The organism is Nocardiopsis sp. NPDC058789, assembly GCF_042745575.1.
GTDB lineage: Bacteria > Actinomycetota > Actinomycetes > Streptosporangiales > Streptosporangiaceae > Nocardiopsis > Nocardiopsis eucommiae.
On the sequence record NZ_JBHYOW010000010.1, the window covers coordinates 1 to 230,686 of the forward strand.

A 230,686-nucleotide genomic window follows, 5' to 3' on the forward strand; every position below is an offset into this window, starting at 1 on the left:
GGGTCCAACCCCCCCCCGGATCGGGCCCGGGTCGTGGAGGCCCCCCACTCCGGGCGATTGTTCTTATTGTTGGTTTGTCTCCCGGGGGGGGGGCCCCGCCTCGTGCGGGCCCACCGCTGTCGGTAGGGTGCCCTTCCCCGGGTACCGGGCGGAGCGACACCGCCGACCCACACCGAATCCAAGTGAGGCAGTCCCAACCGATGAGTATCGACGTCGCCAACGAGTCCGGCGTCAGCACCGTGGACGAGGAGCGACTCTCCCGTCTGGCCCGGCACGTGCTCGACGCCATGCGGGTGCACCCGTTGGCCGAGCTGTCGGTCGTGCTGGTGGACGAAGGACCCATGACCGACCTCCACGTGCGCTGGATGGACGAGCCCGGCCCCACCGACGTGCTCTCCTTCCCCATGGACGAGCTGCGCCCCGGCGGCCCCGGGCGCACCAGCGAGCCGGGTGTGCTCGGTGACGTGATCATCTGCCCGCAGGTGGCCGAGCGCCAGGGCGAGAAGGCCGGTCACGGGACCCAGGCGGAGATCGACCTGCTGTGCACGCACGGCATCCTGCACCTGCTCGGCTACGACCACGCCGAGCCCGAGGAGCACAAGGAGATGTTCGGCCTCCAGGGTGAGATCCTCGCCGCCTGGAACGAGCGCGAGGCCGCCGCCGAGGAGACGACCGAAGGGGACGAGAGCGCCCGATGAGCGCGTCGTTGGCCACGGGCGACCCCCTGGTGTGGGCGTCGGCCTTCGCGGTCGCCCTCCTGCTGACAGCGGTGGCCGGGTTCCTGGTGGCCGCGGAGGTCGCCGTCACCCGCGTGATCTCCATGGGCATGGAGGACTCCCACGGTGAGCGCTCCGCACGGGCGCGCGCCGCGTGGGAGCGGGTGCGCGTGAACCCGACCGCACACCTGAACACGCTGCTCTTCCTGCGGGTGGTGTGCGAGGTCTGCGCGGTCCTCGCCGCCGCCGTGGGCATGGTCTTCCTGCTGGGCGCGGGCTGGCCCGCCCTGGCGCTCACCGCCGTGTCGATGGTCGTGGTGGAGTGCGTCCTGATCGCGGTCACCCCGCGCATCCTCGGCCGCCAGTTCGCCGGGCCGATCGCCCGGACCAGCGCCACGGTCGGGTACCCGCTCCAGGTGGTGCTGGGTCCGCTGGCCCGCCTGCTGGTGGGGGCGGGCCGCGCGCTCACCCCGCGCGACAAGGGTGACCGGGACGGTCCCTTCAGCACCGAGGTGGAGCTGCGACAGCTCGTGGACCTCGCCGAGCAGGGGGAGGTGATCGACCCCGAGGAGCGCCAGATGATCCACTCGGTGTTCAAGCTGGACGACACCTCGGTGCGCGAGGTCATGGTGCCCCGGCCCGACATCGTGTTCACCGGCCGGGACGCCGACGCCGACGCGGTCCTCTCGCTCGCCATGGCCAGCGGGTACTCGCGTATCCCGGTCACGGGTGAGGACGAGGACGACGTGGTGGGCATCGTCTACCTCAAGGACCTCGTGGAGCGGTTGCGTGACCGCTGGGCGGCGGCCGCCGGGGGCGCGGACGACGTGCCCCTGACCGCCGCCGACGTGATGCGTGACGCCACCTTCGTGCCCGACACCAAGCCCATCGACGAGCTCCTGCGGGAGATGCAGAAGCGCCGCAACCACGTGGCGGTGGCGATCGACGAGTACGGCGGCACCGCCGGGCTGGTCACGCTGGAGGACATCGTGGAGGAGATCGTCGGGGAGATCACCGACGAGTACGACCACGAGATCGCCCCGGTGGACTGGCTGGACGACGACCGTGCGCGGGTGACCGCGCGGCTGCCGCTGGGGGAGCTGGCCGAACTGTTCCCCGAGCGGGACCTGGAGGTCTCCGACGTGGAGACCGTGGGCGGCCTGGTGGCGTTCGTGCTGGGTCGCGTCCCGGCCGGTGGCGCCCAGGCAGAATACGCTGGACTCAGGCTCACCCTGGAGGGCAAGAGCAGCCGCCGGAACCGGATGACCACGGTGCTGGTGGAGCGTCTGCCCGACGAGCGGGACCAGGGCCACGACCACGACGTAAGGAGCACGGACCAGTGACGGACACGACGGGACTCGGCCCCGAGGACACCAAGCTGATCACCCTCGCGCGGGCCTCCCGGGCGCGGAACGCCGCGGCCGAGGGCGCCGCGGTGCGCGACGAGACGGGGCGCACGTACGTGGCCACCACGGTCTCGCTGCCCTCGTTGCGCTTGAGCGCGCTCCAGGCCGCCGTGGCCGCGGCCGCCTCCAGTGAGGCCGCCGCGTTGGAGGCCGCCGTGGTCGTCACCGAGGCCAAGGAGCTGACCGAGGCCGACCGCGCGGTGGCGGACGACCTGAAGACCCACCTGGTGGTGATCGCGGCCCCCGACGGGGTGCCCGCGAGCGTCACCCGGCGTTGAGAAGGACAGATGAACGACCTCGACCTTGAGAAGCTCCGCGTGCCGCTGGAGCCGCTCTCCTACCCGGAGGGCTTCCGGAGCGGTTTCGCCTGCTTCGTGGGCCGCCCCAACGTGGGCAAGTCCACCTTGATGAACGCGCTGGTCGGGCAGAAGGTGGCGATCACCAGCAACCGGCCGCAGACCACGCGGCGGACGGTGCGCGGGATCGTGCACCGTCCGGACGCGCAGCTGATCATCGTGGACACGCCCGGTCTGCACAAGCCCCGCACCCTGTTGGGGGAGCGGCTGGACTCGCTGGTGCGGTCCACGTTGGTCGAGGTGGACGTGATCGCGTTCTGTCTGCCCGCCAACGAGCCGATCGGGCGCGGTGACACCTACATCGCCAAGGAGCTCGCGGAGCAGACCAACACCCCGGTGGTGGCGCTCGTGACCAAGACCGACCTGGTGGACCGGGCGGCGGTCGGTGAGCACCTGATGGCCGTGAACGAGCTGGGGGACTGGGCCGACATCGTTCCGGTGTCCGCGCGCGGCGAGTTCCAGCTGGACACGGTCACGGACGTGCTGTGCTCGCACCTGCCGAAGGGGCCGCCGCTGTACCCGGACGGCGACCTCACCGACGAGCCGGACGAGATGCTGGTGGCGGAGCTGGTCCGGGAGGCCGCTCTGGAGGGGGTCCGGGACGAGCTCCCGCACTCGATCGCGGTGGTCGTCGACGAGATGTACGAGCGGGAGAACACCAGGCCCGGCAAGGAGCTGGTGGACATCTACGCGTCGCTGTACGTGGAGCGGCCCAGCCAGAAGGCGATCGTGATCGGCTCCAAGGGTTCGCGTCTGCGGGACGTGGGTTCGCGGGCGCGCAAGCAGATCGAGGGGCTGCTCGGGCAGCGGGTCTTCCTGGACCTGCGGGTGCGGGTCGCCAAGGACTGGCAGCGCGATCCCAAGCAGCTGCGCAAGCTGGGCTTCGACCAGCAGACGTAGGGTCGGAGCGGACGAGGGGGCGTGACCACATGTGGTCACGCCCCCTCGTCGTGTCCGGGCGGCCCGGTCAGCTCTGGTTGTTGAGGTCGGTGGCCAGGACCCGGGCGCACCGCTGCACGATGGGGGCGGCGTGGTCCACGAAGTCCCAGCTCACGCGGGCCTCCGGGCCGGAGACCGAGACGGCCATGCCCGAGGGGGCGTCCTTGACCGGCACGGCGACGCAGCGCACGCCCACCTCCTGTTCGCCGTCGTCGATGGCGTACCCGGTCTCGCGGATGCGCCGGAGCTCGGCGAGGAAGGCCTCGTGGTCGGTGATGGTGCGCTCGGTGGCGGCGGGCATCCCGGTGCGGCGCACGGCGGCCAGGGCCTCCTCGTCGCTGAGCTGTGACAGCAGGGCCTTGCCGACTCCGGCGGAGTGCGGCAGGACGCGGCGGCCGACCTCGGTGAACATGCGCATGGCGTGCGGTGAGGGGACCTGCGCGACGTAGATGACCTTGTCACCGTCGAGCATCGCCAGGTTGGCGGTCTCTCCGAGGTCCTCGACGAGCTGGGCGAGGTGGGGTCGGGCCCAGGTGCCGAGCATACGGGCGGCCTTGTCGCCGAGTCCGATCAGACGGGGGCCCAGGGCGTAGCGGCGGGAGGGGAGCTGGCGCACGTAGCCGTTGCCGACCAGGGTGCGGATGATGCGGTGGATGGTCGGCAGGGGCAGCCCGGAGGAGTCGGCGAGCTGGCTCAGGGAGGCCTCACCGCCCGCCTCCGCCATGATCTCCAACAGGGCGAAGGCGCGGTCGAGGGACTGCACGCCACCTGAGCGCCGGGCCGTCTCCTCTGGAGGGCGTGGCTGGTCCGTTCGGGGGATCTGTGAGGCTGACAAGGGTCGTGCTCCCATGCTGAGGGCCGCTGCGGTCACGCCCATCATTCTGCAATACGAAAGGTGGGTTTCGCTCTCTGTTGCGCATGGAAGCTTCGCGCCCCGGGGCGCGAGGGCACCAGAACCCTTGTTCTTCCGGATGGCAGAAGTTATTATCCGCATGTAGAAATTAGTGACCGGACTCTCATCGACCCCCGAGAGTCGGCACCGACGACAGAGGAGGACACGACACGTGGCGAGTGACAGCCTTGCTGGCCTGACCGATCTGGTCACCGAACTCGACACCCGGCTGGCCGAGGCCGACGCCCGACTGGACCGTGAGTACCCCGGGACCAGCGGCGGCCGCCAGCCCGTTCACAGCGTCTACGTTCCCGCCGACCGTATCCGGCCCGGCCTCGCCGCCGCCTGGGGCGAGGAGGCGATCAACTCCCTCGACGAGTACGCGCCCAAGGCGGCCGACCTGGCCGAGATCACGGGCCTGAGCGAGGCCGCCGTGGCCGACGCGATCCCGCTGGTGCGCGCCAAGCTCGCCCGCGAGCCCATCGAGGACCTGCGCGCCGACTTCGAGGACGGCTACGGGGCGCCCGGCGACGAGGCCGAGGACGCCCACGTGCTCGCCACCGCGAACGCGTTCGTCTCGGACCTCGGCCAGGGGACGGCCACCCCCTACTTCGGTATCCGGATGAAGGGCATGGAGGCGGCCGGACGCCACCGGGGCGTGCGCACGCTCACGCTCTTCCTCCAGACCCTGCTGGAGGGGCACGGCTCCCTCCCGGACAACCTCGTCCTCACGCTGCCCAAGATCACCTCGGTCGAGCAGGTCGAGGCCATGGTGTGGGTCAGCGAGCGGTTGGAGGAGCGCTTCGGCCTGCCCGCCGGACGCCTGCGGTTCGAGCTCCAGATCGAGACCCCCCAGTCCATCCTGCTCACCGACGGCACCGTCGCGGTCTCCCGCATGATCCAGGCGGGCCAGGGCCGCGTGACCGCCCTGCACTACGGCACCTACGACTACAGCGCGGCCTGCGGGATCACCGCCGCCCACCAGAGCCTGGCCCACCCGGCCGCCGACTACGCGAAGTCGGTCATGCAGGTGGCCGCCGCCGGAACCGGGGTGTGGCTCTCCGACGGCGGCAGCAACATCCTGCCCACGGGCACCCCCGAGGACGTGCGCTCCGCGTGGAGCCTGCACGCCGGACTGGTCCGCCGCTCCCTGGAGCGCGGCTTCTACCAGGGCTGGGACCTGCACCCGAACCAGCTGCCCATCCGGTACCTGGCCACCTACGCCTTCTACCGTGAGGCCTTCGCGCCCGCCGCGGCCCGCCTCAAGGCCTACCTCGGCCAGACCGGGGGCAACGTCATGGACGAACCCGCCACCGCCCAGGCGCTGGCCTCCGTGCTGGCCAGCGGCCTGCGCTGCGGTGCCCTGGAGGAGTCCGAGGTGGTCACCGCCGCCGGTGCCGACGCCGGTACCATCGTCGCCCTGGCCACCCGCCGTGTCGGACAGGAGCAGTGAGTTGACCGAGCACGCACTCGTCGTACGCGCCCACCGCGCCCTCACCCCCGAGGGTGAGCGCGCCGTCAGCGTGGTCGTCGACGACGGAAGGATCACCGAGGTCCTCTCCGGTGACGACACCCCCGTCGACGCCGCCCGAGAGATCCGCCTGGCCGAGGACGAGATCCTCCTGCCCGGCCTCGTGGACAGCCATGTGCACGTCAACGAGCCCGGCCGCACCGAGTGGGAGGGCTTCGCCAGCGCCACCCGCGCCGCCGCCCTGGGCGGGGTCACCACCCTGGTGGACATGCCGCTCAACAGCGTGCCGCCCACCACCACGCTCGACGGCCTCAAGGCCAAGCGCGCGGTGGCCGAGGGCAAGCTCGCGGTGGACGTGGGCTTCTGGGGCGGGGCCGTCCCGGAGAACTCCGGGGCCGACACCACCGGCACCCTGTCCGACCTCTGGTCCGAGGGAGTGTTCGGGTTCAAGGCGTTCCTGTCGCCCTCGGGAGTGGACGAGTTCGGACACCTCTCCCCGGAGCAGCTGAACACCGCCGCCACGGCCATCAAGGCGTTCGGCGGCAGGTTGATCGTGCACGCGGAGGACCCCCGGGTGCTGGACTCGGCACCGGCCGCGTCCGGGCGCGAATACGCGGACTTCCTGGCCTCCCGCCCCGACGAGGCCGAGAACGCCGCGATCGCCCTGGTGATCGACACGGCCCGACGCACCGGGGTGCGCGCGCACATCCTGCACCTGTCCAGCGCCTCGGCCCTGCCGCTGATCGCGCAGGCCAAGGAGGAGGGCGTCTCCCTCACCGTGGAGAGCTGTCCGCACTACCTCACGCTGGCCGCCGAGGAGATCCCGGCTGGCGGGACCAGCTACAAGTGCTGCCCGCCGATCCGTGACGGCGCCAACCGCGACCTCCTCTGGCGCGCGCTCCAGGACGGGCTGATCGACTGCGTGGTCAGCGACCACTCCCCGAGCACCCCGGACCTGAAGGACCTGGACACCGGTGACTTCGGGACCGCCTGGGGCGGGGTCGCCGGGCTCCAGGTGGGGTTGTCCGCCATGTGGACCGAGGCCCGCGGCCGTGGCGTTCCGCTCGCGGAGGTCGTCCGGTGGATGTCCGCCCGGCCCGCCCGCGTGGCCGGGGTGTCCGGCAAGGGGTCGATCGCCCAAGGCATGGACGCGGACCTGGCGGTCTTCGCTCCTGACGAGCCCTTCCACGTGGAGGCGAGCTCGCTGGCCCACCGCAACCCGGTGAGCGCCTATGACGGAGCCGACCTTCACGGTCGTGTCCGCCGCACGATCCTGCGCGGCACCGAGGTCACCTCGGACAGTGTGTCCGGTCGGATGATCACCCGGGACTGATCCGGTCCCCGTCACGGGCGCCCCGCCACCCCCGGGGCGCCCGTTCGCGTACGTGCGCCCCGGCCACGCGCCGCAGTGACCCGCATGGCGCCGTTCCCCTCCACCACGGGGTGGACCAGGTCCCCGCTGTGCTGGCGGTGCGGGGGGTCCGGACGAACCCTTTGGTGCTGGGGGATCCGCGCGCCCGCGTCGCTCTGGTCCCCTGCTGGCGGGGGCTGAGCCTCGGGCACGTGGAAGGGCGGGCACGCTGACGCGTGCCCGCCCTGGTCTCTGCGCGGTCAGCCCCGGGTGGCTTCCCAGCGGTCGCGGAGGTCGGCGGTGCCGGTCTCGGTGAGGGAGCCGTACACGTTCAGGCGGGCCATGCCGCCGTCGGGGAACACGTCGGTGCGCACGTGGGTGGCGGTGACCGGCGAGTCCAGGACGAAGCGGTGGGCGCTGTCGGGCTGGAGCCGCGTGCGGCCGACGATCTCGAACCACGCGTCCGGGGTGTCCGAGTGCGTGTCGCGGCCCAGGATGGTCACCCATCCGGCCGAGTTGCCCTTGAGGTAGGCGGTGTCCAGCTCGATGGCGCGGACGGAGGCCTGGGCGGTGAGGCGGAAGCGCACCCAGTCGTTGCCGGTGTCGCGGCGGCGGCGGTTCTCCCAGCCGTCGTCCATCTTGTGCGAGCGACCCGGCAGGATGATGTTCTCCGGCGAGGAGTAGAAGCGGTCCGAGGCGTCCTCGACCGTGCCGCCGTTGACCAGCGCGGCCAGGTCGAAGCCGCCGAGGGCGGACAGCCAGGCCGGGTCCGCGACGGGCTCGCCGTACACGCGCAGGCGGGCGACGCCGCCGTCGGGGAACTGCTTGAGGCGCAGGTGCGTCCAGCGGCGCTCGACGTCGATCTCGTAGCCGTTCTCGGCGTGGCCGTAGACCGGCGTGCGGGCGACGAGCTCGGTCCAGTCGGCGGCCAGGAGCTCCTCGGTGGTGGGGGTCCCGTCGACGCGCGTCACCTCGACGCTGATCTCCGTGGGGTGGTTGCCCCGGAAGTGCGCCGTGTCCACGACGACGCCGCGGATGACGCCGGGCAGCGCGAGGCGGACCAGCGCCCAGTCGTGGTCGTCGGCGGTGGGGTGCGGCTGCTCGGCGCTCACACCACGGCGACGGCGGGTCTCCCACCCGTCCATGACCTTGCCCTTGTGCCCGAAGTGGTGCGGGTCGAACAGCGCGGGCTCCGTCCGCAGCATGTTCTCGCGGTGGGCGAAGAACTCGTCGTTGGCGGCGACGACACCGGCGCCCAGACGTCGGTCGGCGAGGTCCACCAGCCCGGCGAAGTCCAGTTCGGTCTTCCTGAAGTCGGCGTAGGGGTCGCCACCGGGGTACGGCTGGGCGTTGTAGGCGCGGGGGTCGAAGGACGGGTCCTGGCTCACGTTGCTCCTGTCGGTCGGGGTCTTCCTTCAGACTCGCAGGAGGGACCGGTTAATTCCAGCGAAAGTTTTTGATCATTATGTTCGCCTTGCCTGAACGGTTGTCAGCCGTGCGGCGGCGTCGGCCAGAGCCCTGAGGGCGAGGGCGATCTGCGGCCGTTCACCGGAGCCGGACCGCACGGCGGTGACCACGTGGCGGCGGGGCTGGTCGGCGTGCGGCACCCGCAGGGTGACCCCGGGCGCGTCGCGGGCGGCGGCCAGGCGGGGGATCAGCGCGATCCCCATCCCGGCGGCGACCATGTCGAGGATGGCCCGCCAGTCCGAGGCCACGTGTGCCTGCTCGGGCACGAACCCCGCCTGGGCGCAGGCGGCGAGGGTGATGTCCCGCCACGGTCCGGAGGCGCCGTAGATCCAGGGTTCCTCGGCGAGGTCCCGCATCCGCAGCGCCGTCGTGGTGGCCAGACGGTGCTGGGCGGGCAGGGCCACGTCGAGGGGGTCGGTGAGCAGTTCGGTGCGGTCGTAGCGGCCGTCGTTACTGGTGGGGGCCTGCGCTGCCAGGGAGAGGCCGATGTCGATCTCCCCGGCGGAGAGGAGGTCGTACACCTCCGCGGCCTCGGCCTGGTGCACCCGGGTGCGCAGCCCGGGGTGGTCGGCGCGCAGCGCGTTGAGGGCGGGGACCACCAGCCCGGGGATCGCGGTGGCGAAGGTGCCCACGCGTACCCGTCCGGCCTCACCCCGGACGAACCCGTCCAGCTCGGCCTCGGCCCTCTCCAGCTGGGCGAGCACCACGTCGGTGTGCCGCAGCAGCACGTGCGCGGCGTCGGTGAGGCGGACTCGGCGTCCGTGCGCCTCCAGCAGCGCCACCCCGACCTGCTGGGAGAGGGACGAGAGCTGCTGGGAGACGGCCGAGGGGGTCATGGACAGGGCCTCGGCGGTCGCCCGGACGGTGCCGAGCTCTTCGAGGGTGCGGAGTACGCGCAGCTTGCGCAGGTCCCAGTCGGTCACCCTCACAGGCATACCATTCACCGTCACTTAACAGAAGCGGGGCGGGCGCGTGGTCACGGCGCTCCGCCCCGGGGAGAGGGGGACCCGGGTCAGGTGCGGTCGGCGTCGGTGCTGCGGTAGGTGGCGCCCGCCTGGTCCGTGTACTTGGCCTCACCGGGCCCCGCGCTGCCGATGTCGGCCCGGTCGATGTCGGCGGGGTCGGCGGAGGGGCCGCGACCGATCACGTTGAAGCAGATGTTCAGCAGGATCGACACGATGGCCGCGCCGATGATGCCCGAGTGGGCGATCAGCTCGACGGACTCCGGCAGGAAGGCGTAGAAGGTCGGGTAGGCGAGCGGGATGATGGCCACGCCGACGGAGGCCGCGACCAGGATGAGGTTGAGGTTGTTGGTGAAGTCCACCTTGGCGAGGGTCTTGATGCCGCTGGCCGCGACGCTGCCGAACAGCACCAGGCCCGCGCCGCCCAGGACCGGGGTGGGGATGGCGGCCATGACCCCGCCGAGCACCGGGAACATGCCCAGGACCAGCAGGATGCCCGCGCCGGTGGCCACCACGTAGCGGCTGCGGATACCGGTGAGGGCGAGCAGTCCGATGTTCTGCGCGAACGAGCTGGTGGGGGTGGCGCTGAAGATCGGACCGATGATCGAGCCGCTCACGTCGGCGCGCAGACCGGCCGAGATGCGCTTGGCGTCCACCTTGGACCCGGTGATCTCACCGACCGCGATGATGTGCGAGGCGCCCTCGGTCAGGACCACGAGCATGATGATGCACATGGTGATGATCGCGGCGACCTCGAACTGCGGAGCACCGAAGTAGAACACCGAGGTGGGGTTGAAGACGAGGTCGGCCTCGCCCACCCGGCTGAAGTCGGCCATGCCGAGCGGGACCGCCACGAGCGTGCCCACGACCAGGCCGAGCAGGATGGACAGGCGTCCCCAGATCCCCGGGAACAGGCGGGAACCGACGAGGATGACGGTCAGGGTCAGCCCGGCCAGGGCGAGGTTGGCCACGGGGGCGGCCGGGACCTCGGCGCCGTCCTCCATGACGCGCACCGAGCCGTCCATGATCCAGCGCGCGGCCACCGGCATCAGGCTGACGCCGATCACCGTGATGATCGTGCCGGTGACGATCGGGGGGAAGAAGCGGATGAGCTGCCCGAAGAAGGGGGTCAGGAACAGCGCGAACACACCGGCGGCCATGGACGCGCCGAAGGCGATGGGGAGGTTCTCCCCGTCCTGGCCGGCCGCGAGCGCGGTGATCGCGCTGACGGGCACGAAGGAACAGGCCACCACGATCGGCATCTGCGCGCCGATCCGCTTGTGTCCGACGGTCTGCATGAGGGTGGCGATACCCGCCACCAGGAGCGCGCCGCTGACGAGGATTCCCATGGCGGCGGGGTCGTTCGCGAGCCCAGCGGCGGCGCCGATGACGAGGGCCGGTGCCACCGCACCGGCGTACATGGTGAGGATGTGCTGGAGCCCGTAGACGAGCATGAGCCGCACGGGCAGCTTCTCGTCCTCGGGGCGGGAGGGGGTAGTGGCGGTTGTTGTGGCCGAGTCCTTCGCGGACGGACTGTTCGACATGGCCAGTTTCCAGCCTTTGCGATCGGCGGTCACCGGGAGAGGGGGGTGACCGGGTTCTCCGGGGCGGGTGCCCGGTGGTGTCGCGCCGGCCCCGCACGCCCTGTTTCCGGGCATGCCGAAGGCCGGTGTGGCCCGTTGGTCGGGCAGGCGAGGGTGACCTCGGATGGGGAGGGTCCGGGGCCCGGCCGCACGCGCGGGCCCCGGCGTTCAGAGAGCTCCGAAGAGCACCGGGTCCGACTCGGGGGAGCGCGCGGCACGCCCCGGGGTCGTCACCGGGAGGGGGTTAGATGAAGCCCGGGACGGCCTTCCAGGCGTCACCGGGTGCGGGGGCGTCGTCGCGCTCGACCGTGGCCTCGATCTTGCCGTAGGGCCGGTCGGCGGCGAAGAAGACCTCGTTGGGGTTGTCCAGGCCGAACGCGGAGAGGTCCACCAGAAAGTGGTGGTTGTTCGGCATGGAGAAGCGGATCTCCGCGATCTCGGGGTGGGCCTCCAGGACGGCCGTGCCCATCGCGTACAGCGTCTGCTGGAGGGCGAGGCTGTGGGTCTCGGCGAAGAGCTCCAGGCAGAGGGCCCGGACCGACGCGTAGGCCTTGTCGAAGTCGTGGTCGGTGCCGACGTAGCGCCAGCGGGCCGTCACGTCGGTGGCCAGGATGCGGTCGTCGGTCTCGGCCAGGGTCGTGTACCGGGTCCGGGGGTACCCGTGGAACTCCGAGCCGGTCGACTTGAGGACGGTCAGGCCCTCGAAACCGGAGACCACCCACTCCTTGTCGCCGTCCTTGTTGACGACGGTGGTGCGGGTCTCGGCGCCTCTGCGGGAGAACGCGTGGTCGTGCGGGCCCTTCGAGGTGGCGATCCGGTCCCAGGAGTACTCCTCGATCTCCTGGCGGGCGCCGTACACGTACTCGTGCTCGTCCACGAAGTGGCGGGCCAGACGGAGGGCGAAGTCCTCGATCGCGCCGACACCGCCCCACTCGCGGGCCTTGGCATAGACGGTGTTCTTCTGCGTGTCCGTCGGAAGACACTTGGAGTTGTCGCCCACGGTGTGGACTTCCTCCAGGTCCCCGCGGAGCTGGGAGGTGACGTTGACGTCCTTGATCTGGTGGACGTCCGTGTCGCGCTGGACGTGGACGAGGCGGACCTCCGCCTTGCCGTACTGGTTGTCTCCGAGCCTGATGCCCATCAGGGTGAACTCCATCCGTGTGGATTCGGTTTCATCGCTTGCGCCGCGCGTCGTCGTCGCGTCGGTGCGCCGTGCGTATGAGGGAGGACCGCTGTGGTCATGCGGAAGGACCTGTCACGCACTCGAAGAGGTTGGGGGTGCTACGTGGTGGGTGCCGCCAGGCGGGGCTCCTTCGTTCGTGGGAGGGGAACCGGGTTCTCGCGGGCGCGGGGCCCGGTCTACGAGCCCCGGTAGGTCGAGTAGGCGAACGGGCTCAGGAGCAGGGGCACGTGGTAGTGCTGGTCCTCCTCCGCGAGGTCGAACACGATGCTGACCTCGGGGTAGAAGCCCTTCTGGCCGGTCGCGGCGAAGTAGGCCCCGGTGTCGAAGACGACCCGGTAGTACCCGGCGGAGAGTTGGTCGGGCCCCAGGTCGGGCACGCGGCCGTCACTGTTGGTGCGGCCCTCCGCGACGGTGGTCCAGGAGGTACGGCCGGGGTCGGAGGCGGCCTCCAGGCGTACCGGGACGTCGCGGGCGGGAGCTCCCAGCGCGGCGTCCAGGATGTGGGTGGTCACGTGGCTCATGCTGCCTCCAGGAGTTTGACCAGGCGGAGTGCGGAGATCTGACGGAGCTCCTCACCGACCACGGTCAGCTCGGTCTCGGGGTCGTTGTCGAGCCGGGCGACCAGGTCCGCGAGGAGTTCGCGTCCGCTGCGGCCGCTGGCGCAGACGAGGTAGATCTGCCCGAATCTCCCCTCGTACTCGCCCTGGGCGAACGTGAAGATCCGCTGGACCCTGGTGGAGGCGTCGTCGGTGTCGGCCGCGAACGCCGCCTGTTCCCCGCGTGACCAGGCCGACTCGGTGTCCTGTCCCTGGGCCTTCTCCCCGATGCGGGGGTGTCGGGCCAGCGCGGTGGCCACCTCCTCGGTGGTGATGCCCCGCGCGTGGGTGTCGGCCACCGAGAGCAGGCTCCGACGGTCCGCGTAGGGCGCCTCGGACGCCACTGCCTCGACCCAGCGGTCCACGTTCAGGCACTGGGCGAGTTCGGTGCGCAGGTCCTGCGGAGGCAGGGCGTTCAGACGCGCCAGACCCGGCTCGGGGGTCGCCCCCGACGAGGTCGGGGTGGTCTCGGGCATGTGTTCTCCCGTGGCTCGGCCGGCACTCGTCCGTCACGCGGTGTGCGGTGCTGGATCGTCGTACCGGCCTGGGCTTTCGTAGTGCAGATACCTGATTCCGTATTACGGATTGCAGGGACTCTAGTTGATGGCAGTGTGACCTTGTCAACACTCGCAAGGGGAGAAATCGGAAAAACAGTTGAAACTGTGGCCTGGGGCGAAGAAAAGAGGAAGTTCCTGCTCCCTCATGAGGCTCCCGGGATGGGTGGGGTCGTGACCTCGGCGTTCGGCGGGGATGGCGGCGGGGGTGCGCGCGGGGGCGGCGGGGAGGTTGGCCCGGCGGGGTGGTTGACAAGTGGCGGTGGTCCGGCCCACACTCAGATCATTCCTTAAAGTGAAAACTACTTTCCGCAATACGGAAGTGGATCTCGGAGGCAACGCATGAGCCACACGCTCGGGTACACGGTGAACTGCTCCCTGCTGTTCACCGAGCTCCCCGTCAACGAGCGCCCCCGGGCCGCACGCGACGCGGGCTTCCACGCCGTCGAGTTCTGGTGGCCCTTCGAGAGCGCCACCCCGGCGCAGGCGGAGATCGACGCCTTCGTCGCCGCCCTCGACGACGCGGACGTGCGTCTGAGCGGCCTCAACTTCTTCGCCGGCCAGCTCCCCGGCCCCGACCGCGGCGTCCTCTCCCACCCCTCCCGCGCCGACGAGTTCCTCGCCAACGCCGAGGTGGTCGCGCAGATCGCGGAGCGCACCGGCACCACCGGCTTCAACGCCCTCTACGGCCTGCGCCAGGACGGCGTGGACCCCGCCGAGCAGGACCGCCTCGCCGTGCGCAACGCGGTGGCCGCCGCCGACGCCGTGGCCAAGGTCGGCGGCACCGTCCTCGTCGAGCCCATCAGCGGCTCCGAGGACTACCCGCTCAAGACCGCCGCCGAGGGCCTCGCCTTCGTCGCGAAGGTCAGGGAGGCCGGGGCCGAGAACGTCGCCCTCCTCGCCGACTTCTTCCACCTGGCCGTCAACGGCGAGGACGTGGCCGCCGTCGTCCGCGACCACGCCGCCGAGTTCGGGCACATCCAGATCGCCGACGCCCCCGGACGCGGCGAGCCCGGCACCGGCGCCCTGCCCCTCGACGAACTCCTCACCGCCGCCCAGGCGGGCGGCTACCGGGGCCTGGTCGGCCTGGAGTACAAGCCGACCGTGCCCAGCGCCGAGAGCTTCGGCTGGCGCGACTGACCCACCGGTCCCAGCGGTTACCCTCACCGCACCAGCCACAGCACGACCAGCCACACCACAGCCTGAAAGGGGCCGTCATGGCCGCCAAGAAGATCGCCTTCATCGGCCTGGGCATCATGGGCCTGCCCATGGCCGTCAACCTCGTCCGCGCGGGCCACACCGTCACCGGCGTCAACCGCAGCAGCGCCCGGGTGGACGCCCTGGTCGCTGAGGGCGGCCTGCGCGGCGGGAGCGTCGCCGAGGCCGTCTCCGACGCCGACGTGGTCATCACGATGGTCCCGGACTCCCCGGACGTCGACCAGGTCCTGCGCGGTGAGGGCGGCGTCTACGACCACGCCAAACCCGGCACCCTCGTCATCGACATGAGCACCATCCGCCCCGACGTCGCCCGCGAGCTGGCGGCGGCCGGTGCCGAACGCGGCCTGCGCGTCCTGGACGCCCCGGTCAGCGGCGGCGAGGCCGGTGCGATCGAGGCCAAGCTGTCCATCATGGTCGGCGGCGCGGCCGAGGACTTCGAGGCGGCGCGCCCCGTCTTCGACGTCCTGGGCACCACCCCGGTCCTGGTCGGCCCCAGCGGCTCCGGACAGACCGTCAAGGCCGCCAACCAGCTCATCGTCGCGGGCAACATCCAGCTCCTCGCCGAGGCCCTGGTCTTCCTGGAGGCCCACGGCGTGGACACCGAGTCCGGCCTGGAGGTCCTGGGCGGCGGGCTCGCGGGCAGCACCGTGCTCCAGCGCAAGGGCCGGGGCATGCGCGAGCGCGACTTCGCCCCCGGCTTCCGGATCGCCCTGCACGACAAGGACATGCGCATCATCACCGACTCCGCGAGCGCCGCCGGTGTGGCGATCCCGCTGGGGTCCCAGGTGGCGCAGTACGTGGCCGCGCTCAAGAACCAGGGCCACGGCGGTCTCGACCACTCGGCCCTGCTCAAGATCGTCGAGCAGCTCTCCGGCCGCGACGGCGAGTAGGACCCCCGGCCGCCCCGGCGGTCCCGGAACCACCAGCGTCACCTCCGGCCACACAGCTCCGTATGACCGGGGCGGTGCGCCGCCTCCGGGTGTTGGCCCACCCGGAAGGCAGGCGGTCGCACCGCCCACCCCTGGCACTCACCCCGGATGGTCGGGGCGCCCCCACCCCGGGGCGCCCCGGCACTTCCCACCACCCCAGCACTGAAGGGTTCGCTCCCATGGCGAAAATGCCCGCGATGAACGCCGTCGTGGAGGTCCTCAAGGACGAGGGCGTCGACACCGCCTTCGGCTGCCCCGGCGCGGCGATCCTCCCCCTCTACAAAGCGATGGAGGAGGTGGGCGGCATCGAGCACCTGACCGTCCGCCACGAGGAGGGCGCCACCCACATGGCCGACGGCTGGTCGCGCACGACCGGCAGGGTCGGCGTGGCCATCGGCACCTCCGGCCCCGCCGGAACCAACATGATCACCGGCCTGTACACCGCCATCGCGGACTCCGTCCCGATCGTGTGCATCACCGGCCAGCAGCGCACCGACCTGCTGGACAAGGAGGGCTTCCAGGCGGTCGACATCGTCGAGATCGCCAAGCCCGTCACCAAGTGGGCCGTCCAGATCAAGGAGGCGGCCACCGCCCCGTGGATCTTCCGTGAGGCCTTCCGGATCGCGCAGGAGGGCCGTCCGGGCCCCGTACTCGTCGACATCCCGGTGGACGTCGCCCAGCAGCTCATCGAGTACGACCCCGAGCTGGACGCCGCGCTCAAGATCAACACGGTCGAGCCGCACCTGCCCCGGGTCGAGCGCGCCCTGGACCTGCTGCTCGCGGCCGAGCGCCCGCTCATCCTCGCCGGTGGCGGGGTGATCCTGGCCGAGGCCTCCGAGGACCTGCGCGCGCTGGCCGAGCACCTCCAGGTCCCGGTCCAGGTCACCCTCATGGGCAAGGGCTCCTTCGACGAGGACTCGCCCCTGTACTCCGGCATGACCGGCGTGCAGACCTCCCAGCGCTACGGCAACGCCTCCTTCCTGGAGTCGGACCTGGTCCTGGCCGTGGGGGCGCGCTTCGCGGACCGCCACACCGGCCAGATCGACGTCTACCGGGGCGAGCGCACGTTCATCCACGTGGACATCGAGGCCACCCAGATCGGCCGGGTCTTCGAACCCGACCTCGGCGTGGTCTCCGACGCCGGGCTGTTCCTCCGGGAGCTGCTGGCCGCCGCCAGGCGCCGCGACGCCAAGGCGAACGTCGGCGCGTGGATCGAGCGGGTCAACGAGCTCAAGACCACCCTGACCCGCCGCGAGGACTTCGACACCGTCCCCGTGAAGGCGCCCCGCGTCTACAAGGAGATCAACGAGGTCTTCGACGAGGACACCTACTTCGTCACCGCCATCGGCCTCTACCAGATCTGGGGCGGCCAGCACCAGAAGGCGTACAAGCCGCGCCACTACCAGATCTGCGGTCAGGCGGGCCCGCTCGGCTGGGAGATCCCGGCGGCCATCGGCGTCAAGAAGGCCCTCAAGCACACCGAGCCGGACGCCGAGGTGGTCGGCATCGTCGGCGACTACGGCTTCCAGTACATGGTCGAGGAACTCGCGGTCGCGGCCCAGTACAACGTGCCGTACGTGATCATCATGCTCAACAACGAGTACCTGGGCCTGATCCGCCAGGCGTCGATCCCGTTCGACATGAACTACCAGGTGGACATCCACTACGACGAGTACGGCACCGACAGCGTGAAGCTGATGGAGGCCTACGGCTGCTCCGGCCGTCGCGTCTGGGAGCCGGGGGAGATCCGGGAGTCCCTGGAGTGGGCCCGCAAGGAGGCACAGTCCACCTCCCGCCCGGTGCTGGTCGAGATCATGATCGAGCGCGAGGCCAACACTCCGCACGGTCCGGCCATCAACGCCGTCAGGGAGTTCGAGCCGCTGCCCGGCGAGTAGCTCCCAGGCCCGGCCGCTCCGGCGACCGGGCCCCACAGACCGCCACGGGGTCGGACCTGCACCCCGACCCCGTGGCACGGGCCCCCTCCGCGACCGGCAGGTGGGGGCCCGCACCAGCCCCGGGGGGTGGTGACGTTCTTCGCTGGCTCAGCGCCACCCCCCGGTTCCGCCACCGGACCCCGGGCGTTCCCGGGGTCCGGACAAGAGCGAACCCCCTCGCGCGTGCGGACCTTATCTCGGCACGCGCGAGGGGGCGTTCTGTCGCCCGGGCCCCGACCACGAGGTCAGGAGCAGTAGGCCTCCTCCTCGCCGATGATGCGATAGGGGCAGTCCGCGTAGTCGAGCAGGCGCAGCACGGCCTCCTCGTTGCGGGCGGTCTCGCGTTCGATCACCGAGGAGGGTGGGTAGAAGCCGCCGTCCTGGGGCGATTTCGGATACATCTCGTACGTGTAGTTCACGATGCCCTGGTCGGCCCAGAGCCAGTCGTTGATGGACCCGTCCGTGACGTAGAGATCGCTGGACTGCTGGGGCGTGTAGCCGTTGGCCTCGGCCATGTACTCGCCCAGGGCGCGGTGGGTGTCGTACTCCTCGCGGTTCATGCCGTCGGTGACCTCGTCGAACGTGTACCCGTACGGCCACAGGATGAGCTCACTGTAGGTGTGGAAGTCGATGGCGCTGGTGATCTGCTGCTCGCCGTCCACCACGCGACCGCGCACGAAGTCCGCGACGGCTTGGACCTCGGGGGCCGACTCGGCGGAGTCCCCCCGGTAGGTGATGCTGCTCGGGTCGCCCGAGGAGCCGTTGCAGCAGCCCCAGTTGTGGGCCCAGTTGCGGTTGAGGTCGGTGCCGATCGCGGAGGACCCCTCGTTGGGGGAGCGGTTCTTGCGCCAGTCCCGCCAGGTGTCACCCGCCATGTCGTACTCGCTGCCGTCCGGGTTGACGTTCGGCAGGATCCAGATCTCCCGGCTGTCCACCAGACCGGTCACACGCTCGTCCTCGCCGTACCCGTCGGTGAGCAGGCGCATCAGGTGGATCGCCATCTCCACGGTCAGGTGCTCGCGGGCGTGCTGGGAGTGGGTGAACAGCACCTCGGGCTGGTCCTCGTCCACGGACACGTTGTCGCTGATCTTCACCGCGACGAGGTCGCGGCCCTCGTGGGACTGCCCGTACACCTCCTGTGCGGCGATGTCGGGATGGGCCGCGACGAGGTCGTCGATGATCTCCAGCAGTTCCGGGTAGGTCGTGTAGCCCGGATCGGGGTTGGCGAAGGTCTCGGGGAGGGCGTACGGCTCGGCGGCGTAGCCGAGCTCGCCGAGCTCCGCCATGTCGTGCACCGAACCGGTCACCAGGACGGACTCCTCCCCGACGTGGTCGATGGCCACGCCGGACGCGGCTATCCGCGACCGTTCCTCGGCGGTGGTCACACCGGAGATCTCGTACAGGTCGTAGGAGGGTTCGGCGGTCGCGCCGCCCGGTGTCAGCAGCCCGAGCAGGAGGGCGCTCGCGGCGACCGGGACCAGTGTTCTTCGAACGGGGGTGAGGGACACGATGCCTCCGTAGAGCGGGGGTGAGGCTTCGGATATGTGGCGATATTGGAGATCGGGGCGCCCGGAACTGTCAATGTGGAAGGCCCCGTGCCGCAGGGGTTCGGAATCGTCTGGTTTGACGGCCTTGCCACGTGAAGCCCGCTTTTCCTGTCACGACTCACTCGCTCTCCGTGTCCGGATGTGGCCACGACGGAACCGGGTTCCGTGGACGGTGACAGTGGGGGAGAAGTGAAGGCTAGGTGGTCCGCGGCGGACGGCGCCACGGGGCGCGCCGGGATTCGGGTGGCGTGCGGTGTGGCGCGGGTGGCGTCGGTGATCAGGAGTGGCGTGAGGGGAGGGGTGTGTTCCGGCGGGAGTGACGGTCGGTCCGTGCCACGGAGCGGGGCACCGGTGGGCGCGGCGAGCGGCCCGCCGTGCCGGTGGCACGCGTCGGGTGTGTGTCGCTCCTGTGCCTGGGACCCCGCCCTCGGCCGAGTTTCGGGAAAACGCGGACACGGGCGGGTCCCGGGGGCTAGGTTGTGAGCGAGGCCGTGGAAACCCCCACGGCGCGGCCACGCCGGTCCACGGCCTGGCCATGCTCGACGGAGTCCCCGGTGTCCGTGTCGGAGACTCCTCGGTCCGGGGGAGGGATGGGGTGAGCCACGGGGTCCTCAGCCGCGCCGCACGCCGTCCGGCCAGATCACCTCGACCGGCAGCCCTCGCTGACGGGCGGTCTCCACGGCGTCCCCGGTCCCGCCGTGGCCGTCGGCCGGTTGACCGTCCCACACCGCGAAGAGTCGGTCCGCCTGGGACATCAGGGTCCGGTTCGCGGCTTCGTACGCCGCACGGCCCGCACTGCGGTGCGGCATGTAGCGGACCGAGTCGGCGCGGATGAGCAGCTCGTCGAACGAGTCCCGTTCGTGCGGCTTGACCTTGTTCTCGCGGTAGTCAGCCGAGGGAAGGACCACCTCCACGCGCCCGCCCGCCTCCAGAACCGCCGACGCGAACAGCTGGTCCGCGCCACGAGCCAGGCACGAGATCCCCACCAGCTCCCCGTCGCTGTACGGGGCGAGGGCGTCGGCCAGTGCCCCCCTCACGACCTGCGCACTGTTCCCTGTCAGGTTCGAATGTCCGGTGATACCTATCCGTGTCACAGCATCCCTTTCACGTTCGGGGCAGTGGAAGCAGGGTAAAGGAGAGCTCCTCGCGCAGCTGCGCCACGTCCGGGTCCCGGTGCAGGACGGCCGCTTCGGTGTGCCAGTCCTCGATCCGTCGCCGTACGCGCCCCGACCCGATGGCCGAACGGGATCCCAGCACACTGCGCACCGACGCGGCGGAGGCGGCGGGCTCACCGAGCACCAGGTAGGTCCGGCCCAACCCGACCTGGTCGAACGCGCGTCCCTTCTCCTGGTCGTCACCCCGTGATTCCAGGGCCCGCAGGAGGTACTCGGTCGACACCTCCGCGTACCGGCGCCTCTCCGCGGGCTCGTCCTGGAGCCGACCCAGGTCCCGGTAGCGGGCGCCGATCACCCCCGAGAGTTCCGCGCCGTTGAAGCTCCTGGCCCACAGGGGCAGGTCGTCCCCTCCCTGCGCGAACAGGTCCTCGGCCTGGTGGACGGAGCGGCGGAAGGCCGCGGCCCGGCCCATGTGCGCGTAGGACCACGCCTCCCGCGTGCGTAACAGGGAGCGGGCGACGGGTGCCAGTCCGAGGGACTCGGACTTGTCGAGGGCCAGCCGGATGAGGTCGAGCGCGTCCTCGGGACGGTGCAGGTCGAGCATCTGGCGGGCCATGTCGGCCAGGACGCCGATGCCGTAGGCCCGGTGTTCGGGCCCGGCCTGTTGCAGGGCCCGGAGCGAGATTCCGTAGTAGCGCTGCGCGGTGGCGTGGTCCCCGGAGTCGAAGGACATCGACGCCACGATCTTGGCGAGCTCCGCCATCACGGCGAAGAGCCTCGACTGCACCTGGGCGCCCTGCGGGTTCTCCACGAGTTCGGAGACCTCGGAGAGCTGGCCGATCACCGCCTTCCTCCGCGTCCCCATCCGCCACCTCTCGCGCCAGTGCCTCAGGCAGACCGTGGCGGCCTCGATCCTTTCGAGTTCCAGTTCCCCGATCGAATTCCGACCGTTCACCGGTCCCGCGGCGCGCGGCGCCAACCAGCGTTCGACCAGCTCCGTCAGGGCGGCGCCAGCGATCAATCCTCCGCCGACGGCGAAAGCGTCTCTGCGTTTCATCAGGTCCCTCAACGTGATCTCGGCGATGTCCCCCGCCGTTGTGGTGGAGGGAGAGAATTCGCCATGCTGTGGAGACAGTTCTGTCCCGGGACCCACATGATCATGCCTTTCCGGGCCATCGGCGAGTCCGAGGGCACGTCTGGCCTGGGTGGGCATCTCCAGGCCGTCCGCGACACGCAGCCACGTGTTGAGCGCGGTGACGGACCTGCGCCCCGACATGATCGCGCTCACGTGGGGCTGTGCCATGTCAACGGCTGATCCGATCACCTGTTGGCTCGCGCCGGTGTGCTGCCGAAGGAGGCCGAAGAGCCTCCCCGCGTCCCGTTCCGTGAGGGAGCGGCGGACGTCCATGCGGCTCCAGAATGGAAGTGGTGGCCTCAGTGCCGCGTGGGCCAGGTGTTTTGGCATTCATACCACCGGTGTATATCCGTTCGGGATTCCGCGAGGAAGGGTGATCGGGTTCCCATGTTCCTGTTCATCCTTACCCAGAACGAACGGCCGTGTAATGGACTCAAGACCCTGATTGGGTCCGGACCGCGGCGGATGGAGTCCGTCCACCTTGAAAACCGAGACACGGAGTCGAACGCACCAGCGAAACAGACCCTCGCGAGAAACGGCCCTCGACCCGTCGGAGCTGGTGAACGGGGGGCGTCCGTGACCTCCCACCGGAAGGACCTCGTCGGGCGGCTCCTGACACGGGGCCTGTTACCGATGGAGTGGCGGTCCTCCTTCGAGGCCCTGCCGCGTCACCTCTTCGTGCCCGATCGGTTCGAGGACTCCGAGGGAGTGCGGCTCGACCGGTACGAGGACGAGGACGGGTGGCTTCGCGGGGCCTACGCCGACTCCCAGATCCTGGAGCCGCAGGGAGAGGACCGGACGCGGCGGGTCCGTGTCGCGGTGTGCTCCCCCTCGCTGGCGGCCGAGGTCCTGGGTGCCTCCCGGGCCACACCGGGAATGCAGGTCCTGGAGGTCGGCTCCGGCAGCGGCTACTGCGCCGGGCTCCTCACGATGCGGCTCGGCGACGACGCGGTCACCACGGTGGAGTCGGGCTTCGCGCGATCCGAGCACGTCCGTGTCCGCCTGGCCTCCGCCGGGCTCGAACCGCGTGTGGTCAGCGTCGACACCGACGCGGGGTGGCCGGAGCGGGCGCCCTGCGACCGCGTGCTGGGCTTCGCGCCGGTCGATCGGATCCCCTACGCCTGGATACGCCGGTGCCAGCCCGGCGGACGGGTCCTCGTCCCGTGGGGGGACGCGTCCCTGCAACTGGCCCTGGCCGACCTGCGTGTGGGCCCGGACGGCGTGGCGAGGGGCCGGTTCTCGCCGCTGAGGGCGGGCGAGGGCCATCAGGGCGGGCTCGCGCTCTGGAACCGTCTGTCACGGAGTCTGCGGCCCGAGGCGGACCGGGCCGTTCGCGGTTCCGATCTGGGTCGCGGCGACCTCCTCGACCCCTCGGCGGTGTTCGCGGCGGGGCTCCTCCTCCCCGGGGTGGGGCGGGCCGTGCGCCACGGAGCGGGTCACACGGTGTCCCTGTGCCTCGTGGACCCGGCCACGGGTTCCTGGGCCCTCCTGCGTACGCCGGGCGAACCCAGGTTCGGGAGGTCCGAGGTCCGCCAGAAGGGTCCCCGGTTCCTGGCCGACGAGCTCGAACGGGCCCACGGTCTCTGGCGGGAGGCCGGTCGCCCGGACCCGGGCCGGTTCGGGCTGACGGTGACGCCCGACCGGCAGAGCGTGTGGATCGACGACGAGGCGTCGGTCCTGAGTGTTTCCCCATCATCCTGAGGAGAGCGGCCATGAACCGAACCAGCACCCACCCGACCGAACCCCGCACCGAGCAGCGCTGGAAGTCCCGTTGGTATCCGGGCGGCCCCCGCCACATCGGCGTGGCCCGTGGCGATCTGGCTCGGGACCTCTCCCGCTTCCCCGGTGCGGGTGGGGAGACGGAGGACGCCGTGCGGCTCTGCCTCAGCGAGATGTTCACCGGAGCCCTGACCCGGGCCTCCTGGGCCGGCAGGGGGATCGTCGTGTTCCGCAGCCTGTCCCTGCGCGGCGGAGGGGCGTCCCGGCGTGTCTTACGCCTCTCCGTGGGGGAGAGGGAGTCCGCCGAGGTGGCACCGGTCCCGCCGCTCTGGGGAGGCGTGGAGCAGGCCGAGGGGACCGGGCTGACGCTCATCGCGCACTTCGCCAGCCGGTGGGGAAGCAGACGGATCGGCACCGAGGAGGAGTGGGCGTATCTCATGTGGGCCGAGTTCGACCTCGGCGTGCCCGAGCGGTGACGCCCGCGGTGTGAGGAGGTCCGTCGGCGGTACCGGCCCTGCGGTGGCTGGGCTTACCTGCCTGTGGGGGCCTCGGGTGTTGGCCGCACCCTGGGTCCCGCCGACGGACTCCGTATGACCCCCCTAGCACTGAAGGGTTCGCCACCAGGGTAACTGCTCGCGGCTGTATCTTGAAGTCGAGGTACCTGATTTCGAGGATCGGTTGATAGCCACGGAAACCGGGCAGGGCGTCCCAGTTCAGGCAGGGTGAGTCCCACCATGTGGACGTCGGGTACCAGAATTCACGCCCCGTCTGCTAGCGTGACGATCGTTATGCTGCGCGAGCTCCTCCTTCTTAGTGGCCGCGGCGGGGATCGTTAGAAGGTCGGCCCCTCGCCGCGGGACTTCGGCTTGCCGTGTCGACCACGACATCACGCGCCACACTTTTCCCGAGGAGCCCACCGTTATGGTGCCGCAGCAGCAGACCAGCCCCATGCCGTTCCACCGCTACCAGCCGTTCCGGTCGGTGGACCTGCCCGACCGCACGTGGCCGGCCAAGAGCATCACCGAGGCGCCGCGCTGGCTGTCCACCGACCTGCGTGACGGCAACCAGGCACTGATCGAGCCCATGGACGCCACCCGCAAGCACGAGATCTTCCGGCTGCTGGTCACGATGGGCTACAAGGAGATCGAGGTCGGCTTCCCCTCCGCCAGCCAGACCGACTTCGACTTCGTCCGGTCGCTGATCGAGGACGACCTGATCCCCGACGACGTGCAGATCTCCGTCCTGACCCAGGCCCGCGAGGACCTGATCGAGCGCACCGTGCAGAGCCTGGTCGGCGCCAAGCGCGCCACCGTGCACCTGTACAACGCGACCGCTCCCACGTTCCGCCGCGTGGTCTTCCGGGTCGACCGCGAGGCCTGCAAGGACATCGCGGTCCAGGGCACCCGCCACGTGGTGCGCTTCGCCGAGCAGTACCTGGGCGACACCGAGTACTTCGGCTACCAGTACTCCCCGGAGATCTTCGTCGACACCGAGCTGGACTTCGCCCTGGAGGTCTGCGAGGCCGTCATGGACGTGTGGCGGCCCGGCCCCGGGCGCGAGATCATCCTGAACCTGCCCGCCACCGTGGAGCGCTCCACCCCCAACGTCTACGCCGACCAGATCGAGTGGATGAGCCGCAACCTGTCGCGGCGCGAGCACGTGGTCCTGTCCGTGCACCCGCACAACGACCGCGGTACCGGTGTGGCCTCCGCCGAACTGGCCGTCATGGCCGGTGCCGACCGCGTCGAGGGCTGCCTGTTCGGCCACGGCGAGCGCACCGGCAACGTCTGCCTGGTCACCCTGGGCATGAACCTGTTCAGCCAGGGCGTCGACCCGAAGATCGACTTCTCCGACATCGACGAGATCCGCCGCACGGTCGAGCACTGCACCCAGCTGCCGGTCGCGCCCCGCCACCCCTACGGCGGCGACCTGGTGTACACCGCCTTCTCCGGCTCCCACCAGGACGCCATCAAGAAGGGCTTCACCGACCTGGAGGCCCGCGCCGAGGAGGCCGGGAACGCGGTCGAGGACCACCCGTGGGACGTCCCGTACCTGCCCATCGACCCCAAGGACGTGGGCCGCAACTACGAGGCGGTCATCCGGGTCAACAGCCAGTCCGGCAAGGGCGGCGTCTCCTACATCATGCAGCGCGACCACTCGCTGGACCTGCCGCGCCGCCTGCAGATCGAGTTCTCCCAGGTCATCCAGCAGTTCACCGACGCCGAGGGCGGCGAGTTCCCCGCCGACCGGATCTGGGACATCTTCACCCAGACCTACCTGGCCGAGAACGGTCCGGTGGCGGTCCTGGCGCACCGCTCCAGCACCGCCGAGGACGGCACCTACTCGATCCAGGCCGACGCCCGCGTCAACGGTGAGATCCGCGAGCTGAGGGGCACCGGCAACGGTCCCATCTCCGCGTTCGGCGACGCGCTGGCCGACGTGGACGTCAAGGTCCGGGTCATCGACTACGTCGAGCACTCCATGGGTGAGGACGGCAACGCCCGTGCCGCTGCCTACGTGGAGGCCGAGATCGACGGCCGGGTCGTGTGGGGCGTCGGTATCCACAGCAGCATCACCACGGCCTCGCTGAAGGCCATGTGCAGCGCCATCAGCCGCGCCTGATCCACTACCGCCGGGCGCCCCGGGCACAGGGCGGCCGGCTCCCCCCTCGCACTGGGAGGACGGGGCCCGCGACACGCGTCGCGGGCCCCGTCCCGCGTGTGGGGAACCCGTGGCGGGCCCTGCGGCGGAACGCCGACATTCCCCCCTGTGCCGAGAAATCGTCCGGCGGAGCCCCAGGGTCCCCGGGCGGCCGAGCGGGACACCCGGAGAGGTCCCGGCGGCCACGCGGCGACTCGACGCCGCGCCGCTGTCCGCGGGCCTTCACGCTCTCCGCCGAACCGTTCCGGCTTCCTTCTCCTCCCCAGGGGCGTCGGCCGGAACACGCTCCCGCACACGACGACGGGCCGCGCCCCAGGGGACGCGGCCCGTCGTTTCGGGTCGGGCTACTGGTAGCCGAACTTCTGCGTCCAGGCGTTGCCGGACTCACCGACCCCGATCGCGACCAGGTCGCAGTTGAGGATGTTGGCCCGGTGCCCGGGACTGTTCATCCAGGCGTCCATGACCTGCTCCGCGCTGGTCTGACCCTTGGCGACGTTCTCCGCGCCCCAGGAGCCGTAGCCGTGCCGCTCCGCCCGGTCGCCCGGACCCTCGCCGTCGGGGTTGTCGTGGGCCATGTAGTCGCGGGCGTCCATGTCCTCGCTGTGCTCCTGAGCGGCGGAGGTCAGCTTGGAGTCCACGCGCAGGGCACCGCATCCGTTGGCGGCGCGCTCACTGTTGACCAGGGTCACCACGGCGGTGGCCTGCGGACCTCCGGTGGACGGGCCACCGCCCCCTCCGCCGCCGTTCCCACCGCCACCGTCGTCGGATCCTCCGCCTCCGCTCCCGCCGTCGTCGGGCGCCGACTCCTCGGCCTCCTCGGCGGAGGAGGACGCGGTGACCGTGGAGGTCCGCGGGCCGCCGTCCCCCTGGGGCTCGGCGGCGCTCGGCGTCGCCGTGGGCTCGTCGAAGAAGTCGTCCTCCGCGTCCGTTCCCGGGGCGTTGGCGTCGTCGCTCACCGAGCTCCCGACCCCGCCCGCGTCGGCGGCGGCCGTGCCGTCCGCCGGGCCCGTCGGGTCGCCGGTCCCGGCCAGCACCAGTGCGCCGGCCAGGGTCAGCCCCACCGGGACCGCCACCATGGCGGCCACGACCGGCACCCTCCCGCGTCGTGCCGCACGGACCGAGCGCTGTTCGCGGGCGCTCGTCCTGCGTCTGCCTCGACGACCTCGCGCCATATCGCTCTGCCTTCCGGGTTGGGGAATTCCTCGGGCACCCACCTGGGGTTACGGTCACGGTCGTCGGCGCCGCGAGGGAAGGGCGGCGGGACCGAAACCGTCAGGCCCTAGCGCGTGAGAGTAGAGCAAATGCTGAGAAAAGGGAATCCAAACCGTAATAAACCTGTTCAGGGTGGTGCGCGTCATGGCGGCCCGGGGAGGCGGACACGGTGGACCCGGTCCGGTCGGTGCCATCCGCGACAATGGGAGGGTGAGTCTCTACCGCGACGAGGGCGTCGTCCTGCGCAACCAGAAACTGGGCGAGGCCGACCGCATCGTCACCCTCCTGACCCGGCGGACCGGTCTGGTCCGCGCCGTCGGCAAGGGCGTGCGCCGGACCAAGTCGCGCTTCGGCGCCCGCCTGGAACCGTGCACCCACGTCGACCTCCAGCTGCACACCGGCCGGACCCTCGACGTCATCACCCAGGCCGAGACCGTGCGCTCCTACGGCGCCGCCGTGGTCTCCGACTACTCCCGCTACACCGCCGCCACCGCCATGCTGGAGACCGCCGAGAAGATCGTGGCGGTGGAGAAGGACCCGGCCCTGCGCCAGTTCCTCCTGCTCATCGGTGCCCTGCGTACCCTGGGGGAGGGGAGCCACGACTCCCGTCTGGTCCTGGACGCCTACCTCCTGCGCTCCCTGGCGGTGGCCGGGTACGCGCCCGCCCTCACCGAGTGCGCCCGCTGCGCGAGCCGGGGGGAGCACCGTGCGTTCGCGGTGCACGCCGGGGGTATGGTCTGCTCGGTGTGCCGTCCCCACGGTTCCACGCATCCCGCGCCCGACACGCTCCGGCTCATGTCGGCGCTGCTCGGGGGCGACTGGGACAGCGCGGACGCCAGCGACGGCAGGCAGCGCTCCGAGTGCAGCGGGCTGGTCGCGGCCTACCTACAGTGGCACCTGGAAAACGGAATCCGATCACTGCGCCATGTGGAGCGTTCTTGAGTCTGTTCAGCTTCGACAACGGTGGACGGCGCGAGCCGGACCACACCCCGCCCGTCCCGCACCCGAGCGGCGCCCGGCCCCCGGAGGTGCCGGCCGACCTGGTGCCACGGCACGTGGCCGTGGTCATGGACGGCAACGGTCGTTGGGCGAAGGAACGCGGTCTGGCGCGTACCGAGGGGCACAAGGCCGGTGAGTCCTCGCTCTTCGACGTGATCGAGGGCGCCCTGGAGATGGGGATCCCCAACCTCTCCGCCTACGCCTTCTCCACCGAGAACTGGAAGCGCTCGCCGGACGAGGTGCGCTTCCTCCTCGGCTTCAACCGCGACACGATCCGCAACCGCCGCGACGAGCTCCACGCCCGGGGCGTGCGCGTCAAGTGGGCCGGGCGCCCCGGAATGCTCTGGAAGAGCGTCATCAAGGAGCTCAAGGACGCGGAGGAGATGACCCGGGACAACACCCGGCTCACCCTCCAGTTCTGCGTGAACTACGGGGGCCAGGCCGAGATCGTCGACGCCGCCCGCGAGCTGGCCCGCCAGGCCGCCGAGGGGCGCATCTCCCCGGAGAAGATCACCGAGGACACCCTCTCCCAGCACCTGTACGCCCCGGACGTGCCTCCGGTGGACCTGTTCGTGCGCTCCTCCGGTGAGCAGCGGCTGTCCAACTTCCTCCTCTGGCAGTCCGCCTACGCCGAGTTCGTCTTCCTGGAGACGCTCTGGCCCGACTTCGACCGCCGCGACCTGTGGCGGGCCTGTGAGATCTACGTGAGCCGGGACCGTCGGTACGGCGGCGCCGTGCCCAACCCGGTCGCGGAGGGGGGAAAGTGATGGAGCGGACCGACGAAGCACTGGTCAGGCCGGGGATGTCACTCGTCTCGGTCGGGGACAGCTTCACCGAGGGAGTGGGCGACCCCCACCCGGACGGCAGCGGTGTGTTCCGTGGCTGGGCGGACCGACTGGCCGAGCACCTGGCCGACCACGTGGGCGAGATCGAGTACGCCAACCTGGCCGTGCGCGGCAAGCTCATCCGGCAGATCGTCACCGACCAGATCCCGCCCACCCTGGAGATGGCGCCGGACCTGGTCACCCTGTGCGCGGGCGGCAACGACATCCTGCGTCCGGCCGGGGACCCCGAGCGCCTGGCGAAGATCCTCGACCACACCGTGTCCCGCCTGCGCGCCCAGGGCAGCCAGGTGGTCCTGTTCACCGGCGTGAACGTCTCCTCCGGGTACATGCGCGGCACCATCGGGCCGTTCGCGCGCTACTACCTGAACGTGCGCGCGATCGCGGACCGCTACGACTGCTTCCTGGTCGACCAGTGGTCCATGGACGTCCTCACCGACCCCCGCGCCTGGGACGAGGACCGGCTGCACATGTCGCCCGAGGGCCACCGCCGCCTGGCACTGCGCGTGGCCGAGGTCCTGGGCGTGCCCACCGGGGAGCGGTGGGACGAGCCGTGGCCGGAGGCGGAACCGGTCAGCTGGACCGAGGCGCGCCGGGACGACCTGCACTGGGTGAAGGACTCCCTGGGTCCGTGGATCGGCCGCCGCCTCACGGGGAAGTCCTCGGGAGACACGGTGACCGCCAAGCGTCCCGTGCTCACCCCGCTCACCAAGGACCGCTGAGCCGCTCCTCCGACACCGTTCCGGGCACACCGCTCATGGTGTGAGCTCTGCCCCAAAACGCGACGAAACCACAACCTACTGTCGCGTAACCGTGGCTTCGAGTTGCATCATCGAACACCATGAGCGGTGTGCCGACCGGATCTCCCGGTGACCTGAAAAGCAAGGACATCCTGTCCTACGTCGCCCTCGGGGACAGCTTCACCGAGGGCATGAGCGACCCCTACCCGGACAGCGACAGCGTGCCCCACGGCCGCTACCGGGGCTGGGCCGACCGCGTGGCCGAACACCTGGCGGACCACGTGCCCGAGGTCCGCTACGCCAACCTCGCCATCCGGGGACGCCTGATCGCGCAGATCCGCGACGAACAGGTGCCGCGCGCGGTCGAGATGAAGCCCGACCTCGTCACCCTGTGCGCGGGCGGCAACGACATCATCCGGCCCGGCAGTGACCCGGACCAGGTCGTGGCCATCTTCGAGTCGATGGTGGCCGACCTGCGCGCCACCGGCGCCCGGGTGGTCATCTTCACCGGCTTCGACACCAACTGGCAGCCGGTCATGCGCCACCTGCGCGGCAAGATCGCCACCTACAACATGCACATGCGCGCCGTCGCGGACCGGTACGGGTGCGACGTCGTCGACGTGTGGAGCATGAAGGTGTTCTCGGACGCCCAGGCCTGGAACTGGGACCGCCTCCACCTGTCCTCCGAGGGGCACCGCAGGCTCGCCCTGCGGGTGTGCGAGGTCCTGGGCCTCCCGGTGGACTCCGACTGGGACGAGCCCTTCCCGGCGCCGGAGCCGCGCGACTGGCGCACGGCGCGCCAGGAGGACCTGCACTGGGCCCGGGAGTTCCTGGTGCCGTGGATCCACCGGCGCCTGACCGGCCGTTCCTCGGGTGACGGGGTCGACGCCAAGCGGCCCACCCTGGAACGCTGCGACCGGTCCCGGGACGGTCGCTGACCCCCGGGGCACGCTGACCGCGAGGCCCCGCCGCACGGAGCGGCGGGGCCTCGCGCGTGGACTCAGGTGGCCGTGACCAGGTTCTGGGCGGCGGCCATGTTCACCCGGCTCGGCTGGTCGTCGACCGGCCAGTTCGGGGTGGCGCCGCCCGCCGCGTGGATCGCGGTGCGGATCAGGTCCAGGGCCCGGCGCAGCACCCGCGGTGGATCGCCCTCGTCCAGGACCAGGATCTCCACGGTGACGGTCCGTTCCAGGGCGTCGGTGCTCACGGTGGAGTCGGTGAAGTCGGGGTTGTGCCGTTCGAGTTCGAGCAGCTCCCGCATCACGGTCTCCCCGTGCGCGTGGACCATCTCCGGGGTGCTCGCGGGGTCGGTGCCGAGCCGGAACTGAAGGGACAACTGGGTGGCGGTCCGCACGCTCACACGTCCTCCTGCTGTTCGGGCGGGCACACTCGTCTCACGAAGCGTACGGTCTGGGTCCAGTAGTTCGGGTTGGAGGGCGACAGGTGGACCTGTCGCTGGTGGGCTCCGCAGGGGCACTTGATCGTGTAGTAGGTGGGCGGGTCCTCGATTCGCCACCCGAGCTCCGCGATCAGCCGGAGCGCCTCCTCGCCCTCCTTCTTCGGATGCTTGGTCCAGTGGCCCAACGGCGTTCCTTCCCAGGTTCCCCCAGGGGACGGGGGTCTGTCGAGGGTGCTTCTCCCGCCGGGGGTCAGGGGCGCGGGGTGGAACCGAACACCGGGTAGTGGTCCGAGTAGTCGTCGTAGGTGTGGGAACGGCCCCAGGAGCGTACAGTCCAGGGTTCGCTCTTCACCGCGCGGGTCTCGTTCACGTAGGACGTCGGGGCGGCGCCGTTGCGGATCGGCAGGACGTGGTCCAGTTGCTGACCGTCCCAGCCGGAGTAGTCGTGGGCGGCGATCGAGTTGCCCGCGGGGTCCCAGGAGGGCACGTCGCCGGTGTACTCCGGGGCCACGGCGTCCAGCCGGTCGACGGCCCGTTCCCACTCGGCGCCGCCGCCCACGATGTTCAGGTCACCGGCGAGGTAGATCCGCTCGTCGTCGGGGATGTCCTTGGAGTCCAGCAGCGCGACGATCTGGTCGAGCTGGCTCTCCCGGACGCGCGCGTCCTCGCCGGACCGGCAGGCGCCGTCCTCGGACTGCATGTGTGTGCCCACCACGTGCAGGCGACCGTCCGGGGTGTCCAGCTCCACGTAGGCGAAGCCCTTGTTGGAGAACCAGTCGGCCCCGCAGGCGCGGGAGAAGACGTGCTGTTCGGCGCGGACGACCGGCCAGACGCTGTGCACGCTGACGCCGCCGTTGGTGACGGTCTCGTTCCGGAAACCGGTGGTGTGGTCCCACCCGGCCTGGGAACGGCCCACGACGGGGGTGCCGTGCGGGTACTCCTCGGCCAGCCCCGTGCGTAGGCGGTCGGCGCTGGAGTTCTCGAAGAGCTCCTGGAGCACCACCACGTCCTGGCCGGAGAGGAGACCGTCCTCGACGGTCAGGTCGGCGCGGACGTCCTGCCCCCAGTTGGGGTAGAGGGCCTTGGGGAGGAGGAAGGCGTTGTGGGTGACGATGCGGGGGTCGGCCCGGCCCTCCTGGGCCGAGGCGGGGCTGGCGGGCAGGAGCGGGGAGATCAGCAGCGCGGTCAGCAGCGCGGCCGTGGTTCGTCTGTACACGAAGGCACAGCCTGGCCGAGGCACGACACGACTTGGCTACCAGTCGGTAACCACCGGGTGGAGACCGTGTGCACTGTGCGCTCCGTCCCTCCCGCGCCCCCGGGCGGTCCGTGAGCGGGCCGACACACGACGAGGGCCCCGCGCGATCGCGCGGGGCCCTCGGGCGTCGTCGGTCAGACCTGCTGTGCGCTGCCCTGTTGGGCCAGACGCCGCGAGCAGGTGCCGCAGGTGCCGAACACCTCGACCGTGTGCGTCACCCCGGTGAAGCCGTGCTTGGCCCCCACCTCGGCGGCCCACCGCTCCACGGTGGGACCCTCGATCTCCACTGCGGTGGAGCAGGTACGGCACACCAGGTGGTGGTGGTGGCTCTCGGTGTCGCACGCACGGTAGACGGCCTCGCCGTCGTCGGTGCGCAGGACGTCGACCTCACCCGAGTCACTCAGGGCCTGGAGGGCCCGGTACACGGTGGTCAGGCCGATCTTGGAACCGTCGGCTCGCAGGTCCGCGTACAGGTCCTGCGCGCTGCGGAAACCGGAGGACTCGGTCAGTGCCTGACGGACGGCCTCGCGACGTGTGCTCATGGTGTCACCCTCCCCCGATCTGTCTGGGGCATCGTATCCGCCGGACCCTCCGCCACGGGATGCAGGGGTGCCGGTGTCCGCCGCCTGGTCACGCGGCGCATGACCCCGCCGACCAACACGGCGAGGCAGAAGACGGCGAGGGCGAGCAGCACGATCGTGGCCCCCGGCGCGAGGTCGGAGTAGAAGGCCGTGGTCAGCCCGCCGAGCGAGGAGACCAGCCCGATCAGCACCGCCAACCCCATCGTCACCCGGAAGCTGCGGCTCAGCTGCTGCGCGGCGGCGACCGGGACGATCATCAACGCGCTCACCATCAGCACACCCACCACGCGCATCGCGATCACCACGGTCAGCGCCGCGGTCACCGCCAGCAGGATGCTCAGGAAGCGCACCGGCAACCCGTGGGCCCTGGCGACCTCCTCGTCCTGGCACAGCACGAACAGCTCCCGGCCGAAGACGGCCAGCACCGCGAGCACGCCCACCGCGAGCACGCCCACGATCCAGATGTCCTGCTCGCCCACGGTGCTGACCGAACCGAACAGGTACGAGGTGAGCGTGGCGTTGCTCGCCCCCGGGGTCAGCCCGATGAGCAGCACGCCGCCCGCGATGCCTCCGTAGAACAGCAGCGCCAGCGCCACGTCGCCGCTGGTGCGCGTGCGCACCCGGACCATCTCCATCAGGATGGCGCCCAGCGTGGCCACGACCGCCGCCGTGAGCACCGGTGAGGTGCTCGTGAGCAGGCCCAGGGCCACACCGGTCAGGGCCACGTGACCGATCCCGTCGCCCAGCAGGGCGAGCCGCCGCTGGACCAGGAAGGTGCCGATGACCGGGGTGACCAGGCCGACCAGCACCGCGGCGAGCAGCGCGCGCCGCATGAACTCGTACTGGAGCAGCTCAGTCACGGCGGGGTACCTCCAGGCGGACCATCTCCGAGGGCGCGGTGGCGTGCGCGGGGTCGGGATCGTTGGGGTCGGGGTGCGGATGCTGGTGCTCGTGCCCGGGGCGCGCGCACTCGCCGGTGGCCTCGGGCGGCGGGCCGTCGTGCACGATCCGGCCGTGCTCCAGCACGACCGCGCGCTCGATGACCTCCTCCAGCGGGCCCAGCTCGTGCAGCACCAGGACCACGGTGCTGCCCTGGTCACGCAGGTGGGTGATGGCGCGGGCCAGGGCGCGCTGGTTCTCCGCGTCCACCCCGGCCATGGGCTCGTCCATCACGAAGGTGTCCGGGCGTCCGGCCAGCGCGCGGGCGATCAGCACCCGTTGCTGCTGGCCGCCCGAGAGCTCGCGCACGGCGTCGCCGGCGCGGTCGGACAGGTCCACGGTGGCGAGGGCGTCGTCGACGGCGGCGCGGTCGGCCCGCGTGGGCAGGGAGAGGCGGCGGCGCCGGGCGACCTGCCCGGAGGCGACGATCTCGCGCACGGTGGCGGGCACGGCTCCCCCGGCGGTGAGCCGCTGGGGGACGTAGCCGATCCGCCGCCAGTCCCGGAACCGGCGCAGCGGCGTCCCGTGGAGGAGGATCCGTCCGGAGGTGAGGGGCACGATGCCGAGCATCGCGCGCATCAGCGTGGACTTGCCCGAACCGTTGGGTCCGAGAACGGCCATGGTCTGACCCGCGGGGACGTCGAGGCTCACGCCGTCGAGGACGGTGACGCCGTCGTAGGCGGCGTGCGCGTCGACGGCCTGGAAGGCGGGCGGGGTGTCGGGGCTCGGAGCCCCGTCCTCCGTGAACTGGGCAGACACTGCTTCATTATCACGAAAACGAAAATGATTGTCAAAACTGGCAAGGGAGGCGGGAGTCCTCCTGTCCTCAGAAGCCCAGCACCCTCGCCACAGCCAACACCAGCACCACCACGATCATCAGGACCCGGGGCACCCGCTGCTGCCGCTGGAGCGAGGGCCAGGTCAGGAAGGCCAACCAACCGAAGACCGCCGCCACCAGCAACAGGCACGGGGCACCCAGCCAACCCGGGGCCATCAGCCCCGCGAGGAACAGCGCCCCCAACACCACCGGCGGGAGCCACCCCGGCCGCTGGTGCAGCCACACCAGCGGTACCGCGCTCCTCCGCTCCACCTCGCCGCGCAACCTCCCCGCGCCCGGGGTGAACAGGGAGTCACCCGGGGGGAGGGGCCGCCCGTAGGAGGGCCGTCGCTGTTCGTCCTCGTGCTCGGGAGAGGCCATCGCCGCCTGTTCCTCTTCGCTGTGTCCCGGTTTCCGCGACGTCCTCGCACCCCCGCCCGGACGCCTCGGGGGTGGTCGGTGTGCGCACCGTGTCCCGGGGCCTGTGATAATCCTGGATCAGACCCTAGTGCAGGGCCCTGGCACAGCGCCGGGCACAGGCGCGGCGAACGCCGCGCATCTCCCCTCGTACCCGCACCCCCGACTGTTCCGGGTTCGACACGAGACGGGTCGTGAACCGTCTACATTCAGTTACTGGCCGTCTGTTCCATGCGGACCGTCCGCACCACGGTGCCCGCACGTCGTGTAGAGACGAACCCTCCGGAGGGTGTCAACTTCCGTGCCCGAACCCACAGTCGTCGTGACGTTCGACGTCACCGAACCACACTTGCAGAACTGCCTCGACTCGCTGGCCCGTCAACGTGACGAGAGCCAGACCGGGGCGGCGGCGCGCGAGGGCGCCGCACAGCCGGACGTCGAGGTCGTCCTCGCGCCGGTCCGAACCACCAACGGCGACGCCGGACCGACACCGGCCGACCCCGGGACCACCGACCCGGACACGAACGGGGACGACGAGGCGACCGCCGCCGACGCCTCCGACGAGTCCGTCCCGGAGGAGAACGACCAGGGGGACGAGGCCGTCGAGTCCGCGCGCGAGGACGGGCTGGCCACCGCCACCGCCTTCGCGGCCACACCGCCCGCCGGACTGCGCGTCACCCTCCTCACCGGAGAACCGGCCCCGGACCACGCCAGGGCACGCTCCCGGGGGGCCGCCGCCGCCACCGGCAGCCACCTGCTCTTCCTCACCGGCTCCGACGCGCTGACCGCCTACGCGCTCGCCCACCTGGCCCAGAGCGCGGCCGACACCCGCTCCGACCTGGTCATCGGCAACGTCCACCAGTTCAACGAACTCGGCGCCGCGCCCTCCAAGGCCCACCGCAAGTTCGGCCGCCAGCGGCTCGCCGAGGACCCCAGGGCGGTCCCCGGCCTGATCGCGGACGCCACCCTGGGCAACCGCCTCTGGCGCCGGGAGTTCTGGGACTCCCTGCCCGACCACGCCGTGGCCAGGGAGGACACCGACCTCGCCATCGGCCGCGCGACCCTGCTCGCCCAGGCAGTCGACGTCCTGCCCGCCCCCGTGCTGCTGATGCGCGAACGCGAGAAGAAGGTCACACCCCTGGAGAGCGCGGCACTCACGCGTCGCGTCACCACCATGCGCGAACTCGGCGCCGACCTCACCACCGCCGACCGCGAACTGTGGGACCGCATCCGCCTCCAGGGCGAGCTCCACCGCCTCCTCCTGCGGCTCGACGACGCGGACCAGGAGGTCCGCGAGACCGTCCTCGACCTGCTCAACACCTACCTCGACCACGTCCCGGACAGCCTCCTGCGCGGCCTCAACGTGCTGGACCGCCTCCTGTACCACCTGGTGCGCAAGCGGCGCCTGGACGACGTGCTGGAGGTCGCCACCTTCGCCAAGAGCGTCGAGATCAAGAAGGCCACGGTCGTCCGGCAGGGGCTCGGCTACTACGTCCGCTACCCCTTCTTCGAGGCGAAGGACCCGGCCAAGGCGGTCCCCAAGGAGATCTACCGCCTCGAGGACGAGATCAAGGTCCGGCAGAAGACCGAGGACATCCACTGGGAGGACGGTCGACTGCACGTCAGCGGGCGGATCGGTATCCGGAACCTGCGGGCCCGCAAGCGCTGGCAGCAGCACGTGGTCGCCTTCGTGGTCAACACCGCCACCAAGCGCCGCGTCCGTGTCCCCGTGCGGACCCGTCTGGCCGCCGAGTACCGGCTGCCCGACCTCCCCGACTCCGCCCGCCACGACTACGGCGGCTTCACCGTCGTCGTGGACCCGCGCCGTCTGCGCGGCTCCGGCGGCTGGGAGCCCGGCGAGTGGAAGATCGAGCTGGTGGTGTTCAACCGCAGCCTGGCCCGCCGCCGCATCGTCTCCAGCCCGGTCCCCGGCCCGCCCGAGCGGCCCGGGTACCAGAGCGTCGGCGACGACGTGTGGGTACGCCCGCACTGGAACCGGGACCGGCACCTGGTCATCGCCGTCGAACCCGCGCGCGCCCAGGTCACCGAGCACCACTTCGACGTCCGCACCGCCGAACTCACCCTGGGCGGCGAACTGCTGTCCGCGCCCGCCGCCGAGGCCACCGAGCTCCGGCTGGTGCGCCGTCCCGGCACGGCGCGGCTCAGCTACCCGGTCACCATCCAGAGCGGCCGCTTCGAGGCCAGGGTGCGGGCCGAGGAGCTCTTCGCCCGCAGCCTCAGCGAGTGCGGAGGCGTGATCCGCCAGGAGGAGTGGGACGCCCACCTGGTCACCGCCGACCAGCGCACCGTCCCCCTGGTCCTGCCCGACGAGGTCCGCACCACCGCCTACGACTCCGAGGGCGCGCAGCAGCAGCTGGCGGTGCAGCGCACCTTCACCGGACACCTCAAACTGCGCGCCGGCCGGGCCCACCCCTGGGTGGACCGGGCGGAGTGGCAGGAGCGGGTCCTGGTCCTCGGCGGCGAGTTCTCCCCGGGCAACGAACTGAGCGTGGTGGCCAAGGCACGCGGCCGTGACGAGGAGCACCAGCTCACCGTGGAGCGGTCCGGGAACCGGTTCACCGCCCGGTTCGACCCCTCCCGCATCGCCACCCTGTCCGGCGAGCTGTCCCTGTCCACCGGCTCCTACCAACTGTGGGCGCGGGTCAGCGAGGAGGCCACAGGAGAGGGCGACGAGTCCTCCAGCGTGGACGTGGGCGTGGAGTTCACCGACGCGCTCATCCACGACCTGCCCATCGAGACGGAGAGCCCCGAGCGCTCCTACACGCTCTCCTACCAGGGGCGCGGCATCCCCGTGCTCCAGGTCGGCACCGACCTGCGCCCCGCCGAACGCGGCGCCTTCGCCCAGCGCGAGCTCCGCGAGACCTTCTACCCGGCCCAGCGCGCGGAACCGGTCACCGAGGGCATCCTCTTCGACACCTACACCGGGCGCCAGTACTCGGACAGCCCGCAGAGCCTCTACGCCGAGCTGCGCAAGCGCGACCAGTGGGCCGACTACCCGATGTCCTGGCTGGTCGCGGACGGACAGGTCCGTCTGCCCGACGGCCTCACCCCGGTCCGGCACAAGGGCGAGGAGTACTTCCGGGAACTGGCCCGCAGCCGGTACCTGGTCAGCAACTCCCGGCAGCCCGCCTGGTTCCACCGCCACCCGGACCAGGTGGTCGTGCAGACCTGGCACGGGTCCATGCTCAAGCGCATCGGCTTCGACGTGGAGAACATCCGGGGCAAGTCGCGCGACTACTTCGACAAGCTCGCGTGGGAGACCCGGCAGTGGGACTACCTGGTCTCCCCGAGCCCTTGGGCCACGCCGATCCTGCGCAGCGCCTTCCGCTTCGAGGGCGAGGTCCTGGAGACCGGCTACCCGCGCAACGACATCTTCTTCTCACCGGAACGCGAGGCCATCGCGGAGCGCACCCGGCGCCTGCTCGGCCTGCCCGAGGGCAAGAAGGTGGTCCTCTACGCGCCCACCTGGCGGGACGACAAGTACTACACGCGCGGCAAGCACAAGCTGGACCTGCACCTGGACCTGCGCCGCATGTACGAGAAGCTCGGTGACGACCACGTGCTGCTGGTGCGCCGCCACCCCCGCGTGGTGGACAGCGTCCCGATCGTGGGGGAGGGCTTCGTCCACGACGTGTCCCTGTACCCGGAGATCATGGAGCTCTTCCTGATCACCGACGTGCTGATCACGGACTACTCGTCGATGATGTTCGACTTCGCCAACACGGGCCGTCCCATGCTCTTCTTCACCTACGACCTGGAGAGCTACCGGGACAACCTGCGCGGGTTCTACTTCGACTTCGAGGAGACCGCGCCCGGACCGCTGCTGACCCGCTCCGACGACGTCATCGAGTCCCTGCTGGACATCGACGAGGTCGCCGGGCGCAGCGCCGCCTCCTACCGGTCGTTCGTGGACCAGTTCTGCCCCCTGGACGACGGCCACGCCTCCGCCAGGGTCGTGGACCGCGTCTTCGGCAAGGAACGGTGACCGGGGAGTGGGCCGCCTCGGAGCACCTCCGGGGCGGCCCACTCCCGTGTCTGCGCCACAATGGTCGGGTGATCGTCATCACCCGATACTCCGTGCCCGAGGCCGACACCGAGGCCTTCCGAACCGACGCCGACGCCGCCGTGGCGGTCCTGGCCCAGCGTCCGGGGTTCCGGTGCCACCGCATCGGCCGCGCCGCCGACGAACCCACGCTGTGGACCGTGGTCACCGAGTGGGACGGCGCCGGGTTCTACCGGCGGGCGCTGTCCGACTTCGACGTCAAGGTCACCGCCGTCCCGCTGCTCTCCCGGGCCATCGACGAACCCACCGCCTTCGAGATCCTCACCGGCGGTGAGGCGCCGTCCTGACACCCGGTCCCCTCCTCCGACAGGGGACCGGGCGGGCCCCGCACAAAGAGTGCGCACCCGCCTCCGGATTGCTCTAGCCTGGTGGGAAGCGGTCTCCCGGAGCGCCACACCCGTGGCTCCGCGCGCGGACCGCCTCCCCACAGAACCGACGATGTATCGCGAACAGCGATCCACCGACCGCCAGCCGGATGGAGAGTCACCCATGGCCGCCAAGTCAGAGGCAATGGACGCACTGGTCAACCTCGCCAAGCGCCGAGGTCTGGTCTACCCCTCCAGTGAGATCTACGGAGGTCTGCGCGCCGCCTGGGACTACGGCCCCCTGGGCGTGGAGCTGAAGAACAACGTCAAGCGCCAGTGGTGGCGTTCGATGGTGCAGGAGCGGGACGACATCGTCGGCCTCGACTCCAGCGTGATCCTGGCCCGCGAGGTCTGGGAGGCCTCCGGCCACGTGACGGCCTTCGTGGACCCGCTCACCGAGTGCCAGTCCTGCCACAAGCGCTTCCGGGCCGACCACCTCATCGAGGCCTACGAGGAGAAGCACGGCAAGGAGCCCGCCGACGGCCTGGCCGCGATCGCCTGCCCCAACTGCGGGGCCAAGGCCTCCTTCACCGAGCCGCGGATGTTCAACGGCCTCCTGCGCACCTACCTGGGCCCGGTCCAGGACGAGAAGGGCCTGGCCTACCTGCGTCCGGAGACGGCGCAGGGCATCTTCATCAACTACAAGAACGTCGAGCAGAGCGCCCGCCGCAAGGTCCCCTTCGGCATCGGCCAGATCGGCAAGTCCTTCCGCAACGAGATCACCCCCGGAAACTTCATCTTCCGGACCCGTGAGTTCGAGCAGATGGAGATGGAGTTCTTCGTCAAGCCGGGCAGTGACGAGGAGTGGCACCAGTACTGGATCGACCAGCGCCACCAGTGGTACCTGGACCTGGGCATCGCCAAGGACAACCTGCGGCTGTACGAGCACCCCCAGGACAAGCTCTCCCACTACTCCAAGCGGACCGTGGACATCGAGTACCGGTTCAACTTCCAGGGCAGCGAGTGGGGCGAGCTGGAGGGCGTCGCCAACCGGACGGACTACGACCTCAAGACGCACGCCGAGGCCTCCGGTGTCGACCTGTCCTACTTCGACCAGGAGAACAACGAGCGCTACATCCCCTACGTCATCGAGCCCGCGGCCGGTGTCGACCGGGCGGTGCTCACGTTCATGCTCGACGCCTACAACGTCGACGAGGCGCCCAACGCCAAGGGCAAGCTGGAGAAGCGCGCCGTGATGCGCCTGGACCCGCGCCTGTCGCCGGTCAAGGCCGCCGTCCTGCCGCTCTCGCGCAACGCCGACCTCTCGCCCAAGGCCCGCGACCTCGCCGCGCTGCTGCGCAAGCGTTGGAACGTGGAGTTCGACGACGCGGGCGCGATCGGCCGCCGCTACCGCCGTCAGGACGAGATCGGTACCCCGTTCTGCGTGACGGTGGACTTCGACACCCTTGAGGACGACGCGGTGACCGTGCGCGAGCGCGACACCATGTCGCAGGAGCGCGTGTCCCTGGACCGCGTGGAGATGTACCTGCTGGAGCGTCTGCCCGGCTGCTAGCGCCGGAGCCCGCGACACCCGCGGCCGTCCTTCCCCGACCCGGGGAGGGGCGGCCGTTCGGCGTTGGCGCCGCCCGGGAAGGTTTGGACCACTCACAGCGTCCCGGTTTGGCTCTTCCGGCCAGACCATGCTGGCGCGAGGGTGGGGGTGTGACCACCGAGTTCCTTCTGACGTCCCTCGTCCTGACCCTCACGCCCGGACCCGGCGTGGTGTTCACCCTGGCCGCCTCCCTCTCCAGGGGAGCGCGAGCGGGGGTGGTGGCCGCGGTCGCCTGCACCCTGGGCCTGCTGCCGCACGTGCTCCTCGCGCTGACCGGCGCGGCCGCGCTGCTCGCGGCCAGCCCCGTGGCCTTCGCCGCCGTCCGCTGGCTGGGAGTGGCCTACCTGCTGTACATGGCCTGGGGGAGCTGGACGGGGACGGGAGCCCTGAAACCGTCGGGCGGGAGCACGGCACCCTCGTACCGGGCGACCCTCACCGGTGCCCTCCTGGTGAACCTGCTCAACCCCAAACTGAGCGTCTTCTTCCTGGCCTTCCTGCCGGTGTTCGTGGACACGGGAGCGCCGGACGCACTCCAGCGGATGGTCCTGCTCAGCGCCGTGTTCATGGCCGTCACCCTGGTGGTCTTCGTCGGCTACGGTCTGGGAGCGGCCCTGGTCAGCGAGCGCGTGGCCGCCCGTCCGGGGGTGATGAGGGTGGTCGGCAGGGTCTTCGCGCTGTGCTTCGTCGCGATGGCCGCCCACCTCGCCCTGGTGGTCTGAGACCCCCGGGGCGGGATCGCGCCGTTCAGGGGCGGCGGAGGAGTCCGCCGAGCACGGCGATCGCCGCCGCCAGCCGCGCGGGCGGATGGGTTCCGTAGGAGACCACCACGCCCGGCGGCCCCGGGACGGCGCGCAGGGACGACAGCGGCTCCACCCTGATCCCCTCCTCGCGGGCGCGTTCGGCCAGGACGGCGTCGTCCACGTGCTCCGGAAGCAGGACCAGCAGGTGGATTCCGGCGGCCACCCCCTCGACCACCGCTCCGGGGAGGTGCTCGGCCACGGCCCGGACGGCCGTGTCCCGACGCCTGCGGTGGCGGGTCCGCATGGTGCGCAGGTGCCGTTCCAACGCTCCGGAGCGCAGGAGCTCGGCCAACGCCAACTGGGGCAGCACGGGGGAGCCGAGGTCGGTGCCCCAGCGGGCCCGGACGAGGTCGTCGTGGAGGTCGGACGGGGCGACCAGCCAGCCGAGCCGCAGCCCCGGCCCGAGGGTCTTGGAGAGGCTCGACACGTGGGCGACGCGCTCGGGGGCCATGCTGTGCAGCGCGCGCACGGGGCGGCGGTCGTACCGGTACTCCGCGTCGTAGTCGTCCTCGACCACCAGCCCGTCCCGTTCCTCCGCCCAGGTCAGCAGGGCGCGGCGGCGGGCGGGTGAGAGGACCACCCCCGTGGGGAACTGGTGGGCGGGGGTGACGAGTGCGGTCCGGGCCCCGCTCGCGGCGAGCTCGTGCACCACCAGTCCCTCCTGGTCGACACGGACCGGGACGGTGGGGGTCGACCAGTGGGCGAGGATGCGGCGGTTGCCCTCGGCGCCCGGGTCCTCGACCGCGACGGTCCCGCGCCCCCGGTCGTGCAGGACGCGGGCCAGGAGGGCGAGCGCCCCGGTGACGCCGCCGGTGACGATGATCCGGTCGGGAGGGGCGAGGACGCCTCGGCTGCGGGCCAGCCAGGAGGAGAGTTCGGTGCGGAGCGCGAGCGTGCCCTGGGCCGGTGCGTAGGTGAGCGCGCGACCGTCGGACCCGGACAGGACGCCCTCCTCCGCCCGGAGCCAGGCCGCGCGGGGGAAGGCGCTGAGGTCGGGGGTGCCGGTGGAGATGTCGAGCAGGTCCGGCTCGGCCCTCGGGTCCCGCGACCTGAACGCGGTCGGCGGCGGTGGGCTCGCGCTCACCACGGTGCCGCCGCCCCTGTTGGCGGTGAGCAGGCCCTCCTCGGTGAGTCTGCGGTAGGCCTCGACCACGGTTCCCCGGGCCACGCCCAGTTCCTCGGCCAGCGCACGGGTGGGTGGCACACGGGTGCCCGGTTCCACGCGGCCGTCCCGGAGGGCGGTCCGGACCCGCTCCACGAGCCAGCTCACCCGTCGGCCGCGTGGGACGTCGAGGGTGTGGAGCTGGAGGAAGTTCGCGCCGCTCATCGTGGGGGAGCCTAGCGGAAGGGGGCGCGACAGCAGAGACGGCCGGACCCGGGGGGATGTGGTTTCCGACCGCCTCTTCGACGCCCCGGCCGCACACGGCCGGAGCACCGGTTCTCAACCTAACGTCAGCCCCGAGGGGTGGTGGGGCGGTTTCGGCCCGCTTGTCCCATCGCGTGAGTAAATCGTGACGACCGTGAGCCCGCTCGTGCGCGGTATCACCATGCCCGGATTCATGCCTAGAACAGCTATGCCTAGAGCTGCTAGGGTTCGTCGGGTCGGAACACCGAGGTACGAGGACACGCATGCACATAGACAAGGACCTGGTCGCCGCTTCGGCCACCCCGATGGTTCTGGGAATCCTGTCCGAGGGCGAGTCCTACGGCTACGCGATCGTCAAGCGCGTCAACGAGCTCTCCGACGGTCGCATGAACTGGACCGACGGGATGCTGTACCCGCTGCTGCACCGGCTGGAGCGCAACGGTCTCGTCCGGGCCTCCTGGGGCCGGTCGGAGGCGGGCAGGCGCCGCAAGCACTACGCGATCACCGAGGCGGGGCTGGAGGCCCTGGCCGAGCGGCGCGAGCAGTGGAGCGTGGTCGAGGAGGCGCTCCGGCGGGTCTGGGAGGCGGTTCCACGCCCCGAGTACCCGGGCTCGGAGTCGGCAGGGGGGTTCGCGTGACGGTCGAGGGCGCACGCGGTGACGTGCTGGAGGAGCAGATCGACCAGTGGCGCGGCTTCGTGACGCGCCGTCGGGTCATCTCGGCGCCGGACGTGGAGGAGATGGAGGACCACCTGCGCGAACAGATCACCGAGCTGGAGTCGGGTGGTCTGGACAGCGAGGAGGCCTTCCTGGTCGCGGTCAAGCGCATGGGCGGCCTGGACGCGGTCTCGCGGGAGTTCGCGCGGGAACACTCCCACCGGCTCTGGAAGCAGCTGGTCCTGGTCCCCGACGCCGAGGAGGAGACCGGCGGCTCACGCTGGCGCGAGCTCGGGGTGACGCTGCTCTTCGCGGTCGGCGCGGGGCTGGCGGTCAAGCTGTTGGAGGTGACGGTCGACGACGGGATGGTGGTGACCCGCAACCTCCCCTTCGTGATCCTGCCCTTCCTGGCGGGGTGGTTCGCCTGGAAGCGCCGCGCGCCCTGGCAGGTGGGCGCCGTGACGGCGGCGCTCGCGGCGGTCCCGGCCCTGGCTGTGAACCTCTACCCGTTCCAGGAGTCCCCCGGGCCCTTCCCCCTGCCCGGGATGACCGCCGTCCTCGCCCTGACACACGCGCCGGTCCTGTTGTGGCTGCTCGTGGGCGTACTGCACACGGGTGGCCGGTGGCGCTCCCACGAGCGGCGGATGGACTTCGTGCGGTTCACCGGCGAGCTCGTGATGTACCTCGTGCTGATCGCCCTCGGCTCCATGGTCCTGGTGGGCCTGACCGTCGCGGTGCTCGGCCTGGCCGACGTGGACATCACCCCGTTCTTCGCGGCCTGGCTCCTGCCCGTCGGTGTGCCGGGCTCGGTGCTGGTGGCCGCGTGGCTGGTGGAGGCGAAGAAGAGCGTGGTGGAGAACATCACGCCGGTCCTGGCCAAGGTCTTCACCCCGTTGGCGCTGCTGATGCTGGTAGCGGACCTCGCCGCGCTGCTGGTGAACGGACCGCTGGCCAGGGTCGACCGCGAACTGCTGATCGTGATGGACGCGGTCCTGGTGCTGGTCCTGTTCCTGCTGCTCTACTCGATCTCGGCGCGCGACCCGCTGCTGCGGCCGGGGGTCTTCGACTGGCTCCAGTTGGCCCTGGTGGGCACGGCGCTGGCGGTGAACGCCGTCGCCCTGACGGCCATGCTCACCCGGATCGCGGAGTTCGGCTTCACGGCCAACAAGACGGCTGCCCTCGGCCTGAACCTCGTGCTGCTGGTGCACCTGGCGTGGTCGGCCTGGCTGCTGCTGGGCTTCGTGCGGGGCACACGGCCGTTCGCCGCCGTCGAGCGGTGGCAGACCACCTACCTGCCGGTCTACGCGGTGTGGGTCGCCGTGGTGGTGCTGGTGTTCCCGCCGCTGTTCGTCTTCGCCTGACCGTTGCGATCGGTGGCCAGGCCCCAGGTCCGGCCACCGAACGCGGGTTCCCCGGCCGCGCGGAGTGCGGGCCGAAGGACGCTACCGCCGAGGTCCGCTGTCAGGGCCCGCTGCCATACTCCTGTGGTGCCCTTCTCTCGTTCCCCCCTGGCCGGAGCGGGTGCCGTCAGCGGCGCCGTTCTCCTCCTTCTGGCCGTCCCCTCGCCCATCGGCCTGTCCGAACTCACCCCGTTCCCGGCCCGACTGTTCGGGCCCGCCGTGGTCGTCGCCGCACTGATCTTCCTGGTGTGGGACAGGCGCCCCCAAGAGATCCGGATCCGCTACATCCTGGCCCTCCTTGTGGGGGCGATCGCGCTGGGTCTGGCCCCGTTCCAGTGGCTCAACGCCGCACGTGTGATCCAGAGCGAGCTCTCACCCGCGTATCTTGCCGACGTCGTGTACCTCCTCGCCCTCGTGCTGGTGGGCCTCACCGTGCCTGTGTCCGTCGTCGTCTCCCACGTGTCCGACGGTGGAGACCCGAGCGCGTCCACGCGCTCGGCCGTCCGGGGGCCCTGGCGGGTCGCGCGCGGGGTCGGAGCGGGCGCGGTCGCCGCCCTGGCCCTGGTGGCCGTCGCGGTCCGGCCGGTCACGGCACTGATCCCGCTCCCAGCGCCTCCGTTCCGGTTCGACGCCGAGTCCGTCGTCGTGGAGGCCGGTGGCGCCCCCGCCCCGGTGCCCTCGACGGTCACCGGGGGCAGCTGGACGTGGCGGGCCCCGGAGGGCACCTTCGTGAGGGCCGCGTTCCCGGCGGGCCACGGTGTGCTCGCCCAGCTGGAGGACAGCCTGGTGATGCTGGACGGTCCCACGGGCGAGGAGCGGTGGTCCTACCGGCTCAGAGGTGAGGACGCCTCCATGCACGGGGTGGGGGTGAGCCCGGACGGAGGGACCGTGTTCCTGGAGTCGTTCTCCGGATCACCTGCCAGGGTCGCCATCGTGAGCCTGGACGCCCTCACCGGCGAGCCGCACTTCGAGACGGTGAGACCGGCGTCGTGGGAAGGCGCGACCCCGACCGTCACGGACGACACCCTCGTCACCTGGACCAGGGCGGCCGTCCTCGGGTTCGACGCGCGGACGGGCCTGCCCCTGTGGTCGCGGGACCTCCCCTCGGAGTGCGTCCTGCCGAACCAGGACCCCCACGACATGCCGAACCACACGGTGACGACGTCCGGCGCCGTCGTGGGGGCCCTGTGGTGCGGGGAGGTGGATCACCTCAGCGGCGCCCGGTGGAACGAGAGCGGGCAGGACGCCGTCGTACGACTGTGGGCATTCGATCCCGCGAGTGGGGACGATCTGTGGCACTACGAACAGGACGTCTCCGCTGCCGAACGGTCACCGTCCGTGGTCGTGCGCGCGGCCTGGGACGCCTCGCTGGTCGGTTTCCATGTCGGCTACCGCTACGGGACCGACGAGGAGGAGGATCGTTACCTCCATCTGGCCCACAGGGTGATCCTGGACCCGGAGTCCGGTGAGCCGTTGGCATCCCAGTCGGCGCCGGAGTGCCGGGGTGCCGAGCCCGGAATCGTGGTCGGCACCGCCGCCATGGCCGGTCAGCACCTGTCCCTCGAGTTCGAGGGCGCGTGCCGGGACCGCGAGGAGATCGGCTACCGGATCGACGGTGTGAACGGGGAGACCGAGCTCGCCTTCGACCTTCCCGAGCAGGAGGGGGAGGGGTGGACGGTTCCCGGCCGACACACGGTGGAGCACCTCCTCGTCGCCGAGGACGTGCTCCTGGCCTTCTCCGCGCGCTACCTTCCTCTGCAGAGCGAGAGGCACGCCATCGACAAGGTCGAGTACGCGGTCGTTCCGGTCCCCCGTGGGACCGGAGTCCCGGGTGAGGCCGTCGCGGGGGAGGTCCCGGTGTGGGCCGACGGCGTATCGCTGGGGGACAGGGACGAGCTCGCTCCGTTCGTCCCCGCGCCGGGGGTGATCGCGCTCGCGATCCCCGGCACCACCGAGATCCACGGACTGCTCTGAGCACGTCGCGGCCCTCCCGCCCAGGTCACGCCGGGGTGGAAGGCCGGGCCGGGATCAGGTGGCCGTGTAGACGACGAACGAGACCGCGATGTAGTGGCAGACGAAGGCCGCGATGGTCAGGGAGTGGAAGATCTCGTGGAACCCGAACCAGCGGGGAGCGGGGTCGGGCCGCTTGAGCCCGTAGACCACGGCGCCGACGCTGTAGAGCACGCCGCCCACGAGGATGAGGATCCAGGTGGCCGGGTGGGTGCCGTTGACCAGGTCCGGGATGAACAGCACCGCGACCCAGCCGATGGCCAGGTAGAGCGCGGTGGAGAGCCAGCGCGGAGCGTTCAGCCACAGGAGCTTGAACGCGACCCCGGCGATCGCCCCGCCCCAGACCAGCGCGAGCATGGCCGTGCGCAGGGTGCCCTCCAGCACGAGCATGATGAACGGCGTGTAGGTGCCCGCGATGATGAGGTAGATGTTCGAGTGGTCCATGCGGCGCAGGACCTTCTGGGCCCGTGGTGACCAGCGGCCCACGTGGTAGATGGCCGAGGTGCTGAACAGCAGCACCGAGCTGAGCGCGTACACCGCGCTGGCCGCCATGGCGGGTGCGGTGGGGGAGAGCGCCACCAGGACGATGCCCGCCGCCAGGGCGAGCGGTGCGGTGCCCAGATGGAGCCATCCCCGGAGCCTGGGCTTGACCGCCTCCAGTAGGTCCCCCGCGGCAGCGGCTGCTCGCACGCTCCCTGTCTCCCGCGCCTTCGACACCGTTCACACCCTTCAGATCCGGCGACCCCGCTCCCTGGCGGGCCACACCGAGAAGCCTAACTTACGGATGCGTAGGTTACTTGATGGTAATCCTGTGTCGCGCGGCACAGTGCGTCCCGGGAGAGGGGGCCTGTCGGGGGATTGGTCGCGCCACGGTGTGGGCCGCCCGCGCCCGTCCGGCTCCGGATGGGGGTGGTGGTCGAGCAGGCGTGACCAGCGTCGACGTCCTCGGTGGAGTTCCTGGAGTCCCGTTCTCGCGGGTGGGTGGCCTGTTCTGCCTCTGGACCATTGGTATAGACCTCTTTGGCGTCCATGAACAGGCACTATGCCGAAACAGGGTGGTTCATGGAGGGTCGCTTGTGCGGACTGTGGATAGGGTCGCGCCCAACAGGGGCCGACCCCACGCCGACGGCCGCGAGAGAACGAGGGAGCACCCCCGTGACCAAGTACGTCTACAAGTTCACTGAGGGCAACAAGGACCTGAAGGACCTGCTCGGCGGCAAGGGGGCCAACCTCGCCGAGATGACCAACATCGGTCTCCCGGTTCCTCCCGGTTTCACCATCACCACGCAGGCGTGCCGTCACTACCTGGAGAACGGCGCCGTCCCCGACGGGCTCGACGCCGAGATCGAGGCCGACCTCAGGGACCTGGAGAAGGCCATGGGGCGGAGCCTCGGCCAACCCGACGACCCCCTCCTGGTGAGCGTGCGGTCCGGAGCCCGCTTCTCCATGCCCGGCATGATGGAGACGGTCCTCAACATCGGCCTCAACGACGAGTCCGTGGTCGGCCTGGCCGCCCAGGGCGGCGACGAGCGCTTCGCCTGGGACTCCTACCGGCGCCTCGTCCAGATGTTCGGCAGGACCGTCCAGGGCATCGACGGCGACCTGTTCGAGGAGGCCATCGACGAACTCAAGGCCGCCAAGGGCATCACCGACGACCTCGACCTGGACGCCGCCGACTTCCGCCAGCTGGTGGAACGGTTCAAGGAGATCGTCACCGAACAGACCGGGAGCCCCTTCCCGGCCGACGCCCGCGAACAGATGAACCTCGCGGTCAGGGCCGTCTTCGACTCCTGGAACGCCCCCCGCGCCGTCCTGTACCGCCGTCAGGAGCGCATCCCCGCCGACCTGGGCACCGCCGTCAACATCTGCTCCATGGTCTTCGGCAACCTCGGCATGGACTCCGGCACCGGCGTGGCCTTCACCCGCGACCCCGCCACCGGGCAGACCGGCGTCTACGGCGACTACCTCCAGAACGCCCAGGGCGAGGACGTGGTGGCGGGCATCCGCAACACCGTCCCCCTCACGGAGCTGGAGCGGATCGACCCCCACAGCCACGCGGAACTCCTGGGGATCATGGACACCCTGGAGAACCACTACCGCGACCTCTGCGACATCGAGTTCACCATCGAGCGCGGCCGACTCTGGATGCTCCAGACCCGCGTGGGCAAGCGCACCGCCGCGGCCGCCTTCCGCATCGCGGACCAGCTCGTGGACCAGGGCATGATCGGTCTGGACGAGGCGGTCCAGCGCGTCACCGGCGACCAGCTCGCCCAGCTGATGTTCCCCCGCTTCGACGAGGAGGCCGCCTCCGGGGAGGACGTCCACCGCCTCGGGCGCGGCATGAACGCCTCCCCGGGCGCCGCCGTCGGCAAGGCCGTCTTCGACTCCTACACGGCCGTCAAGTGGTCGCGCAGCGGGGAGCGGGTCATTCTCTGCCGCCGTGAGACCAACCCCGACGACCTGGAGGGCATGATCGCGGCCGAGGGCATCCTCACCAGCCGGGGCGGCAAGACCTCGCACGCCGCCGTGGTCGCCCGGGGGATGGGCAAGACCTGCGTGTGCGGGGCCGAGGAACTCGACATCGACACCAAGAACCGTCGGATGACCGCCCCGGGCGGCGAGGTGATCGAGGAGGGTGACGTCATCTCCATCGACGGCACCAGCGGCCGGGTCTACCTCGGTGAAGTGCCGGTCGTCGACTCCCCGGTGGTCCGCTACTTCGAGGGGGAGATCGACCCCGCCTCCGACCAGGCCGACGACCTCGTGCGCTCCGTGCACCGCCTCATGCACTACGTCGACGCGGCCCGCCGCCTCTACGTGCGCGCCAACGCCGACACCCCCGAGGACGCCGCCCGCGCCCGCCGCATGGGCGCCCAGGGCATCGGCCTGTGCCGCACCGAGCACATGTTCCTCGGCGACCGCCGCCAGCTCGTCGAGCGCCTGATCCTGGCCGACACCCCCGACGAACAGCAGGACTCGCTGGACGCCCTGCTGCCCCTCCAGCGCGAGGACTTCGGGGGAATCCTGGAGGCCATGGACGGGCTGCCCGTCACGGTCCGGCTCCTCGACCCGCCACTGCACGAGTTCCTGCCCGACATCACGGAGCTCTCGGTGCGCGTGGCCGTGGCCGAGGCGCGGGGGGAGAGCCACGAGAACGACCTGCGGGTCCTCCAGGCCGTGCACAGGCTCCACGAGCAGAACCCGATGCTGGGGCTGCGCGGGGTGCGCCTCGGCCTCGTCGTGCCGGGGCTGTTCACGATGCAGGTGCGGGCCATCGCCGAGGCCGCGGTCGACCGGATCAGGGCGGGCGGTCGCCCCCGGCCCGAGATCATGATCCCGCTGGTGGGCACCGTGCAGGAGCTGGAGATCATCCGGGACGACGCGCTGCGCGTCCTGCGCGAGGTGGGGGAGGAGAGCGGCGTGGAGCTGGACTTCCCGGTCGGCACCATGATCGAGCTGCCGCGCGCCGCGCTCACCGCCGGGCAGATCGCCGAGCACGCCGCCTTCTTCTCCTTCGGCACCAACGACCTCACCCAGACCGTGTGGGGCTTCTCCCGCGACGACGTGGAGGCGTCCTTCTTCTCCGCCTACCTGGAGAAGGGCGTGTTCGGTGTGTCGCCGTTCGAGTCGTTGGACGTGGACGGGGTGGGCCGCCTGGTCCGCATCGCCGCCGAGGAGGGCCGCGCCGCGCGGCCCGGCATCAAGCTCGGAGTGTGCGGTGAGCACGGCGGCGACCCGGCCTCGGTGCACTTCTTCCACCAGGTGGGGCTGGACTACGTCTCCTGCTCCCCGTTCCGGGTGCCGGTGGCCCGGTTGGAGGCCGGTCGGGCCGCCGGCCGCTCCGTGTAGCGGCCCACGATCACCCGTGGCCGCGCCCCCGCGACAGGGGCGCGGCCACGGGCGTTCCGGGCGTCCGGGGACACTAGAATCGGGCGTCACGGCCCAGGTCGACGGAAAAGTCAACCGTGACCTTTTCGTGATATATTCTCGACGTCGGTACGCTCCTGAGCGCGACGCCCCCGATCCCCCTCCACGCGGTCGGGGCCGCGGGCGTCCATCGGCCACCCGTTCCACCTCGGCTCCCCCTTCCCGGTGTCCCCGCTCACACGGGGAGGCCACGAACCAGCGGTGGGGGCCGGGCGTCCCAGAGGGGGTACCGCGTCATGATCCAACCAAGCGGAGGTGGGCCGGTGCGAACGGCGAGCGACGGTCGCGGTGACGAGCCGTGGGACGACCCGGCCACGGCCCCCTTTGACCACGAGGCCACACAGGTGTTCTCCCGTGACGGGCTGGCCGGTGCGGCCTCGGCGGCCGAGAGCACCCGGCGGTTCACCCGTCCCGAAGCCTCCGGCGGTCCCGTCGGCCCGGACGACGGCACCCGGGAGTTCAGCCGCGCCGACCCGACCGACTCCGCCGACCAGGGCGCCGCCTTCACCCGCAGGTTCGTCCGCGACCGACCGCCGACGCGCGGGGGCCGCGACCTTCCCCCGTACCGGGACACCGCCGACGACGACCACGGGCGCGGCGGTACCGAGGAAGGATACGAGGACCCCCTCGACCCTCCCTTCGGGGAACCGTACGAGGAACCGCCCTCCCGTGAACGCGGCGGCCGCCGGAACCCGCCGCCGCCCCGCGGACCGCGCACCCACACACCCAGGCGCCGCAGGCGCCGCCGCTTCCGGGTGCGCTGGCTCGTCGCCCTGATCCTGGTCACCGCCCTGGCGATCCCGCCCGGCACCTGGGGATGGGTCTGGTACACCGCCCGCCAGGACGACCGCGCGACCTCCGACGCCATCGTGGTCCTGGGCGCCAGCCAGTACAACGGCGTGCCCTCGCCCGTCTTCGAGGCCCGACTGCGCCAGGCGCAGGTCCTGTACCTGGACGGTGTGGCGCCGCACATCGTCACGGTGGGCGGCAAACAGCCCGACGACGCCTTCACCGAGGCGGCGGCGGGCCGCAACTGGCTCATCGAGGTGGGCATCCCCGCCGACCACGTCGTCGCGGTCGAGGAGGGCAGCGACACCCTCCAGAGCTTCCAGGCCATGGAGGGGGTCTTCGAGGCCAACGGCTGGGAGACCGCCATCCTGGTCTCGGACCCCTGGCACAGCCTGCGCAGCAAGGTGATGGCCGCGGACCACGGGATCGAGGCGGGCACCTCGCCCGCGCGCTCCGGCCCCGCCGTCATCGAGCGCCGGACGCAGCTGTGGTACATCACGAGGGAAACCGCCTCGCTTTGGTACTACTGGATCTTCAACGACAGCAGCGACATCCGTGTCAACGCGGCCTGACCAGGGCCAATGACATGTTTCGTCGTCGCCGGGAAGTAGGCTCGGGGCCATGACGACCATCCCCGGAGAGACCGTGACCCCGGAGAGCGGAACCCACGGGTACACCGCGCGCGACACCGAGCGCTACTCCCAGGAGTCACACAAGAGCAGGCGGCGCGGCCCGTTCGAGAGGGACCGTGCCCGTGTCCTGCACAGCTCCGCGCTGCGTCGGCTCTCCGCCAAGACCCAGGTCGTCCAGCCCGGGGTGAGCGACTTCCCGCGCACCCGGCTGACCCACTCCCTGGAGTGCGCCCAGATCGGCCGGGAACTCGGCCAGGCCCTGGGGTGCGACCCCGACCTCGTCGAGGCCGCCTGCCTCTCCCACGACCTCGGCCACCCGCCCTTCGGCCACAACGGAGAACGCGCCCTGGACGAGGCGGCCGCCGCGTGCGGTGGTTTCGAGGGCAACGCCCAGAGCCTGCGCCTGCTCATCCGCCTGGAGGGCAAGGTCATCGACCCCGACGGCCGCAGCGCCGGGCTCAACCTCACCCGCGCCACCCTGGACGCCACCGTCAAGTACCCCTGGAGACGCGGGGAGGGCGGCGACACCCACAAGTTCAACTGCTATCCCGACGACTCCGAGGCCTTCACCTGGCTGCGCGAGGGAGCGCCCGTCGGACGCACCTGCTTCGAGGCCCAGGTCATGGACTGGGCGGACGACGTCGCCTACTCCGTGCACGACGTCGAGGACGCCCTGCACGCCGGGCTGGTCAGCATGGCCGCCCTGCGCGACCCCGTCCAGCGCGCCGAGGTCTGCCGGATCGCCGCCGCCTACTACTGCGACGCCGAACCGGCCGAGCTCGACGAGGTCCTCGGCGACCTGCTCGCCGCACCCGTCTGGCCCACCGAGTTCACCGGCGACCTCGCGTCCCTCGCCGCGCTCAAGAACCTCACCAGCGAACTCATCGGCCGGTTCTGCCGCGCCGCCGAGGGCGCCACCCGCCGCGCCCACGGACCCGGCCGACTCACCCGCTACCGCGCCGACCTCGTCCTGCCGCGCCGCGCCCTCCTGGAGTGCGCCCTGCTCAAGGCGGTGGCCGCGCACTTCGTCATGTCCCGCGAGGAGGCCAGGATCTACCAGGCCGAGGAGCGCCGCACCATCACCGAACTCGTCACCGTCCTGTGGGAGGGGGCGCCCGGGGCCCTGGACCCCCAGTTCCGCGCCCTCTACGAGAACGCCACCGACGACGCCTCGGCCCTGCGGGTGGTCGTGGACCAGGTCGCCTCCCTCACGGACACCTCCGCCACGGCCCTGCACGCCCGGCTCGTCCGCTGACCCGTCCCCCCACAGGCGGGCGAGATCGTCGCGCCCACCGGTCTTGACGCGCACCACGGGAGCCCACACACTGCTCAGTGCGTCCGGCCACCGTGCCCGTGTGGCGGGGCGCCCAGGAGCGTACCGGTACGAGCGAGGGACCAGGGCATGCCCCCACAGCCTGGACGCGGCCCCGTCATGAACGACGTCGCCAGGCTGGCCGGTGTCTCGCACCAGACCGTCTCGCGCGTCCTCAACGCCCACCCGGGAGTGCTCCCCGAGACCGAGGCCCGTGTGCGCGCGGCCATCTCCGAACTCGGCTACCGCCGCAACTCCTCCGCGCGCGCCCTGGTCACCCACCGCTCCGCACTGGTCGGTGTGCTCACCACCGTCCCCGACCACCCGGACACCGTCCGTGCGGTGGTCGGGATGGAGCGTGCCCTGGGCGCCACCGGACGCACCGTGCTGTACGCCGGAGCCGCGCCCGAGGACCTGTCGGCCGTGGCCGAACGCCTGCTGGAACACGCCCCCGAGGGCTGCGTCGCCCTCGTCCCCGGCCAGGAGGGGGAACTGGCCGCCCTCCAGCACCCGCCGCCGACCGTCGTGATCGACCCCGACCCCGGTAACCCGCACCACACCCTGGCGGTGGTGGGGACCGACCACCTCGGTGGTGCCCGCGCCCTCACCCGCCACCTGCTCGGGCTCGGCCACCGCACCGTGCACCACGTCGCGGACGACGCACCGGGGCACGCGGCGCGCACCCGGGGATGGCGGAGCGCCCTGGCGGAGGCCGGGGCGCCGGTACCCGCACCGGAGATCCCCGCCCGGACCGGACCCGGAGGCGGTCACGCCGCCGGACTCGCGCTCGCGGCCCGGCGCGCGGCGGGGGAGGAGGTCACCGCGGTGCTCGCCGCCGACGACCTCCTCGCCCTCGGGGTGCTGCGCTCCCTCGCGGAGTCCGGTCTGCGCGTTCCCGGGCAGGTCAGCGTCGCCGGGTTCGGCGACCGCCCGGAGGCGGCCCACCTCGTCCCCGCGCTGACCACCGCCACCGGTGACCCCGCCGAGGTGGGGGAGGCCGCCGTGGGCCTGCTCCTGAGACTGCTCGGCGGCCACGACACGGACACGCCCCTGCTGGTCCCGGCCCGCCTACGGGTGCGCCACAGCACGGGACCACCACCCCTGCGCCGCCGCTGACCTCCGGCCGAGGGCCGCGACGACCGTCACTCCGGGCGGCCGGACCCACCCGTGGGCGGGCGACGCGGGCGACCCGCCCTGTGGACGGTGGTCGGAACGTCCCGGGGGAGAACTACCCTGAAAACCGTGGCAGGCCGGATCAAAGACGAAGACATCGCCCTCGTACGCGAGCGCACACCCATCGCTGACGTGATCGGTGAGTACCTCCAGTTGCGCAACGCCGGAGGTGGCTCGCTCAAGGGGCTCTGCCCCTTCCACGACGAGAAGTCCCCCTCCTTCAACGTCACCCCCGCCAAAAACCTGTTCTACTGCTTTGGTTGCGGGGAGGGCGGGGACGTCATCTCCTTCGTGCAGAAGATCGACAGCCTCAGCTTCGCGGACGCGGTCGAGTCCCTGGCACGGCAGACCGGGATCGTCCTGCGGTACGAGGAGGGCGGGCGCAGCACCCCGCGCAGGGACGAGGGCAAGCGCCAGCGCCTGCTGGACGCGCACCGGGCGGCCGCCCAGTTCTACTCGGAGCAGCTCCTGTCTCCCGGCGCGGTCGCGGCGCGGCGGTTCCTGGGGGAACGCGGGTTCAACCGGGTGCACGCCGAGCAGTTCGGACTGGGGTTCGCCCCCGGCGGCTGGCAGAGCCTCACCGACCACCTGCGGCAGAAGGGGTTCACCGACGCCGAGATCATCGAGGGAGGCCTGGCCAGCCAGGGGCGGCGCGGCGCCTACGACCGGTTCCGCAACCGCCTGCTCTGGCCGGTGCGGGAGGTGACCGGTGAGGTCGTCGGGTTCGGGGCGCGCAAGCTCGACCCCGAGGAGGACGGCCCCAAGTACCTCAACTCCCCGGAGAGCCCCATCTTCCACAAGGGGCGCCTCCTCTACGGCCTGGACATGGCCAAACGGGAGATCTCCCGACAGGGCAAGGCGGTCATCGTCGAGGGCTACACCGACGTCATGGCCTGCCACGAGGCCGGTGTGACGACCGCGGTCGCCACCTGCGGCACCTCGTTCGGCGAGGACCACCTGAAGATCCTGCGCCGCATGCTCCACGGGAGGGCCAACCACGAGACCCGGGTCGTGTTCACCTTCGACGGCGACAAGGCGGGGCAGAAGGCGGCCGTGCGCGCCTTCGCTGAGGAGCACGGCTTCTCCTCCGAGACCTTCGTGGCCGTCCAGCCCGACGGGCTCGACCCCTGCGACCTGCGTCTCCAGAACGGGCCCCAGGCGGTGGTCGACCTCGTGGACGAGGCCACCCCGCTGTACGAGTTCATGGTCCGCAAGACCTTCGAGAACTACGACCTGTCCACCGTGGAGGGCCGGATCGCCGCCCTGGACGCCGCCGCGCCGGTGGTGGCGAGCATCCGCAACGCGGGCACCCGGGAGGCCTACGCCAAGAACCTCGACCGCTGGCTCGGGTTCCTGGACGAGGCCTTCGTCGTGCGCCGCGTCCGCCAGCACATGCGCCAGGGCGGGGCCCGGCCCGCGCCCCGGGCGCCGCTGCCCACCCCCGACGCCCAGAGTGCCCCCTACGACCTGCGCGACCCCTCGGTGCAGCGCGAACGGGAGGCCCTCAAGATCGCCGTGAAGCACCCGAACCTGGCCCGGGGCTTCGACACCCTCACGGACGAGGACTTCACCGTCCCCCAGCACCGCGCGGTGCTCCAACTCATCCGGCAGCAGGGCGGCATCGACGCGGTGAGCGATCCCGAGACGTGGGCGCTGACGCTCCGGGACGCGGCGCCCAATGACGCACAACGCGATTTCGTCACACGCCTGGGTGTAGAGGAGATCAAGTTCTATGGAGAACTCGACGAGCATTTCGCCCAACAAATCCTGAGCACAATCAGGACTCATTCCATCAACCGGCGGGAGTCAAACCTCAAATCCGAACTGCACCGGATTGACCAGGTCGCCCAACCGGAGGAATACAACCGGGTCTTCGTCGAACTCATGCAGCTCGGCCAGCAGAAACGCGCTCTTCAGTAGTCGCGTCGCAGCGGTATGTAGCACCGGGGTGACAATAGTAGTTCTCCCTGTCGCGGCAGGTGTCCGGGCACAATGGAGTGGTGCCTCCCACAGTCGTGTCCAACGAAATTCCGCCCGTTCGCCAGGTCGTTCCGCTCCTCCCCGACTCCGGCCGGGGAACGGTGAGTCGTGGGGAGGTCGCGTCGGCGTTGGAACGCCTCGACGCGCCGCCCGACTCGCTGGACCAGACCATCAGCGACCTCGCGCACGCCGGGGTCGACGTGGCCGAGCCCCCGGAGGAGGCGATCCTCGTCACCGACCCGGGCCGCCGCTCGGGGTCGGACCTGGTCCGCATGTACCTCCGCGAGATCGGCCGGGTCCCGCTCCTGACCGCTCAGGAGGAGGTGGACCTGGCCAAGGCCGTCGAGGCGGGCCTGTACGCCCAGCGCCACGAACCCGCCCCGGGGCACTGCGCGACCGACGAACTCGCCGTCCTGGTGGAGGAGGGCAGGCGGGCCAAGCGGCGGCTGATCGAGTCCAACCTGCGCCTGGTCGTGTCCATCGCCAAGCGCTACATGGGGCGCGGGCTCCTCTTCCTTGACCTCATCCAGGAGGGCAACCTCGGCCTCATCCGGGCGGTGGAGAAGTTCGACTACACCAAGGGCTTCAAGTTCTCCACCTACGCCACCTGGTGGATCCGCCAGGCCATCACGCGGGCCATCGCGGACCAGGCCCGCACCATCCGCATCCCGGTGCACATGGTCGAGACCATCAACAAACTCGTCCGCGTCCAGCACCAACTGCACCAACAGCTCGGGCGCGAGCCCACCGTCGCCGAGATCTCCGCCGCCGCCGGATGCGTCGGAGAGCGGGTCCTGGAGATCCAGCGCATCGCCCGCGAACCGGTCTCCCTCCAGTCACCCATCGGTGAGGAGGAGTCCGACTTCGGCGACTTCATCGAGGACTCCGACGCGGTCACGCCGGTCGAGGCGGCCGCGTTCACCCTGCTCCAGGAGCAGTTGCGGGTGCTGCTGGGCGACCTCTCGGAGCGGGAGAGGCGGATCATCCGACTGCGCTTCGGCCTGGCCGACGGCCACCCGCGCACCCTGGAGGAGGTCGGCCGCGAGTTCGGGGTCACCCGGGAGCGCATCCGCCAGATCGAGGCCAAGACCCTCGCCAAGCTCCGCCACCCCTCGCGCGCGGGCACCCTGAAGGACTTCCTGCACGGCGGCTGAGCCACCCATCAACGTCCGGGACCCGCGACGGGTTCCCCCGAACCGTGGAACGGCCTCATCTGGCCGACATGGGACGAACGCCCCGCCGGCCCCCCGCCGTGCCCCTACGGTCGAGGTGTGAACGCCCTGCCGACCCCGCCCGAGTCCAGGTCGTCCCTCGGACGGCGTCCCCTGCTGGCGCTGGGCGCGGCCGCGACCGCCGTCCTGCTGCTCGTGGGTGCCGCCGTCGTGCTCAGCTCCCGACACGAACCCGAGCGGATCGGGTACTTCGCGGACTGGAACGTGGCCAACCGCGGCTACACCGTCAACGAACTGCGCCGGAGCGGGGCCCCCGCCGACCTCACCCGGATCATGTGGGCCTTCGGCGGCATCGACGATGACGGCCTGTGCCACATCCCGGAGGGCCGCCACGACCAGCCCTGGGAGCTCTACCAGCGGCGCTACACCGCGGACGAGAGCGTGAACGGGCGCGCGGACGAGTACGAGCAGGAACTGGCGGGCGGCCTCAACCAGCTGCGCCAGCTCCGAGCGGAGTACCCGGACCTGGGCGCCAGCCTGTCCCTGGGCGGCTGGAACTGGTCGGTGAACTTCTCCACCGCCGCGCGCACCCAGGAGTCCCGTGCGGCCTTCGTCGCCTCCTGCCTCGACCTGTGGTTGCGCGGGGACCTCCCGGTGCGCGGTGACGAGCCCCAGGGGGGCGCGGGAGCCGGAGCGGGAGTTTTCGACGGTATCGACCTGGACTGGGAGTGGCCGGGCGGGGACGGCAACCCCGACAACGTGGTGCACGCCGACGACCCCGCCAACTTCACGCTGCTGGCAGCCGAGTTCCGCCGCCAGATGGACGCCCTCTCCCGGGAGACGGGGCAGGACTACGTGCTGTCGGTGTCCCTGCCCGGCGGGCCGGACCACGCCGAGGCCTACGAACCCGAGGTCTTCGACCACGTCGACTTCGCCACCGTGCAGGGGTACGACTTCTCCGGCCCCTGGAGCACGCACACCGCCCACCACTCCAACCTGTATGCCCCCGACTTCGACCCACGGGCCAACAGCGTGGACCAGGCCGTCCGGCGCTACCTCGACCTGGGCGCCGACCCCGGGCAGCTCGTGATGGGTGTCCCGGCCTTCGGACGCGGCTGGCAGGGGGTCCCCGCCGGGGACGACGGCCGTGGCCAGCGGGCCGAACGCGCGGCCGACGACGACTACGACGGCCCCACCCGCCCCTTCGACCAGCTGGAGGAGATGGACGGACGCCGCTTCCTGGACGAGGAGTCCGGCGCCTACTGGGTCTACGACGGCGACGAGTGGTGGACCTACGACAACACTGAGGTCGTCGAACTCAAGGGCGACTACGTCCGCGAGCACGGCCTGGCCGGGATGATGGTGTGGAACCTCGACATGGACCCCGACGGCGCACTGGTCCGCGCCATGCGCGAGTCCCTGGACTGAGCGCACCGCGCCGCGCGCCGAGGTTGCCACCCCACACCGCCCGCGCCACGCTGTGGGCATGGCCGATCCGCACAGCACCATCCCACACCCGGACCTTCCCGCACTCCGCCGCGACCTGGAGGAGGGAGTCCAAGGAACCGTCGCCCTGGACGCGGGCACACTCGCCCTCTACACCTCCGACGCCTCCAACTACCGGCGCGTCCCGCTCGCCGTGGTCATCCCCGAGACCGTCGACGACTGCGTGGCAGCCGTCCGCGCCTGCGCCGCGCACAGGGTGCCGATCATCCCGCGCGGCGGCGGCACGTCCATCGCCGGGAACGCCATCGGCACCGGCGTGGTCATCGACACCTCACGCCACCTGCGCGGGATCCTCGACATCGACCCGGAGGCGCGCACCGCCACCGTCGAGCCCGGGGTCATCCTCGACGACCTGCGCGCCGCCACCGCCGAACACGGGCTCACCTTCGCACCGGACCCCTCCACCCACAGCCGCTGCACCATCGGCGGCATGATCGGCAACAACGCCTGCGGCTCCCACTCGGTGGCCTGGGGCACGACCGCCGACAACGTGGTCTCCCTCGACCTGCTGCTCTCCGACGGCACCCGGATCACCGTCGGTTCCGGGCACACCGAGGCGGAGTTCGAGGAACTCGCCGCCCGCCCCGGACGCGAGGGGGAGATCCACGCGGCCCTGTCCCGCCTCGTCGAGGCCCACCGCGCCGAGATGCGCACCTCCATGCCCGAGTTCCGGCGCCGCGTCTCCGGTTACGCCATCGACCGCCTGCTGCCGGAGAAGGGCCGCGACGTCGCCGCCTCCCTGGTGGGCACCGAGGGCACCTGCGCCATGGTCGTGGGCGCCACCGTGCGCCTGGTCGAGTCACCTCCGGCCCGCGCCCTGGCGGTCCTGGGCTACGACGACGCCCCCTCGGCCGCCGACGCCGTCCCCGGGCTGTTGGAGCACTCCCCCCTCACGGTCGAGGGCATCAACGACCGCATCGTGGCGGCCCTGGACCGCCACGGGTCGAAGTCACGGGTCCCGCTGCCGCTCGGCCACGCCTGGCTGCTCGTGGAGATCGCGGGCGCGACCCCGGACGAGGCGGCCGCCGCCGCACGGGAGATGATCGACTCCCTGGGCGAGGGCACCCGTCCGCGCGACTCCGCCGTGGTCACCGACCCCGCCCACCAGAAGGCGTTGTGGCGCATCCGGGAGGAGGGCGCCGGACTCACCTCCCGCACCCCCACGGGGGCCGAGGCGTGGTCGGGCTGGGAGGACGCCGCGGTCCCACCGGAGAACCTCGGAGACTACCTGCGTGACTTCGAGGCCCTGATGGCCCGCCACGACCGCTACGGCGTCGTCTACGGGCACTTCGGCGACGGCTGCCTGCACGTGCGCATCGACTTCGAGCTCACCCACGAGCGCGGACGCCGCGAGTACCGGGCCTTCATGGAGGAGGCCGCCGGGATCGTGGTGCGGCACGGGGGGTCGCTCTCCGGTGAGCACGGTGACGGCCAGGCGCGCTCCGAACTCCTCTCCCGCATGTACCCGAAGGGCCTCGTGCGGGCCTTCGGTGAGTTCAAGCGGGCCTGGGACCCCGACGGCCTCATGAACCCGGGCATCATCGTCGACCCGCTGCCGCTGGACGCCGACATCCGGGTCGCCACCGACGTACGCCCGGAACTCCCGCTGCTCTCCCGGACCACCCTGGCCTACGGCGAGGACGACGGGGACTTCGCCAAGGCGCTCCGGCGCTGCTCGGGGGTGGGCAAGTGCCGCCGCCAGAGCGGCCCCGGGGTGATGTGTCCCAGCTACCAGGTGACCCAGGAGGAGAAGCACTCCACCCGAGGCCGCGCCCACCTGCTCTTCGAGATGGCCAACGGCGAGGTGATCACGGACGGGTGGCGCTCGGAGGAGGTCCGGGAGTCCCTCGACCTGTGCCTGTCCTGCAAGGGGTGCCTGAGCGACTGTCCGGTCAACGTGGACATGGCCTCCTACAAGTCCGAGTTCCTGCACCAGCACTACAAGGGACGGATCCGCCCGGCCGCGCACTACTCGATGGGCTGGCTGCCGGTCCTGGCCCGGCTGGCCTCCCTGGCCCCGATGGAGGCCAACCGCGCGGTGCGTCTGCCCGGGGTGTCCTCGCTGGCCAAACGGATGGCCGGGGTGGCCGCCGAACGCGATCTCCCGGCCTTCGCCCCCACCACCTTCACCCGCGCCCACCGGCGCCGTCTCAACCGGGGCGAGGGGCGCGCGGGCGGGCCCAAGGTGGTGCTGTGGCCGGACACCTTCGGCAACCTGTTCCACCCGAACGTCCTGGTCTCCGCCGTCCGCGTGCTGGAGGACGCGGGGTTCTCCGTGGTGCTGCCCAAGGGTCAGGTCTGCTGCGGACTCACGTGGGTCTCCACCGGCCAGCTGGACGTGGCCCGGGCGGTGATGCGCCGCGCGGTGGCCGCCCTGGCGCCGCTGGTGTCCCAGGGGCTGCCCGTGGTGGGCCTGGAGCCGAGCTGCACGGCCGCGCTCAAGCACGACCTCGTGGAGCTGCTGCCGGGGGAGGAGAGTTCACGGGTCGCCGCCGCCGTGCACACCTTCGCCGGGTTCCTCAACGAGCACGCGCCGGACTGGCGTCCGCCGCGCGTGGACGCCTCGGCCCTGGCCCAGGTGCACTGCCACCAGCACGCCGTGTCCGGATTCGACGCGGACCGGGAGCTGATCGCCCGCGCCGGGATCGACGGTGAGGTGCTGGACTCCGGCTGCTGCGGGCTGGCGGGCGACTTCGGTTTCACCGAGGGGCACTACGAGGTGTCCTCGGCCATCGGTGAGCGCGAGCTCCTGCCCCGGGTGCGCGCGGCCGACCCCGACACCCTGGTGCTCGCGGACGGCTACAGCTGCCGCACCCAGATCGAGCAGGGGACCGGACGCCGGGCCCTGCACCTGGCCGAGGCGCTCGCGCTGGGCCTGGACCGCAGGGGCCGGACCCGGCGCGACTGACGCGGGCGGGTGCGCGGTGGGCTCACACGCCCATCTGTTCGTGGAGGAGGGCCAGGGCCCGGGAGACGGCGTCGGACAGGCGCGGGTCCCCGGGGTCCAGGTCCTCGCCCAGGTGCACCCGCCAGTCGATCTCACTGCCCAGGGGCGCGCGCCGGGCCACCAGCCGGAAACCGGTGGCGGACTCGGTGGTGGGGAAGGGGACGAAGCGGTTCACCAGGATGGTGGAGGTGACCCGTTCGGCGACGGTCTCGGCGATGCGCCGGTAGTCCACCGGGTCGCCGGTGAGTTCGGTACGCAGCCGCACGGTGTGCTCGCCCACGCCCTCCTCGACGAACGTGAGCGCGTCCGGGGTCCACCGGGCCTGGTCGATGTCCTGCCAGGGGACGCTGCGACCGTCGGGCAGGTACAGCGCCCGGGTGGTGGCCACCAGCACGGCGGCGGGCCCGGTGCCCTCGGAGCCGGGGGCGCTGCCGGCCGGTGCGGCGACGCGGGCCTGGGAGAGCACCCGCTCGCCGCGCTCCAGCCGGGAACGGAGGTCCTCGGGGACGTTCTGGCCGAACAGTGCCATCGTCAGACGTCCCGACCCTCGGCTCCGCCGCCGTTGGCGCCGCTCTCGGGGCGGGTCCCGTTGGACATGCTGGTCTCCCATTCGACGAGGGCGATCTCCTCCTCGGTGGGCCGCGCGAGGAAGTCGCGCACGGAGGTGATGGGCATCCTCTCGACGGCCTTGTCGTAGACGGCGCGGCCCGCCCTGCTGGTCTGCGCGCCGACGACCCCGGCCACCTCCTGGACCAGGGGGCTGTCGGCCACCTTGCGGGCGGTGCGTGCGAGCTGCTCGTAGCGGGCCCGGCCCGCCTTGGCGCCCAGCACGTATCCGATGGCGAGTCCGGCGACGAACGTGATCCGGTAGCGCATGGGTTCCTCTTTACGGCCTTGGTGACGGTCGACGTGGTCCGTGCCCCGACGTTACCCGGTCGTGCCGCGGGCCACACGGGCCGACACCGGTCACGAGCACTCCTGAAGCGCGCTAGTCTGTTCATGTCGACGAGGCCGCTGGCCTCGGAAACGCGCGATCCCGCGTAGCTCAATCGGCAGAGCAGCCGGCTGTTAACCGGCAGGTTACTGGTTCGAGTCCAGTCGCGGGAGCGTAGGAGGAAGGCCCGTCGGGGAGCCCGGCGGGCCTTCGTCGTGTGTACCCGTCCGACGTCGCGAAAGCTGGGCCGAGCCCCGAGAAAACGTCCCGAGCACCCTTGCGGGCGCGCTAGGATTAGTGCTGTCGCCAAGGCCGCAGGGCCTGGGGGAGACGCGATCCCGCGTAGCTCAATCGGCAGAGCAGCCGGCTGTTAACCGGCAGGTTACTGGTTCGAGTCCAGTCGCGGGAGCGTAGGAGGAAGGCCCATCGGAGGAATCCGGTGGGCCTTCGTCGTGTGCGGGAACCAGGGGCGACCCCCGCCCGCTGCCGGGCCCGTGGGCTCCAACGCGGGGACGAGGGTGGACCGTACTCAGACGCGTCCCATGCCGCCGATGATCAGGTGCCGGTTGCGGTGCGGCATCTGGTAGCTCCCCGGGACGGGGGGAGCGACCGGAAGGGTCCGCCACTTCTGGGCTTGGAGCAGGCCCGGAGGCACCGACTCCCAGCCGTCGAAGAGTGAGGCGACCTCGGATTCCGCGCGCCAGTAGCCGTGCCCGAGCTGCTCGGTGAACAGCTGCTGGAGCTGGTCGGCCCGGAGCGCGTCCTTGGGGTGGCGGACGGGGTCGGGGCGACAGTAGTGGCTGAGGACCATGTGACTCCCGGGAGCCAGGGCCCCGCGCAGCTCCGCGATGCCGCGAGCCGCCGTGTCGAGGTCGCCCAGGTGCGAGACCACCCCGGTGAGCAGGAGACCGACCGGTCGGTCGAGGTCCAGGAAGCTCGTCTCCGGGTCGCGGAGAAGGCCGGGGACGTCCTCCAGCCCGCCGCGTACGGCGGTGGTGGTGCGGCCGTCACGGATCAGGGCGAGATGGTGGGCGAGCACCACGGGGTCGTGGCTGGCGTAGACGACACGGGCGTCGGGGACGCTCTCGTGGGCGATCTCGTGCGGATCCCCCGGAGTGGGCATGCCCGCGCCCACCTGGAGGAACTGTCGGATCCCGAGGTCGGTGGCGAGGTGCCGCACGGCCCGCTGGAGGAAGGCCCGTTCCCCCAGGACGAGGTCGACGAACCCGGCCGCCGTGTTCTCGGCCTTGGCCGCCAGGTCCCGGTCCACCTGGAAGTGGTCCTTGCCCCTGAGGTGGAAGGAGTGGAGCCGGTTGATGTTGGCCCTGGCCAGGTTGACGGGCGGCGGGGGCTTGGCCCGGACGTGGTTGTCCCCCGCCTGCCTCAGGAAGTCGGGGGAGGTGAAACGAGACATCGCCGTCCTCTTGTCTGAGGTGGGGAAGTGCGGTCGACTCCCAGGATTGGGATGACCCCTCGCGGGGTCGCGTCAAAGGATTCTATTCCGCGTTGGCGCGGTTGTTAACAGAGTCCACGATACCGGTGGTAAAAATCGTCGACCGGGCTCGTCCTTGGAGGTGTGGAGGTCACACGTTAAGACGGGCTTGCGTGGACTTGCGCTTATACACCCAATGTCCATTTTGCGAGGAATGGGGGTCGAGATCGTGTCCACTCCGCCCCCGCACCCACCCGGCGATGACCCGCATCCCCCTTCCCTCAGGCCTCACCGGGCACTCCGTCGCGGCCGGAGCGCACCCCCACGCGTGCGCCCGCTCCCGGTGCGCTCCGTCCGAAGGGCCCGGGTCATCGGTCCCGAACCGTTCGGGAGTGAAATCGGTCCGGGGGCACGAGGGGAAAGGCGATGGACAATTTCCCTAACGCACCCGTCTGCCTGCGATAATCCGCCGAATCGCGGTGAAGGTCATTCACGATCGGGGTCGGAGGGAAGCACCGGAAAAGGGGGTGGTCGGACCAGGGGGACGCGCCCCGGGCCCCGACTCCCCGGCCCCGGTTAACCTGGTGCCATGGACCGTCCCCACACCATCCTGAGCTGTGCCATGTCGATCGACGGACGCATCGACGACACCAGCCCCGAACGCCTGCGCCTCTCCAACGAGGCCGACTTCGCCGAGATCGACGAACTGCGTGCCGGATGCGACGCCATCCTGGTCGGCGCGGGCACCCTGCGAGCCGACGACCCCCGCCTCCTCGTGCGCTCGCCGGTCCTGAGGGAACGCCGCCGGGCACGGGGACGGACCGAGAACCTGCTCAAGGCCGTCGTCACCCGGAGCGGCGACGTGGACCCCGGGGCACGCCTCTTCTCCACCGGCGACGCGGGCGCGGTCGTCTACACCGGCGGCGCCGGGGTGGCCACCGCCACCAGGCTCCTGGCCGGGCGCCCCGACACCGACCCGCCCGCCGAGGTCGTGGACGCGGGAGACCCGCCCACCGCCGAAGCGATCCTGGCCGACCTCGCGCAGCGCGGCGTCTCCCGCCTGCTGGTCGAGGGCGGCGGCCACATCCACACCCTGTTCCTCACCTCGGGGCTGGCCGACGAGCTCCGGCTGGCGGTCGCCCCGTTCCTGGTGGGGGAGGAGGACGCCCCGCGCTTCGTCATGCCGGGCGCCTACCCCTACACCCCCGGGTCGCCCATGCGCCTCGTGGAGGCCCGCGCCCTCGGGGAGATCGCCGTGCTCCGGTACGCCCTCGACACGGTGGAGCGGTGATGGACCGGAACGCGACCACGAGCGGACCGGCGCCGGAGGAGGGCGGGGCCGACGCGTTCTGGCTCACGGAGACGGTGCGGCTGTCGCGCTCCTGCCCGCCCTCGGCCACCGCCTACTCGGTGGGGGCCGTCGTGGTGGCCGAGGACGGTGCGGTCCTGGGGGCGGGGTACTCCCGTCGAGACGACCCGCACGACCACGCCGAGGAGGTCGCGCTGCGCGGGATCGACCCCGAGGACCCGCGCCTGGCCGGAGCGACCGTCTACTCGTCCCTGGAACCGTGCAGCTCGCGTGCCTCACGCCCGCGCTCGTGCACCGAGCTCATCCTCGCCACACCCGTGCGCCGGGTGGTCCTGGCCTGGCGCGAACCGGCGCTGTTCGTGGACTGCGACGGCGCCGAGCGGCTGGCCGCGGCGGGGGTCACCGTGGTCGAGCGCCCCGACCTCGCGGAGGGCGTCCGCGAGGTCAACGCCCACCTGCTCGGCTGAGGGGACCTCCGCGCGGAGGCCCCCGAACGGCTACAGCCGGTTCACGTCCGTCACGTGCACCACGGCGCGGCCCTCGGCGTTCGACGCGGCCAGGTCGACCTCGGCGCTGATGCCCCAGTCGTGGTCACCGGCCGGGTCAGCGAGGATCTGCCGGACCCGCCACATGTCGTCCTCCTCCTCGATGAGGAGCATCTTCGGGCCGCGCGCGTCCGGGCCCGTACCGATCTGGTCGTGTTCGGCGTAGTACGCCTCCACGGCCTCGGCCCACTCCTCGCCGCTCCACTCGTCGTCCTCGGACAGCTTCCCGAGGTCGCCGTAGCGCCGCCGGGAGGCCAGCTCCACACGGCGGAACATCTCGTTGCGGACCAGCACCCGGAAGGCGCGGGCGTTGGAGGTGACCGGCCGAACCCTCTCCTCGGCCTCGGCCGCCTCCCCCTCGGACTCCTCCTCGGGGTTGGTGAGCTGCTCCCACTCGTCCAGCAGACTGGAGTCCACCTGGCGCACCAGCTCGCCCAGCCACTCGATGAGGTCGCGCAGCTCCTCGGTCTTGGAGTCGTCCGGCACCGTCTGGTTGAGGGCCTTGTAGGCGCTGGCCAGGTACCGCAGCACGAGCCCCTCGGAGCGGGCGAGCTCGTAGTAGCCCACGTACTCCACGAAGTTCATCGCCCGCTCGTACATGTCGCGGGCCACGGTCTTGGGCCGCAGCGGGTGGTCGCCCACCCACGGGTGACCGCGCCGGTAGACCTCGTACGCGTGGTCGAGGAGTTCCTCCAGCGGCTTGGGGTAGTCGATCTCCTCCAGCCGCTCCATGCGCTCGTCGTACTCGATGCCGTCCATCTTCATCTGCTGGACGGCCTCGCCCCGGGCCTTGTTGAGCTGGGCCCCGAGGATCTGGCGCGGGTCGTCCAGCGTGGACTCGACCACGGTGAGGGCGTCCAGCGGGTAGGTCGGGGACTCGGTGTCCAGGAGCTCCAGCGCCGCCAGGGCGAACGTGGACAGCGGCTGGTTGAGCGCGAAGTCGGCCTGGAGGTCCACGGTGAGCCGGGCCGTGCGCCCCTGGTCGTCCGGTTCGGGCAGGGCCTCGACGATCCCGCCGTCCAGCAGCGACCGGTAGATGGCGATCGCCTCGCGGATGTGGCGCCGCTGGGACTTGCGGTCGTCGTGGTTCTCGGTGAGCAGGTGCTTCATGGCGGTGAAGCAGTTGCCCGGCCGCGCGATGACGCTCAGCAGCATCGCGTTGCTCACTCGGAAGCGCGAGTTCAGCGGCTCGGGGTCGGCGTCGATCAGCTTGCGGAAGGTGGCCTCGTCCCAGGAGACGAAGCCCTCGGGCGCCTTCTTGCGCACCACCTTGCGTCGCTTCTTGCTGTCGTCGCCCGCCTTGGCCAGCGCCTTCTCGTTCTCGATGACGTGCTCGGGGGCCTGGGCGACCACGTTGCCGACCGTGTCGAACCCCGCCCGCCCGGCGCGTCCGGCGATCTGGTGGAACTCACGCGCGCGCAGCCTGCGCACCCGGACGCCGTCGTACTTGCTCAGCGCGGTGAAGAGCACCGTGCGGATGGGCACGTTCACGCCCACCCCCAGGGTGTCGGTGCCGCAGATGACCTTGAGCAGTCCGGACTGGGCCAGCCGCTCCACGAGACGCCGGTACTTGGGAAGCATCCCCGCGTGGTGCACGCCGATGCCGTGCCGCACGTAGCGGGACAGGTTGCGGCCGAACTTGGTGGTGAAGCGGAAGTTGCCGATCTCGTCGGCGATCCGCGCCTTCTCCTCCTTGGTGCACATGTTGATGCTGGTCAACGACTGCGCGCGCTCGATCGCCTGCGCCTGGGTGAAGTGCACGATGTACACGGGCGCGTCCCCGTTGCCGAGGAGCTCCTCCAGGGTCTCGTGCAGCGGGGTCGCGCGGTAGTCGTAGTAGAGGGGGACGGGGCGCTCGGCGGACGTGACCACGGCGGTCGATCGTCCCGTGCGCTTCTCCAGGTCCTCCTCGAAGCGGCTGACGTCGCCGAGGGTGGCCGACATCAGCAGGAACTGCGCCTGGGGCATCTCCAACAGGGGGACCTGCCAGGCCCAGCCGCGGTCGGGTTCGGCGTAGAAGTGGAACTCGTCCATGACGACGGTGTTGATGTCGGCGTCGCGGCCCTCGGCCAGGGCGATCTGGGCGAGGACCTCCGCCGTGCAGCACACGATGGGCGCGTCGGCGTTGACGCTGGCGTCGCCGGTCATCATGCCGACGTTCTCGGTGCCGAAGATCTTGCACAGGTCGAAGAACTTTTCCGACACCAGCGCCTTGATGGGCGCGGTGTAGAACGCGCACTCGTTCCGTGCCAGAGCGGCGAAGAGCGCGCCCGTGGCGACCATGCTCTTGCCGGAGCCGGTGGGGGTGTTGAGGATGACGTTCGACCCGGAGACGACCTCGATGAGGGCCTCCTCCTGGTGCGGGTAGAGGGTGAGGCCCCGCTCCTCGGCCCACAAAGCGAACGCCTCGAAGAGGGAGTCGGGTTCTGGTTCGGCCGGAAGCACATCAATGAGACTCACGGTCTCTATACTGCCCGGTCCCCGACCCCCTTCGGGACACGGCGGGGTGTTCGTCCCCTCACCGGCGCCCGGAACACCGACGGGCACGTCCCCCGAGGGGAGACGTGCCCGTCACCGTGGTACCGCTCCGAACCTAGACCAGGCCGAGCTGCTTGACGGTGTCGCGCTCCTCGACGAGCTCCTGCACCGAAGCGTCGATACGGCCGCGCGAGAACTCGTCGATCTCCAGGCCCTGGACGATCTCCCACTTGCCGTTCCGGGAGGTGACGGGGAAGGAGGAGATGAGGCCCTCGGGGACGCCGTAGGAACCGTCGGACGGGATGGCCGCGGAGGTCCAGTCGCCCTCGGGGGTGCCGTTCACCCAGTCGTACACGTGGTCGATGGCGGCGTTGGCGGCCGAGGCGGCCGAGGAGGCGCCACGGGCCTCGATGATCGCGGCGCCGCGCTTGGCGACGGTCGGGATGAAGTCGTTCTCCAGCCAGGCCTGGTCACCGACGGCCTTGGCGGCGTTGGCGCCGTTGACCTCGGCGTTGAACAGGTCCGGGTACTGGGTGGCGGAGTGGTTGCCCCAGATCGTGAGCTTCTTGATGTCGTTGATCGACACGTCCAGCTTCTTGGCGAGCTGGGTGAGCGCGCGGTTGTGGTCCAGACGCGTCATCGCGGTGAAGCGCTCGGCCGGGACGTCCGGGGCGTGGCTCTGCGCGATGAGGGCGTTGGTGTTGGCGGGGTTGCCGACCACCAGGACGCGGATGTCGTCGGCGGCGCCGGCGTTGATCGCCTCGCCCTGGGGCTTGAAGATGCCGCCGTTGGCCTGGAGCAGGTCACCGCGCTCCATGCCCTTGCCGCGCGGGCGGGCGCCGACCAGCAGACCCACGTTGGCACCCTCGAACGCCTGGGTGGCGTCGTCGAAGATGTCGATGCCCTGGAGCAGCGGGAAGGCGCAGTCGTCGAGCTCCATCGCCGTGCCCTCGGCGGCCTTGACGGCCTGCGGGATCTCCAGCAGGCGCAGCTTCACCGGGGTGTCGGCACCGAGCAGCTGGCCGGAGGCGATCCGGAACAGCAGCGCGTAGCCGATCTGACCGGCCGCGCCGGTGACGGTGACGTTGACGGGTGCGTTGGACATGCGTGAACTCTCCTGACGACGTTGTGCGACCCGCGATGTTACCAACGGGTTCGTGACGGCTCCGGTGCCGGGCCCAGGGGGTACGGCCTGGCGCGCGCCGCACCATCACACCCTAGACCGCCCCCCGGCGCCGCTCGCGTCCAAGGTGCGCCCAAGCGCTCCGCGCGTCGTCACGGGTGCGGGCAAGCCTTGCGGAGCAACGGATTTCGGGCGAGGAAACGTCGGACGCATCCTGTTAGGATGACGTTTGCTGACGACGGAGGGCCGGTAGCTCAGTTGGTTAGAGCAGGGGACTCATAATCCCTGGGTCGCGGGTTCGAGTCCTGCCCGGCCTACCCCTTCCGAACATACGAAAAGCGCCGCCAGCCTGCACCGACAGGCCAGCGGCGCTTTCTTTCCCACCCGGCTGTGTACTGTCGGTCACGACTCGATCCGGGCCCACCTTGCTGAATGTGTGCTGACGTTTCCCGGACCCGAAACCCGTCGAAACCACCCTTCCCGCGCACGCGGGATTCCCCTTCACTCAGCGCGGGATTCGGGCATAAAACCCAAGAAGGGCGTCAAGTCCCTGCCGCCCCATTCCCGCCCCCGGCACGGCGAGGTGCCGTCGCACCCCTGGGGCGAGGTTCACGCGACCCCTCGTCGTCCCCCTTCTCGGTTGCGGGGGCGGCGGCGACCCGTCACGAACGTCGCCGCCACCGTTCCCGGACACCGGTCAGTCGTCTCCGACCAGCCCCCGCACGAAGGCGCGGTGGTCCCGCAGCGTCACGCGCAGCGCCTCGGTGTCCTCGTCGGCGTCCTCCAAGGCGGTGCGCAGGGCGGCGCGGCGCGCCTCGATCTCAGCGATCACGGCGTCGGCCACCTCCGAGGCCAGGGCGTCCGCCGCGCGCACCGATCCCGGCGGGTCGTCCACGAACTCGCCCTGGGCCGCGTCCCAGCGTTCACGCACCTCGGCGGGGACCAGGCCCCGGGGCTGCGGCCGCCAGTCTCGGGAGGGGTCGGGGGTCCTTCGGGGGCTGCCCTGCCGGGGCACTCTCACCTCGGTGGTCCGGGGGGTCTCCGGTTGCTCCGGAGCCGGGGGCTTCACGGGTTCGGGGTCGATCCGTTTCGCACCCGGACGGTGCCTGGGCCGTACTGGGCGATCCGCCATGTGTACCTCCCTCGTGTGCTTACTCCACCTGTGCGGTGCGGGTGGTCTCGGTGCCGAGCAGGGCCTCCACCAGGCCCCGGTAGGCGATCAGGGCCTCGCGCAGGTTCTCGGTGGCCGTCTCGTCGGCCTCCGCGAGGTGTCCCGCGGCACGGGCCGCGCGGTAGCGGGCGACCGCCTCCGGATGGTCCACGGACAGGTCCCGGGCCCGCCGCTCGAAGCTCGCGTCGTCGTGGACGCCGTCCTGCGCGACGGGGCCGTCGGGGTAGCCGAGGTCCCGCATGATGGTGTCGGTGAGTCTTCGGGCTCCCCGGACCGCCGCGACCGGGTCGTCGACGAACTCCTTCTGCACGTCGGTCCAGGCGCGTGCGTGGTCGGAGCGTTCCTGTTCGGTGGGGGAGCGCAGCTCCGTGTCCCGGCGCTGGCGCAACCGCCCGGCGAGGTCCTGCTCGGCCCCGTCCCGGTCGCCGTGCGCCGCCAGGGCCTGCTCGTACTCCGGGCCGAACCGCGCCCTGAGCCGCCGCGTGCGCAGGGCGGGGAGGACCGCCAGCCACGCGATGATCGCGGCTCCTCCGATGACGATGACCACGGCCGCGACGATGATGACGATCGTTCCGGTCTCCACGGGGGGTACCTCCTGACGAGCCTGTGCCCCCGCGCGCGCGGTGCGAAACGCCACGTTCCGTGTTGTGGATGTCCCTGGGCCGCTCACGGCAGGTCCGGAACCCGATAGGTCCGTTACGCCCTAGACTGGCCGCCGGTCGGAGGGGCACCGTGGCCCACGTCTCGGCAACCACCGCGCCGCGGGGACCGTCGAACACGTGAGGTGAACGGACGAAACCGGTGAGGAAGGCGTGCGGTGGACGGGGGCAGAACGGCGGGGCACGGCACGGACCGGCCCGCCACGGTCTGGGACCACGTCCTGAGGGTGGTCTCCCTGGGCACCGTGGTGGTCCTGCTGCTGGTCGCCTTCAACGCCAGCGTCTCCCGCGACGTCGCCGTACGGCCCGCCGAGGAGCGTGGCGAGTCCGGCGCGCTCCCGCTCTCCGACGTCCTCGACGGGACCGGTGTCTCCCAGGACGGCACCGTGGGCTCCGCCGACCTCGACGGTGCGGGCAACAGCCTCTCCGCCCGCACCCTGGCGGCGGCGGGCTGGCGCCCCGGGCAGGAGCTGGTCCTCCTGGACACGCCGCTCGAACTCCCCGCCTACGGCCCGGGTCGCCCGGACCACGTGACCGCCGACGGCCAGTCCGTGGCCCTGTCCGCCGCACCCGCCCGGTGGGACTCCCTGACCTTCCTGGCCACCGGTACCCGCACCGACGGCACCGGCGCCGACGTCCGTGGCGAGGGCCGGGTGGTCTACGCGGACGGCACCACCCAGGACTTCCCCCTCTCCGTGCCCGACTGGGCCGCCGGTCCGGCCGGGGACGCCGCCCTGTCCCTGCCCTACGCCAACTCGGCCACGGGATTCGGGCAGGGCGCCATCGGCTCCGTGCGCCTCTACGCCCGCTCGGTACCGCTCGACCAGGGCCGGGAGGTCGACCACGTCGTCCTGCCCACCGTGGCCGACGACGACGCTAGCCTGCACGTGTTCTCCCTGGGCGGGCGCCCGGCCACACAGGCCTGGACCGGCACCTGGGCCCGGGCCGTCTCCGGGTACGCGTCGGTCGGCCCCTGGGAGGACCAGACGCTGCGGATGACCGTGCGCACCACCACCGGCGGTCACAAGGCGCGCCTGCGGTTCGACAACACCTTCGCCGCCCGCCCGGTCACCCTGGGCGCGGTCTCGGTCTCGTTGCGCGGCCAGGGCGCCGCCACCCACGGAGCGGCGGTCCCGCTGACCTTCGACGGGGCTCCCGGCGCGGTCATCCCCGCCGGAGGGAGACTGGTCACCGACCCCGTCGACCTCCTCCTGCCCCCGCAGACCGAACTCCTGGTCAGCGTCCACCTGCCCGAGCGGGTGACCGCCGCGCCCATCCACTACGCGTCGGTCGACACCAACTACACGAGCGTCCCCGGCAGCGGTGACCAGACCCTGGACCGCACGGGAGAACCCTTCACCGGGTTGGTCGAGCAGTGGCCCTTCCTCACGGGTGTCGAGGTGACGGACGGGCCCGGGGCGGTGGTGACCTACGGCGACTCGATCACCGACGGGCTGCGCTCCACCCGGGACGGGCACGCGCGCTGGCCGGACGTGCTCAGCGCACGGCTGCACCGGAGCCAGGACCTGCCCAACCTGGGCGTGCTCAACCTCGGAGTGGCGGGCAACCGGATCACCTCGGACGGCTACCCGGGGGAGGGCGTGTCCACCTACGCCAGCGGCGTGAGCATGCTGCACCGGGCCCAGCGGGACGTGTTCGCGCAGAACGGCGTGGAGGCCCTCGTGGTCTTCGCGGGGATCAACGACCTGCGCTGGGGCGCCACCCCGGACGTGGTGGTCGCCGGGCTCGGGAGGCTGGCCCTGACGGCGGAGGAGCACGGGGTGCGGGTGTTCGTGGCGACGCTCGCCCCGTGCGCGGGGGGTTCACGGTGCACCCCGGAGGTGGAGGAGGCGCGCCAGCGGGTCAACGCCCACCTGCGTTCGGAGGCGTCGGACCCGGAATCGGTCTTCACCGGGGTGTGGGACTTCGACGCGGTGCTACGGGATCCGGCGCTTCCGGAGCGGTTGCGTCCCGAGTTCGACTCCGGTGACCACCTGCACCCCAACGACGCGGGGCTGCGGGCTGTCGCGGAGTCGGTGGACCTGTACGAGCTGGTCGGGGGCTGAACCGTCGCGGTCAGCGCGGACAGCGCAGGTGGTGGTGGATCACCAGGTCCACGTACACCCCGCCCAGGTCGTTGAGGCTGAGCCCGGCCCCGGGGTCGTACCAGTGCAGGAGGGAGTCGAAGGTTTCCAGGACGCTGTCGGTGGCCCTGCCGGTGTCCCGTATCCGGAACTGGTCGGCGGTCACCCCGGCCACGATGATCTCGCGCACGTGCTCGCGGTAGGTCCGGTGCAGCGAGCTGATCTCCCGGTGCCGGACGGGGTGGATGGCGCGCAGGGTGGGCAGCAGTTCCTGGCTCAGGGCGATGGCGGACCGGTGCCGCCAGCCCGAGTTCACGTGTCTGCGGACCAGGCTGGACATGCGTTCGGTGGGGGAGTTCCCGGGCGCGTCGGCGGCCAGCTGGCCGCCGACCCGCTCGCGGGTGGCGCGTAAGACCACCGCGTAGGAGAGGTCGAACCGGGTGGGGAAGGCACGTCTGAGGCACGCCGCGTCGGTGCGTGTCTCGGTGGCGATGATCCGGGTCAGGTCGGACATGGCGATCCCGCGCGAACCGTGCTCGGCGAACAGCCGGGCCGCACAGTCCAGGACGGGTGCCGTCGTGCGAAGTGCGTTCGGGGGGTGATCGGCCGTCATTCGTCGTTTCTCATCGGTCGGTGTGCACCGCGGACGTAAGGGGAGACAACGATATCCGCGAACGGTCGACACATAGTGCGGAACGGTGGAATTGACCGGAGAAACTGTCATTCAGGGTGCGCGTGGTGTTGATGTTCCCGCCGGCACCGTGTGGGGGATTCGTCGTCCGTTCCTCCAGGTGGTGCCGTGGAACACGTGAACGGCGCACCGGATGTACCGGTGCTTTCCCGGAACGGAACGGGAAGTGTCGCCGTTCCATTCCGTGCCGCGCGCACGGTCGTTCACGGCGGCCCCGTCACCGTTTCCTGGGCGCGTCCCGAAGTCAGGGAAACGAGGTCGTCGACGCGATCCGTGGCGAGCGCGTCCACGCCCATTCCCATGAGACGGGCCATCTCCGGGAACTCGTTCACGGTCCAGGCCACCACCCCGAAACCGTGCCGGTGGAGGTCGGCCACCCGTTCCCGGTCCACCAGCGAGAAGTGCGATCCCAGGAAGGTGGGGCGGAGCGTGCGGGCCACCTCCTCCGGCGGCGGGCCGGGCTGTTCCCAGGCGAGCATGATCCGGGCTCCGGGGCTGCGGGCCCGCAACGCCTGGAGCGTCTCCAGCGGTCCGGTGAACAACGCCAGGTCACCGAACCCGTGTTCGCGCAGGACGGTGTCGGCGGCCAGCGCCGCCTGCGGAGAGGCCGCGTCGACCAGCAGCGGAGCGGTGTCCCCGCCGCCGAACTCGGCGATGACCTCCATGAGGGTGGGTATCCGCCGCTCCACGTCGTCCCTGGCGGCGGCGAGTTCGGCCAGGGTCAGGTCCGCGACCTGGTGCGGCGGGGAACCCGGGAGGGCCACGACACGTTCGTCCACCAGGACGGGATACCCGTCCGAGGTCAGGTGGACGTCGATCTTGACCAGGTCGGCTCCGGCGCGCAGAGCCGAGCGCAGTGCCGGGAGCGTGTTCCCGGGGAATCGTGCGGTGTCTCCGCGTAGTGCGATGGACAACGTCATGGAGTCAAGAGTGGCAAAGACCCCGGGGTTACGTGGTGCAAACAGGAAAAACGCCCACCAAGGCGTCCCTGGACGGCCGGGCGGCGGGCCGCGTTCCCGAGCGGTCGCGACCCGATTGCGAGCGGTCTCACGTCGTGGGGGCACGTCCTGGGTACGGCTACCTGGGAAACTTCGATAAGGGGTGTCGTATCCGAACGGCACCCGCAGGCCAGGCCCCCGAGTGTGAGGCGAACGATGATCCCGGACCAGCGGCGAGAGCACATCCTGAAGCTCCTCCAGGAGCGCCACGTGCTGAGTATCAACGAGCTCACGTCGATGCTGTCCGTGTCCCACATGACCGTGCGTCGCGACATCCAGGCCCTGGAGAACGACGGCAAGGTCCTGTCGGTCACCGGAGGCGTGCGGTTGGCGGCCCGGCTCAAGAGCGAACCCTCCTACCTGGCCAAGGCCCAGCTGGAGGTGCCCGCCAAGCGGGCGATCGCGCGCGCCGCCGCCGAGCTCGTGCGTGAGAACTTCACCATCTACCTGGACGCGGGCACGACCACCCTCCAGATGGTGCCGCTCCTCACGGACAAGGTCGGGCTGACCGTCATCACCAGCGACTTCAACGTCGTCGGCCACCTCATGGAGTACCCGGGGATCGAACTGATCCACACCGGGGGAGTGGTCTCACACTCCGACCACTCCTCCGTCGGCCAGTTCACCGCCGACTTCCTGCGGCAGGTCAACGTGGACCTCGCCTTCATCGCGAGCAGCTCCTGGGACGCCGAGCGCGGCTCCACCACGCCCTCCGAGGCCAAGGTGATCGCCAAGCAGGAGCTGCTGCGCATCGCCTCCAAGAGCGTCCTGGTGGTGGACAGCACCAAGTACGGGAAGTTCGGCACCTTCCGGGTGGCCCGCCTGGAGGAGTTCGACCTGATCGTCACCGACGACCGCCTGCCGCGTTCCGCGGTGGACGAGCTCGGCGAGCGCGACATCAGGCTCAAGACCGTCCCCAGCGAGTGACGACGAGCCCGGCCCCGGGTCCTTCCCGGGCCGGGACCGGCTGGGACGTGTCGGCGGTCGCGAGCGCGGAGTGATCCACAGAGCACGACCTAGTCCTCGCCGGTGTCGGGCTCGGCGGGCACGAACAGGGCGAGCTCGGTGCCGTCGGGGTCCTGGAAGACGAGGGTCGAGCCCTCCTCGGTGTGCACGACCGCGGTGTGCTCCACGTCCATCCGGGTGAAGCGGTCCTCCCAGGCCTCCAGGACGCCGAGGTTGGCGGCGGCCAGCGTGAGGCGGCCCAGACCGCAGTGCCGGCTGTCGAAGCGCCCCTTGAAGTTGTCCCGTTGCTGGACGAGGGCGACGTCCGGCCCGCCGGGGAGGGGGAGGACCGTCAGGGGCGGCCCCTCGGCCTGCTCGGGGTACTCCGGACGCAGGCCCAGGACGGTGCGGTAGAAGCGCACGCTGACGTCGAGGTCGCGCACTGACAGGACCACGCGGGAGATCCCGGCGATCGGAGGAGGCGGTGTGGCCTCGCGGTGGAGACCGGCGCGGGGGGCCAGCGTCCTGAACAGATCGAGCACGGTGGACAAGCCTACGCACACCTCGGGGACACCGCCCCCCGTCGTGACGGGGGATTGACGCCCTCAGCGAGGAGTGCGACGTTCTCCCAGGTCAGGCCCGGGAATTCAGTCCCGTGTCCTTGGTCACCGGTGGCTCGGTTCCAGCGCTGTCGGGGGAGGCGGGCCGCTCGTACCACCGGGCGCGCAGCACCAGCGTGGTCACCGCCAGCGAGATCACGCCGCCCGCCGTGGCCAGCGCGAACGCACCCTGGTGCCCGTAGGAGTCAGCGAGGGAACCGGAGATCATCGAGCCCAGGGCCTGGCCCAGGATCAGGCTGCTCAGGATGATCGACATCGACTGCGAGAGGCGGCTGGGCGGGGCGGCCCGCTCGATCAGTCCGAACAGGCTCACCAGGTGCGGGCCGATCGCGACGCCCAGGACGAGGATGGTGACCGCGAGGGTCGCCGGCCCGTGCTCCAGGTACAACGGCAGGGTGAGCAGCGCCAGGCCGCCCGCCGCCACGCGGGTCCGCGCGGTCAGTGTGAAGCCCACCGGCAGCGAGGCCATCATCAGCCCCGCGAGGGCGCTGCTGGAGCCCATCACCGCGTACATCAGCCCGGACAGGTCACCGTGCCCGGCGTTGTCCGCGAACGCCGTCACACCCGTCGACATGCCGCCGAAGAACAACCCCTGGCAGAACATCGGCACGGCGAGCAGGAGCAGCGCGGGCCGGGTGACGCTCCCCTCGGCGCCGCGCACCGGGGCCGACCCGGGCGGGGCCGTGGGGTGCAGCGCGAAGACGGTGCCGAACACGCCGATCAGGACGGCCGCGCCGAGCACACTCGCGGAGGGGGACAGGGTGAGGGTGAGGACCCCGACCAGCGCCGGACCCAGGACGAACGAGGCCTCGTCCAGGACGCCCTCCACCGACATCACGGCGGAGACCGAGCGCTCGCGCTCCAGGCCGCGGTCGGGGCCCCTGCGGATCAGCACCACCCAGCGGGTGCGGGCCATCGGTCCCACCTGGGGCATGCACAGACCACCGACGGCCGCCAGCGCGACCAGGACGGTCAGCGGGGCGTCCGTCGTGACGGCGGCCACCAGGGCTCCGATGAGGGCCGCGTCGATGATCGCCATGACCAGGACGGGGACGCGCTGACCGTGACGGTCCGCGAAGCGCGCGATGATCGGCCCGCCGATCGCCTCACCGAGCGCGAACGCCCCGGAGACCAGTCCGGCGGCTCCGACGCTGCCCGTGGTGCTGGTGACCAGCGTGAGGAGCCCGATCAGCGTCATGGACACGGGGAGCCGGGCCAGGAAGGTGGCGAGGAGCAGCGGCCAGCCGGCGATCCGGTGCATCCGTCGCAGGGTCTCCAGGGGTGACATTCAGCCTCGTTCTGTCTCGTGTGTGCCGCGCCGTCGCCCTCGGCCGCAAACCATCCCATGATAGGTGGATCTCCCCAGGAGGCGGACGAACCCTGACTTTCGTTGGTGTCCCGAGGCCGGTGCCGCTGTGTAGGTTCACCAGCATGGACTTCGTACCGCGCCGGTTCCCGGCACCCGGATGGCCCACCCGGGGCTCCGTCGTGCGCGACCTCCTGCTGTGGCTCGGGGTGTCCCTGGTCCTGCTGTCCGAGGCGCACGCCTTCACCGTCGCCGGGTACGCACCCGCCCTGCCCGTTCCCGCGCTGGTGGTCCTGGCGGGGGCCGTGATCGTGCTCAGCCGCACCTTCCCCCTCCTGGCCCCGTGTGTGGCCGTGCTCGTGTGCACGTGGTCCCAGGCCTTCATGGTCCTCCTGGTGTGCGTGGCCTACCTGGCCGGACGCCGGTCGAGACGGGTCGGCCCCGCGGTGGCGCTCTTCGCGGGCCTCTGCCTGGCGATGGCGGTGCTCGTGCTCCGCCACCTGGACGAGACCCCCGGACTCTGGGTCACCGCCGGATCCACCCTCCTGTTCTGCACCGCGCTGCCCTGGCTGGTGGGCGTCTACCGTCGCCAGCACCGGGAACTGGGCCGGGCGGGCTGGGAGCACGCCCGCCAGCTGGAGCTCGAACAGCGGCTCACCGCCGACCGGGCCCGCCTGCGCGAACGCGCCCGGATCGCCCAGGACATGCACGACTCGCTGGGCCACGACCTCAGCCTGATCGCGCTGCGCGCCGGTGCCCTGGAGGTCGCCCCGGACCTGGCCGAGCACCACCGCGAGGAGATCGCCCGGCTGCGCGCCGGTGCCGTGGCGGCCACCGCCGGTCTGCGCGAGGTCATCGGGGTCCTGCGCCCCGACACCGGCACCGAACCCGCCCCCACCGCCCCGACTGGTGAGGGCGTCCCGGCCCTGGTCGAACGGGCCCGCGACTCGGGGGTGGACGTCGTCCTGGTCAGCGAGGGCCCCCTCGACGCGCTCCCGCCGATGGTGGACCGTGCCGTCCACCGTGTGGTGCAGGAGTCCCTGACCAACGCCACCAAGCACGCGCCGGGCGCCCCCGTGGAGGTGCGGCTGACCGCCGACGACACCCGGGTGGAGGTAGGCGTCACCAACCGGGCACCGGAGCGGCCGGGGCGGGAGCCGGGTTCCGGTGGCGGCCACGGCCTCACCGGGCTGGGGGAGCGGGTGCGGTTGGCGCGTGGGGCGCTGACCGCGGGACCCCACGAGGACGGGTGGCGGGTGTGCGCCACCCTCCCCCTCGACGGTGCCGAGGTGAGGGAGGGCGAGGAGATCGAGCAGCTCCACAGGGCGGCTCGGAGACGGGTCCAGCCGTGGACCCTGGCCCTGGTGGCCGCACCGGTCGTCGTGGTCGTCCTCGTGGTCGCCACGGTCTACTACGTCCTCGCGGAGATCCTCGCGGACAGCACCCTGCCACCGGAGCAGTTCGCGGCGCTCGCCGTGGGCGCGCACCGCGAGGACCTTCCCCTCCCCGACCAGCCGCTGCGGATCACGGAGTCCCGCCTGGCGGAGTTCGCTTCCGCCGACCCCGCCTGTGAGCAGTACCGCGACTCCGCGGGGATGTTCGACGACGACGTGGACTTCTACCAGCTGTGCTTCGAGGACGGGGTGCTGGTGTCCAAGGAGAGGCTGACGAGATGACCTGTGGGACGTCGCGACCGGGACGGGTGACACGGTGATCAGAGTGCTGCTCGCCGACGACGAGGCGATGATCCGCGCGGGTGTGCGGGCGATCGTCCAGAGCGATCCGGGCATCGAGGTCGTCGCGGAGGCCGCGGACGGCCGCCAGGCGGTGGAGCTGGTGCTCTCCCACCGTCCCGACGTGGTGCTCCTGGACATCCGCATGCCCCGGATGGACGGGCTCGCGGCCTGCGCGGAGATCCTGCGGGTGGCTCCTGGCACCCGGGTCGTCATCCTCACGACCTTCGGGGAGGACGCCTACATCTCCCAGGCGCTCGGGGACGGTGCCAGCGGGTTCCTGCTCAAGGCGGGAGACCCCCGTGAGCTCATCGCCGGGGTGCACGCGGTCGCGGACGGCGGCGCCTACCTGTCGCCCAGGGTGGCCCGCCAGGTGATCGATCGGTTCGGCGGTGGCAGAGCGGCGAAGGAGGCCGCCGCGGCGGCGCGCCTGGCCGCACTCACCGACCGCGAGAGGGACGTGCTCGCCCTGGTCGGCGCCGGGTTGTCCAACGCGGACATCGCGGCACGCCTCTTCCTCGTGGAGGGCACGGTCAAGAGCTACGTCAGCGCCATCCTCCACCGTCTGGGCCTGAGGAACCGGGTCCAGGCGGCCGTCCTCGCCCACGAGGCCGGACTGGTCGAGGACTCCGCGCGCTGACCTTTTGGGGCCGGGCCCGGACGGGAAGACTGATCACATGAGCTCCGAGGACCGTTTCCACCCCCTGCGACAGGAGGACGCCGTCCTCCTCGCCGCCTCCTGGCGTCAGCTCGCCGGTGAGGACTGCGATTCCCGCGCCGTCGGGGACGAGCTCCTCGGTCGTTGGAGCGAGGACCACCGGCGGTACCACACCCTCTCCCACCTGTGGAGCACCCTGCGGGCCGTGGACGTGCTCCAGGACGAGGCCCGCGACGTCGACGCCGTGCGGTACGCGGTCTGGTTCCACGACGCCGTCCACGAGGGCAACCCGGGGCACGACGAGGACCAGAGCGAGGCTCTGGCGCACCGTCTGCTCGCGCTCCTGGGAAAGGACCCGGTACTGATCTCCGAGGTGGTGCGGTTGGTGGGCGTCACCAGGGACCACCGGCCCGAGCCGGGGGACGCCAACGGCGCGGTGCTCTCCGACGCCGACCTGTCGACCCTGGCGGGAGCCCCGGAGAAGTACCTGGCCTACACCTCGGCGGTGCGCGCCGAGTATTGGCGCTACCCCGACCGGGTGTTCCGGGCCGGACGGCTGCGGGTCCTGCGTTCGCTGCTGGAGAGCCCGCACCTGTTCCACACGGAGTTCGGCCGGACGCACTGGGAGCCCCGCGCCCGGTCCAACATGCTCGCTGAGGTGGACCGGCTCAGCCGCGAGCTCGCGGAGGAGCCTGTTCCGAGCCGCCGCCCTTGGGGCGGCGCAGCCCCGCCGCCCGCAGACGGGTGACCAGGTCCCGACCGGTGACGAGCTCGGCCCCCAGATCCAGGGCACGCGCGTGCAGGTGTTCGGGGACGTCGTAGTGGTCCCGCTCGAAGGCCCGGGAGGGGACTCCCAGCTCACGCGCGAAGGAGTGGAGCTCCTCGAAGGAGCTGTCGCTCACCAGGTGGGCGAAGCGCCACCCACGGGGACCCGGCCAGACGGGGCTGTCGATCAGTACGCTCACCGGTCAACCCTAGACGCGCGGCCCGGCTGGTCCCGCCTGCTCGCGCCCCCGCCCCCGCCACCGGCCCGCGGTCGACCTGGCGCGGGTACCACGGGGGTCGACGAACGAACGGAGCGCACGGCCCCGTCACCCTTCCGTTCCGTTCATGTGAGCCCCGCGATGGGGGACGGACCGCCCTGACCGCCCGGCCCGAGGGGCGCGGTGTTCGTGAGCCCCTCGATCACGGGGACCGCCGTCAGCGGGTCCGGGGGGCGGTGACGGCGCGCCAGGGAACCGGGCTGGACAGGATCATGGTGCTGGAGGGGCGGCCGTGCTCCGCGAGCTGGTCGATGACCTCCTCGAAGTGCTCCATCGAGCGCACCGCGATGAGCAGCACGCAGCAGGCGTCGCCGGTGACCCGGTGCACCTGGAGGATCTCCGGGAGCTCCAGGGAGGACTGCTCGCGCAGCAGGCAGTGGGCCCCGAAGCACTCCATCCGTACGAGGGCCGTGACCGGAAGACCGGCGGCGGCCGGGTCCACATGGGCGTGGTAGCCCGTGATGACCCCTCGGTCGGTCAGCCGACGGACCCGGTCGGCCACGGCGGGCGCGGAGAGGTTCACCCGCCGGGACAGCTCGTTGAAGGACAGGCGGCCGTCCCGTTGGAGCTCGTCGAGGACGCGCTGGTCAACGCTGTCCAGCGGGGTTTCCAGTCGTGAGGCCATACTTCACGTTCCCAAAGCTGATGTCGGTTTCCTGTTACGAATGCTAGGTCAGTGCCCGACTTGCGTGGTCGACGTCCATTCCTTATCAGGGTCAATTGTCCGAGTATGTGAGTTCACGTACACGCAGGTTCGTGAGACCGCTGAAGTCGCGCAGTACACGAGGGGTACACCCGATGCTCTCCACCACGTCCGCCCAGCAGTGCCCCTACGCCCCGACCGACGTCGGCGCGGCCGAGGCCCGCGCCGCGAAGGCGGAGAGCAACGAGGGCAGGCCCACCCTGAGCTTCGACAGGAACACCCCCTACGCCGACTACCTCGGTGTCGACACCCTGCTCGGCCTCCAGAACCCGCGCACCAAGGAGCCAGCCGAGTCCGCCTTCATCATCGGCACCCAGGTGATGGAACTCCTGTTCACGCTCGTCCAGGAACGCTGGGAGGCCGCCCGGGACGCGCTGGAGGTGGACGACGTTCCCGGCGCCGTGGCCTGGCTGCGCAGCGCCTGCAACGCCCAGGACGTGCTCAACAGCACCTGGGGCCTGTTCGGGGACATGACACCCACCCAGTTCAACCGGTTCCGGGACGCCTTCGGTGAGGCCTCCGGCTTCCAGTCCTACAGCTACCGGAAGCTGGAGTTCGTCCTCGGCCACAAGTCCGCCGCCATGATCCGTCCGCACAAGGCGATGAGCGGGGTCGTCGACGACCTCACCGCGTTGATCGAACGCCCCAGCCTGTACGACGCCGCGCTGCGCCTGCTGCACCGTCGGGGACTGCCCGTCCCGGACTCCCGAGCCGAGCGGGACTGGAGCGAGGACTACGAGCCCTCCGCCGAGGTCGAGCACGCCTGGATCGAGGTCTACGCCGACGACCGCCCCGGGAACGACCTGTACCTGTTGGCCGAGTCCCTGGTGGACGTCGCGGAGCGGGTGACACGATGGCGTCAGCTCCACCTGGTCGCGGTCAAGCGCACGATGGGCGGCAAACCGGGCAGCGGCGGGTCCAACGGTCTCAACTGGCTGGCCCGCAACGCCGAGAAGGACGTCTTCCCGGAACTGTGGTCCCTGCGCAGCACCATCTAGACCAGGACACCACAGCACGAGGAAGCAGGACCCGATGACGCCCATCTCCCGTGAGGACTGCGCCGCCCTGGACGCGGCGGACCCCCTCGCCCCCCTCCGCGAGGAGTTCGTCCTCCCCGAAGGGGTGATCTACCTCGACGGCAACTCGCTGGGCGCCCTGCCCCGCTCCGCCCCCGCCCGGGTCGCCGACATGATCGAGCGCGAGTGGGGCCAGAACCTCATCCGTAGCTGGAACGACGCGGGCTGGTGGGACAAGCCCCGCACCCTCGGAGCCAAGGTCGCCCCGCTGGTCGGGGCCGGTGCCGACGAGGTGATCGTCGGTGACGGCGCCTCCGCCAACCTCTTCAAGACCCTGGTCACGGCCCTGCGCCTGTCCGACCGCACGGTGGTTCTGGGAGAGGCGGGCAACTTCCCGACCGACCTGTACGTCACCGAGGGCGCGGTGGGTCTCGCCGACGCCGAGCAGCGCCGCGTGGACCCCGACGGCCCAGAGCTGGCCGAGGCCCTGGCCAGGCGTGACGTGGCCGTCCTGCTGCTGAGCCACGTCGACTACCGCAGCGGAGTGCTGCGGGACATGGCCGGGATCACCCGCCTGGCGCACGAGCACGGCACCCTGGTGATCTGGGACCTGTGCCACAGCGTGGGCGCGGTGCCCATCGACCTCTCCGGGAACGACGTGGACTTCGCGGTGGGGTGCACCTACAAGTACCTCAACGCGGGCCCCGGAGCGCCCGCGTTCCTGTACGCCGCCCGCCGTCACCACGCGGTCTCGGAGCAGCCGCTCAGCGGATGGCACGGGCACGCCAGGCCCTTCGACTTCGCCCCCGACTACGAACCGGCCACGGGCGTCTCACGCTTCCTCAGCGGCTCGCAGCCCCTGGTGGCCGACGCGGCCCTGGAAGCGGGGCTGGACGTGTGGGCCATGGCCGACCTCTCCCAGGTCCGGGCCAAGAGCCTGGCCATGACCGACCTGTTCCTGGCCAGGGCCGCCTCCGTGGGGCTGTCCTCGATCACCCCGGCGGAGCACGACCGGCGCGGCAGCCAGGTCTCCCTCGTCCAGCCGGAGGAGGGCGCCGGGTACCCGATCGTGCAGGCGATGATTGAGCGCGGTGTGATCGGGGACTTCCGGGCCCCGGACGTCATGCGCTTCGGATTCACGCCGCTCTACCTGCGCTACGTGGACGTGTACGACGCCGCGACCGCGCTGGTGGAGGTCGTGGAGTCCGGCGAGTGGCGGGCCGAACGGTTCAACCGGAGGTCACAGGTCACCTGACCCGAGTCGCACTCCCCGGTGGGCAACCCACCGGGGAGTTCTTTGTGCCCACGGGGCCTCGGGCGCTTTCCGGTGACCCTCCCCAGTACCGGGATGGCCCCGTCTTTGCCAGGGTGGCGATGCCGCACCGGCTCCCCGACGAACAGGTCTTCCGTGACCTTTCGACGTGTCCGTAGCCCTTTGGGAGGGTCTGGTCCACCCCGTACCGGTACTTTCTGGATTATGACGACGGCCACTCCTGGGGCCGCTCTTCGGCCCCCGGTGAGACCGGAATCCCCTGCGGTGAAGCCAATCCCGTGACCTGCGGGTTCTCCGAGAGCGACGCCGTTCCGTGTTCTTGGAGACACGCCCTGTCATTTTACCCGGAGTCCTTCGGCACTTTGCCAAAGCCTGGGTTAGTGTCCTTCGTGACCGGTTCGTTATGGACCTTTAGCGATCCGGTGCCGAGCCCTTGACCGGCCTGCGAGCCGGAAGGGAAATCGAGACCTCTTCATCTCTCTCGGGAACGAGCAGCGCGAATCCACGCGCAGCTGTCCGGTGGAGCCGATCCGGCCCCCCGTTCCCACCCCGCCACTCGCCGCCAGCGACGCGGGGCGCGCCATGGCATGACACCAGTCCGGAACGCGGAACCTTTCGGTTCGTGTGCCCCGACGCGTCATGGCCCGGTCTTCTCGGCTTCTGTCGTCAACCTGGCTATTACTTCATGAGCAACGACACTCCCATTCAGTACGGCGAAGTCACCGCGACCTATTTCTGGGACGACGGTTCCGGCATCAACGGAGACACCGGGATGCCCGCCGGTGGTGAACCCATGCAGAAGGGGCTGTTCTCCAGCCCCAGCTGGCCGCTGGGCACCGAGGGATTCATCGTCCACGAGGGCGAGGAGTACGAGTTCTTCATCGGCGACCGCGGTCCCGGTGTCCCCTCTGAGAACTGCGACGTCCTTCTGGACATCGACGGCAAGACCTTCGCCGACATGATGGGCGAGAGCTTCGACGAGAACTCGCTCGTCGTCAGCGGTGGCAACGGCCACGCCGAGGTCGAGTACTTCATCACCAAGTGGGGCGACGGCAACGGGACCGAGGGTGCTCCTCACCCGTTCAACCAGTCCGGCAACAAGTGTGAGAACGCCGTCTCCGACATCCCCGCCAAGTACCTCCCCGAGGAGAAGGCGGAGAAGGAGGAGAAGAAGGACGAGGAGAAGAAGGAGGAGAAGAAGGAGGAGTCCAAGGACGCCTCCGACGAGACCTCCGAGGAGGAGCAGCAGGACGAGGCTCCCGCCGCTGCCGAGCAGGAGGACCAGGACCCCGGCGTCACCGCCGAGACCGCGGCCAACGACCTGTCCGGCTTCGGGCTGACGGGCGCTGAGGGCACCCCCTCCGCCGCCGGTCTGCTCACCCTGGCGATCATCCCCGCGATCCTCATCGCGATGTTCTTCGCCTGGACCCGTCGTCCGTCCGGTGCCCACGCCGGTGCCGAGGACGAGGGCGGCAAGGGCCTGATGGCGGAGAGCGACGGCCGTCACGGCATCGCCACGCTGTTCGACAAGCTGCTCGGACGCTAGCTCCGACACGACCACCCCCGGACCCACCCCGGTCATCCGTGACCACGGGAGTCCACAGCCAGGTGTTCCTTCTGGCGGGGGGAAACAAATGAGACTCCCGTAGGGCGCTGGCCCTCGGAGAGTGGGTAGGCCAGGGGCCGCGATCGACGATCGCGGCCCCTGTGCTGTGCGCACTCCGTTGTCGAATATACCCCTAGGGGGTATATTCTGGTGGGTCGGCCGACCCACGGCCGCCCATGAACGGAGGGAGCGCCATGCGTGTCGACGGGTACGCGGAGGACGGCTACGAACGGGTGCGCGAGGTCTTCCAGGGGCTGGTGGACGACGGCCGGGAGACCGGAGCGGGGCTCTCGGTGTGGCGGGAGGGCCGCGAGGTGGTCCGGCTGAACGGTGGTTGGGCCGACACCGCGCGCGGCCGCCCCTGGAGTGACGACACCCTCGTCCAGACCTACTCGGTCTCCAAGCCCTTCGCCGCGCTGGCGGCCCTGGCCGCGACCGGCGGGGGAGTGCTCGACCTGGACACACCCGTCGCGCGCCACTGGAAGGGATACGGGGTCAGGGGCAAGGAACGCACCACCCTGCGCCACGTGCTCACCCACCGGGCGGGACCGCCCCGCTTCCCCCGCGCCGCCGAGGCGTTGGACCCCCTCGACGACGCCGGGCTCCTGGACAGCCTCGCGAACGCGGAGCCCGAGTACGCCCCCGGCGCCGGGATGGGAGAACACGCCCTCACGTACGGGCACCTGATCGACGGCGTCCTGCGCGCGGCGGCCGGAACCACCCTGGGCGCGGTCTTCCGCGAGGTGGTGGGACCCGCGCTGGGGCTGGACGCGTGGTTCGGGGTGCCCGAACACGCGCTCGCCCGCGTCGCGGACGTCGAGTACGCGCGTCCGGACTGGCCCCGAGCGCAGCCCGCCGCGGACTGGCTCGCCGTCCCGGACGGCCCCCTCGACCCGGCCCTGGTCAATTCCGAGGCCTGGCGCGGGTCCGTGTTCGGCGCGGTCAGCCTGCACGCGAGCGCCACCGGGCTGGCCGGGTTCCTGGACGGGATCACGGACGAGGACGGTCCGCTGCGCGCGCTCCTCGGGCGTGAGGCGCACGAGGAGTACCTCGCTCCCCAGGCCACCGGGTACGACGAGGTCTTCGGCACCGAGCTCACCTGGACCCTGGGGTTCCTGCGGGACGACGCCAAGATCGCCAAGGGCGGGATCGGAGGGTCGGCCGTGTGGCGGTCCCTGCGCCACGGCCACTCCTGCGCCTACCTCACACGGCGGCTCGACGACCACTCCAGGGCGGCCGCGATCGCGGCCGCCCTGGGCGACGACCTCTCCGTGGTGCCCGTGCACTCCGCTCGGGCCTGATCGGTCGAGGCCCCTTCCCAAGGCGCGACGCGGGCGCCCCCGGTCACCCCGGAGGCGGGGTGGGGGCGGGGCCTCCGGTCGCCTTTGAGCGAACGACCCGCCCGTCCCGTGGGCACGACGGCCTGGTGCCGTGTGCCCTCACACGCGCCCGTGACCCGCCGACACGGCACCCGTACCCGCGTCGTTCCGGCGGCGCCGTCGCCGCCCGCGGGTGCGGAGCCCTTCCGTGGGTCTCTCCGGCACGGTGGTTCCTACGGGGTCCAGCCCCGGGGGCCGGTGCGGGCCGCGGCTCGCTGGTCGAAGCGGAGACCGGCCCGGTGGCGTTCGGTGGGCGCCGCGAGGTCGGCAACGCCGAACGAGGGGTGTTCGTGGGGTCGGCGGTGCGGGGCCACCGTGTACACCGGCTCCCACGAGGGGGGAGGAGTCGGACGAGACCGATCATCGGTGCGCTTCATGTCTTGAATATGAGGCGAATCACCCCATATTGTCGATGCCTTCGGGGTGATGCTGGACGAACTGCTCGGTAGGGCGCCCGGCATCGCACAACATCCAACGAGTCCACGTCGCGGACGGTATGGGGTAAGACACATGGCCGTGCAGCTGGACGACACCGACCGCCGGATCATCGCGCTCCTGTGCGACGACGGCCGCATGTCGATCCGTGCCGTCGCCGAGAACGCGCACATCTCCCGGGCCAACGCCTACTCCCGTCTCGAACGCCTGCGCGACGAAGGCGTGATCAGGGGATTCACCGCCGTCATCGACCCCGAGAAGTACGGCACCGCACTGTCGGCCTACGTCTCCGTGCGGATCGAACAGCACTCCTGGGAGAGGTTCCGGGGCTACCTGCGCGACATCCCCGAGGTGGACCACGCCGCGCTGGTCTCCGGTGACGTCGACCTCCTGCTTTTGGTCAGGGTGGCCGACGCCGCCGCCCTGCGCACCTTCGTCCTGGAGCGGCTCCAGCGCCTGCCCGAGGTGAAGAGCACCCAGACCATGTTCATCCTGGACGAGCCCCACCTCCAGTAGGGGGAACCGCCAACGGTGGTGAATGGGGTCCATTTCACCCGCGACCGGACCTTGTTCGACCAGGGCCACTGGGAAGAATGGACCCATGCCCGAGTACCGCGTGATCGACGCCTTCACTGACCGGCCCCTCGCGGGCAACCCCGCCGCAGTCCTCGTGCTGGACGACACCTACCCCGACGTCTGGGCACAGGGGATCGCCGCCGAGTTCAACCTCTCCGAGACCGCCTTCGCGCGCCGGATCGACGACCCCGGAGCCGACTTCGAACTGCGCTGGTTCACCCCGGTCACCGAGATCGACCTGTGCGGACACGCCACCCTCGCCACCGCGCACGCCCTCACCGAACTCGGCGTGGAGGGCCCGATCCGCTTCAGCACCCGCAGCGGTGTCCTCACTGTCCGGGAGCGGGACGGCAGGCTCTGGATGGACTTCCCCGCCCGCCCCGCCACCGCCGCCGAGGCCCCCGAGGGGCTGGCCGGGGCCCTGGGCGCCGAACCCCTGTGGACCGGGATCGGCGGCAACAACGACCTCCTCGTCGAACTGGCCGACGCCGCCACCGTCCGCGCGCTCGACCCCGACCCCACCGCCATCCGGGCACTGCCCGCCCGCATGGTGATCGCCACCGCTCCCGGCGACGGCGGACACGACATGGTCTCCCGGTGCTTCGCCCCGTCCATGGGTGTCGCGGAGGACCCGGTCACCGGATCCGCCCACACCGTCATCGCCCCGTTCTGGGCCGAGCGGCTCGGCCGTACCGAGTTCCTGGCCCGCCAGGCCTCCAAGCGCGGCGGTGACCTGCACCTGCGCCTGGAAGGGGACCGCGTGCACATCGGAGGCGACGCCGTCACCGTCGCCACCGGCGACCTGAACCTGTAGAGGAGACCCCATGGAGCAGTGGGCCACCAGGGAAGAGATCAACGCGGCGCGCGAGAGGCTCGAAGCGGGCCACACCGGCTGGAGCCGCCCGGCGGCCTACGGGGTCGGCGTGCACCGGGACGGCCGGACGGTCTTCGGGCTGACCAACGTCGGGACGAGCCCCCTGCCCGCCATCGTCCTGGCTGTCGAGTGCGGGCACACCTCGGGTACCGCCACCCACGAACTCACGCCCGCACAGCTCGCGTCGGCCGTCGACGCCCTGGCCCCGGCCGAGGCGTGCACCGAGCTCCGGCACCCCAACCTGGTCGAGTGGCGGCGGGTGCTCGGAGAGGTCGCGGAGAGGGGAGGCCAGCTCGTGGCGGTCTTCGTCGGAGATCTGGCGGAGGACCCCGTGGACCCGCACGACCGGGCGTTCCGTGCGGCTATCGCCTGATACACACCACCGACTGGGAAGCCGATCCCGTCGAATTCCCGGTTTTCCCCGTGCGGCCACCCCTGGTCCGGTAAGAATAGTTCCACGACACCCCCCACCCCCCTCCGTGGAGGTGTCGGGACCGCGGCCCGACCGGAGCACCCCTTGATTCCGGACGGGCCGCGTCCTCCCCGTCGGTCGGCGCCGGTCCCCCTCCTGCCCGGCCGACGCCCCTCTGGTGGTCGGGCCGAGAACCCCGTACCCGGCTCGACCCCAGAGGCCTGGGAGCCTCAGGGAAGGTCGGCGCCGGGCGACTCCAGCATCCGGGGGAAGAGCGCCTCGATCTCCGCGAGCCCCATCCCGTTGATCCGGTCCTTCGCGGCCTGTGCCCGGGCCGTCGTCGGCAGGTCACCGGAGAGCAACCGGGGCAGCAGGAGCCGCCGGACCAGGACCTCGCGCGCGGAGACGCCGTGCGGGCGGCGCACCACCGAGACGTTCACCCGGACCGCGTGTTCGTTCCCCGGCACGGCCCCCGGCCGGTCCGTCTCGACCGCCGCGTAGCGGAACCCGTGCGCGAGTGCGCACGGCCCGCACCCCACCGGTCCCCGGCCCGACGCGTGTCCGCACTCCGGGCACACCAGTCGCTCCAGCGCGGCGTCCACCACCCGCCAGTCGTGCCGGTCCGGCTCCTGGACGACCAGCGCGGCCACCTCGGGCCCGTCCTCCAGCCCCTCACGGAGGAGGAACGCCTCCCACTCCTCCGTGAGGATCGCGTCCACCAGGGCCCGGCACCGCGCACAGTCCGGAGCCCCGCCGTACTCGGGCCCGGGGCACTCCGGGCAGGCTCTCAGGGGGTCTCCCACAGCAGGGCGCACGGGCCTCACCTCCGGGACCATCCAACCCGCCGGTCCCCGGGACCTCCAGCCCTTTTCCGGGGCCCGGCCACACGCCGGACCCCGTCGGGAGTCATGCGGTTCGGTGTGCGCGCGTGGATGTGGTCGACGGCGTTCCCGGCGCCGTCGACTCCGCCGAGAAGACCCCGGAGTTCCTCCGCGCGGGCGCGCAGGCGGGGGTCGCGGAGCAGGGACTCCAGGGCCCGGCGGAGCCGTTCCCCGCTCGTGGAGGACCCGCAGGAGGACGTCCCGGTGACCGAAGTCGTCCATCGCGCGGTGGACGACGCGTGGTCGGCCCCGCGGGCGGTGTCCACCGGGTGCCGCACCTCCGGGGGAACCTCGTGGGGCGGCCGGGCGTGGATCGGGCCGACCCAGCGGGAGTGGGGCGGGAGCAGGCGGGTGCGCGGGTGGTCGGGTTCGAGGCGTGGCGTTCGACGCGGTTGTCCACAGGGGCGGAGCGGGATTCGCACAGAAGTCCTAATCTGGCGGGGGCACCAGTTCGTAGCGACACCGGGGGAGACGATGACGGAGCGGCGCGGGAACGGCGGCCAGGGACGCCGGTACGGCGGAGGCGGCGGTGGCCGGGGCGGTGCGGGGCGCAGGCCCGAACCCGAACCCATCCGAGGGGTCCGCGACGAGGCGCGGCTGTCCGAGGAACTCCTCCGGATGCAGGGCGCCTCCTACGGCCGGTACAAGTCCCTCAAGGGTAACTGGGACTTCGGGGACTTCACCCTGACGGTGCAGCGGGTCCAGGCCGACCCCTTCGCCCCGCCCTCGCGCATCCGCGTCCTGCGGCCCGACGCCGGTATCCCCGCGAGCGCCCACGCCGATCCGGTGCGCCGCCGGGCCACCGCCGACTACCTCGGACGGCGCGCCCGCCGACTGCTGCGGGGATCGCTGCTGAAGATCGACACCGGGGGACAGGAGGTCATCGCCCGCTCCTCGTGCCAGATCACCGAGGGCGGCGCCCTCGACCTCCGGATCGGGGTGGACCTGCCCGGGCACGGCCGCCGGATCGACGGACGCACCGCCGAGCGGGAGCTGTGCCGTACCCTCCCGGCGCTGGTCGACGACCTCGACTGGGACGAGATCGACCACGCGGAGGCGGAGGCCTTCGCCGACACCGTGGTGGACGCCGTCGCCCTCCGGGCGGGCCTGGCCGACCGCGGCCTGGTCGCCTTCGTCGCGGACGGGGCGATCCTGCCCCGGCGCAGCGGCGTGAGCGACGAACCCATGACGGGGGAGGGCGTGGTGCCCTTCGACGCGCCGGAGAGCCTGCGCGTGAGTGTGGACCTCCCGCACGCGGGCACGGTCACCGGCATGGGGGTGCCCGAGGGCATCACCCTGATCGTGGGCGGTGGCTTCCACGGCAAGTCCACCCTGCTGCACGCCCTGGAGCGCGGTGTCCACGACCACGTTCCCGGTGACGGTCGCGAGCTGGTCGTGACCCGGGAGGACGCGGTGAAGATCAGGGCGGAGGAGGGCCGCCGCGTGGAGCGGGTGGACGTCAGCCCCTTCGTGCGCAACCTGCCCACCGGCGCCGACACCCGCGACTTCCGTACCGAGAACGCCTCCGGCTCCACCTCGCAGGCGGCCAACATCTGCGAGGCGGTGGAGGCCGGGGCGCGCACCCTGCTGGTGGACGAGGACTCCACCGCCACCAACCTGATGATCCGCGACGAACGCATGCAGGCCCTGGTCCACGGCGACCGGGAACCCCTGGTGCCCTTCGTGGACCTGGTGCGCCCCCTGCACCGCGAGCACCGGGTCTCCACCGTCCTGGTCATGGGCGGCAGCGGCGACTACTTCGACGTCGCCGACCAGGTGATCATGCTGGACGCCTACCACCCGCACGACGTCACCGAACGGGCCCGCGCGCTGGCCCATGACCGCTCCGACGCGGAGTTCGCCCTGCCCCGGGCCCGGGTGGTCGACCCCGGCTCGGTGGACGACGACACCGCCAAGGGGCGCAGCCGGATCAAGCGCCGGGACATGGACGTGCTGGTCTACGGGGAGAGCGACGTCGACGTGCGCGCGGTGGAACAGTTCGTGGACCCGGGACAGATCACCGGCGCCGGTCTGGCCCTGCGCACACTGGTCCGGGGACGGCACCTGGACGGGCACCGGACCGTGGCCGAGGCCCTGGACTCCCTGGAGGAGGCGCTGGCCAAGGAGGGCGTCACCCTGCTCGGCGCCGACTTCGGCGGTGACTACGCCCTGCCGCGCAGGCACGAGATCGTCGCGGTCCTCAACCGGCTGAGGACGCTGAGAGTGGCCCGCCAGCGCTGACGAGCGCCGGCCCCGGGACGTTCGCCCGTGGGGCGGATCGGGTCGTGTGTGGGGGCCCCGTCGTGCGGGCCCCGGTCGCCCGGAGCTCGGACGGCCGGGGCCCGGTGGGTGTCCGGACGGCTCGGAAGGGTCAGAACGCCCTGATCAGCAGGATCACCAGAACGGTGGACCCCACGGCGGTGTCGTAGACCATGCACCACTCCGCGAGGGACCGAGAGATCACCTTCCCGCTCCACCAGTGCACCGCGTCCCAGGCGGCATGCGTCAGCAGTCCCACCGCGACCACCGCGACCGCCGCCTCGGGGGAGACGACCAGGGTGAGGAGCCCGGCGCCGCCGAACAGCGCGAGCGCCGGAACCTGGAGCGCGAACACCCCCGGACGCCGCAGGGGCCCGAGCACCAGTCCGGCGGTGACCAGCAGGAGCCCCAGACCGAGGACGAACGGCCAGGGCGTGAGGCCCGCGGCCTCGAGAAGGAAGTGGAGGGCGATCACCAGGGCCACCATCAGCCAACTGGTGCCGGGGCGGTCGAGCACGGCGACGGCCAGGTACATGACCGGCAGGGTGAACAGGAGGAACACCAGCCCACCGCCGTCGCCGCCACCGGCGAGGGTGAGCGCCGCGGCCGACGCGGCGGTCAGCGCCGGCCACCAGCGTCGGAGGACCGTCGTGGCGGCCTCCCTCGATCGTGTGGCCCGAGACCCGGAGGTCCGCGCGCCGTCCCGGGGGACGGCGGCGTCGTCGGGGGAGGCCTCGGACCCCTGGTGGCCCGTGGCGGTGTCCCCGGCGCGGCCGGTCCCACGGGCCGGGGCCCCCGGCCGCTCGGAGGGGACCTGGGCGGAGGGCGGGGAAGGTGTGGAAGTCATGTCCCCAGCCTTCGCGGGCACGGGTGCGGAGGCCAGGCGTACGCTGGGGTCGGTCCGAAATCCTGGGAAACCCGTCCGAACGGACCCACTCGGACCACGGGGGTGGCACGCATGGACGCACGCAGGGTCGTGGTCGTCGCCTACGAGGACGCGGAGCTCCTGGAGATCTCCTCGGTCACCTCCACGCTGGCCACCGCCAACGACCTCGCCTCCGGCGGACGTCCGTACGAGACGATCCTCGCGACCCCGGGCGGCGGGCCGGTTCGCTGCTCCTCCGGGCTGACCCTCCAGGGCCAAGCGGCGCTGGAGGACCTCCGGGGCCCGTTCGACACGCTCGTGGTCTCGGGCGGATGGGGGCACCGGCGCGCGGCGCGGAGCGACCTCCTGGTCGCCCACGTGCGCCGACTCGCCCGGGAGAGCCGCCGCGTGGCCTCGGTGTGCACCGGGTCGAGCGTCCTGGCCGAGGCCGGGCTGCTGGAGGGGCGACGCGCGACCACCCACTGGCACTTCGCGCGTGAGCTGGCCGAACTCCATCCGGGGGTGCGAGTGGACCCGGAACCGATCTTCGTCCGCGACGGCGCGGTGTCGACCTCGGCGGGGGTGACCAGCGCGCTGGACCTCACCCTGGACTTCGTCGCCGAGGACCACGGACCCTCGCTCGCGCGGCTGGTCTCCAGGGTCCTGGTCACCTACTTCCAACGGCCCGGGAACCAGGCGCAGATGAGCGTGCTCACCACCCTGGACCCCGAGAACCTGCTGGTCCGCGGGGTCCTCACCCACGTACGCGATCACCTGGACGGCGATCTCTCCGCCAGCGCGCTCGCCCGGACGGCCGGGGTGAGCGCACGGCACCTGCACCGGCTCTGCCTGGCCCACACCGGCCGTACCCCCGCCTCCCTGGTCCGTCGCGCCAGGGCGGAGGCCGCCGCCGACCTCCTGGAGTCCACCGCCCTGTCCGTCACCGAGGTGGCCGCCCGCTGCGGGTTCCGTTCCGCCGAGACGCTCCGCCAGGTCTTCGTCGACCTCTACGCCCTCCCTCCCTCGCGGTTCCGGGCCCTCCACCGCCGCCCCTGAACACCCCCGGACCGAAGGTGTGGGCGTCGTCACCTCCGGGACCACGGGGTCCGGACCCACCCGCCACGGGTCGGTATTGTGGAAAAGCAGGGCACAGCGACCCCGCCTGGGCCCACCGGAACCTTCCGGCAGGCAACGCGGGTGTGTCGCGGCCCCTGTGACCCCGACCAGTTTTGGAGACGAGAACCCGGTGCGCGACCCCGCAGAACTGTACGAACTCCACCCCGGCTTCGACGACGTCACCGGGCTGGTGATGCTCGTCTGCCTGGACGGCTTCGTCGACGCCGGAAACGCTGGCAGCCAGTTGTCCGAGTCGCTGTTCGAGCGGTTCACCGCCGAGGAGGTCGCGACCTTCGACGTCGACCGTCTGGTGGACTACCGCCGCCGCAGGCCGCAGATGACCTTCGTCGAGAACACCTGGACCGACTACACGCCGCCCAGACTGGCCCTCTACCGGATGCACGACGCCGAGGGCCACCCCTTCCTCGTCCTGCACGGACCGGAGCCGGACGGTGAGTGGGAGGCCTTCATCGCGGCCGTGACCGGCCTCGTGGAACGCTTCTCGGTCTCGCTCTCCCTCAGCGTCAACGGCATTCCCATGGCGGTGCCGCACACCCGACCGGTGACGGTCACACCGCACTCCACCCGCCCCGAGCTGATCGAGGGACACACCCCCTGGATCGGCCGGGTCGAGGTGCCCGCCAGCGTGTCCGCGCTCATGGAGTACCGCTTCGGGGAGAACGACCACGACTTCGTGGGCTACGCCATCCACGTGCCCAGCTACCTCGCCCAGTCCACCTACCCGCGAGCGGCCATCGCCGCCCTGGAGTACGTGGCCGGGGCCACCGGGCTGGCCCTGCCGAGCGAGGAGCTGGAAGAGGTCGCCGCCACCACGGACGTGGAGATCGCGGAGCAGGTCGCGGCCTCCGAGGAGGTCCAGCGCGTGGTCGCCAACCTGGAACGCCAGTACGACGACATCATGTCCTCGCGCGCGGAGGAGGGCGGCGGGCCGGTCCCGCTGTCCGACGACGACGCGGGGCTGCCCACCGCCGACGAGCTCGGCGCGGAACTCGAACGCTTCCTCGCCGAGCGCGAGGGAGACGGAAACGGATGACCGTGTTCTACCAGATCCTCTTCAGCTCGGTCCTGCGCCACATGGACGCGGAGACGGTGCACAAGCTGAGCTTCGCCGCCCTGCGCGGCGTCACGGCCGTCCCCGGCGTCGCCGAGACCATGGGCAGGGTCCTGGGCCCGCGCGAACCCGAGCTGACCGTGCACGCCTTCGGCCGCGAGTTCCCCGGTCCGCTGGGCATGGCCGCCGGTTTCGACAAGAACGCCGAGAGCCCGCGCGGCCTCGCCGCTCTGGGCTTCGGCTACGTCGAGGTGGGCACCGTGACCGCCCACCCGCAGCCGGGCAACCCCAAGCCGCGCCTGTTCCGGCTGGTGGCCGACCGCGCCATCGTCAACCGCATGGGCTTCAACAACGAGGGGTCCGCGCTGGTCGCGGAGCGCCTGCACCACCAGCGCCGTGGTCCGGTGCTCGGGATCAACATCGGCAAGACCAAGGTCACGCCGGAGTCCGAGGCGCCCGCCGACTACGCGCTCAGCGCGCTGCGGCTGGCCCCCTACGCCGACTACATGGTCATCAACGTCAGTTCGCCCAACACGCCGGGACTGCGCAACCTCCAGGGAGTCGAACAGCTGCTGCCCCTGGTCGACGCGGTCCGCGCGTCCCTGGCCGAGGCGGGCCGCCCCGAGCTCCCGCTCCTGGTGAAGATCGCCCCGGACCTGGCCGACGAGGACGTCGACGCCGTCGCGGACCTCGCGCTGACCGAGGGCCTGGACGGGATCATCGCCACCAACACCACGATCTCCCGTTCGGGGCTCGACACCCCGGACGCGGACGTCGAGGCGGCCGGTGCCGGTGGGCTGTCGGGCGCCCCGCTCAAGGCGCGCTCCCTGGAGGTCCTGCGCCGTCTGCGTTCCCGCGTGGGTGACCGGGTCACCCTGGTCGCGGTCGGCGGCATCGAGACCCCCGAGGACGCCTGGGCCCGCATCCGCGCCGGTGCCACCCTGGTCCAGGGGTACACCGGGCTGATCTACGGCGGGCCGCTGTGGCCCCGCCGCATCCACCGGGGCCTCGCCCGTCTGGTCCGCGAGGCCGGATACCGCTCCGTGCGGGAGGCCGTGGGCGCCGACGCCCCGGCCCCGGCGCTCTCGGTGGTCAGGGACACCACGGAGGCCAGCTGACCGGCGTGCGGGCGGCCGGTGGGAACGCCCACCGGCCGCCCGCACGTGTGTCCGCTACCAGTCGCCGTCCCAGTCGGGCGGGTAGACCTTGCCGGGTTCCGTGCCGCCGAGCGCCTGGCTGCTGGTGACGAACACGTAGTCCTTCTCGCGGAGCCGTTCGACGATCTCGGGGACCGCCGCGAGCGTGGCCGGTCGGGGGTCGTGCAGTAGTACCACCGCGCCCGGCTCGACCCCGTCCAGCACGGTCTCCACGATCTCCTCCCGCCCGTGCCCCTCCCAGTCCCGGCTGTCGACCGTCCAGGCGACCTCCGCCATGCCCTGCGCGGCGATCTCCTCGTGGACGGCGTCGTTGGTGGCACCGAACGGCGGTCGGAACTGCTCGACGGTGAAGCCGGTCTGTCTGCGGACCATCGCGCTCACCGCGGCGGTCTGCGCGGCCAGCCGATCGGGGTCCATCCGGTTCATGTGCTCGTGTTCGTCGCCGTGACTGGCGATCTCGTGCCCCTCGGCGTAGGCGCGCCGCAGCACGCTCGGCCGGGTCAGGGCCGGTCCGCCGTTGAGGAAGAACGAGGCGGTGACCTCCTCCTCGGCGAGGAGATCCAGCAGGCGCGGAGTGGCCTCCACCGGGCCGTCGTCGAAGGTCAGGGCCACGCACCTGGTCTCGCCGTCCTGGCAGTCCACCCCGGGGTAACCGGCGGTGACCACTCCGGGCGGCGGCCCGACCTCGGCGTCGTCCGGCCTGCCCGGGGGCAGTTCCAGGTCGGGCTCCTCCACCAGTGCGGCCTCCCGGGCGCGTGCGCCCAGGTCCGAGAGCAGGGGAGCGGCCCGCTCGTGCTCGACCACCACGGCCCTGCGACCGGGGGAACTGTCGGGGACGTGCCCGTCGACGATCGGTGACAGGTGGCCGTCGTCGAACTCGACCACCAGGTCCCCCGAGGAGTTGAACCCGATCGAGTCGTAGGTCCTCAGGACGGGGTGCAGGGCGTCGGGGTCCACGTGCTCGTCGTCGGCCAGTTCCTCGCGCGCGAGGGCGTTGAGTCGGACCAGCTCCTCCTGCCCGCGCAGCAGCTCGGTAGAGGAGGACACGGAGCGGTCCCGGGCGTCGTACCAGTACGTCGCGTGGCCCTCCCGCAGGCCGTGCATGTCCTCCTCGGTCCTGACCAGCCGGACCCCGAGGACCCCGTCCCCGGCGGCGACCAGCTCCCAGGCGACGTCCAGCCGCACCGGATCGCGGGTCCCGGCACGGAAGTCACGGACCTCCTGGTCGACCCGCGCGGCCAGACCCTCAGCGAAGTCCCCGGCCCCCTCGAACTCCGGGTAGGCGACGCTGACCTCCACGCCCTCGGGCTCGTACGGGTGGCCGGTGAAGTCACCGGCGTCGCCCCGCCACTCCCCGACACCGTCCCCGGCCGCGTCGGCCAACACGGTGAGCCGCAGCGGGTCACCTCCGTCCACGCCCGTCGTCCCGGTCCCGCACGCGGCGAGCGGGAGGGCCAGCAGAAGCGCGACCCCCGCCCGGAACGGGTGTGCCCGGACCGGGCGGGGCGGGGGAACGGTCCGGCCCGGCCCAACTCTCCTCGACGCCAAAACCCGACTCCCTCGTCCCTGCTCCTCACGGCTGCTGGGAGCAACATAGGGGACGGCACCCCGGCCCCTCCGACGCTGTCCACATGTGGACAGCGGTCCGGGACCGGGGCTCGGGTCGGGTCACTCCGTGTCGCTCGGGGACTCCTCCGGAGCCTCCTCGGGCACGCCGTCGACGTAGGTGCGGCCCGGCTCGGTGGTGCCGAGCAGCTGGGACACCGTGACCATGGAGTACCCGCGTTCGTCCAGTTCACGGATGACGTCGATCGACGCGTCGATGGTGGTGGGGTGGATGTCGTGCATCAGGATGATGGCGCCGTCGGACGCGCCGTCCAGCGCGCGCTCGCGCACCACCTTCGCCTTGCGGTCCCGCCAGTCGTTGGTGTCCACGCTCCACAGGATCTGCGCCAGCCCGAGCTCCGCCGTCACCTCCGCGACCGTGCCGTCGGTCGCCCCGTACGGCGGTCGCATCAGGTCCATCGTGTAGCCGGTCTCCCGGTGCACCAGCGCCTGCGTCGCCTCCAGGTTCTCGCGGACCCCGCCCGCCGAGAGCTCCGTCAGGTTGGGGTGGTCCAGGGTGTGGTTGGCCACCTCGTGCCCCTCGGCGTAGGTGCGGCGTACCACCCACGGGTGCTCCCTGACCGGGAGGCCGGTGACGAAGAACGTGGCCTTGGCATCGTGCGCGGCCAGGGCGTCCAGCAGCTCCGGGGTGCGTCCGCCCGGGCCGTCGTCGTAGGTGAGCGCCACACACGTGGTGTCGGGCGCGGAACAGTCGACCGAGTCGTCACGCGGGGCCAGCACGCCGGGCGCCGCCGGGACCGAGCCGTCCTTGTCCGCCTCGGGAGCCTCGTCGATGGAGAACTCGCGCACCCCCGTGGTCGCCGCGTCGCGGACCCGCAGCCCGAGGTCGGAGAGCAGCGTCTCGGCCTCGTCCCGGGGCAGCACCGCGTGCACACGGCCCGCGTCGGCCGGGGCGACCTGGCCCGCGTCGAACTCGACCACGAGGTCGCCGTCCGGGTTGAATCCCACGGAGTCGTAGAGCGAACTGATCGGGTGCAGCGCCGAGGGAACGGCGTCGGTGTCGGACACCGCCTCACGCACCCGCTCGTTCAGGTCGGTCAGCTCCGCCTGCCCGGCGAGGAGGTGGCTCGAACCGTGGACCGCGCCGGTGTCGGTCTCGTACCAGTAGGTGCTGTGTCCCTCGCGCGTCTCCTCGGAGTCCGTCTCGGTGGTGGTCATCCGCACGCCCACGATCCCGTCGTCGGCCGCGGTCAGCCCCCACTCCCCGTGGAACGTGCGTGCGCCGGGGACGGCCGCCTCGAAGGCCCGCGCCTGGGCGCTGAGGGTCCGTTCCAGGAAGTCCGACAGCGGCTCGGCGTTCGGGATGGACGGGTAGGTGACGGAGACGTCCGCGTCCCCCTCGTGGGCGAGGGTGATCTCCTCCGTTCCGGGGACCGCGTCGGGGGTGACCGTGGTCAGTTGGTCGGGCTCGCCGGTGGCCGGGGGTCCGTCCCCGGCTGACTGCTCGCCGTCGCCCGCCAGGGCACTGTCCTCCAACAGTCCGACGGGTCGGGACGCCGACAGCACCAGCCCCAGCAGGACGACCATCGCGATCGCGACCGTGACAAGGGGTCGGTCGGGAGCCATGGTCTGCCGGTCTTGCTGCTTCACCTGTGGTTCTCCACGTTCATCGTCTGACGAACGTTCGTGGGGGAGGAGGGGGAGCGCTCCCCCACGTAACGCTGATTGTCGGTTGTGATGCCGCGAACCCGGCACGGGTTCACGCCGAGTGGCCGAGGGCCACGCCGGGTGCATGGGCGGAGGGGGCGCTCCCTATACTTGCAGCCGTGGAAGGTACACGCTCCACCCTTGGTCACCCCGGAAGCCTTCCGGGGCGGGCGTTGCGTGTCGAGAGAGGGAACCCGGTGCGAGTCCGGGACTGCCCCGCAGCGGTGAGTGGGAACGAACGTCGCCACAAGCACTGGTGATCCGACCGGAAAAGTCGGAAACTGGGAAGCGGCGACCAGTAGGAACCCGGCGGAGACGCCGGAGACGCCCACGAGTCCGAAGACCTGCCTCCACCCGGCGGCGCACCCGTGCCGCCGGTGGTCCCGTGCCCCGAGGGAGGGCCGAGGGCGGAGACAGCCGAGCGCCGTAGGCGCTCCCTCGGCGTGTCCGCGCCTTCGCTCGCCTCGCGGCCGGTACCCGGCTTTCGACGAGGGAGAGAAGCTCCATGCCCAGCACCCCGGCCGCCCGGCCGTCCGTGCGTTCCACCGTGCACGGTTATCCGCGCATCGGCCCCGACCGCGAACTCAAGCGCGCCAGCGAGTCCTACTGGAAGGGCGGCACCACCGCCGCCGAACTCGACGCCGTCGCCTCCGAACTCCGCCTGGGCGTCTACGCCCAGCTGCGGGAGGCGGGCGTGGACGACCTGCCGTCCAACACCTTCTCCTTCTACGACCAGGTGCTGGACACGGCGGTCCTGTTCGACCTCGTGCCCTCCCGCTTCCCCTCCCCGGCCCAGGCCGGGGACCGGGACGAGCAGCTGCGCCGCTACTTCGCGCTCGCCCGGGGCGAGCAGGGCGCTCCGCCCCTGGAGATGACCAAGTGGTTCGACACCAACTACCACTACCTCGTCCCCGAGCTCTCCCCGAGCACCCGGCCGCGTCTGGTCGGTGACAAGCCCGTCACCGAGTTCCGCGAGGCCTCCGAGGCCGGGTTCCGGACCCGCCCCGTGCTGGTCGGTCCGCTGACCTTCCTCCTGCTGGCCAAGGCGGCCGACGACGCCCCCGAGGGCTGGGAGCCGATCGAGCTCCTCGACCAGCTCCTGGACGCCTACGCCCGCCTGCTGTCCGACCTCCGGGCCGCCGGCGCCACCGAGGTCCAGCTCGACGAGCCGATCCTGGCCACGGACGACGGCCGCTCGGCCGTCGGTCACCTGGAGCGCGTCTACCAGCGCCTGGGTGCCCTCACCGACCGCCCCTCCCTCCTGGTCTCCACCTACTTCGGCTCCATCGGCGCCGCCGCCCTGCGGGTCCTCAAGGACTCCCCGGTGGAGGCGGTCGGCCTCGACCTGGTCACCGACGCCGAGGGCGTCGAGGACCTCGCCGCGGTCTCCGGCCTCGGCTCCACCCGCCTGGTCGCGGGCGTCGTCGACGGCCGCAACGTGTGGCGGACGGACCTGCCCGCCGCCGTGGCGGAGCTGGGCACGCTGCTCGCCCTCACCGACGAGCTGACCGTGAGTACCTCCTGCTCGCTGCTGCACGTGCCGATCGACCTCGACGCGGAGACCTCGCTCGCCCCCGAGCTGCGTGCCGCGCTGGCCTTCGCCAAGCAGAAGGCCGAGGAGGTGGCCCTGCTCGGCCGTGTCCTCACCGAGGGCGAGGACGCCGCCTTCGACGCGGCCGCCACCGGCAACCCGTCGTTCACCGACGCCCGTGTGCGCGCCCGCCTGGACGCCCTGGGGCAGGACGCCTACGAGCGGCCCGAGGACCGTGGCGCTCCCACCGACGTCACCCTCACCACGACCACCATCGGCTCCTTCCCGCAGACTCCCGAGCTGCGCCGTGCCCGCGCCGCGCACCGCAGGGGCGAGCTGTCCACCGAGGAGTACGAGCGGACCCTGCGCTCGGAGATCGACCGCGTCATCGCGCTCCAGGAGGAGATCGGCCTGGACGTCCTCGTCCACGGCGAGCCCGAGCGCAACGACATGGTGCAGTACTTCGCCGAGCAGCTGGAGGGCTACGCCACCACCGAGCGCGGGTGGGTGCAGTCCTACGGTTCGCGCTGCGTGCGCCCGCCGATCCTGTTCGGTGACGTCTCGCGCCCCGAGCCGATGACGGTCGAGTGGATCACCTACGCCCAGTCGCGCACCGACAAGCCGGTCAAGGGCATGCTGACCGGCCCCGTCACCATGCTCGCCTGGTCGTTCGTCCGTACCGACCAGCCGCTCGGCGAGACCGCCCGCCAGGTGGGTCTGGCCCTGCGGGACGAGGTCGCGGACCTGGAGCGCGCGGGCATCCGTCACATCCAGGTGGACGAGGCGGCCCTGCGTGAGCTGCTGCCCCTGCGCGAGGAGCAGCGCCAGGCCTACCTGGACTGGGCGGTGAACTCCTTCCGCCTGGCGACGTCCGGGGTGGCGGCGAGCACCACCATCCACACGCACATGTGCTACTCGGAGTTCAACCAGATCGTCGGCGGCATCGAGGCGCTGGACGCCGACGTCACCAGCGTCGAGGCGGCCCGCTCGCGCATGGAGCTCGTGGAGGCCCTGGGCGCGCGCGGCTACAAGCGGGGCATCGGACCCGGCGTGTACGACATCCACTCGCCCCGGGTGCCCTCGGTCGAGGAGATCGAGGCCTCACTGCGGCTGGCGGCGACGCACGTGGACGCCGGGAACCTCTGGGTCAACCCGGACTGCGGCCTGAAGACCCGTGGCTACGCGGAGGCCGAGCAGGCGCTGCGCAACATGGTCGAGGCGGCCCGCCGGGTCCGCGCCGACCTCGCCTGACGACGGGGGCGGAACACGAGGAAGGGGGCCGCGGCGATGCCGCGGCCCCCTTCGGTGCCCGGGCCGACACACGGCCCGCACGGGTCAGCCCCCGACGATGGCCAGCGCCTCGTTGGCGGCGTTGACCATGATGTCCTGGGTGTTGTCCGGTAGGGCGAGGTCCTCGTGATCACCCGAGGTGGTGTCGAGGTAGTAGGTCACCGAGATGATCAGGTTGTCCTGACGCAGCAGCAGGCTGGCCTCGGGAAGCTTGTCCCCGAGCAGGTCGGTCTTGGTGATGACCAGGTACGCCTCGCTCCCGATCTCCAACTCCTCGTCCACCTCGACGTCGTCGGCGTCGTAGCGGTCCGACTCGGCGCCGCCACGGACGCGCTCCAGCGTGTACTCGATGTCCTCGGAGGCGGCCTCCGGGGAGTCGCTGGCGCTGTAGGGCAGCTTGAAGCCCACCTCCAGCGAGCCGAAGCCCTCGGTGGGACTGCTGTCCGGGAGGTCACCGAGGTTGGAGCAGCTCGACGTGTTGTCGGAGACGTACTTGCTGCCGCTGTCGCGGAGGACGAAGTCCGTCTGTACCTGGTCGGTGAAGGCCTCGCAGGGCTCGGTGGGCAGGGCGTGGGGCGGGTCGCCGAGGGTGCCGTTCGAGGCGGGGGTCTCCTCCTCGGCCGGCTCCTCCTCCGCGGGCTCCTCCTCCACGACCTCCGAGGACTCGTCGGGACCGGAGGCGATCTCCCCGCCGTCGTTGCCGTTGGTGACGAGCATGACGACCACGGCGATCACGAGGACGATGATGATCCCGAAGCCGCCGATGACCACCCAGGTCCCGGCCTTGCTGCCTCCGCCGCCCTGGGGCGGCTGCGCGGGCGGGTACCCACCGGGGCCCACCGGGCCGACGGGACCGCCGGGGCCGGGGCCGTAGGGCGGCTGGCCGCCCGCGTACATGCCCTGGTCGGGGCCGGGTGCGCCCGGGTAGGGGCCCTGGCCGTAGCCGGGCTGACCGCCGGTGGCGGCGTCACCGTAGGGGTTCCCCTGCGGCGGGCCGTAGGGCGGCTGTCCTCCGGTGCCGTCCCCGCCACCGTAAGGATTCTGCGGCGGCTGGTTGTAAGGTCCGTTTTCGCTCATGGCTCCCCTCGCCCGGTGATGTGGTGACCGTCTTGTGTGAGGCGCGCGTTCGCGCCCGTGGGTTCTCACGAGTTCCCGTGGTGGCCACCGGCTGATCGCCGGGTGGATGACAGCACGGGGAACCGTGGGGGAGGTGGGCCCGCCTCGTACGCCGTGACCGCGGGCGAGAGCGGACGGGCGTGGGCGGGAGTTCCCCGTGTCGTGAGGAGGTCCCCGGTTCCGACGGGGCGCCGACCGCCGCGTGTGGAGCCAGCGGGTCGGTTCCCCGCAGGTCAGGGTCGGGACGCCTTGCATCTTAGCCCTGACCGGTGTCAACGCGGCAGGCCGGACCTGGGGTAGGAGGGTGAATCGTCATCGTTTCGTGCTTCTGACACACCAGCTCGTCATTTGCGTGACTTGATCGTGATGTCCACCCATGGACAGAGCGATCGGAACTCGGGTATGGGGCGTGTCGGAATTCGGGTCCTTGGTCCCGTCAGGCGTGGGCGCGGAAACCACCGGCGACCTGCGTGACCGTTCCGGGCGCCCCGCCGGTGTGCTTGGTGAGGCGCCCGTGGCCGGAAGTGGCCAGTGGGAGCACGCGCCCCACCGGCCGACCAGCGTCAGAACATCGAGATGTGCACGTGGTCGAAGTGGTTCTCGGTCATGTTGCCCCGGTCGGACATCGCCCGCCAGCCCTCGTCACCGCGTCGCACGTCCCAGATCTGCTGGCGGTAGATGACGTACATGATCCCCAGGTCGTCGGCGTTCTCCATGGCCCACTCCGAGATCTCCCAGCCGCGTTCGATCTCCTCCTCGCTGGGCATGCCGCCGTTCGGGTCGAGCATGAAGTCGCAGGCCCGGCCCTTGGGGTGCTCACCGACCACGAAGCCGCCGTCCGGCCGGTAGCACCCGACCCCGCCCACGTCGTCCCCGCGCCCGAACTTCTCGATCACCAGGTCCCGCATCTGCTCGGTGCGCGGGGTGATGCTGTTGTGCGGCTGCATGGGCTGGCTCGGGTGGTCCGCGATCAGGACGTGCACCTCCGACCGGCGGTCCTCCAGTTCGGTGAGGTCGTCCGAGGCCGCGTCCAGGCGCTCCTGGGCGTTCTCCTGGGCCACCTCGTCACGGGAGAGCGCCTGGTTCAGGTGGTCGATCTTCTCCTGGTTGGTGGTGGTCAGGTAGTCGATCACCACGGCACGGTCGATGACCTCGTCCGGCTCCGCCTCCACGAACAGCGACATGGACGGGTCGATCCCGCTGCTGGTGTAGGTGGCCACGGCCAGGGAGACCACCTGGTCACGGGCCTCGCTCACCTCCTCACGGGTGGCCTCGGCGCGGCCCTCGGCCCGTTCGGCCTCCTCCATCACCGCCTCCATGTCGCGCAGCTCGCCCTCGTACTCCTCGGTGAGGGTCTCGGCCCGGGACTTGAGGTCGCTCATGCTCTCCGGCTCCCGTGGCGGGGTCGGGGCGGCGGAGGCGGGCAGGGCGACCACGGCCGTGGCGGCGCACAGGGAGAGGGACAGCGCGGTGACCCGGACACCACGGGAGGGCAGGAGGCGGGACAGACGGGACCCCGCCACGGCGGACAGCGCGCGTGCGCCCTCCGCGAGGTCGGCGAAGGCCTCGGCCCGGCTGCGGGCCGGGGGGTCGGGCGCCCAGAAGTCGGCGTGCTCGTCGCCGGTGGGCCGTGGACGGCCGAACCCCACCGCGCCGGTGGGGAGCACTGTGTCTGCGGTCTGCGCTGTGTCCTCGAAGTCCTCGAACTGCACGGTGGTCGCTCCTCGGGCCCACGCGCGTCCCCCTGCGGGCACGGGGCGCTGTGGGTACGTCTGCTCGTCGTTCCCGGGCGGGCGCGGCGGCCGTGGGGCTGCGGCGGCCCTCGGTGCTCACGGCGCGTGTGCGCCAAGGGAGAGTCACGGGACGGTAATGAGTGTAGGCACTCACGAGGACCTTCGGGTGGGAGTGGATCGGACGTCACTCCAACAAAAGCCTCGATGTGTCGTAAATAACCATATTCAGGCCAAGTGTTTTGCTGAACCAACCCGGCCGGGCATGGTTGAGTTGGTGCCGTGAAGGCTCCTGAGCACGGCAAAGCGACCCCCGTCCCCATGGCGGACACCACCCGGCGGTGCGTTCCGCTGCCCGGCGGCCGCTGTCGCATGCCCCGTTAGCCACCTCCGCCACCGAGCCGCGCCCGGCGCCCCGCGCCGGAGCCGCCTCCCCGGGGCCGTCCTCCACGCTCCCGCGGCCGCCGGACGTACCGGCGCGTCGCCGCCGCCCGCCAGGTGAGCGCTTCGTACGCTCGGGTGTGGGCGTCAACCCCACGCTGAGTCCAGAGCGCTCCCGTGTCCGCGAGCGGCCTCAGGGACACCACCGCCAGACGTCGATGGGAAAACCGTGATTGACGCAGTGGGTCTACACAAGACCTACAGGTTGAAGAAACGCCAGGTGCACGCCCTCAACGGGGTGGACCTGCATGTCGAGTCCGGCGAGATCTTCGGGGTCGTGGGCCAGAGCGGTGCCGGAAAGAGCACCCTCCTGCGCTCGGTGAACCTGTTGGAACGCCCCGACAGCGGCAGCGTGCGCGTGGGGGAGGAGGAACTCACCTCCCTGCGCGGTGCCCGTCTGCGCGCGGCCCGGCGGGGGATCGGCATGGTGCACCAGCACTTCGCCCTGCTCTCCTCCCGTACGGTCGCGGGCAACGTCGGCTTCCCCCTGGAGGTCGCCGGGGTCTCCCGCGCCAAGCGTGCCACCCGGGTGGGTGAGCTCCTGGAGCTGGTGGGCCTGGGCGACAAGGCGCGCGCCTACCCCTCCCAGCTCTCGGGCGGGCAGAAGCAGCGCGTGGGCATCGCCCGCGCCCTGGCCTCCGACCCCCACGTCCTGCTGAGCGACGAGGCCACCTCCGCCCTGGACCCGGCCACCACCGACTCGATCCTGTCCCTGCTGCGCCGCCTGCGCGACGAGCTGGGCCTGACCATCCTGCTGATCACCCACGAGATGGACGTGATCAAGCGGATCTGCGACTCCGCCGCGATCATGGAGGACGGCGCGTTCCTCGAGTCCGGCCGCGTACTGGACCTCATCGGCACCCCGGGGTCCCTGCTGGCGCGCTCCCTCTTCCCCCTGCCGGACAACGGCGGCCCCGAGAGCGTGGTCATCACCTACCCGCGCTCCTTCGACGAGCCCTTCATGTCCGAACTCACCCGCCGCTTCGACGTGGACGTGAACATCCTCGGCGGCGGTGTGGAGCAGGTCGCCGGACAGTCGGTGGGACGCCTCAGCGTCGACATGCGCGGGGAGCGCCGCCGTGAGGCGCTCAGCTACCTGTCCGAGCACGGCCTGCTGGTCGAGGAGGCCGGAAAGTGACCATCAACCCCGCCGACGTCCTCGTCCTCGCGCAGGAGGGGAACGCCCTCACCGCCATCACCGACTTCGTCGCCGACTGGCCCGACATGTGGCCCAGCCTGTGGCTCGGCACCCAGGACACCATCTACATGGTGTGGTGGGCGACCGTCTTCAGCGTCCTGGTCGGCCTGCCGCTGGGCGTGCTGCTGGTCGCCACCGACCGGGGCGGCCTCGTTCCGGCCCCCGCGGTGCGCGCCGTGCTCAGCGCGATCGTCAACGTCGGCCGTTCCCTGCCCTTCATCGTCCTCATGGTGGCGGTGCTGTCACTCACCCGCTTCCTGGTCGGCACGACCCTGGGCCCCACGGCCGCGATCGTCCCGCTGAGCATCGGCGCCATCCCGTTCTTCGCCCGCCTGGTGGAGACCTCCCTGCGCGAGGTGGACCGCGGGGTGATCGAGGCCGCGCACGCGATGGGCACCCGCAAGTTCACGATCGTGGGCAAGGTGATGCTGCCCGAGGCCATGCCCGGCCTGATCGCGGGTCTGGTGATGACCGTGGTCACGCTCATCTCGTACTCCGCGATGGCCGGTGCCATCGGCGGCGGAGGCCTGGGCGACCTCGCCATCCGCGAGGGCTACCAGCGCTTCAACGACCACTACCTGTGGGCCACCGTGATCCTGCTGATCGTCATCGTGCAGGTCGCGCAGAGCCTGGGTGACCTGCTTGTGCGCAGGCTGTCCCGGCGCTGACCCCCGCCCCCCCCGACACACCCCTCGCCCCCCTCCAGAGTTGACCGGAACCGACCGCAAGGAGACAGCGATGACAGGGACGAACGTGCTTCGGGGGGTCGCCGTGGCCGGCGCCGCGGCGGTCCTCCTGGCGGGGTGCGGGAGCCCCAGCGAGCGGGCGGCCGACGACGGCGGGGAGGAGGGCGTCGTGACCCTGCGGGTCGGCGCCACCCCGCTGCCGCACGCGGAGATCCTGGAGTTCGTCAACGACGAGCTGGCGGCCGACGCCGGACTGGCGATCGAAGTCGTCGAGTACACCGACTACAACCAGCCGAACGCGGCCCTGGCCGAGGGCGAGCTCGACGCGAACTACTACCAGACGGTGCCCTTCCTCGAGGAGTACCTGGAGGGCAATCCGGACACGGACCTGTCCTACGTGGCCGACGTGCACCTGGAGGCCTTCGGCCTGTACTCCGAGAGCCTCACGGACCTCGACGACCTCCCCGAGGGCGCGAGCATCGCCGTGCCCAACGACGCCTCGAACATGGACCGCGCCATGCGCCTGCTCGCCGAGCAGGACGTGATCACCCTGGCCGACGACACGGACGGCCAGGCCACGGAGTCCGACATCGAGGACAACCCGTCGGACGTCACGATCACCCCGGTGGAGGCGGCCCAGCTGCCGCGCTCCCTCCAGGACGTGGACGCGGCCGTGGTCAACGGCAACTACGCCCTGGAGGCGAACCTCACCGAGACCGCCAACGCGCTGGCCTGGGAGGAGACCGAGGACAACCCGTACGCCAACGGACTGGTGGTGCGTTCGGAGGACGTGGGGTCCGAGGACCTGGTCCGCCTCAACGACCTCCTGCACAGCCAGGAGGTGCGCGACTTCATGGAGGAGCGCTGGCAGGGGATCGTCATCCCGGTCGGGCCGGGCACGGACTAGGGTCTCCCGCTCTCCCCGAGGGCCCCGGTGGGACTCCCACCGGGGCCCTCCGCCGTACGGGACGGACGGTAACGGTTGAATCTCGGGGAGGCGTCACTCCGTTGACTCGCGACAGGGCGTCTGCTTCGGTGAATGGGAGCGCTCCCAACGACGTCCACCCGCCACGGAAGGTGCGTACCGAAGCAGTGAGCAACCCCAACGACTTCCCCGAAGGCTTCCTCTGGGGGGCGGCGACCGCCTCCTTCCAGATCGAGGGCGCCACCACCGCCGACGGCCGAGGCCGCAGCATCTGGGACACCTTCGCCGAGACCCCCGGCAAGGTCCTCAACGGGGACACCGGTGACCCCGCCGACGACCACTACCACCGCTACGCCGAGGACGTCGCGCTCATGCGACGGCTCAACCTCGGCGCCTACCGCTTCTCGGTCGCCTGGCCGCGTGTCGTCCCCGACGGCACCGGCCCCGTCAACCAGGCCGGGCTCGACTTCTACGACCGCCTGGTCGACAGCCTCCTCGAAGCGGGCGTCCAACCCTGGGCCACCCTGTACCACTGGGACCTGCCCCAGCCCCTGGAGGACGCCGGAGGCTGGCCCGTCCGGGACACCGTGTACCGGTTCGCCGACTACTCACGGGTGGTCGCCGAGGCGCTCGGTGACCGGGTCACCCACTGGATGACCATCAACGAGCCCTGGTGCGCCGCCTTCCTCGGCTACGAGAACGGCCACCACGCCCCGGGCCGCAAGGACCCCGCCGCCGCCCTGGCCGCGACCCACCACCTGCTGCTCGGGCACGGTCTGGCGGCCGAGGCGATCCGCTCCACCGGCCACCCCTCCAAGGTCGGCCTGGCGCACAACCAGGCGGTCATCCGGCCGCACGGCGCCAACGCCGCCGACGCCCGGGCCGCGCGCCGCGCGGACGGGGTGCGCAACCGCATCTTCACCGACCCCCTGCTCAAGGGCGCCTACCCGGCGGACGTGGTGGCCGACCTCGCGGACGTCAGCGACTTCTCGTTCGTGCTGGACGGCGACCTCAAGACGATCTCCACGCCCCTGGACTTCCTCGGCGTCAACTACTACTCGCCCGAGTTCGTCGCGGGCTCGGCCGAGGGCATCGACCCCGCCCTGGTCAGCGGCGACGGCGACGCGTGGCTGGGCGCGGGCCCCGACGAGGTCCACGTGTCCCAGGGGCTCCCCGTCACCCACATGGGCTGGGAGATCGACCCCACCGGTCTGTACGACGTCCTCCAACGTCTGGCGGGCGAGAGCGGCGGCGTCGACCTGTACGTGACCGAGAACGGCTGCGCGTTCGAGGACACCGTCAGCGAGGACGGCGCCGTCCACGACCCCGACCGCACCGACTACTACGAGGGCCACCTGCGGGCCGCGAGGGAGGCCATCCACGCCGGGGTACCGTTGCGCGGTTACTTCGCCTGGTCACTTCTGGATAATTTCGAGTGGGCATGGGGATACTCCCGCCGGTTCGGGATCGTCCACGTGGACTACGAGACGCAGGAACGCGTGGTCAAGGACACCGGGCACTGGTACGCGGAGCTGGCCAGGACCGGACGGTTCCCCGAGCGGTAGACCACCGGTGGCGGACCGTGAGCGTTCGTGGGGTGCCGTCGTACGGACGGACGCCGCACGAACGCTCACGTGGTCGACCCGTGCCCGACCGCACACACAACCGCCGCCCGGGCGACCGGCGGCACGACGTCCAAGGAGCCCACAAGTGGCCAAGAGTGGCGGTCGGCAGCGGCCGACCCTGGAGATGGTGGCGGAACGGGCCGGGGTCGGCCGCGGCACCGTGTCCCGGGTGATCAACGGGTCGTCCCAGGTCAGCCCCCGGACCCGTGAGGCCGTACACGCCGCGATCGCCGAGCTCGGGTACAGCCCCAACCAGGCGGCCCGGACCCTGGTCACGCGCCGCACGGACACGATCGCCCTGGTCGTCTCCGAGGCGAGGGACCGCCTGTTCGCGGACCCCTTCTTCGCGGACATCATCCGGGGGGTCAGCTCGGTTCTGCACGAGCGGGACCTCCAGCTCATGCTCACCACCGCCCGGGGCGAGGCCGAGCACAAGCGCGTGGGCGAGTACCTCAGCGGCTCGCACGTGGACGGTGCCCTCCTGGTGTCGCTGCACCGGGACGACCCCCTCACCTCCCGCCTGGCCGAGTCCGGCGTGCCGGTGGTGCACGGCGGCCGCCCGTACTCCGAGGCCCAGCCCGCGCCGTTCTGCGTCGACATCGACAACCTCGACGGAGCTCGGGTGGCCACCCGCCACCTCCTGGACTCCGGGTACGCCAGGATCGCCACTATCACCGGCCCGCAGGACATGAACGCCGGTGTGGAACGCCTGCGGGGCTACCGCGAGGGCATGGCCGCCGCCGGTCGCGAGGTGGACGAGCGCCTGGTGGTCCAGGGCGACTTCAGTGTGGAGGGCGGTGCCGAGGCCATGGCCCGCCTGCTGGACCAGGGAGGCGAGCCCGACGCGGTCTTCGCCGCCTCCGACATGATGGCCGTCGGCGCCATCCGCGCGCTCCGGGAACGCGGCCTCAGCGTGCCCGGGGACGTCGCCCTGGTCGGTTTCGACGACACCCTCATGGCGCGGCACAGCGACCCGTCGCTGACCACCGTCCACCAGCCCACGGTCCAGATGGGCCAGGAGATGGCCCGGCTGCTCGTGGACGTCGCGATCCCGCGCACGGCGGAGGCCGAGACCATCCTCCTCGACACCCGGTTGGTGGTGCGCGACTCCGCCTGACCCCCGGCACGGCCCCGCTCACCGGCACTTTCGCGCCCGTGGCCGCTGGACTCGCGTGTGCCGCCTGTGCGAGGCTGGTCGCGATTTCGCGGAGGACGGCGGGGGCACATGAAGTCGACGCGGGAACCGACCCACACCAGGTGCGCGATCTCCGCGTGCGGTTGGTGCGACCGGAACGGCGACCTCTGCCGGTTCTGCGCCGGGACGGGGTGGTGGCGGCCGGAGCGGCCCCACCGGGAGGTCAACGGGCTGGTCGTCTGGCACCGGGTCGACGAGCCGTGCCGTGGGTGCGCCGGGACGGGCAAGGAGCACGGGTCGACTGCCGCCTCCTGACCCGTGCCATCGGGGGGCCGCCCCCGCGCCCCGTACCGAGGGGCACCCCGACGGCGAGCCCGTACGGAGCTCGTGAACCGAACGTGGAGGAACTGTGCGCTGGGTCACCTACCTGTCACCGAGCGGTGGCGGTGCGCGCGTGGGCGCGCTGGACGACGGTGACGTGATGGGCAGCCCCGGGGGCCGGAGCCTCGGTGAGCTGCTGGAGGGCGGCGACGACGCCCTGGCGGCCGCGCACCAGCGGGCCGTGGACGGCGCGATCGAGATCATCGTCGAACCCGAGGCGCGTATGTGCGCCCCGGTCCTGCCCACCGGGCCGGTGCCGGTGCTCGTGGGCGAGCGCGAGTACGCGATCGGCCCCGAACTGGTGCGGGGAGTCGACGACCCCGTGGCGCCCGAGGCCCGGTCCGCCCGGGTGGGCGTGGCCGCCCTGGCCGGGGGATCGGGGCACGCGAGCGCCTACACCCCGGCCTGTCTGTGGCTGGACGAGGCGGGCGAGCCCGTGGAGCTGATCCTGGGGCCCGTCCTGACCACCTCCGACGAGCTGTCCACCGACGTGCTGGAGCTCAGCACCTCGGTGGACGACGAGGAGAACGGGCACGGCCGGGTCGAGCCCGACCACGACTGGCTGGTGTCGGGGCCGGGCCGGGTCCGCGCTCTGCTGCCCGTCGCCACCCCCGTGCTGGAGGCGGACGACGAGCTCTTCGTGGACGCCGGGGAACTGGGCACCTACGAGGTCAGGGTCGGTTCCCAGGTCTGAGCGGTTCGGTCGGGCCCCGGGTCAGGGGGTGTACTCCCAGTGCCAGGGCTCGAACCCGTCCCGGGCCCACTCCGGGTTCTCCCATCCGTGCTCCGGCGCGTGGTCGAGCATCCACCGGTGCTCGGGGGTCCCGAGTTCGTGCACGCCGCCGCACAGGTCCACGGCGACGCCCAGACCGTGCGCGCTGGTGCCGGGCCGGGCGGCCATCCCGGGCAGCATCTCCTGGAAGAGCCGGACCTGCTCGTGATACGGGCGGTAGGAATCGGTCACGCACATCGGGCGGCCGAACTCTGACCGGAATTCACCGTCGAGCTCGATGAACGCGGCGGCCGCGTCGGCCCTCAGCCGCTCGCCGGGCTGCGGCAGCGGGCACAGCGACGTGTCCGGCACCCTCCCGTTCTCGACGTCCGACGTACCGCCGCCCGCGCAGCCGCCGGGACCGCCCGCCGCCGCGTCCGCCCCGCCGGGGGAACCGGCCCCGGCGCCCTCGGTTCCGCCGACGGCCTCCCGGGCGTCGGCCAGAGCCGCCTTGCGGCGCGCCTCCTCGTCCCCGGGGTCCCGGGTCCCGGCCAGGGCGTCCTCCAGCCGCGTCTGCTGCTCCAGGAGCTTCTCGGTCCGCCCCTGCTGGGCCTCGATGGCCTCGATGGCCGTCTCACGCGCGGTGTCCGCCGCCTCTGTGGCCTCGGCCTGATCCTGCTCAGCGGACTCCGCCGCCTCGGCCAGGGTGTCGGTGGCGACCTGGGAGGCCCGGGCGCGGGAGAGGTCGGCGGAGCGGTGCTCCCCGAACAGCGTGAGGTAGGCGCCGCGCTCCAGTGCGTGTGCGGGCCCCTCGGGGCCGATCCAGGCCCGCATGAGGCTCAGGTCCGCGCCCTTGTAGGCGCTGGCGGCCTGGCGGGCCGCGCCCAGCCGGGTGCCCTCGTGGCGCAGGTCCGCAGCCTCCGCCCGGGAGTCGGCGGCCTCGCGCTCAGCGCTGAGCTCGTCCAGCCGGGCGCTCTCCTCCTCGTAGGCCCGGATCCTCTCGGCGGCGCTCTCCTGGAGGGCGGCGACCTCCGCGCGCGCCGTCGCCAGCTCCACGCGCAGTCGGTCCAGCTCCCCCGGGCCGGAGTCGGTGACGTCGGCGGAGCCGGGGGCCGCACAGGTGAGGGAGAACAGCAGCGCCGTGCTCAGTGGGAGCAGTGTGTGGACCGAAAAGCGGCGAAACGGAGGATTCTTCTGTGAACTGGGAGAAGTGCCGTGGGCGATGCGTGGGTGACTCTGGGTGCTCGAACCGGGGCGCGACGAGGTGCGCATTTCCGCCTCCCCCTCAGGGCCTGCGTATACGTGACAGCCACGATGTCACGGAGGGGCGGCGCGCAGGTGGATGCTGGCGGTGTGTCCAAATAGTTACCTCAATGTCCGGCCGGTTTTCGGTCGCCCGGTCTGACCTGGGGGATTGGCCCTAATGCGGACAGGGAGGGGATTACGGCCACGGTTGGCGTCCGATGATCTTGCTTGATGGGCATCAATCGCCCGAAGCGAGCCCTTCTCGCCCATTGGTACGCTATGCACCGCACGCGCACCACGACAGTGTCGGTGCGCGGCGCCTCTCCTCCCAGGCGAGTCCGGCGGACAGTCTTCACATCTCCCCACATTCCCACTGCTTCCTGCTTCTGGTGGACCACTGTGGTCATGCCGACCTTCCGGTCTGGAGCGGTCCGATCCCTGGGTTCAACAGCCGTTCGAGGCGGTGACACGAAAGGTTGCGAGGGTCCGTGTCGACACGAGCGACGAAAAGCGGGGCCAGCGCTCAGAGCGAGGCAGCGCAGGCCGACAACGCCGATGCCAAGCCCCGGCGCAGATCCAACTGGTGGCGGCCACGTAACTGGCGGGTGCGCTCCCGACTGGTGGCCCTCATCGTCATCCCGACCGCCGTCGCGCTAGCGCTCGGCGGACTGCGGGTCTACGAGGCCTCGGTCTCCACCGTCACCCACGCGCACATCGAGGACCGCGCCCAGGTGGGCGTCCTCATCGTGGACCTGGCCAACCAGCTGGGCCGCGAGCGCACGGCCAGCGCCGTCTACATCTCCGACAACGCGGACCCGGACCGTCGGTCCGACGACCTCCGCCAGGAGATGGAGACCGAGCGGGCCGCCACACTCGACCTCCAGAGCACCCTGAACGCCCGTCTGGACGACATGGGCACGATGGACGGAGACCTGGCGCAGACCCGCCTCGCGGCGATGCGCAGCCAGCTCTCCACCCTGGAGTCGCTGCGCACCGAGGTCGACTCCACCCGCATCACGGTCCTGCCCGTCGTGACGAAGTACCGGACCATCGCCCGGTCGCTCTCCGACTTCAACCAGACCATCGCGGACGAGACCAACGACACCGAGCTCCGTGAGGCCGTCCGCGCCCTCACCGCGCTGTCGAACGCCCGAGACCAGCTCTCCTACGAGACGGCGCTGATGGGCCACTCCCTGGCCCGCAACACGATGACCGGCGGTATCTCCGAGGCCATCGACTCCAGCCGGGCCCGCTACGAGAACGAGATCTCGAACTTCATCCAGGCCGCCTCGCCCCAGCAGCGCGCGGTCTTCGACGAGAACTTCACCGGCCTGGAGGTCAGCCAGGTCTCCACCATGCGTATGCGCGTCATGTACCGCGCCGACCGTGGCGACCCCCTGACCAACGTCACGCCCAACGACGGCCCCGAGGACTACGCGGCCATCGCGGACACGGCCCTGGAGCGCCTCAATACGGTCGAGACCAGTCTCGCCGAGGGCATCGCCGCCGACGCCAACGATCTGCGCGGCCAGGCCCTGGTCCGCACGATCATGGACCTCATCATCGTCGCGGGCGTGCTCCTGGCGGTCTTCATCCTGACCTCCCTCGTGGTCCGCTCCCTGGTGCGCCCGCTGCGCACCCTGGAGGACGGCGCCCGCCGCGTCGCGGAACGCGACCTGCCCGAGGCGATCAACCGGATGCAGGAGGCCGGGACGGTCCCCGAGTCCGTCAAGGTGACGCCCATCGAGGTGCACACCCACGACGAGATCGGTGAGGTCGCCCGCGCCTTCGACGACGTCCACCGCGTCGCCCTGACCCTGGCCTCCGACGAGGCCGGGCTGCGCAGCAACGTCAACGCGATGTTCGTCAACCTCTCCCGCCGAAGCCAGACCCTGGTGGAGCGGCAGCTGCGCCTGATCGACGGTCTGGAGCAGTCCGAGCAGGACTCCGACCGCCTCTCCGACCTCTTCCAGCTGGACCACCTCGCCACGCGCATGCGGCGCAACAACGAGAACCTGCTGGTCCTGTCCGGACAGGACAACACCCGCAAGTGGGCCCAGCCCGTCCCGCTGGTCGACGTCCTCCGAGGCGCCGTCTCCGAGGTCGAGCAGTACGAGCGCGTCAACGTGCGCGCCCCCTCCCACATCTCGGTGCTCGGCCGCCCGGTCAACGACGTCATCCACCTCGTCGCGGAGCTGGTGGAGAACGCCACCTCGTTCTCCCCGCACGACACCGAGGTGCTGGTCAGCGCCAAGATCATGGAGAACGGCTCCGTGCAGGTCGACGTGACCGACAGCGGCATCGGCATGGCCCCGGAGGACCTGGCGGCGGTCAACGCCCGCCTGGCCGCGCCGCCGGTCATCGACGTCGCGGTCTCGCGCCGCATGGGTCTGTTCGTGGTCTCGCGCCTGGCACACCGCCACGGCATCCGCATGAGCCTCAAGGAGGCGCACGGCGGCGGTACCACCGCCAGCGTCGTCTTCCCGCCGGATCTGCTCATCACCCCGGTCGAGGGCCAGCACGCCCTGGGCGGGGTCGACAGTCGCCCCGAGCTCTCCGCCGGTGCCCCCGACACCTTCGCCGAGGCCGAGGCGGCCTTCGCCGCCAGCCCCGCGGCCGAGGAGCCGGGCGACCCCTGGAACAGCCAGGAGGCCGGTGACCTCGGAGGCGACCTGGGCGGTCTGCCCAAGCGCAAGCCCGTCGGCGGTCGGCCGGAGGAGCACCCGCCCAGCGGCCAGGACCTGTGGAACACCACCAGCACCGGCTCGGTCTGGGAGGCGCCCAACCGCACCGAGGGCCTGTCGCCCAACAGCGGTCTGACCGACAACGCCAACCCGGTCGTGGACCCCTACGACGTGCCCGAGGAGGAGCCGAAGCAGGAGGAGACCACCGGTCGCAGCCTGTTCGACCCGGCCCCCCGCAACGGCGCGGACACGGGATCGTTCAGCGCCCCGGACACCGGCTCCTTCCGTCGGCCCACCGACACGGGCGGCTTCGGTCGCCCCGCCTCGGACACGGGCGCCTTCGGGCGGTCCGCCGAGCCCGGGAGCCGGAGCACGGACTCCTACGACGCCTTCGGCACCGGGACCCACCGGAGCGGGGCCTTCGGCTCGGGATCCGTCGAATCCGCCAGGCCGGAGACCCCGGCGGTACCGGCGCGCGGCGACGACAGCACCGAGACCTTCCCGGCGATCTCCTCCTGGGACTCCGGCGCCCAGCAGCCCCACCAGGCTCCGGCGCAGCCCCAGCAGCCCCAGCAGCCCGAACCCCACACCACGGGCAACTGGCGCGGCGGGGGCGACTCGCGGGAGGGCTACGGTTCCACGGCCTACCTGTCACGCCGCTACGGTGGTGCCCAGGGCCCGAACAACACCGTCGTCCCGGCGGCGCCGTCCGGTGAGGACGCCGACTCGCTGCCGATCTTCGACGCGATCGAGTCCAACTGGTTCAAGCGCCGGACCGGCGGCCCCACCGTGGACACCACCGAGACCGGACCGATCCAGCAGGTGCCTCCGGCGCCCCAGGAAGCACCGGAGCCCCAGCGCACGCGCAGGGACGCCGCTCAGCAGCAGCCCGCGGCCAACCCCCGCTCCGACCAGGAGTGGAGCTCGGCGGCGGACCGCGGCTGGAAGGCCGCACGCACCGCGGCCGAGCCGCAAGCGGGAGGTCTGACCACCTCGGGCTTGCCAAAACGGGTTCCCAAGGCAAACCTTGTTCCTGGTACCGCACCCAAGCCGGAGAACTTCAAGCAGATGCCCACCCGAAGCGCGGACCGTGTCCGCAACCGCTTCTCGGGCTTCCAGAAGGGCGTCCGGGACGGTCGGAACCGGCTCGGCGACAGTTCGACAGAGGAGTGACCCAAGTGGCCAGTGGTGGGACGGGGTCCCTCACAGCCCGGGAAGCCGGATGCAATAGCATCTACCGAGCTTCTCGGACGCACCACACCCATCGCTTGACGAGAGCGGAACACCAGACTCCCGGTCACCCCCACGGGAGGGGCCGGGTGGTTCGCAAAGGCAGTGCTGTCACATGCCGTGCCGGCGGTAGCAGTGCCCACAGATCGACCGGCGAACTTGGACAGGAGATCAGATGAGTCGACAGGTGAATGAACTCAACTGGTTGATCACTGACTTTGCCGACCGGGTACCCGATGTCGCCCACGCGATCGTCGTCTCCTCTGACGGCCTTCCGTTGGCTTCGTCCGCGGGCTTCCCGACCGACCGGGCCGACCAGCTGGCGGCGATCGCCTCTGGTCTGTCCAGCCTGACGCAGGGCGCGGCCCGGGTGTTCGAGGGTGGAGCGGTCGCCCAGACCGTCGTCGAGATGGAGCGGGGGCTGATGCTCATCATGGCCATCAGCGACGGCTCCTGTCTCGCCGTCCTCGCGGCGGCCGAGAGTGACCTCGGTCTGGTCGCGTACGAGATGACCCTGCTCGTCGAGCGGGCGGGGCGGGCGCTGACACCAACGGCGCGCACCTCGGGAATCCACTGATCCACCACCGACAGGAGGAAGTGGTGGCACCTCACAGTAGAGATGCCGGGAGCGCCTCGTGGTTCGGACAACAGCCGGGCCATCCCCCCTCGGGAGGGATGCCGGCCGTTCCGGGCGGCGGAGATGTTCCTCGACCAATCCAACAACCGTATGACCAACGACCCGCGCCGGGCAGCGCCCCCAGTTCGCTGGTGCGCCCCTACGCGGTCACCAAGGGCCGTACCAAGCCGAAGTCTCAGCTTCCACTGGAGGCGCTGATCTCGGCCACCGCGGCGGCCCGGAACGAGTCAGGGACGCTGACGCCTGAATGGCAGGCGATCAGTGACCTGTGTCGGGAATGGCGATCCGTGGCGGAGATCTCCGCGCTGTTGCGGATGCCTCTCGGTGTGGCGCGGGTGCTTGTGGCGGACATGTCCGAGCAGGGACTGGTCCAGATCAGGTCTTCGCTCAACAACGACGCTCGCCCCAACACCAACCTGCTTGAAAGGGTGCTCAGTGGACTTCGCAAGCTCTAGCCCAGCCGAGGAAGGCGGTGCTGGGGGGAACGCGATGACGTCGGTCAAGATCGTCGTCGCCGGGGGCTTCGGTGTCGGGAAGACGACATTCGTTGGCTCCGTCTCCGAGATCGTGCCGCTGACGACCGAGGCGGTCATGACCAGCGCCAGCGTCGGGGTGGACGACCTCGCCAAGACGCCGGACAAGCAGACCACGACCGTCGCCATGGACTTCGGCCGCGTCTCCCTCGACTCCGACCTGATCCTGTACCTGTTCGGCACCCCCGGGCAGCACCGGTTCTGGTTCATGTGGGACGACCTGGTCAAGGGTGCCATCGGCGCGGTCGTGCTGGTGGACACGCGACGCCTGGCCGACTGCTTCCCCGCGATCGACTACTTCGAAGAGGCGCGTCTGCCCTTCATCGTGGGCATCAACGGGTTCGACGGCTACTACCCCCACGCCGCGGACGAGGTCCGGGACGCGCTCACGCTCAGCCCGGAGATCCCCATCGTCCAGGTGGACGCCCGTGACAAGGCCTCCACCAAGACGACGCTCATCACCCTCGTCGAGCACGCGATCACGGTGGGGGACCCCGAGGGCGCCGCAGGGCAGCAGCCCACCTCCACCGGGGGCCAGAACTCCTGGCGCTGACCAGGACCTGCCCCGGGCCCGGGGTCCCGCACGGAGTACGGCCCGGTTCCCGCACGTCGGGAACCGGGCGTCCGTGTCCTCCCTGAACTGGCATCATGGCGGGATGACCTCCTCCCAGCCCGACGCGGCCGAGACGACCCGACGCTTCCGAGACGTGGCCGAGCGGGTGCTCGACGCCCTGTTGTCCGACGCCCCCGAGTGGGCGCTGGACCTGGGGGACACCCGGGGGGCCCACCGTCTGACCGACCACTCCGTCGAGGCCGACTCCCTCCGCGTCCACGTCCTCACCGACGCGCTGGGCGCCCTGGACGAGATCGACGCGGACCTCCTCACGGCCGACGACCTGGTGGACCTGGAGATGCTCCGGACCAGGATCAGCGCCGACCTGTGGCACACCACCGAACTGCGCCCGCACACGTGGAACCCCCTGGTGCACTCCCCGGGCGAGGCCCTGCACGCCCTCCTCGAACGCGAGACCCTGCCCGTGGAGGAGCGCCTGGCGGCCCTGACCGCGCGCTGCGCCGCCCTGCCCGCCTACCTGGACACCGCGCGCGTCCGTCTGTCCGAGGGCCCCGGCATGCCGCGTGTGCACGTGGAGACCGCCCTGGGCCAGCTGGAGGGCGCCCGGACGATGCTCACCGAGGACGTCCCCGCCCTGGCCACCCGGCACGCCGCACACGCCTCCGGGCTCGAACCCGCGCGTGCCGCCGCACTCGCCGCGCTCGACGAGTACACCTCCTGGATGCGCACCGAGCTGGAGTTCGCCAGCGGGAACCCGCGTCTGGGAGCCCGGCGGTTCGCCGCCCAGCTCTGGTACACGCTCGACTCCGAACTCTCCCCGGAAGCGCTCCTCGTACGCGCCGAGAGCGACCTCCTCGCCACCGAGGAGGCGCTGGCCGAGGCCGCCGCCGAGTACGCGGGCGAGCCGCGCCGCCCCGGACAGGTGGCCGAGGTGCTCTCCGCCCTGGCCGACGAGTTCGAGATCGGCCCCGAGGGGGTCGTCCCGTCCTGCACGGACGCCCTGGCGCACCTCTACTCCCGGGTCCGCGAACTGGACCTGGCGACCGTCCACGACGACCCGGTCGAGGTCATCCCGATGCCGCTCTCCCGGCGGGGCGTGGCCGTGGCCTACTGCGACGCGCCCGGGGCGCTCGACCCCGACGCCGCCTCGCAGCCCACCTTCGTCGCCGTGGCCCCGCCGCCCGAGGAGTGGCCCGCCGAGCGCCGGGCCTCCTTCCTGCGCGAGTACAACGGGGGCATGCTGCGCAACCTGATGGTCCACGAGGCCCTGCCCGGGCACGCCCTCCAACTCGCCCACGCCGCGCGCCACCGGGGCCACACCCGGGTGCGCTCGGCGCTGAGCAGCGGCACCTTCGTCGAGGGCTGGGCAGTGCACGCCGAGGACGTCCTCGCCGGGCACGGCTGGTCCGGCGGCTCCGACCCCGCCACCCGCCGAACCAACCTGGCGCTGCGTCTGGTCCAGCTCAAGATGCGGCTGCGGGCCGTCCTCAACGCGATCCTCGACGTGCGGGTGCACACCGGCGACCTCACCGAGTCCGAGGCCGTCGCCCTGCTGACCGATCGCGGCCACCAGGAGGAGGGTGAGGCCGTCGGCAAGTGGCGGCGCGCCCTGCTCACCAGCGCCCAGCTGTCCACCTACTACGTGGGCTACGCCGAGGTCTCCGACATCGCCCGTGACCTGGCGCGCACACGCCCCGACGCACCGGTCGGCCGCCTGCACGACGCCATGCTGGCCCACGGCAACCCGCCCCCGCGCCACCTGCGCACCCTGCTCGGACTCTGAGACGCGGGACCGCCTCGCCACCCCGGCGCGCCGGGTCCGGCACTTCACCCACCGGACGCTCCTATGCTGGACGCGCGGCACGAAGCGGTCAGGCGAGGGGAGCGGACGAGCCATGCGCGGTACCCACGACGAACCCGTGAGCGGTGCGGGCGCGCCCCCCGGCGCGGGAACCGGCGTCCCGGACGGCCACGAACGGCTCTGGACCCCCCACCGCATGGCCTACGTCAAGGGCGAGGGGAAACCGACCGGGCCCGGCGCCGACGAGGGCTGCCCCTTCTGCCGCGCTCCCGGGCTTCCGGACGAGGAGGGCCTGGTCGTCGCACGCGGCCGCTCCGCCTTCGTGGTCCTCAACCTCTACCCCTACAACAGCGGGCACCTGCTGGTCTGCCCCTACCGGCACGTCTCCGAGTACACGTCGTTGGACGCGACGGAGACCGCCGAGGTCGCCTCGCTCACACAGGCCGGGATCCGGGCGCTCACCGAGGCCTACGGGCCCGCGGGCTTCAACGTCGGGATGAACCTCGGTACCGTGGCCGGTGCCGGGATCGCCGCCCACCTCCACCAGCACGTCGTGCCCCGTTGGGGCGGCGACACCAACTTCATGCCCGTGATCGGACAGACCAGGGTCCTGCCCGAGATGCTGGAGCGGACCCGCGGCAGGCTGGCCGAACTCTGGCCCCGGAAGTGAGGCCGGGACCACCCGAACCCCCCACCACCCGACCCCGTGGTCGACGCCACCCCCAGAGGGTGCGGCTCCCACGCCGACGACCGTTCCCGCCCTACGATCACTAGAAGACATGCTGAGAATCCTTCGCCCCATGACCTCCCGGGTCACCGCTCCGCTCGGCCGGAGCCTGGCCCGCATCGGCCTGACGCCCAACATCGTCACCATCGTCGGTGCCACCGGTGTCGTCGTCAGCGCCCTCTACTTCTATCCCCGAGGCCAGCTCTACGCGGGCTCGGTCGTCATCACCGTCTTCGCCCTCTTCGACATGCTCGACGGGGCCGTGGCGCGGGCCAGGGACAGCGCCAGCGCCTTCGGTGCCTTCCTCGACTCCAGCCTCGACCGTGTGGCCGACGCCGCGATCCTCGCGGGGCTCATGTGGTGGTTCGTGGGCGAGGGCGACGATCCCATGCTCGCCGGGCTCACCCTGTTCTGCCTGATCAGCGGTTTCATGGTCTCCTACATCAAGGCGCGCGCCGAGGGGCTGGGCGTCAACTGTGACGTCGGCGTGGCCGAACGCACCGAACGTCTGATCATCGTGCTCGTCGCCGTCGGCCTGAGCGAGCTCGGCGTGCCCTACATCCTCGCGGGCGGCCTCTGGCTCCTGGCCGTGATGAGCCTGCTCACCGTCCTCCAGCGCCTCGTCGAGACCCGAGCCCGCCTCAACGACCCCGGCTTCGTCGAGGGCGAGGGCGAGGACAAGAAGACCAGCAACGGCGCCTGACCACACCCCCGAAGGGACCGAGGCACAAGAGGACGAGGAAGACGACGTGGACGAACGCATGGCCGACCTGGCCTACTCGGCGGGGTGGACCCTGGTCCGCCGCGCACCCGAGGAGGCGGGCCGGGCGGTGTTCCAGGGGCTGGCCGACCGGGCCTGGCGCACCCACAACGACGGCACCCGGGGGCTGGAGCGCAACCTGCGCAGGCTGGTCGGGCCGCACGCCACGGACGCGCAGATCAGGGCGTTGTCCAAGGCGGGGATGCGCTCCTACATGCGCTACTACTACGAGGTGTTCCGACTGCCCGCCATGGGCCGGGAGCACCTGCTCGGCCGCACCCGCCAGACCGGGATCGAGGTGCTGGAGGAGCACGTCAGGTCCGGGCGCGGCGTGGTCGCGGCCCTGCCGCACATGGGCAACTGGGACCACGCAGGGGCGTGGATCGCCGCGCGTGGCACCCCCCTCACCACCGTGGCCCAGCGGCTGCGCCCCGAGAGCCTCTACCAGCGGTTCACGTCCTACCGGGAGTCCCTGGGGATGGAGGTCCTGCCGCTGACCGGAGGCGCCGCCAACACCGTCGGTGTGCTCTCCCGCCGCCTGCGCGAGGGGGGCCTGGTGTGCCTGCTCGCGGACCGCGACGTCAACGGCACCGGGCTGGAGGTCGACCTCTTCGGTGAGCGGGCGCGCGTCCCCTCCGGGCCCGCCGCGCTCGCCCTGAACACCGGGGCCGCCCTCATGCCGGTCTCCCTCTGGTACGACGGCCCGACCTGGAACATCCGCGTGCACGACGAGGTCCCCGTCGCCACCGAGGGCACCCGTACCAGGCGCGTCCACGACACGACCCAGGCGCTCGTCCGGGTCTTCGAGGGCGCCATCGCGGAGCACCCCGAGGACTGGCACATGCTCCAGGCCGTCTTCAGCGCCGACCACGACGCCGACCGCGCCCGCCGCCACGAGGCGGCGGCGGTGGCGCTCGACCCGGAAGCCCGGCGGTGATCCGGACACGGACCGGTACCCCGGACGGCACGGCCCCAGAGGAGGACGGGAGCGGGATGCGCGTCGGTATCGTCTGCCCCTACGCCTGGGACGTGCCCGGCGGTGTGCAGCAGCACGTGGGCGACCTGGCGGAGGCGCTCGGCGCCATGGGCCACGAGGTCTCCGTCCTGGCCCCGCTCGGTGACCCCGACCATCCGGTCCCGGCCTACCTGGTCCCGGCCGGACGCCCGGTCCCGGTGCCCTACAACGGGTCGGTGGCCCGGCTCAGCTTCGGACCGCGCACGGCGGCACGCGTCCGCCGGTGGATCACCGAGGGCCGCTTCGACCTGCTGCACATCCACGAACCCGCCGCGCCCAGCGTCTCCCTCCTGGCCTGCTGGGCGGCGGACGGGCCCGTCGTGGCGACCTTCCACACCTCCAACCCGCGCTCGCGCGCCATGGCCGCGAGCTCGGGCGCCCTGCGCTCGGCGCTGGAGAAGATCAACGCGCGCGTGGCCGTCTCCGAGGCGGCCCGGCGCACCCTGGTCGAACACGTCGGCGGGGACGCCGTGCTCATTCCCAACGGGGTGTCCGTACGCCGCTTCGCGCACGCCGAACCACTGCCCGGATGGCCGGGGCGAGGCGGCTCCCTCGGGTTCCTGGGACGCCTGGACGAACCCCGCAAGGGCCTGGCCACCCTCCTGGAGGCCTTCTCCCGGATGGCCCCGCACCGCCCCGGGCTGCGCCTGCTCGTGGCCGGGCCCGGGGAGGCCGACCTGTCCGGGGTCCCCGACTCCGTACGTGACCGCGTGGTGCTCCTCGGGCGGCTCGACGACGCCGACAAGGTCCGCGTCTACCACTCCACCGACGTCTTCTGCGCGCCCAACCTGGGCGGGGAGAGCTTCGGTATCGTGCTGACCGAGGCGATGGCCTCCGGGGCCGCGATCGTCGCCAGCGACATCCCCGCCTTCGGAGCCGTCCTGGCCGACGGTGCCGCCGGAGAGCTCTTCCGGGTCGGTGACCCCGACCACCTGGCCGAACGCGCCGGAACCCTGCTCGACTCGCCCGAACGCCGCGCCGCGCTGTCGGAGGCCGCGCGCGCCGCCGTGCGCGCCTACGACTGGGACACGGTCGCCGCCGACATCGCCCACGTGTACGAGACCGTCCTGTCGTGGGGCGACCAGGGATCCCCCGGCGTGCGGGCCGGCGGCGGCCCCCGTTCTCCCGACTCCCCGCGCCGTGGGCACCGGACGCCCCGGGGTGAGCGACCCTGATCGAGGACGTTCGCTTCGTCACACTGGTCGTGTCGATCCTGCTCGTGCTGGTCCTGCTCGGCTTCTACCTGTCCTGGCGGGCCACCCGGCTCGACCGTCTGCACCACCGGGTGGAGACCGCGCGCGCGGCCTTGGACGCCGCCCTGCTGCGCCGGGCCGCGGCCGTCCTCGACCTCGCGGCCCACCCCGGCCTGGACCCGGGGCTGGCCCGGGAGCTGACCGCCGCCGCCAACGGCGCGCGCCGGGCCGGGGAGGAGGAGCGCGAACTCGCGGAGAGCCGGCTGTCCCAGGCACTGCGTGCCGCCCTGGACCGCCCGGACCGGGGCCCCGACCCGCACCGGTTGGACGAGGTGACGGTGGCCGCGCGCGGCGTGTACCTGGCCCGGGTCTTCCACAACGACGCCGTGTCCGACACCCGCCGCGCGCGCCGCTCCCGACTGGTCCGCTTCCTGCGCCTGGCGGGCACCGCCGCTCTGCCCGACTACTTCGAGATGGACGACCGGCCGCCCCGGCGCTGAACCGGAGGCCCGCCCTCGTACGGACGAGGTGGCCACACGTCACACACCGATACTCCAGCCTGGCCAAAGGCCGCGAACCCGGTGGAACTAGGATGGGACGCTGATCGACCTGGTGCACGCCACCGACGGTGCCCGCGTGTGCGCGCGTCCGTCGGGCGCGCCGCGCCGCGTCGCATCCAGGTCGTGCTCCCGGCCGCGCGGGCGTCCGGAGAGCGGGGCCTGGCCCCCAGTCAGCCGAACGAACGGGAGACCACCACCGTGGCCACCAACGCAGCGAACACCTCCGACAACGCCGTCGGTACCCAGCGCGTCAAGCGCGGCATGGCCGAGCAGCTCAAGAACGGCGTCATCATGGACGTCGTCACTCCCGAGCAGGCCAAGATCGCGGAGGACGCCGGTGCCGTCGCCGTCATGGCCCTGGAGCGCGTCCCCGCCGATATCCGCAAGGACGGCGGCGTCGCCCGCATGTCCGACCCGGACATGATCGACGGCATCGTCGAGGCGGTCTCCATCCCGGTCATGGCCAAGGTCCGGATCGGGCACTTCGTCGAGGCGCAGGTCCTGGAGTCGCTCGGCGTCGACTTCATCGACGAGTCCGAGGTCCTCACCCCCGCCGACGAGGCGTACCACATCGACAAGTGGGCGTTCACCGTCCCCTTCGTCTGCGGCGCCACCAACCTCGGTGAGGCCCTGCGCCGGATCGCCGAGGGCGCGGCCATGATCCGCTCCAAGGGCGAGGCCGGTACCGGCAACGTCGTCGAGGCCACCCGCCACATGCGCTCCATCAGCGGCGAGATCAAGCGCCTGGGCACCCTGGACGAGCCCGAGCTGTTCGGCGCCGCCAAGGAGCTGCGCGCCCCGTACGAGATCGTCAAGGAGGTCGCGCGCCTGGGCAAGCTGCCGGTCCCGCTGTTCTCCGCCGGTGGCGTGGCCACCCCCGCCGACGCCGCGCTCATGCGCCAGCTGGGCGCCCAGAGCGTGTTCGTCGGCTCGGGCATCTTCAAGTCCGGCGACCCGGCCAAGCGCGCCGACGCCATCGTGCAGGCCACCCTGCACTACGAGGACCCGGCCGTGATCGCCCGCGTCTCGCGCGGTCTGGGCGAGGCCATGGTCGGCATCAACCTGGACGAGCTCTCCGACTCCCAGCGCTACGCCGGTCGTGGCTGGTAGTCCGGGACCCGACCGCAGAACCCACGACCGACGAGGCAGTACGTGACCGCCAGCCCCACCATCGGTGTGCTCGCCCTCCAGGGCGACGTCGCCGAACACACGCACATGCTCGGGGACCTGGGCGCCCGCACCTCGCGGGTCCTGTCCGCCGACCAGCTCGACACCGTCGACGGCCTGGTGATCCCCGGCGGCGAGTCGACCACCATGTCCAAGCTCGCCGTCCGGTACGACCTGATGAAGCCGCTGCGCGAACGTGTCGCGGACGGCATGCCCGTCTACGGGACGTGCGCGGGGATGATCATGCTGGCCGACCGCGTGCTGGGCGCAACGACGGACCAGGAGACCGTGGGCGGCATCGACATGACGGTACGCCGCAACGCCTTCGGACGCCAGACGGAGTCCTTCGAGACCGGGGTGCGGATCGACGGGATCGGGAACGATCCCTTCGACGCGGTGTTCATTCGCGCGCCCTGGGTGGAGTCGGTCGGCTCGGAGGTGTCGGTCCTCGGCAGCGTTTCCGGTCCGGACGAGGCCGGTAGGATCGTCGCCGTACGACAGGGCGGCCTGATGGCGACGTCCTTCCATCCCGAACTCACCGGCGACACGCGTATCCACCGCCTCTTCGTCGACATCGTGAAAGGACTTGCATGAGCGGCCACTCCAAGTGGGCCACCACCAAGCACAAGAAAGCCGTCATCGATGCCAAGCGCGGCAAGCTGTTCGCCAAGCTGATCAAGAACATCGAGGTGGCCGCGCGTACCGGTGGTGGGGACCCCGAAGGGAACCCGACGCTCTACGACGCCATCCAGAAGGCGAAGAAGAACTCGGTGCCCGCCGACAACATCGAGCGCGCCCGCAAGCGCGGCTCCGGTGAGGAGGCCGGTGGCGCCGAGTGGCAGACCATCATGTACGAGGGGTACGCCCCCGGCGGCGTGGCTCTGCTCGTGGAGTGCCTGACCGACAACCGCAACCGCGCCGCGTCCGAGGTGCGCGTGGCGGTCACCCGCAACGGCGGCAACATGGCCGACGCCGGTTCGGTGTCGTACATGTTCAATCGCAAGGGCGTCGTGATCGTCCCCAAGGAGGGCACCACCGAGGACGACGTGACCATGGCGGTGCTGGAGGCCGGGGCCGAGGAGGTCGAGGACCTCGGGGAGGCCTTCGAGATCGTCTGCGAGGCCACCGACCTGGTTCCGGTCCGCACCGCGCTCCAGGAGGCGGGCATCGACTACGAGTCCGCCGACTCCAGCTTCCTGCCGACCATGGAGGTCCCGGTCGACGCCGAGGGCGCCAAGAAGGTCATGCGGGTCGTGGACGCGCTGGAGGACTCCGACGACGTCCAGAACGTGTTCACCAACGCCGACATCCCCGACGAGGTCATGGCCGAACTCTGAGGCAGGGGCCCGCGCGTCGACGCCCGTGGCCGCACCCCCGAACCGGGGGCGCGGCCACGGGCGTCTCCGTGTCCGGAGGTGGCCACGGGTGTGGGCGGTTCCGAGACGGTGATGCGAGTTCCGCCGGTGTCCGGTTGAGTACAGTACGTGGTACCGCGCACCACCCCCGACCGGGGCGCGGTCGAGCCCCCCGACGACCGGCGAAGGAACCCCAGCCATGAGCCAACCCCCGGAGTACACCCCGGACCCCTCGCAGCAGCCCTACGGACAGCAGCCTCCCCAGCAGCCCCAGTCCGGCGGTTACCCGGGCGGCCAGTACTACCAGCAGCCTCCCCAGCAGCCCCAGTCCGGCGGTTACCCGGGCGGCCAGTACTACCAGCAGCCTCCCCAGCAGCCCGGCGCCTACGCCCCGCCGGTGGAGAGGACCCCGGGTTTCTTCGCCGCGCTCTTCGACTTCTCCTTCCGGGAGTTCATCACCTCCCGGATCATCCGGATCGTCTACGTCCTGTGGCTGGTCCTGATCGCGTTCGGGTTCCTGGCGGGCCTGGTCAGCTCCATCGCGCTCATGGGCGACGAGGACTTCGGCGTCCTCGGCTTCTTCCTGCTGATCGGGACCTTCATCGGCACGGCGGTCTGGGTGCTGGTCTCCCGGATCACCCTGGAACTGCTCATCGTGGTCTTCCGCATCAGCGAGGACCTCAGCGCCCTGCGCAAGCGCGGCGGCCTCTAGGCCGTCTCCCGGATCCCGTGGGTCGGCGGCCGACGGCCCCCGACCCGGGGCGTCAGGGGAGTCGGCGCAGGACCTCGGCGGTGAACGCGTCGGTCCCGGCCTCGCCGCCCAGGTCGCGGGTGCGCACCCGGCCCTCGGCCAGAACGGCGCGGACCGCGTCCATCATCTGTGTCCCCGCCTCGGGGTGGCCCAGGTGGTCCAGCATCATCGACGCCGACCACAGCGCCCCCAGCGGGTTGGCCACCCCACGGCCCGCGATGTCGGGCGCCGACCCGTGCACCGGCTCGAACATGGACGGGTACGCGCGCTCGGGGTTGAGGTTGGCCGACGGGGCGATCCCGATCCCGCCCGCGACCGCCGCGGCGAGGTCGCTGAGGATGTCACCGAACAGGTTGGAGCCGACGATCACGTCGAACCTGGCCGGGTCCAGGACGACCTTGGCGGCCAGGGCGTCGATGTGCTCCTGGTCCCAGACCACGTCCGGGTGCAGCGCGGCCCGCTCCGCCACCAGTTCGTCCCAGAACGGCATGGTGTGCACGATCCCGTTGGACTTGGTGGCCGAGGTCAGCCGTCCGCCGCGCCGCTCCGCCAGGTCGAAGCCGTACTCCAGGACCCGTTCCACACCCTTCCGGGTGAACACCGACTCCTGCACGGCGCGCTCCTGGGGAGTGCCCCGGTCGAAGCGGCCCCCCTCACGCGAGTACTCGCCCTCGTTGTTCTCCCGCACCACCACGAAGTCCACCTCGCCCGGCAGGGCGCGCGTCACCGGGCTGGGCACACCCTCCAGGACGGTGATCGGCCGCAGGTTGACGTACTGGTGGAACTCGCGGCGGATCGGGATGAGCAGACCCCACAGGGACACGTGGTCGGGCACGCCGGGCCAGCCCACCGCTCCGAGGAGGATGGCGTCGTGGTGGCGGATCCGGTCGAGGCCGTCCTCGGGCATCATCGCGCCGGTGTGCGCGAACCGCTCACAGGACCAGTCGAACTCGTCGTAGGTCAGGGCGAACCCGTGGTGGGCCGCGACCCGGTCCAGGACGGCGGTCGCGGGGGCGACGACCTCACCGCCGATGCCGTCTCCGGGGATCGTGGCGATGCGGTACTGCTTCATGGGGTCTCCATCGGATGAGAGGTGGGACGGAACGAGGGGCGGGGGAGGCGGGAACGGGATCCGGCGGTCAGGCCCCGGAGGCGTGCGCGCCCAGGAAGGAGCGGAGGGAGGCGGCGGTGGCCTCGGGAGCCTCCTCCGGCACGTAGTGGTCACAGTCCAGGCTGTGTCCGCGCACGTCCGACGCGTACTCGGACCAGGCTCCGGGCACGTCGTAGTGGCGTCCGACGAAACTGTGCGCGCCCCACAGGAGCAGGACGGGGCACTCCAGGCGACGCCCCGCGTCCGCGCGGTCGTGTTCGAGGTCCACGGTGGCCGCGGCCCGGTAGTCCTCGCAGGACGCGTGGATGGCGGCGGGGTCGCTGAAGCAGCGCACGTACTCGTCCACGGCCTCGGGGTCGAACGCGGAGCCGCCGTGGTGGCGGGCGTTCATCCGGGTGCGGACCCAGAAACCGGGGTCCCGGCCGATGAGGTGTTCGGGGATGCCGTTGCCCGCCGTCAGGAAGAACCAGTGGTAGTAGCCGGTGGCGAAGTCCGCGTCGGCGTGTTCGAACGCGTACCGGGTGGGCACCACGTCCAGGGCCGCGAACGCGGTGACCGCCTCGGGGTGGTCGAGCGCCAGCCGGTGTCCGACCCGCGCTCCCCGGTCGTGGCCCACGACGGCGAAGCGGTCGAAGCCCAGCTCGCGCATGAGGAGGTACTGGTCCCGGGCCATGGTGCGCTTGGAGTAGGCCAGGTGTCGGGGGTCGGAGGGCGGTTTGTCGCTGTCCCCGTAGCCGCGCAGGTCCGCCAGGACGACGCTGAACCCGTCGGCCAGGAGCGGGGCGACCCGGTGCCAGATCAGGTGGGTCTGGGGGTAGCCGTGCAGGAGGAGGACGGGGGGTCCTTCTCCGGCCCGGCGGACGTTGAGGCGCAGCCCCCCGACCTCCACGTCGTGCCGGGTGAATCCGGGGAGGAGTCGGTCGTTCATGCCCTGATCACAGCAGCCCGGCACGGTGTCCGTCCAAGACCGGTTGTCGATAGGGCTGATAGGCCCGGCCTATAGGATCGGGCAGGAGAGGACGAACCGGACGGAGGGGCGACGTGGACGTGCGTCAGCTGGAGTACTTCCTGGCCGTCGTCGACCACGGCGGGGTCAACCGCGCGGCGACCGCCCTGCACCTGTCCCAGCCCTCCCTCTCCCAGGCGATCCGCACCCTGGAACGCGACCTCGGCAGCGACCTCTTCCACCGGATCGGGCGTCGCCTGGTGCTCAGCGACGCCGGGCACGCGCTCGTCGAACCCGCCCGCGAGGCCGTGCGCGGACTCGACCTGGCCCGCTCCGCCGTGGAGGCGGTCCGGGGGCTGCGCCGGGGCCGCGTGGACGTGGCCGCCCTGCCCACCCAGTCCATCGAACCCCTCACCGGGCTGGTCGCGGGCTTCACCGAACGCCACCCCGAGGTGTCGGTGTCCATCCGGGGCGCCCTGACCAACCGGGACGCCGTCCAGATGGTCCGCACCGGTGCCTGCGAACTCGGCGTTGTCGCCACCGACACCCCGCTCCGGGACACCGAGGTGCACGTCCACCCGCTGGTCCGGCAGGCCTTCGTTCTCCTCGCGCCCCGGGACGGTCCCTTCCGCCCGGGAGCCCCCGTCCCCGTCCGCGAACTGAGCGGACGGCGCCTGATCGTCGGCCACGAGGGCTCGGGCATGCGGCGGTTCGCGGACCGTCTGCTGGCCGAGGGCCTGGACGCGCGCATCGCCGTGGAGAGCGAGCACCGGGTGTCGATCCTGCCGCTGGTCCTGGGCGGCGCCGGACTGGCGGTGGTCACCGACGCCTGGCGCGGGCTCGCGGAACAGGCCGGGGTGCTCGTCCTCGAACTGGACCCCACCGACCACCTGCACGTGGCCCTGATCAGCCGCAAGGGGCCGCTCACGGCCGCCGCCCGGGCGTTCGTCGAGCACGCCACCGCCCCGGCGTGAACCGCCCGGTCAGCCGATCATGTTCATCTCGGCGATGACGCGGGTCGGACGCACCCGCACCACGAGCTCACCGGCGACGCCGTTGCGGCGGCCGTACTCCTCCGCGACCTCCGCGCTCACGTAACGGCGGGCGATCGCGGTGGCCGTGCGGACCAGTTCCCCGGGGTCCTCGGACAGCTCGGCCACGCCCTGGACCTGCACGAAGCCGTACGGCTCCTCCTCCAGGTCCACCACCAGCGTCAGCCGGGGGTCACGCGCGAACGCCCGCCCCTTCGCGGAGTCGCGCCCGGTGTTGAACACCAGCCCGTCCTCGTCGATGGTGAACCAGATCGGGGCCGCCAGCGGGCGGCCGTCGGAGGCCGTGTAGGCCACCTTGCCCGTGCGGGTGCCGTGCAGCAGGAAGTCGCGGACCTCGGGATCAGTCAGGGAGCTCATGGCCCCAACGTAGGCCGCGACCCGCCGCACCTCCGGTCCGACACGCTCAGACCGGTGCGGGCAGACGCCGGGGCAGGGCTCCCACCCGTGGTGCCCGCCGCACCCGCACGTGGGCGTCGGCCCTGGTCGGACCGGAGAACACCGCCTCCAGCGGCAGGCCCAGGGCGTCCGAGACCGCGTCGGGCGCGTCCCCCGGCACCGGCTCCAGCACCGGACGCGCGGCGCCCAGCAGACCGGTGAGCCGGGCCTGGCGGGCCAGGTCGGGGGAGGAACCCGGCGCGATCCGCACCGGGCTCCCGTCCGCGAGCTCGTACCCCACGCACCAGCGCAGGCGCCGCCCGAGCCGGGCGGGGGCGTCCGCGTGCGTGACCACCAGCGCGTCCACCCCCGCGGTGGCCTCCAATGCGTACCGCAGCGCCACCAGGTCCAGGTGACCCACCCGGAACCCGCCCTGCCACGGGTGCGTCCGGTTGTGCCGGTCGGCCAACCGTTCGGTGAGCCCGGCGTCCTCGGTCACCAGAGGACCCGCCCCGTGACGGGTCGCGAAGGTGCGCGTCACCCCGATCCGGCGGGCCCGCCCCGCCATCCCCGCCTCCGCCAACAGCGCCAGCGGGTTCACGGCGGTGGTGGTGGACCAGGTGGTGTACGGGTGGAAGCCGTGCCACTCGTCCAGCAGCACGCCCTGCGCGCCCTCGAACACCACCGGAGTCCGGGCCAGCAGCCGGGGCAGGTACCGCTCGTCCACCAGCCGGACCCGCTCCGCGAAGGCCCGGTAGGCGGCCAGGCACGCGTCCGGGTCGGGTCGGGGCTCCGGGGTCGCGCCCCCACCCCCGTCCGCCGACCCGGACAGTACCGACGCCAGCCGCTCCGCCAACCGGTCCAGCTTGCGGCGGAGCACCGCCGGGGACGCGCAGTCACCCACGGTCGGCGCGTCCTCCGGGTGCTCCAGGGAGTAGGCCACCGTCTCGCCCACGCCCATCCCGCACGAACCGTGCCGGTCCCGGCCGCGCGCCCGCTCCCGGGCACGGTTGGCGGCCGCGTGCCAGGGGGTGCTGATCAGCGCGCGCCGGTCCACCGTCACCAGGGAGAGGGGATCGGCCACCCCCAGGGAGGACAGGTGCTCCGCCTCGGCGGCCAACGCGAAGGGATCCACCACCGCGAACCGGGACAGGTGCGTGGGCACCGGGCGGCCAGGGGCGAGCGTGCCCGCCCCGAACTGCGCGAACGTGTGGTGCCGACCGTCCGGGGTCACCACGTTGTGCGCCGCCTGCGCGCCGCCGTTGGCCCGCACCACCGCGCCGTACCCCCCACCCGAACACAGGAGGTCCACGGTCACGCCCTTGCCCGCGTCCCCGAACCCCAGGTCCACCACGATCGCGTGGTCGTCGGGCGCCGTCCTGTCGTTCACAGCCGGTCCACCCCCGGGCCGTCACCGGCCAGCCCCTCCAGGCCCGTGGAGGTCGCGACCGCGCCGCGCCCGCGTGCCAGCGGGCGCAGGGCCCGCCCCACCACGTCGGCCTGGTCCGACCCGGCGTCGGCCAGGTCCCGCAGTCCCTCCTCCAGGTCGATGGCCTCCTCACCCAGGCCCACCGTGACCGCGATCGTCTCGCAGACCGCGTCGAGGTCGTCCAGCAGGACGAGGTTCTGCCCCAGGTGCCGCTCCCAGAACTCCCGCACCCGGCCGTTCCGGAAGTGGTGGCTGCCGGTCGGCATGAGGAAGTACACCTCGTACTTGCGCCGGAGCTCCTCCAGGATCGCCGGGAGGGTGACGTCCTCGTCGAGGTCGTCCCCGATCACGTCCCGGACCTCACGCGCCTTGACGGAGCCGTAGGCCATCTCGTCGCCCACGATGAACAGGTAGCCGCGCCGACCCCGCTTCTCCAGGCAGTCCAGCGCGGTGTGGCGGGCCATGAAGTACATCGCCAGCTCGTAGGACTCTGTCGTCTGGCCGCCGCCCCCGCCCTCCAGCACGATGTTGCCGAGGTCGTCCTCCAGCTCGTTGCCGGACTCGAACTGGCCGACCTGGAGCGGCACGCGGTCACAGGTGGCGTCACCGACCGCACCGAACAGGATCTGAGGGTCCGCCACGTAGCCCCGGCGGAGCAGCAGCCCGAACAGGTCGGGAAGCTTGGTCTGGAGGGCGCGGGGCACACGCCCCATCGAACCGGTGACGTCGAAGAGCACCGACACCGCCAGCGAGTTCGGGTGGGCGTCGGAGTCGCGGCTCTCCCGGACGCCCACGCCGCGCGGGTCGAGTGAGGGGTGGGCCCGCCACTGGTCGCGCGGGGCGGAGGTGACGTCGTCGTGGTAGTCGAACCCGCTGCTGCCGGCGGAGGCCTGGTAGGCCCGTCGGGCGTGGTGGGCGTCGGTGGACCAGCTGCTGCTTCCCATGGTGGTCTCCTTCTTCTCCCGGGTGGGGTGGGGTGGGGTGGGGGTCAGATCGGGGCGGGCATGTGGAAGGGGCGGAACCGGCGTGGGCCGAAGCACCGCTCCAACGCCCCGTCGAGCTCGTCGAGCAGAGCGAACGCGTCCGCGGGCCGTCGGTCGGGGGAGGGGAGCGTGCACCCGCGCGCCAGGGCCCGCAACGGCCCGGGCAGGCGGCCGCGGGTCACGAACTCCACGCACCGGGTGGCCATGTACACGTCCGTCGCGGGCACGGCCGGGCGGCGCCGGGCGACCTCGGGCGGATACGTGTCCACCCGGTGCGGCACCATCGCCGGAACGTGGGGCGCGGTGCGCGACTCTCCGAAGGTGACGGAGTAGCACCAGTCCACGAGGACGAGACCGTGCGCCTCGGGGTGGATCAGGACGTGCTCGGGGACGACCGCGCCGTGCACGACCCCGGACCGGTGGGCGTCGCCCAGCGCGACCAGCAGGCGCCGCCACATCCACGCGGCGTCGCGCGGGTCGATCCCGTCCGGGTGGGCCCGCCGCACCTCGGCCAGGCTGTGGAAACCGGACAGCAGCCCCAGGACGTTGCCGCGCCGCTCCACCCCGGTGGCCGCGTCGCGGTGGCGGACCGACTCCACCAGCTCCGGGAAGAACGCGCGGAACGCATCGTCGCCGCGTTCCCCGATCCGGCGCAGCGCGGTGGCCTCGGCCAGGATCAGGTCGTTGTCGCGCGGGGCCCGGGGGAGCTTGAGCACCCCGTCCCGCCAGGGACCGCCGACGCAGTCGCCCTCCCGCCACCGGACCGGGTGGAGGTCGGCCACGTCGCCGCCGGCCAGGGAGCCGCCCCGGCTCACGTGGTAGGTCCGGGCCCGGGTCACCAGGGTGAGGTCGTCGAGGCCCAGGCCCCCCTCGGCCGCCAGCCGGTAGCGCCGCCACGCCTCGGTGAGCCCGGAGAACCCGGCCGCGGCCTCGGCCGCGCGGGAGGGGGGAGCGGAGTCCGGGTGGAGCAGCCGGGCCAGGCGCCGGTACGCGGCCGTGGCGGCTGGGGGCACCGCCCCGCCGTCGACCGGCAGGGGACCGAACAGCGCGGTGGGGTCGGCCGCGAGACCGAGGTCGCGCAGGGCGGAGTCGAATCCGTCGTGGGGGTGCCGCTCCTGGTCCATGCCTCTCCTCTCCGGGGATGTGGTGCGTCGGGGGCGCACCGGGGTCGGGATCACTGGGAGCCGCGCAGCAGCGGCGGGTGGAGGAGGGCGGCCCCGCCCGCCCTGTACAGGCGGGCGCGGCGTCCGCCTCCCGCGCCCCCGCGCTCGGCCAGCTCACCGGTGTCCTCCACGAACCCCGGGGTGGCCTGGATCTTGCGGTGGAAGTTGGCGGCGTGGAGGGTGCGGCCCCACACCGCCTCGTACACCCCGCGAAGCGCGGAGACGGTGAAGGTGGGAGGGAGGAACGCGGCGGCCAGAGCGGTGTACTCCAGCTTGGAACGGGCGCGTTCGACCGCGTCGCCCAGGACGCGCGCGTGGTCGAAGGCGAGTTCGTGCCGCTCCCGGGACCCGTCGCCGTGGCCGAGCGCGGTCCACGGCACCCAGGCGGCCTCGGCCGTGTCGCGGCCGGTGTGCGGGTCGGGCAGGTCGGGGGCGAGCACCATGTACGCCACCGAGACCACCCGCATGCGCGGGTCCCGGTCGATCGCCCCGTAGGTGCCGAGCTGTTCGAGGTGGAGCTCGGCGGGCAGCGGGGTCTTCTCGGTGAGTACGCGCAGGGCGGCGTCGGGCAGGTCGTGGTCGGCCGGGCCCCCGGGGCCGTCCTCCGCCCGCACGAACCCGCCGGGCAGGGCCCACCGCCCGAGCTGGGGCTGTCGGGTGCGCCGTCCGAGCAGGACGTGGGGGAGGCCGTCGCGGATGGTCATCGCCACCACGTCGACGGTGACGGCGACCGGGGCGAAGGCGTGCGGGTCGTAGCCGTCGAGGTACCTGCGCTCGTCGGCCGCGTCGTAGTGGCCCGCCTCCGTGCCGGTCGGCCCGTCGATCCCCTCGGACACCGCGTCCTCCAAGTTGTTCTCAAGCTGAGTTTTTCTCGATGTGAGTTGAACTTAGCATTGCTCGCCCCGTCCGTCCACCCCCGCCCGGGCTGCGGCCCGACACGCCGCCCGTCGCGGACGATCCCGTCGTCGCCCGCCGCTAGCATGGTGCGAACGGACGTTCGAGAGCGGCGTCCGCCGGACGACCGAGCGAAGGACCGGGTGGAGACGTGCGCGTGCTGGGGATCGACCCGGGGCTGACCCGCTGCGGGGTCGGAGCCGTGGAGGGCGCCATCGGCCGCCCCCTGCGCCTGCTGGCGGCCGACGCCATCCGCACCAGCCCCGACACCCCGCTCCCGCAGCGCCTGGTGGAGGTCGAGCGCGGCATCGAGGAGTGGCTGGACACCTACGAACCGGACGCCGTCGCCGTCGAACGCGTCTTCGCCCAGCACAACCTCAGCACCGTGATGGGCACCGCCCAGGCCAGCGGCATCGCCCTGGTCTGCGCCGCCCGGCGCGGCCTGCCCGTGGCCACCCACACCCCCAGCGAGGCCAAGGCCGCCATCACCGGCAGCGGTCGTGCCGACAAGAGACAGGTCGGCGGCATGGTGGCGCGTATCCTCGGACTCGACGGGCCGCCGAAACCGGCCGACGCCGCGGACGCCGTGGCCCTGGCCATCTGCCACATCTGGCGCGGCGGGGCCCAGGCCCGGGTCGCCCAGGCCCAACAGGACTTCGCCCGCAAGGTGGAACTGGCCCGCCGCACACGCGGCCGCTGACCCCCGGGCGGCGACGCCCACAGCAGCAGCACCCCCAGGAAGGAGACGGGCACCCCCCGGTGTCCCACACGAGATGATCGCGTTCCTCACCGGCCGGGTGGCCGCACGCGGCGCGGCCAGCGCCGTGATCGACGTCGGCGGCGTCGGCATGAGCGTCCAGTGCACCCCCTCCGCCCTCTCCCGACTCCACGTGGGGGAGGAGGGGACCGTGGCCACCAGCCTCGTCGTGCGCGAGGACTCCCTCACCCTCTTCGGGTTCGCCGACGACGATGAGCGGAACCTCTTCGAGCAGGTGCAGACCGCCTCCGGCATCGGACCCCGCATCGCCCTGGCCATGCTCGCCGTGCACAGCCCCGACAGCCTCCGCCAGGCCGTGGCCACCGAGGACACCACCGCCCTCACCCGGGTGCCCGGCATCGGTAAGAAGGGCGCCCAGCGCATCGTCCTGGAGCTGCGCGGCAAACTCGACGCCCCGGTCATGACCGACGGCACCCTGCCCCCCGCCGACGGACCCGGCATGGAACCCCACGGGGCCTGGCGCGGACAGGTCGTCTCCGGGCTGGTCAACCTCGGCTGGTCCAGCAAGGACGCCGAGGCCGCGGCCGCCGCCGTGGCCGCCGAGGCCGAGGACACCGACGACGTCACCGTGCTGCTGCGCAGCGCCCTGCGCAGGCTCAGCCGCGCCTAGCCCCCAACGGGAACCGGAGGGAGAACACCCGTGTACGAGCGTGACGCCGTCTCGCCCGAGGCCGACGTCGAGGAACACCAGATCGAGGGTGCGCTGCGCCCGAGGAACCTGGACGAGTTCGTCGGCCAGCACCGGGTGCGCGAACAGCTCTCCCTGGTCCTGCACAGCGCCCAGCGCCGGGGCCGCGCCCCCGACCACATCCTCATGTCCGGCGGCCCGGGCCTGGGCAAGACCACCCTGGCCATGATCATCGCCGCCGAACTCGGCGCGCCCCTGCGCATCACCTCGGGCCCGGCCATCGAACGCTCCGGTGACCTGGCGGCTGTGCTCTCCACCCTCCAGGAGGGCGAGGTCCTCTTCCTCGACGAGATCCACCGTATGGCCCGCCCGGCGGAGGAGATGCTCTACGTCGCCATGGAGGACTTCCGCGTGGACGTCGTGGTCGGCAAGGGGCCCGGCGCCACCGCGATCCCGCTCGACATCGCCCCCTTCACCCTGGTGGGGGCGACCACCCGTGCGGGCATGCTTCCCGCGCCCCTGCGCGACCGCTTCGGCTTCACCGCGCACATGGACTTCTACGAGCCCGACGAACTGGAGCAGATCCTGCACCGCTCCGCGGGGCTGCTCGGTGCCCCGCTGGACGGCGACGCGGCCCACGAGATCGCCGGTCGCTCGCGCGGCACGCCCCGGATCGCCAACCGCCTGCTGCGCCGCGTGCGCGACTACGCGGAGGTCCGCGGCGGGGGCCACCTCACCCTGGCCAACGCCCGGGCCGCCCTGGAGCTGTACGAGGTGGACGCGCTCGGGCTGGACCGCCTGGACCGTGCCATCCTGGACGTGCTCATGAACCGCTTCCGGGGCGGGCCGGTGGGACTGTCCACGCTCGCGGTGTCCGTGGGCGAGGAGGCCGAGACGGTGGAGGTGGTCGCGGAGCCCTTCCTGGTGCGTTCCGGCTTCCTCGCCCGGACCCCACGCGGGCGGGTGGCCACCCCGATGGCCTGGGCGCACATGGGGATCACCCCGCCGCCGGACGCCGCCTTCGGCGCCGCGGCCGACCCCGCCGCCCACGCCGCCGGACGGGCCGGTCACGGCACCCCGGCTTCCTGACCGGGGCGGGAACCCCACAACGGGCCTCGGGCGGGCGGCGTGAGGCGCGTGCGCGAACCGGGTCCGAACCGTTAGCGCACCGACCCCCGGGCGGTGGGGCGCCGGTGACCGGCGCCACGTAAACTGGGCCGAACCAGCCAGGACGGGGCAGCGCCCCCGACTGGTGTCGTCGGACACCGGCGGAACGAGTTGGCTCCCCCGAGCGTTGTAGGCAACGGGTACGACTCCGGCCGCCGTGGTCGGTCGGCCCGAGAAGGTGGTCGTCGCGGTGTCCGAACCGGCAGACGTCGGCCACACGAAACGTCAGGAAGGACGCCCCCGTGCAGGGCATTTACACTCTCGCCGACGCGGCCCAGCAGGAGGGCAGCATCTTCAGCATGATGCTCCCGTTCGTGCTGATCCTCCTGGTCTTCTGGCTCCTGTTCTGGCGCCCGAACCAGAAGCGTCGCCAGCAGGAGACGCAGATGCAGAGCTCCCTGGTCCCCGGCGTCGAGGTCATGACCAAGGCGGGCATCTTCGCCACGGTCGTGGAGATCCACGACCAGGACGTGCTGCTGGAGATCTCCCCGGGCACCCGTATCCGGATGCTCAAGGCCGGTGTCGGCGAGGTCATCACGCCCGCCGCCGACGACACCCCGGTCGAGGACCGTCCCGACTTCGGCGACGACGACAAGCCCAAGGGATAACACCGGGCCGGGCGCGACGCCGCGCCCCGGCTCGCCACAGACTTCGGTACCGGCCCCCCACCCGGGGCCGGTACCGCTGCTGTCCCGGCCACCGCCGCACACAGCTCCGCCCGCGCCGAGGCCCGAGCGGACCCACCACAGAAGGCCCCGCCACCCATGTCCCACGACACCGCGACCCCGGACGTCCCGGACGCCGCCGACCTCGACCTGATCAGCGCCCACGTTCGCGACGTCCCCGACTTCCCGCACCCGGGCATCCTCTTCAAGGACATCACGCCCCTGCTCAACCACCCGGAGGCGTTCGCCGTCGCGGTGCGGGCGCTGGCCGCTCCCTTCCGCGACAGCGGGATCGACCACGTCGTCGGACTGGAGGCGCGCGGGTTCATCTTCGGCGCCCCCGTCGCCATGGCGCTCGGCGCGGGCTTCGTTCCGGCGCGCAAAGCCGGGAAACTGCCCTCGGACACCATCGACCAGGCCTATGATCTGGAGTACGGCACCGCGACCGTCGAGATCCACGCCGACGCGATCACCCCGGGCAGCCGTGTGCTCGTCGTCGACGACGTCCTCGCGACCGGCGGGACCGGCAGGGCCGCGGTGGACCTGGTCCGCAAGGCGGGTGGTACGGTCGTGGGATTCTCCGTCCTGATGGAGCTCTCCGCACTGCGGGGGCGGGAGAAGATGCCCGACGTGGAGCCGCGCACCCTCCTCTCGGTCTGAGGCCGACCTCGCCTGACAGTCGCCCCCCACGGGGGAATACCCCGACGGGGCGTCCTTGTTCACGTACTCCGGCACTCGGCGTGACGTACCTGGTGACCTGTGTCACCAGGCGTACCGACGCGTCGGTATCGGGGACACGAGGCGCCCGACCGCTCCCCGCGCAGGTGGGGAGTGGTCCCCACTAGACTGGCGGGTGAGGGGACCGCGGCGGCCGCGTCAGCGACTGGCCCTGATGACACGCACGTGCACCGGAGGCGAGCCGGACGGCGACGTCGGCTCCACCCGGAGGAACCGCGGGAGGTAGGCATGCCAAGCGAAGTGGTCTCGACCGGGGCCGTGTCCGAGCAGGGGTCGGACGGGCAGACCCCCGGGACGCCGACGGCCGCCACCCCCCAGGAGGAAGCCACCACGCGGGCGGAGCGTGTGCGGGGCACCGACAGACCACAGAAGGACCGCCCGGAGGGCGCCGCGCGCGCCGCGGCGCCCTCCGACGTCTCGGGGCCGGGTGCCCCGGGGGGTCAGGCGGCCACCACACCCTCCACCGTGCGAGTACGCCGAAGGCTCGCCCGACTCGGGGCCCAGCGGGGAGTGACGATGAACCCGGTGCTCGAACCACTGATCAAGACCGTGCGCGCCACCCATCCCAAGGTGGACGTGCGGCTGATCGAACGCGCCTACGAGGTCGCGGCCCACCATCATCGCCACCAGAAACGCAAGAGCGGCGACCCCTACATCACGCACCCCCTCGCCGTGGCCACCATCCTCGCGGAGCTCGGCATGCAGGAGGCCACCCTGGCCGCCGCCCTCCTACACGACACCGTCGAGGACACCGACTACTCCCTCGACGAGCTGCGCGCCGACTTCGGCGACGAGATCGCGGAGCTGGTCGACGGCGTCACCAAGCTGGACAAGGTCAAGTACGGCGAGGCCACCCAGGCCGAGACGGTCCGCAAGATGGTCGTGGCGATGGCCCGCGACATCCGGGTCCTGGTCATCAAGCTGTGCGACCGCCTGCACAACATGCGTACCCTGCGCTACCTCCCCGCCCGCGCCAAGCGGGAGAAGAAGGCCCGCGAGACCCTGGAGATCTTCGCTCCGCTCGCCCACCGCCTGGGTATGAACACCATCAAGTGGGAGCTGGAGGACCTGGCGTTCGCCACCCTCTACCCCAAGCGCTTCGACGAGATCGCCCGTCTGGTCTCCGAGCGGGCCCCCCGCCGCGACGTGTACCTCCAGGAGGTCATCGAGGCGGTCTCCGCCGACCTGCGCGAGTCCAAGCTCAAGGCGACCGTGCGCGGGCGGCCCAAGCACTACTACTCGATCTACCAGAAGATGATCGCCCGCAACGTGGGCTTCGACGAGATCTACGACCTCATCGCGGTGCGGGTCCTGGTGGACAGCGTCCGGGACTGCTACGCGGCCCTGGGCACGATCCACGCGCGGTGGAACCCGGTCCCCGGCCGGTTCAAGGACTACATCGCGATGCCGAAGTTCAACATGTACCAGTCGCTGCACACGACGGTCATCGGTCCCTCAGGCAACCCGGTCGAACTCCAGATCCGCACCCGCGCGATGCACCGCCGCGCCGAGTACGGCATCGCCGCGCACTGGAAGTACAAGGAGGACCGCAACTCCTCCGGCGCCGAGGCCAAGCCCAAGGGCACCACCGACATGCAGTGGCTGCGCCAGCTCATCGACTGGCAGCAGGAGACCAAGGACCCGGGCGAGTTCCTGGAGTCGCTGCGCTTCGACCTGTCCGTGCAGGAGGTGTTCGTCTTCACCCCGGGCGGCGACGTCATCTCCCTGCCCCAGGGCGCCACGGCGGTCGACTTCTCCTACGCCGTGCACACCGAGGTGGGCCACCGCACCGTGGGCGCCCGGATCAACGGACGCCTCGTACCGCTGGAGAACGAGCTGCACAACGGCGAGACCGTGGAGATCCTCACCTCCAAGGACCCCGACGCCGGGCCCAGCCGCGACTGGCTCAACTTCGTCAAGAGCGCCCGCGCCCGCAACAAGATCCGGCACTGGTTCACCAAGGAGCGCCGCGAGGCCGCGATCGAGCAGGGCAAGGACGAGATCGCCAAGTACATGCGCAAGCAGGAGCTGCCGGTCAAGCGCCTGTTCAACGGGGAGGCCATCATCGCCCTCGCCCGTGACCTGCGCTATCCGGACGTCGACTCCCTGTACGCGGCCGTGGGCGAACGCCAGGTCAGCGCGCAGAGCGTGGTCGGCAAGCTGGTGGACTCCATGGGCGGGCTGGACAGCCACGCCGAGGACCTCGCGGAGTCCTCCCTGCCGACCAAGGTGGCCACCAGCCGCCAGCGCGCGGGGAACCCGGGCGTGGTCGTGGCCGGGGGCGACGCCGACGTGTGGGCGCGCCTGTCCAAGTGTTGTACGCCCGTGCCCGGAGACGAGATCGTCGGCTTCGTGACCCGGGGCAACGGGGTCTCCGTGCACCGCGCGGACTGCGTCAACGCCGCGAGCCTGGACCGCGAGCGCATGGTGGACGTCGAGTGGCGCCCCACCGAGGACTCGATGTTCCTGGTGGCGCTGCACGTGGAGGCCCTGGACCGCTCGCGTCTGCTGTCCGACATCACGAGGGTGCTCTCCGACCAGCACGTCAACATCCTGTCCGCCACGGTGCAGACCAGCCGGGACCGGGTGGCGCAGAGCAGGTTCACCTTCGAGATGGCCGACCCCACCCACCTGGGCAGCGTGTTGCGCGCCGTCCGCGGGGTGGACGGCGTGTACGACGTCTTCCGCGTCCGCAACTGACCCGGGCCGTCCCTCGGGGCGCGGCTCGGGCGCGGAAAACCAGTGGAGCGGGGGCGGTCCCCGGCGCTAGCGTGCCCAGGACCACTTCGAGGGAAGGCAGCCCCCCATGCTCGACATCCGTCCGTTCCGCCCCGAGGACGGGCGTGCCCTGGAGGCCCTGGCCCAACGACTGTGGCCGCGGGCACCGCACCCGGGCGGGCTCGGGTGGCAGCTGGCCACCGAGGAGTTCACCGCCGAGAACACGACCGTGGCCGAGCGCGACGGCGGGATCGTGGGCTGGGCGGTGATCGAGGGACCCAACGTCCTGCACTCCCTCGCCACCCTCACGCTCACGGGCGCGACCGAGGACCCCGACGCCGGGTCCGCGCTCCTGGACCGGGCCCTGGCCCGGACCGGTGACGCCGCCGTGGAGCTGCTCGTCTTCGACGGTGACGACGCGCTCCGGGACCTCGCGGAGAAGGCGGGGTTCGCCCTCGGCGAGAACAACACCTTCGGTGAGTGGATGAGCCGCGCCGCCACCGAGGAGGAGATCCGCCTCCCCGAGGGCTACCGGATCCGCCCCGTCCGCGAGGACGAGCGGGAGGCTCGCGTGGAGTGCCACCGCACCGCCTGGCGGCCCTTCGACCTGCCCTGGCCCGAACGCGCGGGCACGGTGAACCCGGACCTCACCAGCCGCTTCAGCCGGGAACGGTACGACAACACCCGCGCCGCGCTGCTGTACGACCGCGAACTCGACCTGGTGGTGGAGGCCCCCGACGGATCGCTGGCCGCCTGCTGCGTCGTGTGGTGGGACGCGCTGAACCGCTGCTCGGAGATCGAACCCCTCGGTGTGGTCCCCGCGCACCGGCGCCGTGGCCTGGCCGTCGCGCTCGCCCTCACGGCGTGCGCCCTGACCGCGCGGCGCGGCGGGGACCGGGTGTACATCAACACCACACCGAACGAGGCCTACCCGACCCCGGCCATGACGTACGCGACGGTGGGCTACACGCCGCTCGACCGGGGCACGGTGCTGCTGCGCCCCGCGCGCTGACACACCGCGCGGTCGACACCCCACGGCGGAGCCCCGGTCACCTGGGTGACCGGGGCTCCGTTCGCGGTACTACAGACGGATCGTCGTGGACCGCACGATCTGGAAGACCGGGTGCCGGTCGGCCTCGGCCTCGAACGCCTGCTCCGGTGCCTCCGGCGGGGCGTCGAAGTACGGGCCCACGACCGCGGACCGGGGGTTGTCCAGGTACTCCTTGAGTACCGGAGCCGCCTCGGCCGGGCCCAGCTCCCGCACGCTCACCAGCTCGATCCAGCCGCCCTGACGGAGGGTGGCGAATCCGTCCTTGCGGATGTTGCGCACCCAGTCGACCTCCCCGTACGGGGAGACCAGGTACCGGCCGCTCTCACTGTCCAGGACACTGAGCGGGATGGTGCGCAGGAAACCGGAGGTGCGCCCACGCGTGGTGAGCAGGTGCAGCTCCGGCGGGCAGGCCCCGTACTTGACGAAGCCGCTGACGAAGGCGTTGGCGGTCCGCCGCAGTTTCGTCATCTCGAACCGCTTCGTCGGTTCGTTCACCATCTTCGGCAACTCCCTCGATCGGATGCTCCCATTGTGATGGTTTCCGGCCACCGATGGCACCCGTGGGCACGCCCCCGGTCTAGCGGAACGCGGAGACGCCGGTCACGGACTGGCCGATGCTGAGCGCGTGGATCTCCTCCGTGCCCTCGTACGTGGCCACGGTCTCCAGGTTCACCATGTGCCGCATCACCGGGTACTCCAGGGTGATCCCGTTGGCGCCGTGGATGCCGCGCGCCGTCCGGGCCACCCGCTGGGCCGCCGCCACGTTCGCGAACTTGCCGAAGCTCACGTGGTTGTGGTGGCAGTTCCCCTCGTCCTTGAGACGGCCGATCCGCAGCGCCGTCATCGAGGCGTGGTTGACGTCCACGACCATGTCGGCGAGCTTGCGCTGGGTGAGCTGGAACCCGCCGATGGGCCTGCCGAACTGCTCACGCGTCTTCGCGTAGTCCAGGGAGGCCTCGTAGCAGGCGCGGGCGGCCCCGGCCACACCCCACACGATCCCGTACCGGGCCTCGTTCAGGCAGGACAGCGGGGAACCGAGCCCCTTCGACGCGGGCATGACGGCGTCGGCGGGCAGCCGCACGTCCTCCAGGACCAGCTCGGAGGTGATCGACGCGCGCAGCGACAACTTCTTGTGGATCACGTTGGCGGAGAACCCGGGGGTGTCCGTGGGCACCACGAAACCGCGGATCCCGTCGTCGGTCGCGGCCCACACCACGGCGACGTCGGCGACCGATCCGTTGGTGATCCACATCTTGGTGCCGTTGAGGACCCAGTCCGCGCCGTCGCGGCGGGCGCGCGTGCGCATGGAGCCCGGGTCGGAGCCGGAGTCGGGCTCGGTCAGCCCGAAGCAGCCGATCGCGTCACCGGCGGCCATCCGGGGCAACCACTCGTTCTTCTGCTCCTCCGAGCCGAGCTTGTGGATCGCGGCCATGGCCAGCGAGCCCTGCACGGACACGAAGCTGCGCAGCCCCGAGTCCACCGCCTCCAGCTCGCGGCAGGCCAGGCCGTACGCGACGGCGCTGGAGCCGCCGCAGCCGTACCCCTCCAGGTGCATGCCGAGCACGCCCAGGTCGCCGAAGGCCTTGGCCAGGCCGCGCGGGTCGGGGAGGGTTCCGGCCTCGAACCAGTCGGCCACGTGGGGCAGGAGCTCACGGGTGGAGAACTCGCGGACGGCGTCACGGATGTCGCGCTCGGTGTCGGAGAGCTCGGCGTCCACCGCCAGGAAGTCGAGGGGGTCGGGTGCGGCGGCCCTGCGATGGGAGTCGCTCATGATGGGTGTCCCTTCGTCGTGCTTGTGTGTGTGGGGTCGGTGCCGGGGCGGGAACGGCTCAGCCGACGTCGGTCTGCTGGACGGCGCCACTGGTCAGGAGCGCAGCGATCCGCTCCTGGGTGAGGCCGAGTTCGCTCAGGACCTGAGCCGAGTGCTGCCCGAGCAGCGGGGGAGCGGTCATCGGTACGGGGGTGTGCTTCATGCGGAAGCCCGCACGGACCTGCTCCAACGGTCCGGCGGTGGGGTGCTCCACGGTGCGCAGGACGTCGTCGCCGTTGGCGTCCGCGGTGCGCAGGGCGTCCAGCACCCCGCGTACCCGACCGGCGGGGACCCCGGCCTCGACCAGGACCCGCATCCAGTGTTCGGCGGGCCGCTCCCGCAGCGTCGCGGACAGCTCCGCGACCAGTTCCCCCCGGTGCGCGACCCGTTCCGGGTTGGTGGCGTACCGGGGGTCCGTGCCCAGATCGGGGCGGTCGATCGCGGAGCACAGGCGCTGGTAGAGGGCGTCGTTCCCGGCCGCGATCACCACCTCGGCGTCCTTCGTGGGGAACACCTGGTACGGCACGATGGTCGTGTGGGCGTTGCCCACGCGCGCCGGCTCGGCCCCGGTGACCAGCGCCTGCTGCGCGAGGTTGACCAGGCTGGACAGGGTGGAGTTGACCAGGGAGACGCTGATGTCCTCGCCGCGCCCGGTCACCCGGGCCCGCATGAGCGCACCGAGGATGCCCACGGCCGCGTTCAGGCCGGTCAGGACGTCGGTGAGCGCCACACCCACCTTGCTCGCCGGACCGTCGACGGGACCGGTGGCGGCCATCAGCCCGCTCTCGGCCTGCACGACGATGTCGAACCCCGGACGGGTGGCGGGTTCGTGTTCGGGGCCGAAACCGCTCACGGAGCAGTACACGACGGCCGGATTGCGCGCGCTGACCTGCTCGTATCCCAACCCGAGCCGGTCGATCACCCCGGGCCGGAAGTTCTGGATCACCACGTCCGAGGTGGCGCACAGCTCCTGGACGGCGGCCAGCCCCTCCGGGTCCTTCAGGTCGACGGCCAGGCTGCGCTTGTTCCGGTTCACGGACAGGAAGTACGCGGCCTCGCCGGGGGAGTGGTCCGCCCGGTGCTCCTCCGTGGGCTCCGCGTAGGGCGGGCCCCAGGAGCGGGTGTCGTCGCCCCGGCCGGGCTGCTCCACCTTCACCACCTCGGCGCCCATGTCCGCGAGCAGCATGGTCGCGTAGGGGCCCGCGAGCACCCGGGACAGGTCGGCGATCCGCACCCCGGCCAGGGGGAGCGGTGCTCCCTGACCGGGACCGGGGTCGGGCTGAGGATGGGTCTCACGCATGGGGGGTCACTCCTTGCCGTCGGACGGGCACTCGGGATCCACGGGGCCGCCGGGCAGCTGGTCGCCGTCCCGCAGCTGGTAGTAGGTCTCCAGGCAGCGGCGCAGCGCGGTGGTGAGCGCGGCGCCGGACTGGCCCGCGTAGCGCGTCTGGACCCGCTGGACGATCTCCGCGATGTCCTCGGTCACCGAGGCGCCCTCGACCAGGGCACGGAAGAAGTCCTTGGCCAGGTCGGTCAGGAGGGTGGTGTCCGCGGCCACGATCCGGCCGTCCGCGGAGTCCACCGCGAGCACGACACCGAGCCGCTGGTACTGGGAATGGCTCGCCACCGAGTCGGGAAGACGGGCGTAGCCGGAGATGAGCACGACCCTGGGGTCGCGGAGAAGCTGCTGAACACGGTCGTCGCCGTACAACGGAAAAGCACCTCTTGTCTGCGGGCACGCGAAAACTCCAACTGACTGGAGTCTCGCGTCTGAAGGGCGGCCGGGGGAAACCGGACACCCGCGACGTGAGGGCAGTTCTCGATCAGTATGGCCCAGCCGGGACGGTCGGTGTCAAGGCGGGGGGTGGTCCAGGGCACACGCGCGCACGGATGCGCGCTCCGGGAACCCTGTGTTACATTTCCGCTCAGGTCACGAGTACCAGCGACAAGCCCCGGCTAGCTGGTCGGCAACCCTCCTTCCGCGGTGGGGTGCCCCGGGTGAGGACCAGGTCCCGACACGACCGTGTCAGACAAGCGCGGACCCCTGAGGCGCAGCCGTCATCGGCGTACCCCGTGGGTCCCACGACCCGCAGAAGAGGTGCCCCATGACCACCGTCATCCCGTTCGACTCCACGCGCTCCAGCCGTTCCGCCGCCCGGGACGCGGCCCGAGAGGCCGAGGCCCGCACCGAGTGCGCGATCGTCACCGCCGAGGGCGGGGTCCCCCTGGTCGACGGTGAGTACGTCGACTACGCCAACTTCGACTACGCGGCCAGCGCCCCCTGCCTGACCAGCGTCGCGGACGCGCTCTCCGCCGCTCTCCCGTACTACGCCAGCGTCCACCGGGGCGCCGGGCACCACTCGCAGGTCAGCACCGACGCCTACGAGCGCGCCCGCCGCAGCGTCTCCCGGTTCCTGGGCGTGCGCACCGAGGCCGACGCCCACGGTTCCGCCGACGCGGTCGTGTTCGTGCGCGGCACCACCGACGCCGTCAACCTGCTGGCCCGCGCCGTGCCCGAGGGCTGCACCGTGGTGGTCTTCGAGTCCGAGCACCACGCGAGCCTCCTTCCGTGGGAGCACCCGGCCGCACGCGCCGGACAGGTGATCCGCCTTCCCCTGCCCGCGTCGCCCGAGGAAGCCGTCGCCTCGGCCCGCGCCGCGCTCGCGCGGGCGCCCGAGGGTCCCCGCCTGCTGTGCGTCACCGCCGCCTCCAACGTCACCGGCGAGATCTGGCCGGTCGAGGAACTGGTCGAGGCCGCCCACGCTGAGGGGGCCCGTGTGGTGGTGGACGCGGCCCAGTACGTGCCGCACCTGCCGTTCAGTCTCACCGGCACCGGCGCCGACTACGTGGCCCTGTCCGGGCACAAGCTCTACGCCCCCTTCGGTTCCGGAGTGCTGGCGGGCCGTGCCGACTGGCTCAGCGACGCCGCCCCCTACCTGGCGGGAGGGGGCGCGACCCGCCGGGTGACCGAACACGACGTCCAGTGGAACGACCTGCCCGCGCGCCACGAGGCGGGCAGCCCGAACGTGCTGGGAGCCGTGGCGCTGGCGGCGGCCTGCGACACCTTCACCACCGAGACGCTCTCCCTCCAGCACATCCGTGAGGCCGCTCTGCTGGAGCGCCTGCGCTCCGGGCTGGGCGAGATCGAGGGCGTGCGCGAACTGTCCCTGTGGGACGCCGAACACGCCCGGGTCGGGATCGTGTCGTTCGTGGTCGACGGCCTGCCCGCCGACCTCCTCGCCGCCGCGCTCTCCGCCGAGTACGGGATCGGGGTGCGCGACGGCCTGTTCTGCGCCCACCCGCTCACCACCCACCTGCTGCCCGAGGGGCACGAGCAGGCCGTGCGGGCGAGCCTGGGCGTGGGGACCACCGAGGAGCACGTGGACCGGCTGGTCGGCGCGGTCACCGACCTCGTGGCCCACGGCCCGCGCTGGGAGTACGCCGACTGCGACGGCCGCCTCGCCCCGGTTCCGGACCCCCGCAACGTCCTCTGAAGCGTCGGATGCCGCCCGGAATGTCTGGAATCTGTGTGTTCGGGACCTCGGACTCATGGAACTTCACTACGCATGACCCCCCATTCGACGCACTGGGTCACATTTCACGCGGGGGTGTGCTGGGGATCACGTTCCCAGGCGGTACTATCGGGCCCTGACGGCGGGGCGCGCCGTCGCCGGACCCGACCGGTCCGTACCGACGCGACGTCCCGCCTCCCGCGAGCGAACCGGCTGGGGGAGCGTGATCGTGACGGACGTACGAGGACCCAAGACAGGTCCCCTCACGGCCGTGTTCCGACCCACCGAGCCCCCGCGCGTCCCCGAGCAGCCCTCACCGGTGGTCAGCCTCGGCCCGCGCACCCGACCGCCGGACCCGGCCGACGCCGAGCGGGTCCGCCTGCACCAGGCCTTCCTCGGCCGCGTCGTCGACTACCTCTGCGCGGACGCCGGGATACGCCAGTTCGTGGACTGGGGCTGCCCGGTGCCCGGCACCGCCGAGCGCGTACGCCGGGCCAGCGCCGACGCCACACTGGTGCACCTGGCCCCGACCGGGACGGCCGGGGTGCTGGCCGCACCCGCCTCCAACGCGACCGTCCTGGCCGGGGACGGCTCCGGCGGCACCGGTACGGACTCCGTGCTCCGACGCCTCCACACCAGCGGGCTCGTCGACTTCGACGAGCCCGTCGCCGTCCTGATGACCCGCCCCGGCACCGAACAGGACCCGCCCGCCGGTCTCGACACCCTGCACCGCATGATGCGCGGCGGCGGATACGTCGCCCTCACGTCCACGGCTCCCCGCCCCACGGCGGAACGGGCCTTCGCCCCCTTCCTCCCCGTCGAACCGGGGGTCGCCGACCTGACCTGGTGGCCCTACCCGGACGAGGACGTGTCCGCCCCGGGGTGTGGAACCCTGGGCGGACTGGGCCGCGCGCCCGGGCGAGGAAGGGGAGCGACGTGATGGCGCTGAACTGGAACGGTGAGATCCAGGCCCAGATGAGGTTCTACTGGGACTTCTCGCTGTGGCCCAGGCTGGAGGGGCTGACGGACGCCGAGTTCTACTGGGAGCCCGTCCCCGGCTGCTGGACGGTGCGCCAGCTGCCCGACGGCCGCCACGCCCCGGACGGTGCCTACCCGGAGCCCGTCCCGCCGCCGGTCACCACCATCGCCTGGCGCCTGGGACACATCGTGGTGGACGTCCTGGAGGCCAGGATCAACTGGCACTTCGGGGACCGCACCGCCAGCCGCGACAACATCGACTGGCCCTCCAGTGCGGCCGAGGCCAGACAGCGCCTGCGCAGGGCCTACCTCACCTGGTCCGAGCACGTCCAGGAACTCGACGACGACGACCTGGCCGAACCGGTGGGCGGCGCCGAGGCGCCCCAGTGGGCGGACTTCCCGCTGGTCGTGCTCATCCTGCACCTGAACCGCGAGTTCATCCACCACGGCGCCGAGGTCGCCCTCCTGCGCGACCTGTACCGGGCCCGCTTCGGGGAGAGCGCCGGTCCGTGGTCGGAACCGGTCGCCTAGAGCACGTGCGGGGGGTCCACCCGGACCTGCACCAGGTGTTCGTCCCGCCGCGCGCTGCGCGCCGAGGCGGCCGCCTTCAACGCCCGGGAGAGGTCGCCGATCGCCCCCCGTGGCACCCGCAACAGCGCCCGCTCGGTCACGTGGTCACCGTTCTCGCCGGTCTCGGACCCGACCGGGACCGGTCCCAGCAGCTCGGCCGACTCGGGCAGCTGGATCTGGTCCAGCAGCTCGCGCACGTGCTCGGGGGCCCCGGTGATCGAGGCCATCGACACCGCTGGAGGGAAGCCCAGCGCGCGCCGCTCGGCCAGCTCCCGTTCGGCGAAACCGCCCGGGTCCCAGCGGACCAGTGACTGCACCACCGGCAGGGACGCGTCGGCCGAGACCACCACGGTGCCCCCCGGCCGCACGAGCGCGGCCGCGTTGAACCAGCGGCGCAGCGCCTCCTCCGAGGCGCGCAGGTCCGCCCGGTTGAGCAGCGCCCAGCCGTCCAGGAGCACCGCGGCCGCGTACCCCCCGTCCGGGACCACCGGCTCCGCCCCCGGGGTGGAGACCACCAGCGAGGGCTGGTTCGGCACCTCCGCCAGGACCTCGTCCCGGCCGGAGGTGCGCACCGTCAGGGACGGGAAGGCCCGGCCGAGCTCCTCGGCGGTCCGGCGGGCACCCACCACCACCGCCCGCATGCGGGTCACTCCGCACTCGGGGCACGCCCACTGACCGGCCACCCGCCCGCACCACCCGCAGGAGGGCACCGCGTGCGCCTCCCGGATGGCCAACGGCCCGTGACAGGATCCGCAGCGGGCCGGTTCGCGGCAGCCAGCACAGGCCAGGGCGTTCAGATAGCCCCGCCGCGGCACCTGGAACAGCACCGGGCCCTCCCGTGCCCCCTCCCGCGCCGCCTTGAGGGCCAGGCTCGGAAGCCGGGCGGAACGCGCCGCCTCGTCCCGGGCCAGTTCGCGGTCGTCCCCGGCGGGTTTGACCACCGGTGCCCGGCCGCGCAGGGTCGTCCGGTCGGAGACCAACGGGAGCGCCCACCCGGATTCCACCAGGAGCTGGGTGTCGGTGGTGCGGGTGTGTCCGCCGAAGAGCGCGCCCGCACCCGCCATGTGCGCGCGCATCGCCAGGACCGTGCGGGCGTGCGGATAGGGCGCGTGCGGATCCACGTGCACGTCGTCCCCGTCGTCCCACAGCACCACCAGGCCCAGGTCGCGCACGGGCGCCAGCAGGGCCAGGCGCGAACCCACCACCACCCGCGTCCGCCCGTGCAGCACCGACAACCAGCGCCGGTAGCGCGGGGTCGGGCCGAGGTCGGCGGGGAGCGCGGCGTGGCGCCCCTCGCCCAGGACGCGGGTCAGGGCGGCGTCCACGGCCTGCACGTCACGGCTGTTGGGGACCACGATCACCGTGCCGCGACCGGCGTCCAGCGCGGACCCGGCCGCCACCGCGATGGCGTCGGCCCACTCGGGGCCGGGCAGGGCGTTCCAGACCGCGCGGGCCGGACGCCCCTCGCGCAGGGCCTCGACGAAGGCCGGACCCTCCGGATAGTCCCGCCAGGGGCCCGGGTCCGTCGCCGATCCGCCGCCCACCGGGGCACCCTCCTCCTCGGGCGGGGGCTCCCGTTCCACCTTCACCCTGCGCGGCGGCACGGCCAGCTTGGCCACCTCGTTGAGGGTGCCCGCGTACCGGTCCGCCACGGCCCGGGCCAGCTCCAGGATCTCCGGGGACAGGACCGGCTCCGAGGAGACCACCGAGTCCAGGTAGGCGAGCCGCCCGGCGAACTCCGACCGCTCCACCCGCTCGGCGAGCAGCCCCGCCAACAGGCGCCCGTTGAACACGACCTTCACCCGGCAGCCGGGCACCGCGTCGGCGTCCTGGTCACTGGAGACCTGGTAGTCGAAGTAGCGGTCCAGGTGGGGGAGCGGGGTGTCCACGATGACGCGCGCCACCGGAAGGCTCGCGGCGGGCCTTCGGGGTTCGGGGCGGGACGCATCCCTGGCCCGGGCCTTGGCCAGCGCCTTGGGGTCCAGCAGTTCCGACACGTCGAAGAGGCCGTCGTCGGGCTGGTCGGGCTGCTCAGTCATCACCCTTGGTTTACCAGAACCCACCGACAACGCCGCCTTTCCCGCTCGGGCGACCCCGCAGGTACTGGTAGAACAGTGAACCGTAGGCGCAGCGGAGGGGACCCGAACATGAAGCTTGTCTTTGCCGGAACGCCGGAGGTGGCGGTGCCCTCGCTCCGGGCGCTCATCGACTCCGGGCACGAGGTCGCGGCGGTGGTCACCCGGCCCGACGCGCGCTCCGGCCGTGGTCGGAGCCTCTCGGCCAGCCCCGTCGCGGAACTCGCCGAGAGCGAGGGCATCGAGGTCCTCAAGCCCGCGAAGGCCGGGGACCCCGAGTTCCTGGCCCGCCTGGCGGAGATCGCCCCCGACTGCTGCCCGGTGGTGGCCTACGGCGCCCTGCTGCCGCAGTCCGCGCTGGACGTCCCCAAGCACGGCTGGGTGAACCTGCACTTCTCGCTGCTGCCCGCGTGGCGGGGTGCCGCCCCGGTCCAGCACGCCCTCCTGCACGGCGACGACGTCACCGGGGCCTCCACCTTCCAGATCGTCAAGGAGCTCGACGCCGGGCCGGTCTACGGCACCCTCGCGGAGACGGTCCGCCCCACCGACACCAGCGGCGAACTCCTCGGCCGCCTGGCGGAGTCCGGCGCGGGGCTCCTGCTCCGCACCATCGACGGCATCGCCTCCGGAGAGCTCGTCCCGGTCCCGCAACCGGACGCCGACGTGTCCTACGCGGGCAAGCTCACCACCCTGGACGCCGAACTCGACTTCACCGCGCCCGCCCAGCGGGTGGACCGCGTCGCCCGCGCCTGCACGCCCGCGCCCGGCGCCTGGACCACCTTCCGGGGCACGCGCCTCAAGCTCGGCGCGGTGCGGCCCGTCACCGACGCCGACCGGCCCGACCTCGACCCCGGCCAGCTGCACGCGGACAAGAGGCGCGTCATCGTCGGCACCAGCACCCACCCCGTGGAGCTGGGCCTGGTGCGGCCGCAGGGCAAGAAGGAGATGGCCGCCGTGGACTGGGCCCGTGGGGTGCGTCCCACCGAGGACGACCGACTCGGCCGCTGAGCTGCCGTACTCTCGGATCTGGCGTGCGTGAGCGTGCGTCGGCACCCGTCCCCGGCTTGTTGAGGCAGAGCACACGTTGAGCGAGCAGTCCCGGTCCCGGAACCAGCGCCCCCGCAAGGGTGGAAAACCCAGGCAGGGCGGTGGCCACCGGACCGCTCCGCCCCAGCCCCGGGACCCCGCCCGGCGGGTCGCCTACGACGTGCTGCGCGCGGTGGAGCAGCGGGACGCCTACGCGAACCTGCTCCTGCCCGCCCTGCTCGGCGAGCGCGGCATCCACGGCCGCGACGCGGCGCTGGCCACCGAGCTCACCTACGGGACCCTGCGCCACCAGGGCACCTACGACGCGATCCTGGAGACCTGCGTCGACCGTTCACTGGCCTCGGTGGACGCCGAGGTGCTGCCCCTGCTGCGGCTCGGCTCCCACCAGCTGCTGTCCACGAACATCCCGCCGCACGCCGCCGTCAGCGAGACCGTGGACCTGGCCCGCCGCGTGGTGGGCCAGCACCGGGGCAAGTTCGTCAACGCGATCCTGCGCAAGGTGAGCGCGCGCGACCTGGACGCGTGGATCGCGATCGTCGCCCCCGACCGCGAGCGCGACCCCAGCGGCTACCTGTCCGTCGTGCGCAGCCACCCGCGCTGGGTGGTCAAGGAGCTGGCCCGTGCCCTGGGGGAGCGGGCCAAGGACGGCCTGGAGCAGACCGAGAGGCTGCTGGTGGCGCACAACGACCGCCCGAGGGTCACCCTCGTGGCCAAGCCCGGCCGGGCCAAGGTCGCGGACCTGGAGGAGTCCGGGGCGCTGCCGGGCCGCTACTCGCCCTTCGCCGCCTACCTGCCCGAGGGGGACCCGGGGCTGATCCGCGAGGTCCGGCAGAACCGTGCCGCCGTCCAGGACGAGGCCAGCCAGCTCGTCGCCCTCGCGCTGACCCGGGTGGACGCCGGGGGCCGCGACGCCCTGTGGCTGGACATGTGCGCGGGCCCCGGCGGCAAGGCCGGTCTGCTGGCCAGCATCGCGGGTCAGGGCGAGGCCCGCCTGGTCGCCTCGGAGCTCCAGCCCGCCCGCGCGGGCCTGGTCGCGAGCGCGGTGCGCCGCGCCCCCCGCGACGCGGGCCGGGCCGTCGTCGCCGACGGCACCCGCCCGGCCTGGAAGCCGGGCTCCTTCGACCGCGTCCTGGCGGACGTGCCGTGCACCGGCCTGGGCGCTCTGCGCCGCCGCCCCGAGTCCCGCTGGCGCCGGGGCCCGGAGAACGTCACCCAGCTCGCCCCGCTCCAGCACGAACTGCTCACCCGGGCGGTCGAGTCCGCGCGCCCCGGCGGCGTCGTCGCCTACGTGACCTGCTCACCGCACCTGGACGAGACCGACGTGATCGTCCGGAGGGTGCTGGCCGAGCGCGAGGACCTCGAACTCCTGCGCGCCCCGGACTATCTCGACGAGGTCCCCGACCTCGCCGCCGGCCCGGAGGGGAAGTACGTCCAGTTCTGGCCGCACGTCCACGGCACGGACGCCATGTTCCTCGCCCTCCTGCGCCGCAAGCCGGAGTAGCGGACCGACACGCGCCCCCGGGACTCTCACCCGGGGGGGGCGTGTGTCGGACATGTCGGAATCTACGTCGTAAAGGTGTCGGTCACGCGACGCCCGTCGCGACCACCACGCAGATCATGCAGGAGTTCCCCGCCTCCCGCAGCAGGTACCGGTACGACTCACCCCGGACCTCCTCGCCGCGCGCGTCCCGATAGGACCAGCGCACGTCCGCCCACACCAGCCTCGCGGTGAGCTCCTCGATCCGCCGGATCTCGGGGACCGCGTCCACCATCCCCTGCTCGCGGTAGCTCCCGGCCGCCCCCGCGAAGGCCTCCCGCACGTCCGCGGGCGCGGCCACCGCGATGCTCTCGAGGTCCCCCGCGACATAGGCCGGGTATCCGTACCGCGCCGCGATCCCGTCCAGATCGCCCCCGACCAGCTCCCGGCTGTAGGCCTCCAGGAAGTCCCGTAGCCCGTCCTCGTCCAGCATGTCTCCCCCTCGGTCCGTGGTACCCCCGAGGCACACCTGCCCCGAACCCGCCCGGATACACTGCTGACGTGGCAATTCAGATCTCTCCCAGCATCCTCAGCGCCGACTTCGCGCGCCTCGCCGACGAGGCCGCCCGCGTCCCCAACGCGGACTGGCTGCACGTCGACGTCATGGACGGGCACTTCGTCCCCAACCTCACGCTGGGCCTGCCCATCGTGGACTCCCTGCTCAAGGCGACCACCACCCCGCTGGACTGCCATCTGATGATCGAGGACCCCGACCGCTGGGCCCCCGCCTACGCGGAGGCGGGTGCCGGGAGCGTCACCATCCACGCCAGGGCCGCCAACGCCCCCGTGCGGACCCTGCGCGAGATCCGCAGGCACGGCGCCCGCGCCGGGCTGGCCCTCAACCCCGCCGAGCCGGTCGACCCCTACGAGGACCTCATCGGTGAGATGGACATGCTCCTGCTCATGACCGTCGAGCCGGGGTTCGGCGGCCAGCGGTTCCTGGACCTGGTGCTGCCCAAGATCCGACGGGCCCGGGAACTCCTCGACAACCGCGACGCGGCGGTCTGGCTCCAGGTCGACGGCGGCGTGAGCGACGAGACCATCGAGCGTGCCGCCGAGGCCGGGGCGGACGTGTTCGTGGCCGGATCCGCCGTCTACGGCGCCCAGGACCCGGACGGCGCCATCGAGTCCCTGCGCGCCCAGGCCCGCAAGGCCAGCCCGCTCGCCTGACCCCCCGGTAACGATCGCGGCGCGCCGGGCCGGGGGGGCCTGGCCACCGTGGGACGGTCCGCCCTATGCTGCCCGCTGTAGTCGTCGATTTCGCTTGGTCGCGGCTCCGTCTTCCCCTCGGGGGAGCGGCGCGGCGTGAGCGCGTTGCCAGGCGCGGACCCGTGGAGTACGCGTGAACGCTTGGACCCCCGAGCACCTGGCCATGGACGCCCTCTGGGAGGCGGAGAGCGAGGCGATCCGCTGGTTGCAGGGCCTGGCCGGGTGGCTCGCCCCTCCCTTGGAGGCCGTCACCTTCCTGGGCTCCCAGGGCGTCATCATCGTCCTGCTGGTGACCGTTTTCTGGTGTTTCCACGCGAGCCTGGGCGCCCGGCTCTTCGTGGCGGTCATCGCCTCGGCGGTGGTCAACAACCTGCTCAAGTCGGTGCTCTACGGCTCCCGGCCCTACTGGTTCGATCCGCGGGTCACCGGATACTCCCAGCACAGCAGCTTCGGGATGCCCTCGGGTCACAGCCAGGCCGCCGTGGTGACCTACGGCTATCTCGCGGCCAGATCCGGCCGCAGGAGCCTGGTGTGGGCGGCGGTCGCGGTGATCGCCCTGGTGGCCTTCTCCCGTGTCTATCTGGGCGCGCACTACTTCAGCGACGTCGTGGTCGGTCTGGCCGTGGGCGGTGCCGTGCTGTGGCTGGTGCTGCGCTACGAGGAGCGTGTCCTGGCCTGGTGGCGCTCCCTGGACACGCTGCGCTGGGTGTCGTGGCTGCTGATGGTCTCGCTGGTGCCGTGCGCGGTGGCGACCGCCTGGCAGTTCGGTGTGCGCGGGGACTGGGTGGTCCCCACCGCCGAGTGGATCGGCGCGACCCCCTCCGATCCCGCCGCCCACACCCTGGCCGGGCTCTACACCACCTGCGGAGCGCTGCTCGGCGGGGTCCTGGGCTTCACCCTGCTGCACCGGCGCGGCTGGTACAGCGCGGCGGGCACGCCCACGGCGCGCGCGGCGCGGTTCGCCCTCGGGATCTCCGTGGTCCTGCTCGTCCTCGCGGTGGAGCGGGTCCTCTTCCGGGACCTGGCCGGGCTGCCGTCGGCCCTGGTGTCGTACGTGGTCTACGCCGCAGTGGCCTTCTGGGCGTCCTTCGGGGCGCCGGAGATGTTCGTGCGCGCGGGTCTGGCCGCCCGCCCGGACCGGTCGACGGACCCCGCCGAGCAATGAACCCCGTCACACGGGCTATGCGCCGTGTGGGGGAGGGGTTAGGATCGGGTCGTCAGACAACAGTCAGACGCGTGCTCCGGGGTCGGTGAAAGTCCGAACCGGCGGTGACAGTCCGCGACCCGGTCGATTCCATCGACCGGTTGAACCGGTGGAATTCCGGTACCGACGGTGAAAGTCCGGATGGGAGGCAGTGCGCGTTGGGGCGGGTCCGAGCCGTGCCGATCCCTTGGTGACGGCTCCGTGCTCCGCTCCTGTCGTGGACCCGTTTTCCACACCCTTTTCCCCGGAGCCGTACCAGGCGAAGGGATGTAGGGCGTGTTCACCGGAATCGTCGAGGAACTCGGCAAGGTCGTCTCCATCGAACCCGCTGGGACCAACGGTGAGGCGGTCCTGCTCACCGTGGACGGCCCCCTGGTCAGCTCCGACGCCGGTCTCGGTGACTCCATCGCGGTCAACGGCGTGTGCCTGACCGTCGTCGCGCGCGGCGAGGGCACCTTCACCGCCGACGTGATGAAGGAGTCCCTGGACCGCTCCTCCCTCGGCGCCCTCACCCCCGGCGCCCCCGTGAACCTCGAACGCGCCGCCCGCAGCGACGGCCGTCTGGGCGGCCACATCGTGCAGGGCCACGTCGACGGCACCGCCACCCTCCTCTCCCGGAACCCCGGTGACAACTGGGACGTCCTGAGGTTCGGCCTCTCCCCGCAGCTCTCCCCGTACGTGGTCGAGAAGGGGTCCATCACCGTGGACGGCACCAGCCTCACCGTGTCGGCTGTGAGCGCTCCCGGCGCCGAGGACGAGTTCTTCGAGGTCAGCCTCATTCCGGCCACCCTGGAGGCCACCACCCTGGGCGGCCTCGCGGTCGGCGCCACCGTGAACGTCGAGGTGGACGTCATCGCCAAGTACGTGGAGCGCATCACGGCCGTCTCCCGGGCCCGAGCGCAGGACGGCACCCGCGCCTAGGACCAGGCACCCACCACCCACCAGACCCACCCACGACGCACCTTCAGGAGCGGGCATGACCGTCACCGACACCACCCCGGCCGCCGACACCACCCCGGCCGTCGTCCTCGACCGCATCGAGGACGCCATCGCGGAGTTCGCCCAGGGCAGGGCCATCGTGGTGGTGGACGACGAGGACCGTGAGAACGAGGGCGACATCATCTTCGCCGCCGAGCTCGCCACCCCCGAGCTGCTGGCCTTCATGATCCGCTACACCTCCGGAGTGGTGTGCGTCCCCATGGAGGGTGAGGACCTGGACCGCCTCGACCTGCCGCTGATGACCGCGCGCAACGAGGAGAGCCTGCGCACCGCCTACACGGTGACGGTGGACGCCCGCGAGGGAGTCAGCACCGGCATCTCCGCCGCCGACCGCGCCCGCACCATCCGCCTGCTGGCCTCCGACGACAGCCGCCCCGTGGACTTCGTGCGCCCCGGCCACATCCTGCCGCTGCGCGCCCGCCCGGGCGGTGTCCTGGCCCGCCGCGGCCACACCGAGGCCTCCGTGGACTTCGCCCGCCTGGCCGGTCTGCGCCCCGCCGGCGTGCTCGCGGAGGTGGTCAACGACGACGGCACCATGGCCCGCCTGCCCCGGCTGCGCGAGTTCGCGGACGAGCACGGCCTGAAGCTGGTGTCCGTCGAGCAGCTGGCCGCCCACCGCGCCTCCCTCGGTGAGGCCCTCACCGAGGAGGAGGCCAACCCCGCACTGGTCACGCGCATGGTGGAGACCCGCATGCCCAACCAGTACGGCGAGTGGCGCGCGGTCGGCTTCAAGGGCACCGCCGACGGCGCCGAGCACGTCGCCCTGGTCCTCGGTGACCTGTCCGACGGCGACGACGTCCTGGCCCGCCTGCACTCGGAGTGCCTGACCGGCGACGCCTTCGGCTCCCACCGCTGCGACTGCGGCGCCCAGCTGGACGCCGCCATGGCGGCCGTCGCGGAGGAGGGGCGCGGGGTCATCGTGTACATGGGCGGCCACGAGGGCCGGGGGATCGGTCTGCTGCACAAGCTGCGCGCCTACAGCCTCCAGGACGAGGGCGCGGACACCGTCGACGCGAACCTGCGTCTGGGGCTGCCCGCCGACGCGCGCGAGTTCGGCGCCGGGGCGCGCATCCTCACCGACCTCGGGGTGGCCTCGGTGCGGCTGCTGTCCAACAACCCCGCCAAGGCCGAGGGGCTGGAGCACCACGGGGTGCGGGTGAACGAGCGGGTGGCCATGCCGACCTTCGTCACCGACGACAACCTCTCCTACCTGCTGACCAAGCGCGACCGGATGGGTCACGACCTGGCCCGCGTCGCCCAGTAGGACCACCACCCCCGACACCACCATCACATCCCAGGAAGGGCCGGTCATGAGCGGCACAGGACGTCCGGACGAACACCAGATCGACGCCTCGGGGCTCTCGGTGGGCCTCGTCGTCACCCGCTGGAACGAGGCGATCGTCGAGCCGATGCTCGCCAACGCGCTCGCCGTGGTGAAGGCCTCGGGGGCCTCCGAGCCCGTCGTGGTGAGGGTCGCCGGGGCGGTGGAGATCCCGGTGGTGGCCCAGGAGCTGGCCCGCAGGCACGACGCGGTGATCGCCCTGGGAGCGGTCATCCGTGGCGGAACCCCGCACTTCGACTACGTGTGCCAGTCGGTCACCCACGGTCTGACCGAGGTGGCCCTGCGCGAGTCCACCCCCGTGGGCAACGGTGTGCTCACGTGTGACACCCTGGAACAGGCGCGTGACCGCGCCGGACTTCCGGGAAGCGTCGAGGACAAGGGCGCCGAGGCCGCGCTGGCCGCCCTGGACACGGCGGTCGCGCTGCGCGGACTGCGTCGCTGATCCCACCCTGCTGGTGCGCGCGACCGCGCCTGGCCGGACGGTGACCGGGGTGAGTCACGCCTGAGCGCGTGGAGATGGAGCAGCTGGTGCGGACGAGGGAACTACCTGTGGACGAGGCGTCGAGCAAGGCGGCCCTGCCGAGGACGTGGCGGCCCCGCGCGGTGCGGTTGGTCGCCTACGGCCTGGGCCTGCTGATCGTGGCGACCATGGTCGTGCTGGCCGTGATCCTGCCCGCCGAGTGGCGCATCATGGACCGTTTCCTGGTCGTGGGCCTCGGGTTGGCGGTGGCCGCGGGGCTGCACATGCTGGGCCGCCCCCGGCTGATCGCCACGGAGCGGAACGTGGTGGTCATCAACGGCATCCGTACGCACCACCTGGCCTGGCCGGAGGTCCTGGACATCCGGATGCCGGAGGGGGAGCCGTGGCCCTGCCTGGACCTGTCGGACGGCACGTCGCTGCCGGTGATGGGCATCCAGAGCACGGACGGCGAATTCGCCCGGCGCGCGCTGGCCGAGTTCCGTTCGATGCTGGGCCGTGGCGAGGGCCGCGAGCCCGACCTCCCCGGTGAACCGCGTTCGTAGACGAGACCGAATCGAGCCCCCGTTTCCTGGAGGAACGGGGGCTCTTCCGTGTCGCGTTGGGCACATAGGTTGGTACCAGGGCCCATGAGCGGACCGTCGCGGCCCGCCGGAGGAGTCGTGGAAGAGGTGCCTCGTGCGTGATGTCCGAGCCAGCGTGTCCGATCTGTACGCCGCGGGGGAGACCTTCGCGGTGGCCACGGTGATCGACACCTTCAAGAGCGCGCCCCGTGACGCGGGCGCCGCCATGCTGGTGAGCGCGTCCGGTGAGGTCACCGGTAGCGTGTCGGGCGGTTGTGTGGAGGGGGCCGTCTACGAGGAGGCCCTGGAGGCGATCCGCACCGGTGTGCCGGTGCGCCGCACCTACGGGGTGAACGACGACGACGCCTTCAGCGTGGGACTCACGTGCGGGGGGACCCTGCACGTGTTCGTCGAGCCGGTGAGCCGCACGACCTATCCCCAGTTGGGCGCGGTGCTCGGTGCCGTGGACGAGCACCAGCCGGTGGCGGTGGCCACCATCGTCGCCGATCCGTCCGACGCCTCCCGGGTGGGCCGCCGCCGGGTCGTGTGGCCCGGTCACGCCGAGGGCGACCTGGGTGCGGGCGGTGAGCGCCTGGCCGCGGCCCTGGACGACGACGTGCGCGGCATGCTGGCCCAGGGCAGCACGGGGCTGCTGCACTACGGGGTGGACGGTCAGCGGCGCGGTGACGAGCTGGAGGTGTTCGTGCAGTCGTTCGCCCCGGCGCCCCGCATGCTGGTGTTCGGCGCCATCGACTTCGCGGCGGCCGTGGCCGATCTCGGCTCCTACCTGGGCTACCGGGTGACGGTGTGCGACGCCCGCCCGGTGTTCGCCACGCCCAGGCGGTTCCCGACCGCCGAGGAGGTGGTGGTGAAGTGGCCGCACGTGTACCTGGACGAGATCGCCGACGAGATCGACCAGCGCACCGCGATCTGCGTGCTCACCCACGACCCCAAGTTCGACGTGCCCGTGCTCAAGCGGGCGCTGTCCACCGGGGCCGGGTACATCGGCGCGATGGGTTCGCGCCGTACGCACGAGGACCGGCTGGACCGGCTCCGCGAGGCCGGTGTGGAGGAGGAGGCGCTGGCGCGCCTGCACTCTCCGATCGGGCTCGACCTGGGCGCGCGCACCCCGGAGGAGACGGCGGTGTCCATCGCCGCCGAGCTGGTGCGCAGCAGGTGGGGCGGGAGCGGCAGGGCTCTGAGCGAGACCCGGGGCAGGATCCACCGCGACACTCCGCCGGTGCCGCTGGTTCCGGCCGGATTCGGCCAGACCGAGGGGTGAACCGAAACCGCCGTGGCGGTGAATCCGCAGTTCACGGCGGTGGTCCCTGCTCGGGTGCCGGTCCGTGGCCCGCGACCTCGCCGAGGTGGCCCACCCGGGGAGCGCGTCCGTGGCATCATCGCGTCATGGGTACGGGGGAGCGAGGAGACGGGCGTTCGGGCGCGGTGGCGGGCCTGCTGCTGGCGGCGGGTTCGGGGAGCAGACTCGGCCGCCCCAAGGCCCTGGTCGAACTCGCGGGTGAACGCCTCGTCGACCGGGGCGTGCGCACGCTCTCGGGAGGCGGCTGCGCCCCGGTCCTGGTCGTCCTCGGCGCCGCCGACACCGGCGTGTCCGGGGCGGTGACCGTGCACAACCCCGACTGGTCCACGGGGATGGGCTCCTCGCTCCGCGCCGGGATCGACGCGATGCCCGACACGGTCGACGCCCTCCTGGTCGCCCTCGCGGACCAGCCGCTCGTCACGTCCGAGGCGGTCCGACGCCTGGTCGAGGCCTACGCCCAGGGTGCCCGGGCGGCGGTGGCCACCTACCACGGCAACCCGCGCAACCCCGTGCTGCTGGGCCGCGAGCACTGGTCCACGGTCTACTCCATGGCCGAGCGGGACGTGGGCGCCCGCCCCTTCCTGCGCGCCTACTCCCACCTGGTCACGACGGTGGCCTGCGACGACGTCGCCAGCCCCGAGGACATCGACACCGAGGAGGACCTGGCGCGGCTGACCGAGACGCTCGGGGGAGTGTGAGGGAGAGGGGCCCGGGGCCTCCGGGTAGGCTGGGCGCCATGTCCTCCTGAACGTGTGCTCAGCCCTCCCCGCCACCGGGCCCGTGCCGACGCGCCTCACGCGTCCCGCCGGTGGTCCCACACGTGAACGAGGAACACCGTGAACCCACTCTTCGCCGCGCTCTCCGACATGGCCGAGCGCCCCGCCCCCTACGCCCGCGTCACCACCGCCGACCTGTGGACCGACGGCCACATCTCGGAGCGGATGCTCGCCAACCACCTGGCCCCCGAGGTCGACGCCGCCTCCCACCGCGCGGAGTTCGTGGACCGGGCCGCGGACTGGATGGTCGGGCACTTCGGCCTCGGCCCCGGATCGCGCGTGGCCGACCTGGGCTGCGGGCCCGGTCTGTACACCGCGCGGCTGGCGCGCGCCGGGGCGAGCACACTCGGGGTCGACATCGCGTCCCGGTCCGTGGAGCACGCCGAAGGAGTCGCGCGGGAGGAGGGCCTGGACGCCCGTCACCTGTGCGGCGACTACCTGGCCCTCGACCTGGACGAACGCTTCGACCTGGTCGTGATGGTGATGCGTGACTACTGCGCGATGGCGCCCTGGGACCGGGTGCGGCTGCTCGGGGTGGTGCGCCGTCACCTGGCCGACGGGGGCGCTTTCCTGTTCGACGTCGACGCCGAGCCCGGACTCGACCTGCTCCGTGAGGGCGCGGTGTACGCCCCGGATCTCATGGGCGGGTTCTGGTCGGAGCGCCCCTACCACGGTTTCCAGCACACCTTCCGTTACGAGGAGGAGCGGGTGAGCCTGGACCGGTACGACGTCGTCACCGAGGACGGCACCCGGGTGTTCCACAACTGGGTCCGCTACTTCACGCCGGACACGCTGACCGCCGAGCTCGCCGGGAGCGGGTTCACCCCGGACGAGGTCCACGGGGACCTGACGGGGGCGCCGTACGACCCCGCTTCAGGACAGTTCGCCGTGGTGGCCCGGCCCTCGCGCTGATCAGTCCAGCGGCTCGGCGAGGATGCCGAAGGTGTGCTCCACGCTCTCACCCGGAGCCAGGACGATCAGGTCCGTGCCGCTGTTGAGGGCGTCGGGCGGGCAGGTCATGGGCTCGGCCGCCAGGTGCGCCCGGTGGAGGTCGCCGCCGAGGGAGTCGGAGCTGAACAGCTGGAGCCAGCCGTAGCCCGCTCCCGCCCACAGGCACACCCGGTGCTCGGGGCCGCTCAGCCGCACCCAGGCGCGTCCGTTCCGGTCGCGGTCGAGGTCGGTGAAGGCGGTGTCCAGCTCCGTCGCGCCCGGGTTCCGGCCGGGCGGACGCAGGTCGTACGCGGTCCCGGACACCGGGACCGGGTCGCCCACGGGAATCAGGTCGGCGTCGGCCGGTTGGCGGCTGCCGACCGTGGCCTCCAGCCGCACCTGGTCCCGCTCGACCAGGTCCCGGAAGGGTGCACCCAGGGTGAGGTAGGGGTGGAAGCCGAGACCGTACGGGGCGTCGGAGTCGCCGGTGTTGCGTGCCGTGACGGTGACGGTGAGCCCGTGCGCCTCCGAGGCCTCGGACACCAGGCGGTAGGTGGCCGTCAGCTCCAGCGGGAACGGGTACCCGGGGGTGCCGGGGAAGTCCAGGCCCAGGGTCACGTCCTCCTCGGACCGCTCCTGGGTGCGCCACACCACCTCGCTGACCAGGCCGTGGATCGCGGACCCGGTCTCCGGGTCGTTGACGTCCAGCCGGTGCTCGGTGCCCTGGAAGGTGTAGCGGGCCGAGGCCACCCGGTTGGGCCAGGGGGCCAGCAGCTGCCCCTGGGAGGCGATGGGGCCCGACTGGCGCGTGTACGGCCAGACGAGGTCGTGCCCCCGCCAGGTGAGCGCCTGCAACCCGGCCCCGGTCCGGTCGACGCGCGCCCGGTACTGACCGGCGCGCAGCTCGAACACCTCAGCCACCCGTCCACCCCTCTTCCCGTGGTCCGGCACACCGCCGAACCGGGAGATCATAGCGTGTCCAACGCCTCACCCGGGGTGCCGGCCCGCGGGGCTCAGCCGCCCAGGAGCCCGTCGAGGGGGATGAGCACACCCGATCCCAGAGCCAGCAGCCCCGTGGAGAACAGCACCACGAGCATGAGCAGGGATCCCGCGACGGCCAGGCGGAAGGCGCCCAGGCGGCGGCGGGCCTTGACCGTGGACTTCGCGGCGGTGCGGCCCAGCGTGATCAGCGCCACCGACAACAGGACCGGGAACCACCAGGCCGCGCCGATCCCGCCGGGCAGCAGCCCGGTGAGCGCGGCGGCCCCGTCGCTCAGGGGGTTGTCACCGAACTCCAGCAGGCCCGTGTAGGCGTCGGTCACGAACGCGCTCTCGGGGAAGAAGCCCTCCCCGGGCCGCAGCGCCCGACCCAGCCCGTCCAGCAGACCCAGCAACGCCGCCGGGTACGCGAACCTGCGGCACCGGCCCGCCCTCATCGCGCGCTGGATCTGGCCCATCGTCCGATCGACGCGCCGGGTCGCCCGCTCCTGCTGACGCCGCTCCTTGGCGGTCGCGGGCTCCTGCGGTCGGGCGGGATCGCCGGGAAGCGCGGGGTTGTCGGGCCGGGTGGCGGCGACCCCGCGGCGCTGTCGGGCCGTGGCCACCTTCTCCTGGGCGCCCTCCCAGCGTGCCCGCGCGGAACCGGCGAGCGCGGCCCAACGGTCCTGACGACGGGCCCGGCCGTCGGCGCGCTCGCGCTCGGCGATCGAGCCGCCGACCCGCGCGGCCTCCGGGAGCAGGAGCAGGGCCGTGAGCGTGGCGCTCCGGCTGGCCAGCTGGTCGCCGCCGTCGCGCAGGGCCGCCCTGCGCTGTTCGGACCACCACGGCGCGTTCGGCGCGGAACTGCGCTGTTGCGGGTGCCAGGACTGGCGGCGCAGCAGGGACCGGTGCTGTGCGGCGGTCTCGGGGGAGAGCACCAACTCCACCGCGCGTGCCCAGGTGGAGTCGATCTCGTGGGCGGCGGGGTGCCGGGGCGCGTCGGGGCTCCGGGTCGTCTCGGGGCGCGCGTCCACCACGCGCTCCAGGGTCTCGTTCACCCGCGCCATCAGCAGCGGGACCTCGTGCTGGACCCGCTCCAGCAACGCGCAGCGGCCGGAGCCGCCCGACCGGCACTCGGGGTGCGGGCACCAGTGCTGGGCGCCCAGGCCCACCACGCCCGACTCCACGGCCTCGCGCACCACCGAGTGGCGGCTGGCGTCACCCGCCGCCAGGGCCAGGAGGCCGTCCGCGCTGATCTCGTGCCCCCGGAAGCGCGGCGGCATGCCGGGCACGTAGCGGGCGGCCAGGGCGCTGATCGCCACGTGTGCGAGGTCGGGGCGGGCCTCCAGGCCGGTGAGATAGGCGCGGTCGAAGGTGTAGTCGTTGACCTCGCGGTCCAGCCAGGTCCGGAGTTCGGGCCAGTGGCTGCGCAGCCACATCGCGCCGGTGTCGGAGCGGTCCAGCAGGTCGAAGGCGAGGCTCGGCGGGTCCTCGTGGGAGGTCCCGGCGAAGTTGATGGGGCGCCGACGGCTCGCGGTGCGGATCGGCGGGCGCTCACCGGCCAGCCACGCGGCGACCTCCTCGTGTCCCCAGCGGGCGGAGGGCGCCAGGGTGAGCAGGCCCCGGGCGAGCAGGCGCCAGCGCTCGTCGGTGATGGCCGAGATGTCCACCTCGGTGTTGCGTGCGGTCAGCCAGTTGCCGCCGCGATCGGGGCGGCGGCCGGTGACGAGTTCGTGCACCATGACGCCCAGGGACCACCAGGCGGCCGGGGCCTCGCGGCGCCCCTCCACCACCTCGGGGGAGGCGTAGGCCTCGGTGACGGCCTGGCCGCCGTAGACACGGCTCATGGTGGCGCGCACGGCGCCCCCGAAGTCGGTGAGGGCGACCACCGGCGGGTCCAGGGAGCGGACCAGGAGGTTCTCGGGTTTGACGTCGGTGTGGTTGTGCTGGAGCTCGCTCTGCCAGTGGTGCAGGCAGTCGGAGACCGCGCGGACCACCGCCCGGGCGCCCTCGTCGTCCAGGGGTGCCTGGTTGATGACCTCGCGCAGGGTGCCCAGGGAGAAGTACTCCTGGGCCTCCCAGGCCAGGTCCTCGCCCCAGGAGCTGGCGGCGGTCCCGTAGCCCTGGATGGCGGGCGTGTGGGGGGAGGCGGTCCCCCGTGCGCGCAGCCGGTCCAGGAGTTCGCGGTTGATGTCGTGGCCGGGCCGGTACACCTTCAGCGCCAGTCGGCGCCCGGGTGAGTCGGTGGGTTCGGCCAGGTAGACGACGGCCTCACCGCCCGCGCCGATGTGGTCCAGGACCTGGTAGCGGCGGCGGAGCTCGGCGGGCACGGCGTAGTCGAGGTCGCCCGCGGGGCCCACGACCACACGGGAGACCAGACGCGCCATCCAGTCCAGGAGGGGGCCGAGGAGCACCCGCCACCACGGGGCACGGCCTCCGGGGGGTGCGCCCGGTGTGGGTCGGCCGGTGCCCGGACGCGCCGTGGGGGCGACGGGAGGCTGGACCCGGGTGCCGTCGACGGGAGCGGCGCCCAGGGCCGCGTCACCGGGCAGGACGGTGGTGCGGTCCGCCCCGGACGGCGCGCCCGGCGGGACCACCCGGGTGGGTGCGTCGTCGGACACGGGGGGCGGGCCCGGATGGGCCGAGCCCGGCTCGGGCGGAGGGGCGGCCCCCGGTCGGAACACGCGTGTGACCCAGCGCGTGGCACCCACCGCCGGATCGGCTCGCGTGGTGGGTGTCGTGGGGTCGATCCGCTGGGTGGGTGCGTTCTCGTCACCGGGGTCGGGCGTGACCATCGAGGCCGGAGCCATCCTTCGGATAGGTGGTCGTCTGCGGGCGTCCGGGGGAAGCCGTGGCGGGGCGGACCCCTCCAGGTTAGGTCGTTCACGGGCCCGGTCCGGGTGGTGGAGCCCACCGGTTCCGGTCCCGTGAACGGTCTTCCCCCGTCACCTGGTGGGACTCCTCCGAGGCCGTTCGGGTTCCCGTTTCCGTGACCCTTCGTCACCGGACCCCTCGGTGGCGTCCGCGGGCGGGTGACTCAGTGCTGGCCGCGCGGGGTGATCCCGAGGGCGGCGCAGGCCTCCTGGTACATGCGGACCACCTCGACGCGGATCTGCGCGCGCTCGGTCAGCGGTGTGGCCCAGGGGATGCGCACGTCCTCCTCGGCGCCGTCCACGGTGACCGCGTAGTCTCCTCCGTCACCGTCGAGCCCGGTCATGCGGGCGGCGGTGGCCTCCGGGCGGCCGCCCAGGGCACGGCAGATGATCAGGGTGTCCTCGGGGTGGTCGCCGTTCATGTGGGCGGTGACGGCGGAGACGACCTCGGGGGCGAAGGGCTGGGACGGCACGGTGCTTCTCCTGCGGTCTGTGGGGTGCTGCCGGACATACGAGGACGGGGGAGGGTCCGTGGACCCTCCCCCGTCGACGATATCCGAGACCTCACCGGGTTACTGACGGAGTGTCGTCAAAACCCGGGGTGGTGGTCGCTCCCCTCGGGCGACCACACCCGGACACCGCCCTCCCCCGTCGGAGCCGGTGCGGCTCAGGCCTGGCGGGTGAACTCGGCGTCGATCTCGATGGAGATCTTGTCGCCGACGACCACGCCGCCGCTCTCCATCGGCATCTCGATGTCGACGCCGAACTTCTTGCGGCTGATGGTGGTGGAGGCGGCGAACCCGGCGCGGTCCAGGCCGTAGGGGTCGACGGTGGAGCCGTTGAACTCCAGGGCCAGCTCGACCGGGTGGGTGTTCTTCTTGATGGTCAGGTCACCCTTGAGGACGAAGTCCTCGCCCCTGGCCTCCAGGCCGGTGGAGCGGAAGCTGAACTCGGGGTGGTTGTCGGCCTCGAAGAAGTCGTTGGACCGGATGTGGTTGTCACGGTCGGTGTTGTCGGTGTTGATCGAGCTGGCCTCGATGGTGGCCTCGACGGAGGACTGGGTGGGGTCCTCGGGCACCGTCAGCGTGGCGTCGAAGCTCTCGAAGCGGCCGCGGACCTTGCTCACCATCATGTGGCGGACGGAGAAGCCGACCACGCTGTGGGCGACGTCGATCTTCCAGGTGCCGGGCTTGAGTTCCTGAGCTGCCATGGTGTCTCTCCCTGAGTTCGGGCGACCCGGGTCCTGGGCCGTCCAGCGGTGCGGTTCGTTGTCTAGCAACAAAGTACCTTAGAAGTATCTTCCTGGGAAGTAGATTAGGTGTTCCTCCCCGAGGACGCAAGGGCCCCGTCTCACCGGGACCCCTCCCCGGGCCCGCCGGGGCTAGAATCAGGCCATGGAGAAGGCCTGGCTCGAAGCCGACGAACAGGACGTCTGGCGCGGGTTCCTGCGGATGAACGCCTGGATCTACGACGAACTCGAACACGACCTGCGCTCCCGGGACGGCCTCTCCCTCATCGAGTACGGCATCCTCGCCCACCTCTCCGAAGCTCCGGAGCAGCGCATGCGGATGCGCGACCTGGCCGAGACCGTCATCGTCTCCAAGAGCCGCCTGTCCCACCAGATCGCCCGCCTCGAACGCGACGGCCACGTGCGGCGGGAGAGCTGCGAGGACGACCGGCGCGGGCTGTGGGCGGTGCTCACCGAGGACGGCGCCAGCGCCCTCCGCGCCGCCGCGCCGGGCCACGCCACCCGTGTGCGCTCGCTGATGTTCGACCGGCTCACCCCGGAACAGGTCGACCAGCTCAGGGGGATCGTCGACGCGCTCGGCGGCGCCCGCCCCTGATCCACGGCGCACCCGCGGGGCCGGAAACAGGGGAGAGGTCACAGGGTTCTGTCCGGGAAGCGACCCCGGAACGGACCCGCGCCCCGGGTAGAGTCGGGGCCCGTGAGCAGACCATCGATCATCGGCGCCCAGAACTTCCGTGACGACGACGGCAGCGCCGACCCGGACGTCGAGGCGAGCCTGCGTGAGCACGCCGCGGGCCGGACCGGCGACCGGCAGGTCCTGGCCGCCCTCAGCGGCTCCCGGGTCCTCATCCCCGTGGTGTCCGTCGCCACCGAGACCGAGCAGGGCGTGGGCGGGCTCACCAAGGACAAGAACAGCGAGGTGGCCATCCCCATCATGACCGGCAAGGACGGTCGTCGCGGAGTCCTGGCCTTCACCTCCGTGGACGCCGTCCGGCGCTGGCGCCCGGACGCCCGACCGGTGCCCTTCACCACGCGGGACGCCTGCCAGGCCACCCTGGAGGAGAACGCCGACGCGCTGGTCATCGACGTGTCCGGGCCGGTCCCGCACACCATCCAGGGCCGCTTCCTCACCGTGCTCGCCGAACAGGGGTCGGTACCCGAACCCCAGGACGACCCGCAGGTCTTGTCGATCGTCCACCGGGTGACCCACGCCGAGTTCGGGATCGAACGCGTGCGTATCCACCCCTCCGAACGCGCGGACCTCGGCATCCGCCTCGAACTGGACGAGCGCGACGACGAATCGCTGCGCCGGGTCGCCGAACGGCTCGGCACCGAACTCCAGCACGTCCTGCCCGGCGGCGTCGAACTCAGCGCGGTCGTGCGGGCCCGGCGCGACGACGCCTGACCGCGGGGTTGTCCACAGGCGGCCGCACACCCTGTCGCCGAACCCCGCCAGCAGGTAGTTTCCGAACATGCCCACCCCCCTGGCGCTCACGTCGTCCCCGCTCCCGTGGGCGGTCCTCGCGGCCGCCGTGCTCCTGGCCCTCGGCGTCGCGCTGGGCCGCGTCGGCGGCAGAGTGGTCCACCTCTTCGGTCCCGGGCTGGCCGCTCACCAGGACGTTGTCACAGGTGGAGTCGGTGAACGGGCAGGCACGCCCGACACACCGGCGACCGCCGCCACCGCCACGGTCCCCGACCCCGAGGAGGAACACGACGGGCCGCCACCGCCCCGCTGCCCGCACTGCCTGACCCGGCTCCGCTTCGCCCGGGGCCTGCCCGTCGTCGCCTCCCGTGAGTTCCGGAGAAGCGGCACCTGCCCCCACTGCTCGGAACGGGTCCGCCCCGACCCCGCGGTCGTCGGCACCACGGCGCTGCTCTTCGCGCTGGTCGGCGCCCTCACCCCCACCCACCTCACCGACTGGTCACCCTTCGGGCTCCTCGCCGTGCTCTGGCTGGTCGCTCTCGGCGTCCCGCTCTCCGCCGTCGACCTGCGCGTCATGCGCCTGCCCGACGCCCTCGTCGCCCCCGCCTACCCCGTCGCCGCGCTCCTCCTGGCCGCGGCGGTCCTCCTCCCACCCTTCGGCCCCGACCTCGAACGCGGCACCGGGGCCCTGGTCGGCATGGCGCTCATCACGGTCCTCTACTGGCTGCTGTGGCGGATCAGGCCAGGCGGGCTCGGCTTCGGGGACGTCAAGCTCTCCGGCCTCACCGGCCTCTACGCGGGCTGGGCCGCCGGACCGGTGGGCGCCCTGGTCGCCGCCTTCTGGGCCTTCGCGGCCTTCTCCCTGCTGGGAGTGGCCCTGCTCCTCCTGCGCCGGATCACCCGGGCCGAACCGCTCCCGCTCGGCCCGTTCATGCTCGCCGCCACCCTCGCCACCGTCCTGGCCGGTCACCCCCTGCTCCCGCAACCCTGAGCCCGGTGACCACGCCTCCCCCCGATCCGTGGGAGGATCGTGGACATGTTGCGTTGGCTGACCGCGGGGGAGTCCCACGGACCTGCACTCGTCGCGATCCTGGAGGGCCTTCCGGCCGGTGTGTCCGTCACCTCTGACGACATCGCCGCCGCGCTGCTCCGACGTCGCGCCGGGTACGGTCGGGGCGCCCGGATGAAGTTCGAGAAGGACCAGGTCTCCGTCATCGGGGGGATCCGGCACGGCCTCACCCAGGGTGGGCCGGTCGCGATCGAGGTCGGAAACACCGAGTGGCCCAAGTGGGAGAAGGTGATGTCGCCCGACCCGGTTCCCGCCGAGGAACTGGACGGCGTGGCGCGCAACGCGCCGCTCACCCGCCCCCGCCCCGGGCACGCCGACCTCGTGGGCATGCAGAAGTACGGGCACGAGGAGTCCCGCCCGATCCTGGAGCGCGCCAGCGCCCGCGAGACCGCGGCCCGGGTCGCGGTCGGTGAGGTCGCCCGGCAGTTCTGCCGCCAGGCGCTCGGGATCGAGATCCTCAGCCACGTGGTCTCCATGGGCCCGGTCGCCGTCCCCGAGGGCGCCGCCGAGCCGCGCCCCGAGGACCTCGCCGCGATCGACGAGGACCCGCTGCGCTGCTTCGACCCCGAGACCAGCGCCCGCATGGTCGAGGAGGTCGACGACACCAAGAAGTCCGGGGACACCCTGGGCGGCGTCGTCGAGGTCCTCGCCTACGGCCTGCCGCCCGGTCTGGGCAGCCACGTGCACTGGGACCGCCGCCTGGACTCCCGTCTGGCCGGGGCCCTCATGGGCATCCAGGCCATCAAGGGCGTGGAGGTCGGTGACGGCTTCCGCACCGCCGCCCGACGCGGATCCGAGGCCCACGACGAGATCGAGCCCGGCCCCGACGGCGTCCGCCGCCGCACGAACCGGGCCGGCGGGGTCGAGGGCGGCATGTCCACCGGCGACCCCCTGCGGGTCCGTGCCGCGATGAAGCCCATCGCCACGGTGCCCCGGGCGCTGGACACCATCGACACCGAGACCGGCGAGCCCACCAAGGCCCACCACCAGCGCAGCGACGTCACCGCCGTCCCCGCCGCCGGTGTGGTGGCCGAGGCCATGGTCGCCCTGGTCATCGCCGAGGCCGCCATCGAGAAGTTCGGCGGCGACTCGGTCCCCGAGACCGCCCGCAACCTCCGCGGCTACCTGGACTCGCTGACGATCCGCTAGCACCGCCTACTGGTCCGCGCTTCCCGGAGCGCGGACCAGTGTGCTTTCACGCCTGTTCCCGCGCCGGGTCCTCCAAGGGGCTCTGGGTGAGCCCCTCCCACGTGTGAGGAGGGCCGCGCTGGTTCGTTCGTCCACTCGGACGCTTCGCGGGTCCCGCCCACAGGGGCGTGCCTGACCGGTCGGCCCCTCTCGGGCTACCCAGTGGTGGGCCCCGCGCACGCGGGGAGGGCCCCCGTCCCTCGGCGACGGAGTGCCTCGTGTCCAGCTGCTCCCCGCCCACGTGGGATGGCCCCCGCGACAACCGGTAGCGTTGGACGCGCAGAGCCTGCTCCCCGCGCACGCGGGGCTGGGCCGCCGTCAGGCGCGGCTCTGAGCAGGCGGTCAGAACGTTCCCCGTGAGTACGGGGATGACCCCCAGAGGTAGGCAGAGCGTGGCAAGAGCGATCGCGGTGCTCATCGGTTCGCCCGGTTCGGGCAAGTCCACCGTCGGTGAGGCCCTGGCCCGCCGGTTGGACACGGACCTGTTGTGCACCGACACCGAGATCGAGAAGCGTGCGGGCAAGCCCATCAGCGACATCTTCGTCCAGGACGGCGAGGAGCACTTCCGCGCCCTGGAACGCGAGGTCGTCGCCGAGGGCCTGCGCTCCTGGGAGGGGGTCATCGCCGTCGGCGGTGGCGCCGTCCTGAACGAGGACACCCGCGAGGACCTCGCCGACCACCACGTGGTCTACCTCCAGGTGGAGTTCGGTGAGGCGGCCAAGCGCGTCGGCATGGACGTCGCCCGCCCGCTGCTGTCCGGAAACCCCCGCACCCAGCTGCGCAAACTCCTCAACGAGCGGCTCCCGGTCTACGAGAGCCTGGCCTCGGTGACCGTGCCCACCACCGAGTACCACCCCGAGGAGATCGTGGACGCGATCGTCGACTCCCTTCCCACCGGAAAGGCCGCCCAGTGACCGTGACCCGGATCGGTGTGGGGGAGCCCACCGGACGCTACGACGTGGTGGTCGGCAGCGGTGTCCTCTCCGAACTGCCCTCCCTGGTCGGCGGTGCCGCTCAGGTGGCCGTCATCCACCCCGAGGGCCTGGGCGAGATCGCCCGCCCCGTGGTGGGGGTCCTGGAGGAGGCCGGGTACACCGTCCGGCCCATGCCCGTACCCGACGGCGAGGCAGCCAAGACCGCCGCGGTCGCCACCGGTCTGTGGTCGCGGCTGGGCTCGTTCAACTTCACCCGCACCGACGCCGTGGTGGGCGTGGGCGGCGGGGCCGCCACCGACCTCGCCGGGTTCGTCGCGGCCACCTGGCTGCGCGGCGTGCGTTCGGTCCTGGTGCCCACCACCCTGCTGGGCATGGTGGACGCCGCCGTGGGCGGCAAGACCGGCATCAACACCCCGGAGGGCAAGAACCTCGTGGGCGCCTTCCACCCTCCGGCCGGGGTGCTGTGCGACCTCGCCACCCTGCCGAGCCTGCCCCGCGCCGACTACGTCGGCGGGCTGGCCGAGATCATCAAGGCCGGGTTCATCGACGACCCCGTCATCCTCGACCTGGTCGAGGACGACCCCGAGGGCGCCGCACTCCCGGAGGGCGCGCACACGCGCGAACTCATCGAGCGCGCCATCCGCGTCAAGGCCGACGTCGTCTCGGGCGACCTCAAGGAGAGCGGCCGCCGCGAGATCCTCAACTACGGCCACACCCTCGCGCACGCCGTCGAACGCGCCGAGAACTACACCTTCCGGCACGGCTACGCGGTCTCCATCGGCATGGTCTTCGTCGCCGAACTCGCGCGCCTCGACGGGCGGATCGACGAGGACCTGGTGCGCCGTCACCGTTCCGTGCTCACCTCGGTGGGGCTGCCCGTCAGCTACGCCGCCGAGGCCTGGCCGGAGCTGCGCGCCACCATGGCCGTGGACAAGAAGGCCCGTGGATCCACACTGCGGTTCGTGGTCCTGGACGGTCTGGCCAGGACCGCGATCCTGAGCGGGCCCGCCCCCGAGCTGCTGGACGAGGCCTACCAGGCGGTCGTGAACGGTTCCTGAGTCCTCGGGAGCCACTAGACTGACCGAAGGCGAGGAGTGCCCGGGTGCCGGTCGGCACAGCCACCGGCGGCCACGGGAACCACGCCTCGCCCCACTGACCACCGACCGGACCAGCGAGTCCGGTCTCCGACGTGTCACACCCCTGGGAGAGACGACCGAAGTGGCCACGACGAACGACATCAAGAACGGCACGACCCTGCGGCTCGACGGCGGCGTCCTCTGGAACGTCCTGGAGTTCCAGCACGTCAAGCCGGGCAAGGGCGGCGCGTTCGTCCGCACCAAGCTCAAGAACGTCCTCACGGGCAAGATCGTCGACAAGACCTTCAACGCCGGCTCCAAGATCGAGTTCGCCAGCGTCGACCGCCGTGACATGGAGTACCTGTACCACGACGGTGACTCCTTCATCTTCATGGACACCCAGACCTACGACCAGATCCCGGTCGGCGACGCCGTGGTCGGTGACGCCAAGGGCTTCCTCCTGGAGAACACCAAGGTCACGGTGGCCACCAACGAGGGCAACCCGCTCTACATCGAGATGCCCGCCGCCGTCGAGCTCGAGATCTCCGAGACCGACCCGGGCGTCCAGGGCGACCGCTCCACCGGCGGCACCAAGCCCGCCAAGGTCCAGACCGGCGCCACCATCCAGGTGCCCCTGTTCGTCACCACCGGCGAGCGCGTCAAGGTCGACACCCGCACGGGCGACTACCTCGGGCGTGTCAACTGATGAGTGGTGCACGGCGCAAGGCCCGTCGGCGCGCGGTGGAGGTCCTCTACGAGGCCGAGGTGCGCTCCACCTCCGTGGAAGACGTCATCAAGCGTCGCCGGGCCCAGCCCGAACCGCCGATCAACGAGTTCACCGAACTGCTGGCCCGCTCCGTCGACGAGCGGCGTGAGCGCATCGACGCGCTCCTCGACGAGTACGCCATCGGATGGACCCTGGAGCGCATGCCGGTCGTCGACCGCAACATCCTCCGGATGGGCGCCTACGAACTCCTGTGGGCCGAGGACATCCCCGACGGCGTGGCGATCGCCGAGGCCGTCGGCGTCGCCAAGGAGCTGTCCACCGACGAGTCGCCCAACTTCATCAGCGGACTTCTGTCTAGGCTGATGGAGAACAAGTCGACGCTCTCGCTCTGAGACCTCGCCGAGGCCGGGCACTAGCTGATTGAGGGAACGCAGGTGACTGACAGGAGCGGCACGCCCGCGACCGGTTTCGGTACGGGGACCGGCCCCGCGCGGGCGGCCAACGCGGCCCGGACCGCCGTGGTGTGGGACGCCCTCTCGCGGCTGCTGGACCGACTCTTCGACGGTGAACCCCTGGAGATCGTCGACGCGGGCGGGGGAACCGGCGGCGCCGCCGTCCCGCTCGCGGAGCTCGGTCACCGCGTGACCGTCGTCGAGCCCAGCCCCGACTCCCTGGCGGCCCTGGAGCGCCGCGCCGCCGAGAGCGGTGTCATGGTGCGCGGCGTCCAGGGGGAGACCCAGGACCTGGCCTCGCTCTTCCCGGCCGCCAGCGCCGACCTCGTGTTGGTGCACAACGTGCTGGAGTACGTCGACGACCCCGCCGCCGCGCTGGCCGACGTCGCCGGGGTGACCCGCCCCGGCGGCGCGGTCAGCCTGCTGGTCACCAACGCCGTGGCGGGGGCCCTGCACCGGGTCCTGGCCGGGCACATCACCGAGGCCCGCCACCTGCTGGAGGACCCCGACGGCCGCTGGGGCGGAGCCGATCCCATGCCCCGCCGCTTCACCCGACAGCAGCTCCTCGACCTGATCGGCCACTCCGGCCTGACCGGGGAGAGCGTGCGCGGGGTGCGCGTGTTCGCGGACATCCTGCCCGGACAGGCGTGGGAGGGCGACGCCCAGGCCGGACAGCACCTCGTGGAGCTGGAGCGGGCCGCCGCCGACCACCCGGAGCTGATCGGCGTCGCCACGCAGCTGCACGCCGTCGCCCTGAAGCCCTAGGGCCGGGGCCGGTCGCTGCGGACAGGGCATAACCTGGCCTTATGAGCCGACGTCAACTGGAGCGCGGTGCCGCTCTGCGGGGTGTGGTCACCCCCGAGGGGATCACCCCCCTGCGGTCGGACTTCCCCTTGGACGGCTCCGGTCCGGACGACGACTGCAACATCCTGCACCTGGACATGGACGCGTTCTTCGCGAGTGTGGAGCAGCTGCGCCACCCCGAGGCCCGGGGGCGTCCGGTGATCGTGGGTGGCACCGGCCCGCGCAGCGTGGTCTCCTCCGCCGACTACATCGCCCGCCGCCACGGCGTGCACTCGGCGATGCCGATGGCCCAGGCGATGCGGCTGTGCCCGGAGGCCCTGGTCTACCCGCCGGACGGTGCCGCCTACCGGCAGGCCTCCGAGGCGGTCATGGACATCCTGGGCTCGGTGACGCCCCTGGTGCAGCCGTTGTCGTTGGACGAGGCCTTCCTGGACGTCTCCGGTGCCCGCCGTCGACTCGGCGGTCCCGTGCGCATCGCCGCGATGATCCGCGAACGCGTCCGCCGCGAGCAGCGGCTCACCTGTTCGGTCGGGGTGGCCGCCACCCGGTTCGTGGCCAAGCTCGGTTCCACCCACTGCAAGCCCGACGGCCTGCTGCTGGTGCCCACGCGGGAGGTGCACGGCTTCCTTGACCCCCTGCCGATCGGTGCCCTGCCCGGGGTGGGGGACAAGACCGAGCGCACACTCGTCCGGCTGGGGCTGCGCACGGTGGGCGCCCTGTCCCGGGCCGACCCCGACCTGCTGCGCATGGAACTCGGGGAGAAGGCCGGTGCCCGCCTGACCGCGCTGTCCCGGGGCGAGGACCCCAGCGCGGTCGTCCCCGACACCCCGGACAAGAGCGTCGGCGCGGAGGAGACCTTCGCCGAGGACGTGGACGACCCGGGCCTGATCGACCGAGAGCTGCTGCGGCTCTCGGAGAAGGTGGCGCACCGTCTGCGCGTCTCGGGACAGGTGGGGCGCACGGTGAGCGTGAAACTGCGCCGGGCCGACTTCTCCACGATCACCAGGGCGCGGACCCTCTCCGAGAGCACGGACGTGGCCCGGGAGATCAGCGCGGTGGCGCGCGCGCTCTACGCGGCGTCGGGCCTGAAGGGCACACCGCTGCGGCTGGTGGGGGTCCGTCTGGAGGGTGTGGCCCCGGTGGAACAGGCGCACCACCAACTCGCCTTGGGAGAGGAGGACTCTGGTTGGCGGGACGTTGAACGGGTTATGGACAGGGTGAAGGCCCGTTTCGGTCCAGGCGCGATACAGTCGGCAGTATTGGCCAAGCGTGACGAAAACGACGTATGATGCGGCAACTTCCGGGGGCCTCTGAGCGTTCTCAGAGTACAACCGGAGTAAGGGTTAGAAGAGAGGCATGGAAGCCGGTGTTTCCGATACAGGGCGAGGGTATCGTGGCCGTAGTGGGTCAGGTACACACGCAGCTTTTCTTTCCACTAGGCGCTAGTGCACCGTATTCTGGGCATACCACTGACCAAGAGACTGTTCATCAGTACCCGTCACCCCAACCGGGGACTGCCGTAGGGAGGCGCCGTGCCGCTCTCTGAACACGAGCAGCGCATGCTCGACCAGATCGAGCAGGCGCTGTATGCCGAGGACCCGAAGTTCGCGAACACTGTTCGGCAGACGAACCCCGGAGTCCATTACAAGCGCTGGATCATCAAGGCCGTCATCGGCTTCGTACTCGGTATGGGGTTGCTCCTCCTGGGGCTGCTGCTGAGTAGCCCGGACTCGTCTCTGGCGGTTCCGGTCACCATCAGCGTCCTCGGGTTCATCTTCATGCTGGCCTCCTTCCTGCTGGGCGCCAACGCCTGGCGCAAGGCCGCCGGGGGCGGCGCGGAGGCGATGCTGGCCGAGGCTGAGACGGAGACCAAACACAAGCGCAGGGGCGCCAAGCGTCCCGGGATGATGAACCGCTTCGAGGAGCGGTGGCGCCGTCGCCAGGAGGGCGAGGAGTAACAGCTCGCTCGGGACGGACACCGGTCCTCCCAGGTGACGGATGCCCAGAACGCTCGCCCGTTCGCAACGGTGGGGCCCACACACGCCAGTCGTGTGTGGGCCCCACTGCTTTCCGTGCCTGCTCATGCGGGGGCGGGAGCCCCGCCCCCGCCCCGCCCCCGCCCCGGCCCCGCGCCGCCCGGACCGGGTGGGTCAGGCGGTGGCGGGGACGGCCTCAGCCGCGGTCCGGGGGCGGTGCCACGGGGCGAGCGACCGCGGTAGCAGGAGGGCCCGCCAACGGTCGCCACGTGTGGCGGTGCCGTGCGCCCCCGACCGGGCCGTGGCCAGGTCGGCGGCGATCCGCGCGCCGTCGGTGTGTTGGACGTCCCCGGGGTCCGGTGCGTAGCGCGCGGCCTCCTCCGCCAGGGCCAGCCGCCACACGGCGGCGTGCGCCTCGGAGGGCAGCGACGTCCCGTCCGGGCGGACGGTGCCCAGGCGGGCGGCGGTCGCCCGGGGACTCTCGGTGAGTGTCCACTCCACCCCCAGGTCCAGACAGGTGTCCCGCAGTTCCCGCCAGGCCGTGTGCGCGGCGGCGACCCCACCCGACGCCACCGCGGCCCGCCGCGACCAGCGGATCACGGATCGGACCAGGGCGGGAGCGGCCAGCAGCAGGAGCCCGCCGAGCAGACCCGCCGCCACCGGCCACCACGGGGCCGCGCCGGATCCCGCTCCGTCCTCCGAAGCGCTCGCACCGGAGTCGCCGGACTCCTCCTCGTCCTCCTCCGGGGTCGGACTCGCGGCCTCGGAGGGACTGGCGGAGGGGTCGTCCTCGGGGGACTGGCTGGGCTCGGGGGAGTCCGAGGGGCTGGGGGCGGGGTCGGGCGTGCCCTCCGGCACCCCGTCGCCCCCGGCGTACTCGGGGACCGACGCCGTGCCCTGCCCCTGCGAGGAGGCGGGAGTCGGCTCGAAACGCACCCATCCCGAACCCTCGAAGTACAGCTCGGGCCAGGCGTGCGCGTCACCGACCGACACCGACCACTGGCCGTCGCCGCGCTGCTGTCCGGCCGTGTAGCCGACCGCGACCCGCGCCGGGATGTCCGCCTGGCGGGCCATGACCGCCATCGCCCCCGCGAACTGCTCGCAGTAGCCGACCCGGTCATCGAGAAGGAAGTGGGAGAGCGGGTCGGCGCCGTTCGGGACGGCGGGCGGGCTGAGGTCGTAGGTGAAGTCGCCGCCGGTGAAGAAGTCCTGGAGCGCGAGGGCACGACCGTAGGCGGAGTCCGCGTCCGCGGTCAGGGAGTCGGTGAGCTCCTGGACGCGTCCGTCGAGGTCGCTCGGGAGGTCGAGGAGGTCGCTGGACAGGCCGGTCGGTTGCCCGGCGTCGGCCAGATCGCGGGCCTCGGGGTTGTTCTCGGCGGACTCCACGGTGAAGCCGAACCCGCTCGGCGGAGTGTCGGTGCTGAAGACCATCAGGGTGTCGGGGTCCACGTACCAGTCACCGGTCACGTCCACCGAGCGTGCAGGGTAGGGGAGGGGCAGGAACTCCGTGCCCGGTGCGTCGGAGGCCATCGTCACCTCCGTGGTGACCGAGGCTGCGGAATCGCGGCTCCAGCCGGGGGGCAGCGGGAGCGGATTCCCCAGAGCGGAGTCACGGCCGGTGTGGACCGGCGACATCGTCCAGTTCTCGCCGCCGAACTCGTCCAGGACGTAGGTGCGCAGGTAGTCGGGGGCCTCGGCGTCACTGCGGTAGGTGAGCACCGTGCGGTCGGAGGAGGCGGCCAGGTCGCGGCGGAGCGAGACCAGCGGGTGGGTGGTGGTCACGCTGCCGCTGGCACCGAACTCCACGCCGTCCGCCATCGTGTGGACGGCGTCAGTGCGCAGGGACGGCACCATCAACGGCAGGGACAGCGCCACGAGGATCGCCACGGAGGCGGCGACGACCACGGTGCCCAGCTGGGCGGCGCCCGCCGCGAACCGGCTCCCGGGGGTGTGCCCGTCCGGGACCCGGACCCCCCACTCACGCCCGCGGACCCACATGTCCGTGGCCAACAGGGAGACGTAGCCGGCCGCGCAGACGGCGGCCTGGGCCCAGCTGAGCCCGGCGCCGTTCACGGCCAACGGCACCACGATCAGCGCCAGCACCAGCCCGCCGACCATCCCCGGGCAGCGCGCGGTCACGGCGAGGAAGTCCGCCGTCATCATGAACACCAGGAACGTCAGCGCGACGATGAGCTGGAGCCCGGTGGTGGTCGGAATCGGCGGAGTGCTGGTGTTGATGCTGTTGACACCCTGCTCGAACAGCACCCAGGCCCGCTCGACGGTGGCCGAGGTCGGCACGACCCCGAGGAACCCGGTGCCCGGGGTGAGGATCGGGGTGAACAGCAGCGCCGCCACCACCAGCTGGAGGAACGGCACCGGGAACGAGGTGCGGCCGGTCAGACGGTACAGCGCGGACACCAGGGTCACCGCGACCATGAGGACGACGGCCGGCCCCCACCAGCCCTCACCACGAATGAGCCCGCCCAGCAGCGGCAGCGCCGCCAGCATGGAGACCAGGGCGGCCAGGGGCATCAGTGTGTTGGTCAGTCTCAACGGGAACCCTCCCAGGAACCACGGGCGCCGGTCGGGGCCAGGGGCGACCCACCGGTGACGGCCCGCCGCCACAACGGAGGGAGCTCGGCGGCCTCGGCGACCTCGACCACCCTCCACCCGTTGGCGGTGAGCAGTTCGGCGGTGCGCCGTGTGTGTTCGGTGTCGGTCCACGCCGCCCGCGTGCACAGGACGGCCACGTGCAACCCGGACCCGCGCACCCGGGACAGGGCCGAGGCGTCCTCGGGCGACACCGCGCCCAGGACCGCCACCACCAGGCTCGACGAGGAACCCCGCGCGCCCTGCAGCGTGCTGATCCCGCCGTACAGGCCGTCCGCCTCGGAGGCCTCCACGGTGGCCAGACCGTCCAGCACACCGGAGGTGTGGGCGGTGTGCAGCTGGCCCCGTTCGGTGTGCAGACGAAGTTCGTGCCCGCTGTCCAGCAGGTTCACCGCCACGGAGGCGGCCACGCTGACCGCCGTCTCCAGCGAGTTCCAGACGCCCTCACCCGCGTGCGCGGCGAACCTGGTGTCCAGGAGGAGGGTGCTGTGCTCACGCCAGTGCTGTTCGTCCCGGCGCACCATGAGCTCGCCGTGCTTGGCAGTGGAACGCCAGTGCACCCGCCGCATCTCGTCGCCGTAGCGGTACTCGCGGGGGATGGGGTCCTGTTCCCCGGCGCCGGACACCGAACGGCGCGGGGAGTTCTCCCCCTGGGAGCCGTCGGAGGCACTGAGCGTGGAGAGCGGCACCACCGGCGGGGTCACCAGCAGGGGGGTGGGCGCGCCGACCTGACGGGTCACCCGGACACAGCCCAGCGGATCCACCACGCTCACCCGCAGCGGGCCGACCGGATACCGGCCACGGACCGCCGGACGCACCAGGTAGGTGACGTCGCGGACCGCTCGCGCGGGCAGGAACCCCACCGTGTAGCGGGGTTCGTACCCCAGCCGGACCGGCAGGGTGTCCTCGACCCGCACCCAGATCACCGGCCATGTGGTGGAGGAGTTCCCGATCCGCACCAGGACCCGGGTGTCGGTACCGGCGGGGATACGGTTCGGTTGCAGCGCTCGGCTCTGCGCCACCCGACCGGTCGCGCCCAGGATCGTCAGCGCCGAGATCGGGGGCGCCAGGAGCAGGAAGAAACCCACCCCCGCGAGCTCCCGCTGGCCGATGACGAACCCGCACACGAGCAGGACGACACCGGAGAACAACATCAGACCACCGCGTGCGGTGAGGGTACGTTGCGGGCGCATGGTCCGTCTCTTGTGGTTCCGAGGGGCGGAGGGTCAGCGGGGGCCGGGCACGGGCAGCCGGGAGACCAGCTTGGCGACGATCTGCTCGGCGCTGAGCCGCTCCATCTGCGCCTCGGGTCCGGGCAGCAGCCGGTGGGCGAGGACCGGGACGGCCAGGGCCTGCACGTCGTCGGGAACCACGTAGTGGCGGCCCTCCAGGGCGGCGTGCGCCCGCGCGGCGCGGACCAGGTGCAGGGTGGCGCGGGGCGAGGCACCCAGCTTGAGCTCGGGCGCGGTCCGGGTGGAGTTCACCAGGTCCACGACGTAGCGGCGCATGCCCGGAGCCATGTGCACGTTGTGGACACGGTCCACCAGGGAGCGGATCTCCGCCGCGTTGGTGACCGGGGCCAGCTGGTCCAGCGGCGAACCGGCACTGTGGCTGTCGATCATGTCCAGCTCGGCCTGCGGGGAGGGGTAGCCCACCGAGACCCGGGCCATGAAACGGTCCCGCTGCGCCTCGGGAAGCGCGTAGGTGCCCTCCATATCGGCCGGGTTCTGCGTGGCCACGACCATGAACGGCCGCTCCAGGGCACGGGTCTGGCCGTCCACGCTGACCTGGCGCTCCTCCATGCACTCAAGGAGCGCCGACTGTGTCTTGGGGGAGGCGCGGTTGATCTCGTCGCCCAGGACGATGTTGGCGAAGACCGGGCCCGGGTTGAACTCGAACTCGTTCCGGTCCTGGTGGTAGACGCTCACTCCGGTGATGTCGCTCGGGAGCAGGTCCGGGGTGAACTGGACGCGCTGCACCGAGCAGTCCACGGCTCGGCCCAGGGCCTTGGCCATCATCGTCTTGCCCACACCGGGGACGTCCTCGACGAGAAGGTGGCCCTCCGCGAGCAGGACGGTCAGCGCGATGCGCAGCACGTCGGGCTTGCCCTCGATGACCGTCTCGATCGCGTCGCGGACGCGTCCGGCGACGGCGACAACGGCACCGACGTCCCCTCGGACATCGCCCCCGTGACCGTCATGCTGTGTGCCGAGTGACACGAGAACCCTCTCGCTCGGTGTGCCTGCGTGTTTCGCTCCGAGGCTAGGCCCAATCACATCCCTTGCAAACCAAAATGCCGGAATCGGTCGTCGAACGGCCTCCCGGGGGACGGCGGAGAGGCGCGACGCACGCGGACGTCACCGTGCCCCACTCGGCCACCACTCCCAACCCATCTGTTTGACCTGCGCATTTGTCGATTCTTCAGCGTCTGAATACGGATTGAAGCTGTTGACGGTGGGGAAGAGTGGAGTAAGGTGGAGCACCGTGGAGAGGGTGAATTCTCCGCATAGGGGTGAGGGGGTGAGTGCGTGTTCCTCGGCACCCACACACCTCGCCTCGACCAGAAGGGACGGCTGTTCCTTCCCGCGAAGTACCGCGACGAACTGTCGGGGGGTCTGGTGATCACGAAGGGCCAGGAGCGCTGTCTCTACGTCTTTCCGACGGACGAGTTCCGCCGCGTCACCGACGCCCTGCGCTCCGCACCGGTCACCGCCAAGGCGGTCCGCGACTACAGCCGCGTCCTCTTCGCCAGCGCGTCGGACGAGTCCTGCGACAAGCAGGGCAGGGTCACGATCCCGTCGAAGCTGCGCGTCTACGCGGGCCTGGACCGCGAGTGCGTCGTCATCGGGGCCAACACACGCCTGGAGATCTGGGACGCCGCCGCGTGGTCGGAGTACGAGACCGTGCAGGAGCAGGCGTTCTCGCAACTCTCAGAGGAGGTGCTGCCCGGGGTGCTGTGACGGCGGGGCGGGCGCTGGAACGCCCCGAACCACCAGCACGCAGTCCATGCAACGCCGGGACCGGGGGCGGTCTCCGGAGACGGTCACACGAGCTGGCGCGACTTCCCCGGCGCCAGGTCGTGAGCGTTCGTCCGCTGAAAGGTGGACAATAGCGGCCGTGTCCGGAGGCCCTCCGGTTACTTCGGAGGGGCCACGCGAAGGACACCGTGAGGCGCACCCGGTGCGCCGCACGGACCAGGGGGAGATCGCGACAGCGTGGAGGAACAGCAGCGCATGGGGGACAACCGGCAGCACGAGCGGCCCGACAGGGACGGCTCGGCGGACCAAGGGGCCACACAGGACGACATCGCCGCCCGCGTCCGGGCGGCGAGAGCGGGAATCGACCCGTCGCACGTACCGGTCATGCTCGACCGGATCGTGGAACTGCTCGCACCGGCGCTCAGCAGGCCCGGGGCGGTGTTCGTCGACGGCACCCTCGGACTGGGCGGCCACTCCGAGGCCCTGCTCAAGGCCTGCCCCACCATGCGACTCGTCGGTGTGGACCGGGACACCACCGCCCTGGAGCGCAGCGCCAAGCGCCTCGCACCCTACGCGGACCGGACCCACTTCGTCCACGCCGTCTACTCCGAGATCCCGCGCGCGCTCGACGAGGCGGGCGCGGAGCACGCCGACGCGGTCCTGCTCGACCTCGGCGTCTCCTCACCGCAGCTGGACGAGACCGAACGCGGGTTCGCCTACGCCCACGACGCGCCCCTCGACATGCGCATGGACGGTACCCAGGCACTCACCGCCGCCGAGGTCGTCAACGACTACCCCGTCGCCGAGCTCACCCGTGTCCTGCGCACCTATGGTGAGGAGCGCTTCGCCTCCCGCGTCGCCAGGGCGATCGAACGCCGCCGTGCCCAGGGCCGTATCGACTCCACCCGGGAACTGGCCGAACTGGTGCGCGAGGCCATCCCCGCCGCCACCCGCCGTACCGGCGGTCACCCCGCCAAGCGCACCTTCCAGGGCCTGCGCATCGAGGTCAACGCCGAGCTCTCCATCCTCAAGGAGACCCTCCCCGCCGCGATCTCCCGCCTGGACGTCGGCGGCCGCATCGCGGTGCTGTCCTACCACTCGCTGGAGGACCGGATGACCAAGAAGGCCCTCGCCGCCCTGGCCACCGACACCACACCCGCCGACCTTCCGGTCCCCCTCCCGGACCGCCAACCGGAACTCCGGCTCCTCACCAGGGGCTCGGAACTCCCCACGGACGAAGAGAACGAACGCAACCCGCGCGCACAGTCGGCACGCCTCCGGGCGGCCGAACGCGTGCGCTGGCCGTCGCGGCAGTAGGGAGACCAGAGATGGGCACGAAGACGGACACACGCCGCACCACCACCAAGGGGCGCGCGACGACCACGAGGCGCACCGGGGCCACCAAGCGCCCCACGGCGCCCAAACGTCCAGCGCGTCCTGCGGCGACCACACGCACCACCCGCCCAGACGGTTCCGGCCCCGCGCCGAAGATCCCCTTCGTCCTGCTCATCCTGTGCCTGCTCGGCGGCGCACTGGTGGCGCTGCTGGTACTGCGCAGCGTCGTCGCCCAGGAGGCGTACACCATCACCAGTCTCCAGTCGGAGAACCGGGAGATGTCCTACGTGGAACAGGAGCTGGAGAAGTCGGTGGCCCACCTGGAGACCTCCGAGCGGATCGCCAACGACGCCGAGGAGATGGGGATGGAGCAGGGGGACGCTCCGCTCTTCCTGGACCTCGACAGCGGCCAGATCAGCGGTGACAACGGTACGGACACCGGGAACGCTGGGAGCGGAGAGTGAGCAACCCCCGGGACCGCCGCCCCCGTGACCCCCGAGGACCCGGAGCGGCGGGACGCTCCGGGTCCCGGCCCAGCAAGCGTCCCCAGCGGGAACCCCGGCGCCCCGCCAGCGGGGCCCGCGCGAGCTCCGGATCGAACCGGGGAGGGTCCGCGCGCGAGGTGAGAAGGGGCGGCGAGCGGCCACGGCGCAGGAGCCCGGCCCCGCCGCCCCCGCCGCCGCTCCTGCGGCGCACCTTCCGGCCGGGTGATCCGAACAAGCGGATCAGGATCGGCGGAGCGATCATCGTCGTGATCCTCATGCTGTTCGCCGGGAGGCTCACCCAGATCCAGGGGGTGGACGCCGAGCGCTACGCCGAGGCCGCCGCCAACCTGAGACTCCAGACCATCGACATCCCCACCCTGCGCGGACAGATCACCGACGCCGAGGGGAACCCCTTCGCCCTGTCCGCGGAGGTCCGCACCGTCTTCGTCGACCCCGAAGAGGTCAAGGAGGAGGAGCGCGACCAGCTCGTGGACGAACTGGTCACCCGCTTCGACCTGGAGCAGGAGGAGGTCGAGGCCAAGGTCGACGCCGCTCCCAGCCGCTACCAGGTGGTGGCCAACAAGGTGTCGCCGGGCGACTGGCAGGACATGCGCGACCTCGGCCTGTCCGGGGTGGGCGCCGAGGTGGACTACGAACGCGTCTACCCGGAGGAGACCGGCGCCGCCGACCTGGTCGGTTTCACCGGTTCGGAGGGGCACGGCCTTGAGGGGCTGGAAGGCTACCTGGACTCCACGCTGGCCGGTGAGGCCGGCAAACGCCAGGTCGAGGTGGGCAACGACGGGACGCAGATTCCCATGGCGGGCGGTCTGGTGCGTGAGCCCGAGCCCGGTCAGGACGTGCGCCTGACCCTGGACCGCGACCTCCAGTGGTTCGTCCAGCAGGCGCTGGCGGAACGCGTGGAGGAGTTGGACGCCGAGGGCGGAAGCGCCATCGTCACCAACACCGACCAGGAGATCCTCGCGATGGCGGACTACCCGTCCTACTCGCAGAACGACATCGCCGCCACCGGGCCGGAGGAGTGGTCCAACGGAGCCGTGGCGGAGACCTTCGAGCCGGGCAGTACCAACAAGGTGATCACGGTCGCCGCCGCGCTCGAAGAGGAACTGACCACACCGGAGACCGTCTACACCGTCCCGTACACCCTCCAGTACTACGACCAGACCTTCCGCAACTCCACCAACAACGGCACCCAACGGCTGACCGTCAACGGCATCATGGCGCAGTCCAGCAACGTGGGCACCATCAAGATCGCGGACCAGGTCAAGGCCGGGGTGCTGCACTCCTACATGAAGGACTTCGGCCTGGGACAGCCGACCGGCCTGGCCCTGCCGGGAGAGGAGTCGGGGGTGCTCACCGAGCCCGACGACTGGTGGGGGACGCAGCTACCGTCGGTGTCCATCGGACACGGCCTGTCGGTGAACGCCGCCCAGATGGCCTCGGTCTACGCGACCATCGCCAACGACGGGGTACGGGTGGAGCCCCGGCTCATCGCCGGGACCGTCGACACGGACGGGGAGTTCACCCCTTCCGAGGAGCCCGAGAAGACCAGGGTGGTCAGCAAGGAGACCGCCGACAAGCTCGCTCTGATGCTCGAAGCCGTCACGGGCGACGAGGGCACCGCGCCCCAGGCCCGCATCGACGGCTATCGGGTCGCGGGCAAGACGGGTACCGCCAACCGGATCAACCCGGAGACCGGCGGCTACGACGGCGGCGGCTACACGGCGACCTTCGCGGGCTTCGCCCCCGCCGACAACCCCGAGCTCGTCGTCCAGGTGGTCCTGCACAACCCGAAGGAGACCTACTACGGAGGCGAGGCCGCAGGACCGGTGTTCAACGACATCATGTCCTTCGCCCTCAAGACCATGAAGGTCCCACCGACGGACACCGAGCCCCCGGCTATCCGCCTCTTTGAGGAAGAAGAGGACCGCTGACCCAGAGGCGGGAGCCGCCACTCAGGGGCTCCCGCCGCCCCGGCTCCGGCGGCGCGGGGCGCAGCCGAGGGCGTTTCCGTCCGCCGCGCCATGACCGGGTCCATCCCCGCGTGCGCGGGGAGCAGAAGGGTGGTCTTGGTCTCGCCCATCGTGGCTCCGGTGGGGGACCATCCCCGCGTGCGCGGGGAGCAGTGGCGGACACCTTCCCTCCGTTGAGCCAGGCGGGGACCATCCCCGCGTGCGCGGGGAGCAGTTCCACCCGCCGTGCTCGATCGGCACGTCTACGGGACCATCCCCGCGTGCGCGGGGAGCAGGGGGCTGCGCCACAAGGGCGTAGGCCCCGACCGGGACCATCCCCGCGTGCGCGGGGAGCAGACTCTTTCACCTGGCAACTTACCGGCGGCAAGTGCCAGTATTTCCAACTGTCGAGAAACAGACAAATCCGGCACCACTCGTCACTGTCGCTGTCCCAGATGAGCCCACGACCACGGCGATGTGGATCCTTCTCGCCCGTGCGGAACGGGCTTCGTGTCGCGGCTGATCAAGCGTTCCACCGGAACTGCGGCGGCGAGGGTGAGCTGTGGGCCGGGGTAAACGGCCTTCGCCGGATGGATGGGGGTGGAGGCCGACCCGGCTCCGGTCGCGGGGGTGAGGGCCTTCGCGGCGGTGGGGGTCATGGGTCGGCCTCCTTCCGGGGGTGGCGGGTGGGGTGTGTGGGCCTGCGGGGAGAGGGAGTTGCCGCTCATTCGCGGGGCGGAGGTGGTTCCGGCTTCGGGGGCGGGTCCGGGCGCCGGTGGGCGGGGCGGCCCTTCCAGGTGGCGCGGTGAGGGTTGTTCTCGCGGCGCCATTTGAGGCGGTTGTGGGTGGAGCACAGGGGCTGGATGTTCTCGGCGCTGGTGCGGCCGCCCCGGGAGTAACTGGTGACGTGGTCGGCCTCGGTGCCGCTGATGGGGACGTCGCAGCCCTGGGGCCAGGCGCAGGTGGTGCGGCCGTGGTGGGCGACGGTGCGGATCTGCTCGGGGGCGTTGCGCATCCCTCGCCCCACGTCCAGGGGCTTGCCGGTGGCGGGGTCGGTGATCACCCGGCGGAGCACGCTGCCCGGGGACAGGGCGCGGACAGCTTCCATGGCCAGGAGCATCCCGTCCTGCGTGGCCGCACCATCACCGTCACCTTCGGGCACGGTGGCGCGCTGACCGGTGTAGACGTCCAAGGGCACGGTCAGGTTGATCATCGCGAGGGGGCCGGGGGGTTTGGTGCAGTTCTGGTGGCCCAGCGCGGACCTGATCAGTTTCATGAAGGCGTCGTAGGAGCGTTCTGCCTTCGACTGCCTCGGGCTGGTGGGGTTGAGGGGCTTGGTGAACGCGGCCACCGCCTTCTCCAGGAGCTCGGCGTCCACCTCGGGGCCGGAAGCCTGGAGGTAGAAGGAACCCTCGAAGCTACGCAGCACGTCCAGGCGACGGTTGCGGTGGGCCCTCCTGTGCTCGTCCTCCACCAGGGTGGGGTGGAGTTGAACGGAGATACGTCGGCCGAGCCGGGCGAGTTGGGCGGCGGAGAGGGCGGGGTTGTCGGCCTTCACGGCCATCATCCCGGAATCCATCAACTGCCGGAAGGCGTCCGGGTCGGGGAACTCGGTCTCGTCCCGGGTTTTCGTCGCGGCCTCGACCGCCTTGGCGGTGGCGGTGGCTTCTCCGAGGGAAAGCAGTCCCGAGTCGAGGGCTTGGCGTGTTTCGGGAAGCCTTTCATGAAACAGTGAATCGGCCAGGCACGCGAGGGACCGGGCTTCTGCCGGACTCGTTCCGAGTGCTTGGGTGATCCACCCGGCCAGAGTGCGCTGACCCCCCACTTCCAGGAGATTTCCGGTGGAGTGGATGTGCGCCAGCCGCAGAAGGATGTGCAGTTTGGCCTGATCCATGTCGTGCCACACCTGGCAGATGTCGTCCAACACCTCGGCCACGGCACCGGCTGAGGGTGTGGCCTCGAAGGTGTGGGTGACCTGTTCCCTCGCGTCGCGCATGGCGGCGACGGCGGGGGAGTGTCCCGTTGTCGCCGTGTCACGCGTGGAGGAGAAGGTCATGCCTCCACTGTAGGGGTGAATGGCGGAAAAGAGAATGAGAGTCGAGAATGAATTCGACCTGGAACGCCAGGTTTCTTGGTTGTCAAAAAGGTCCTGTGGATAACTCCGGTAATGGCCGAGGCTCTGCTATTTAATGCCCTGGACCTGAACCCTCTTGGTCCGGAAGGGCGTCCACGAGGGTTCGGAGGGCGCGGACGTGTTCGGGGCCGGTGCGGCAGCAGCCCCCGATGAGCACCGCGCCGTCGGTGATCCACTGGGCGGCGGCGTGGCCGAAGTCCCGCGGGTCGGTGGTGCCGGCCCACCTCTGGGTATCGGCGTCCCAGCGTTCGCCGGAGTTCGGGTACGCGACGGTGGGCAGGCCGGTGCCGGCGACCTCGCGAAGCAGGCCGGGCACGTCGCTGGGCGGCACGCAGTTCACGCCCACGGCCAGCAGCTGGTCGCGGAGCGGAGCGAGCTCGGCCGCGACCTGGCGGAGGGGAGTGCCGTCGCTGATGTGCTCGGCATCGGCACAGGAGAAGCTGAACCACGCGCGGACGTGGGGGGTCTCCTCCAGGAGGCGGGCGAGGGCTCGGGCCTCCAGGAGGGAGGGCAGCGTCTCGCAGGCCATGAGGTCGGCACCGCTGTCCGTGAGGATCCGCCAGCGTTCGCGGTGCCAGTGGTGGAGCTGGTCCTCGGTGAGGCCGTAGGCGCCCGTGTACTCGGAGCCGTCCGCGAGTGAGGCGCCGTAGGGGCCCACACTGGCGGCCACGAGGCCGCCGCCGAAGGCGTCACGTTCGGTGCGGGCGAGTTCCGCGGAGCGGGAGAGAAAGCTCTGGGCCTCGGCGCGGGAGTGGCCGCGTTCGGTGAGGGCGGTGACGCTGGCCTGGTAGCTGGCGGTGATCGCGACGTCGGCGCCCGCCTGGAAGTACTCGCGGTGGACCCGGGAGACGAGTTCCGGTTCCTCGACGAGGAGACGGGCGGACCACAGGCCTCCGCTGAGGTCGCGTCCGTGCGCCTCCAGGCTGGTGGCCAGGCCTCCGTCGAGTACGAGTGGGCGTGTCATGGCGGCACCTCCTTCGGGTGAAGTATCGCCCGCGGGCAGCGTGGAAATTACCGAGAGGTCCCCCGCAGCCGTTAACCTCCACACGTGCCACCGGTAATGCGACCTGAACACGCCAAACTCCGTCCACTGTCCGCCCTCGCAGCGCTGCTCGGGCCGGACGCCACACTCCTGCGCCCGGATCTCGGCGCGGACCGTCCAGCGGACATGCCCGATCGGGAGATCCATGTCCGCGGTATCACCCATGACTCCCGCAAGGTGCGACAGGGTGACCTGTACGCCGCCCTGCCGGGGACCCGCGCGCACGGCGCCGACTTCTCCAAGCAGGCGGCCCAGGCCGAGGCCGCGGCGATCCTGACCGACGCCGCTGGCGCCGACCGGGCCGTCGAGTCCGGCCTGCCCGTGCTCGTCGTGCCGGACGCGCGCGCGGCGCTGGGCAAGGTCGCGGCCTGGGTCCACGACGACCCCGCCGAGGACCTGCTCCTGGTCGGTACCACGGGGACCAGTGGCAAGACCACGGTCACCTACCTGATCGAGTCCGGCATGCGCCAGGCCGGGATGAGCACGGGCCTGGTCGGCACCGTGGAGATGCGTGTGGGCGACGAGCGCGTCGCCTCCTCGCTGACCACGCCGGAGGCCACGGACCTGCACGGTCTGTTCGCGGTCATGCGCGAACACGGGACGACGGCCGCCGCCATGGAGGTCTCCAGCCACGCCCTGGCCCTGGGCCGCGTGGGCGGGACCCGCTACGACGTGGCGATCTTCACGAACCTGTCCCAGGACCACCTGGACTTCCACTCGGACCTGCGCGACTACTTCGACACCAAGGCGCGCCTGTTCTCGCCCGAGTACTGCGACATCGCCGTGGTCAACGCCGACGACCGGTTCGGCCGCGCGCTGGTGGACATGGTGCAGGGGCGCGGCGCGGTCCCGGTGACCACCTTCGCGGTGGAGGGCGCCTCGGACGCGGGCCCGGAGAACGCCATGGCGGCGGACTGGACCGCGGTGGACGTCGTCCTCGGCGCCACCGGCAGCACCTTCCGCATCGTGGGTCCCGGCGGTATGGAGGCGCGTGCCTCGGTGGCGCTGCCCGGCCCGTTCAACGTCTCCAACGCCATGGCGGCCGTGGTGGGCCTGGTCGAGGCGGGCATCCCGATGGAGACGGCGATCGCCGGTGTGGCCGCCGCTCCCGGAGTGCCGGGCCGCATGGAGCCGGTCGAGGTGCGCGGCGCGTCGGGGTCGCAGGACTTCGCGGCCCTGGTGGACTACTCGCACAAGCCCGGCGCGATCGAGGCCGTGCTCAGCGCCCTGAGGGAGACCACCGACGGGCAGGTCACCATGGTGGTCGGCTGCGGCGGCGACCGGGACCGCGCCAAGCGTCCGCTCATGGGCGAGGCCGCCGCGCGCCTGGCCGACCAGCTGATCATCACCAACGACAACCCGCGCACCGAGGACCCGGTCTCCATCGCCTCCGCGATGCTGGACGGGGTCGCCAAGGTCCCCGAGGAGCAGCGGGCCCGCGTGACGGTGGAGTTCGACCGAGCCGAGGCGATCGGCCTGGGCGTGCACCGGACCGGCCCCGGCGACGTGGTGGTGGTCGCGGGCAAGGGCCACGAGACCGGTCAGTACGTCAAGGGCGAGGTCCTGCCCTTCGACGACCGCGAGGTCCTGCGGGGCGCCATCGAGGACGCCCTGCGCACCCGGGCGAGCGAGCGGCTGGGCAACGCCCTCCAGAACGTCCACCGGGTGCCTGACGAGGGCTGACCCACGACACACCCGAGGTGCGCCGAAACTTGGTGCCGTCCTCTTTCCGGGACGCGGTCCCAGACCGCGTCCCGGTGGTGTGCCCCTCCGTGACGTGCACGAATCACACGCGCGGTGCGTGTCGACGGTCACGAAGTGGAGCATATTGCTCTGGACAGGGCCCTGCCGGGACCCCAGACACCCCAACATGTTCTAAGGTAGGTCCGGCAATCGCAGCCCGACACGTGCCGCCCACCCAGGCGCCCGCGGCCCGGTACCAGCCGGAGTTCGTGGCCCGGCGCGGCACCGCGCGCACGGTATCCGCGGTGCCATCCCCTGACCCGATCCCGAGGCCGGGTGGCCAATGCCCCTGGGGCGCCGTGGGCCGGGCCTGACATGAGGAGTGGATTTGATCGCGCTCACGCTCGATCGGATCGCTGAGATCACCCAAACCGCCATCGGCGGATCAGCGCGCCCCGACGCCGTCGTCGACGGCCCCGTCGTCATCGACTCTCGACAGGTGGCGCCAGGAGCGCTCTTCGTCGCCCTGAGCGGTGAACGGGTCGACGGTCACGACTTCGCCGCGACCGCCGTGGCGGCCGGAGCCGTCGCGGTCCTGGCCTCGCGCCCGGTCGACGCCCCCCACCTGCTGGTGGACGGCGGCGACGACGAGGTCGTGGCGGCCCTGGCCCGACTCGCCCGGCACGTGGCCACCGAACTCAGCGACCCCGCGCGCGGAACGGCCACCACGGAGGTCGTGGGGGTCACCGGCTCCTCCGGGAAGACCACCACCAAGGACCTCATCGCCCAGGTCGTCGGAGAACTGGGCCCCACCGTCGCCCCCGCGGGCTCGTTCAACAACGAGATCGGCCACCCGCTCACGGTGCTCCGCGCGGACACCGGCACCAAGAACCTGGTGCTGGAGGTCGCCGCACGGGGGATCGGGCACATCGCCCACCTGTGCCGCGTCGCCCCGCCCCGGATCGGTGTCGTCCTCAACGTCGGCAGCGCCCACATGGGCGAGTTCGGCGGCCGTGACGCCATCGCCAAGGCCAAGGGCGAACTCGTGGAGTCCCTGCCGCCCGGCGGCGAACGGCGCGGAGTGGGCGGCGTGGCCGTCCTCAACGCCGACGACCCGCTGGTGCGCGCCATGCACTCCCGCACCGAGGCCCGCGTGGTGTTCTACGGCACCGCCGAGGACGCCCAGGTGCGCGCCACGGACATCACCATCGGTACCGACGGCGCCCCGTCCTTCACCCTGAACCTGCGCGGTCGTACCGCCCCGGTCCAGCTGGGACTGGTCGGCGCCCACCAGGTCAGCAACGCGCTGGCCGCCGCGGCCGTCGCCGACGACCTCGGGATGGACATCGAAGACATCGCCGCCGCCCTCGGCGCGGCGACCCCGGTCAGCCGCTGGCGCATGGAGGTCACCGAACACCACGGTGTCACCCTCGTCAACGACGCCTACAACGCCAACCCCGAGTCGATGCGGGCGGCACTGACCACCCTGGGCGCGCTCGCGCGGGACCGCCGGTCCATCGCGGTGCTCGCGCACATGGCCGAGCTCGGTGACGACGGCGGGGCCGAGCACGAGAACGTGGGTGAGCTGGCCGCCGAGACCGGCGTGGCCCACCTGGTCGTGGTCGGAGCGGCGGCCGAGGGGATCGCAGTCGGCGCCGAACGCGCCGCCCAGCAGGGGCGGTGGCGCGGTGAGAGCATCCGGGTTCCCGACGCGGAGGCGGCAGCCGACGCGGTGCGCGAACGGATGCGCACAGGAGACGTTGTCATTGTGAAGGGATCGCGCGTGGCTGCGCTCGAAAGGGTCATCGACCTCATCACCAAGGGTGATGTCCAGTGATCGGCATCACCATAGCGGCGGGGCTCTCGCTGATCATCTCCATGGTGCTGATGCCGCCGCTCATCAAGCTCCTGTACCGGTTCAAGTTCGGCCAGGAGGTCCGCGACGACGGACCCGAGGGCCACAAGACCAAACAGGGCACGCCCACCATGGGCGGCATCGTGATCATCCTCGGCGCGGTGGTGGGCTACTTCGGCTCCCACCTGCTGCTCTGGGCGATCCAACCGGCCGCCTCCGGGCCCACGGCCTCCGGTCTCCTGGTGATGTTCCTGTTCGTCGGCATGGGCTGTGTCGGCTTCCTGGACGACTTCATCAAGATCTACAAGCGCCGCAGCCTCGGTCTGCGCAGCGGCGCGAAGATGGTCGGCCAGGCCGTCATCGGTGTCGGCTTCGCCTACGGCGTCACCCAGTTCCCGAACGGCTACGGCTACACCCCCGCCGCCCCCCAGCTGTCGTTCCTCCGCGACTTCGGACCGCCGCTGATGATCGGCGTGTTCGTGATCTGGGCGCTGTTCCTCATCGTGGGCTTCTCCAACGCGGTGAACCTCACCGACGGTCTGGACGGTCTGGCCACCGGCGCGACCATCCTGTCGCTGGCCGCCTACGTCATCATCGGCAACTGGCAGCTGCGCCAGTCCTGCGTGGAGGCGCTCACCTCCAGCTGCTACACGGTCCGCGACCCCCTGGACCTGGCCGTGGTGGCCTCCGCCGTGCTCGGCTCGTGCATCGGCTTCCTGTGGTTCAACGCCCCGCCCGCCAAGATCTTCATGGGCGACACCGGTTCGCTGGCCCTGGGCGGACTCATCGTGGGTCTGGCCATCACCACCCGCACGCAGCTCCTGCTGCTGCTCATCGGTGGCCTGTTCGTCATCATCACCATGTCCGTGATGATCCAGATCACCTCGTTCCGCCTCACCGGCAAACGGGTGTTCCGCATGGCGCCGCTCCAGCACCACTTCGAACTCAAGGGTTGGGCGGAGACCACCATCGTCATCCGGTTCTGGATCATCCAGGGCCTGTTCATGGCGATCGCCATCGGGCTCTTCTACCTGGAATGGATGCCAAGCTAGAGGCATGCCGCACCTCCATCCTTCCGACTCGTCCCGCTCCGCCGCCCCCGCAGGGGGAGACGATCCCTTCGTGGGCGCGCGGGTCTGCGTCGCCGGTCTGGGTGTCTCCGGGCCCCCCGTCGCCAGGGCTCTCCTGGCCCGGGGGGCCCGCGTGGTCGTCGTCGACGGCCGCGACGACGACACCACCCGCCCGGTCGCCGCCGCCCTGACCGAGGCAGGCGCTGAGGTCGTCCTGGGCGACACCCCCCTGCCCGAGGGCTGCGACCTCGTGGTCACCTCGCCCGGCTGGCGTCCCGACTCCCCGCTCCTGGTCCGCGCCGCCGAGGCCGGAGTGGAGGTCATCGGGGACGTGGAGCTGGCCTGGCGGCTCAAGCCCGCCGACCAGGTGTGGCTCGCCATCACCGGTACCAACGGCAAGACCACCACCGTGCGCATGCTGGAGTCCATCCTGCGCGCGGACGGCCGTGACGCGCTCGCGGTGGGCAACGTCGGCACCCCGATCGTGGACGCCGTTCTGCCCGACGCCGACGGCCACGTGCACGACGTCCTCGCCGTGGAGCTGTCCAGTTTCCAGCTGCACTGGTCCAACAGCGTCCGCCCCCACGCCGCCACCGTCCTCAACGTCGCCCCCGACCACCTGGACTGGCACGGCGGCCTGGAGCCCTACGCCCGCGCCAAGGGCAAGGTGTTCGCACGCGGCACGATCCGCGTGGTCAACACCGCTGACGCGTGGTCCGTCCGCCTGGCCGAGGAGGAGGGCGACCCGCACACCCCGGTGGTGGGCCTGCGTCTGGACACACCGGGCGCCGGTGAGTTCGGTGTGGTCGAGGACCTACTGGTGGACCGCGCCTTCGTGGACGAGCCGCACAGCAGTGCCGAGGAGCTCGCCACCCTGGCCGACGTACGGCCCGCCGCTCCGCACAACGTCGCCAACGCCCTGGCCGCCGCGGCCCTGGCCCGATCGCTGGGGGTCGCGCCCGCCTCGGTCCGGGCGGGGCTGACCGCCTTCGTGCCCGAACCCCACCGCATCGCGTACGTGGCCTCGGTCGCGGGCGTGGACTACGTGGACGACTCCAAGGCCACCAACCCGCACGCCGCCGCCGCGTCGCTGAACTCCTACGACTCCGTGGTGTGGATCGCGGGCGGCCTGCTCAAGGGGGCCGAGGTGGACGGACTCGTCGCCGGGGCCGCCGCCCGTCTGCGCGGCGCGGTGCTGATCGGCGCCGACCGCGAGCGCATCCGCGAGGCCCTGGCCGAGCACGCCCCCGAGGTCCCGGTGGTGGAGGTGGCGGGCCCCGAACCCGACGCGCCCGCCGGTCACACGGTGATGGACGCGGTGGTCGCCCGGGCCGCCGAGCTCGCCGAGGAGGGCGACACGGTGCTGCTGGCCCCGGCCGCAGCCTCCATGGACATGTTCACCAACTACCCCGAGCGGGGCCGGTTCTTCGCTGAGGCGGTCCACCGCCGGTCCTGAGGGGCGCCGGACACGGGCCCGGACGAGCGGCGGCCCGATCTGTCACTGAGTCACCGGAGGCCACCCCTGCGTCATTTCGGACGTGCGGGTGGCCTCCTGTGTGTCGCGTAGCACCCCGCACACCGCCAAAGATGGCCAACACGCGGGAAATGTCCACGGTTCCCGACCCGCCGGTACGCAAGTATTGAGGCGCGAATCGTGCGGAGGGTGTGGATGGCGGCGACGACAACGGTTCCCGGGGTGTCCCGCACCCGGGAGCGCACGGCGGCCGGTGGCCGCGAACGGGGCCTCTGGCGTGAGTGGGCCCGGTCCCTGGACCGACCCCTCACCTCCTACTACCTGATCCTCAGTACCGCGGTGATGCTCATCTCGCTGGGCCTGGTCATGGTGCTGTCCTCGACGATGGTCAACTCCATCACCGAGACCGGCTCGGCCTTCTCCGTGGTCCAGCGCCAGATGGTGTCGGCCATGATCGGCCTGCCGCTCATGGTGATCGCCTCCCAGCTGCCCCTGTGGGTCTTTCGCATGGTCGGCTACCCGGCGATGATCCTGTCCGTGGCACTGCTGCTGCTCACCGCGTTCCAGGGCACCGAGGTCAACGGCGCCATGCGGTGGCTGGAGGTCGGCGGCCTGGTCATCCAGCCCTCCGAACCGGCCAAGCTCGCCTTCGCCCTGTGGGGTGCCAACATCCTGGCCCGCAAGGAGGAGCTCAAGGACCTCACCGAGTGGCGGCACCTGCTGATCCCGCTGGTGCCAGGCTGCGGACTCCTCGTGCTCCTCGTGCTGCTGGGCTCGGACCTGTCCACCTCACTGGTGCTGCTGCTCATCTTCCTGAGCCTGCTGTGGGTGGTGGGCGCGCCCGCGCGTCTCTTCGTGGCCATGTTCGGGCTGGTCCTGGGCCTGGCCGCGATCGTCATCGCGATCGAGCCCTTCCGCATGACCCGTATCGCCGTGTTCCTCGACCCCGAGTCGGACCCGAGCGGTTCCGGATTCCAGTCCCTGCACGGCCTGTACGCGCTGGGCACCGGAGGGCTCTTCGGGGTCGGTATCGGCGCCAGCCGTGAGAAGTGGGGGTTCCTGCCCTTCGCCGAGTCCGACTTCATCTTCGCCATCATCGGTGAGGAGTTCGGGCTCCTCGGCTCCCTGCTGGTCCTCGGCCTGTTCGGCATGCTGGGCTACGCCGGTCTGCGCGTGGCCTTCCGGGTCAGGGACCCGTTCTCCCGGCTCGCCGCCTTCGCCATCGTGACCTGGATCATCGGCCAGTCCATGATCAACATCGCGGCCGTCATCGGCCTGGTCCCCGTGACCGGCATCCCGCTGCCCCTGGTCTCCTACGGCGGCTCCGCGCTCATCCCGACGATGATCTCGCTCGGGGTGCTGCTCGCCATCGCCCGGAACGAGCCCGAGGCCCAGAAGGCCCTGGCGGCCCGGGGTCCCACGCGGGTCCAAAGGGCTCTAAGCTGGCTTGGCCTGGAGAACATCGTCGCTTCCGTCCGTAAACAGAGCGGTTCGACGCCCTCCAAGCGCACCACCGCGTCGCGCACCCCTCGCAAGTCGGGTGAGCGCGGGGCGAAGACGGGTGCCAAGACCACGGCCAAGAACAACAGCGGACCGGTCCCGGCGGGTGATCGGCCAAGGAGGAATCGGCGACGATGAGGGTAGCCCTCGCCGGAGGCGGCACGGCCGGGCATATCGAGCCCGCACTCTCCCTAGCGGACGCGCTGCGGCGCGTGGAACCCAACACGGAGATCCTCTGCCTGGGAACGGAGCGGGGCCTGGAGACCCGGCTGGTTCCCATGCGCGGCTACGAACTGGGCCTGATCCCGGCGGTCCCCCTGCCGCGCAGGCTCACCCCGCAACTGCTCACGGTCCCCGGCAAGCTGGCCGGGGCCCTCAGCGCGGCGGGCGAACAACTCGACAAGGTCCAGGCCGACGTCCTCGTCGGCTTCGGCGGCTACGTGGCCACCCCCGGCTACCTGGCGGCCCGGCGCCGTCGCATCCCCATCGTCGTGCACGAGGCCAACCCGCTCCCGGGCCTGGCCAACCGGCTCGGCGCGCGGCTCACCCCGCACGTGTTCACCGGACACCCGCACACCCAGATCCGCAACGGCCGGTTCATCGGCATCCCGCTGCGCCAGCAGATCACCTCGCTGGACCGGCTGGCCATGGGCGACAAGGCCCGCGCCTACTTCGGCCTGCGCCCCGACCTCCCCACCCTGCTGATCTTCGGCGGCTCCCAGGGCGCCCAGCGCATCAACGAGACCGCCTTCCAGGCCGCCGCGGCCTTCCGCCAGGCGGGCGTGCAGGTCCTGCACGTGGTCGGCCCCAAGAACGCCGACGAGCCCCAGGACCTCACCCAGGACGGCATCCCCTATGTCGCCGTCCCCTACGTGGACCGCATGGACATGGCCTACGCCGCAGCCGACGTGGCGATGTGCCGGTCCGGTGCCATGACCTGCGCCGAACTCACCGCCGTGGGACTGCCCGGCGCCTTCGTGCCGCTGGCCATCGGCAACGGCGAGCAGGCGCTGAACGCCGAGCCGATCGTCCAGGCGGGCGGTGGCCTGATGGTCGACAACGCCGACGTCTCGGTCGAGTGGATCACCGGCCAGCTCATCCCGCTGCTCACCGACACCGACCGTGTCGTGGCCATGTCGGAGGCGGCGGCTCGGATGGGTCGCCGCGACGCGGACACCGAACTGGCCCGGGAGGTCCTCGCGATCGCCCGCGGCGACAAGCCCACCCCTGACATGCAACTGTCCGACGACGACGGCGAAGACGCCTTCTACGACGACGGGAAGGACGCACGATGAGCCTGGTCACACCGACCGACCCGGTCCCCGTCGACGAACTCGGCCGTACCCACTTCATCGGTCTGGGCGGGGCCGGCATGTCCGGCATCGCCCGCGTGCTGCTCCAGTCCGGGGTCGAGGTCTCGGGCAGTGACGCCCGCGACAGCGAGACCCTGCGCGAACTCGAGCAGATGGGCGCCCAGGTCTTCGTGGGCCACGCCGCCGAGAACCTGGGCAAGGCCGAGACGCTCGTGGTCTCCTCCGCCATCCGTGAGGACAACCCCGAGCTCGCCGAGGCGCGCGCCCGGGGCATCCGCGTCCTGCCCCGCGCCGCCGCCCTGGGCGCCCTCCTGCTGGGCCGCGAGGGGATCGCCGTCTCGGGCACCCACGGCAAGACCACCACCACCTCCATGGTCACCGTGGTCCTCCAGCACCTGGGGGTCGACCCCGGGTACGTGATCGGTGGCAAGCTGGTCACCACCGGACTCGGTGCCGACGCCGGGATCGGAGAGGTCATCGCCGTGGAGGCGGACGAGAGCGACGGGTCCTTCCTGATGCTCTCTCCCAAGGTCGCCGTGGTCACCAACGTCGAGGCCGACCACCTGGACAACTACAGCGGCATCGACGAGATCCACGCGAACTTCGCGAACTTCGTGGACCGGGTGGAGCGCACCCTCATCGTCGGGATCGACGACCCGGGCGCCCGCACGGTCGCGGAGCTCGCCCGTGAGCGCGGCAAGAGGGTGCTCACCTACGGCGAGGCCGAGGACGCGGACTACCGGATCACCCGCGTCCGCGCGCGCGGCTTCACCACGGAGTTCACGCTGACCACCGTCGACGGCGAGCCGATCGACGGCACCCTGGCCGTCCCCGGGCGCCACAACGTCCTGAACGCGGCCGCGTCCGTGGTCGTCGCCGACGAACTCGGCCACGACCTGGAGGTCGCGGTGGAGGGGATCGCGGACTTCGCCGGTGCCGCCCGCCGCTTCGAGCTCAAGGGCGAGGGCGACGGCGTGGGCGTCTACGACAGCTACGCGCACCACCCCACCGAGATCGACGCGGACCTGCGCGCCACGCGCGCCGCCCTGCGTTCCTTCTCCGAGGACTCCGACGAGGAGATCGCCGAGGGCCGGGTCGTCGCCCTGTTCCAGCCGCACCTGTACAGCCGGACCCGGATCTTCGCGGAGGAGTTCGCGACCGCCCTGAGCCTGGCCGACGAGGTCGTGGTGATGGAGGTCTACGCCGCCCGCGAGGACCCCGAGCCCGGGGTGACGGGGGAGCTCATCACGTCGAAGGTGTCCCACGACAACGTCCGGTACGTGCCGGACCGCGCGGACGCCGTGCGCACGGTGGCCGCGCTGGCCCGCCCCGGGGACATCGTCCTCACCATGGGCGCCGGTGACGTCACCGAGCTGGGGCCGCTGATCGTGGAGGAGCTGGCGCGGAACGCCGAAGGTACCGAAACCAGCTAGAGGAGCACGCACGTGGCCGCTGACTGTCAGAGGGCGAAGACCACGGAACAGGACGAGGCGGGGCCGGAGGCCGCCGTCCGCAAGGGGTCGGACCCCTGGAAGGTCGCCTTCGCGGTCCTGCTCGTCGTGTCACTGGTCTGCGTGGTCACGTGGGTGCTGCTCGGCTCCCGTCTGCTGGTGGTGCGCGACGTCGCCGTCACCGGCCTGGACCGGGTGTCGAAGGAGGAGGTGGTCGCGGCGGTGTCCGTCGAGACGGGCACGCCCCTGATCCGGGTGGACCTGGATCAGGGCCGCGACCGCGCCGAGGGGATCGACCTGGTCGAGTCCGCCGAGGTGAGCCGGGGCTGGCCCGCGACCCTCAGGGTGGAGGTGGTCGAGCGCCGCCCTCTGCTGGCCATCCGGATGGGTGAGGAGTACCGGCTCGTGGACGGCGACGGCGTCCGGATCGAGGACTCCGCCACGCGGCCCGGTACGCACCCGCTGGTCCGGGTCACGGGGGAGATCGAGGAGAACACGGCGGTCCGGGCCGCCGCCGACATCGTGGAGGAGGCCCCGGACTCCCTCATCGCGCAGATACAGCTGATCGACGCCACCGACACCGACGACATCACCGTGGAACTCGGTGACGGGTCGGTCGTGGAGTGGGGCGACGCGCGGGACACCGCCTCGAAGAGCGCGGTGCTGCGCGTGCTGATGCGCGAGCACCCGCCCGAGGCGGGGCGTGTCTACGACGTCGGAACCCCCGACCTCGCCATCGTCCGGTGAAGCGGGTCCCAAGGAACGGGATACTCACGCAGGAGTCAGGTCAAGAGGCGCGAGTGGGGACAGAGGGTACGAGTGGGAGCTCGACACCGCGAACCGAATCCCTCACGAGGACATTCCAGACGCGACGCGCCGAGTGCGCACTTCGCTTCCTCGCGTTATACGCCGTTAGGCTGAAGTCGTCACCGGTTGCTCGCACCCGACGGTCCGCTTACTGTCGGGAAGCACAACCAACGTCAACAACGCAGTAAGACACGCTTTCAGGGGTACACGGGAACCGTTCGAGAACGGTCTTCGGTGGCCCCGGGTCTCCCACACACGGTCGCCTCCGGGCGCTGTGCGAGGGTACCCGAAACGCACACTGTAGAACCGGATGCCGGACCGCCGGCGCACCCGCTGACCCCAGGGCCAGCGGACGCGGAGACGGAACGGCGTATGCGAGCGGAAAGGCCCCTCGTCGTGGCAGCACCGCAGAACTACCTCGCGGTCATCAAAGTCGTCGGTATCGGCGGCGGCGGTGTCAACGCCGTCAACCGAATGATCGAAGAGGGGCTCAAGGGCGTCGAGTTCATCGCGATCAATACCGATGCCCAAGCGCTGCTGATGAGCGACGCGGACGTCAAGCTCGACGTCGGCCGTGAGCTCACCCGTGGCCTTGGCGCAGGCGCCAACCCCGATGTCGGCCGCAAGGCCGCCGAAGACCACCGCGAGGAGATCGAGGAGGTCCTCAAGGGGGCCGACATGGTCTTCGTCACGGCTGGTGAGGGCGGTGGCACCGGTACGGGGGGAGCCCCGGTCGTCGCCAACATCGCCCGCTCCCTCGGCGCGCTCACCATCGGTGTGGTCACCCGCCCCTTCGGTTTCGAGGGCAAGCGGCGCGCGACCCAGGCCGAGTCGGGGATAGCGATGCTCCGTGAGGAGGTCGACACCCTCATCGTCATCCCGAACGACCGACTGCTGTCCATCTCGGACCGCCAGGTCAGCGTCCTGGACGCCTTCAAGGCGGCCGACCAGGTCCTGCTGTCCGGTGTCCAGGGCATCACCGACCTGATCACCACGCCGGGCCTGATCAACCTGGACTTCGCCGACGTCAAGTCGGTCATGTCCGGGGCCGGATCGGCGCTGATGGGAATCGGATCAGCGAGAGGGGACGACAGGGCCGTCGCCGCGGCCGAACTGGCGATCTCCTCACCACTGCTGGAAGCGAGCATCGACGGCGCCCACGGTGTGCTGCTGTCCATCCAGGGCGGCTCCGACCTCGGACTGTTCGAGATCAACGAGGCGGCACAGCTGGTCGCCAACTCGGCGGCGCCCGAGGCCAACATCATCTTCGGCGCCGTCATCGACGACGCCCTGGGTGACGAGGTCCGTGTCACCGTGATCGCGGCGGGCTTCGACGAGCCCGAGGTGTCCGGCTCCGTCACACGGGAGCGCCAGCCGGTGGACCCTCCTGAGGCCGTCGCCCCCACGGCAGGCATCACGTCCGGCAGGGAGGAGTCGTCCGCGAAGGCGACGCCCCCCGGCACGGACGCGAGCGGGGCGCCGGCCACCAGCATGCCGTGGATCGCTCCGTCCCGCCCGGCCCAGCCGGTGCAGGAGGCTCCCCGGCCCGCGATGCCGCCGGTGCAGCCCACGGTGACCCCGGAACCGGTCCAGCCCGAGCCCCAGCAGGTCCAGGCCCCGGCCGAGCCCGCCCTGGGCAACGGCTACCCGGTCTCGCACGGCGAGCCCGAGCCGGTCGAGCAGGAGCCGACGCCGTCGGTTCAGGCGGAGGAGACCGTCGCCCCGGAGCCCGAGGACACCGAGCCGGAGGAGCAGGCGAACCACATCCACGCGGTGTCGGAGGCCTCCGAGCGTCGGAGCGAGGTCCCCACGCCGCGTCGCCGGGTCATCTTCGACGACCCCGACGACCTGGACGTCCCGGAGTTCCTCAAGTAGTCCCGCACCATCCCGGTACCATCGACGTGTCAGCGGCCCCGACCCATCTGCGGCGGGGCCGTCGCCGCCCTCGGTGGGGCGCGGCGGAGGACGGCGGGGGCGATCCGCCCGCCGTCACTCCTCCTCCCCCGGGGCAGAGGGAAGGACCACGTCGCACCGATGGGCAACGTCATCGACCTGGGGCACGGTGTCCGTGCCGCCGTCACCGAACGCAAGGGCGGCGTGAGCCCGGCACCGTACGACTCGCTCAACCTCGGACTGGGTACCGGCGACACCCGGGAGGCGGTCACCGCCAACCGTCGTCGTGCCGCCGAGGAGTGCGGGTTCGACGTCGAGCGTGTCGTGTGGATGAACCAGGTGCACAGCGCCGACGTGCTCGTGGCGGCCGAACCCGGCGGGGTCGGTACCTGCGACGGCGTGGTCACCACCCGATCGGACCTGGTCCTGGCCTCGATGGCCGCCGACTGCCTGCCGGTGCTCGCCGCCGACGCCCGCGCCGGAGTGCTGGGGGCGGCCCACTCGGGCCGTCTGGGCACCGCGAACGGGGTCGCGGTCAACCTGGTCGACACGATGGTCGCCCAGGGCGCCACCCCCGCACACGTCACCGTCTTCCTCGGCCCCGCCATCTGCGGCAGCTGCTACGAGGTCCCTCCCGAGCTCCAGGCCCAGACCGCGGCGCGGACCCCCGAGGCCGCCTCCACGACACGCCGGGGCACCACGGGCGTCGACATGGTCGCCGCCGTCACCGCCCAGCTGCGCCGGGCGGGTGTCACCGACATCGTCACCGACGGCCGCTGCACCCTGGAGAGCCCCGAACTCTTCTCCCACCGGGGCGACGCGCCCACCGGCCGGTTCGCCTCCTTCCTCTGGCGCACCTGACCCTCCGACCCGCCCGACCGCGCCGACTCCCACGGCCGGTTCCGGTCACGCGCCGCCCCACCGACACCAGAAGGAACGAACGACCGTGTCAGAGACCGACCGCGAGCGCACCGAGCAGATCCGCGCCAACCTCACGGCCGCGCGGGCCAGGATCGAGGCGGCCTGTCACAGGGCCGACCGCGATCCCGCGGAGGTGTCCCTGATCGGCGTGACCAAGACCTATCCGGCCAGTGATGTGCGTATTCTCGCCTCGCTCGGTGTCAACGACGTCGGGGAGAACCGCGACCAGGAGGCGGCCCCGAAGGTGGCGGAGACCGCTGACCTCGGCCTGACCTGGCACTTCGTGGGCCAGCTTCAGACCAACAAGGCGCGTTCCGTGGCCTCCTACGCCGACGTGGTGCACTCGGTGGGCCGGGCGAAGCTGGCCCGGGCCCTGGGGGACCGGGCCGCCGCCGCCGAACGGCGTCTGACCTGTCTGGTGCAGGTCAACCTGGACGCCGACTCCCAGGCGGGGGTGATCGGTCCGCGCGGCGGCGTGGACCCGGCCGACGCGCCGGCGCTCGCGGAGAGCATCGACGCGCACGAGGCGCTCACCCTCGGGGGAGTGATGGCCGTGGCCCCGCTCGGCGGCGACCCCGACGCGGCCTTCGCGGTCCTCGCCGAGGTGGCGGCGCGGATTCGGGATCGCTACCCTCAGGCGACGGTGATCTCCGCGGGGATGAGCGGGGACCTGGAGGCCGCGATCGGAAGAGGCGCGACACACCTGCGACTCGGCACGGCGTTGCTTGGCGCTCGGGGACCGATCGTGGGGTAATGTCCCCACATAGACCTTGGGGCCCGTCTGTGGCGTTCGCCCGAATGGACGAACACCCCGCTGAGGCGGGGCGCAGGGGCCGGAAACGACGGAGGAGTCGGCTGCGGTGAGAACGCCGCGGGGACGACGGAGGACATGAGATGGCCGGCGCGATGCGCAAGATGGCGGTCTACCTCGGCCTCGTGGAGGACGACCGTTACGATCACCGCTATGCGGACGAATATGATGAGTTCGACGATTTCGACGAGGGCGTGGAGGAGCAGCGTGACCGCGACGCCGACACTCCACGGGGCGAGGAAACACGAGGCGACGCTGTGACGGACACCGGCGACTACCTGGGAACGGGTGAACGGCGCGGTGGAACGACCACGACAGCCTCAACCGCCGACCTCGCTCGGATCACCACGCTCCATCCACGCACCTACAACGAGGCGCGTACGATCGGAGAGCACTTCCGGGAAGGTACACCGGTGATCATGAACCTGACCGAGATGGTCGACAGCGACGCGAAGCGTCTCGTCGACTTCGCGGCTGGTCTGATCTTCGGTCTCCATGGCAGTATCGAACGCGTGACCAACAAGGTGTTCCTGCTGTCCCCGGCCAACGTCGAGGTGACCGCCGAAGACAAGGCGCGGATCGCCGAGCGAGGGTTCTTCAATCAGAGCTAGATCATCACATTTGTCCAGAGATTGGGTCGGGGAACGACCGTGAGTATGGTCCTGTACGTGCTGCTGCTTCTGCTTCAGCTGTTTGTCTTCGTGCTGATAGCGCGGGTGGTGTTGGAGATGGTGATGTCCTTCTCCAGGACCTGGCGGCCGACCGGGTTCGTGCTCGTGCTCGCCGAGATCGTGTACACGATCACCGACCCGCCACTGAGGTTCCTACGCAGGTTCATCAAGCCGATCCGGCTGGGAAGCGTCGCACTCGACCTGAGTGTGCTGATTCTCTTCTTCGCCGTGATCATCCTTCAGAGCATTCTGAGGGGCATGATGGCAAGCTTCGCGTAGGGGATCGCGGGCGGAAAAGACGCCCCGGATTCCGATATGTGGTCTTGGTCATGATCTGGATTGCCGTAAGGTCACGATCAGGTAGCGTCCCTACGGACAGACTCCAAGCGCGCCAAGGAGACGAACATGCCGCTGACACCCGCTGATGTGCGGAACAAGCAGTTCAGTACCACCCGGCTCCGGCCGGGGTACGACGAAGAAGAGGTCGACGCCTTTCTCGACGAGGTCGAGTCCGAGCTGGACCGCCTCATCCAGGAGAACGAGGAACTGCGCGGCAAGCTGGCCGAGTGCCTGAGGGGCAAGGTCCCCAACGCCGGTATGCAGGACTTCCAGCAGCAGGAGCAGGCCCCCGAGGCTCCGCAGCAGATGGAGCAGATGCGCCCGGAGCCCGTCCAGGCGCAGCAGCCCGTCGAGCCGCAGCCCCAGCCGCCGGCGCCGCAGCCGCAGATGGGCATGACCGGCGCCAACCTCGCCATGGGTGGCGAGGAGAACATGGACACGGCCGCCCGCGTTCTGGCGCTCGCCCAGCAGACCGCCGACCAGGCGATCTCCGACGCCCGCCGTGAGGCGGACGAGACCCTCGGCCGCGCCCGCCACGAGTCCGAGGACATCCTCGGCAAGGCGCGCCGCCAGGCCGACCAGATCATCGGTGAGGCCCGGGCCCGCTCCGAGAACCTCGACCGTGACGCGCAGGAGCGCCACCGTCAGGTCATGGGCAGCCTGGTCCAGCAGCGCGAGGAGCTGGAGCACAAGGTCAACGTGCTCAAGGACTTCGAGCGCGAGTACCGCAGCCGTCTCAAGGACTACTTCGAGCGTCAGCTGCGCGAGCTCAACGAGGAGGGCAAGTCCATCGAGCCCAACCCGAACACCACGGGTGGGTTCCAGACGATGGCCCCCCAGTCCGGTGGGACCCCCGCGCTCCAGCAGCACGGCCCCGGCGGCAGCCCGTTCGGTCAGCCCGAGCCCGCCCAGCACGGTGGTTTCCACCCGGGTGAGGCCCCTCACGAGCGTCGCTGACCCGTCAGCGACCGCGGCTCCGAACAACTGAAAACTCCGGCTCCACACGTGTAAAGGCCCTGGTCGACCCGTGATCCTTAGCCTCCTCGCCACCGTGGCGGTACTGGCGGCCCTCGTCGTCATCGCGGCAGCCCTGGTGCTCGCTGAGCCCACCCTGGTGTACATCGCCCTGGGACTCGGCGGGTTGAGCGTCCTCCTGTTGTTGGGCGCGCTGGTCCAGGGACGGTTCGGTGGGAGCGGATCGGACACGGCACGGACGGACGGTTTGGGGAAGTCGTCCGTCCCCGTGGTGGCCGCCGCGACGGCGGCCGACACGGTACCGGTCACACAGTGGGAACCGGAGCACTCCAGGCGCGTACCCGCACCGGCTCCGCAGCCGGTGCGGGAATCCGCCGTCACGGAGCCCCCCGTGCCCCCGGGGCACGAGCCCGGCGAGCCGCGTGTCGCGGCGGCCGAGGAGAACGAGGAGGAAGCGGAGTTCGAGGTTCCCCGCTGGCAGACCCCCACCATGGGGAGCTGGCCGGAGCCGGCCGTCGAGCCGGAGACGGCGCCGCAGTCGGCAGAGGACTCCGAGAGAGCCGAGACCGTCCCCGAACCCGACGGATCGGACGTGTCCCCGCGGGACGAGAGGACCCCCGAGCCGGAGGCGCTCCACGAGGACGCGCCGGACCCGACCGAGGTCGAGGCGGCGCCGGAACCCGTGGTCGCGGAGGAGCACCCCCCGGAGGCCGTGGCCGAGGCCGAGCCCGCCACGGAGCCCGAGCGGGGGGCGGTCGAGAGGACCGCGACGGAGGAGACCACCGCCAGGGAGGAACCGTCGCCTCCCGAGAGCGACGAGGCGTCGGCGCAGGAGCGGGTCCGCGAGGACGCGGCCCCCGTGGACGACGAGGAGGCCGTCGCCTACGCGGCCCTCCTCGACACGCCGGAGGATGCCCCCGAGCCCGATCAGGACACCGAGGCCGGGGAGACGGCCCCGACGGAGGCGGCCCGTCAGGACGAGACGGTCCACGGACCGTCCGGTGAGGACACCCAGGACGGCCAGGACGCTGTCCCGGCGGAGGAACACGTGTCCCCGGAGGCCCCTCACGGGATCGACCCGGTCGACGGACCGTCCGGTGAGGCCGTCCGGGACGACCAGGACGCTGTCTCGGAGGAGGACCGAAGATCCCCGGAGACGCTCCAGGGTGACGAGATCGCTCCGGTCGAGGACGCCCCGGCCGACCAGGACACGGACTCCGAGAAGGACGCCTCGATCCCCGAGGGCCCTCAGGAGGTGGAGCCGGTCGACGGTGGTCCCGATGAGGACACCCCGGCAGACCGGGCCACGCCCCCCGACGAGGGGCCTCCGTTCTCGGAGAAGCCTCACGCCGAAGAGGTCGAGCCCGGCGAGGACACCCGGGCCGAGGACACCGACGTTCCCGAGGAACCGAACGCCCTTCCGGACGAGACCCGGGAGAGCGTGACCGAGCCGGTTCGCCACGGGTCCGACGAGGCCGCCCCGACCGAGACCCCCGCGTTCGAGGACGCCGGGAGCTCCGCACCCACCGAGGACCGGGCCGAGGACTCCGAGAGCGCCAAGGAGAGCAACCCCTCCTACAGCGCCTGACCCCTGAACACGAGAGGGCCCCGCTCAGCGCGAGCGGGGCCCTTCGCCGTCCCTGGGACGTGACGGGTCAGGCGCGGCGGAAGCCGAAGACCACGTCGAACTCCTCCGACTCGGCCGAGTGCGGCGCGTCCTCGGACGTACCGGCCACGAAGGCGTCGGCGAGCACCTCACCGGCGATCAGCTGACCGTGCTCGGTGAGCGCCTGACGGATCGACTCGTCGCCCGTCGACCACCAGACGTGGATCCGGTCGGACACGTCCAGGCCGCTGTTCTTCCGGGCCTCCTGGAGCATCCGGACCATCTCGCGGGCCAGACCCGCGCGACGCAGCTCCGGGGTCAGCTCCAGGTCCAGGGCCACGGTCTCACCGCCCTCGGAGGCCACCGCCCAGCCCTCGCGGGGCTGCTCGGTCACCAGCACCTCGTCGGCGTTGACCTCGACCGGCTCGTCCTCGACCCGCACCTGCGCCCAGCCGGTGTCACGGACCTGCGCGACCAGGGCGGCCGGGTCGGCGGCCTGGATGGCCTTGGCCACCAGCGGCGTCCGCTTGGCGAACCGCTTGCCCAGTGCGCGGAAGTTCGGCTTGACCACGTAGTCCACGAGGTCGCCGCCGACCGACGACAGCGCGTCCAGCCCGGCCACGTTGAGCTCCTCGGCCACCTGGGCGCGCAGCTGCTCCGGCAGGTCCGAGAAGCCCGGAGCGCCCACCAGGGCGCGGGCCAGCGGCTGACGGGTACGCATCGCGGAGTCGACCCGCGCGGACCGGCCCAGCTCCACCAGACGGCGGGTGAGCGCCATGTTCCTGGACAGCTCGGCGTCGATCAGGTCCTCGTTCACCTGCGGCCAGGAGGCCAGGTGCACCGATTCGGCGGCCTCCGGGCGGCGCAGCGCCGACCACACGTGATCGGTCAGGAAGGGGACGATCGGAGCCATCAGCAGGGTGACGGTCTCCAGGGCCTCGAACAGCGTCGCGAAGGCGGCCGCGCCCTCGGGAGTGTCGGCTCCGCCCCAGAACCGGCGGCGGGAACGGCGGACGTACCAGTTGGAGACGTCGTCCACGAACGCGGTCAGGCGTCGCCCGGCCCCGGTCGTGTCGAACTCCTCCATCGCCTTCGTGACGTCCCGGACGACCTCGTTGAGCTCCGACAGCAGCCAGCGGTCCAGCACCGGCCGGTCCTGCGGGGCGGGCGCGTCGGCCAGCTTCGAGTGGTCCCAGCCCTCACCGGCGTTGGCGTAGAGGGTGAGGAACGACGTGGTGCTGTAGTAGGTCAGCAGCACCTTCCGGACGATCTCCTCAAGGGCGGCGTGGCCGACCCGGCGGGCCGTCCACGGCGAGCCGCTGGCCAGCATGAACCAGCGCAGGGCGTCGGCACCGTGCCGGTCCATCACCGCGATGGGCTCCATGACGTTGCCCAGGTGCTTGCTCATCTTGCGGCCGTCCTCGGCGAGGATGTGGCCGAGCACGACCACGTTCTCGAACGAGTTGCGGCCGAACACCAGGGTGCTCACCGCGAGCAGCGAGTAGAACCAGCCGCGGGTCTGGTCGATGGCCTCGGAGATGTACTGCGCGGGGAAGTTCTCCTCGAAGGTCTCCTTGTTCTGGTGCGGCGCGCCCCACTGGGCGAACGGCATGGAGCCGGAGTCGAACCAGGCGTCGATGACCTCGGGCACGCGGCGGGCCACGCGCTGCTCCTCGGGCAGTGACGGGTCCGCGTCGGGGTCGGGGATGACGATGTCGTCGACGTAGGGCCGGTGCGGGTCCAGGTTGGACAGGTCCTGGCCGCTGAGCTCGCTCAGCTCCTCCAGGGAGCCCACGCAGATCTGGCGGCCGTCGGGGAACTCCCAGATCGGCAGCGGCGTGCCCCAGTAGCGGTTGCGGGACAGCGCCCAGTCGACGTTGCCGCGCAGCCACTCCCCGAAGCGGCCCTCCTTGACGTTCTCCGGCACCCAGTTGGTGCGGTCGTTCTGCGCGAGGAGTTCGTCCTTGACGGCGGTGGTGCGGATGTACCAGGACGGGACCGCGTAGTAGAGCAGCGCGGTGTGGCAGCGCCAGCAGTGCGGGTATGAGTGCTCGTAGTTCAGGTGGCGGAAGAGCAGGCCGCGGTCCTTGAGGTCGCGGACCAGCGTCTTGTCGGCCTCCTTGAAGAACACGCCGCCCACGAGGGGGAGGTCGGCCTCGAAGGTGCCGTCCGGGCGGACCGGGTTGACCACGGGCAGGCCGTAGGAGCGGCAGACCAGCATGTCGTCGGCGCCGAAGGCGGGGGACTGGTGGACCAGACCGGTGCCGTCCTCGACGGTGACGTAGTCCGCGAGCACCACGTAGTGCGCGGGCTCGTCGAAGGGCACGAGGTCGAAGGGGCGCTGGTAGGTCCACCGCTCCATCTCGTCCCCCTCGAAGCTCTCACCGGTGAGCTCCCAGCCCTCTCCGAGGACCTTCTCGAACAGCGGCTCCGCGACCACGAGCCGCTCGTCGCCGTTGGTGGCCACCACGTACCGGACGTCCGGGTGCACGGCCACGGCGGTGTTGGACACCAGGGTCCACGGGGTCGTGGTCCACACCAGCAGCGAGGTGGGGTGCTCGGGAGCGGCCAGCGGCCCCGAGGTGACGGGGAAGCGCACGTACACCGACGGGTCGGTGACGGTCTCGTAGCCCTGGGCCAGCTCGTGGTCGGAGAGCGTCGTGCCGCAGCGGGGGCAGTAGGGGCTGATCCGGTAGTCGCGGACCAGCAGCTCCCGGTCCCAGATCTGCTTGAGTGCCCACCAGACGGACTCCACGTACTGCGGGTCCATGGTGCGGTAGGCGTCGTCCATGTTGACCCAGTAGCCCATGCGCTCGGTCATGGAGGTGAACGCGTCGACGTTGCGCAGGACGGACTCGCGGCAGCGCTGGTTGAACTCGGCGATGCCGAAGGCCTCGATGTCCTTCTTGCCGCTCAGGCCGAGTTCCTTCTCCACGGCGACCTCGACCGGCAGGCCGTGGCAGTCCCAGCCCGCCTTGCGGTCCACGTGGTAGCCACGCATGGTGCGAAAGCGCGGGAAGACGTCCTTGAAGGCGCGGGCCTCGACGTGGTGCACGCCGGGCTGGCCGTTCGCGGTGGGCGGGCCCTCGTAGAAGACCCAGTTCTCGTTGCCGCGCGTCTGGTCGAGCGAGCGCTGGAAGACGTTCTCCTTCGACCAGCGGCCGAGGATCTCGCGCTCCGTCGCGGGCAGGTCGATCTGAGCGGGCAGCTGGGGCAGCGCGCGGGATTCGGGCCGGGGGTCGTCGGTCACCGTCGTACCTTTCTCCATCAGGGGTGTTCCTGACGGAGGGACGAGGCCGAGCCCCGCGGTACCACCCTCCTTGGAGCCGCGTCCGAGTCCGCTGGGCGGTCGGTGGCGGGTCCCACTTCGTTGGGTTCGTGCCGGTTCTACTGGGGTGCGCGCTGTGCGCGGCCCGTTCTTCCGGCGGCTCCGGGGTGATCTTCGCGCTGGTCGTTGCCCCCGGGCTCGCACCGTCCCCGGGTCGCTTGGGCGGTCCAGCCCCCTCTAGGCTGTGTCCGTCCGGTCGGGGCCAGCGTTACTCGTCCCCATCGACACGACTTCAGGATAACGCAGTGCGGCCAGGCGCGCCGCGCTTTAGGTGGGGGGCGGCCATGGCGGAGCGGACACGGGGCGCGGTCCTGGTGACCCTGCCCGACCGCGACGACGCGGAGGAGCTCGCGGAGCAGCTGCTGGAGCAGGGCTACGAGCCGTGCCGGGTGTACCGGGACATGCTCGCGGGGGAGGACGACGCCGAGGACGTCGACTGGGTGATCGAGGTGCTGACCGGACCGCACGGCGGCTCGGCGGTCTTCGACGAGCCCCACCTGCTGCTGCTCGCTGAGGACTACGGCGGGTTCGCCGTGGCCGAGTGAGCCGCGCCGACCTCCCGCACCGCACCGTCGGGATCGTTGCCATGGGCCGGGGTATTGCCTAGGCTCACGGCACCACTCACGGCCGTTCCGAAGGGGAGAACCCCAGTTCAGGTGGGGTGCGGAGGCCGTGGTGCACGTGGAGGGGGAGTGCGATGAAGGCCACCGAGGCGGCGGCGCTGCCGGTGCGACCGGGCGAGGAGCCCTGGACGTCGGGGGAGCTCGCGGAGGTCCGGAAGCAGCTGGAGGGCGAGATCGCGGCCCAGCGCGAGGAACTGCGGGACGGCGAGAAGGAGCTCGCGGAGCGGCTCACCGATCCGGTCGAGGGCGCGGGGGACGACCCCGCCGACGTCGGGGCCAAGACCTTCCAGCGCGAACACGATCTGGCGTTGGCCTACAATACTCGTGACCTGCTCGCCAAGAGCGAGCGGGCGATCGAACGGATGGACGCGGGGACCTACGGGGTCTGTGAGTCATGCGGCCAGGCCATCGGTAAGGCGCGTCTACAGGCCTTTCCGCGCGCCACCCTGTGCGTCACCTGCAAACAGCGCGAGGAGCGTCGCTGACTGAGGTAGAGCCCTCCGGGGACAGCAACATGACCACGACCGACAACACCGTTGCCCGGCCGCGCAGGTACGTACTCCTGTTGGTGGTCGCGCTCACCGCGATCGTCGTCGACTTCCTCACCAAGGAGTGGGTGCTGGCCGCCTTCTCCCCGGGCGAGCGGCTCGACGTCGTCGGCGAATTCGTCCAGTTCACCCTGGTCTACAACACCGGTGCCGCGTTCTCGCTCGGTACCGGCTACACGTGGGTGTTCACCGCCATCGCCACCGTCGTGGTCCTCGCGATCGCTTGGATCGGCTGGCGTGTGCGCAGCCTGTGGTGGGGCGCGACGCTCGGCCTGATGATGGGCGGCGCCGCCGGAAACCTCGTCGACCGCTACTTCCGGGGCGAGACGCCCGGGACGGGCGCGGTCGTCGACTTCATCAGCGTCGGGACCTTCCCGGTCTTCAACGTGGCCGACTCCTGCGTGGTGGTCGGGGCCTGCCTGGTGGTGGCGCTCACGTTCAAGGGGCTCAACCTGGACGGGACGAGGGCCGAGGACGAGGGTGCCGGGCCCGACGAGGGCGCCGCGAAGGACAACGACGACAACGACGAAGGGAAGGGCGCATGAGCGACACCCGGAGCCTGCCCGTCCCTGACGGGCTCGAGGGCGACCGGCTCGACGCCGCCATCGCGCGGATGTTCGGGCTCTCCCGGACCCGCGCGGCCGAGATCATCGGGGACGGCGGGGTCCTCCTCGACGGCGCCGAGGCGGCCAAGTCCGACCGGGTGAGTGCCGGTGCCTGGCTGGAGGTCACCCTCCCGCCGCCGCCCACCGCCCCGGTGCCCCGGGCCGAGGCAGTCCCGGGCATGCGGATCGTGCACGAGGACGCGGACATCATCGTGGTGGACAAGCCGGTGGGCGTGGTCGCGCACCCCACGGTCGGCTGGACCGGCCCCAGCGTGCTGGAGGGTCTGCTGGCCTCCGGCGTGCAGCTGGCCACCAGCGGCGCCGCCGAGCGCCAGGGCATCGTGCACCGGCTGGACGCGAACACCACCGGCCTGATGGTCGTGGCGAAGAGCGAGACCGCCTACAGCGTGCTCAAGCGGGCGTTCAAGGAGCGCACCGTGGACAAGCGCTACCACACGCTGGTCCAGGGACACCCCGACCCGCTGCGCGGCACGGTCGACGCCCCGATCGACCGACACCCGGCCGGTGACGGACGCTGGGCCGTGGTCGCGGGCGGGCGCCCCTCGGTGACGCACTACGACACCCAGGAGGCCTTCCGGGCCGCGAGCCTGCTGGAGATCAAGCTGGAGACGGGCCGCACCCACCAGATCCGGGTGCACATGGCCGCGCTGCGCCACCCGTGCGTGGGTGACCACCTGTACGGCGCCGACCCGACCCTCGCCGAACGGCTGGGGGTCAGGAGGCAGTGGCTGCACGCGGTGCGTCTGGGCTTCGACCACCCCACCGAGCACCGCCCGGTGGAGTTCTCGAGCCCCTACCCCGACGACCTGAGCACCGCCGTGGAGCTGCTCCGCGAGGACTAGGCCGTGTCTCTCGGGGCTTCGCCGATGGCGGCGGAGCCACCGTTGAGGCCAGCGGCCATCCGGGCGATATCTCGCGAGACCAGGAGCGAGGCCGCCCCTCCTGCGCGCCGCTACGTGAGCTCCGCGGCCTCGCACAGCGTGGGCCCCGGCCCCCGCCCCTCGTCAGACCCCTCCGCCGTCCTGCCCCACCGGGGCCGGGCGGCGGACGTGCAGGACCCGCTGGCACAGCGCCGCGCCGAGGATGATCACGAGGGCCCCCAGCGGCTGGTTCCAGGTCAGGGTCTCACCGAGCAGCAGGACTCCGGCGGTGACGGCGACCACCGGGACGACGTAGGTGACGGTGGTGGCCACCGTCGCGCCCGCGGCCCGGACGATCGCGTAGTTGAGGATGTAGGCGAACCCGGTGCCGAACACGCCCAGGGCGGTCACGGCGAGGGCGGCCCGCCAGGTGAGCTCGGTGGGGACCCCGGTGAACAGCGGAGCCAGCACCAGCAGGGGCAGGGTTCCCAGCAGCATCTGGAGCGAGCTCAGCTCCAGCGCCGTGTGCGGGCTTCCCGCCACGAACCGGCGCAGGTAGGGGGTGCCGATCCCGTAGCAGACGGTGGCGCCCACCACCAGGAGCATGCCGAGCAGAGCCTCCTCGTCGGAGGCGTCGACGCGGCCCAGGGAGTTCCAGACGCCGAAGACGGTGAGGACCCCGAGGAAGCCGATGCCCAGGCCGAGGAGGCGGGTCCGGTCGGGCCGTTCGTCGGTGAGGATCAGCATGGCGAACACCACGCCGAAGAGCGGGGTGGCGGCGTTGACGATGCCCATGAGTGCGGAGGGGATGAGCTGGGCCGCGTACCCGAACAGGGTGAACGGGACGGTGTTCAGCAGCAGGGCGGCCACGAACACGTGTCCCCACAGCCGGGGTGAGGAGGGGAGTCGTCCACGGGTCAGGAACAGGATCGCGAGCAGGGCCAGGGCCCCGGTACCCATGCGGCCCAGGGCGAGCTGGAGCGGGGCGAGGACCTCCGCGCCGACCCGGAGGAGGACGAAGCTCATGCCCCAGATGAGCGCGAGCAGCACGAACTTGGCACGCCAGTTCAGGAGCGGGGTTCGTCGGGGTGCGACGGCCGACGGGACGGAGGCGACGGCGTCGGGAAGAGTGGACATGGGATGTTTCTATCTGTGCACGATCCCTTAGGTCTACTTCGTATCTCTAAACCCATGGCTTAGCGTTGCTTACATGCTCAGTGTCGACCGCCTCCGGGTCCTGCACGCCATCGCCGCCCACGGGTCCCTCAGCGCGGCCTCCCAGGCCCTGCACGTCACCAACTCCGCCGTCTCACAGCAGCTGACCAAGCTCGAACGCGAGGTCGGCCAACCCCTGGTCGAGCGCAACGGGCGGGGCGTGCGCCTCACGGACGCCGCCGAGCTCCTCGTGGAACACACCTCCCGCATCCTGAGCCTGGTCCACCGCGCCGAGGCCGACCTCGAGGCCCACCGGGGCGAGGTCACCGGCCACCTGCGCCTGTCCGCCACCCCCACGGCCGTGCGTGGACTGCTGCCCGCCGCCCTTCCCGCCCTGCGTGAGGCCCACCCGGGTCTCAGGGTGGAACTGCACGAGGACGAACCGCAGGAGAGCGTCCCGGCCATGGCGCGCGGCGACGCCGACCTGGCCCTGGTCGTGGACTGGATGGGGGCGCCCCTGCAACTGCCCCAGGGGATGACGCGCGCCTCCCTCATGGAGGACGTCGGTGACATCGCGCTGCCCTCGGACCACCCCCTGGCCCATCGGGAGATCCTGGAGCTTGACGAGATCCTGGACCTGCCGTGGATCAGCTGGACCAAGGGGTCCATCTGCGACGACTGGCTGCACGACATCATCCGGGGGCGCGGGGCCGAACCCCATGTCATCCACTCCGTGGAGGAGCACCAGACCAAGCTGGCCCTGATCGCCGCAGGGATCGGCGCCGCCGTCATGCCCCGCCTGGGCCGGGGCCCCGTGCCCGAGGGGGTGACGGTGGTCCCGGTGCAGCCCGCGATGGTCCGCCAGGTCTACGTGTTCTGGCGTACCGACGCCTCCCGGCGCCCGGCCATCAGGGCCGTGGTCCGGGCACTGCGCGAGGCGGCCGCGGCCTACGCGGACTGAACCGGTGGGGCGACCCGCGGGACGCCCCACCGGTTCAGGCGTCGCCGAGCAGGTCCGTCATGGTGGCGGTCGGGCTGATCACCTCCGGATCGGTGCGCACGTCCACCAGGGTGGGCAGGTCCGCGCCCACGGCCTCGGACAGCGCCTTCTCCAGCTCCTCACGGGTGTGCACGGTGGCGCCCCGGGCCCCCAACGCGCGGGCGTACCCGGCCAGGTCCAGGGGGCCGCTGATCTCCGTCCCCGCGAGTCTGCCCAGCTCGCGGGCCTGGTGCATGGCGATCGTGCCGTAGAGCCCGTTCTGGAACACCACCACCGTGATCGCAGCGCCGTGGCGCACCGCCGTCTCCAGCTCCTGCCCGGTCATCAGAGCGCCGCCGTCCCCGGCCACCGCCACCACCGTCCGCCCGGGGGCGGCGAGCTTGGCGGCCACGGCGGCGGGCACCGCGTAGCCCATGGCTCCGCTGGTCGGCGCCAGCTGGGTGTCCGCGTGCCGGTACCACCAGCCCCGGTGCAGGAAGGAGGCGAAGTTGCCCGCGTCGTTGGTGATCAGGGCGTCCTCGGGCAGGGCCTCGCGCATGCCCGCGATCACCGACCACGGGTGCATGCGCGGTCCGCTGTGCCGCTCGGCCTCCGGTGGGACGGTGGCGCTCTCCACCCAGAGTCGGCGTGCCGCGCTCCAGTCCCGGTAGGGCACCTTGACCGGGGCCTCCGCCAGGGCGCGCAGCGCCTCGCCGGAGTCGGCCACCGCGCCGAGCCACACGTCCTTGGTAGCGCCCACCTGCGCGGGGTCGATGTCGATCTGCGCCACCCTGGTACGGCCGTCCGACTCGGGCAGCCGGTACCCCTGGGTGGTGGTCTCACTCATCCGGCAGCCCACCACCAGGACCGCGTCGGCGTCCGCGAGGGCGCCCAGCACCGCGCTGGGCGCCCCCAGCCCCAGGTGCCCGAGGTAGAGCGGGTGGTCGTTGGGGAAGACGTCCTGGCGGCGCCAGGCGGCGTACACCCCGGCGCTGTACCGCTCGGCCACGCGCACGAGGTCCTCGCGCGCGGCCCGTGCCCCGCCGCCCGCGATGATCACCGGGCGCACCGCCCGGGCCAGCCAGGCGGCCAGTCGGTCGCGGTCGCCCTCGCCCAGCGGCGGCCGGGGGACCAGCGGGGCCCGCGGAGCGGGCGGTGCGCCGACCCTCTGCCCGAAGAGGTCTCCCGGAACGGCGATGGCCACCGGGCCCGGCCGCCCGGTGGTGGCGATCCGGACCGCGCGCGCGGTCACCTCCGCCAACCGGTCCGCCCGGTGCACGGTGGTCGACCACTTGGTGATGGGCGCGTAGAAGGCGGTCAGGTCCACCTCCTGGAAGGCCTCCCGGCCCAGGTGCTCGGTCTCGGCCTGTCCCAGGAAGACGATCATCGGGGTGGAGTCCTGCATGGCGGTGTGCACGCCCACCGCCAGGTTGGCCGCGCCGGGGCCCCGGGTGGCGGCGGCCACGGCGGGGACACCGGTGAGCTTGGCCTCGGCCTCGGCCATGAAGGCGGCGCCGCCCTCGTGCCGGGTGGAGACGAGGGCCATCTCCGGGTGCTGGTCGATGGCGTCGGCCAGTTCGAGGAAGCTCTCTCCTGGGACGGTGTAGCACCGTCTGATCCCGGCGGCGGCCAGGACCGACACCGTCGCGTGCGCGGCGGTGTCGGCGGGGGGACGTGGGTCGGCAGGGGCCATGGAGGCGGGTCCTTCCATCGTCGCAAGGTCCACTCAGCGCGCCCCGGGGCAGGGGTGTGCCCCGGAACACATGCGGCTGACTCTGGCAGGCGGCCCAGAGCCGGTCAAGGCCGTGCGCCGCGGCCTGTGGACAACTCCACCCGAGCCGTCCCAACCCGCCCGCGCCGGCGCGTGCCCGGTGGTCCGAACGGTCAGGCGGGGCCCCGGCCCTCGTGTTCGAGGTGCCGTGCCGCCGACCGGCCCCTGCGCGGTTCGAGGGCGCTGGCGTGGTCGTGCAGTTCGTTGAGGACGGCGTTCACCAGGGGGTGCCCCTCGGTTCCACGGCGCACGGAGACGAACACGTGCCTCCTCGGCGGTCGTCCCCTCAGGGGGACGACGCTGACGCCTGGCAGGTCGACGGCGGCTATCGCCGACCGCGGGGCGAGCGCGATGCCGAGGCCTGCGCCCACGAGCGCGCTGACCGCGCGGAAGTCGTTCGAGACCGACTCGACGCGCGGCTGGAAGCCCGCCTGCTGGCACGCGAGGAGCGTGAGGTCGTGGATGGGGTTGCCCGGGAGCGGCGTGATCCACACCTCGCCCGCCAGGCGTGACAGTGACACCTGGGCGCTGGCGGCCAGGTCGCTGTCCGAGGGCACCAGCGCGTCCAACGGCTCCGAGTACAGACGGGCGTGGCTGAACTCCTGGACGGTCGAGACCGTCGCCTCGGGATAGTCCACGGACAGTGAGACGTCGACGTGACCCTCCGCGAGGAGCCGCTGCGCCGCCGCGCCCTCCGCGTCGGTGACGTGCGCGCGCAGATGCGGAGCGGAGGTCCGGAGCGCGCGCAGGGCGGGTGCCACGACCTCGATGATCGCGGACGGGAAGGCGGCGATACTCACCGTGCCGACCTCACCGATCGCGGACGCGGCCAGGTCGGCCTCGGCCTGCTCCAGGATCGCTGACACCTGCACGGCGTAACCGGCGAGGACCGTTCCCAGGGAGGTCAGCCGGATGTTGCGACCGTGGCGTTCGAAGAGGTCGAGGCCGACCTCGCGCTCCAGCGCCGACAGCTGCTGCGACACCGCCGACGGTGACAGGTAGAGCGACCGCGCCGCGGCGGTGACCGTGCCGTGGAGTGCGACTGCCTGGAGAACGCGCAGGCGGCGCGGGTCGATCACGCGATCTCCTTTGAAGCAAAGCTTGAAGGTTCTCTACAGGTCTTCGTGATGGACTTAATGATATCCGGTACGTGATGATCGGGGTCATGAAGGCTCTTTCGAAACTCCGCGGCGAACCCGGGCTGACCTTGGCGGACGTCAAGAACCCCGAGATAGGTCGCGGCGAGGTGCTCATCAGGGTCCTGCGCACGGGAATCTGCGGGACCGACCTCCACATCAGAGCCTGGGACCACTGGGCAGAGTCCGTGATCGAGCCGCCGCTCGTGCTCGGACACGAGTTCGTCGGTGAGGTCGTCGACGTCGGCGGTGGTGTGAGCGACGTGAAGGTCGGCGACCTGGTGAGCGGCGAGGGCCACCTGGTGTGCGGCAAGTGCCGCAACTGCCGAGCCGGCCGCCGCCACCTCTGCATCCGCACGATCGGCCTGGGGGTGAACACGAACGGCGCGTTCGCCGACTACGTCGTGCTCCCCGAGCCGAACGTCTGGGTGCACCGCATCCCGATCGACCTCGACGTCGCCGCCATCTTCGACCCCTTCGGCAACGCCGTGCACACGGCGCTGTCCTTCCCCGTCATGAACGAGGACGTCCTGGTCACCGGGGCTGGCCCCATCGGGATCATGGCCGCGGCGACCGCGCGCCACGCGGGGGCGCGCAGCGTCGTCGTGACCGACCTGAGCCCGTACCGCCTCGGGCTGGCCCGGGACATGGGAGCGACGATCGCCGTGGACGTCTCACGGGAGGACCTGGCCGACGTCATGTCGGCGAACAACATGAAGGAGGGCTTCGACGTCGCGTTCGAGATGTCGGGGCAGCCCAGGGCGCTCGCCTCGGCGATCTCCAGCATGAGCCCCGGCGGCCGTATCGCGGTCCTCGGCCTGCCGTCCGACGACGTCTCCGTCGACCTCGCGACCGTGGTGACCCGGATGCTCACGCTCAAGGGAATCTACGGGCGGGAGATGTTCGACACCTGGTACGCGATGTCCGTCCTGCTCGAGAACGGTCTCGACATCAGCCCGGTCATCACCCACCGGTTCGGCTACGAACAGCACGAGGAAGCCTTCGAGGTCGCCGCGACCGGCGCGTGCGGGAAGGTCGTGCTCGACTGGACCACGCCGGTGATCCCCCAGCCGGGGTCCGCCCACAACGACGATCAGCAATCAGTAGGGGAGTGACGTGTACTCAGCGATGCGCGACCATCTCACGCGGGAAATCGAGGACATCCGGGAGGCGGGGCTCTTCAAGGACCAGCGGCTGATCAGCGGCCCCCAGTCCGCGCGGATCAGCGTCGGTGACGACTCCGTCCTCAACTTCTGCTCGAACAACTACCTGGGCCTCGCCGACCACCCCGACCTGATCGAGGCCGCCAAGCGGGCGCTCGACGAGTCGGGTTTCGGGATGGCCTCGGTGCGGTTCATCTGCGGGACCCAGGACCTGCACGCGCGACTGGAGCGACGGCTCTCGGAGTTCCTCCGGGTCGACGACACCATCCTGTACAGCTCGTGCTTCGACGCGAACGGCGGCGTCTTCGAGACGCTCCTGAGCGCCGAGGACGCGGTGATCTCCGACGAGCTGAACCACGCGAGCATCATCGACGGCATCCGGTTGAGCAAGGCGGCCAGGTTCCGGTACAAGAACCGGGACATGGTCGACCTGGAGAAGCAGCTCATCGCGGCCGCGGACGCGCGCCACCGCCTCATCGTCACCGACGGCGTGTTCTCGATGGACGGCTACCTCGCCCCGCTCGACGAGATCTGCGACCTGGCGGAGCGCCACGACGCGCTCGTCATGGTGGACGACTCCCACGCCGTCGGGTTCGTCGGGCCGAACGGCCAGGGAACGCCGGAGCTGTTCGGCGTCCAGGACCGCGTGGACATCGTGACCGGAACGCTCGGGAAGGCGCTCGGCGGCGCCAGCGGCGGGTACGTGGCCGGACACGCCGAGATCGTGGAGATCCTCCGGCAGCGGTCGCGGCCCTACCTCTTCTCCAACTCGCTCGCCCCGATGATCGTCGGTGCCTCCCTGCGCGTGCTCGACATGCTCTCCGAGGCCGACGACCTCAGGACGCGGCTGAACCGCAACGCCGCGCTGTTCCGGGAGTCGATCACCGCCGCGGGCTTCGACGTCCTTGACGGCGAGCACCCGATCGTGCCCGTGATGATCGGGGACGCCGCCCAGGCGGCCAGGATGGCGTCCGCCCTCCTGGAGAAGGGCGTGTACGTGACGGCGTTCTCCTACCCCGTGGTCCCCATGGGGCGTGCCCGTATCCGGGTCCAGCTGTCGGCGGCCCACAGCGAGGACGACGTCCGCGCGGCGGTGGCGGCGTTCGCGCAGGTCCGGGACGAACTCGGCGCGGCCGACTCGACGGACTGACGCTGAGGCGGCCCCCCGGAGACGTTCCGGGGGGCGCCCAGGGCGTGTTCCGTGGATGCTTTCGGTTGACTCGGCGCTCGCGCCGATCGATGCGAGCGGCCGCCAGGCCATCTCTCGCAAGACGAGGAGCGAAGCTGCCCCTAATGTGCGCTGCTACGCAAGCTCCGCAGCTTCGCACAGCGGGGGCCCGCCCGGGGTTGGCTGTCCGAGCTTCATCGGCGCGGCGAGAGGCAGCCTGGTGGTCGCGAGCCCGGAATGATCCACGGAACACGCCCTAGGCCACTCCGAGGGCGCGCAGGGCGGCCGTGGTTCCGGCCGCGGCGACGACGACCAACAGGAACGGCGCGCGCAGCACCAGGGCGAGCACGGCGGCGCCCACCCCGGCCATGCGGGCGGTGTCCCAGTGCAGTGCCTGGCCCTCGCCCAGGGCCTGGACGGTGATCAGCGCGGCCAGCAGGGCGAGGGGGACGGCCATGGCGAAACGGCGAAGCCACGGGTTGTCCAGCAGGCGACGCGGGGCCGCCAGCCCGGCGTACTTGAGCAGGTAGCACCCGGCGGCGGTGGCGATCAGCGCGATCCACAGGGTCATGACCGTCCCTCCTCGGAGCGCGTGCCTCCGGCGGAGGTCCCCTGTTCCACGTGGTCCTCGCCCTCGGGTCCCCGCGACCGGTCGTCGGCACCCGCGAACACCAGGAGGGCGGCGGAGGCCGCCAGGAGCACCGGAACCCCCGGCGGCAGGAACGGGGTCGTGGCCAGCGCCAGCCCGGCGCCCAGGCCCGCGATCAGCCAGGTGCGCGGCCCGCCCTCGCGCAGGCGGGGCCACAGCAGTCCCAGGAAGATGGCCGGGCCCACCGCGTCCAGCCCGAACGCGTCGATGTCGTCCACGCGGTCCGTGGCCAGCGCGCCCACCAGGGTCGTCGTCACCCAGAACCCGCCCAGGACCAGGTAGGTCGTCATGAACGCCGTACGAGCGGACGCGCGGTCCGGCTGGATCAGCGTCACCGCCGTGGTCTCGTCGATCACCCCGTGCGCGGCCAGCGCCCTGCGGGTGCCCCGGTACCCCAGGACGTCGGCCAGCCGCAGCCCGTACAGGGTGTTGCGTGCCCCGAGCAGGAGGGCGCCCAGCGCTCCGGCGACGAGGTTGCCGCCACCGGCGATCACCCCGACCAGGGCGAACTGCGAGGCGCCGGTGAACATGAACAGGCTGAGGAACACCGCCTGGGCGGGGGACAGTTCGGCGGCCACGGCCGCGGTGCCGAAGGCCAGGCCGGCGGCGCCGACGGCGACACCGATCCCGAGGCTGTCCCGCACCGCTGGCGAACGGAGTACGGAGAAGGTCTTCACGAGCGCCCACGCTAGGCGGGGCCCGGCCCGGAGTCTTGAACGTTCTTGCGCGCCCCCGAGGGGATCAGCCTCGCAGGGCGCGTTGGTAGGCGACCGGCGGCACGCCCAGGTGCCGGCGGAAGTGCCGGGTCAGGTGGGACTGGTCGGCGAAGCCCACCCGCGCGGCCACCTCGCCCGCCCGCCAGCCCTGGAGCAGCAGGCCCCGGGCCCGGTCCACCCGCTGCTGGTTCAGGTAGGCGTGCGGGGGTAGTCCGTAGGCGGCCCGGAAGGCCCGTGCCAGGGAGAACGGGCCGATCCCCACGTGCGTGGCCAGCTCCTCCAGCGTCGGCGGGTCCACCAGGCGCTCGGTCAGCAGATCCCGTGCCAGCGCCACCTCGGGCCGGGCGGTGTGCGCCCCGCCCTCGGCCCCGCGTTCGCGCCCGTGCGCGCGCAGCAGCATCGCGATACCCCTGCGGGCCAGGGACGACGCCGTGAGCGGTTCCCCCCGTTCGGCGGCCATGTGCGCGCTCACCAGCACACGGGAGACCTCCGGGGCGTGGATGCCGGAGTGGGTGAAACCCGGGGTGCCGCGCATCCCCAGTTCCCGTCCGATGTCCTCCACCACCTCGGGTGCGGGGTAGAACACCCGGTAGCCCCACCCCTCGGGAACCCCGGCGTGCCCGGTGTGCACCTCGTCCGGGGCCACCACGGCCAGCCCTCCCGGCCCCACCCGTGAGCTCCCGCCCGCGTGTGAGTACTCCTCGATCCCGGCGGTGATCATGCCGATGGTGTAGGTGGAGTGCGTGTGCCGGGTGAAGGCCGTGGTGACGAAGCGGGCGGTGAGCAGTTCGGTGTCGGGCAGCCCGGAGAAACGCCAGTACCGCGCGCGTTCCACGCGCGGGTCCTCGACCGTGGGGTGGACGTCGCTGGGCATTTCCATAGGTCCAGGTTAGAACGGGTCGGGGAGGGCCGCCGGAGCCCGGGTGGGGGACCGACGCCCACGGGTCCAGGCAGGCCCGCGGGGGTGTGCGGTGTCGGCGCGCGGATAGTCTGCGCCCATGAGCAAGCCACAGATCCGCCGGGCCGAGGACGAGCGCGACCGCGCGGCCGTCTTCGTGATCCGGGGAGCCGTCTTCGTCGCCGAACAGCAGGTCCCCATCGAGGAGGAGTGGGACGAGCGTGACTCCACCGCCGCGTTCCTCCTCGCCCTGGTGGACGGAACCCCCGTGGGCACGGTCCGCCTCGTGGACCAGGGCGACGGGTCGGGCCTCCTGGGCCGCATGGCCGTCCTGCCCGCCGGACGGGGGAGGGGGACCGGCGCCGCTCTGGTGCGCGCAGCCGAGGAGCTGGCCCGCGAGTCCGGGCTCGAGCGGGTGGAGCTGCACGCGCAGACGCACGCGCTGGGCTTCTACGAGCGGCTGGGCTACTCCGCCCACGGTGAGGAGTTCATGGACGCCGGGATCCCGCACCTGCACATGGAACACAAGCTCGGTTGACCGGGCCCGACGGGGTGCGTGCTCCCGGTCCGGTGTGACGGGGAGCGCACACCCTCGGGCCGCCCCCTGCGGGTACTACCGAGTAGGATTCGGTTTTGATGTCGGCCCCACCGGCGTGCCGAGCACGTCGCCGCCGACGAGCACGAACGCCGATCCGACGAGGAACACATGACGGTCAACACGCACACGGCCACCGAGAGCCCCGACGACCCGCGAGCCTACGGACTCCCGCTCGTCGACGCCCACTCGATCCCCGCCGAGCTGCGCACGTTGGTCTCCCGCGTCCACGACCTCGTCGACGCCGTCGCCAACACCGAGGTCGACTCCGACACCCTGGCCGAGACCGCCGCCGTGGTCGAGGGCCTCACCGACCGCCTCAACGTCGCCCGCCGCGAGATCGGCACCATGGTCAGACGGGAGCTGGGCGACGGCACCACCGTGCTCGGCACCATCACCAACATCGTCGAGGGCGAGACCAACCCCGCCGCGCCGAGGCTCTTCCTCGACCGCACCGAGGAGGGGCTGCGTGCCGAGGTCACCCTCAACACCGTCTACCAGGGTCCGCCCGGCCTGGTCCACGGCGGCTGGATCGCCGCCATGCTCGACCAGGCCGTCGGCAGCGTCTCCTCCGTCGAGACCAGTCCGGGGCTGACCGCGCGGCTGGAGATCGACTACCGCCGCCCCACGCCTCTGTTCACTCCCCTGGAGATCACCTCCTGGGTGGAGCGGGTCGAGGGCCGCAAGGTCTTCGTGGCCGGTCGGATCCGCGCCCACGGACAGGTCACCGCCGAGGCCCACGGCCTCATGATCCAGGTCGAGGTCCCCGAGTGAGCGGCGCCCCGCGCCCCCTCGGCGTGTAGTAGCATCACGACCGTGACCCACCGCTATGACGTGTTTAGCCAGCCGACGCACCCGTCGGCCGCTCGCACGTAGGCGGAAACGGGAACGTCGGCAACAGAGCACTCGGGCATCCGCCCGGTGCTCTTTCGTCTTTTCGGGCGGCCGACGTCCCAGTCCACACTTCCCCGACGGGTCGTACGGCCGCGCCGCCTCCGCGAACGCATCCACACCCGAGAGGGACCTCCGTGCACGACCGTCACAGCGAACCCGCGTCCCCCGCCGAGCAGATCCTGCGCCTGCGCGGCCGGATCGACCAGATGGACGCCGAGCTCGCCGCACTCCTCGAACGCCGCGCCCTGGTCGCCGCCCAGGTCCAGCGCCTCAAGCCGGTCGGATACTTCGCCGGGCGCGACATGGACCGCGAGCGGCGCCTCGTCGAGCGTATGGCCGAGCACGCTCCCCGGCTGGGCGCTGACCGCCTCGCCGGCATCATGGACAGCGTGATCAGCGCCGGTCTGGCCGCCGCCCAGGAGGAGGCGGCCCGCGGCGGTGGCTCCGGCGGCGCCTGACGGGTGAGGGGGCGGTGGCGGGTCCGGCCCGCCGCCGCACCGCTACGGCCGCAGCAGGTCCACCCACACCAGACGGTGGTCGGAGCTGGGGAACGGGTAGTCACCGGTCAGCCGGAACAGCGGGTCGTCCACGGTCGGCCAGAACACGCCCGAACCCCGTGCGGGCAGCGACCGCGACGGCAGGACGTAGTCCACCCGCAGGTTGCCCGGGCCGGGCACGTCGTTGAAGTCGGCGCTGTCCAGCTCCGGGTCTCCCTCGTGGTCCTCGTTGGCGCCGCCCTGCCGCTGGGCCGCGCCGCGCCCGCCCTGGCTGGAGGGGCGCACGTCCACGACGTGACGGTGCTCCAACAGCTGGGTCACCGCCTCGGGGTGCCCGTCGCCGTCGTTGGGGTCGGCGTTGAGGTCGCCCGCGATCACGAACGGGGAGCCGGGGGCGAGCCCGCCCCGGACGCCCCGGTCGTCGTAGACGTACGAGGCGCCGCGCGGGGTCACGTAGTCCGCCCAGAAGCGGATCTCGTCGTGGTTGCGCGCCACGTTGCGCCGCTCCGGACCGTCGAAGGTCGGCGGTGTCGGGTGGCTGGCCAACAGGTGCACCGGACGGCCGCGCCCGGTGTCGATCGGGACGTCCCAGTGGCTCTTGGAGGACAGCCGCAGCACCTCCAGGGCCTCCTCGGAGTAGAAGGGCTCACCGGTCTCCGGGTCAGTGGGCAGCAACGCGTCCGGCATGTCCGCCCAGCGGAAGTTCTGGAACGTGCGCACCTCGTCCGTCACGATCGGGTACATCGAGTACACGACCATCCCGTACTGTCCCGGGAAGAGGCCGTACCCGAAGGCGTCCTCGGCGTAGTCGGGACCGCCCGGCTCGGTCACCGCCCGGCCGTCGCCGTTGAGGTCCACGCCCGAGGCCACACCCGTGTTGACCGGGGCGGTGTACACGTACGGGTACTCGATCGGCGCGGCGCCGGACTGGCCCACGGACAGGTAGTTGTCCTGGAAGAGCCGGGGCCCCGCGCCCTCCTCGTCGTAGTCGAACTCGTTGACCAGCAGCACGTCGGGACGCACGTGCTGGATGATCTCTGCGACGTTGCGGGCCTGCTCGCTGTCGGGAGTGGCCAGCTCCTCGACGAGGGCGCCCTGCTCACCGCGCTCCAGCGCGGTGTTGA

The 230,686-nt window shown here is 71.7% G+C and carries 203 protein-coding genes, 3 tRNA genes, 1 pseudogene, 1 CRISPR repeat array and 3 riboswitches (1 of these 211 cut by a window edge); of the genes and pseudogenes, 136 read left to right on the forward strand and 71 right to left on the reverse strand.

Features of this window, described 5'->3' with window-relative positions; genetic code table 11:
* Positions 1-200 precede the first annotated feature (200 nt).
* From ybeY to era, 4 genes are read left to right on the forward strand one after another with little or no spacing between them, the layout of a single operon-like run.
* On the forward strand, positions 201-698 hold the full coding sequence (gene ybeY, locus ACFW3L_RS16160; RefSeq protein ID WP_378741060.1) for an rRNA maturation RNase YbeY: 498 nt from the start codon (positions 201-203) through the stop codon (positions 696-698).
* A complete protein-coding gene (locus tag ACFW3L_RS16165) occupies positions 695-2,059 on the forward strand; it encodes a hemolysin family protein (protein WP_378741062.1) in 1,365 nt (454 codons plus the stop codon). The genes ybeY and ACFW3L_RS16165 overlap by 4 nt, the downstream gene beginning before the upstream one ends.
* Positions 2,056-2,400, forward strand: coding sequence for a cytidine deaminase (locus tag ACFW3L_RS16170; protein ID WP_378741065.1), 345 nt, complete (start codon positions 2,056-2,058; stop codon positions 2,398-2,400). The genes ACFW3L_RS16165 and ACFW3L_RS16170 overlap by 4 nt, the downstream gene beginning before the upstream one ends.
* 9 nt (positions 2,401-2,409) lie before the next feature.
* The gene (era, locus tag ACFW3L_RS16175; protein WP_378741068.1) at positions 2,410-3,378 is read left to right on the forward strand and encodes a GTPase Era; all 969 of its coding nucleotides are present in this window, start codon (positions 2,410-2,412) and stop codon (positions 3,376-3,378) included.
* 67 nt (positions 3,379-3,445) lie between these two features.
* Here era and ACFW3L_RS16180 read toward each other — a convergent pair whose 3' ends face one another.
* Entirely contained in the window at positions 3,446-4,180 is a 735-nt protein-coding gene (locus tag ACFW3L_RS16180; RefSeq protein WP_378741071.1) for an IclR family transcriptional regulator, read from the reverse strand.
* 301 nt (positions 4,181-4,481) lie between these two features.
* Between ACFW3L_RS16180 and ACFW3L_RS16185 the strand changes: the two genes are divergently transcribed.
* Together ACFW3L_RS16185 and allB are read left to right on the forward strand one after the other, a co-directional pair.
* The gene (locus ACFW3L_RS16185) at positions 4,482-5,762 is read left to right on the forward strand and encodes a DUF6986 family protein (protein WP_378741074.1); all 1,281 of its coding nucleotides are present in this window, start codon (positions 4,482-4,484) and stop codon (positions 5,760-5,762) included.
* 1 nt (position 5,763) lies between these two features.
* Complete coding sequence (allB, locus tag ACFW3L_RS16190; RefSeq protein WP_378741076.1) at positions 5,764-7,113, forward strand: allantoinase AllB; 1,350 nt, start codon at positions 5,764-5,766, stop codon at positions 7,111-7,113.
* A gap of 278 nt (positions 7,114-7,391) precedes the next feature.
* Here allB and alc read toward each other — a convergent pair whose 3' ends face one another.
* The 6 genes from alc to uraD all read right to left on the reverse strand — a co-directional run bounded on the left by alc (position 7,392) and on the right by uraD (position 13,398).
* Positions 7,392-8,519 (reverse strand): allantoicase, encoded by a 1,128-nt coding sequence (gene alc / locus ACFW3L_RS16195; protein WP_378741078.1) that lies wholly within the window; start codon positions 8,517-8,519, stop codon positions 7,392-7,394.
* 75 nt (positions 8,520-8,594) lie between these two features.
* Positions 8,595-9,533, reverse strand: a complete 939-nt coding sequence (locus ACFW3L_RS16200) for a LysR family transcriptional regulator (protein ID WP_378741080.1) — start codon at positions 9,531-9,533, stop codon at positions 8,595-8,597.
* Between the two features lie 77 nt (positions 9,534-9,610).
* On the reverse strand, positions 9,611-11,104 hold the full coding sequence (locus ACFW3L_RS16205) for a nucleobase:cation symporter-2 family protein (RefSeq protein WP_378741082.1): 1,494 nt from the start codon (positions 11,102-11,104) through the stop codon (positions 9,611-9,613).
* 283 nt (positions 11,105-11,387) lie between these two features.
* Entirely contained in the window at positions 11,388-12,284 is an 897-nt protein-coding gene (pucL, locus tag ACFW3L_RS16210; RefSeq protein ID WP_378741554.1) for a factor-independent urate hydroxylase, read from the reverse strand.
* Between the two features lie 218 nt (positions 12,285-12,502).
* Positions 12,503-12,847 carry a hydroxyisourate hydrolase gene (gene uraH / locus ACFW3L_RS16215; protein WP_378741084.1) on the reverse strand — a complete coding sequence of 115 codons (345 nt, stop codon included), beginning with the start codon at positions 12,845-12,847 and terminating at the stop codon, positions 12,503-12,505.
* Positions 12,844-13,398: a 2-oxo-4-hydroxy-4-carboxy-5-ureidoimidazoline decarboxylase gene (uraD, locus tag ACFW3L_RS16220; RefSeq protein ID WP_378741086.1), complete on the reverse strand. Its 555-nt coding sequence runs from the start codon at positions 13,396-13,398 to the stop codon at positions 12,844-12,846. Before uraD ends, uraH begins: the two co-directional genes overlap by 4 nt.
* A 420-nt stretch (positions 13,399-13,818) precedes the next feature.
* On the opposite strand from uraD, the gene ACFW3L_RS16225 reads away from it, so the two are divergent.
* From ACFW3L_RS16225 to gcl, 3 genes are all read left to right on the forward strand, one after another.
* Entirely contained in the window at positions 13,819-14,616 is a 798-nt protein-coding gene (locus ACFW3L_RS16225; protein WP_378741088.1) for a hydroxypyruvate isomerase family protein, read from the forward strand.
* A 77-nt stretch (positions 14,617-14,693) separates the two neighbouring features.
* A complete protein-coding gene (locus tag ACFW3L_RS16230) occupies positions 14,694-15,584 on the forward strand; it encodes a 2-hydroxy-3-oxopropionate reductase (RefSeq protein WP_378741090.1) in 891 nt (296 codons plus the stop codon).
* A 218-nt stretch (positions 15,585-15,802) separates the two neighbouring features.
* Complete coding sequence (gene gcl, locus ACFW3L_RS16235) at positions 15,803-17,518, forward strand: glyoxylate carboligase (RefSeq protein ID WP_378741092.1); 1,716 nt, start codon at positions 15,803-15,805, stop codon at positions 17,516-17,518.
* Between the two features lie 284 nt (positions 17,519-17,802).
* On the opposite strand, the gene ACFW3L_RS16240 is transcribed toward gcl, so the two are convergent.
* The 4 genes and pseudogenes from ACFW3L_RS16240 to ACFW3L_RS16255 form a co-directional block, all read right to left on the reverse strand.
* On the reverse strand, positions 17,803-19,065 hold the full coding sequence (locus tag ACFW3L_RS16240; protein WP_378741094.1) for a M14 family metallopeptidase: 1,263 nt from the start codon (positions 19,063-19,065) through the stop codon (positions 17,803-17,805).
* A 650-nt stretch (positions 19,066-19,715) separates the two neighbouring features.
* Entirely contained in the window at positions 19,716-20,198 is a 483-nt protein-coding gene (locus ACFW3L_RS16245; RefSeq protein WP_378741096.1) for a hypothetical protein, read from the reverse strand.
* 10 nt (positions 20,199-20,208) lie between these two features.
* Positions 20,209-21,276, reverse strand: coding sequence for a hypothetical protein (locus ACFW3L_RS16250; RefSeq protein ID WP_378741557.1), 1,068 nt, complete (start codon positions 21,274-21,276; stop codon positions 20,209-20,211).
* Positions 21,277-21,465: 189 nt separating this feature from the next.
* Positions 21,466-21,684: pseudogene (locus ACFW3L_RS16255) on the reverse strand (hypothetical protein); the annotation flags it as partial.
* A gap of 246 nt (positions 21,685-21,930) precedes the next feature.
* Between ACFW3L_RS16255 and ACFW3L_RS16260 the strand changes: the two are divergent.
* The 3 genes from ACFW3L_RS16260 (at position 21,931) to leuA (ending at position 25,695) form a co-directional block, all read left to right on the forward strand.
* Positions 21,931-23,055: a protein-L-isoaspartate(D-aspartate) O-methyltransferase gene (locus ACFW3L_RS16260; RefSeq protein WP_378741099.1), complete on the forward strand. Its 1,125-nt coding sequence runs from the start codon at positions 21,931-21,933 to the stop codon at positions 23,053-23,055.
* Between the two features lie 11 nt (positions 23,056-23,066).
* On the forward strand, positions 23,067-23,549 hold the full coding sequence (locus tag ACFW3L_RS16265) for an ATP-binding protein (RefSeq protein WP_378741101.1): 483 nt from the start codon (positions 23,067-23,069) through the stop codon (positions 23,547-23,549).
* A 445-nt stretch (positions 23,550-23,994) separates the two neighbouring features.
* Positions 23,995-25,695, forward strand: coding sequence for a 2-isopropylmalate synthase (gene leuA / locus ACFW3L_RS16270; protein WP_378741103.1), 1,701 nt, complete (start codon positions 23,995-23,997; stop codon positions 25,693-25,695).
* Positions 25,696-26,078: 383 nt separating this feature from the next.
* Here the strand turns inward: leuA and ACFW3L_RS16275 are convergent, their stop codons facing one another.
* Positions 26,079-26,819 carry a CAP domain-containing protein gene (locus ACFW3L_RS16275; protein WP_378741105.1) on the reverse strand — a complete coding sequence of 247 codons (741 nt, stop codon included), beginning with the start codon at positions 26,817-26,819 and terminating at the stop codon, positions 26,079-26,081.
* A gap of 337 nt (positions 26,820-27,156) precedes the next feature.
* On the opposite strand from ACFW3L_RS16275, the gene recO reads away from it, so the two are divergent.
* The 4 genes from recO (at position 27,157) to ACFW3L_RS16295 (ending at position 30,465) form a co-directional block, all read left to right on the forward strand.
* A complete protein-coding gene (gene recO / locus ACFW3L_RS16280; RefSeq protein WP_378741108.1) occupies positions 27,157-27,888 on the forward strand; it encodes a DNA repair protein RecO in 732 nt (243 codons plus the stop codon).
* Positions 27,885-28,712 carry an isoprenyl transferase gene (locus tag ACFW3L_RS16285; RefSeq protein WP_378741110.1) on the forward strand — a complete coding sequence of 276 codons (828 nt, stop codon included), beginning with the start codon at positions 27,885-27,887 and terminating at the stop codon, positions 28,710-28,712. Before recO ends, ACFW3L_RS16285 begins: the two co-directional genes overlap by 4 nt.
* A complete protein-coding gene (locus ACFW3L_RS16290) occupies positions 28,712-29,509 on the forward strand; it encodes an SGNH/GDSL hydrolase family protein (protein ID WP_378741112.1) in 798 nt (265 codons plus the stop codon). The genes ACFW3L_RS16285 and ACFW3L_RS16290 overlap by 1 nt, the downstream gene beginning before the upstream one ends.
* Before the next feature lie 119 nt (positions 29,510-29,628).
* On the forward strand, positions 29,629-30,465 hold the full coding sequence (locus ACFW3L_RS16295; RefSeq protein WP_378741114.1) for an SGNH/GDSL hydrolase family protein: 837 nt from the start codon (positions 29,629-29,631) through the stop codon (positions 30,463-30,465).
* A 62-nt stretch (positions 30,466-30,527) separates the two neighbouring features.
* Here ACFW3L_RS16295 and ACFW3L_RS16300 read toward each other — a convergent pair whose 3' ends face one another.
* From ACFW3L_RS16300 to ACFW3L_RS16330, 7 genes are all read right to left on the reverse strand, one after another.
* Positions 30,528-30,887 carry a hypothetical protein gene (locus tag ACFW3L_RS16300; protein ID WP_352388364.1) on the reverse strand — a complete coding sequence of 120 codons (360 nt, stop codon included), beginning with the start codon at positions 30,885-30,887 and terminating at the stop codon, positions 30,528-30,530.
* Complete coding sequence (locus ACFW3L_RS16305) at positions 30,884-31,111, reverse strand: hypothetical protein (RefSeq protein ID WP_352388362.1); 228 nt, start codon at positions 31,109-31,111, stop codon at positions 30,884-30,886. The genes ACFW3L_RS16300 and ACFW3L_RS16305 overlap by 4 nt, the downstream gene beginning before the upstream one ends.
* A gap of 65 nt (positions 31,112-31,176) precedes the next feature.
* Positions 31,177-32,142 carry a sphingomyelin phosphodiesterase gene (gene sph, locus ACFW3L_RS16310; protein WP_378741116.1) on the reverse strand — a complete coding sequence of 322 codons (966 nt, stop codon included), beginning with the start codon at positions 32,140-32,142 and terminating at the stop codon, positions 31,177-31,179.
* Positions 32,143-32,315: 173 nt separating this feature from the next.
* Entirely contained in the window at positions 32,316-32,723 is a 408-nt protein-coding gene (locus tag ACFW3L_RS16315) for a Fur family transcriptional regulator (RefSeq protein ID WP_378741118.1), read from the reverse strand.
* Positions 32,720-33,622, reverse strand: coding sequence for a metal ABC transporter permease (locus ACFW3L_RS16320; protein ID WP_378741120.1), 903 nt, complete (start codon positions 33,620-33,622; stop codon positions 32,720-32,722). The genes ACFW3L_RS16315 and ACFW3L_RS16320 overlap by 4 nt, the downstream gene beginning before the upstream one ends.
* Positions 33,615-34,460 carry a metal ABC transporter ATP-binding protein gene (locus ACFW3L_RS16325; protein WP_378741122.1) on the reverse strand — a complete coding sequence of 282 codons (846 nt, stop codon included), beginning with the start codon at positions 34,458-34,460 and terminating at the stop codon, positions 33,615-33,617. The genes ACFW3L_RS16320 and ACFW3L_RS16325 overlap by 8 nt, the downstream gene beginning before the upstream one ends.
* Before the next feature lie 67 nt (positions 34,461-34,527).
* The gene (locus ACFW3L_RS16330; RefSeq protein ID WP_378741124.1) at positions 34,528-34,899 is read right to left on the reverse strand and encodes a DUF6703 family protein; all 372 of its coding nucleotides are present in this window, start codon (positions 34,897-34,899) and stop codon (positions 34,528-34,530) included.
* 337 nt (positions 34,900-35,236) lie between these two features.
* On the opposite strand from ACFW3L_RS16330, the gene ACFW3L_RS16335 reads away from it, so the two are divergent.
* From ACFW3L_RS16335 to ACFW3L_RS16350, 4 genes are all read left to right on the forward strand, one after another.
* Positions 35,237-38,941, forward strand: coding sequence for a CDP-glycerol glycerophosphotransferase family protein (locus tag ACFW3L_RS16335; protein WP_378741126.1), 3,705 nt, complete (start codon positions 35,237-35,239; stop codon positions 38,939-38,941).
* Positions 38,942-39,009: 68 nt separating this feature from the next.
* Positions 39,010-39,306 (forward strand): antibiotic biosynthesis monooxygenase, encoded by a 297-nt coding sequence (locus ACFW3L_RS16340; RefSeq protein ID WP_378741128.1) that lies wholly within the window; start codon positions 39,010-39,012, stop codon positions 39,304-39,306.
* Between the two features lie 202 nt (positions 39,307-39,508).
* A complete protein-coding gene (locus ACFW3L_RS16345; RefSeq protein ID WP_378741130.1) occupies positions 39,509-40,897 on the forward strand; it encodes a glycine--tRNA ligase in 1,389 nt (462 codons plus the stop codon).
* 149 nt (positions 40,898-41,046) lie between these two features.
* Complete coding sequence (locus ACFW3L_RS16350; RefSeq protein ID WP_378741132.1) at positions 41,047-41,655, forward strand: LysE family translocator; 609 nt, start codon at positions 41,047-41,049, stop codon at positions 41,653-41,655.
* Between the two features lie 25 nt (positions 41,656-41,680).
* On the opposite strand, the gene ACFW3L_RS16355 is transcribed toward ACFW3L_RS16350, so the two are convergent.
* On the reverse strand, positions 41,681-43,063 hold the full coding sequence (locus ACFW3L_RS16355) for a PLP-dependent aminotransferase family protein (RefSeq protein WP_378741134.1): 1,383 nt from the start codon (positions 43,061-43,063) through the stop codon (positions 41,681-41,683).
* Between the two features lie 302 nt (positions 43,064-43,365).
* Here ACFW3L_RS16355 and ACFW3L_RS16360 point away from each other — a divergent pair, with 302 nt between their 5' ends.
* From ACFW3L_RS16360 to ACFW3L_RS16370, 3 genes are all read left to right on the forward strand, one after another.
* The gene (locus tag ACFW3L_RS16360; protein ID WP_378741136.1) at positions 43,366-43,740 is read left to right on the forward strand and encodes a PadR family transcriptional regulator; all 375 of its coding nucleotides are present in this window, start codon (positions 43,366-43,368) and stop codon (positions 43,738-43,740) included.
* A complete protein-coding gene (locus tag ACFW3L_RS16365; protein ID WP_378741138.1) occupies positions 43,737-45,119 on the forward strand; it encodes a permease prefix domain 1-containing protein in 1,383 nt (460 codons plus the stop codon). The genes ACFW3L_RS16360 and ACFW3L_RS16365 overlap by 4 nt, the downstream gene beginning before the upstream one ends.
* Positions 45,120-45,245: 126 nt before the next feature.
* The gene (locus ACFW3L_RS16370) at positions 45,246-47,132 is read left to right on the forward strand and encodes a PQQ-binding-like beta-propeller repeat protein (protein WP_378741140.1); all 1,887 of its coding nucleotides are present in this window, start codon (positions 45,246-45,248) and stop codon (positions 47,130-47,132) included.
* A 54-nt stretch (positions 47,133-47,186) separates the two neighbouring features.
* On the opposite strand, the gene ACFW3L_RS16375 is transcribed toward ACFW3L_RS16370, so the two are convergent.
* Positions 47,187-47,858: a hemolysin III family protein gene (locus ACFW3L_RS16375; RefSeq protein ID WP_378741142.1), complete on the reverse strand. Its 672-nt coding sequence runs from the start codon at positions 47,856-47,858 to the stop codon at positions 47,187-47,189.
* A gap of 465 nt (positions 47,859-48,323) precedes the next feature.
* Here ACFW3L_RS16375 and ppdK point away from each other — a divergent pair, with 465 nt between their 5' ends.
* The 8 genes from ppdK (at position 48,324) to ACFW3L_RS16415 (ending at position 62,567) form a co-directional block, all read left to right on the forward strand.
* Positions 48,324-51,017, forward strand: a complete 2,694-nt coding sequence (ppdK, locus tag ACFW3L_RS16380) for a pyruvate, phosphate dikinase (protein WP_378741144.1) — start codon at positions 48,324-48,326, stop codon at positions 51,015-51,017.
* Positions 51,018-51,358: 341 nt separating this feature from the next.
* Complete coding sequence (locus ACFW3L_RS16385; protein WP_378741146.1) at positions 51,359-52,456, forward strand: YdcF family protein; 1,098 nt, start codon at positions 51,359-51,361, stop codon at positions 52,454-52,456.
* 49 nt (positions 52,457-52,505) lie between these two features.
* The gene (locus tag ACFW3L_RS16390) at positions 52,506-53,771 is read left to right on the forward strand and encodes a deoxyguanosinetriphosphate triphosphohydrolase (RefSeq protein ID WP_378741148.1); all 1,266 of its coding nucleotides are present in this window, start codon (positions 52,506-52,508) and stop codon (positions 53,769-53,771) included.
* 147 nt (positions 53,772-53,918) lie between these two features.
* The gene (locus tag ACFW3L_RS16395; RefSeq protein WP_378741150.1) at positions 53,919-54,944 is read left to right on the forward strand and encodes a LacI family DNA-binding transcriptional regulator; all 1,026 of its coding nucleotides are present in this window, start codon (positions 53,919-53,921) and stop codon (positions 54,942-54,944) included.
* Positions 54,945-55,070: 126 nt separating this feature from the next.
* Positions 55,071-56,921: a DNA primase gene (dnaG, locus tag ACFW3L_RS16400; RefSeq protein ID WP_378741152.1), complete on the forward strand. Its 1,851-nt coding sequence runs from the start codon at positions 55,071-55,073 to the stop codon at positions 56,919-56,921.
* 161 nt (positions 56,922-57,082) lie between these two features.
* A complete protein-coding gene (gene rpoD / locus ACFW3L_RS16405; protein ID WP_378741155.1) occupies positions 57,083-58,135 on the forward strand; it encodes an RNA polymerase sigma factor RpoD in 1,053 nt (350 codons plus the stop codon).
* 117 nt (positions 58,136-58,252) lie between these two features.
* Positions 58,253-59,581 carry a glycoside hydrolase family 18 protein gene (locus tag ACFW3L_RS16410; protein ID WP_378741157.1) on the forward strand — a complete coding sequence of 443 codons (1,329 nt, stop codon included), beginning with the start codon at positions 58,253-58,255 and terminating at the stop codon, positions 59,579-59,581.
* A 58-nt stretch (positions 59,582-59,639) separates the two neighbouring features.
* A complete protein-coding gene (locus ACFW3L_RS16415; RefSeq protein WP_378741159.1) occupies positions 59,640-62,567 on the forward strand; it encodes an FAD-binding and (Fe-S)-binding domain-containing protein in 2,928 nt (975 codons plus the stop codon).
* A gap of 22 nt (positions 62,568-62,589) precedes the next feature.
* Here ACFW3L_RS16415 and ACFW3L_RS16420 read toward each other — a convergent pair whose 3' ends face one another.
* Positions 62,590-63,135 (reverse strand): hypothetical protein, encoded by a 546-nt coding sequence (locus ACFW3L_RS16420; RefSeq protein WP_378741161.1) that lies wholly within the window; start codon positions 63,133-63,135, stop codon positions 62,590-62,592.
* Positions 63,136-63,137: 2 nt separating this feature from the next.
* Positions 63,138-63,482, reverse strand: a complete 345-nt coding sequence (locus ACFW3L_RS16425) for a hypothetical protein (RefSeq protein ID WP_378741163.1) — start codon at positions 63,480-63,482, stop codon at positions 63,138-63,140.
* Positions 63,483-63,640: 158 nt separating this feature from the next.
* Here ACFW3L_RS16425 and ACFW3L_RS16430 point away from each other — a divergent pair.
* Positions 63,641-63,713 (forward strand) — tRNA-Asn (locus ACFW3L_RS16430).
* 163 nt (positions 63,714-63,876) lie between these two features.
* Positions 63,877-63,949: transfer RNA gene (locus ACFW3L_RS16435), tRNA-Asn, on the forward strand.
* 120 nt (positions 63,950-64,069) lie between these two features.
* Here ACFW3L_RS16435 and ACFW3L_RS16440 read toward each other — a convergent pair.
* Complete coding sequence (locus ACFW3L_RS16440) at positions 64,070-64,954, reverse strand: SAM-dependent methyltransferase (RefSeq protein WP_378741165.1); 885 nt, start codon at positions 64,952-64,954, stop codon at positions 64,070-64,072.
* Between the two features lie 607 nt (positions 64,955-65,561).
* Between ACFW3L_RS16440 and ACFW3L_RS16445 the strand changes: the two genes are divergently transcribed.
* The gene (locus ACFW3L_RS16445; RefSeq protein ID WP_378741167.1) at positions 65,562-66,263 is read left to right on the forward strand and encodes a RibD family protein; all 702 of its coding nucleotides are present in this window, start codon (positions 65,562-65,564) and stop codon (positions 66,261-66,263) included.
* Complete coding sequence (locus ACFW3L_RS16450) at positions 66,263-66,748, forward strand: dCMP deaminase (protein WP_378741169.1); 486 nt, start codon at positions 66,263-66,265, stop codon at positions 66,746-66,748. Before ACFW3L_RS16445 ends, ACFW3L_RS16450 begins: the two co-directional genes overlap by 1 nt.
* Before the next feature lie 30 nt (positions 66,749-66,778).
* Here the strand turns inward: ACFW3L_RS16450 and ACFW3L_RS16455 are convergent, their stop codons facing one another.
* Together ACFW3L_RS16455 and ACFW3L_RS16460 are read right to left on the reverse strand one after the other, a co-directional pair.
* Positions 66,779-69,271, reverse strand: a complete 2,493-nt coding sequence (locus ACFW3L_RS16455) for a DEAD/DEAH box helicase (RefSeq protein ID WP_378741560.1) — start codon at positions 69,269-69,271, stop codon at positions 66,779-66,781.
* Positions 69,272-69,419: 148 nt separating this feature from the next.
* The gene (locus ACFW3L_RS16460; RefSeq protein WP_378741171.1) at positions 69,420-70,409 is read right to left on the reverse strand and encodes a malate dehydrogenase; all 990 of its coding nucleotides are present in this window, start codon (positions 70,407-70,409) and stop codon (positions 69,420-69,422) included.
* Positions 70,410-70,670: 261 nt separating this feature from the next.
* Here ACFW3L_RS16460 and ACFW3L_RS16465 point away from each other — a divergent pair.
* A tRNA-Ile gene (locus ACFW3L_RS16465) sits at positions 70,671-70,744 on the forward strand.
* A gap of 380 nt (positions 70,745-71,124) precedes the next feature.
* Here ACFW3L_RS16465 and ACFW3L_RS16470 read toward each other — a convergent pair.
* Complete coding sequence (locus ACFW3L_RS16470; RefSeq protein ID WP_378741173.1) at positions 71,125-71,442, reverse strand: hypothetical protein; 318 nt, start codon at positions 71,440-71,442, stop codon at positions 71,125-71,127.
* A 136-nt stretch (positions 71,443-71,578) separates the two neighbouring features.
* A complete protein-coding gene (locus ACFW3L_RS16475) occupies positions 71,579-72,181 on the reverse strand; it encodes a hypothetical protein (RefSeq protein ID WP_378741175.1) in 603 nt (200 codons plus the stop codon).
* 234 nt (positions 72,182-72,415) lie between these two features.
* On the opposite strand from ACFW3L_RS16475, the gene ACFW3L_RS16480 reads away from it, so the two are divergent.
* A complete protein-coding gene (locus tag ACFW3L_RS16480) occupies positions 72,416-74,323 on the forward strand; it encodes a GDSL-type esterase/lipase family protein (RefSeq protein ID WP_378741177.1) in 1,908 nt (635 codons plus the stop codon).
* Between the two features lie 10 nt (positions 74,324-74,333).
* Here the strand turns inward: ACFW3L_RS16480 and ACFW3L_RS16485 are convergent, their stop codons facing one another.
* Both ACFW3L_RS16485 and ACFW3L_RS16490 read right to left on the reverse strand, forming a co-directional pair.
* A complete protein-coding gene (locus tag ACFW3L_RS16485) occupies positions 74,334-74,954 on the reverse strand; it encodes a TetR/AcrR family transcriptional regulator (protein WP_378741179.1) in 621 nt (206 codons plus the stop codon).
* A gap of 281 nt (positions 74,955-75,235) precedes the next feature.
* The gene (locus tag ACFW3L_RS16490) at positions 75,236-75,952 is read right to left on the reverse strand and encodes a glycerophosphodiester phosphodiesterase (RefSeq protein WP_378741181.1); all 717 of its coding nucleotides are present in this window, start codon (positions 75,950-75,952) and stop codon (positions 75,236-75,238) included.
* Between the two features lie 234 nt (positions 75,953-76,186).
* Here ACFW3L_RS16490 and ACFW3L_RS16495 point away from each other — a divergent pair, with 234 nt between their 5' ends.
* Positions 76,187-76,957 (forward strand): DeoR/GlpR family DNA-binding transcription regulator, encoded by a 771-nt coding sequence (locus tag ACFW3L_RS16495; RefSeq protein WP_352387749.1) that lies wholly within the window; start codon positions 76,187-76,189, stop codon positions 76,955-76,957.
* Positions 76,958-77,046: 89 nt separating this feature from the next.
* Here ACFW3L_RS16495 and ACFW3L_RS16500 read toward each other — a convergent pair whose 3' ends face one another.
* Positions 77,047-77,526, reverse strand: coding sequence for a VOC family protein (locus tag ACFW3L_RS16500; protein WP_378741183.1), 480 nt, complete (start codon positions 77,524-77,526; stop codon positions 77,047-77,049).
* Between the two features lie 82 nt (positions 77,527-77,608).
* A complete protein-coding gene (locus tag ACFW3L_RS16505) occupies positions 77,609-78,883 on the reverse strand; it encodes an MFS transporter (RefSeq protein ID WP_378741185.1) in 1,275 nt (424 codons plus the stop codon).
* Positions 78,884-79,026: 143 nt separating this feature from the next.
* Here ACFW3L_RS16505 and ACFW3L_RS16510 point away from each other — a divergent pair, with 143 nt between their 5' ends.
* Genes ACFW3L_RS16510 through ACFW3L_RS16520 form a run of 3 tightly spaced genes read left to right on the forward strand, consistent with a single transcriptional unit; the run spans position 79,027 to position 82,040 of the window.
* Positions 79,027-80,577, forward strand: a complete 1,551-nt coding sequence (locus ACFW3L_RS16510; protein WP_378741187.1) for a sensor histidine kinase — start codon at positions 79,027-79,029, stop codon at positions 80,575-80,577.
* A gap of 34 nt (positions 80,578-80,611) precedes the next feature.
* Positions 80,612-81,274, forward strand: coding sequence for a response regulator (locus ACFW3L_RS16515; protein ID WP_378741189.1), 663 nt, complete (start codon positions 80,612-80,614; stop codon positions 81,272-81,274).
* Positions 81,275-81,311: 37 nt separating this feature from the next.
* Complete coding sequence (locus tag ACFW3L_RS16520) at positions 81,312-82,040, forward strand: metal-dependent phosphohydrolase (protein WP_378741191.1); 729 nt, start codon at positions 81,312-81,314, stop codon at positions 82,038-82,040.
* Here ACFW3L_RS16520 and ACFW3L_RS16525 read toward each other — a convergent pair.
* Together ACFW3L_RS16525 and ACFW3L_RS16530 are read right to left on the reverse strand one after the other, a co-directional pair.
* Entirely contained in the window at positions 81,961-82,257 is a 297-nt protein-coding gene (locus ACFW3L_RS16525; protein WP_378741193.1) for a DUF4031 domain-containing protein, read from the reverse strand. The two genes, ACFW3L_RS16520 and ACFW3L_RS16525, sit on opposite strands and share 80 nt — an antisense overlap.
* A 235-nt stretch (positions 82,258-82,492) precedes the next feature.
* Positions 82,493-82,960, reverse strand: a complete 468-nt coding sequence (locus ACFW3L_RS16530; protein WP_378741195.1) for an Lrp/AsnC family transcriptional regulator — start codon at positions 82,958-82,960, stop codon at positions 82,493-82,495.
* Positions 82,961-83,133: 173 nt separating this feature from the next.
* Between ACFW3L_RS16530 and ACFW3L_RS16535 the strand changes: the two genes are divergently transcribed.
* The 7 genes from ACFW3L_RS16535 (at position 83,134) to ACFW3L_RS16565 (ending at position 90,570) form a co-directional block, all read left to right on the forward strand.
* Positions 83,134-84,036 (forward strand): tryptophan 2,3-dioxygenase, encoded by a 903-nt coding sequence (locus ACFW3L_RS16535; protein WP_378741197.1) that lies wholly within the window; start codon positions 83,134-83,136, stop codon positions 84,034-84,036.
* A gap of 34 nt (positions 84,037-84,070) precedes the next feature.
* Positions 84,071-85,309, forward strand: coding sequence for a kynureninase (gene kynU / locus ACFW3L_RS16540; RefSeq protein ID WP_378741199.1), 1,239 nt, complete (start codon positions 84,071-84,073; stop codon positions 85,307-85,309).
* A 703-nt stretch (positions 85,310-86,012) separates the two neighbouring features.
* The gene (locus ACFW3L_RS16545; RefSeq protein ID WP_378741201.1) at positions 86,013-86,873 is read left to right on the forward strand and encodes a hypothetical protein; all 861 of its coding nucleotides are present in this window, start codon (positions 86,013-86,015) and stop codon (positions 86,871-86,873) included.
* Positions 86,874-87,127: 254 nt separating this feature from the next.
* Complete coding sequence (locus tag ACFW3L_RS16550) at positions 87,128-88,234, forward strand: serine hydrolase domain-containing protein (RefSeq protein WP_378741203.1); 1,107 nt, start codon at positions 87,128-87,130, stop codon at positions 88,232-88,234.
* A gap of 588 nt (positions 88,235-88,822) precedes the next feature.
* Positions 88,823-89,263, forward strand: coding sequence for an Lrp/AsnC family transcriptional regulator (locus ACFW3L_RS16555; protein ID WP_378741206.1), 441 nt, complete (start codon positions 88,823-88,825; stop codon positions 89,261-89,263).
* 85 nt (positions 89,264-89,348) lie between these two features.
* Complete coding sequence (locus ACFW3L_RS16560) at positions 89,349-90,137, forward strand: PhzF family phenazine biosynthesis protein (RefSeq protein ID WP_378741208.1); 789 nt, start codon at positions 89,349-89,351, stop codon at positions 90,135-90,137.
* Positions 90,138-90,147: 10 nt separating this feature from the next.
* Entirely contained in the window at positions 90,148-90,570 is a 423-nt protein-coding gene (locus tag ACFW3L_RS16565) for a hypothetical protein (protein WP_378741210.1), read from the forward strand.
* A gap of 269 nt (positions 90,571-90,839) precedes the next feature.
* On the opposite strand, the gene ACFW3L_RS16570 is transcribed toward ACFW3L_RS16565, so the two are convergent.
* Entirely contained in the window at positions 90,840-91,424 is a 585-nt protein-coding gene (locus ACFW3L_RS16570; RefSeq protein WP_378741212.1) for a hypothetical protein, read from the reverse strand.
* 540 nt (positions 91,425-91,964) lie between these two features.
* Here ACFW3L_RS16570 and ACFW3L_RS16575 point away from each other — a divergent pair.
* Positions 91,965-93,731 carry an ABC-ATPase domain-containing protein gene (locus ACFW3L_RS16575; protein WP_378741214.1) on the forward strand — a complete coding sequence of 589 codons (1,767 nt, stop codon included), beginning with the start codon at positions 91,965-91,967 and terminating at the stop codon, positions 93,729-93,731.
* A gap of 130 nt (positions 93,732-93,861) precedes the next feature.
* On the opposite strand, the gene ACFW3L_RS16580 is transcribed toward ACFW3L_RS16575, so the two are convergent.
* Positions 93,862-94,596 carry a hypothetical protein gene (locus ACFW3L_RS16580; RefSeq protein WP_378741216.1) on the reverse strand — a complete coding sequence of 245 codons (735 nt, stop codon included), beginning with the start codon at positions 94,594-94,596 and terminating at the stop codon, positions 93,862-93,864.
* A gap of 111 nt (positions 94,597-94,707) precedes the next feature.
* Here ACFW3L_RS16580 and ACFW3L_RS16585 point away from each other — a divergent pair, with 111 nt between their 5' ends.
* From ACFW3L_RS16585 to ACFW3L_RS16595, 3 genes are all read left to right on the forward strand, one after another.
* Complete coding sequence (locus ACFW3L_RS16585; protein WP_378741218.1) at positions 94,708-95,670, forward strand: GlxA family transcriptional regulator; 963 nt, start codon at positions 94,708-94,710, stop codon at positions 95,668-95,670.
* Between the two features lie 190 nt (positions 95,671-95,860).
* Positions 95,861-96,784, forward strand: a complete 924-nt coding sequence (locus ACFW3L_RS16590; protein WP_378741220.1) for a proteasome assembly chaperone family protein — start codon at positions 95,861-95,863, stop codon at positions 96,782-96,784.
* On the forward strand, positions 96,781-97,920 hold the full coding sequence (locus ACFW3L_RS16595; RefSeq protein WP_378741222.1) for a quinone-dependent dihydroorotate dehydrogenase: 1,140 nt from the start codon (positions 96,781-96,783) through the stop codon (positions 97,918-97,920). Before ACFW3L_RS16590 ends, ACFW3L_RS16595 begins: the two co-directional genes overlap by 4 nt.
* 54 nt (positions 97,921-97,974) lie before the next feature.
* Here ACFW3L_RS16595 and ACFW3L_RS16600 read toward each other — a convergent pair whose 3' ends face one another.
* The gene (locus ACFW3L_RS16600) at positions 97,975-99,507 is read right to left on the reverse strand and encodes a polysaccharide deacetylase family protein (protein ID WP_378741225.1); all 1,533 of its coding nucleotides are present in this window, start codon (positions 99,505-99,507) and stop codon (positions 97,975-97,977) included.
* A gap of 120 nt (positions 99,508-99,627) precedes the next feature.
* Positions 99,628-101,151 (reverse strand): polysaccharide deacetylase family protein, encoded by a 1,524-nt coding sequence (locus tag ACFW3L_RS16605; protein WP_378741563.1) that lies wholly within the window; start codon positions 101,149-101,151, stop codon positions 99,628-99,630.
* Positions 101,152-101,369: 218 nt separating this feature from the next.
* Positions 101,370-101,599, forward strand: a riboswitch (cobalamin riboswitch).
* 138 nt (positions 101,600-101,737) lie between these two features.
* Here ACFW3L_RS16605 and metE point away from each other — a divergent pair.
* Positions 101,738-104,014, forward strand: a complete 2,277-nt coding sequence (metE, locus tag ACFW3L_RS16610) for a 5-methyltetrahydropteroyltriglutamate--homocysteine S-methyltransferase (RefSeq protein WP_378741228.1) — start codon at positions 101,738-101,740, stop codon at positions 104,012-104,014.
* A gap of 84 nt (positions 104,015-104,098) precedes the next feature.
* Here metE and ACFW3L_RS16615 read toward each other — a convergent pair whose 3' ends face one another.
* Positions 104,099-105,130, reverse strand: coding sequence for a DUF3558 domain-containing protein (locus ACFW3L_RS16615; protein WP_378741230.1), 1,032 nt, complete (start codon positions 105,128-105,130; stop codon positions 104,099-104,101).
* A 602-nt stretch (positions 105,131-105,732) separates the two neighbouring features.
* Positions 105,733-106,818, reverse strand: coding sequence for a coiled-coil domain-containing protein (locus ACFW3L_RS16620; RefSeq protein ID WP_378741565.1), 1,086 nt, complete (start codon positions 106,816-106,818; stop codon positions 105,733-105,735).
* A gap of 703 nt (positions 106,819-107,521) precedes the next feature.
* Between ACFW3L_RS16620 and ACFW3L_RS16625 the strand changes: the two genes are divergently transcribed.
* The 7 genes from ACFW3L_RS16625 to ACFW3L_RS16655 all read left to right on the forward strand — a co-directional run bounded on the left by ACFW3L_RS16625 (position 107,522) and on the right by ACFW3L_RS16655 (position 113,984).
* Positions 107,522-108,478 (forward strand): methionine ABC transporter ATP-binding protein, encoded by a 957-nt coding sequence (locus tag ACFW3L_RS16625; RefSeq protein WP_378741568.1) that lies wholly within the window; start codon positions 107,522-107,524, stop codon positions 108,476-108,478.
* Positions 108,475-109,206 (forward strand): methionine ABC transporter permease, encoded by a 732-nt coding sequence (locus ACFW3L_RS16630; RefSeq protein WP_378741232.1) that lies wholly within the window; start codon positions 108,475-108,477, stop codon positions 109,204-109,206. The genes ACFW3L_RS16625 and ACFW3L_RS16630 overlap by 4 nt, the downstream gene beginning before the upstream one ends.
* 70 nt (positions 109,207-109,276) lie before the next feature.
* Positions 109,277-110,131, forward strand: coding sequence for a MetQ/NlpA family ABC transporter substrate-binding protein (locus ACFW3L_RS16635; protein ID WP_378741234.1), 855 nt, complete (start codon positions 109,277-109,279; stop codon positions 110,129-110,131).
* 185 nt (positions 110,132-110,316) lie between these two features.
* Positions 110,317-111,714: a GH1 family beta-glucosidase gene (locus ACFW3L_RS16640; protein ID WP_378741236.1), complete on the forward strand. Its 1,398-nt coding sequence runs from the start codon at positions 110,317-110,319 to the stop codon at positions 111,712-111,714.
* A 145-nt stretch (positions 111,715-111,859) separates the two neighbouring features.
* Complete coding sequence (locus ACFW3L_RS16645; protein ID WP_378741238.1) at positions 111,860-112,891, forward strand: LacI family DNA-binding transcriptional regulator; 1,032 nt, start codon at positions 111,860-111,862, stop codon at positions 112,889-112,891.
* Between the two features lie 108 nt (positions 112,892-112,999).
* Positions 113,000-113,224 (forward strand): hypothetical protein, encoded by a 225-nt coding sequence (locus ACFW3L_RS16650; protein ID WP_378741240.1) that lies wholly within the window; start codon positions 113,000-113,002, stop codon positions 113,222-113,224.
* Positions 113,225-113,318: 94 nt separating this feature from the next.
* Entirely contained in the window at positions 113,319-113,984 is a 666-nt protein-coding gene (locus ACFW3L_RS16655; RefSeq protein WP_378741242.1) for a hypothetical protein, read from the forward strand.
* Between the two features lie 21 nt (positions 113,985-114,005).
* Here the strand turns inward: ACFW3L_RS16655 and ACFW3L_RS16660 are convergent, their stop codons facing one another.
* Complete coding sequence (locus tag ACFW3L_RS16660) at positions 114,006-115,274, reverse strand: D-alanyl-D-alanine carboxypeptidase family protein (protein ID WP_378741244.1); 1,269 nt, start codon at positions 115,272-115,274, stop codon at positions 114,006-114,008.
* Between the two features lie 578 nt (positions 115,275-115,852).
* Between ACFW3L_RS16660 and ACFW3L_RS16665 the strand changes: the two genes are divergently transcribed.
* The 14 genes from ACFW3L_RS16665 (at position 115,853) to ACFW3L_RS16730 (ending at position 130,195) form a co-directional block, all read left to right on the forward strand.
* Positions 115,853-119,104 carry a nitrate- and nitrite sensing domain-containing protein gene (locus tag ACFW3L_RS16665; RefSeq protein ID WP_378741570.1) on the forward strand — a complete coding sequence of 1,084 codons (3,252 nt, stop codon included), beginning with the start codon at positions 115,853-115,855 and terminating at the stop codon, positions 119,102-119,104.
* A gap of 232 nt (positions 119,105-119,336) precedes the next feature.
* Positions 119,337-119,738: a roadblock/LC7 domain-containing protein gene (locus ACFW3L_RS16670; protein WP_049567543.1), complete on the forward strand. Its 402-nt coding sequence runs from the start codon at positions 119,337-119,339 to the stop codon at positions 119,736-119,738.
* 98 nt (positions 119,739-119,836) lie between these two features.
* On the forward strand, positions 119,837-120,253 hold the full coding sequence (locus ACFW3L_RS16675; protein WP_225942487.1) for a DUF742 domain-containing protein: 417 nt from the start codon (positions 119,837-119,839) through the stop codon (positions 120,251-120,253).
* Positions 120,254-120,287: 34 nt separating this feature from the next.
* A complete protein-coding gene (locus ACFW3L_RS16680) occupies positions 120,288-120,884 on the forward strand; it encodes an ATP/GTP-binding protein (RefSeq protein ID WP_378741247.1) in 597 nt (198 codons plus the stop codon).
* Positions 120,885-120,987: 103 nt separating this feature from the next.
* Positions 120,988-122,688, forward strand: coding sequence for a DUF885 domain-containing protein (locus tag ACFW3L_RS16685; protein ID WP_378741250.1), 1,701 nt, complete (start codon positions 120,988-120,990; stop codon positions 122,686-122,688).
* A 112-nt stretch (positions 122,689-122,800) separates the two neighbouring features.
* Positions 122,801-123,376, forward strand: a complete 576-nt coding sequence (locus tag ACFW3L_RS16690; protein WP_378741253.1) for an HIT family protein — start codon at positions 122,801-122,803, stop codon at positions 123,374-123,376.
* 130 nt (positions 123,377-123,506) lie between these two features.
* Positions 123,507-124,136, forward strand: a complete 630-nt coding sequence (gene pgsA, locus ACFW3L_RS16695) for a phosphatidylinositol phosphate synthase (protein ID WP_378741255.1) — start codon at positions 123,507-123,509, stop codon at positions 124,134-124,136.
* A gap of 46 nt (positions 124,137-124,182) precedes the next feature.
* The gene (locus ACFW3L_RS16700) at positions 124,183-125,130 is read left to right on the forward strand and encodes a phosphatidylinositol mannoside acyltransferase (RefSeq protein WP_378741257.1); all 948 of its coding nucleotides are present in this window, start codon (positions 124,183-124,185) and stop codon (positions 125,128-125,130) included.
* Positions 125,131-125,186: 56 nt separating this feature from the next.
* Complete coding sequence (locus ACFW3L_RS16705; RefSeq protein WP_378741259.1) at positions 125,187-126,383, forward strand: glycosyltransferase family 4 protein; 1,197 nt, start codon at positions 125,187-125,189, stop codon at positions 126,381-126,383.
* Positions 126,384-126,406: 23 nt separating this feature from the next.
* Positions 126,407-126,901, forward strand: coding sequence for a hypothetical protein (locus tag ACFW3L_RS16710; protein ID WP_378741572.1), 495 nt, complete (start codon positions 126,407-126,409; stop codon positions 126,899-126,901).
* 258 nt (positions 126,902-127,159) lie between these two features.
* The gene (gene pdxS, locus ACFW3L_RS16715) at positions 127,160-128,071 is read left to right on the forward strand and encodes a pyridoxal 5'-phosphate synthase lyase subunit PdxS (RefSeq protein ID WP_378741574.1); all 912 of its coding nucleotides are present in this window, start codon (positions 127,160-127,162) and stop codon (positions 128,069-128,071) included.
* Positions 128,072-128,113: 42 nt separating this feature from the next.
* Positions 128,114-128,722 carry a pyridoxal 5'-phosphate synthase glutaminase subunit PdxT gene (pdxT, locus tag ACFW3L_RS16720; protein WP_378741261.1) on the forward strand — a complete coding sequence of 203 codons (609 nt, stop codon included), beginning with the start codon at positions 128,114-128,116 and terminating at the stop codon, positions 128,720-128,722.
* The gene (locus ACFW3L_RS16725; protein ID WP_378741264.1) at positions 128,719-129,465 is read left to right on the forward strand and encodes a YebC/PmpR family DNA-binding transcriptional regulator; all 747 of its coding nucleotides are present in this window, start codon (positions 128,719-128,721) and stop codon (positions 129,463-129,465) included. Before pdxT ends, ACFW3L_RS16725 begins: the two co-directional genes overlap by 4 nt.
* 217 nt (positions 129,466-129,682) lie before the next feature.
* Positions 129,683-130,195, forward strand: coding sequence for a DUF4282 domain-containing protein (locus ACFW3L_RS16730; RefSeq protein WP_378741266.1), 513 nt, complete (start codon positions 129,683-129,685; stop codon positions 130,193-130,195).
* Positions 130,196-130,247: 52 nt separating this feature from the next.
* Here the strand turns inward: ACFW3L_RS16730 and ACFW3L_RS16735 are convergent, their stop codons facing one another.
* Positions 130,248-131,306, reverse strand: a complete 1,059-nt coding sequence (locus tag ACFW3L_RS16735; RefSeq protein WP_378741269.1) for a tartrate dehydrogenase — start codon at positions 131,304-131,306, stop codon at positions 130,248-130,250.
* 67 nt (positions 131,307-131,373) lie between these two features.
* A complete protein-coding gene (locus ACFW3L_RS16740; RefSeq protein WP_378741272.1) occupies positions 131,374-132,273 on the reverse strand; it encodes an alpha/beta fold hydrolase in 900 nt (299 codons plus the stop codon).
* A 113-nt stretch (positions 132,274-132,386) separates the two neighbouring features.
* Here ACFW3L_RS16740 and ACFW3L_RS16745 point away from each other — a divergent pair, with 113 nt between their 5' ends.
* Positions 132,387-133,265 (forward strand): LysR family transcriptional regulator, encoded by an 879-nt coding sequence (locus tag ACFW3L_RS16745; RefSeq protein WP_378741274.1) that lies wholly within the window; start codon positions 132,387-132,389, stop codon positions 133,263-133,265.
* 9 nt (positions 133,266-133,274) lie between these two features.
* On the opposite strand, the gene ACFW3L_RS16750 is transcribed toward ACFW3L_RS16745, so the two are convergent.
* Genes ACFW3L_RS16750 through ACFW3L_RS16770 form a run of 5 tightly spaced genes read right to left on the reverse strand, consistent with a single transcriptional unit; the run spans position 133,275 to position 138,129 of the window.
* Entirely contained in the window at positions 133,275-133,700 is a 426-nt protein-coding gene (locus ACFW3L_RS16750; protein WP_378741276.1) for a PPOX class F420-dependent oxidoreductase, read from the reverse strand.
* Between the two features lie 46 nt (positions 133,701-133,746).
* Positions 133,747-135,108, reverse strand: a complete 1,362-nt coding sequence (locus ACFW3L_RS16755) for an adenylosuccinate synthetase (RefSeq protein ID WP_378741278.1) — start codon at positions 135,106-135,108, stop codon at positions 133,747-133,749.
* Positions 135,105-136,091: a hypothetical protein gene (locus ACFW3L_RS16760; RefSeq protein WP_378741280.1), complete on the reverse strand. Its 987-nt coding sequence runs from the start codon at positions 136,089-136,091 to the stop codon at positions 135,105-135,107. Before ACFW3L_RS16760 ends, ACFW3L_RS16755 begins: the two co-directional genes overlap by 4 nt.
* A 44-nt stretch (positions 136,092-136,135) precedes the next feature.
* Complete coding sequence (locus ACFW3L_RS16765; RefSeq protein WP_378741282.1) at positions 136,136-137,254, reverse strand: molecular chaperone DnaJ; 1,119 nt, start codon at positions 137,252-137,254, stop codon at positions 136,136-136,138.
* Between the two features lie 50 nt (positions 137,255-137,304).
* Positions 137,305-138,129, reverse strand: coding sequence for an NUDIX domain-containing protein (locus ACFW3L_RS16770; protein WP_378741284.1), 825 nt, complete (start codon positions 138,127-138,129; stop codon positions 137,305-137,307).
* 209 nt (positions 138,130-138,338) lie between these two features.
* Here ACFW3L_RS16770 and ruvC point away from each other — a divergent pair, with 209 nt between their 5' ends.
* From ruvC to ACFW3L_RS16805, 7 genes are all read left to right on the forward strand, one after another.
* Positions 138,339-138,887, forward strand: coding sequence for a crossover junction endodeoxyribonuclease RuvC (gene ruvC / locus ACFW3L_RS16775; RefSeq protein WP_378741286.1), 549 nt, complete (start codon positions 138,339-138,341; stop codon positions 138,885-138,887).
* Positions 138,888-138,960: 73 nt separating this feature from the next.
* Complete coding sequence (gene ruvA / locus ACFW3L_RS16780) at positions 138,961-139,575, forward strand: Holliday junction branch migration protein RuvA (RefSeq protein ID WP_378741288.1); 615 nt, start codon at positions 138,961-138,963, stop codon at positions 139,573-139,575.
* A gap of 30 nt (positions 139,576-139,605) precedes the next feature.
* On the forward strand, positions 139,606-140,682 hold the full coding sequence (gene ruvB / locus ACFW3L_RS16785; RefSeq protein WP_378741290.1) for a Holliday junction branch migration DNA helicase RuvB: 1,077 nt from the start codon (positions 139,606-139,608) through the stop codon (positions 140,680-140,682).
* A gap of 320 nt (positions 140,683-141,002) precedes the next feature.
* A complete protein-coding gene (yajC, locus tag ACFW3L_RS16790; RefSeq protein ID WP_017546174.1) occupies positions 141,003-141,368 on the forward strand; it encodes a preprotein translocase subunit YajC in 366 nt (121 codons plus the stop codon).
* A 156-nt stretch (positions 141,369-141,524) separates the two neighbouring features.
* Positions 141,525-142,085: an adenine phosphoribosyltransferase gene (locus ACFW3L_RS16795; protein ID WP_378741292.1), complete on the forward strand. Its 561-nt coding sequence runs from the start codon at positions 141,525-141,527 to the stop codon at positions 142,083-142,085.
* Between the two features lie 594 nt (positions 142,086-142,679).
* Positions 142,680-144,863: a RelA/SpoT family protein gene (locus ACFW3L_RS16800; RefSeq protein WP_378741576.1), complete on the forward strand. Its 2,184-nt coding sequence runs from the start codon at positions 142,680-142,682 to the stop codon at positions 144,861-144,863.
* Between the two features lie 106 nt (positions 144,864-144,969).
* Positions 144,970-145,893 (forward strand): GNAT family N-acetyltransferase, encoded by a 924-nt coding sequence (locus ACFW3L_RS16805; RefSeq protein ID WP_378741294.1) that lies wholly within the window; start codon positions 144,970-144,972, stop codon positions 145,891-145,893.
* A 69-nt stretch (positions 145,894-145,962) separates the two neighbouring features.
* Here the strand turns inward: ACFW3L_RS16805 and ACFW3L_RS16810 are convergent, their stop codons facing one another.
* From ACFW3L_RS16810 to ACFW3L_RS16825, 4 genes are all read right to left on the reverse strand, one after another.
* Positions 145,963-146,430 carry a nitroreductase/quinone reductase family protein gene (locus ACFW3L_RS16810; RefSeq protein WP_378741296.1) on the reverse strand — a complete coding sequence of 156 codons (468 nt, stop codon included), beginning with the start codon at positions 146,428-146,430 and terminating at the stop codon, positions 145,963-145,965.
* Positions 146,431-146,509: 79 nt separating this feature from the next.
* Positions 146,510-147,703, reverse strand: a complete 1,194-nt coding sequence (locus ACFW3L_RS16815; protein ID WP_378741298.1) for an acyl-CoA dehydrogenase family protein — start codon at positions 147,701-147,703, stop codon at positions 146,510-146,512.
* A 58-nt stretch (positions 147,704-147,761) separates the two neighbouring features.
* Entirely contained in the window at positions 147,762-149,042 is a 1,281-nt protein-coding gene (locus ACFW3L_RS16820) for a CaiB/BaiF CoA transferase family protein (protein ID WP_378741300.1), read from the reverse strand.
* 6 nt (positions 149,043-149,048) lie between these two features.
* Positions 149,049-149,453: a DUF3870 domain-containing protein gene (locus tag ACFW3L_RS16825; protein WP_378741302.1), complete on the reverse strand. Its 405-nt coding sequence runs from the start codon at positions 149,451-149,453 to the stop codon at positions 149,049-149,051.
* 217 nt (positions 149,454-149,670) lie between these two features.
* A riboswitch (SAM riboswitch) is annotated at positions 149,671-149,785 on the forward strand.
* A gap of 62 nt (positions 149,786-149,847) precedes the next feature.
* Here ACFW3L_RS16825 and ACFW3L_RS16830 point away from each other — a divergent pair.
* From ACFW3L_RS16830 to ACFW3L_RS16840, 3 genes are all read left to right on the forward strand, one after another.
* Complete coding sequence (locus ACFW3L_RS16830) at positions 149,848-151,236, forward strand: aminotransferase class V-fold PLP-dependent enzyme (protein ID WP_378741304.1); 1,389 nt, start codon at positions 149,848-149,850, stop codon at positions 151,234-151,236.
* A 247-nt stretch (positions 151,237-151,483) separates the two neighbouring features.
* Positions 151,484-152,194 (forward strand): SAM-dependent methyltransferase, encoded by a 711-nt coding sequence (locus tag ACFW3L_RS16835; RefSeq protein WP_378741306.1) that lies wholly within the window; start codon positions 151,484-151,486, stop codon positions 152,192-152,194.
* Complete coding sequence (locus ACFW3L_RS16840) at positions 152,194-152,763, forward strand: DinB family protein (RefSeq protein ID WP_378741308.1); 570 nt, start codon at positions 152,194-152,196, stop codon at positions 152,761-152,763. The genes ACFW3L_RS16835 and ACFW3L_RS16840 overlap by 1 nt, the downstream gene beginning before the upstream one ends.
* Here the strand turns inward: ACFW3L_RS16840 and ACFW3L_RS16845 are convergent.
* On the reverse strand, positions 152,760-154,841 hold the full coding sequence (locus tag ACFW3L_RS16845) for a primosomal protein N' (protein WP_378741311.1): 2,082 nt from the start codon (positions 154,839-154,841) through the stop codon (positions 152,760-152,762). The genes ACFW3L_RS16840 and ACFW3L_RS16845 overlap by 4 nt on opposite strands.
* 108 nt (positions 154,842-154,949) lie before the next feature.
* Here ACFW3L_RS16845 and fmt point away from each other — a divergent pair, with 108 nt between their 5' ends.
* A complete protein-coding gene (gene fmt / locus ACFW3L_RS16850; RefSeq protein WP_378741313.1) occupies positions 154,950-155,885 on the forward strand; it encodes a methionyl-tRNA formyltransferase in 936 nt (311 codons plus the stop codon).
* Between the two features lie 76 nt (positions 155,886-155,961).
* Complete coding sequence (locus tag ACFW3L_RS16855) at positions 155,962-157,425, forward strand: RsmB/NOP family class I SAM-dependent RNA methyltransferase (RefSeq protein ID WP_378741315.1); 1,464 nt, start codon at positions 155,962-155,964, stop codon at positions 157,423-157,425.
* 82 nt (positions 157,426-157,507) lie between these two features.
* Here the strand turns inward: ACFW3L_RS16855 and ACFW3L_RS16860 are convergent, their stop codons facing one another.
* The gene (locus ACFW3L_RS16860; RefSeq protein WP_378741318.1) at positions 157,508-157,894 is read right to left on the reverse strand and encodes a hypothetical protein; all 387 of its coding nucleotides are present in this window, start codon (positions 157,892-157,894) and stop codon (positions 157,508-157,510) included.
* Between the two features lie 68 nt (positions 157,895-157,962).
* Between ACFW3L_RS16860 and rpe the strand changes: the two genes are divergently transcribed.
* The 9 genes from rpe (at position 157,963) to ACFW3L_RS16905 (ending at position 166,265) form a co-directional block, all read left to right on the forward strand.
* A complete protein-coding gene (gene rpe, locus ACFW3L_RS16865) occupies positions 157,963-158,631 on the forward strand; it encodes a ribulose-phosphate 3-epimerase (RefSeq protein ID WP_378741320.1) in 669 nt (222 codons plus the stop codon).
* A 202-nt stretch (positions 158,632-158,833) separates the two neighbouring features.
* Positions 158,834-159,835 (forward strand): phosphatase PAP2 family protein, encoded by a 1,002-nt coding sequence (locus tag ACFW3L_RS16870; protein ID WP_378741578.1) that lies wholly within the window; start codon positions 158,834-158,836, stop codon positions 159,833-159,835.
* Between the two features lie 67 nt (positions 159,836-159,902).
* Positions 159,903-160,033, forward strand: a riboswitch (FMN riboswitch).
* A 117-nt stretch (positions 160,034-160,150) separates the two neighbouring features.
* Positions 160,151-160,795, forward strand: coding sequence for a riboflavin synthase (locus tag ACFW3L_RS16875; protein WP_378741323.1), 645 nt, complete (start codon positions 160,151-160,153; stop codon positions 160,793-160,795).
* 55 nt (positions 160,796-160,850) lie between these two features.
* On the forward strand, positions 160,851-162,137 hold the full coding sequence (locus ACFW3L_RS16880; RefSeq protein WP_378741326.1) for a bifunctional 3,4-dihydroxy-2-butanone-4-phosphate synthase/GTP cyclohydrolase II: 1,287 nt from the start codon (positions 160,851-160,853) through the stop codon (positions 162,135-162,137).
* Between the two features lie 46 nt (positions 162,138-162,183).
* The gene (gene ribH / locus ACFW3L_RS16885) at positions 162,184-162,657 is read left to right on the forward strand and encodes a 6,7-dimethyl-8-ribityllumazine synthase (protein WP_378741328.1); all 474 of its coding nucleotides are present in this window, start codon (positions 162,184-162,186) and stop codon (positions 162,655-162,657) included.
* A 107-nt stretch (positions 162,658-162,764) separates the two neighbouring features.
* The gene (locus ACFW3L_RS16890) at positions 162,765-163,238 is read left to right on the forward strand and encodes a PH domain-containing protein (protein ID WP_378741579.1); all 474 of its coding nucleotides are present in this window, start codon (positions 162,765-162,767) and stop codon (positions 163,236-163,238) included.
* Positions 163,239-163,371: 133 nt separating this feature from the next.
* Positions 163,372-164,538: an XdhC family protein gene (locus ACFW3L_RS16895; protein WP_378741330.1), complete on the forward strand. Its 1,167-nt coding sequence runs from the start codon at positions 163,372-163,374 to the stop codon at positions 164,536-164,538.
* A 164-nt stretch (positions 164,539-164,702) separates the two neighbouring features.
* Positions 164,703-165,275, forward strand: a complete 573-nt coding sequence (locus tag ACFW3L_RS16900) for an NTP transferase domain-containing protein (protein WP_378741581.1) — start codon at positions 164,703-164,705, stop codon at positions 165,273-165,275.
* Between the two features lie 138 nt (positions 165,276-165,413).
* A complete protein-coding gene (locus ACFW3L_RS16905) occupies positions 165,414-166,265 on the forward strand; it encodes an SAM-dependent methyltransferase (RefSeq protein WP_378741332.1) in 852 nt (283 codons plus the stop codon).
* Here ACFW3L_RS16905 and ACFW3L_RS16910 read toward each other — a convergent pair whose 3' ends face one another.
* The 4 genes from ACFW3L_RS16910 to ACFW3L_RS16925 all read right to left on the reverse strand — a co-directional run bounded on the left by ACFW3L_RS16910 (position 166,266) and on the right by ACFW3L_RS16925 (position 171,344).
* The gene (locus ACFW3L_RS16910; RefSeq protein ID WP_378741335.1) at positions 166,266-167,255 is read right to left on the reverse strand and encodes an aldose 1-epimerase family protein; all 990 of its coding nucleotides are present in this window, start codon (positions 167,253-167,255) and stop codon (positions 166,266-166,268) included.
* 41 nt (positions 167,256-167,296) lie between these two features.
* Complete coding sequence (locus tag ACFW3L_RS16915) at positions 167,297-170,056, reverse strand: protein kinase (protein ID WP_378741337.1); 2,760 nt, start codon at positions 170,054-170,056, stop codon at positions 167,297-167,299.
* Between the two features lie 242 nt (positions 170,057-170,298).
* Positions 170,299-170,607 carry a DUF2470 domain-containing protein gene (locus tag ACFW3L_RS16920; RefSeq protein WP_378741339.1) on the reverse strand — a complete coding sequence of 103 codons (309 nt, stop codon included), beginning with the start codon at positions 170,605-170,607 and terminating at the stop codon, positions 170,299-170,301.
* A 194-nt stretch (positions 170,608-170,801) separates the two neighbouring features.
* On the reverse strand, positions 170,802-171,344 hold the full coding sequence (locus ACFW3L_RS16925; protein ID WP_378741341.1) for a YceI family protein: 543 nt from the start codon (positions 171,342-171,344) through the stop codon (positions 170,802-170,804).
* Positions 171,345-171,528: 184 nt separating this feature from the next.
* Between ACFW3L_RS16925 and ACFW3L_RS16930 the strand changes: the two genes are divergently transcribed.
* From ACFW3L_RS16930 to ACFW3L_RS16980, 11 genes are all read left to right on the forward strand, one after another.
* Positions 171,529-171,978 (forward strand): MarR family winged helix-turn-helix transcriptional regulator, encoded by a 450-nt coding sequence (locus ACFW3L_RS16930; protein ID WP_378741343.1) that lies wholly within the window; start codon positions 171,529-171,531, stop codon positions 171,976-171,978.
* 102 nt (positions 171,979-172,080) lie between these two features.
* Complete coding sequence (locus ACFW3L_RS16935; protein WP_378741345.1) at positions 172,081-172,788, forward strand: SseB family protein; 708 nt, start codon at positions 172,081-172,083, stop codon at positions 172,786-172,788.
* Positions 172,789-172,855: 67 nt separating this feature from the next.
* On the forward strand, positions 172,856-173,797 hold the full coding sequence (locus tag ACFW3L_RS16940) for a prepilin peptidase (RefSeq protein ID WP_378741347.1): 942 nt from the start codon (positions 172,856-172,858) through the stop codon (positions 173,795-173,797).
* 45 nt (positions 173,798-173,842) lie between these two features.
* Positions 173,843-175,024 (forward strand): chorismate synthase, encoded by a 1,182-nt coding sequence (gene aroC / locus ACFW3L_RS16945; protein WP_378741349.1) that lies wholly within the window; start codon positions 173,843-173,845, stop codon positions 175,022-175,024.
* 449 nt (positions 175,025-175,473) lie between these two features.
* Positions 175,474-175,977 carry a shikimate kinase gene (locus ACFW3L_RS16950; protein WP_378741584.1) on the forward strand — a complete coding sequence of 168 codons (504 nt, stop codon included), beginning with the start codon at positions 175,474-175,476 and terminating at the stop codon, positions 175,975-175,977.
* The gene (gene aroB, locus ACFW3L_RS16955; protein ID WP_378741351.1) at positions 175,974-177,056 is read left to right on the forward strand and encodes a 3-dehydroquinate synthase; all 1,083 of its coding nucleotides are present in this window, start codon (positions 175,974-175,976) and stop codon (positions 177,054-177,056) included. Before ACFW3L_RS16950 ends, aroB begins: the two co-directional genes overlap by 4 nt.
* A 160-nt stretch (positions 177,057-177,216) precedes the next feature.
* Positions 177,217-177,780 (forward strand): elongation factor P, encoded by a 564-nt coding sequence (efp, locus tag ACFW3L_RS16960; RefSeq protein WP_378741354.1) that lies wholly within the window; start codon positions 177,217-177,219, stop codon positions 177,778-177,780.
* Positions 177,780-178,193 carry a transcription antitermination factor NusB gene (nusB, locus tag ACFW3L_RS16965; protein WP_378741357.1) on the forward strand — a complete coding sequence of 138 codons (414 nt, stop codon included), beginning with the start codon at positions 177,780-177,782 and terminating at the stop codon, positions 178,191-178,193. Before efp ends, nusB begins: the two co-directional genes overlap by 1 nt.
* Positions 178,194-178,235: 42 nt before the next feature.
* The gene (locus ACFW3L_RS16970) at positions 178,236-179,018 is read left to right on the forward strand and encodes a methyltransferase domain-containing protein (RefSeq protein WP_378741360.1); all 783 of its coding nucleotides are present in this window, start codon (positions 178,236-178,238) and stop codon (positions 179,016-179,018) included.
* Positions 179,019-179,059: 41 nt separating this feature from the next.
* Positions 179,060-180,346: a DNA polymerase IV gene (gene dinB / locus ACFW3L_RS16975; protein ID WP_378741363.1), complete on the forward strand. Its 1,287-nt coding sequence runs from the start codon at positions 179,060-179,062 to the stop codon at positions 180,344-180,346.
* 243 nt (positions 180,347-180,589) lie between these two features.
* The gene (locus ACFW3L_RS16980) at positions 180,590-181,015 is read left to right on the forward strand and encodes a DUF3040 domain-containing protein (protein ID WP_378741365.1); all 426 of its coding nucleotides are present in this window, start codon (positions 180,590-180,592) and stop codon (positions 181,013-181,015) included.
* Positions 181,016-181,207: 192 nt separating this feature from the next.
* On the opposite strand, the gene ACFW3L_RS16985 is transcribed toward ACFW3L_RS16980, so the two are convergent.
* From ACFW3L_RS16985 to ACFW3L_RS16995, 3 genes are read right to left on the reverse strand one after another with little or no spacing between them, the layout of a single operon-like run.
* Positions 181,208-183,565, reverse strand: coding sequence for a transglutaminaseTgpA domain-containing protein (locus ACFW3L_RS16985; protein WP_378741586.1), 2,358 nt, complete (start codon positions 183,563-183,565; stop codon positions 181,208-181,210).
* Between the two features lie 17 nt (positions 183,566-183,582).
* Positions 183,583-184,836 (reverse strand): DUF58 domain-containing protein, encoded by a 1,254-nt coding sequence (locus ACFW3L_RS16990; protein WP_378741367.1) that lies wholly within the window; start codon positions 184,834-184,836, stop codon positions 183,583-183,585.
* A 33-nt stretch (positions 184,837-184,869) separates the two neighbouring features.
* Positions 184,870-185,862 carry an AAA family ATPase gene (locus ACFW3L_RS16995; RefSeq protein WP_378741369.1) on the reverse strand — a complete coding sequence of 331 codons (993 nt, stop codon included), beginning with the start codon at positions 185,860-185,862 and terminating at the stop codon, positions 184,870-184,872.
* 309 nt (positions 185,863-186,171) lie between these two features.
* Between ACFW3L_RS16995 and mraZ the strand changes: the two genes are divergently transcribed.
* The 4 genes from mraZ to ACFW3L_RS17015 all read left to right on the forward strand — a co-directional run bounded on the left by mraZ (position 186,172) and on the right by ACFW3L_RS17015 (position 190,393).
* Positions 186,172-186,603, forward strand: a complete 432-nt coding sequence (gene mraZ, locus ACFW3L_RS17000; RefSeq protein ID WP_378741371.1) for a division/cell wall cluster transcriptional repressor MraZ — start codon at positions 186,172-186,174, stop codon at positions 186,601-186,603.
* Between the two features lie 273 nt (positions 186,604-186,876).
* Positions 186,877-187,938, forward strand: coding sequence for a 16S rRNA (cytosine(1402)-N(4))-methyltransferase RsmH (gene rsmH, locus ACFW3L_RS17005; protein WP_378741588.1), 1,062 nt, complete (start codon positions 186,877-186,879; stop codon positions 187,936-187,938).
* 11 nt (positions 187,939-187,949) lie between these two features.
* On the forward strand, positions 187,950-188,420 hold the full coding sequence (locus ACFW3L_RS17010) for a hypothetical protein (RefSeq protein ID WP_378741373.1): 471 nt from the start codon (positions 187,950-187,952) through the stop codon (positions 188,418-188,420).
* Positions 188,417-190,393: a peptidoglycan D,D-transpeptidase FtsI family protein gene (locus ACFW3L_RS17015; protein WP_378741375.1), complete on the forward strand. Its 1,977-nt coding sequence runs from the start codon at positions 188,417-188,419 to the stop codon at positions 190,391-190,393. The genes ACFW3L_RS17010 and ACFW3L_RS17015 overlap by 4 nt, the downstream gene beginning before the upstream one ends.
* A gap of 39 nt (positions 190,394-190,432) precedes the next feature.
* Positions 190,433-190,768: direct repeats of the CRISPR family, unit length 25 nt; unit sequence CCATCCCCGCGTGCGCGGGGAGCAG.
* 367 nt (positions 190,769-191,135) lie between these two features.
* On the opposite strand, the gene ACFW3L_RS17020 is transcribed toward ACFW3L_RS17015, so the two are convergent.
* Together ACFW3L_RS17020 and mmuM are read right to left on the reverse strand one after the other, a co-directional pair.
* Positions 191,136-192,467 (reverse strand): HNH endonuclease, encoded by a 1,332-nt coding sequence (locus ACFW3L_RS17020; RefSeq protein WP_378741377.1) that lies wholly within the window; start codon positions 192,465-192,467, stop codon positions 191,136-191,138.
* 130 nt (positions 192,468-192,597) lie between these two features.
* Positions 192,598-193,509, reverse strand: a complete 912-nt coding sequence (gene mmuM / locus ACFW3L_RS17025; protein ID WP_378741379.1) for a homocysteine S-methyltransferase — start codon at positions 193,507-193,509, stop codon at positions 192,598-192,600.
* Between the two features lie 96 nt (positions 193,510-193,605).
* Between mmuM and ACFW3L_RS17030 the strand changes: the two genes are divergently transcribed.
* The 15 genes from ACFW3L_RS17030 (at position 193,606) to ACFW3L_RS17100 (ending at position 211,938) form a co-directional block, all read left to right on the forward strand.
* Positions 193,606-195,270, forward strand: a complete 1,665-nt coding sequence (locus ACFW3L_RS17030) for a UDP-N-acetylmuramoyl-L-alanyl-D-glutamate--2,6-diaminopimelate ligase (RefSeq protein ID WP_378741381.1) — start codon at positions 193,606-193,608, stop codon at positions 195,268-195,270.
* A 388-nt stretch (positions 195,271-195,658) separates the two neighbouring features.
* Positions 195,659-197,107, forward strand: a complete 1,449-nt coding sequence (gene murF / locus ACFW3L_RS17035; RefSeq protein WP_378741383.1) for a UDP-N-acetylmuramoyl-tripeptide--D-alanyl-D-alanine ligase — start codon at positions 195,659-195,661, stop codon at positions 197,105-197,107.
* Positions 197,104-198,177, forward strand: coding sequence for a phospho-N-acetylmuramoyl-pentapeptide-transferase (mraY, locus tag ACFW3L_RS17040; RefSeq protein WP_017544493.1), 1,074 nt, complete (start codon positions 197,104-197,106; stop codon positions 198,175-198,177). Before murF ends, mraY begins: the two co-directional genes overlap by 4 nt.
* Before the next feature lie 4 nt (positions 198,178-198,181).
* Positions 198,182-199,651, forward strand: coding sequence for a UDP-N-acetylmuramoyl-L-alanine--D-glutamate ligase (gene murD / locus ACFW3L_RS17045; RefSeq protein WP_378741387.1), 1,470 nt, complete (start codon positions 198,182-198,184; stop codon positions 199,649-199,651).
* Positions 199,652-199,864: 213 nt separating this feature from the next.
* Entirely contained in the window at positions 199,865-201,307 is a 1,443-nt protein-coding gene (gene ftsW / locus ACFW3L_RS17050) for a putative lipid II flippase FtsW (RefSeq protein WP_378741389.1), read from the forward strand.
* The gene (murG, locus tag ACFW3L_RS17055; RefSeq protein WP_378741391.1) at positions 201,304-202,464 is read left to right on the forward strand and encodes an undecaprenyldiphospho-muramoylpentapeptide beta-N-acetylglucosaminyltransferase; all 1,161 of its coding nucleotides are present in this window, start codon (positions 201,304-201,306) and stop codon (positions 202,462-202,464) included. The genes ftsW and murG overlap by 4 nt, the downstream gene beginning before the upstream one ends.
* Positions 202,461-203,915, forward strand: coding sequence for a UDP-N-acetylmuramate--L-alanine ligase (murC, locus tag ACFW3L_RS17060; RefSeq protein WP_378741393.1), 1,455 nt, complete (start codon positions 202,461-202,463; stop codon positions 203,913-203,915). Before murG ends, murC begins: the two co-directional genes overlap by 4 nt.
* Positions 203,916-203,927: 12 nt before the next feature.
* Positions 203,928-204,680, forward strand: coding sequence for a cell division protein FtsQ/DivIB (locus ACFW3L_RS17065; RefSeq protein WP_378741395.1), 753 nt, complete (start codon positions 203,928-203,930; stop codon positions 204,678-204,680).
* 456 nt (positions 204,681-205,136) lie between these two features.
* The gene (gene ftsZ, locus ACFW3L_RS17070) at positions 205,137-206,615 is read left to right on the forward strand and encodes a cell division protein FtsZ (RefSeq protein ID WP_378741397.1); all 1,479 of its coding nucleotides are present in this window, start codon (positions 205,137-205,139) and stop codon (positions 206,613-206,615) included.
* A 159-nt stretch (positions 206,616-206,774) separates the two neighbouring features.
* The gene (pgeF, locus tag ACFW3L_RS17075) at positions 206,775-207,494 is read left to right on the forward strand and encodes a peptidoglycan editing factor PgeF (RefSeq protein WP_378741399.1); all 720 of its coding nucleotides are present in this window, start codon (positions 206,775-206,777) and stop codon (positions 207,492-207,494) included.
* 85 nt (positions 207,495-207,579) lie between these two features.
* Entirely contained in the window at positions 207,580-208,308 is a 729-nt protein-coding gene (locus ACFW3L_RS17080) for a YggS family pyridoxal phosphate-dependent enzyme (RefSeq protein WP_378741401.1), read from the forward strand.
* A gap of 140 nt (positions 208,309-208,448) precedes the next feature.
* Positions 208,449-208,976, forward strand: a complete 528-nt coding sequence (locus ACFW3L_RS17085) for a cell division protein SepF (protein ID WP_017544502.1) — start codon at positions 208,449-208,451, stop codon at positions 208,974-208,976.
* A 39-nt stretch (positions 208,977-209,015) separates the two neighbouring features.
* A complete protein-coding gene (locus ACFW3L_RS17090; protein ID WP_378741403.1) occupies positions 209,016-209,315 on the forward strand; it encodes a YggT family protein in 300 nt (99 codons plus the stop codon).
* A 126-nt stretch (positions 209,316-209,441) separates the two neighbouring features.
* The gene (locus ACFW3L_RS17095; RefSeq protein ID WP_378741405.1) at positions 209,442-210,332 is read left to right on the forward strand and encodes a DivIVA domain-containing protein; all 891 of its coding nucleotides are present in this window, start codon (positions 209,442-209,444) and stop codon (positions 210,330-210,332) included.
* Positions 210,333-210,402: 70 nt separating this feature from the next.
* Positions 210,403-211,938 carry a hypothetical protein gene (locus ACFW3L_RS17100; RefSeq protein WP_378741407.1) on the forward strand — a complete coding sequence of 512 codons (1,536 nt, stop codon included), beginning with the start codon at positions 210,403-210,405 and terminating at the stop codon, positions 211,936-211,938.
* Between the two features lie 67 nt (positions 211,939-212,005).
* Here the strand turns inward: ACFW3L_RS17100 and ileS are convergent, their stop codons facing one another.
* Complete coding sequence (gene ileS / locus ACFW3L_RS17105; protein WP_378741590.1) at positions 212,006-215,206, reverse strand: isoleucine--tRNA ligase; 3,201 nt, start codon at positions 215,204-215,206, stop codon at positions 212,006-212,008.
* Between the two features lie 362 nt (positions 215,207-215,568).
* On the opposite strand from ileS, the gene ACFW3L_RS17110 reads away from it, so the two are divergent.
* The 4 genes from ACFW3L_RS17110 to ACFW3L_RS17125 all read left to right on the forward strand — a co-directional run bounded on the left by ACFW3L_RS17110 (position 215,569) and on the right by ACFW3L_RS17125 (position 217,923).
* Entirely contained in the window at positions 215,569-215,829 is a 261-nt protein-coding gene (locus ACFW3L_RS17110) for a hypothetical protein (RefSeq protein WP_378741409.1), read from the forward strand.
* Between the two features lie 152 nt (positions 215,830-215,981).
* Entirely contained in the window at positions 215,982-216,392 is a 411-nt protein-coding gene (locus tag ACFW3L_RS17115; protein WP_378741411.1) for a TraR/DksA family transcriptional regulator, read from the forward strand.
* A gap of 29 nt (positions 216,393-216,421) precedes the next feature.
* The gene (gene lspA, locus ACFW3L_RS17120; protein ID WP_378741413.1) at positions 216,422-217,000 is read left to right on the forward strand and encodes a signal peptidase II; all 579 of its coding nucleotides are present in this window, start codon (positions 216,422-216,424) and stop codon (positions 216,998-217,000) included.
* On the forward strand, positions 216,997-217,923 hold the full coding sequence (locus ACFW3L_RS17125; RefSeq protein ID WP_378741415.1) for an RluA family pseudouridine synthase: 927 nt from the start codon (positions 216,997-216,999) through the stop codon (positions 217,921-217,923). Before lspA ends, ACFW3L_RS17125 begins: the two co-directional genes overlap by 4 nt.
* A 162-nt stretch (positions 217,924-218,085) precedes the next feature.
* Here the strand turns inward: ACFW3L_RS17125 and ACFW3L_RS17130 are convergent, their stop codons facing one another.
* On the reverse strand, positions 218,086-219,078 hold the full coding sequence (locus ACFW3L_RS17130) for a DMT family transporter (protein ID WP_378741417.1): 993 nt from the start codon (positions 219,076-219,078) through the stop codon (positions 218,086-218,088).
* A gap of 73 nt (positions 219,079-219,151) precedes the next feature.
* Between ACFW3L_RS17130 and ACFW3L_RS17135 the strand changes: the two genes are divergently transcribed.
* The gene (locus tag ACFW3L_RS17135; protein ID WP_378741419.1) at positions 219,152-220,057 is read left to right on the forward strand and encodes a LysR family transcriptional regulator; all 906 of its coding nucleotides are present in this window, start codon (positions 219,152-219,154) and stop codon (positions 220,055-220,057) included.
* Between the two features lie 34 nt (positions 220,058-220,091).
* Here the strand turns inward: ACFW3L_RS17135 and ACFW3L_RS17140 are convergent, their stop codons facing one another.
* Positions 220,092-221,768, reverse strand: a complete 1,677-nt coding sequence (locus tag ACFW3L_RS17140) for a thiamine pyrophosphate-dependent enzyme (protein WP_378741421.1) — start codon at positions 221,766-221,768, stop codon at positions 220,092-220,094.
* A 191-nt stretch (positions 221,769-221,959) separates the two neighbouring features.
* A complete protein-coding gene (locus ACFW3L_RS17145) occupies positions 221,960-222,925 on the reverse strand; it encodes a LysR family transcriptional regulator (RefSeq protein WP_378741423.1) in 966 nt (321 codons plus the stop codon).
* A gap of 86 nt (positions 222,926-223,011) precedes the next feature.
* On the opposite strand from ACFW3L_RS17145, the gene tdh reads away from it, so the two are divergent.
* On the forward strand, positions 223,012-224,097 hold the full coding sequence (gene tdh / locus ACFW3L_RS17150) for an L-threonine 3-dehydrogenase (protein WP_378741425.1): 1,086 nt from the start codon (positions 223,012-223,014) through the stop codon (positions 224,095-224,097).
* Position 224,098: 1 nt separating this feature from the next.
* Positions 224,099-225,295, forward strand: coding sequence for a glycine C-acetyltransferase (locus ACFW3L_RS17155; RefSeq protein WP_378741427.1), 1,197 nt, complete (start codon positions 224,099-224,101; stop codon positions 225,293-225,295).
* A 274-nt stretch (positions 225,296-225,569) separates the two neighbouring features.
* Here ACFW3L_RS17155 and ACFW3L_RS17160 read toward each other — a convergent pair whose 3' ends face one another.
* The 3 genes from ACFW3L_RS17160 to ACFW3L_RS17170 form a co-directional block, all read right to left on the reverse strand.
* Positions 225,570-225,884: an AzlD domain-containing protein gene (locus tag ACFW3L_RS17160; protein ID WP_378741429.1), complete on the reverse strand. Its 315-nt coding sequence runs from the start codon at positions 225,882-225,884 to the stop codon at positions 225,570-225,572.
* On the reverse strand, positions 225,881-226,639 hold the full coding sequence (locus ACFW3L_RS17165; RefSeq protein WP_378741431.1) for an AzlC family ABC transporter permease: 759 nt from the start codon (positions 226,637-226,639) through the stop codon (positions 225,881-225,883). Before ACFW3L_RS17165 ends, ACFW3L_RS17160 begins: the two co-directional genes overlap by 4 nt.
* A gap of 64 nt (positions 226,640-226,703) precedes the next feature.
* Complete coding sequence (locus ACFW3L_RS17170) at positions 226,704-227,558, reverse strand: helix-turn-helix domain-containing protein (protein WP_378741433.1); 855 nt, start codon at positions 227,556-227,558, stop codon at positions 226,704-226,706.
* A 118-nt stretch (positions 227,559-227,676) separates the two neighbouring features.
* On the opposite strand from ACFW3L_RS17170, the gene ACFW3L_RS17175 reads away from it, so the two are divergent.
* The 3 genes from ACFW3L_RS17175 to ACFW3L_RS17185 all read left to right on the forward strand — a co-directional run bounded on the left by ACFW3L_RS17175 (position 227,677) and on the right by ACFW3L_RS17185 (position 229,523).
* The gene (locus ACFW3L_RS17175; RefSeq protein WP_378741435.1) at positions 227,677-228,114 is read left to right on the forward strand and encodes a GNAT family N-acetyltransferase; all 438 of its coding nucleotides are present in this window, start codon (positions 227,677-227,679) and stop codon (positions 228,112-228,114) included.
* A gap of 168 nt (positions 228,115-228,282) precedes the next feature.
* On the forward strand, positions 228,283-228,945 hold the full coding sequence (locus tag ACFW3L_RS17180; protein ID WP_378741437.1) for a PaaI family thioesterase: 663 nt from the start codon (positions 228,283-228,285) through the stop codon (positions 228,943-228,945).
* A gap of 254 nt (positions 228,946-229,199) precedes the next feature.
* Positions 229,200-229,523 carry a chorismate mutase gene (locus tag ACFW3L_RS17185; protein ID WP_378741440.1) on the forward strand — a complete coding sequence of 108 codons (324 nt, stop codon included), beginning with the start codon at positions 229,200-229,202 and terminating at the stop codon, positions 229,521-229,523.
* A gap of 42 nt (positions 229,524-229,565) precedes the next feature.
* Here ACFW3L_RS17185 and ACFW3L_RS17190 read toward each other — a convergent pair whose 3' ends face one another.
* Positions 229,566-230,686: the 3' portion of an endonuclease/exonuclease/phosphatase family protein gene (locus ACFW3L_RS17190; RefSeq protein ID WP_378741442.1), read on the reverse strand. Its footprint extends 142 nt past the window's final position; 1,121 of the gene's 1,263 nt are visible here — the last part of the coding sequence; its start codon lies off the right edge, out of view — the gene reads right to left on this strand; its stop codon occupies positions 229,566-229,568.

What these genes read in the sequence shown, in the direction of transcription:
- ybeY (WP_378741060.1), top strand. Translation starts at nt 201, where the DNA reads ATGAGTATCGACGTCGCCAACGAGTCCGGCGTCAGCACCGTGGACGAG.
- ACFW3L_RS16165 (WP_378741062.1), top strand. Translation starts at nt 695, where the DNA reads ATGAGCGCGTCGTTGGCCACGGGCGACCCCCTGGTGTGGGCGTCGGCC.
- era (WP_378741068.1), top strand. Translation starts at nt 2,410, where the DNA reads ATGAACGACCTCGACCTTGAGAAGCTCCGCGTGCCGCTGGAGCCGCTC.
- ACFW3L_RS16200 (WP_378741080.1), bottom strand. Translation starts at nt 9,533, where the DNA reads ATGCCTGTGAGGGTGACCGACTGGGACCTGCGCAAGCTGCGCGTACTC.
- ACFW3L_RS16205 (WP_378741082.1), bottom strand. Translation starts at nt 11,104, where the DNA reads ATGTCGAACAGTCCGTCCGCGAAGGACTCGGCCACAACAACCGCCACT.
- pucL (WP_378741554.1), bottom strand. Translation starts at nt 12,284, where the DNA reads ATGGGCATCAGGCTCGGAGACAACCAGTACGGCAAGGCGGAGGTCCGC.
- uraH (WP_378741084.1), bottom strand. Translation starts at nt 12,847, where the DNA reads ATGAGCCACGTGACCACCCACATCCTGGACGCCGCGCTGGGAGCTCCC.
- uraD (WP_378741086.1), bottom strand. Translation starts at nt 13,398, where the DNA reads ATGCCCGAGACCACCCCGACCTCGTCGGGGGCGACCCCCGAGCCGGGT.
- ACFW3L_RS16225 (WP_378741088.1), top strand. Translation starts at nt 13,819, where the DNA reads ATGAGCCACACGCTCGGGTACACGGTGAACTGCTCCCTGCTGTTCACC.
- ACFW3L_RS16230 (WP_378741090.1), top strand. Translation starts at nt 14,694, where the DNA reads ATGGCCGCCAAGAAGATCGCCTTCATCGGCCTGGGCATCATGGGCCTG.
- gcl (WP_378741092.1), top strand. Translation starts at nt 15,803, where the DNA reads ATGGCGAAAATGCCCGCGATGAACGCCGTCGTGGAGGTCCTCAAGGAC.
- ACFW3L_RS16250 (WP_378741557.1), bottom strand. Translation starts at nt 21,276, where the DNA reads ATGAAACGCAGAGACGCTTTCGCCGTCGGCGGAGGATTGATCGCTGGC.
- ACFW3L_RS16265 (WP_378741101.1), top strand. Translation starts at nt 23,067, where the DNA reads ATGAACCGAACCAGCACCCACCCGACCGAACCCCGCACCGAGCAGCGC.
- leuA (WP_378741103.1), top strand. Translation starts at nt 23,995, where the DNA reads ATGGTGCCGCAGCAGCAGACCAGCCCCATGCCGTTCCACCGCTACCAG.
- ACFW3L_RS16290 (WP_378741112.1), top strand. Translation starts at nt 28,712, where the DNA reads ATGGAGCGGACCGACGAAGCACTGGTCAGGCCGGGGATGTCACTCGTC.
- ACFW3L_RS16295 (WP_378741114.1), top strand. Translation starts at nt 29,629, where the DNA reads ATGAGCGGTGTGCCGACCGGATCTCCCGGTGACCTGAAAAGCAAGGAC.
- ACFW3L_RS16315 (WP_378741118.1), bottom strand. Translation starts at nt 32,723, where the DNA reads ATGAGCACACGTCGCGAGGCCGTCCGTCAGGCACTGACCGAGTCCTCC.
- ACFW3L_RS16330 (WP_378741124.1), bottom strand. Translation starts at nt 34,899, where the DNA reads ATGGCCTCTCCCGAGCACGAGGACGAACAGCGACGGCCCTCCTACGGG.
- ACFW3L_RS16345 (WP_378741130.1), top strand. Translation starts at nt 39,509, where the DNA reads ATGGCCGCCAAGTCAGAGGCAATGGACGCACTGGTCAACCTCGCCAAG.
- ACFW3L_RS16355 (WP_378741134.1), bottom strand. Translation starts at nt 43,063, where the DNA reads ATGAGCGGCGCGAACTTCCTCCAGCTCCACACCCTCGACGTCCCACGC.
- ACFW3L_RS16360 (WP_378741136.1), top strand. Translation starts at nt 43,366, where the DNA reads ATGCACATAGACAAGGACCTGGTCGCCGCTTCGGCCACCCCGATGGTT.
- ACFW3L_RS16390 (WP_378741148.1), top strand. Translation starts at nt 52,506, where the DNA reads ATGACGACCATCCCCGGAGAGACCGTGACCCCGGAGAGCGGAACCCAC.
- ACFW3L_RS16395 (WP_378741150.1), top strand. Translation starts at nt 53,919, where the DNA reads ATGCCCCCACAGCCTGGACGCGGCCCCGTCATGAACGACGTCGCCAGG.
- ACFW3L_RS16415 (WP_378741159.1), top strand. Translation starts at nt 59,640, where the DNA reads ATGGCCGATCCGCACAGCACCATCCCACACCCGGACCTTCCCGCACTC.
- ACFW3L_RS16420 (WP_378741161.1), bottom strand. Translation starts at nt 63,135, where the DNA reads ATGGCACTGTTCGGCCAGAACGTCCCCGAGGACCTCCGTTCCCGGCTG.
- ACFW3L_RS16425 (WP_378741163.1), bottom strand. Translation starts at nt 63,482, where the DNA reads ATGCGCTACCGGATCACGTTCGTCGCCGGACTCGCCATCGGATACGTG.
- ACFW3L_RS16440 (WP_378741165.1), bottom strand. Translation starts at nt 64,954, where the DNA reads ATGTCTCGTTTCACCTCCCCCGACTTCCTGAGGCAGGCGGGGGACAAC.
- ACFW3L_RS16445 (WP_378741167.1), top strand. Translation starts at nt 65,562, where the DNA reads ATGGACCGTCCCCACACCATCCTGAGCTGTGCCATGTCGATCGACGGA.
- ACFW3L_RS16450 (WP_378741169.1), top strand. Translation starts at nt 66,263, where the DNA reads ATGGACCGGAACGCGACCACGAGCGGACCGGCGCCGGAGGAGGGCGGG.
- ACFW3L_RS16460 (WP_378741171.1), bottom strand. Translation starts at nt 70,409, where the DNA reads ATGTCCAACGCACCCGTCAACGTCACCGTCACCGGCGCGGCCGGTCAG.
- ACFW3L_RS16485 (WP_378741179.1), bottom strand. Translation starts at nt 74,954, where the DNA reads ATGACGGCCGATCACCCCCCGAACGCACTTCGCACGACGGCACCCGTC.
- ACFW3L_RS16490 (WP_378741181.1), bottom strand. Translation starts at nt 75,952, where the DNA reads ATGACGTTGTCCATCGCACTACGCGGAGACACCGCACGATTCCCCGGG.
- ACFW3L_RS16495 (WP_352387749.1), top strand. Translation starts at nt 76,187, where the DNA reads ATGATCCCGGACCAGCGGCGAGAGCACATCCTGAAGCTCCTCCAGGAG.
- ACFW3L_RS16505 (WP_378741185.1), bottom strand. Translation starts at nt 78,883, where the DNA reads ATGTCACCCCTGGAGACCCTGCGACGGATGCACCGGATCGCCGGCTGG.
- ACFW3L_RS16510 (WP_378741187.1), top strand. Translation starts at nt 79,027, where the DNA reads ATGGACTTCGTACCGCGCCGGTTCCCGGCACCCGGATGGCCCACCCGG.
- ACFW3L_RS16520 (WP_378741191.1), top strand. Translation starts at nt 81,312, where the DNA reads ATGAGCTCCGAGGACCGTTTCCACCCCCTGCGACAGGAGGACGCCGTC.
- ACFW3L_RS16530 (WP_378741195.1), bottom strand. Translation starts at nt 82,960, where the DNA reads ATGGCCTCACGACTGGAAACCCCGCTGGACAGCGTTGACCAGCGCGTC.
- ACFW3L_RS16535 (WP_378741197.1), top strand. Translation starts at nt 83,134, where the DNA reads ATGCTCTCCACCACGTCCGCCCAGCAGTGCCCCTACGCCCCGACCGAC.
- kynU (WP_378741199.1), top strand. Translation starts at nt 84,071, where the DNA reads ATGACGCCCATCTCCCGTGAGGACTGCGCCGCCCTGGACGCGGCGGAC.
- ACFW3L_RS16545 (WP_378741201.1), top strand. Translation starts at nt 86,013, where the DNA reads ATGAGCAACGACACTCCCATTCAGTACGGCGAAGTCACCGCGACCTAT.
- ACFW3L_RS16550 (WP_378741203.1), top strand. Translation starts at nt 87,128, where the DNA reads ATGCGTGTCGACGGGTACGCGGAGGACGGCTACGAACGGGTGCGCGAG.
- ACFW3L_RS16555 (WP_378741206.1), top strand. Translation starts at nt 88,823, where the DNA reads ATGGCCGTGCAGCTGGACGACACCGACCGCCGGATCATCGCGCTCCTG.
- ACFW3L_RS16560 (WP_378741208.1), top strand. Translation starts at nt 89,349, where the DNA reads ATGCCCGAGTACCGCGTGATCGACGCCTTCACTGACCGGCCCCTCGCG.
- ACFW3L_RS16565 (WP_378741210.1), top strand. Translation starts at nt 90,148, where the DNA reads ATGGAGCAGTGGGCCACCAGGGAAGAGATCAACGCGGCGCGCGAGAGG.
- ACFW3L_RS16575 (WP_378741214.1), top strand. Translation starts at nt 91,965, where the DNA reads ATGACGGAGCGGCGCGGGAACGGCGGCCAGGGACGCCGGTACGGCGGA.
- ACFW3L_RS16580 (WP_378741216.1), bottom strand. Translation starts at nt 94,596, where the DNA reads ATGACTTCCACACCTTCCCCGCCCTCCGCCCAGGTCCCCTCCGAGCGG.
- ACFW3L_RS16585 (WP_378741218.1), top strand. Translation starts at nt 94,708, where the DNA reads ATGGACGCACGCAGGGTCGTGGTCGTCGCCTACGAGGACGCGGAGCTC.
- ACFW3L_RS16595 (WP_378741222.1), top strand. Translation starts at nt 96,781, where the DNA reads ATGACCGTGTTCTACCAGATCCTCTTCAGCTCGGTCCTGCGCCACATG.
- ACFW3L_RS16605 (WP_378741563.1), bottom strand. Translation starts at nt 101,151, where the DNA reads ATGGCTCCCGACCGACCCCTTGTCACGGTCGCGATCGCGATGGTCGTC.
- metE (WP_378741228.1), top strand. Translation starts at nt 101,738, where the DNA reads ATGCCCAGCACCCCGGCCGCCCGGCCGTCCGTGCGTTCCACCGTGCAC.
- ACFW3L_RS16615 (WP_378741230.1), bottom strand. Translation starts at nt 105,130, where the DNA reads ATGAGCGAAAACGGACCTTACAACCAGCCGCCGCAGAATCCTTACGGT.
- ACFW3L_RS16635 (WP_378741234.1), top strand. Translation starts at nt 109,277, where the DNA reads ATGACAGGGACGAACGTGCTTCGGGGGGTCGCCGTGGCCGGCGCCGCG.
- ACFW3L_RS16650 (WP_378741240.1), top strand. Translation starts at nt 113,000, where the DNA reads ATGAAGTCGACGCGGGAACCGACCCACACCAGGTGCGCGATCTCCGCG.
- ACFW3L_RS16660 (WP_378741244.1), bottom strand. Translation starts at nt 115,274, where the DNA reads ATGCGCACCTCGTCGCGCCCCGGTTCGAGCACCCAGAGTCACCCACGC.
- ACFW3L_RS16670 (WP_049567543.1), top strand. Translation starts at nt 119,337, where the DNA reads ATGAGTCGACAGGTGAATGAACTCAACTGGTTGATCACTGACTTTGCC.
- ACFW3L_RS16675 (WP_225942487.1), top strand. Translation starts at nt 119,837, where the DNA reads ATGCCGGCCGTTCCGGGCGGCGGAGATGTTCCTCGACCAATCCAACAA.
- ACFW3L_RS16680 (WP_378741247.1), top strand. Translation starts at nt 120,288, where the DNA reads ATGACGTCGGTCAAGATCGTCGTCGCCGGGGGCTTCGGTGTCGGGAAG.
- ACFW3L_RS16685 (WP_378741250.1), top strand. Translation starts at nt 120,988, where the DNA reads ATGACCTCCTCCCAGCCCGACGCGGCCGAGACGACCCGACGCTTCCGA.
- ACFW3L_RS16690 (WP_378741253.1), top strand. Translation starts at nt 122,801, where the DNA reads ATGCGCGGTACCCACGACGAACCCGTGAGCGGTGCGGGCGCGCCCCCC.
- pgsA (WP_378741255.1), top strand. Translation starts at nt 123,507, where the DNA reads ATGACCTCCCGGGTCACCGCTCCGCTCGGCCGGAGCCTGGCCCGCATC.
- ACFW3L_RS16705 (WP_378741259.1), top strand. Translation starts at nt 125,187, where the DNA reads ATGCGCGTCGGTATCGTCTGCCCCTACGCCTGGGACGTGCCCGGCGGT.
- ACFW3L_RS16725 (WP_378741264.1), top strand. Translation starts at nt 128,719, where the DNA reads ATGAGCGGCCACTCCAAGTGGGCCACCACCAAGCACAAGAAAGCCGTC.
- ACFW3L_RS16730 (WP_378741266.1), top strand. Translation starts at nt 129,683, where the DNA reads ATGAGCCAACCCCCGGAGTACACCCCGGACCCCTCGCAGCAGCCCTAC.
- ACFW3L_RS16735 (WP_378741269.1), bottom strand. Translation starts at nt 131,306, where the DNA reads ATGAAGCAGTACCGCATCGCCACGATCCCCGGAGACGGCATCGGCGGT.
- ACFW3L_RS16740 (WP_378741272.1), bottom strand. Translation starts at nt 132,273, where the DNA reads ATGAACGACCGACTCCTCCCCGGATTCACCCGGCACGACGTGGAGGTC.
- ACFW3L_RS16750 (WP_378741276.1), bottom strand. Translation starts at nt 133,700, where the DNA reads ATGAGCTCCCTGACTGATCCCGAGGTCCGCGACTTCCTGCTGCACGGC.
- ACFW3L_RS16760 (WP_378741280.1), bottom strand. Translation starts at nt 136,091, where the DNA reads ATGGGAAGCAGCAGCTGGTCCACCGACGCCCACCACGCCCGACGGGCC.
- ACFW3L_RS16765 (WP_378741282.1), bottom strand. Translation starts at nt 137,254, where the DNA reads ATGGACCAGGAGCGGCACCCCCACGACGGATTCGACTCCGCCCTGCGC.
- ruvA (WP_378741288.1), top strand. Translation starts at nt 138,961, where the DNA reads ATGATCGCGTTCCTCACCGGCCGGGTGGCCGCACGCGGCGCGGCCAGC.
- ACFW3L_RS16795 (WP_378741292.1), top strand. Translation starts at nt 141,525, where the DNA reads ATGTCCCACGACACCGCGACCCCGGACGTCCCGGACGCCGCCGACCTC.
- ACFW3L_RS16800 (WP_378741576.1), top strand. Translation starts at nt 142,680, where the DNA reads ATGAACCCGGTGCTCGAACCACTGATCAAGACCGTGCGCGCCACCCAT.
- ACFW3L_RS16805 (WP_378741294.1), top strand. Translation starts at nt 144,970, where the DNA reads ATGCTCGACATCCGTCCGTTCCGCCCCGAGGACGGGCGTGCCCTGGAG.
- ACFW3L_RS16810 (WP_378741296.1), bottom strand. Translation starts at nt 146,430, where the DNA reads ATGGTGAACGAACCGACGAAGCGGTTCGAGATGACGAAACTGCGGCGG.
- ACFW3L_RS16815 (WP_378741298.1), bottom strand. Translation starts at nt 147,703, where the DNA reads ATGAGCGACTCCCATCGCAGGGCCGCCGCACCCGACCCCCTCGACTTC.
- ACFW3L_RS16820 (WP_378741300.1), bottom strand. Translation starts at nt 149,042, where the DNA reads ATGCGTGAGACCCATCCTCAGCCCGACCCCGGTCCCGGTCAGGGAGCA.
- ACFW3L_RS16830 (WP_378741304.1), top strand. Translation starts at nt 149,848, where the DNA reads ATGACCACCGTCATCCCGTTCGACTCCACGCGCTCCAGCCGTTCCGCC.
- ACFW3L_RS16840 (WP_378741308.1), top strand. Translation starts at nt 152,194, where the DNA reads ATGGCGCTGAACTGGAACGGTGAGATCCAGGCCCAGATGAGGTTCTAC.
- ACFW3L_RS16845 (WP_378741311.1), bottom strand. Translation starts at nt 154,841, where the DNA reads ATGACTGAGCAGCCCGACCAGCCCGACGACGGCCTCTTCGACGTGTCG.
- fmt (WP_378741313.1), top strand. Translation starts at nt 154,950, where the DNA reads ATGAAGCTTGTCTTTGCCGGAACGCCGGAGGTGGCGGTGCCCTCGCTC.
- ACFW3L_RS16860 (WP_378741318.1), bottom strand. Translation starts at nt 157,894, where the DNA reads ATGCTGGACGAGGACGGGCTACGGGACTTCCTGGAGGCCTACAGCCGG.
- ACFW3L_RS16870 (WP_378741578.1), top strand. Translation starts at nt 158,834, where the DNA reads ATGGACGCCCTCTGGGAGGCGGAGAGCGAGGCGATCCGCTGGTTGCAG.
- ACFW3L_RS16880 (WP_378741326.1), top strand. Translation starts at nt 160,851, where the DNA reads ATGACCGTCACCGACACCACCCCGGCCGCCGACACCACCCCGGCCGTC.
- ribH (WP_378741328.1), top strand. Translation starts at nt 162,184, where the DNA reads ATGAGCGGCACAGGACGTCCGGACGAACACCAGATCGACGCCTCGGGG.
- ACFW3L_RS16910 (WP_378741335.1), bottom strand. Translation starts at nt 167,255, where the DNA reads ATGATCTCCCGGTTCGGCGGTGTGCCGGACCACGGGAAGAGGGGTGGA.
- ACFW3L_RS16915 (WP_378741337.1), bottom strand. Translation starts at nt 170,056, where the DNA reads ATGGTCACGCCCGACCCCGGTGACGAGAACGCACCCACCCAGCGGATC.
- ACFW3L_RS16925 (WP_378741341.1), bottom strand. Translation starts at nt 171,344, where the DNA reads ATGGCAGCTCAGGAACTCAAGCCCGGCACCTGGAAGATCGACGTCGCC.
- ACFW3L_RS16930 (WP_378741343.1), top strand. Translation starts at nt 171,529, where the DNA reads ATGGAGAAGGCCTGGCTCGAAGCCGACGAACAGGACGTCTGGCGCGGG.
- ACFW3L_RS16940 (WP_378741347.1), top strand. Translation starts at nt 172,856, where the DNA reads ATGCCCACCCCCCTGGCGCTCACGTCGTCCCCGCTCCCGTGGGCGGTC.
- aroC (WP_378741349.1), top strand. Translation starts at nt 173,843, where the DNA reads ATGTTGCGTTGGCTGACCGCGGGGGAGTCCCACGGACCTGCACTCGTC.
- nusB (WP_378741357.1), top strand. Translation starts at nt 177,780, where the DNA reads ATGAGTGGTGCACGGCGCAAGGCCCGTCGGCGCGCGGTGGAGGTCCTC.
- dinB (WP_378741363.1), top strand. Translation starts at nt 179,060, where the DNA reads ATGAGCCGACGTCAACTGGAGCGCGGTGCCGCTCTGCGGGGTGTGGTC.
- ACFW3L_RS16985 (WP_378741586.1), bottom strand. Translation starts at nt 183,565, where the DNA reads ATGCCCCTGGCCGCCCTGGTCTCCATGCTGGCGGCGCTGCCGCTGCTG.
- ACFW3L_RS16990 (WP_378741367.1), bottom strand. Translation starts at nt 184,836, where the DNA reads ATGCGCCCGCAACGTACCCTCACCGCACGCGGTGGTCTGATGTTGTTC.
- rsmH (WP_378741588.1), top strand. Translation starts at nt 186,877, where the DNA reads ATGGGGGACAACCGGCAGCACGAGCGGCCCGACAGGGACGGCTCGGCG.
- ACFW3L_RS17010 (WP_378741373.1), top strand. Translation starts at nt 187,950, where the DNA reads ATGGGCACGAAGACGGACACACGCCGCACCACCACCAAGGGGCGCGCG.
- ACFW3L_RS17020 (WP_378741377.1), bottom strand. Translation starts at nt 192,467, where the DNA reads ATGACCTTCTCCTCCACGCGTGACACGGCGACAACGGGACACTCCCCC.
- mmuM (WP_378741379.1), bottom strand. Translation starts at nt 193,509, where the DNA reads ATGACACGCCCACTCGTACTCGACGGAGGCCTGGCCACCAGCCTGGAG.
- ACFW3L_RS17030 (WP_378741381.1), top strand. Translation starts at nt 193,606, where the DNA reads ATGCGACCTGAACACGCCAAACTCCGTCCACTGTCCGCCCTCGCAGCG.
- murD (WP_378741387.1), top strand. Translation starts at nt 198,182, where the DNA reads ATGCCGCACCTCCATCCTTCCGACTCGTCCCGCTCCGCCGCCCCCGCA.
- ftsW (WP_378741389.1), top strand. Translation starts at nt 199,865, where the DNA reads ATGGCGGCGACGACAACGGTTCCCGGGGTGTCCCGCACCCGGGAGCGC.
- murG (WP_378741391.1), top strand. Translation starts at nt 201,304, where the DNA reads ATGAGGGTAGCCCTCGCCGGAGGCGGCACGGCCGGGCATATCGAGCCC.
- murC (WP_378741393.1), top strand. Translation starts at nt 202,461, where the DNA reads ATGAGCCTGGTCACACCGACCGACCCGGTCCCCGTCGACGAACTCGGC.
- pgeF (WP_378741399.1), top strand. Translation starts at nt 206,775, where the DNA reads ATGGGCAACGTCATCGACCTGGGGCACGGTGTCCGTGCCGCCGTCACC.
- ACFW3L_RS17085 (WP_017544502.1), top strand. Translation starts at nt 208,449, where the DNA reads ATGGCCGGCGCGATGCGCAAGATGGCGGTCTACCTCGGCCTCGTGGAG.
- ACFW3L_RS17095 (WP_378741405.1), top strand. Translation starts at nt 209,442, where the DNA reads ATGCCGCTGACACCCGCTGATGTGCGGAACAAGCAGTTCAGTACCACC.
- ACFW3L_RS17110 (WP_378741409.1), top strand. Translation starts at nt 215,569, where the DNA reads ATGGCGGAGCGGACACGGGGCGCGGTCCTGGTGACCCTGCCCGACCGC.
- ACFW3L_RS17115 (WP_378741411.1), top strand. Translation starts at nt 215,982, where the DNA reads ATGAAGGCCACCGAGGCGGCGGCGCTGCCGGTGCGACCGGGCGAGGAG.
- lspA (WP_378741413.1), top strand. Translation starts at nt 216,422, where the DNA reads ATGACCACGACCGACAACACCGTTGCCCGGCCGCGCAGGTACGTACTC.
- ACFW3L_RS17125 (WP_378741415.1), top strand. Translation starts at nt 216,997, where the DNA reads ATGAGCGACACCCGGAGCCTGCCCGTCCCTGACGGGCTCGAGGGCGAC.
- ACFW3L_RS17130 (WP_378741417.1), bottom strand. Translation starts at nt 219,078, where the DNA reads ATGTCCACTCTTCCCGACGCCGTCGCCTCCGTCCCGTCGGCCGTCGCA.
- ACFW3L_RS17135 (WP_378741419.1), top strand. Translation starts at nt 219,152, where the DNA reads ATGCTCAGTGTCGACCGCCTCCGGGTCCTGCACGCCATCGCCGCCCAC.
- ACFW3L_RS17140 (WP_378741421.1), bottom strand. Translation starts at nt 221,768, where the DNA reads ATGGCCCCTGCCGACCCACGTCCCCCCGCCGACACCGCCGCGCACGCG.
- tdh (WP_378741425.1), top strand. Translation starts at nt 223,012, where the DNA reads ATGAAGGCTCTTTCGAAACTCCGCGGCGAACCCGGGCTGACCTTGGCG.
- ACFW3L_RS17160 (WP_378741429.1), bottom strand. Translation starts at nt 225,884, where the DNA reads ATGACCCTGTGGATCGCGCTGATCGCCACCGCCGCCGGGTGCTACCTG.
- ACFW3L_RS17170 (WP_378741433.1), bottom strand. Translation starts at nt 227,558, where the DNA reads ATGGAAATGCCCAGCGACGTCCACCCCACGGTCGAGGACCCGCGCGTG.
- ACFW3L_RS17175 (WP_378741435.1), top strand. Translation starts at nt 227,677, where the DNA reads ATGAGCAAGCCACAGATCCGCCGGGCCGAGGACGAGCGCGACCGCGCG.
- ACFW3L_RS17180 (WP_378741437.1), top strand. Translation starts at nt 228,283, where the DNA reads ATGACGGTCAACACGCACACGGCCACCGAGAGCCCCGACGACCCGCGA.